Source organism: Hydrogenophaga pseudoflava NBRC 102511 (assembly GCF_001592285.1).
GTDB classification, from domain to species: Bacteria; Pseudomonadota; Gammaproteobacteria; order Burkholderiales; family Burkholderiaceae_C; genus Hydrogenophaga; species Hydrogenophaga pseudoflava.
In genome coordinates, this window is record NZ_BCWQ01000007.1 from 1 (window position 1) to 222004 (window position 222004).

The 222004-nt window shown below is 68.6% G+C and carries 214 protein-coding genes and 1 riboswitch (1 of these 215 cut by a window edge); of the genes, 90 read left to right on the plus strand and 124 right to left on the minus strand.

All coding sequences use genetic code 11. The features are described 5' to 3' along the window. Positions 1-182 precede the first annotated feature (182 nt). The 13 genes from queC to flgB form a co-directional block, all read right to left on the minus strand. Positions 183-926 carry a 7-cyano-7-deazaguanine synthase QueC gene (gene queC / locus HPS01S_RS09865; RefSeq protein WP_066154770.1) on the minus strand — a complete coding sequence of 248 codons (744 nt, stop codon included), beginning with the start codon at positions 924-926 and terminating at the stop codon, positions 183-185. Between the two features lie 24 nt (positions 927-950). Further along, the gene (locus tag HPS01S_RS09870; protein WP_084397237.1) at positions 951-2207 is read right to left on the minus strand and encodes an HDOD domain-containing protein; all 1257 of its coding nucleotides are present in this window, start codon (positions 2205-2207) and stop codon (positions 951-953) included. Positions 2208-2226: 19 nt separating this feature from the next. Further along, positions 2227-3447, minus strand: a complete 1221-nt coding sequence (flgL, locus tag HPS01S_RS09875) for a flagellar hook-associated protein FlgL (protein ID WP_066154774.1) — start codon at positions 3445-3447, stop codon at positions 2227-2229. 17 nt (positions 3448-3464) lie between these two features. Further along, positions 3465-5375 (minus strand): flagellar hook-associated protein FlgK, encoded by a 1911-nt coding sequence (flgK, locus tag HPS01S_RS09880; protein WP_066154778.1) that lies wholly within the window; start codon positions 5373-5375, stop codon positions 3465-3467. A 16-nt stretch (positions 5376-5391) separates the two neighbouring features. Then, positions 5392-6423 carry a flagellar assembly peptidoglycan hydrolase FlgJ gene (gene flgJ / locus HPS01S_RS09885; RefSeq protein WP_066154781.1) on the minus strand — a complete coding sequence of 344 codons (1032 nt, stop codon included), beginning with the start codon at positions 6421-6423 and terminating at the stop codon, positions 5392-5394. A 4-nt stretch (positions 6424-6427) separates the two neighbouring features. After that, the gene (locus tag HPS01S_RS09890; protein WP_066154783.1) at positions 6428-7582 is read right to left on the minus strand and encodes a flagellar basal body P-ring protein FlgI; all 1155 of its coding nucleotides are present in this window, start codon (positions 7580-7582) and stop codon (positions 6428-6430) included. Between the two features lie 20 nt (positions 7583-7602). Then, positions 7603-8220 carry a flagellar basal body L-ring protein FlgH gene (locus HPS01S_RS09895; RefSeq protein ID WP_255284196.1) on the minus strand — a complete coding sequence of 206 codons (618 nt, stop codon included), beginning with the start codon at positions 8218-8220 and terminating at the stop codon, positions 7603-7605. Positions 8221-8354: 134 nt separating this feature from the next. Next, the gene (gene flgG, locus HPS01S_RS09900; protein WP_066154791.1) at positions 8355-9137 is read right to left on the minus strand and encodes a flagellar basal-body rod protein FlgG; all 783 of its coding nucleotides are present in this window, start codon (positions 9135-9137) and stop codon (positions 8355-8357) included. A gap of 12 nt (positions 9138-9149) precedes the next feature. After that, the gene (gene flgF, locus HPS01S_RS09905; protein ID WP_066154794.1) at positions 9150-9890 is read right to left on the minus strand and encodes a flagellar basal-body rod protein FlgF; all 741 of its coding nucleotides are present in this window, start codon (positions 9888-9890) and stop codon (positions 9150-9152) included. A gap of 28 nt (positions 9891-9918) precedes the next feature. Then, positions 9919-11133: a flagellar hook protein FlgE gene (gene flgE, locus HPS01S_RS09910; protein ID WP_066154796.1), complete on the minus strand. Its 1215-nt coding sequence runs from the start codon at positions 11131-11133 to the stop codon at positions 9919-9921. A 42-nt stretch (positions 11134-11175) separates the two neighbouring features. Beyond that, a complete protein-coding gene (locus tag HPS01S_RS09915) occupies positions 11176-11832 on the minus strand; it encodes a flagellar hook assembly protein FlgD (protein WP_157576218.1) in 657 nt (218 codons plus the stop codon). A 25-nt stretch (positions 11833-11857) separates the two neighbouring features. Next, positions 11858-12262 carry a flagellar basal body rod protein FlgC gene (flgC, locus tag HPS01S_RS09920; RefSeq protein WP_066154802.1) on the minus strand — a complete coding sequence of 135 codons (405 nt, stop codon included), beginning with the start codon at positions 12260-12262 and terminating at the stop codon, positions 11858-11860. A 10-nt stretch (positions 12263-12272) separates the two neighbouring features. After that, a complete protein-coding gene (gene flgB / locus HPS01S_RS09925; protein ID WP_066154805.1) occupies positions 12273-12674 on the minus strand; it encodes a flagellar basal body rod protein FlgB in 402 nt (133 codons plus the stop codon). Between the two features lie 162 nt (positions 12675-12836). On the opposite strand from flgB, the gene flgA reads away from it, so the two are divergent. The 3 genes from flgA to HPS01S_RS09940 all read left to right on the plus strand — a co-directional run bounded on the left by flgA (position 12837) and on the right by HPS01S_RS09940 (position 14441). Continuing rightward, positions 12837-13580: a flagellar basal body P-ring formation chaperone FlgA gene (gene flgA, locus HPS01S_RS09930; protein WP_066154809.1), complete on the plus strand. Its 744-nt coding sequence runs from the start codon at positions 12837-12839 to the stop codon at positions 13578-13580. Between the two features lie 124 nt (positions 13581-13704). Next, positions 13705-14052 carry a flagellar biosynthesis anti-sigma factor FlgM gene (gene flgM / locus HPS01S_RS09935; RefSeq protein ID WP_066154812.1) on the plus strand — a complete coding sequence of 116 codons (348 nt, stop codon included), beginning with the start codon at positions 13705-13707 and terminating at the stop codon, positions 14050-14052. A gap of 23 nt (positions 14053-14075) precedes the next feature. After that, a complete protein-coding gene (locus HPS01S_RS09940) occupies positions 14076-14441 on the plus strand; it encodes a hypothetical protein (RefSeq protein ID WP_066154815.1) in 366 nt (121 codons plus the stop codon). 91 nt (positions 14442-14532) lie between these two features. Here the strand turns inward: HPS01S_RS09940 and HPS01S_RS09945 are convergent, their stop codons facing one another. From HPS01S_RS09945 to flhD, 14 genes are all read right to left on the minus strand, one after another. Next, entirely contained in the window at positions 14533-15315 is a 783-nt protein-coding gene (locus HPS01S_RS09945) for a class I SAM-dependent methyltransferase (RefSeq protein ID WP_066154818.1), read from the minus strand. Between the two features lie 36 nt (positions 15316-15351). After that, entirely contained in the window at positions 15352-16689 is a 1338-nt protein-coding gene (locus HPS01S_RS09950) for a bifunctional cytidylyltransferase/SDR family oxidoreductase (protein WP_066154821.1), read from the minus strand. Beyond that, a complete protein-coding gene (locus HPS01S_RS09955) occupies positions 16689-18302 on the minus strand; it encodes a LicD family protein (protein ID WP_066154824.1) in 1614 nt (537 codons plus the stop codon). Before HPS01S_RS09955 ends, HPS01S_RS09950 begins: the two co-directional genes overlap by 1 nt. A 30-nt stretch (positions 18303-18332) precedes the next feature. Next, positions 18333-19049: an RNA polymerase sigma factor FliA gene (locus HPS01S_RS09960; protein WP_066154827.1), complete on the minus strand. Its 717-nt coding sequence runs from the start codon at positions 19047-19049 to the stop codon at positions 18333-18335. A 5-nt stretch (positions 19050-19054) separates the two neighbouring features. Beyond that, positions 19055-19855, minus strand: a complete 801-nt coding sequence (locus HPS01S_RS09965; protein WP_066154830.1) for a P-loop NTPase family protein — start codon at positions 19853-19855, stop codon at positions 19055-19057. Further along, a complete protein-coding gene (flhF, locus tag HPS01S_RS09970; RefSeq protein WP_066154832.1) occupies positions 19848-21362 on the minus strand; it encodes a flagellar biosynthesis GTPase FlhF in 1515 nt (504 codons plus the stop codon). The genes HPS01S_RS09965 and flhF overlap by 8 nt, the downstream gene beginning before the upstream one ends. Then, on the minus strand, positions 21359-23431 hold the full coding sequence (flhA, locus tag HPS01S_RS09975; RefSeq protein ID WP_371836594.1) for a flagellar biosynthesis protein FlhA: 2073 nt from the start codon (positions 23429-23431) through the stop codon (positions 21359-21361). The genes flhF and flhA overlap by 4 nt, the downstream gene beginning before the upstream one ends. A gap of 8 nt (positions 23432-23439) precedes the next feature. Next, complete coding sequence (locus HPS01S_RS09980; RefSeq protein WP_066154838.1) at positions 23440-24597, minus strand: EscU/YscU/HrcU family type III secretion system export apparatus switch protein; 1158 nt, start codon at positions 24595-24597, stop codon at positions 23440-23442. 110 nt (positions 24598-24707) lie between these two features. After that, a complete protein-coding gene (locus HPS01S_RS09985; protein WP_066154841.1) occupies positions 24708-25322 on the minus strand; it encodes a protein phosphatase CheZ in 615 nt (204 codons plus the stop codon). Positions 25323-25339: 17 nt separating this feature from the next. After that, complete coding sequence (cheY, locus tag HPS01S_RS09990; protein ID WP_066154845.1) at positions 25340-25726, minus strand: chemotaxis response regulator CheY; 387 nt, start codon at positions 25724-25726, stop codon at positions 25340-25342. Positions 25727-25757: 31 nt separating this feature from the next. After that, positions 25758-26840, minus strand: a complete 1083-nt coding sequence (gene motB, locus HPS01S_RS09995; RefSeq protein WP_084397241.1) for a flagellar motor protein MotB — start codon at positions 26838-26840, stop codon at positions 25758-25760. Beyond that, a complete protein-coding gene (motA, locus tag HPS01S_RS10000; protein ID WP_066154848.1) occupies positions 26840-27700 on the minus strand; it encodes a flagellar motor stator protein MotA in 861 nt (286 codons plus the stop codon). The genes motB and motA overlap by 1 nt, the downstream gene beginning before the upstream one ends. Positions 27701-27852: 152 nt before the next feature. Continuing rightward, positions 27853-28392, minus strand: a complete 540-nt coding sequence (gene flhC, locus HPS01S_RS10005) for a flagellar transcriptional regulator FlhC (protein WP_066154851.1) — start codon at positions 28390-28392, stop codon at positions 27853-27855. A 23-nt stretch (positions 28393-28415) separates the two neighbouring features. Next, positions 28416-28757, minus strand: a complete 342-nt coding sequence (flhD, locus tag HPS01S_RS10010) for a flagellar transcriptional regulator FlhD (protein ID WP_066154856.1) — start codon at positions 28755-28757, stop codon at positions 28416-28418. Positions 28758-29249: 492 nt separating this feature from the next. Here flhD and HPS01S_RS10015 point away from each other — a divergent pair, with 492 nt between their 5' ends. From HPS01S_RS10015 to HPS01S_RS10030, 4 genes are all read left to right on the plus strand, one after another. Beyond that, positions 29250-30074 (plus strand): flagellin N-terminal helical domain-containing protein, encoded by an 825-nt coding sequence (locus tag HPS01S_RS10015; RefSeq protein ID WP_066154859.1) that lies wholly within the window; start codon positions 29250-29252, stop codon positions 30072-30074. 151 nt (positions 30075-30225) lie between these two features. Then, positions 30226-31641, plus strand: coding sequence for a flagellar filament capping protein FliD (fliD, locus tag HPS01S_RS10020; RefSeq protein ID WP_066154861.1), 1416 nt, complete (start codon positions 30226-30228; stop codon positions 31639-31641). Between the two features lie 80 nt (positions 31642-31721). After that, positions 31722-32156 carry a flagellar export chaperone FliS gene (gene fliS / locus HPS01S_RS10025; RefSeq protein ID WP_066154864.1) on the plus strand — a complete coding sequence of 145 codons (435 nt, stop codon included), beginning with the start codon at positions 31722-31724 and terminating at the stop codon, positions 32154-32156. A 2-nt stretch (positions 32157-32158) separates the two neighbouring features. Next, entirely contained in the window at positions 32159-32452 is a 294-nt protein-coding gene (locus tag HPS01S_RS10030) for a flagellar protein FliT (protein ID WP_066154869.1), read from the plus strand. 25 nt (positions 32453-32477) lie between these two features. Here HPS01S_RS10030 and fliE read toward each other — a convergent pair whose 3' ends face one another. After that, positions 32478-32801, minus strand: a complete 324-nt coding sequence (gene fliE / locus HPS01S_RS10035; RefSeq protein WP_066154872.1) for a flagellar hook-basal body complex protein FliE — start codon at positions 32799-32801, stop codon at positions 32478-32480. A 183-nt stretch (positions 32802-32984) separates the two neighbouring features. Between fliE and fliF the strand changes: the two genes are divergently transcribed. The 13 genes from fliF (at position 32985) to fliR (ending at position 43979) form a co-directional block, all read left to right on the plus strand. Continuing rightward, positions 32985-34655: a flagellar basal-body MS-ring/collar protein FliF gene (fliF, locus tag HPS01S_RS10040; protein ID WP_066155387.1), complete on the plus strand. Its 1671-nt coding sequence runs from the start codon at positions 32985-32987 to the stop codon at positions 34653-34655. Between the two features lie 21 nt (positions 34656-34676). Further along, a complete protein-coding gene (fliG, locus tag HPS01S_RS10045; RefSeq protein ID WP_066154875.1) occupies positions 34677-35672 on the plus strand; it encodes a flagellar motor switch protein FliG in 996 nt (331 codons plus the stop codon). Continuing rightward, the gene (locus tag HPS01S_RS10050) at positions 35656-36366 is read left to right on the plus strand and encodes a FliH/SctL family protein (protein ID WP_066154878.1); all 711 of its coding nucleotides are present in this window, start codon (positions 35656-35658) and stop codon (positions 36364-36366) included. The genes fliG and HPS01S_RS10050 overlap by 17 nt, the downstream gene beginning before the upstream one ends. Continuing rightward, entirely contained in the window at positions 36359-37828 is a 1470-nt protein-coding gene (fliI, locus tag HPS01S_RS10055) for a flagellar protein export ATPase FliI (protein ID WP_084397243.1), read from the plus strand. Before HPS01S_RS10050 ends, fliI begins: the two co-directional genes overlap by 8 nt. Beyond that, on the plus strand, positions 37825-38295 hold the full coding sequence (fliJ, locus tag HPS01S_RS10060; protein ID WP_066154881.1) for a flagellar export protein FliJ: 471 nt from the start codon (positions 37825-37827) through the stop codon (positions 38293-38295). Before fliI ends, fliJ begins: the two co-directional genes overlap by 4 nt. After that, positions 38292-39593, plus strand: a complete 1302-nt coding sequence (gene fliK, locus HPS01S_RS10065; RefSeq protein ID WP_066154883.1) for a flagellar hook-length control protein FliK — start codon at positions 38292-38294, stop codon at positions 39591-39593. The genes fliJ and fliK overlap by 4 nt, the downstream gene beginning before the upstream one ends. A gap of 157 nt (positions 39594-39750) precedes the next feature. Further along, the gene (locus HPS01S_RS10070; RefSeq protein ID WP_066154886.1) at positions 39751-40338 is read left to right on the plus strand and encodes a flagellar basal body-associated FliL family protein; all 588 of its coding nucleotides are present in this window, start codon (positions 39751-39753) and stop codon (positions 40336-40338) included. A gap of 18 nt (positions 40339-40356) precedes the next feature. Continuing rightward, positions 40357-41364: a flagellar motor switch protein FliM gene (gene fliM / locus HPS01S_RS10075; RefSeq protein ID WP_066154888.1), complete on the plus strand. Its 1008-nt coding sequence runs from the start codon at positions 40357-40359 to the stop codon at positions 41362-41364. After that, a complete protein-coding gene (gene fliN / locus HPS01S_RS10080) occupies positions 41354-41782 on the plus strand; it encodes a flagellar motor switch protein FliN (RefSeq protein ID WP_066154890.1) in 429 nt (142 codons plus the stop codon). The genes fliM and fliN overlap by 11 nt, the downstream gene beginning before the upstream one ends. 9 nt (positions 41783-41791) lie before the next feature. Next, positions 41792-42154 carry a FliO/MopB family protein gene (locus HPS01S_RS10085; protein ID WP_066154892.1) on the plus strand — a complete coding sequence of 121 codons (363 nt, stop codon included), beginning with the start codon at positions 41792-41794 and terminating at the stop codon, positions 42152-42154. Beyond that, positions 42141-42908: a flagellar type III secretion system pore protein FliP gene (fliP, locus tag HPS01S_RS10090; protein WP_066154895.1), complete on the plus strand. Its 768-nt coding sequence runs from the start codon at positions 42141-42143 to the stop codon at positions 42906-42908. The genes HPS01S_RS10085 and fliP overlap by 14 nt, the downstream gene beginning before the upstream one ends. A gap of 13 nt (positions 42909-42921) precedes the next feature. Beyond that, on the plus strand, positions 42922-43191 hold the full coding sequence (gene fliQ / locus HPS01S_RS10095; protein WP_066154898.1) for a flagellar biosynthesis protein FliQ: 270 nt from the start codon (positions 42922-42924) through the stop codon (positions 43189-43191). Positions 43192-43211: 20 nt separating this feature from the next. Further along, on the plus strand, positions 43212-43979 hold the full coding sequence (fliR, locus tag HPS01S_RS10100) for a flagellar biosynthetic protein FliR (protein ID WP_066154901.1): 768 nt from the start codon (positions 43212-43214) through the stop codon (positions 43977-43979). Positions 43980-43988: 9 nt separating this feature from the next. Here fliR and HPS01S_RS10105 read toward each other — a convergent pair whose 3' ends face one another. The 4 genes from HPS01S_RS10105 to HPS01S_RS10120 all read right to left on the minus strand — a co-directional run bounded on the left by HPS01S_RS10105 (position 43989) and on the right by HPS01S_RS10120 (position 46806). Continuing rightward, positions 43989-44423, minus strand: coding sequence for a hypothetical protein (locus tag HPS01S_RS10105; protein WP_066154905.1), 435 nt, complete (start codon positions 44421-44423; stop codon positions 43989-43991). Between the two features lie 153 nt (positions 44424-44576). Further along, complete coding sequence (locus tag HPS01S_RS21790; RefSeq protein WP_157576221.1) at positions 44577-45011, minus strand: hypothetical protein; 435 nt, start codon at positions 45009-45011, stop codon at positions 44577-44579. Between the two features lie 53 nt (positions 45012-45064). Next, positions 45065-45694 carry a response regulator gene (locus HPS01S_RS10115; protein ID WP_066154911.1) on the minus strand — a complete coding sequence of 210 codons (630 nt, stop codon included), beginning with the start codon at positions 45692-45694 and terminating at the stop codon, positions 45065-45067. Then, entirely contained in the window at positions 45691-46806 is a 1116-nt protein-coding gene (locus HPS01S_RS10120) for a hybrid sensor histidine kinase/response regulator (protein ID WP_066154915.1), read from the minus strand. Before HPS01S_RS10120 ends, HPS01S_RS10115 begins: the two co-directional genes overlap by 4 nt. A 143-nt stretch (positions 46807-46949) precedes the next feature. Here HPS01S_RS10120 and HPS01S_RS10125 point away from each other — a divergent pair, with 143 nt between their 5' ends. Genes HPS01S_RS10125 through HPS01S_RS10160 form a run of 8 tightly spaced genes read left to right on the plus strand, consistent with a single transcriptional unit; the run spans position 46950 to position 55471 of the window. Next, the gene (locus HPS01S_RS10125; RefSeq protein WP_066154918.1) at positions 46950-47381 is read left to right on the plus strand and encodes a hypothetical protein; all 432 of its coding nucleotides are present in this window, start codon (positions 46950-46952) and stop codon (positions 47379-47381) included. 48 nt (positions 47382-47429) lie between these two features. Then, complete coding sequence (locus tag HPS01S_RS10130; RefSeq protein WP_066154921.1) at positions 47430-47792, plus strand: response regulator; 363 nt, start codon at positions 47430-47432, stop codon at positions 47790-47792. 10 nt (positions 47793-47802) lie between these two features. Continuing rightward, entirely contained in the window at positions 47803-49872 is a 2070-nt protein-coding gene (locus tag HPS01S_RS10135; protein ID WP_066154923.1) for a chemotaxis protein CheA, read from the plus strand. Then, positions 49872-50804, plus strand: coding sequence for a CheR family methyltransferase (locus HPS01S_RS10140; protein ID WP_084397245.1), 933 nt, complete (start codon positions 49872-49874; stop codon positions 50802-50804). Before HPS01S_RS10135 ends, HPS01S_RS10140 begins: the two co-directional genes overlap by 1 nt. Then, positions 50791-51519, plus strand: a complete 729-nt coding sequence (gene cheD / locus HPS01S_RS10145; RefSeq protein ID WP_084397247.1) for a chemoreceptor glutamine deamidase CheD — start codon at positions 50791-50793, stop codon at positions 51517-51519. The genes HPS01S_RS10140 and cheD overlap by 14 nt, the downstream gene beginning before the upstream one ends. Before the next feature lie 18 nt (positions 51520-51537). Next, positions 51538-52638, plus strand: coding sequence for a protein-glutamate methylesterase/protein-glutamine glutaminase (locus HPS01S_RS10150; RefSeq protein ID WP_066154926.1), 1101 nt, complete (start codon positions 51538-51540; stop codon positions 52636-52638). Between the two features lie 41 nt (positions 52639-52679). After that, complete coding sequence (locus HPS01S_RS22200) at positions 52680-53186, plus strand: putative pterin-binding protein (protein WP_066154932.1); 507 nt, start codon at positions 52680-52682, stop codon at positions 53184-53186. Continuing rightward, positions 53183-55471, plus strand: a complete 2289-nt coding sequence (locus HPS01S_RS10160; RefSeq protein WP_066154934.1) for an ATP-binding protein — start codon at positions 53183-53185, stop codon at positions 55469-55471. Before HPS01S_RS22200 ends, HPS01S_RS10160 begins: the two co-directional genes overlap by 4 nt. A gap of 15 nt (positions 55472-55486) precedes the next feature. On the opposite strand, the gene HPS01S_RS10165 is transcribed toward HPS01S_RS10160, so the two are convergent. From HPS01S_RS10165 to HPS01S_RS10185, 5 genes are all read right to left on the minus strand, one after another. After that, a complete protein-coding gene (locus tag HPS01S_RS10165) occupies positions 55487-56134 on the minus strand; it encodes a hypothetical protein (protein WP_066154939.1) in 648 nt (215 codons plus the stop codon). 103 nt (positions 56135-56237) lie between these two features. Beyond that, positions 56238-56777 (minus strand): VOC family protein, encoded by a 540-nt coding sequence (locus HPS01S_RS10170; protein WP_066154942.1) that lies wholly within the window; start codon positions 56775-56777, stop codon positions 56238-56240. Positions 56778-56815: 38 nt separating this feature from the next. Then, positions 56816-57040, minus strand: a complete 225-nt coding sequence (locus tag HPS01S_RS10175; protein WP_066154945.1) for a DUF2783 domain-containing protein — start codon at positions 57038-57040, stop codon at positions 56816-56818. 16 nt (positions 57041-57056) lie between these two features. After that, complete coding sequence (locus HPS01S_RS10180; protein ID WP_066154948.1) at positions 57057-58769, minus strand: FAD-dependent oxidoreductase; 1713 nt, start codon at positions 58767-58769, stop codon at positions 57057-57059. Positions 58770-59233: 464 nt separating this feature from the next. Next, positions 59234-59689, minus strand: coding sequence for a universal stress protein (locus tag HPS01S_RS10185; RefSeq protein ID WP_066154951.1), 456 nt, complete (start codon positions 59687-59689; stop codon positions 59234-59236). A gap of 244 nt (positions 59690-59933) precedes the next feature. Between HPS01S_RS10185 and HPS01S_RS10190 the strand changes: the two genes are divergently transcribed. The 4 genes from HPS01S_RS10190 (at position 59934) to HPS01S_RS10205 (ending at position 62900) form a co-directional block, all read left to right on the plus strand. After that, a complete protein-coding gene (locus tag HPS01S_RS10190; protein ID WP_066154955.1) occupies positions 59934-60281 on the plus strand; it encodes a hypothetical protein in 348 nt (115 codons plus the stop codon). 63 nt (positions 60282-60344) lie between these two features. Next, a complete protein-coding gene (locus HPS01S_RS10195; protein WP_066154958.1) occupies positions 60345-60806 on the plus strand; it encodes a MarR family winged helix-turn-helix transcriptional regulator in 462 nt (153 codons plus the stop codon). 97 nt (positions 60807-60903) lie between these two features. Beyond that, positions 60904-61938: a Rieske 2Fe-2S domain-containing protein gene (locus tag HPS01S_RS10200; protein ID WP_157576224.1), complete on the plus strand. Its 1035-nt coding sequence runs from the start codon at positions 60904-60906 to the stop codon at positions 61936-61938. Further along, positions 61935-62900 (plus strand): PDR/VanB family oxidoreductase, encoded by a 966-nt coding sequence (locus HPS01S_RS10205; protein WP_066154966.1) that lies wholly within the window; start codon positions 61935-61937, stop codon positions 62898-62900. Before HPS01S_RS10200 ends, HPS01S_RS10205 begins: the two co-directional genes overlap by 4 nt. Here the strand turns inward: HPS01S_RS10205 and HPS01S_RS10210 are convergent, their stop codons facing one another. The 4 genes from HPS01S_RS10210 to glmS form a co-directional block, all read right to left on the minus strand. Further along, entirely contained in the window at positions 62901-63338 is a 438-nt protein-coding gene (locus tag HPS01S_RS10210) for a response regulator (RefSeq protein ID WP_066154968.1), read from the minus strand. Next, positions 63335-67120 (minus strand): PAS domain-containing protein, encoded by a 3786-nt coding sequence (locus tag HPS01S_RS10215; protein WP_066154971.1) that lies wholly within the window; start codon positions 67118-67120, stop codon positions 63335-63337. The genes HPS01S_RS10210 and HPS01S_RS10215 overlap by 4 nt, the downstream gene beginning before the upstream one ends. Then, positions 67120-68148, minus strand: a complete 1029-nt coding sequence (locus HPS01S_RS10220) for an ABC transporter substrate-binding protein (RefSeq protein ID WP_084397251.1) — start codon at positions 68146-68148, stop codon at positions 67120-67122. Before HPS01S_RS10220 ends, HPS01S_RS10215 begins: the two co-directional genes overlap by 1 nt. 101 nt (positions 68149-68249) lie before the next feature. Beyond that, a complete protein-coding gene (gene glmS / locus HPS01S_RS10225) occupies positions 68250-70112 on the minus strand; it encodes a glutamine--fructose-6-phosphate transaminase (isomerizing) (protein WP_066154974.1) in 1863 nt (620 codons plus the stop codon). 138 nt (positions 70113-70250) lie between these two features. Here glmS and HPS01S_RS10230 point away from each other — a divergent pair, with 138 nt between their 5' ends. Beyond that, entirely contained in the window at positions 70251-70760 is a 510-nt protein-coding gene (locus HPS01S_RS10230; RefSeq protein WP_066154977.1) for an Lrp/AsnC family transcriptional regulator, read from the plus strand. Positions 70761-70852: 92 nt separating this feature from the next. Next, entirely contained in the window at positions 70853-71563 is a 711-nt protein-coding gene (locus HPS01S_RS10235) for a DUF2726 domain-containing protein (RefSeq protein ID WP_066154980.1), read from the plus strand. A gap of 19 nt (positions 71564-71582) precedes the next feature. Here the strand turns inward: HPS01S_RS10235 and glmU are convergent, their stop codons facing one another. Next, on the minus strand, positions 71583-72992 hold the full coding sequence (gene glmU / locus HPS01S_RS10240) for a bifunctional UDP-N-acetylglucosamine diphosphorylase/glucosamine-1-phosphate N-acetyltransferase GlmU (RefSeq protein ID WP_066154983.1): 1410 nt from the start codon (positions 72990-72992) through the stop codon (positions 71583-71585). On the opposite strand from glmU, the gene HPS01S_RS10245 reads away from it, so the two are divergent. Then, positions 72991-73899 carry a DUF6279 family lipoprotein gene (locus HPS01S_RS10245; protein WP_066154986.1) on the plus strand — a complete coding sequence of 303 codons (909 nt, stop codon included), beginning with the start codon at positions 72991-72993 and terminating at the stop codon, positions 73897-73899. The genes glmU and HPS01S_RS10245 overlap by 2 nt on opposite strands. 3 nt (positions 73900-73902) lie before the next feature. Here the strand turns inward: HPS01S_RS10245 and HPS01S_RS10250 are convergent, their stop codons facing one another. Next, positions 73903-75165: an SLC13 family permease gene (locus HPS01S_RS10250; RefSeq protein WP_066154989.1), complete on the minus strand. Its 1263-nt coding sequence runs from the start codon at positions 75163-75165 to the stop codon at positions 73903-73905. Positions 75166-75265: 100 nt separating this feature from the next. Between HPS01S_RS10250 and HPS01S_RS10255 the strand changes: the two genes are divergently transcribed. Beyond that, a complete protein-coding gene (locus HPS01S_RS10255) occupies positions 75266-75685 on the plus strand; it encodes a PKD domain-containing protein (protein ID WP_066154992.1) in 420 nt (139 codons plus the stop codon). A 63-nt stretch (positions 75686-75748) separates the two neighbouring features. On the opposite strand, the gene HPS01S_RS10260 is transcribed toward HPS01S_RS10255, so the two are convergent. Both HPS01S_RS10260 and HPS01S_RS10265 read right to left on the minus strand, forming a co-directional pair. Next, a complete protein-coding gene (locus HPS01S_RS10260) occupies positions 75749-76738 on the minus strand; it encodes an MBL fold metallo-hydrolase (protein ID WP_066154996.1) in 990 nt (329 codons plus the stop codon). Positions 76739-76854: 116 nt separating this feature from the next. Next, positions 76855-77454: a TetR/AcrR family transcriptional regulator gene (locus HPS01S_RS10265; protein WP_066154999.1), complete on the minus strand. Its 600-nt coding sequence runs from the start codon at positions 77452-77454 to the stop codon at positions 76855-76857. A 42-nt stretch (positions 77455-77496) separates the two neighbouring features. Between HPS01S_RS10265 and HPS01S_RS10270 the strand changes: the two genes are divergently transcribed. Next, positions 77497-77865, plus strand: coding sequence for a TfoX/Sxy family protein (locus tag HPS01S_RS10270; protein ID WP_066155403.1), 369 nt, complete (start codon positions 77497-77499; stop codon positions 77863-77865). A gap of 21 nt (positions 77866-77886) precedes the next feature. Here the strand turns inward: HPS01S_RS10270 and HPS01S_RS10275 are convergent, their stop codons facing one another. Further along, entirely contained in the window at positions 77887-78360 is a 474-nt protein-coding gene (locus tag HPS01S_RS10275) for a DUF2917 domain-containing protein (protein WP_169803938.1), read from the minus strand. 121 nt (positions 78361-78481) lie between these two features. Between HPS01S_RS10275 and HPS01S_RS10280 the strand changes: the two genes are divergently transcribed. Then, positions 78482-79504: a LysR substrate-binding domain-containing protein gene (locus HPS01S_RS10280; RefSeq protein ID WP_066155008.1), complete on the plus strand. Its 1023-nt coding sequence runs from the start codon at positions 78482-78484 to the stop codon at positions 79502-79504. Positions 79505-79567: 63 nt separating this feature from the next. Then, positions 79568-80485, plus strand: a complete 918-nt coding sequence (locus tag HPS01S_RS10285) for a DMT family transporter (RefSeq protein WP_066155406.1) — start codon at positions 79568-79570, stop codon at positions 80483-80485. Positions 80486-80507: 22 nt separating this feature from the next. Here HPS01S_RS10285 and HPS01S_RS10290 read toward each other — a convergent pair whose 3' ends face one another. Next, positions 80508-81692 carry an alpha/beta hydrolase gene (locus HPS01S_RS10290; RefSeq protein ID WP_218016594.1) on the minus strand — a complete coding sequence of 395 codons (1185 nt, stop codon included), beginning with the start codon at positions 81690-81692 and terminating at the stop codon, positions 80508-80510. Beyond that, positions 81674-82306, minus strand: a complete 633-nt coding sequence (locus HPS01S_RS10295; protein ID WP_066155012.1) for a 5-formyltetrahydrofolate cyclo-ligase — start codon at positions 82304-82306, stop codon at positions 81674-81676. Before HPS01S_RS10295 ends, HPS01S_RS10290 begins: the two co-directional genes overlap by 19 nt. A 9-nt stretch (positions 82307-82315) precedes the next feature. Here HPS01S_RS10295 and HPS01S_RS10300 point away from each other — a divergent pair, with 9 nt between their 5' ends. Further along, positions 82316-84304: a lytic transglycosylase domain-containing protein gene (locus HPS01S_RS10300; protein WP_066155015.1), complete on the plus strand. Its 1989-nt coding sequence runs from the start codon at positions 82316-82318 to the stop codon at positions 84302-84304. Next, complete coding sequence (locus HPS01S_RS10305) at positions 84301-85248, plus strand: complex I NDUFA9 subunit family protein (protein WP_066155018.1); 948 nt, start codon at positions 84301-84303, stop codon at positions 85246-85248. The genes HPS01S_RS10300 and HPS01S_RS10305 overlap by 4 nt, the downstream gene beginning before the upstream one ends. A gap of 13 nt (positions 85249-85261) precedes the next feature. On the opposite strand, the gene HPS01S_RS10310 is transcribed toward HPS01S_RS10305, so the two are convergent. Both HPS01S_RS10310 and HPS01S_RS10315 read right to left on the minus strand, forming a co-directional pair. Continuing rightward, on the minus strand, positions 85262-86491 hold the full coding sequence (locus HPS01S_RS10310) for an OmpP1/FadL family transporter (protein WP_218016595.1): 1230 nt from the start codon (positions 86489-86491) through the stop codon (positions 85262-85264). A 52-nt stretch (positions 86492-86543) separates the two neighbouring features. Further along, a complete protein-coding gene (locus HPS01S_RS10315) occupies positions 86544-87122 on the minus strand; it encodes a DUF302 domain-containing protein (protein ID WP_066155021.1) in 579 nt (192 codons plus the stop codon). 231 nt (positions 87123-87353) lie between these two features. Between HPS01S_RS10315 and HPS01S_RS10320 the strand changes: the two genes are divergently transcribed. The 7 genes from HPS01S_RS10320 (at position 87354) to HPS01S_RS10350 (ending at position 93248) form a co-directional block, all read left to right on the plus strand. Further along, complete coding sequence (locus HPS01S_RS10320; RefSeq protein ID WP_066155024.1) at positions 87354-87677, plus strand: metal-sensitive transcriptional regulator; 324 nt, start codon at positions 87354-87356, stop codon at positions 87675-87677. Positions 87678-87775: 98 nt separating this feature from the next. Then, on the plus strand, positions 87776-88462 hold the full coding sequence (locus HPS01S_RS10325; RefSeq protein ID WP_066155026.1) for a glutathione S-transferase family protein: 687 nt from the start codon (positions 87776-87778) through the stop codon (positions 88460-88462). A 31-nt stretch (positions 88463-88493) separates the two neighbouring features. Further along, positions 88494-89372, plus strand: coding sequence for a PhzF family phenazine biosynthesis protein (locus tag HPS01S_RS10330; protein WP_066155031.1), 879 nt, complete (start codon positions 88494-88496; stop codon positions 89370-89372). Positions 89373-89415: 43 nt separating this feature from the next. Further along, complete coding sequence (locus HPS01S_RS10335; protein WP_066155034.1) at positions 89416-90729, plus strand: multifunctional CCA addition/repair protein; 1314 nt, start codon at positions 89416-89418, stop codon at positions 90727-90729. Between the two features lie 9 nt (positions 90730-90738). Next, positions 90739-91149, plus strand: a complete 411-nt coding sequence (locus tag HPS01S_RS10340; protein ID WP_066155037.1) for a hypothetical protein — start codon at positions 90739-90741, stop codon at positions 91147-91149. 24 nt (positions 91150-91173) lie between these two features. Further along, entirely contained in the window at positions 91174-91881 is a 708-nt protein-coding gene (locus HPS01S_RS10345) for a response regulator transcription factor (protein WP_066155040.1), read from the plus strand. After that, positions 91878-93248, plus strand: a complete 1371-nt coding sequence (locus tag HPS01S_RS10350; protein ID WP_066155044.1) for a sensor histidine kinase — start codon at positions 91878-91880, stop codon at positions 93246-93248. Before HPS01S_RS10345 ends, HPS01S_RS10350 begins: the two co-directional genes overlap by 4 nt. A 4-nt stretch (positions 93249-93252) precedes the next feature. On the opposite strand, the gene HPS01S_RS10355 is transcribed toward HPS01S_RS10350, so the two are convergent. From HPS01S_RS10355 to HPS01S_RS21795, 11 genes are all read right to left on the minus strand, one after another. Beyond that, positions 93253-94353 (minus strand): ABC transporter ATP-binding protein, encoded by a 1101-nt coding sequence (locus HPS01S_RS10355; RefSeq protein WP_066155047.1) that lies wholly within the window; start codon positions 94351-94353, stop codon positions 93253-93255. A gap of 5 nt (positions 94354-94358) precedes the next feature. Then, positions 94359-95219, minus strand: a complete 861-nt coding sequence (locus HPS01S_RS10360) for a carbohydrate ABC transporter permease (RefSeq protein ID WP_066155049.1) — start codon at positions 95217-95219, stop codon at positions 94359-94361. Next, positions 95209-96087, minus strand: coding sequence for a carbohydrate ABC transporter permease (locus HPS01S_RS10365; RefSeq protein ID WP_066155052.1), 879 nt, complete (start codon positions 96085-96087; stop codon positions 95209-95211). The genes HPS01S_RS10360 and HPS01S_RS10365 overlap by 11 nt, the downstream gene beginning before the upstream one ends. After that, positions 96084-97367 (minus strand): ABC transporter substrate-binding protein, encoded by a 1284-nt coding sequence (locus HPS01S_RS10370; protein ID WP_066155056.1) that lies wholly within the window; start codon positions 97365-97367, stop codon positions 96084-96086. The genes HPS01S_RS10365 and HPS01S_RS10370 overlap by 4 nt, the downstream gene beginning before the upstream one ends. Before the next feature lie 102 nt (positions 97368-97469). Continuing rightward, positions 97470-98717 carry an ABC transporter substrate-binding protein gene (locus HPS01S_RS10375; protein WP_066155059.1) on the minus strand — a complete coding sequence of 416 codons (1248 nt, stop codon included), beginning with the start codon at positions 98715-98717 and terminating at the stop codon, positions 97470-97472. A 166-nt stretch (positions 98718-98883) separates the two neighbouring features. Further along, positions 98884-99864, minus strand: coding sequence for a glucokinase (gene glk / locus HPS01S_RS10380; protein ID WP_066155062.1), 981 nt, complete (start codon positions 99862-99864; stop codon positions 98884-98886). Positions 99865-99943: 79 nt separating this feature from the next. After that, on the minus strand, positions 99944-100390 hold the full coding sequence (trxC, locus tag HPS01S_RS10385) for a thioredoxin TrxC (protein WP_066155065.1): 447 nt from the start codon (positions 100388-100390) through the stop codon (positions 99944-99946). A gap of 82 nt (positions 100391-100472) precedes the next feature. Next, entirely contained in the window at positions 100473-100667 is a 195-nt protein-coding gene (locus HPS01S_RS10390; protein ID WP_066155069.1) for a DUF2905 domain-containing protein, read from the minus strand. Positions 100668-100675: 8 nt separating this feature from the next. Beyond that, positions 100676-101827: a class I SAM-dependent methyltransferase gene (locus HPS01S_RS10395; protein ID WP_371836595.1), complete on the minus strand. Its 1152-nt coding sequence runs from the start codon at positions 101825-101827 to the stop codon at positions 100676-100678. A 27-nt stretch (positions 101828-101854) separates the two neighbouring features. Then, a complete protein-coding gene (locus HPS01S_RS10400) occupies positions 101855-105457 on the minus strand; it encodes a TonB-dependent receptor (RefSeq protein WP_066155071.1) in 3603 nt (1200 codons plus the stop codon). Positions 105458-105497: 40 nt separating this feature from the next. Continuing rightward, positions 105498-112265, minus strand: coding sequence for a beta strand repeat-containing protein (locus tag HPS01S_RS21795; RefSeq protein ID WP_066155074.1), 6768 nt, complete (start codon positions 112263-112265; stop codon positions 105498-105500). 373 nt (positions 112266-112638) lie between these two features. Here HPS01S_RS21795 and HPS01S_RS10410 point away from each other — a divergent pair, with 373 nt between their 5' ends. From HPS01S_RS10410 to HPS01S_RS10425, 4 genes are read left to right on the plus strand one after another with little or no spacing between them, the layout of a single operon-like run. Further along, a complete protein-coding gene (locus HPS01S_RS10410) occupies positions 112639-113178 on the plus strand; it encodes a phage tail protein (protein WP_066155076.1) in 540 nt (179 codons plus the stop codon). 46 nt (positions 113179-113224) lie between these two features. After that, positions 113225-113755, plus strand: coding sequence for a phage tail protein (locus HPS01S_RS10415; RefSeq protein ID WP_066155079.1), 531 nt, complete (start codon positions 113225-113227; stop codon positions 113753-113755). A gap of 31 nt (positions 113756-113786) precedes the next feature. Then, positions 113787-114329 (plus strand): phage tail protein, encoded by a 543-nt coding sequence (locus tag HPS01S_RS10420; RefSeq protein WP_066155081.1) that lies wholly within the window; start codon positions 113787-113789, stop codon positions 114327-114329. 1 nt (position 114330) lies between these two features. Continuing rightward, positions 114331-114909 carry a GNAT family N-acetyltransferase gene (locus tag HPS01S_RS10425; protein ID WP_169803939.1) on the plus strand — a complete coding sequence of 193 codons (579 nt, stop codon included), beginning with the start codon at positions 114331-114333 and terminating at the stop codon, positions 114907-114909. On the opposite strand, the gene HPS01S_RS10430 is transcribed toward HPS01S_RS10425, so the two are convergent. After that, a complete protein-coding gene (locus tag HPS01S_RS10430; protein WP_066155084.1) occupies positions 114902-115192 on the minus strand; it encodes a DUF6916 family protein in 291 nt (96 codons plus the stop codon). The two genes, HPS01S_RS10425 and HPS01S_RS10430, sit on opposite strands and share 8 nt — an antisense overlap. Positions 115193-115298: 106 nt before the next feature. On the opposite strand from HPS01S_RS10430, the gene HPS01S_RS10435 reads away from it, so the two are divergent. Together HPS01S_RS10435 and HPS01S_RS10440 are read left to right on the plus strand one after the other, a co-directional pair. Further along, positions 115299-116090, plus strand: a complete 792-nt coding sequence (locus HPS01S_RS10435; protein ID WP_066155086.1) for an SDR family oxidoreductase — start codon at positions 115299-115301, stop codon at positions 116088-116090. Between the two features lie 11 nt (positions 116091-116101). Beyond that, on the plus strand, positions 116102-116479 hold the full coding sequence (locus tag HPS01S_RS10440) for a dihydroneopterin aldolase (protein ID WP_066155421.1): 378 nt from the start codon (positions 116102-116104) through the stop codon (positions 116477-116479). 92 nt (positions 116480-116571) lie between these two features. Here HPS01S_RS10440 and HPS01S_RS10445 read toward each other — a convergent pair whose 3' ends face one another. Beyond that, a complete protein-coding gene (locus HPS01S_RS10445; RefSeq protein ID WP_084397254.1) occupies positions 116572-117627 on the minus strand; it encodes an outer membrane protein in 1056 nt (351 codons plus the stop codon). A gap of 235 nt (positions 117628-117862) precedes the next feature. Between HPS01S_RS10445 and ttcA the strand changes: the two genes are divergently transcribed. Next, positions 117863-118789 carry a tRNA 2-thiocytidine(32) synthetase TtcA gene (ttcA, locus tag HPS01S_RS10450; RefSeq protein WP_066155092.1) on the plus strand — a complete coding sequence of 309 codons (927 nt, stop codon included), beginning with the start codon at positions 117863-117865 and terminating at the stop codon, positions 118787-118789. A gap of 40 nt (positions 118790-118829) precedes the next feature. Then, positions 118830-119465, plus strand: a complete 636-nt coding sequence (locus HPS01S_RS10455) for a DUF4136 domain-containing protein (RefSeq protein ID WP_066155095.1) — start codon at positions 118830-118832, stop codon at positions 119463-119465. Between the two features lie 16 nt (positions 119466-119481). Here the strand turns inward: HPS01S_RS10455 and HPS01S_RS10460 are convergent, their stop codons facing one another. Further along, positions 119482-121449: a hybrid sensor histidine kinase/response regulator gene (locus HPS01S_RS10460; protein ID WP_066155098.1), complete on the minus strand. Its 1968-nt coding sequence runs from the start codon at positions 121447-121449 to the stop codon at positions 119482-119484. Between the two features lie 106 nt (positions 121450-121555). Between HPS01S_RS10460 and HPS01S_RS10465 the strand changes: the two genes are divergently transcribed. Further along, positions 121556-122197, plus strand: coding sequence for a histidine phosphatase family protein (locus tag HPS01S_RS10465; protein WP_066155423.1), 642 nt, complete (start codon positions 121556-121558; stop codon positions 122195-122197). 16 nt (positions 122198-122213) lie between these two features. After that, a complete protein-coding gene (locus HPS01S_RS10470; RefSeq protein ID WP_066155101.1) occupies positions 122214-123941 on the plus strand; it encodes a lysoplasmalogenase family protein in 1728 nt (575 codons plus the stop codon). On the opposite strand, the gene HPS01S_RS10475 is transcribed toward HPS01S_RS10470, so the two are convergent. Then, positions 123929-124897, minus strand: a complete 969-nt coding sequence (locus HPS01S_RS10475; protein WP_066155105.1) for an SPOR domain-containing protein — start codon at positions 124895-124897, stop codon at positions 123929-123931. The two genes, HPS01S_RS10470 and HPS01S_RS10475, sit on opposite strands and share 13 nt — an antisense overlap. A 1-nt stretch (position 124898) precedes the next feature. Next, positions 124899-125957, minus strand: coding sequence for a Holliday junction branch migration DNA helicase RuvB (ruvB, locus tag HPS01S_RS10480; RefSeq protein ID WP_066155112.1), 1059 nt, complete (start codon positions 125955-125957; stop codon positions 124899-124901). A 98-nt stretch (positions 125958-126055) separates the two neighbouring features. Between ruvB and HPS01S_RS10485 the strand changes: the two genes are divergently transcribed. Beyond that, positions 126056-127153, plus strand: coding sequence for a carbonic anhydrase (locus HPS01S_RS10485; RefSeq protein ID WP_066155114.1), 1098 nt, complete (start codon positions 126056-126058; stop codon positions 127151-127153). On the opposite strand, the gene ruvA is transcribed toward HPS01S_RS10485, so the two are convergent. Further along, positions 127154-127732 (minus strand): Holliday junction branch migration protein RuvA, encoded by a 579-nt coding sequence (ruvA, locus tag HPS01S_RS10490; RefSeq protein WP_066155117.1) that lies wholly within the window; start codon positions 127730-127732, stop codon positions 127154-127156. Positions 127733-127769: 37 nt separating this feature from the next. Between ruvA and HPS01S_RS10495 the strand changes: the two genes are divergently transcribed. After that, positions 127770-128744: a PhoH family protein gene (locus HPS01S_RS10495; RefSeq protein WP_066155120.1), complete on the plus strand. Its 975-nt coding sequence runs from the start codon at positions 127770-127772 to the stop codon at positions 128742-128744. A 23-nt stretch (positions 128745-128767) separates the two neighbouring features. After that, the gene (gene ybeY, locus HPS01S_RS10500; RefSeq protein ID WP_066155126.1) at positions 128768-129220 is read left to right on the plus strand and encodes an rRNA maturation RNase YbeY; all 453 of its coding nucleotides are present in this window, start codon (positions 128768-128770) and stop codon (positions 129218-129220) included. Here ybeY and HPS01S_RS10505 read toward each other — a convergent pair whose 3' ends face one another. From HPS01S_RS10505 to HPS01S_RS10515, 3 genes are read right to left on the minus strand one after another with little or no spacing between them, the layout of a single operon-like run. Then, the gene (locus tag HPS01S_RS10505; RefSeq protein WP_066155129.1) at positions 129221-130210 is read right to left on the minus strand and encodes a chorismate transformation FkbO/Hyg5 family protein; all 990 of its coding nucleotides are present in this window, start codon (positions 130208-130210) and stop codon (positions 129221-129223) included. Between the two features lie 34 nt (positions 130211-130244). Beyond that, positions 130245-130685: a D-aminoacyl-tRNA deacylase gene (gene dtd / locus HPS01S_RS10510; RefSeq protein WP_066155132.1), complete on the minus strand. Its 441-nt coding sequence runs from the start codon at positions 130683-130685 to the stop codon at positions 130245-130247. Further along, complete coding sequence (locus tag HPS01S_RS10515; RefSeq protein WP_066155135.1) at positions 130682-131611, minus strand: cation diffusion facilitator family transporter; 930 nt, start codon at positions 131609-131611, stop codon at positions 130682-130684. Before HPS01S_RS10515 ends, dtd begins: the two co-directional genes overlap by 4 nt. Before the next feature lie 109 nt (positions 131612-131720). Between HPS01S_RS10515 and glgB the strand changes: the two genes are divergently transcribed. The 10 genes from glgB to HPS01S_RS10565 all read left to right on the plus strand — a co-directional run bounded on the left by glgB (position 131721) and on the right by HPS01S_RS10565 (position 146108). Further along, positions 131721-133616 (plus strand): 1,4-alpha-glucan branching protein GlgB, encoded by a 1896-nt coding sequence (gene glgB / locus HPS01S_RS10520; protein WP_066155138.1) that lies wholly within the window; start codon positions 131721-131723, stop codon positions 133614-133616. Further along, positions 133613-135799: a glycogen debranching protein GlgX gene (gene glgX / locus HPS01S_RS10525; RefSeq protein ID WP_066155142.1), complete on the plus strand. Its 2187-nt coding sequence runs from the start codon at positions 133613-133615 to the stop codon at positions 135797-135799. Before glgB ends, glgX begins: the two co-directional genes overlap by 4 nt. After that, positions 135796-137307 (plus strand): 4-alpha-glucanotransferase, encoded by a 1512-nt coding sequence (gene malQ, locus HPS01S_RS10530; protein WP_066155145.1) that lies wholly within the window; start codon positions 135796-135798, stop codon positions 137305-137307. Before glgX ends, malQ begins: the two co-directional genes overlap by 4 nt. A 37-nt stretch (positions 137308-137344) precedes the next feature. After that, positions 137345-138604, plus strand: a complete 1260-nt coding sequence (glgC, locus tag HPS01S_RS10535) for a glucose-1-phosphate adenylyltransferase (protein ID WP_066155147.1) — start codon at positions 137345-137347, stop codon at positions 138602-138604. Further along, the gene (gene glgA, locus HPS01S_RS10540; RefSeq protein WP_066155149.1) at positions 138601-140130 is read left to right on the plus strand and encodes a glycogen synthase GlgA; all 1530 of its coding nucleotides are present in this window, start codon (positions 138601-138603) and stop codon (positions 140128-140130) included. Before glgC ends, glgA begins: the two co-directional genes overlap by 4 nt. 33 nt (positions 140131-140163) lie before the next feature. Further along, complete coding sequence (locus HPS01S_RS10545; RefSeq protein WP_066155152.1) at positions 140164-142644, plus strand: glycogen/starch/alpha-glucan phosphorylase; 2481 nt, start codon at positions 140164-140166, stop codon at positions 142642-142644. Positions 142645-142677: 33 nt separating this feature from the next. Next, positions 142678-144174: a sensor histidine kinase gene (locus HPS01S_RS10550; RefSeq protein ID WP_066155156.1), complete on the plus strand. Its 1497-nt coding sequence runs from the start codon at positions 142678-142680 to the stop codon at positions 144172-144174. Then, a complete protein-coding gene (locus tag HPS01S_RS10555) occupies positions 144171-144797 on the plus strand; it encodes a response regulator transcription factor (protein WP_066155160.1) in 627 nt (208 codons plus the stop codon). Before HPS01S_RS10550 ends, HPS01S_RS10555 begins: the two co-directional genes overlap by 4 nt. A 133-nt stretch (positions 144798-144930) precedes the next feature. Beyond that, positions 144931-145422 (plus strand): GlcG/HbpS family heme-binding protein, encoded by a 492-nt coding sequence (locus HPS01S_RS10560; RefSeq protein ID WP_157576233.1) that lies wholly within the window; start codon positions 144931-144933, stop codon positions 145420-145422. Further along, positions 145419-146108 carry an ankyrin repeat domain-containing protein gene (locus tag HPS01S_RS10565; protein WP_066155168.1) on the plus strand — a complete coding sequence of 230 codons (690 nt, stop codon included), beginning with the start codon at positions 145419-145421 and terminating at the stop codon, positions 146106-146108. Before HPS01S_RS10560 ends, HPS01S_RS10565 begins: the two co-directional genes overlap by 4 nt. 295 nt (positions 146109-146403) lie before the next feature. Here the strand turns inward: HPS01S_RS10565 and tyrS are convergent, their stop codons facing one another. Continuing rightward, positions 146404-147666: a tyrosine--tRNA ligase gene (tyrS, locus tag HPS01S_RS10570; protein WP_079366629.1), complete on the minus strand. Its 1263-nt coding sequence runs from the start codon at positions 147664-147666 to the stop codon at positions 146404-146406. Positions 147667-147833: 167 nt separating this feature from the next. Between tyrS and HPS01S_RS10575 the strand changes: the two genes are divergently transcribed. Next, positions 147834-149198, plus strand: coding sequence for a M23 family metallopeptidase (locus HPS01S_RS10575; RefSeq protein ID WP_371836596.1), 1365 nt, complete (start codon positions 147834-147836; stop codon positions 149196-149198). Between the two features lie 75 nt (positions 149199-149273). Here the strand turns inward: HPS01S_RS10575 and erpA are convergent, their stop codons facing one another. From erpA to rplM, 5 genes are all read right to left on the minus strand, one after another. Next, entirely contained in the window at positions 149274-149639 is a 366-nt protein-coding gene (gene erpA, locus HPS01S_RS10580) for an iron-sulfur cluster insertion protein ErpA (protein ID WP_066155176.1), read from the minus strand. An 89-nt stretch (positions 149640-149728) separates the two neighbouring features. Further along, on the minus strand, positions 149729-150127 hold the full coding sequence (locus HPS01S_RS10585; RefSeq protein WP_066155179.1) for a bactofilin family protein: 399 nt from the start codon (positions 150125-150127) through the stop codon (positions 149729-149731). Positions 150128-150149: 22 nt separating this feature from the next. Then, positions 150150-150809: a DUF6776 family protein gene (locus tag HPS01S_RS10590; RefSeq protein WP_307173696.1), complete on the minus strand. Its 660-nt coding sequence runs from the start codon at positions 150807-150809 to the stop codon at positions 150150-150152. Between the two features lie 141 nt (positions 150810-150950). Then, positions 150951-151343, minus strand: a complete 393-nt coding sequence (gene rpsI / locus HPS01S_RS10595) for a 30S ribosomal protein S9 (RefSeq protein ID WP_066155186.1) — start codon at positions 151341-151343, stop codon at positions 150951-150953. A 10-nt stretch (positions 151344-151353) separates the two neighbouring features. Further along, positions 151354-151785: a 50S ribosomal protein L13 gene (rplM, locus tag HPS01S_RS10600; RefSeq protein ID WP_066155189.1), complete on the minus strand. Its 432-nt coding sequence runs from the start codon at positions 151783-151785 to the stop codon at positions 151354-151356. A 193-nt stretch (positions 151786-151978) separates the two neighbouring features. Between rplM and HPS01S_RS10605 the strand changes: the two genes are divergently transcribed. From HPS01S_RS10605 to HPS01S_RS10630, 6 genes are all read left to right on the plus strand, one after another. Beyond that, on the plus strand, positions 151979-152893 hold the full coding sequence (locus HPS01S_RS10605; protein WP_066155192.1) for a 23S rRNA (adenine(2030)-N(6))-methyltransferase RlmJ: 915 nt from the start codon (positions 151979-151981) through the stop codon (positions 152891-152893). 118 nt (positions 152894-153011) lie between these two features. Then, positions 153012-154034 carry a 1,2-phenylacetyl-CoA epoxidase subunit PaaA gene (gene paaA, locus HPS01S_RS10610; RefSeq protein WP_066155195.1) on the plus strand — a complete coding sequence of 341 codons (1023 nt, stop codon included), beginning with the start codon at positions 153012-153014 and terminating at the stop codon, positions 154032-154034. Continuing rightward, positions 154031-154333, plus strand: coding sequence for a 1,2-phenylacetyl-CoA epoxidase subunit PaaB (gene paaB / locus HPS01S_RS10615; protein ID WP_066155201.1), 303 nt, complete (start codon positions 154031-154033; stop codon positions 154331-154333). The genes paaA and paaB overlap by 4 nt, the downstream gene beginning before the upstream one ends. Further along, entirely contained in the window at positions 154333-155175 is an 843-nt protein-coding gene (gene paaC / locus HPS01S_RS10620) for a 1,2-phenylacetyl-CoA epoxidase subunit PaaC (protein WP_066155204.1), read from the plus strand. Before paaB ends, paaC begins: the two co-directional genes overlap by 1 nt. Positions 155176-155180: 5 nt before the next feature. Then, entirely contained in the window at positions 155181-155705 is a 525-nt protein-coding gene (gene paaD, locus HPS01S_RS10625) for a 1,2-phenylacetyl-CoA epoxidase subunit PaaD (RefSeq protein WP_066155430.1), read from the plus strand. A gap of 3 nt (positions 155706-155708) precedes the next feature. Beyond that, positions 155709-156818, plus strand: a complete 1110-nt coding sequence (locus tag HPS01S_RS10630) for a 2Fe-2S iron-sulfur cluster-binding protein (protein WP_066155207.1) — start codon at positions 155709-155711, stop codon at positions 156816-156818. A 45-nt stretch (positions 156819-156863) separates the two neighbouring features. Here the strand turns inward: HPS01S_RS10630 and HPS01S_RS10635 are convergent, their stop codons facing one another. From HPS01S_RS10635 to ahcY, 7 genes are all read right to left on the minus strand, one after another. Further along, entirely contained in the window at positions 156864-158564 is a 1701-nt protein-coding gene (locus HPS01S_RS10635; RefSeq protein WP_066155210.1) for an AMP-binding protein, read from the minus strand. Between the two features lie 162 nt (positions 158565-158726). Next, positions 158727-160004, minus strand: a complete 1278-nt coding sequence (locus tag HPS01S_RS10640; RefSeq protein ID WP_066155212.1) for an O-acetylhomoserine aminocarboxypropyltransferase/cysteine synthase family protein — start codon at positions 160002-160004, stop codon at positions 158727-158729. A 34-nt stretch (positions 160005-160038) separates the two neighbouring features. After that, complete coding sequence (locus HPS01S_RS22365; RefSeq protein WP_303741006.1) at positions 160039-160584, minus strand: septal ring lytic transglycosylase RlpA family protein; 546 nt, start codon at positions 160582-160584, stop codon at positions 160039-160041. Then, the gene (locus tag HPS01S_RS10650) at positions 160581-162950 is read right to left on the minus strand and encodes an autotransporter outer membrane beta-barrel domain-containing protein (protein WP_157576236.1); all 2370 of its coding nucleotides are present in this window, start codon (positions 162948-162950) and stop codon (positions 160581-160583) included. Before HPS01S_RS10650 ends, HPS01S_RS22365 begins: the two co-directional genes overlap by 4 nt. Positions 162951-163082: 132 nt before the next feature. Next, positions 163083-163925, minus strand: a complete 843-nt coding sequence (metF, locus tag HPS01S_RS10655; protein ID WP_066155219.1) for a methylenetetrahydrofolate reductase [NAD(P)H] — start codon at positions 163923-163925, stop codon at positions 163083-163085. Next, positions 163910-164671 (minus strand): TlyA family RNA methyltransferase, encoded by a 762-nt coding sequence (locus HPS01S_RS10660; RefSeq protein WP_066155221.1) that lies wholly within the window; start codon positions 164669-164671, stop codon positions 163910-163912. The genes metF and HPS01S_RS10660 overlap by 16 nt, the downstream gene beginning before the upstream one ends. 6 nt (positions 164672-164677) lie before the next feature. Continuing rightward, the gene (gene ahcY, locus HPS01S_RS10665) at positions 164678-166111 is read right to left on the minus strand and encodes an adenosylhomocysteinase (RefSeq protein ID WP_066155223.1); all 1434 of its coding nucleotides are present in this window, start codon (positions 166109-166111) and stop codon (positions 164678-164680) included. Between the two features lie 74 nt (positions 166112-166185). Next, positions 166186-166274, minus strand: a riboswitch (S-adenosyl-L-homocysteine riboswitch). A gap of 55 nt (positions 166275-166329) precedes the next feature. Between ahcY and HPS01S_RS10670 the strand changes: the two genes are divergently transcribed. Continuing rightward, entirely contained in the window at positions 166330-167142 is an 813-nt protein-coding gene (locus tag HPS01S_RS10670; RefSeq protein WP_066155225.1) for an HAD-IIB family hydrolase, read from the plus strand. A 61-nt stretch (positions 167143-167203) separates the two neighbouring features. Further along, positions 167204-168457 carry an MFS transporter gene (locus HPS01S_RS10675; RefSeq protein ID WP_066155228.1) on the plus strand — a complete coding sequence of 418 codons (1254 nt, stop codon included), beginning with the start codon at positions 167204-167206 and terminating at the stop codon, positions 168455-168457. On the opposite strand, the gene HPS01S_RS10680 is transcribed toward HPS01S_RS10675, so the two are convergent. Then, complete coding sequence (locus tag HPS01S_RS10680) at positions 168434-169528, minus strand: YeeE/YedE family protein (RefSeq protein ID WP_066155233.1); 1095 nt, start codon at positions 169526-169528, stop codon at positions 168434-168436. The two genes, HPS01S_RS10675 and HPS01S_RS10680, sit on opposite strands and share 24 nt — an antisense overlap. Positions 169529-169662: 134 nt before the next feature. Here HPS01S_RS10680 and HPS01S_RS10685 point away from each other — a divergent pair, with 134 nt between their 5' ends. Then, entirely contained in the window at positions 169663-170070 is a 408-nt protein-coding gene (locus HPS01S_RS10685; RefSeq protein WP_066155236.1) for a hypothetical protein, read from the plus strand. Here HPS01S_RS10685 and HPS01S_RS10690 read toward each other — a convergent pair. Then, positions 170057-170788, minus strand: coding sequence for a class I SAM-dependent methyltransferase (locus HPS01S_RS10690; RefSeq protein WP_066155239.1), 732 nt, complete (start codon positions 170786-170788; stop codon positions 170057-170059). The genes HPS01S_RS10685 and HPS01S_RS10690 overlap by 14 nt on opposite strands. 133 nt (positions 170789-170921) lie before the next feature. Here HPS01S_RS10690 and HPS01S_RS10695 point away from each other — a divergent pair, with 133 nt between their 5' ends. Then, a complete protein-coding gene (locus HPS01S_RS10695) occupies positions 170922-171824 on the plus strand; it encodes an SMP-30/gluconolactonase/LRE family protein (protein WP_066155242.1) in 903 nt (300 codons plus the stop codon). Between the two features lie 30 nt (positions 171825-171854). Here the strand turns inward: HPS01S_RS10695 and uvrA are convergent, their stop codons facing one another. After that, positions 171855-177770, minus strand: a complete 5916-nt coding sequence (uvrA, locus tag HPS01S_RS10700; RefSeq protein ID WP_084397262.1) for an excinuclease ABC subunit UvrA — start codon at positions 177768-177770, stop codon at positions 171855-171857. Positions 177771-177899: 129 nt separating this feature from the next. Here uvrA and HPS01S_RS10705 point away from each other — a divergent pair, with 129 nt between their 5' ends. Continuing rightward, positions 177900-179030, plus strand: coding sequence for an ABC transporter substrate-binding protein (locus HPS01S_RS10705; RefSeq protein ID WP_066155245.1), 1131 nt, complete (start codon positions 177900-177902; stop codon positions 179028-179030). Positions 179031-179035: 5 nt separating this feature from the next. On the opposite strand, the gene HPS01S_RS10710 is transcribed toward HPS01S_RS10705, so the two are convergent. The 15 genes from HPS01S_RS10710 to HPS01S_RS10780 all read right to left on the minus strand — a co-directional run bounded on the left by HPS01S_RS10710 (position 179036) and on the right by HPS01S_RS10780 (position 194713). Continuing rightward, a complete protein-coding gene (locus HPS01S_RS10710) occupies positions 179036-180487 on the minus strand; it encodes a DUF1501 domain-containing protein (RefSeq protein ID WP_066155248.1) in 1452 nt (483 codons plus the stop codon). Between the two features lie 15 nt (positions 180488-180502). Then, a complete protein-coding gene (locus HPS01S_RS10715; RefSeq protein ID WP_066155251.1) occupies positions 180503-182401 on the minus strand; it encodes a DUF1800 domain-containing protein in 1899 nt (632 codons plus the stop codon). Positions 182402-182552: 151 nt separating this feature from the next. Continuing rightward, positions 182553-182990, minus strand: coding sequence for a universal stress protein (locus tag HPS01S_RS10720; protein ID WP_066155259.1), 438 nt, complete (start codon positions 182988-182990; stop codon positions 182553-182555). A gap of 122 nt (positions 182991-183112) precedes the next feature. Beyond that, the gene (locus HPS01S_RS10725; RefSeq protein ID WP_066155261.1) at positions 183113-183799 is read right to left on the minus strand and encodes a 2-hydroxychromene-2-carboxylate isomerase; all 687 of its coding nucleotides are present in this window, start codon (positions 183797-183799) and stop codon (positions 183113-183115) included. Between the two features lie 14 nt (positions 183800-183813). Continuing rightward, the gene (locus tag HPS01S_RS22415; RefSeq protein ID WP_084397264.1) at positions 183814-184086 is read right to left on the minus strand and encodes a DUF1289 domain-containing protein; all 273 of its coding nucleotides are present in this window, start codon (positions 184084-184086) and stop codon (positions 183814-183816) included. A gap of 10 nt (positions 184087-184096) precedes the next feature. Then, positions 184097-184612, minus strand: coding sequence for a YbaK/EbsC family protein (locus HPS01S_RS10735; RefSeq protein WP_066155270.1), 516 nt, complete (start codon positions 184610-184612; stop codon positions 184097-184099). Between the two features lie 20 nt (positions 184613-184632). Then, a complete protein-coding gene (locus HPS01S_RS10740; RefSeq protein ID WP_066155438.1) occupies positions 184633-185277 on the minus strand; it encodes a LysE family transporter in 645 nt (214 codons plus the stop codon). 5 nt (positions 185278-185282) lie between these two features. Continuing rightward, positions 185283-186191 (minus strand): hydroxymethylglutaryl-CoA lyase, encoded by a 909-nt coding sequence (locus HPS01S_RS10745; protein WP_066155274.1) that lies wholly within the window; start codon positions 186189-186191, stop codon positions 185283-185285. 14 nt (positions 186192-186205) lie between these two features. Further along, on the minus strand, positions 186206-187126 hold the full coding sequence (locus HPS01S_RS10750; RefSeq protein WP_066155277.1) for a 2-hydroxyacid dehydrogenase: 921 nt from the start codon (positions 187124-187126) through the stop codon (positions 186206-186208). 118 nt (positions 187127-187244) lie between these two features. After that, complete coding sequence (locus HPS01S_RS10755; protein WP_066155282.1) at positions 187245-189269, minus strand: acetyl/propionyl/methylcrotonyl-CoA carboxylase subunit alpha; 2025 nt, start codon at positions 189267-189269, stop codon at positions 187245-187247. A 10-nt stretch (positions 189270-189279) separates the two neighbouring features. Next, the gene (locus HPS01S_RS10760; protein WP_066155285.1) at positions 189280-190020 is read right to left on the minus strand and encodes a DUF4126 domain-containing protein; all 741 of its coding nucleotides are present in this window, start codon (positions 190018-190020) and stop codon (positions 189280-189282) included. A gap of 30 nt (positions 190021-190050) precedes the next feature. Further along, positions 190051-190860, minus strand: coding sequence for an enoyl-CoA hydratase/isomerase family protein (locus HPS01S_RS10765; protein WP_255284197.1), 810 nt, complete (start codon positions 190858-190860; stop codon positions 190051-190053). Beyond that, positions 190857-191366: a DinB family protein gene (locus tag HPS01S_RS10770; protein WP_066155288.1), complete on the minus strand. Its 510-nt coding sequence runs from the start codon at positions 191364-191366 to the stop codon at positions 190857-190859. The genes HPS01S_RS10765 and HPS01S_RS10770 overlap by 4 nt, the downstream gene beginning before the upstream one ends. A gap of 7 nt (positions 191367-191373) precedes the next feature. Then, a complete protein-coding gene (locus HPS01S_RS10775; RefSeq protein ID WP_066155291.1) occupies positions 191374-192996 on the minus strand; it encodes a carboxyl transferase domain-containing protein in 1623 nt (540 codons plus the stop codon). Between the two features lie 13 nt (positions 192997-193009). Then, positions 193010-194713 carry an AMP-binding protein gene (locus tag HPS01S_RS10780; protein WP_066155294.1) on the minus strand — a complete coding sequence of 568 codons (1704 nt, stop codon included), beginning with the start codon at positions 194711-194713 and terminating at the stop codon, positions 193010-193012. Between the two features lie 116 nt (positions 194714-194829). Between HPS01S_RS10780 and HPS01S_RS10785 the strand changes: the two genes are divergently transcribed. Beyond that, a complete protein-coding gene (locus HPS01S_RS10785; protein WP_066155296.1) occupies positions 194830-195873 on the plus strand; it encodes an AraC family transcriptional regulator in 1044 nt (347 codons plus the stop codon). Positions 195874-195939: 66 nt separating this feature from the next. Here HPS01S_RS10785 and HPS01S_RS10790 read toward each other — a convergent pair whose 3' ends face one another. Then, complete coding sequence (locus HPS01S_RS10790; protein WP_066155443.1) at positions 195940-196851, minus strand: bifunctional GNAT family N-acetyltransferase/nucleoside diphosphate kinase regulator; 912 nt, start codon at positions 196849-196851, stop codon at positions 195940-195942. 715 nt (positions 196852-197566) lie between these two features. On the opposite strand from HPS01S_RS10790, the gene HPS01S_RS10795 reads away from it, so the two are divergent. Both HPS01S_RS10795 and HPS01S_RS10800 read left to right on the plus strand, forming a co-directional pair. Next, the gene (locus tag HPS01S_RS10795) at positions 197567-198061 is read left to right on the plus strand and encodes a DUF1499 domain-containing protein (protein WP_066155299.1); all 495 of its coding nucleotides are present in this window, start codon (positions 197567-197569) and stop codon (positions 198059-198061) included. Between the two features lie 192 nt (positions 198062-198253). Beyond that, positions 198254-198718, plus strand: coding sequence for a DUF2846 domain-containing protein (locus tag HPS01S_RS10800; protein ID WP_066155301.1), 465 nt, complete (start codon positions 198254-198256; stop codon positions 198716-198718). 46 nt (positions 198719-198764) lie between these two features. Here HPS01S_RS10800 and HPS01S_RS22010 read toward each other — a convergent pair whose 3' ends face one another. Genes HPS01S_RS22010 through HPS01S_RS10820 form a run of 4 tightly spaced genes read right to left on the minus strand, consistent with a single transcriptional unit; the run spans position 198765 to position 201153 of the window. After that, positions 198765-199655, minus strand: a complete 891-nt coding sequence (locus HPS01S_RS22010) for a hypothetical protein (RefSeq protein WP_066155303.1) — start codon at positions 199653-199655, stop codon at positions 198765-198767. Between the two features lie 9 nt (positions 199656-199664). Next, positions 199665-200327: an HAD family hydrolase gene (locus HPS01S_RS10810; protein ID WP_066155306.1), complete on the minus strand. Its 663-nt coding sequence runs from the start codon at positions 200325-200327 to the stop codon at positions 199665-199667. Next, positions 200327-200725, minus strand: a complete 399-nt coding sequence (locus HPS01S_RS10815; RefSeq protein WP_066155308.1) for a YchJ family protein — start codon at positions 200723-200725, stop codon at positions 200327-200329. The genes HPS01S_RS10810 and HPS01S_RS10815 overlap by 1 nt, the downstream gene beginning before the upstream one ends. After that, positions 200722-201153: a rhodanese-like domain-containing protein gene (locus HPS01S_RS10820; protein WP_066155311.1), complete on the minus strand. Its 432-nt coding sequence runs from the start codon at positions 201151-201153 to the stop codon at positions 200722-200724. Before HPS01S_RS10820 ends, HPS01S_RS10815 begins: the two co-directional genes overlap by 4 nt. Positions 201154-201254: 101 nt before the next feature. Here HPS01S_RS10820 and HPS01S_RS10825 point away from each other — a divergent pair, with 101 nt between their 5' ends. Continuing rightward, a complete protein-coding gene (locus HPS01S_RS10825) occupies positions 201255-201962 on the plus strand; it encodes a glutathione S-transferase N-terminal domain-containing protein (protein WP_066155314.1) in 708 nt (235 codons plus the stop codon). A 30-nt stretch (positions 201963-201992) separates the two neighbouring features. Here the strand turns inward: HPS01S_RS10825 and HPS01S_RS10830 are convergent, their stop codons facing one another. The 10 genes from HPS01S_RS10830 to HPS01S_RS10875 form a co-directional block, all read right to left on the minus strand. Further along, the gene (locus HPS01S_RS10830; protein WP_066155317.1) at positions 201993-203453 is read right to left on the minus strand and encodes a TrkH family potassium uptake protein; all 1461 of its coding nucleotides are present in this window, start codon (positions 203451-203453) and stop codon (positions 201993-201995) included. A 4-nt stretch (positions 203454-203457) separates the two neighbouring features. Further along, positions 203458-204849 carry a Trk system potassium transporter TrkA gene (trkA, locus tag HPS01S_RS10835; protein ID WP_066155320.1) on the minus strand — a complete coding sequence of 464 codons (1392 nt, stop codon included), beginning with the start codon at positions 204847-204849 and terminating at the stop codon, positions 203458-203460. Between the two features lie 39 nt (positions 204850-204888). Next, on the minus strand, positions 204889-206016 hold the full coding sequence (locus tag HPS01S_RS10840) for an acyl-CoA dehydrogenase family protein (RefSeq protein ID WP_066155323.1): 1128 nt from the start codon (positions 206014-206016) through the stop codon (positions 204889-204891). A gap of 25 nt (positions 206017-206041) precedes the next feature. Then, positions 206042-206710, minus strand: coding sequence for an SDR family oxidoreductase (locus HPS01S_RS10845; RefSeq protein ID WP_066155325.1), 669 nt, complete (start codon positions 206708-206710; stop codon positions 206042-206044). Further along, positions 206710-207900 (minus strand): acetyl-CoA C-acyltransferase, encoded by a 1191-nt coding sequence (locus HPS01S_RS10850; protein ID WP_066155328.1) that lies wholly within the window; start codon positions 207898-207900, stop codon positions 206710-206712. Before HPS01S_RS10850 ends, HPS01S_RS10845 begins: the two co-directional genes overlap by 1 nt. Before the next feature lie 19 nt (positions 207901-207919). After that, entirely contained in the window at positions 207920-209755 is a 1836-nt protein-coding gene (aceK, locus tag HPS01S_RS10855; protein WP_066155330.1) for a bifunctional isocitrate dehydrogenase kinase/phosphatase, read from the minus strand. Positions 209756-209769: 14 nt separating this feature from the next. Next, positions 209770-210426: a carbonate dehydratase gene (gene can, locus HPS01S_RS10860; RefSeq protein ID WP_066155334.1), complete on the minus strand. Its 657-nt coding sequence runs from the start codon at positions 210424-210426 to the stop codon at positions 209770-209772. Between the two features lie 51 nt (positions 210427-210477). Beyond that, on the minus strand, positions 210478-211659 hold the full coding sequence (locus HPS01S_RS10865; RefSeq protein ID WP_066155337.1) for an isovaleryl-CoA dehydrogenase: 1182 nt from the start codon (positions 211657-211659) through the stop codon (positions 210478-210480). Positions 211660-211694: 35 nt separating this feature from the next. Next, a complete protein-coding gene (locus HPS01S_RS10870; RefSeq protein ID WP_066155340.1) occupies positions 211695-212141 on the minus strand; it encodes a PaaI family thioesterase in 447 nt (148 codons plus the stop codon). A 106-nt stretch (positions 212142-212247) separates the two neighbouring features. Further along, the gene (locus HPS01S_RS10875) at positions 212248-212844 is read right to left on the minus strand and encodes a TetR/AcrR family transcriptional regulator (RefSeq protein WP_066155343.1); all 597 of its coding nucleotides are present in this window, start codon (positions 212842-212844) and stop codon (positions 212248-212250) included. A 65-nt stretch (positions 212845-212909) separates the two neighbouring features. Here HPS01S_RS10875 and HPS01S_RS10880 point away from each other — a divergent pair, with 65 nt between their 5' ends. Then, the gene (locus tag HPS01S_RS10880; protein ID WP_066155345.1) at positions 212910-213362 is read left to right on the plus strand and encodes a VOC family protein; all 453 of its coding nucleotides are present in this window, start codon (positions 212910-212912) and stop codon (positions 213360-213362) included. Here the strand turns inward: HPS01S_RS10880 and HPS01S_RS10885 are convergent. Both HPS01S_RS10885 and HPS01S_RS10890 read right to left on the minus strand, forming a co-directional pair. Beyond that, complete coding sequence (locus tag HPS01S_RS10885; protein ID WP_066155348.1) at positions 213352-213711, minus strand: DUF1304 domain-containing protein; 360 nt, start codon at positions 213709-213711, stop codon at positions 213352-213354. The two genes, HPS01S_RS10880 and HPS01S_RS10885, sit on opposite strands and share 11 nt — an antisense overlap. Positions 213712-213745: 34 nt before the next feature. After that, complete coding sequence (locus HPS01S_RS10890) at positions 213746-214153, minus strand: MerR family transcriptional regulator (protein WP_066155351.1); 408 nt, start codon at positions 214151-214153, stop codon at positions 213746-213748. Positions 214154-214271: 118 nt separating this feature from the next. Between HPS01S_RS10890 and HPS01S_RS10895 the strand changes: the two genes are divergently transcribed. Both HPS01S_RS10895 and HPS01S_RS10900 read left to right on the plus strand, forming a co-directional pair. Further along, complete coding sequence (locus HPS01S_RS10895; protein WP_066155354.1) at positions 214272-215360, plus strand: MBL fold metallo-hydrolase; 1089 nt, start codon at positions 214272-214274, stop codon at positions 215358-215360. Positions 215361-215426: 66 nt separating this feature from the next. Continuing rightward, positions 215427-216542, plus strand: a complete 1116-nt coding sequence (locus HPS01S_RS10900; RefSeq protein ID WP_307173716.1) for an HPP family protein — start codon at positions 215427-215429, stop codon at positions 216540-216542. 9 nt (positions 216543-216551) lie between these two features. On the opposite strand, the gene HPS01S_RS10905 is transcribed toward HPS01S_RS10900, so the two are convergent. From HPS01S_RS10905 to lnt, 6 genes are all read right to left on the minus strand, one after another. Next, positions 216552-217445: a M48 family metallopeptidase gene (locus HPS01S_RS10905; RefSeq protein WP_066155359.1), complete on the minus strand. Its 894-nt coding sequence runs from the start codon at positions 217443-217445 to the stop codon at positions 216552-216554. Positions 217446-217453: 8 nt separating this feature from the next. Beyond that, positions 217454-218203 carry a lysophospholipid acyltransferase family protein gene (locus HPS01S_RS10910; RefSeq protein WP_084397267.1) on the minus strand — a complete coding sequence of 250 codons (750 nt, stop codon included), beginning with the start codon at positions 218201-218203 and terminating at the stop codon, positions 217454-217456. 13 nt (positions 218204-218216) lie between these two features. Further along, a complete protein-coding gene (gene gmhB, locus HPS01S_RS10915) occupies positions 218217-218795 on the minus strand; it encodes a D-glycero-beta-D-manno-heptose 1,7-bisphosphate 7-phosphatase (RefSeq protein WP_066155362.1) in 579 nt (192 codons plus the stop codon). A 42-nt stretch (positions 218796-218837) separates the two neighbouring features. After that, positions 218838-220958 carry a glycine--tRNA ligase subunit beta gene (gene glyS, locus HPS01S_RS10920; RefSeq protein ID WP_066155365.1) on the minus strand — a complete coding sequence of 707 codons (2121 nt, stop codon included), beginning with the start codon at positions 220956-220958 and terminating at the stop codon, positions 218838-218840. Positions 220959-220973: 15 nt separating this feature from the next. Continuing rightward, positions 220974-221879, minus strand: a complete 906-nt coding sequence (gene glyQ / locus HPS01S_RS10925; protein WP_066155370.1) for a glycine--tRNA ligase subunit alpha — start codon at positions 221877-221879, stop codon at positions 220974-220976. Between the two features lie 91 nt (positions 221880-221970). Beyond that, positions 221971-222004, minus strand: partial view of an apolipoprotein N-acyltransferase gene (gene lnt / locus HPS01S_RS10930; protein ID WP_084397269.1) — the 3' end only. It continues 1805 nt past the right edge of the window; only the last 34 of its 1839 coding nucleotides appear in the window; the start codon falls outside the window, past its right edge; the stop codon is at positions 221971-221973.

Sequence of the window (222004 nt, forward strand, 5' to 3'; positions counted from 1 at the left end):
CCCCCCCCGCGGACGAATCCACCACCCGAGGGATCACCGGGAACGGGTTGTTTCAGGCGCGTAACAGCGTGACATGGCCTTGTGCCGCGACGCCCGCGCATCGGCGGTCAGCACCGTTTGGGTGCCGATACAAACACACACAAAAAAGCCGGCTCGCGGGGCTGCGGCGCCGGCCATGGCCATCACACCGCGCGGTACCCCGCCCATCCCCGCGCCCGCAGCTCGCAGGCCGGGCATTGGCCGCAGCCGTAGCCCCAGTCGTGCCGGTGTTCGCGGTCGCCGAGGTAGCAGGTGTGGGTGTGCTCGACGATCAGGTCGACCAGCGCGTTGCCGCCGTCGGCCACGCCCGAATCTTCGCCAAGATCGTGCGCGAGCTGCCAGGTCTGGGCCTTGTCGATCCACATCAGCGGCGTGTCGATCAGGAAGCGGTGGTCCATGCCCAGGGACAGCGCCACCTGCAGCGCCTTCATGGTGTCGTCGCGGCAGTCGGGGTAGCCGCTGTAGTCGGTCTCGCACACGCCGGTCACGATGACCTGGATGTCGCGCCGGTAAGCCAGCGCCGCGGCCAGGGTGAGGAAGAGCAGGTTGCGGCCGGGCACGAAGGTGTTGGGCAGGCCGCTGGCCCCCATCTTGAAGGCCATGTCGCGGGTGAGCGAGGTCTCGCTGACCTTGCCCAGCACGGCCAGGTCCAGCAGGTGGTCTTCGCCCAGGCGCCCGGCCCAGGCCGGGAACTGTTCACGGATTTTCTGCAGCACCACGGTGCGCGCCTGCAGCTCGACACTGTGGCGCTGACCGTAGTCAAAGCCCAGCGTTTCGACGCGCGGGTAGCGCGCGAGCGCATGGGCCAGGCAGGTGGTGGAGTCCTGTCCGCCGGAGAACAGGACGAGGGCGCTGGTGTGGTGGGCGGTGCGGGTCTGCGCGTTCATCCGCGCATGGTAGCGGTCACGGGTTCAGACGCCCCTCAGGGGTGCCATGGGTTCGGGCGCCAGCCCGTGGTCCCGGCTGGTGGCCAGCATGCGCAGCAGCCCGCGGTTGGCGTGTTCGAGCGAGACCTCGTGGTGCTCGCAGATGCCCGGCAGCCGGTCGATGCGGTCGGCGTCGCCCTGCGCACGCGCGATGTCCAGCAGCGGGTAGTACGGCCCGGTGCGGCTGAGCAGGGCGTCGGACACGCGCGGCGACAGCGGCAGATGCCCGATCAGCTGGGCCAGCGGCTCGCGCAGCAGCCGGTCGAGCTGGCCGAAGATGGCGGTGGTGTAGACCTCGGCGCGCAGCGCCTCGTCGGACCCGGGGTCGAGCAGGTGCTGGGCCAGCCGCGCCTGCATCACGTGGCCGTAGCGCACCGGGTGCAGGGCCATGTCTTCGTCGGCACCGGCCTGCTGCTCGATCAGCCAGCGGTCCAGCGCCGAGAAGCCCAGCATCATGATGGCGTGGCGCAGCGCGCCGATCTCGTGCCGGCCACCGTACAGCGCCGAGTTGACGCGCAGCAGCAGGCGGTAGGCCAGCACCGGGTCCTGGCGGATGTAGCGCTCCACCCGTTCGATGGAGGCGTCCTTTTCGAGCGCCTGGCGGATCAGGGCGATGGCCACCGGGTCGCAGCCGGGGGCGCGGTGGCGGGTGGTGTGCAGCACGTCGTCGTCGGGCCAGCCCAGCACGCCCCAGGCGCCCGCCTCGTCGAGGCAGTGTTCCGCCAGCGCGCGGTTGCAGACGTTGCGGTAGATCTGTCCTGGCCGGATCGGGCTGGGCCGGGGGGGCACGGGCACGGCCTCGGTGGGCCGGCTCTGCAGGGCCTCCAGGGCGTCGGTCGCGTCCAGGTGCAGCAGGCTGCGCACGTCCAGCGGCACACCGTATTCGTGGCGCACCTCGGCGAAGTCCGCGCGCCGGATGAGCTGGTGGCCATGGTGCACGGCCTGCGACAGCAGGGCCAGGCTTTCCGGACGGCCGAACAGCGCCGCCGGCACTTCGAGGCAGGTGTTGGGCACCGGCGCGCAGCGCAGGGCCTGGTGCATCAGCGAGGGCGATTCCAGCGCTAGGATGAGCATGGGCGCTGCCACCGGCCAGTCGTCGCCCAGCACCTGCATCAGATGGGCGGCGTCGACCGAGGCCGGGTCGGTCGGCAGCACCGTCAGGCGCACCGCCGCAAGCAGCCGGTGCCGGTTCCAGACCGGCTGGTAGGCCATCGCGACGCTGTCAAGGACGGTGTGGCTCATGCGGCGGGTCCGGTGTCGGCTACAGGTACTGGAACAGCGAGAGCTTCTGGATCGAGGCGTAGGACTGGAGCGCCGCCTGGGCGCCCACTTCCATGGTCTTGAACTCCGAATAGGCCTTGACCAGGTCGATGTCGACCAGCCGGGAGTTCTCGATGGTGTGGTCGGCCTCCCGGTCACCCAGCAGGTTGTCCATCGATTCGGCGCGGTTGAGCCACTCGCCGGCCTGCGCGCGGGCCATCAGCATGCGCTCGTGTCCGGCGTCGAGTTCGCCCAGGGCGCGGCCAAGGTTGTGGGTGCGTTGGGCGGCGTCGCCGCTGCTGCCGCTGTCCAGGCGCAGGGTGTCGATGGCGTCCTGCATCACGCGGAACATGTCGGTCGGCGCGTTGGACGGTGTGATGTCCAGCTGGTCGCCGGCCCGCGGCTCGCCGTTGAGCCGGAAGGACATGCCGTCGAATTCGATCTGCGATCCGCTGCTGTAGGGCAGACCGGTCTGGCCGGGCACGGGCGTGCCGGTGGTCACGTCGACCACGCTGTACTGCATGGCGCCGGCGGTGCCGCTGAAATCGATGCGGTAGTCGTGGCCGGTGAGCGCCGAGGGATCGCTCACCTGGCCGGTGTCGGCGCGCAGGCTGCCGGTGTTGCCGGCGGCCAGGTCGATGGAAAAGGTGCCGTTGCCGGCCGGAATGCGCATCCAGATGGCCTCGCCGTCCATGGCGTTGGGCAACTGGTTGTCGCCGGCGGCCTTCTGGCCGCGCTGGCCGTCGAAGCGCACCTCGTTGCTGCCGCTGCCGAACTCCTGCACGAAGGGCGTGGGCGAGCCACCCAGCCCGCCGAAAAGGCTCTGCCCGCTGCTGTTCTGGCGGTTCACCACCGCGAACAGCTGATCGCGCAGTCCCTCGATTTCCTTGGCCAGCGCCTGGCGTTCGGTGGGGCCGTAGCCGGCGTTGCCGCCGGCAATGACCAGCTCGCGCACGCGCTGAACCAGGTCGCCCGCTTCGCCCAGCGCGCTCTCGGCCTGCTGGATGCTGGTGCGCGAGGACTCCAGCGCACGCTGGTCGGTCTGCACGCGCGAGAGCCGGGTCTGCACCGCTTCGGACAGGGCGGCGGCCACCGGGTCGTCGCTGGCGCGCAGGACCTGCTTGCCGCTGGCGATGCGCTCCTGCTGTGCGGCCATCTCCGCCTGGCGCTTGGTGAGCTGGGCGATGGTGGTGTCGTAGGTGTGGGCGGTGGCGACTCTCATGTCGGGGCTCCGGTGGATCAGCGCATGGTCTGCAGCAGCGTGTCGAACGTGCCCTGGGCAATCTGCATGAACTTGGCGGCGGCCTGGTAGGCCTGCTGGTACTGCAGCAGGCGCGCGGCCTCCTCGTCCAGGTTGACGCCCGAGATCGCGGCGCGCGCGGCTTCGTTGCTGGCGGCCACCTGGCCGGAGTAGCTGGCGGCGAACTGCGCACCCTGCACCCGCGTGCCGATGTCGGAGAGCACCGCGCTGTAGCCGTTGGAGAGCGAGACGCCGTCGAAGGTGGCGAGGTCGCGCAGCGCGAGCATGCCGCCGGCGTTGCCGCCGTTCTGCCCGTAGTTGGTGGTGGGCGCGGCGGTGATGGCGAAGCTGTCGCCGGCGGACGGGTTGCCGCGCAGCGTGAGGCTCCAGCCGTTGAACTGCAGCGGCTGCCCGGGCGTGTAGTTGTAGCTCGGCGGCGGGCCCGCGTTGTCCGGCGGCGGGTTGCCCGGGCCCAGGCCGGTGGCGGTGAAGCTGCCGTCGGCCAGGAAGGTCAGGGTCACCGGGTCGGTGAGGTTGGCCGAGGGCTCCACGGGATACAGGCTGACGATGCCCATGCCGCTGGTGTTGCCGCTGCCGGGCGTGACCATCACCGGGCTGGCCGCGGCCAGGCGGTCGGCCGCGCTGACGGCCATCTGCATGTTGCGGGCGACCGCCGCAAACGGCCGCACGAGGAAGCCATCGTCCGTGGCGGCGGCGCCGCTGTCGATCTGGAAGCTCAGGCCGTCGAGCTCGGCGGGCAGGCCGGCGAAGGAACTGATCTGGCCGTCGGAGAGACGCACGATGTCGACGCCGGTGGCCGTGAAGTTGACCTGGTAGTCCGAGGGCTTGAGGGCCGTGGGGTCGCTGACCTCGGCGTGCATCACCGCATTGCCCGTGTTGGTGGGCACGGGCAGGCCGGCCACATCGGCCGGGGGCACGAAGAAGGGCTCACCGGTGCCGCCTTGCAGGTTCACGCCGAGCGCGTGCTGGGTGTTCACCGTCGTGGCCAGCGCCAGCGCCATGCGCCCGATCTGGTTGGTGACGTCCTTCAGGTCTTCGTCGATGAACTGCACGACGCCGCCCAGCTTGCCGCCCAGGGCGCTGCCGTCGAGCTCCATCGTGGAGCTGCCCTGCTGGAACTGGATGCGCTGCTGCGAGCCGTCGGTGCTGTCGGGCACCACGGCCAGGCGGGCGGCGCCGCTGCCCAGCACCAGCGGCTGGCTGCCGGCGACGAACACGTGGACCCGGCCGTCGTCGGCGTTCACCGTGCTCACCTGCACCAGCTTGCTGAGCTCGCCGATGAGCTGGTCGCGCTGGTCCAGCAGGTCGTTGGGTTCGCCGGCGTTGCCCTGGTTCTCCAGGATCTTCTGGTTGATCTTGGCGATGTCCTCGGCCAGCCGGTTGATGTTGTTCACCGTGTCGCCCACCTGCTGGCGTGCGCTGGTGGTGAGGATGTCCAGCTGGCCGGCGGTGTCGCGCAGGCGCGAAGCGATCTCCTCGCCACGCCCGATCACCACCGAGCGCGCGGCCATGTTGGTGGGCGCCGAGGCCACGTCGGACCAGGCGTTGAGCAGGTCGTTCATCGCCGCGCCCAGGCCGCTCTCACCGGTCGGGAAGATGTTTTCCAGCTGCGACAGCCGCGCCATGCGTTCGCTGTCGGCAGAGGCCACCGAGCTGGAGAGCTGGGCCTCGCGCGTGAGGTAGGCGTCGTGCATGCGGGCCACGGTCCCCAGCTCGACCCCTCGGCCGAGGTAGAAGCCGCCCATCGACTGGTAGCCTGCGCTGCGCATCTCCACCGTCTGGCGCGAATAGCCGGCGGTGTTGACGTTGGCGATGTTGTGCCCGATGACCTGCAGGGCCGACAGGTTGGCATTGAGGGCCAGGCTGCCGATGTTGAGTGCGGATGACATGGTGGTGTTCCTGCGCTCAGTTCAGGGCCGAGACCTGCGCGCGTTGCAGGCTGAGCGTCATGTTGATCGCCCGGCTGAGCTTGGCCGCGTATTGCGGATCGGTGGCGTAGCCGGCGCGCTGCAGGCTGCTGGCGAAGCCGTGCACCGAACCGATCTGGTCCATGGCCTTGTCGTAGCGCGGGCTGCGCGTGATCAGGCGTGCGTAGTCGCGGAAGGAGTCGGCGTAGGAGTCGTAGGCGCGGAAGCGCGCGGTGGTCTTGCGCGGCACGCCGTCGACGTATTCGGTGGTCGTCACCTCGGCCACCTTGCCCTTCCACGAGGACGTGGCCTTGATGCCGAACAGGTTGTGGGAAGGTGTGCCGTCGCGCATGCGGATCTCGCTCTTGCCCCAGCCGGTCTCGTGGCCGGCCTGGCCGATCATGTAGCCGGCCGGAATGCCCGATTCGCGCGCCACGGTGGCGGCGGCCTGGTGGTGCTGCTGCACGAAGGCGGCGTGGCGCTGGCTGGGCGAGAGGGCGCGCCGTGCGGCGGCCGAGGTCTGGTCGGTGGCGGCGGCGGCCTGGGCGCCGGTCGCGGGGGCGGCCGGTGCGTACTTGAGCAGGTTGCGCAGGTCCGAGCGATTGAGTGGCTTGAACTCCGGCGCGCTGCCGGCACCGGTCGTGCTGGCCGACGGCGCGCCGGCCGGGGCCTCGCCCGACGCGCCGGTGGTGGCGCCGGCCTTGGCCTGCGCCGCGTTCATCTGGCGGCTGAGCTGGCGCTCGATGGATTCGCTCAGGCCCCCGGGCAGGCCCGAGAGCTGCACCGCCAGTTGCTGGTCGAGCAGGTCGGTGCCCAGGTCGCTGCCCTCGCCTTCGAGCAGGCCGGACTTCTGGGTCGCGTCGCGCATGCTCTTGATGAGCTCGCGCATGAACAGGGACTCGAACTGTTTCGCCGCTTCCTTGAGCGCGCCCTTGCCACCGTCGCCCTCGCGCGCCGCACCATATTTCAGTGCGTTGAGCGCGCCCGGGTCGGCGGCCAGGCCTTGGGTGGTGGGCTGCAGCGAGGCCATGGCGTCAGATCACTTCGAGTTCGGCGTTCATGGCGCCGGCGGCCTTGATCGCCTGCAGGATCGCGAGCAGGTCCTGCGGCGTGGCGCCCAGGCCGTTGAGCATGCGCACCAGGTCGGCCAGCTGCGGCGCGGCGTCCATCTTGATGAGTGCGCCGCTGTCTTGGGTAATGCGGATGTCGGTCTTCTCGGCCACCACGGTCTGTCCCGGCGACAGCGGGTTGGGCTGGCTCACCACCGGCGTCGCGCTGATGCTGACCGAGAGGTTGCCGTGCGCCACCGCAACGGGGCCGAGCGTGACGGCCTGGTTCATGACGATGGAGCCGGTGCGGGTGTTGATGATCACCTTGGCCACCGGCACCGTGGCCTCCAGCGGGATCTCCTCGATCTCGGCCATGAAGCTCACGCGCGCGTCGGGGTTGGCCGGCGCGCGCAGGCGCACCAGGCGGCCGTCCAGCGCGCTGGCCACGCCGGCGCCCATGCGCTCGTTGATCGCCTGCGCCACGCGGCGCGCGGTCTGGAAGTCGGCCGAGTTCAGGCCCAGGTCGATGGTGTCGCCGAAGGCAAACGCCGTGGGCACGGCGCGTTCGACCTGCGCGCCCGAGGGAATGCGACCGGCGCTCAGGTGGTTGATCTGCACCTTGCTGCCGCCGCCCGAGGCGCCGGCGCCGCCCACCAGCAGGTTGCCCTGGGCCAGCGCATAGATCTCGCCGTCCGCGCCCTTGAGCGGCGTGGTGATGAGGGTGCCGCCGCGCAGCGACTTGGCGTTGCCCATGGACGAGACGGTCACGTCGATCATCTGCCCCGGCTGGGCAAACGGCGGCAGCTGCGCGGTCACCATCACCGCCGCCACGTTCTTCATCTGCACCTTGGCGTCGGCCGGCAGGGTCAGGCCCAGCTGCTGCAGGTAGTTGTTCATGCCCTGCGAGGTGTAGGGCATCTGGGTGGTCTGGTCGCCCGTGCCGTCCAGGCCCACCACCAGACCGAAGCCGGTGAGCTGGTTGGTGCGCACGCCCTGCACCGCCGCGATCTCCTTGATGCGCATGGCGTTGGCCGGCAGCGACCAGCCCGTGCCGACCAGCAGGCCGATGGCCAGCGCGGACCAGGCCAGCAGGCGGCGCAGGCCGGCGTCGAGGGAAAGGGTGCGGTGCTGCGGGTTCATGAGGGCAATGCTAGGCAGGCTCAGAACGGGAAAACATTCAAAAAGAACCGTCCCAACCAGCCTATTGAGAGCGCTTCGTCCACGGCGCCTCGTCCTCGCGACTCGATGCGCGCGTTGGCGACCTGGGTCGAGGCGATGGTGTTGCCCGGGCGGATGTGGCGCGGATCGATGGTGCCGGAGAACTTGAGCACGTCGACGTTGCTGTTGATGCCGATCTGCTTCTCGCCGGCCACCAGCAGGTGGCCGTTGGGCAGCACCTCCTGCACGGTGACGGTGATGACGCCCGAGAAGTCGTTCTTGTTGGCGTTGTCGCCCTGGCCGGCGAACTCGTTGCCCGACTCGCCGCCGAGGTTGAAGTTGCGGTCGCGCGTGAGTTCCTTGGCGACGATGCCGGGGATGGCGGAGATCGAGCCCGAGGCGCTGCCGGTGCGGTTGATGTTGGCCGAGGACGACTGGCTGGCGTTGACCTTTTCGGTGATCTGGATGGTCAGCGTGTCGCCGGGCATCCGCGCGCGCGGGTCCTCGAACGCGGGCCGGTAGCGCGCCGCCGAGAACAGGCTGCCGCCGGTCTGAGCCGGCGCAGTGGTCTGCACATAGTTGATGGGCCGCACCGGCACCACGTCGACCGGCTTGGTCATGCAGCCAGACAAGACAGAGGACAACAGGAGTGCCATCCAGCACACACCGTGGAACCGGCTTTGCCGGGCCACTGGTGGGGTCCCCCTGGAGGGGGAAGACGCGAAGCGGCGCAGGGGGGTTTTCATGATCTTGCTCACAGCTGGCCCAGGCGCTGCAGCATCTGGTCCGATGTCTGGATCGCCTTGGAATTCATCTCGTAGGCGCGCTGGGTCTGGATCATGGTCACCAGCTCCTGCACCACGTTGACGTTGGAAGTCTCGACATAGCCCTGCATCAGCGTGCCCATGCCGGCGGTGCCGGGCGCGCCGGTCACCGGGTTGCCCGAGGCCACGGTCTCGGTGTAGAGGTTCTGGCCCCGGGGCTCCAGGCCGGCCGGGTTGATGAAGGTGGCCAGCTCGATGTTGCCCAGCTGCTGGGGCTGGGCGTTGCCCGGCACCTTGGCGGTGACCACGCCGTCGCTGCCGATGGTCACGCTCTGCGCTTCGGCCGGCACCGTGATGTCGCCCGCGATCGCCAGGCCGCTGGAGGTCACCAGCCGGCCCTGCGAATCGACCTGCAGGCTGCCGTCGCGGGTGTAGCCGGTGGTGCCGTCGGGCAGCGCCACCTGCAGGAAGCCCTGGCCGTTGACGGCGACGTCCAGCTGGTTGCCCGACTGCTGCAGGCTGCCCTGGCTGAACTGGCGCGAGGTGGCCACGGTGCGCACGCCCAGGCCGACCTGCAGGCCGGTGGGCAGGTTGTTCTGCTCGGTGTCGGCCGCGCCGACCTGGCGCAGGTTCTGGTACATCAGGTCCTCGAACACGGCGCTGGCGCGCTTGAAGCCGTTCGTGGACACGTTGGCCATGTTGTTCGAGATCACGTCCAGCTGCGTCTGCTGGGCCTGCATGCCGGTCTTGGAAATCCAGAGGGAATTGATCATGGTGTGCTCCTATCAGCCGTTCATGTTGAGCAGCCGCGACGCGGTCTGGTCGTTCTTTTCACCGTTCTGCAGCATGCGCATCTGCGTCTCGAACTGGCGCGAGACCGCGATCATTCCGACCATGGCCTCGATGGGGTTGACGTTGCTGCCTTCCAGCGCCCCACCCTGCACGCGGGCGTTGGCGTCGGCGTCCAGCGCCTCGCCCACCGCGGGGCGGAACAGGCCGTCCTCGCTGCGGCGCAGGCGGTTGTCGTCGTTCGGCGTGACCAGCTTGAGCTTGGCCACGCGCTGCGGCGCCTGGTCGCCGACGCGTGCGGTCAGCGTGCCGTCGGCACCGAAGGTGAGCTGGGCGTTGGCGGGCACGCTGATGGGCGAGCCGCCATCGTCGAGCACGGGCAGGCCGTGGGCATTGACCAGGGCGCCGTCGGCACTGACTTCAAACGCACCACCGCGGGTGTAGGCCTCGGTGCCGTCCAGGCCCTGCACCGTGAACCAGGCGTTGCCGCGCGCGGCCACGTCCAGGCTGCGGCCGGTCGGGTTGATCGGGCCGGACACCTCGGAGTGGCCGGCGCTGGCTTCGAGTGCGAACACCCGCGAGCTGGTGCCGTCGCCGCGCACCGGCACCGCGCGAAAGGTGGCCAGCTCTGCGCGGAAGCCCGGCGTGGACGCATTGGCCAGGTTGTTCGCCAGCAGCTGCTGCCGGTGGGCGGCGGCGTTGGCGCCGGTCATGGCGGTGTAGATCATGCGGTCCATGGCGAGCCTCCTTCTCCGGTGATGTCAATCAACGCATGTTGAGAAGCGTGCTCAGGACCTGGTCCTGCGTCTTGATGGTCTGCGCATTGGCCTGATAGGCGCGCTGCGCGGTCATCATGTTCACCAGCTCGGCCGTGAGGTCGACGTTGGAGTCTTCCACCGCGCCCGAGCGCAGCAGACCCATGTTGCCTTCGCCCGGTGCGCCGCGCACCGGCTCGCCCGAGGCGAAGGTCTGCGTCCAGTTGCCGCCGCCGTTGGGCTGCAGGCCCTGCACATTGCGGAAGTTGACCAGCGCAATCTGGCCGGCCGCCTGCGACTGGCCGTTGGAGTACTTGGCCATGATCACGCCGTCGTCGCTGATGTTCAGGCTGGTGAGTTCACCGGGGCGGTAGCCGTCCTGTGTGAGGTTGTTGACCGCGAAGTCGACACCGAACTGGGTGGTGTCGCCGAAGTCGAGGTCGACCATGAAGGTCTGCGCCGGGTCGTTGGGCGAAGCCAGCTGCAGCTGGGGAATCACCGTGGCCGGGTCCAGGCTGCCGTCGGGCAGGAAGTTCAGCGCAAACGGCACCGAGGCCGCCGGGTCGGCGCCGTTGACGCCGGTGTAGACGTTCCACTGGTTGTTGGCCGTCTTTTCAAACACCAGGCTGACCGGAATCTCCAGGCCCTGCTGGTCGTAGGCAATGATGGAGGTGCCATAGGTGCCGAACGGCGTGGGGGGCACGGCGGCCGCGGCGATGGGCGCGCGCGCATCCAGGTTCACCTCGGCCCCCATCGCCGTGGTCGCTCTCGCCGGGATCGGGCCACCCGTGGGCAGCGTCAGCGGCACCGACTCGAAACCCTGGCGCACGCCGGCGGCATCGGTGGGATAACCCATGAGCTGGCCACCGAGGTTGTTCACGATCTCGCCGTCGCGGTTGAGCTTGAACATGCCGGCGCGCGAGTAGGCCAGCGAGCCGTCGGGCATGGTGAGCTCGAAGAAGCCGTTGCCGTTGATGGCCACGTCCAGGGAGTTGCCGGTGACGGAGATGTTGCCCTGCGTGAACTGCTGCGCCACGGCGGACACCTGCACGCCGATGCCGGCGTTGGTGCTGCCGGCGGCGTTGATGGAGCTGGCATAGATCTCGCCGAATTCGGCGCGGGAGGCCTTCATGCCGACGGTGTTGGCGTTGGCGATGTTGTGGCCGATCACGTCCAGGTTGCGGCTGGCGGAATTCAGGCCGGAGAGTCCTTGCTGGAATGCCATGGTGGTGTCCTTCGGGGGGTGGGAATCGGATGCGGGTGTGGCTTACATGAAGCCGCGCACCTGGTCGTACGCCAGGGTGCGGCCGTTGCTCAGCTGGATGCTCATGGCGCCGTTGGACAGGCCCACGGAGGCGATGCGCACGCGCTGCAGTTCGGTGTCGGTGACGGGGGTGCCGCCGTTGCTGGCGCGCACGGTGAACTTGGCCACCTGGTTCGGGTCGATCGCGCCGGCGGGCCACTCGAAGCCGTGCTGGCCGGCTTCGCGCGCGCCCAGGTCGAGGGTCTGCAGGGTCTCGCCGTTCTTGCCGATGATGTCGACCTTGACGCTGGTGGCGGCGCCGTCGAGCGTGAAGGCACCCTTGCCGGTGCTGCCGTCGAAGGCCAGGGCGTCGCCCTCGACCAGCGCGTCCTTGCCGATCAGCGTGGTGCCCTGCATCGCCTGCGACGAGGCCATCTGGTCGGCCATGCCCTTGAGCGTCTGGTTGAGCTGCTGGATGCCGCTGACCGTGTTGATCTGCGCCATCTGCGTGGTCATCTGGGCGTTGTCCATCGGGTTCAGCGGGTCCTGGTTGTTGATCTGCGCGACCAGCAACTTGAGGAAACGGTCCTGCATGGCCTGCGGATCGTTGGTGGTGTTGCCACCGGCGCCGGTGCTGCTGCCCACGGTGGTGCCGAGGTTGGAGAGGTCCAGGGGGCTCATGAGGCTCATGGTGGGGTTCCCTTTTTCACTGGCCCATCTGCAGCGTCTTGAGCAGCAGCGACTTGGCCGTGTTCATGACCTCGACGTTGTTCTGGTAGGCGCGCGAGGCCGAAATCATGTTGACCATCTCCTCCACCGGGTTGACGTTGGAGTGGGTGACGTAGCCCTCGGCGTCGGCGCTGGGGTGGTGCGGGTTGTGCACGCGGCGGCCCGGGGCCTCGCTCTCGGTGATGTTCTGCACCTTGACGCCGGCGGTGGCCTGGTCGCCCATGGGCACGGTCTGGAACACCACCTGGCGCGCCTTGTAGCTCTGGCCGTCGGGGCCGGCCACGGCGTCGGCGTTGGCCAGGTTGCTGGCCACCACGTTGAGGCGCTGGGCCTGCGAGCTGATCGCACTGCCGGAGACGCCGAAGATCGAGAACATGGACATGAGGCTCTCCTTACTGGCCGGTGATGGCGGACAGCATGGTCTTCACGTTGGAGTTGATGAAGCGCAGCGTCGACTCGTAGCGGATGGTGTTGTCGACGAAGTTGGCGCGCTCGCGGTCGAGGTCGACCGAGTTGCCGTCCTGGCTGGGCTGGGTCTGCACGGCGTAGCCCATCTTGGGGTCGCCCGGCTGCGGACCCGACAGGCGCATGTGGCCGGCCGCGGTCTGGGCCAGGCCCTGGCGGTTCGTGCCCCCGCTGGCGTCCTTGAGCGCGGCGGCGAAATCGAAGTCGCGCGCGACGTAGCCCGGGGTGTCGGCGTTGGCGATGTTGCTGGCGATCACCTGCTGGCGGTGCGAACGCAGCATCAGCGACTGGCCATAGGCGTCGAGCCGGGCGGTCATCTGTTCGAGCATGTCGTTCTCCTGCAGGGTGGACGGAAGGCGGCGCCACGGGAAAAGGCACCGGGTTGCGGACAAGTGTGCGAAAACTTGAGGGGCGGCAGCGCCGAAAGAAAGCGCAGGTTTGACCCGCATTTCGATCCTTTGCGAGCCCTGCCCCCGACCTACAGTGGCCCTATGCGAAATTGCCTTCACTCCCTTTCACGCGCCCTGGGCTGGCTGCTGGCCGGTCTGATGGTCACCGGCCTGGCGCGCGCGCAGGTGGTGGCCTCGCAGAGCGAATTTGCGCAGTTCGAACAGATGGCACGCGACTGGGTGCAGCCCGCGCTGGCCTCGGTCACCGGGCCGGACGGCGGCGGCGCGCTGCGCCCCGAGATCCTGTTCGGCTCGCTGGACTCGCGCCTGAAGCTCACGCCCTGCACCCACATCGAGCCCTACCTGCCGCCCGGCACCCGCCTGTGGGGCCGCAGCCGGATCGGCCTGCGCTGCCTGGACGGCCCGGTGCGCTGGAACGTCTTCTTGCCGGTCACCGTCAAGGCCTGGGGCCCGGGCTGGGTGCTCAAGCGCCCGGTGCCGGCCGGCACGGTGCTGGTTCAGGACGACGCGGAGATGGCCGATATGGACTGGGCGGAGCAGCCCTACGCGGTGCTGGCCAACCCGGAGCGCTGGGTCGGCCAGCAGGCGGCCTACGCGTTGCAGCCTGGCCAGGCCATCCGCCAGAATATGGTGCGGCCGGTGCCCGCCTTCGGGCCGGGCGCCCAGGTGCGGGTCAGCAGCGTCGGCCCCGGCTTCCAGGTCGTCGTCAGTGGCGAGGCCCTGACCGCAGGCATTCCGGGTCAGAGCGTGCGGGTGCGGCTGAACGGTGGCCGCATCGTGACGGGTACCGTGCGCGACGGCCAGACGGTCGACGTGCGTTTGTGAAACCTTTTTTATCCAGATTCGGCGGGACTTTTGTGATGCATTCCACAAAAAAGGGCTCAAGTCCCCCCGCTTTTGAGCCGATAGTCATTCCACAACGCCCCAAATGCGGGGCCTGGAGAGTGAAATGAAAGTCGAATCTTCTGCACCGGACTCCTACATCGGCTCCGTGGCAGGCGGCCCCCAGAAGGCCGCCGAGAAGCCGAACGCAGGCGCCGAAGCCGCTGCGGCCGGCGGCCTGGCAGCCGCGACGGCCCAGCCCCAGGCCGGCGTGACCGTGACCCTGTCGTCGTCCGCCTCGCAGGCCCTGTCCAGCGGCGGTGGCAGCGATGTGTTCAACGCCGAGAAGGTGGAGGCCATGAAACAGGCCATCGCCGACGGCAGCTTCAAAGTCAACGCCGAGGCCATCGCCGACAAGATGTTGTCCAACGCCGCCGAAATGCTCAGCGCCAACACCGGCGCACAGCGCGGCTGATCTTTCTCCCCCAGGAGCAAGCCATGACCCAGCGCACCTCGCCCCACCCCTGGATTGCCGCCCTGCAGGTCGGCCTGGACGGGCTGGAAAAGGCGCTGCTGCAAGGCGATGCCCCGGCCGTCGAACGTGCCAGCCAGCACGTGCAGGATGTGCTGAAAAAGGCCCCGCGCACCGCCGATTTCGGCGTGCCCGGCAGCCGCCTGCGCGACGACATGCAGCAGGCCGCCCACCGCTTCGGTCTGCTGCGCCAGGCCGTGCTGCGCGCCCAGGCCCAGAGCCAGCGCGCGGTGCAGAGCCTGCTGCCCCAGCAGGCCACCGGCACCTACGGCCGCCTCGCCGGCCAGAACCCGTCCACCGGTGGCGCAGGCCACGGCTACCTGTCGGCCTGAGCGCAGACCCCGTTTCCTTTCACGCTCCCCAACAAAAAACCGGCCGAGGCCGGTTTTTTGTTGCGCGCCCCGCGCCGTTGGGCGGCGCGGCTCACGCCTTCTCGGACGGCGCGTGCATGTGGGTGCCGAAGTAGTTGCTCATGCGGAACAGGGTCTCGGTGCGCTTGTAGAAGATGATGTACTTCTTGCGCGGGCCGCCGCGCGTGAGGCCGATTTCGGGGGTGCGGAAATCGACGAAACAGCCGTGGTCGGCCGCCACCTTGATCAGCGACAGCGGCGTCCAGTAGGCCACGTGCCCCGGCACGAAGGGGTACTGGTGCAGGGCGATGTTGCTGCCGTCGTAGATGTTGGAGCTGCAGATCAGGACGCCGTCGTCCTTGAGCAGGCGCAGCAACGACTCGAAGTGCGCCACCGGCTCGGTGAAGTGCTCGATCACCTCGGAGGCGATGACCACGTCCGACGGCGTGGCCTCGGCGATGGTCTCGAAGTTCTCGGCCTCCTGCATGTTCTCCAGGTCGACCAGCTTGGTCTGCACCTCGGGGTAGGCGCGCTTGAGCCAGAGGTGGTCGGTGTTCAGGCCCGAGCCAAAGAAGCTGACGCTGGCGTTGTGCTTGCTCACGATCTCCATGCCCATCTCGGCCATGTAGAACTCGCGGCCCGGGCGCTCGTCGTTGGCGTTGCGCAGTTCGCGCAGCGCGGCCTCGGACGACTGACGGGCAATGATCTTGGCGTAGTTGCCCAGGTTCTCGGGGTAGCGGATCAGGCCGCAGGAGCGGCACTGGTGGCCGCGCATGGTCTTGCCCTGGTACGGCTTGACGCGGCAGGTGTGGGCGACGATGTCTTCTTCACCGCCACAGACGGGGCATTGGCTCATGGGGTTCTCCACGGTACGGAATGAATGGTTGCGGTGTCAGACGCGGGCGATCACGCCCGTGTCGCTGGAACTGAGCAGCTTGGCCGAGGCCAGCGCCACTTCGTAGGGGCTGAGCAGGGTGCGCTGGTCCTCGCCGGCGAAGTTGCTGCGGCGCATGCCGGTGTCGGTGCGGCCGGGCACGATGCAGTTGACGCGGATGCCGTCGTCCTTCCATTCGTCCGACAGCGCCTGCGTCAGGTTGACGATGGCCGCCTTGCAGGCCGAGTAGGCCGAGTAGTCGGCGCGGCCGCGGGTGAACGAGGACGAGGAGAACTGCAGCAGCATGCCCTGCGACTCCTTGAGCGGCGCGTGCGCGCACTGCGCGACGTTGAGCGAGCCGAGCAGGTTCACCGACACCTGCTGGGCCACGTCGGCGGGCGACTGCTGCTCCAGCGGGCTCTTGATCAGCAGGCCCGCGGCGTTGACCACGTGGTCGATGCGGCCCCACTCGTTCATCAGGCGTTCGAAGGTGTCCTCGACCTGGTCGTGGTCGGCGATGTCGCAGCCGGTGCGGCGCGAGACGCTGTGCACCGTGCTGCCGGCTTCTTCGAGGATCTGCACGATGGCCTTGCCGATGCCGGCGCTGCCGCCGAACACCACCGAGTGCTTGCCCTTGAGGTCCAGGCCGTTGAGGTTGGGCGCGAGCTGCTGCTGGCGGATGCGGAACAGCTCGTCGGCCAGCACCAAGTCCACCGAGTCGGTGATCTTGATGTTCTCGGAGCTGCCCTTGACGATGCGCACCTGGCCCATCGGGTGGCAGGCCATGTAGATGCCGCAGTCGTCGGTGAACTCACCCATCTTCTCGGGGCCGATCTCTTCGTAGCTCTTGACCAGGGCGCCGTAGCGGAAGCCCTGCGGCGTCTGGCCGCGGTAGATGTGGTCGCGCCTGGGGATGTTCTGGATGAAGCCGTCGCGCTCGACAATGATGGTGTCGCTGGTCTTGATGGCCACATCCACCGCCTCGTGCGATTCGAGCGCGTCGACCACGTCGTGGATGATCTGGTGGCTCAGGAAGGGCCGCGCCGAGTCGTGCAGGATGACGTTCTTCGGCGGATCGGCGCGCAGGTACTTCAGCGCCGCCCAGGCCGAGGCCTGGCGCGATGAACCACCGACGATGACCTCGGCCCTGGTGCCGCTGAACAGCTTGCGCGCCATCTCCAGCGCGTCGGCCGGCACTGTGATCACGATGCGCGCCTCGGGCGCGTAGCTGTGCAGGGCCTCGAAGCTGTGCTCCACGATGGTCTTGCCGGCCACGCGGATGAACTGCTTGGGAATCGGGGAATCGAGCCGGGTGCCGCTGCCACCGGCGAGCAGGACAAAAGCGAAATCGTTCATCACGCCACCTCTGCAACGGTTCGTTGGTCGTAGGCCGTCTGGAGCAGTTCCAGGGTGTGCGCCGACATGCCGCCGGGGCGGTCCTGGTGCTCGGTCATGATCTGGATCACGCGCGAGAGCTTCTCGAGCTTGCCCTCGTTGATCGCCTCCAGCGCGCGGATGCGGCCGACGATCTGGAACACCTTGCCACCGACATCGACGGTCGAGGGCGACTGCAGGTGCGAGATGTAGTCGGGGTCCGACTGGCGCCAGTTGCCGAAGTTCTCGGCCAGGTTGCGCTCGATGTCGTCGGGCACGTAGAACTCGATGCCCAGGAAGCCGGTCTTGTGCAGACCGAAGGGCGTGAAGGCGAATTTCTGCAGGTAGCCGAAGTCGGACTGGACACCCGTCACCAGCTTCCCGCCCTCCTCGTGGTAGACGAAGATGTCGATGCACACCCCGGTCCCGATGTGGCGCACCGGAATGTGGTAGGTCTTGCGGCCGTGCAGGCGCCTCAGGTCCATGCCGAACTGGCCGCTCTGCAGCAGCGCGTTGACCACCTCGTACTGGTCTTCCCAGCCGATGATGCCGACGTCGATGTCCTTGTCGTGCGCCAGCAGACCGCCTTCGCGGTGAAACCCCAACAGCGTGCCCGACACCAGAAAGGCCTTCTTGCCGACGGGTTCCAGCGCATTCTGCAAGGCCACCAGTGCCCTGGAGGCCTGCTGCGGATCGAAGGTTCGCGACCTTTTGGCCGATGGGGATGCTTTGCCGGTGCGGATCGGATGTTCCGGCTGGGCGGTCTGGGCCGGACCCTGCGGTGCACAGATCAGCTCAACCACCCGGTCCAGCCAGACCAGTGCCTGGTCCAGGTCACCCAGGAAGCAGTGCGAGCGCGAGATGTCGAAGGCGGCGTGGATGCGCTGTTTCTCCGCCGTCACGAGTTGGGCCGCCTCGATGGCAGCGGAGTAGTTGCCCGCCTTGAAGTGGCACTGGCTGACGTACAGCGCCAGACGGCTGCGCACCTTGTCGACCGCGGGCTGGCGAGCGATCAGGTGGTCGCGGATGCAGCTGTAGGCGCGGGCCAGGGCGCCGGTGTCGGCGGTCTGGGGAATGTGGTTGTGCCGTGAGATGAGCACCTGGGTGAAGCGCAGCCAGTCCTGCACGCCGGGCTTGCGGCGCACCAGTTCGCGCACGATCTGCTCCACCAGGTCCAGGCGCAGCTGGTCGATGGCCAGTTCGGCGGCGTGGCACCAGTCGTCCAGGGGCCCGTGGCCTTTTTTCAGCGCGGCGGCATCGATCGCGGTCTTCCGGACCACCACCTCGGTGATCAGGCGCAGCGGATGGCGACCGGGCAGCGTGCCGAGTTCGGCGGTGGGCTCACCCCGCACGATGGACTGGTACACCGCCAGCCAGGCCTGGAAGCGGAAGGGTTTGGGCAGGTTCTCGACCGCCAGCGAGGCCAGGAAGACGACGGTGGCGTTCCGGCGCAGCACGCGGGCGGCGTCCAGCGTCGGCTCGCTCAGCAGGCCCTTGGGCATCTCTTCGATGACCAGGGTCTCCAGGGTGGCGTGGTCGCCGCTCTGGAGCAGCTGCTCGATGCGGTTCAGGCGGGGGAATTCGGCTTCGAACATGGGGGTCCTTGGCGGTGGCGAGCGGTCGGCTCAGTGCTCCCGCAGCTTGGTGCGCAGGCGGGCGATGGACTGGCTGTGCAGCTGGCAGATGCGCGACTCGGTGACCCCCAGCACGGCCGCGATCTCCTTGAGGTTCATGTCGTGCTCGTAGTACATGGACATGATGTGCTGCTCGCGCTCGGGCAGGTTCTTGATCGCCTCCACCAGGGCCATGCGCATGCGCTGGTCCTGCAGCAGGCTCGACGGGTCGGCCTCATCGTCGCCCATGTGGCGGTCCAGGAAGCCTTCGTCGTCGTCGTCGCGGCCGCTGATGTCTTCCAGGTAGACCAGCTGGGTGCCGCGCACCTTGGCCAGCATGTGCTGGTAGTCGGCCAGGCTCATGCCCAGCTCCGCGGCGATCTCGCTCTCCATCGGCGCGCGGTGCAGCTTCTGCTGCAGGCGGTGCACGGCCTGCTCGATGTCCTTCTGGCTCTTGCGCGAGCCGCGGCTCATCCAGTCGCCCTCGCGCAGCTCGTCGAGCATGGCGCCGCGGATGCGCTGGCTGGCAAAGGTCTCGAACTGCACGCCCTGCGAGGGCTCGAAGCGCGCGATGGCTTCGGTCAGACCGATCATGCCGACCTGGATCAGGTCGTCGACCTCCACGCTCGGCGGCAGCTTGGCGATCATGTGATGGGCCAGGCGGCGCACCAGCGGGCTGTACTTGCGCAACTGGTCGTCCCGGTTGAGGGTGCCTTTGGCGGTGTACATGTCGTTCAACTCCAGAGTGAGGGCATCGCGCCCACAGGGGACGGCCCGGTGGCGGCAAACCGGTTGTCGCGCAGACCGTGGAAGGTGTCCAGCCGCTGGGGCCGGGTCAGGGCGTGTTCCTGCGCGCAGGCGGCCCACACGGGCTCGCTCCAGCGCTCCAGGTCCAGGCCGAGGTGCCGGTCCGCGCAGTCGCAGACCGTGGCCAGCACGGTGTCCGGCGCCTGACCGGGGTCGGCGCTGGCCATGGGCGCGAGCACCGGGCGGGCACCGGCCATGTGCAGCAGCTTGACCGCGCCGTAGGCGTCGATGGCCGCCTGGGGGTGGGGCAGCACCGGCACCACCACACGCGCCTGCAGGTCGCTGCACAGCGGCGAGAGCTCGTGGGCGGGGGCGAAGAACAGCAGCAGGGTGCCGCTGGTGAAGGGGGCCAGCAGGCGCGAGAGCGCCACGGTGCCGCCAGCGGTCAGCGCGGTGCGCTGCAGCGCCCGCAGGCCCTGGGCGGCGGGCATCACCAGCCACTCGTGGCCGTCGGCCGGATGGCCCAGCCCGGAGATCGCGGGGTCGTTCAGCGCGTGCAGCAGGCCCGGGTGGCTGCCGTCGCCGCTGCGGCGTTCGGCGGTTTCGGTGGCGGTGCCATCCAGGATCACCGGCAGGCGGCCCTGTGCCCTGAGCTGCGCCGACAGGTGGCACAGCAGTTCGTAGGCGAGGGCGGGCTGGGCCGGGCTGGCCACCGCCAGCAGGGCCGGGCCCTGGCGCAGCGTGTGGGCGCGCAGGCCGGCCGCCTGGTCGAGGCCGGCTTCAAACATGGCCAGCCCCCAGCTGGATGCCGCGCGAGGAGGCCTGAGAGAAGTAGAAGCCCATGTCGGTGGCGACCGGGTCGTAGGCCGATTTGCCCTCGGTGCCCATGGCCACCCGCACCAGGGTGGCGGCGTCGGGGTTCTGCCAGTCCTCGGGCACGCGCTGGCCGTTGGCCACGCCGCGCAGCACCACCTGGTGGCGGACCAGGGCGTCGATGGCCGGGCCGAGCTTGACGGCCTCGTCGACCTTGGAGAGCACCACGCCGTGCAGACCGCTGGACTTGAACGAGGTCAGCACATCGTCCAGCGTGTCACCGTGGGAGCCGGCGTTGAGCACCAGCACCTTCTTGACCGAGGGCATGTCCAGCACGTCCAGCATTTCCTGGATGCGCTGGTCGCGCTGGCCCAGGCCGGCGGTGTCGATGATGACCATGCGCTTGTTCGACAGCAGGTCCAGCAGGTCCTTGAGCGCGGCGCGGTCGTGCGCCAGGTGGGCGACGACGCCGAGCATGCGGCCGTAGGCGCGCAGTTGCTCGTAGCCCGAGACGCGGTAGGTGTCCAGGGTGATCAGGCCGACGCTGGCGGCGCCGTGCTGGCGCACGCACTGGGCGGCGAGCTTGGCGGCGGTGGTGGTCTTGCCGACGCCGGTGGCGCCGATCAGGGCGACCACGCCGCCCTCGTCGCACAGGCCGCTGCCCGGTGTGGCGGTGCGCAGGTTGCGCGTGAGCGTGTCCATCACCCAGCGCACGGCCTGGCTGGCACCGGTGTCGGCCGGCATGCGTTCGAGCACGGCGCGGGCGATCGCGGGCGAGTAGCCGGCGCGGATGAGCTTGAGCATCATCGTGGACTGGATCGGGTTCTGCTTGGACGAACCGAGCCAGGCCAGGGTGTTGAAGCGCTCCTCGATCATGTCCTTGAGCGCCGACAGCTCCACCGCCATGCGGCCTTCGCTGGCCGACGCGGCGCGCTGCTGCAGGTCCTCGCTGTCGGACCAGGCCGGGGCCGGTGCGGCGGGACGGGTGCGGATCGGGGCCGGCTCGGGCGTGGCCATCGGGGCCTGCGGCATGGCCAGGCGGACCGGCGCGGGGCGCTCGGCCGGGGCCTGCACACGGGCGGCGGGGGCGCGGGGCGCGGCGCTCTCGCGGGCGGCCGGTGCGCTGTCCCCGGCACCCTCGCCGTCCATGGCGGCGCGGCGCTTGCGCAGCATGCGCTCGCGCACGTACTCCTGGAACGAGAGCGTGCTCATGGCCATCTGCTCGGTGTCTTCCTGCACCGAGTCGCGGAAGGCGGGCGGATCGGCGCGGCGGGTGCGGATGGCCGGCATGCGCTCCTCGGCGCGGCTGGCCAGCGACCCGGGCTGGGCCACGGGCGCCAGGCTTTCTTCGGCGGCGGCCATCACTTCAAACCCCCCGTCGGTGGCGCGGCTGGAGAGGATGACGGCGCTGTCGCCAAAGGCCTGGCGGGCCTTGGCCATGGCTTCGCGCGAGGTCGGGGCGGTGAATCGCTGGATGTTCATGCTGCAAGCTCCCCAAGAATCGGGCCGATACGGATAAGGTGGGTTTCAGGAATCTCGCTGTGGGCGAGCACCTGCAGGCGCGGCGCGGCGCGGCGCAGCAGGCGGGCCATCGCGGTGCGGATGGCGTCGGGCACCAGCAGGCAGGCGGGCACGCCCCGCTCTTCCTGCCGGTTGGCGATTTCGGCGGCCGACTTGCTCAGCGTCTCGGCCACACCGGGGTCCAGCGCGCCGGCGCCGTTGCCGGTCAGCGCCTGCATCAGCAGGCGCTCCAGGCCGGGTTCGATCGCGATGACCTCAAGTTCCTTGACCGAACCGCCGTAAATCTGCTGGACGATGGCCGGCGACAGCGCGGTGCGCACACGGCGGGCCAGCTCGACGGGGTCGGAGGTGCTGCCGGCGTGTTCGGCCAGGGATTCGATGATGGTGCGGATGTCGCGCACGTGCACCGACTCTTCCAGCAGCAGCTGCAGCACTTTCTGGAAGGTGGCGACGGGGACCATTTTTGGCACGACCTCTTCGATCAGTTTCGGGGCCAGGCGGGTCACGTGTTCGACCAGGTCCTGGGTCTCCGTCCGGCTCAGCAACTTGGCGGCCTGGACTTGCATCAAGTGTGAAAGATGGGTCGCCAGCACGGTCTCGGAATCAACCACCGTAAAACCGGCCATTTGCGCGTTCTCTTTCTGCTTCTCGTCGATCCAGTGCGCGGGCAGGCCAAATGCGGGGTCCTTGGTGGGGGTGCCGATCAGCGGCGTGCCCACGCCGCCCGGGTCGATGGCCAGGAACATGCCGGGGAAGACCTCGCCCTCGCCCACCACCACGCCGCGCAGGGTGATGCGGTAGCCGCTGGGCCGCAGTTCGAGGTTGTCGCGCACGTGCACGGCCGGCGGCAGGAAGCCCACCTCCTGCGCGAACTTCTTGCGCACGCCCTTGATGCGGGTGAGCAGGTCGCCCTGGCGGTTCTTGTCGACCATGGCGATCAGGCGGTAGCCCAGCTCCAGGCCCAGCAGGTCGACCGGCTGCAGGTCGTCCCAGGTGGCTTCGCCGTCGCTCGGCGGGGCGGCCGGCTGCTCGGTGGGCTTGGGCCGGCGCTCTTCCTGCAGCCGCCACCAGGCCAGGCCGCCGATGGCCGCGGCAAAGGCCAGGAACACGAGGTGCGGCATGCCGGGAACGACGCCCAGCAGGAACAGCACGCCCGCGGTGATGCCCAGCACGCGCGAGGACATGAACATCTGCTCGACCATCTGCACGCCCAGGTCCTGTTCCTTGCCCACGCGCGAGACCACCATGGCGGCGGCCACCGAGATCAGCAGGCCGGGGATCTGGGCGACCAGCGCATCGCCGACGGCCAGCAGGATGTAGCTGTCGGCCGCCTCGCCGGCCGACAGGCCGTGCTGGACCATGCCAATGATCAGGCCGCCGATGATGTTGATGAACAGGATCAGGATGCCGGCGATGGCGTCGCCGCGCACGAACTTGGAGGCACCGTCCATGGAACCGAAGAACTCGGCCTCCTCGCCCACCTCGGCGCGGCGGCGCTTGGCCTCCTGCTCGTTGATCAGGCCCGCGCCCAGGTCGGCGTCGATGGCCATCTGCTTGCCGGGCATGGCGTCCAGGGTGAAGCGGGCCGAGACTTCGGCAATGCGCTCCGAGCCCTTGGTGATCACCACGAAGTTGATCACCACCAGGATGGCGAACACGATGAAACCGACCGCGAAGTTGCCGCCGATCAGGAAGTGGCCGAAGGCCTCGATCACCGCGCCGGCGGCGCCGGGGCCGGTGTGGCCCTCCATCAGCACCACGCGGGTGGAGGCGACGTTCAGCGACAGGCGCAGCAGCGTGGTCAGCAGCAGCACGGTGGGGAAGACCGAGAAGTCCAGCGGCGCCCGCATGTAGGCCGCCACCATCATCACCACCAGCGCGATCGCGATGTTCAGCGTGAAGAAGGTGTCCAGCACCCAGGGGGCCAGGGGCAGCACCATCATGGCCAGCACCAGCACCACCAGCATCGGGGCGGCCAGGCCCTGGGCCAGCGCGGCGTGGCGGCCGAACCACTGTTGCAGGAATTTCATTTGGGCGTTCATTCAGCGGCTCCCCGGGTCGGCGGTTGCTTCCAGTGCGGATCGAGTTCGGGCGGCACCTGCGGATCGGGCGCGGCGCCGGGCATGGCGCCACGGCCGGCGAGCGCGGCCTTTAGCTGGTAGACGTAGGCCAGCACCTGGGCCACCGCGGTGTAGAGGGCGGAAGGGATTTCCTGGTCGAGTTCGGCGTGGGCGTAGAGCGCGCGCGCCAGCATGGGCGACTGCAGCACCGGCACCTTGTGGTCCTTGGCCACATCGCGGATGCGCAGGGCCAGCAGGTCGGCGCCCTTGGCGATCACGCGCGGCGCGCTCATGGTGGCGTCGTCGTACTGGATCGCCACCGCGTAGTGGGTCGGATTCATCACCACCAGGTCGGCCTTGGGCACGGCGCCGATGCTCATGCGGTGCGCCAGCTCGCGCTGGCGGCGGCGGCGCTGGCCCTTGACGTGCGGGTCGCCTTCGTTCTGCTTGTGTTCCTGCTTGACCTCTTCGCGCGACATGCGCAGCCGCTGGGCGTGCAGGAACTTCTGCATCGGGAAGTCGATGAGCGCGAACAGCGTCACCACCCCCAGCAGGATGCCCACGCCGGTGCGCATCCACTGCGCCAGCTGGCCCAGGCCGCCCTCCAGCGGCTGCAGCAGCAGGCTGGCGAAGCCGGCGATGTGCGAAGAGAGGAACTTCCAGCCCACAAAGCCGACGATGACGGTCATCACCGCCAGCTTGACGGTCTCGAACAGCTGCTGCTTGGAGAACAGGCGCCCCAGCCCGGCGAGGGGGCTGAGCCGGGTCAGGTCCGGGGCCATGGTGTGGGTGGTCAGCGTCCAGCTGCCCGAGGCGAAGGCGGCGAACACGGCCAGCGCCAGGGTGGCCACGCCCAGCGGCAGGAACACCACCAGGCCCAGGCCCAGGCTGTCGTGCAGGCGCTCGATCAGCAGCTGGGGCTGCAGCAGGGCACCGTGGTCAAAGCGCAGCTGCGAGGCCAGTGCCACCTGCAGACGGGAAAAGCCCATCGGCAGCAGCAGCATCAGCAGCACCGCGCCCCCGCCCAGCACCGCGAGGTTGGACAGCTCCTTCGAACGCGGCAGCTGGCCCTCCTCGCGCGCCTTCTTCAGGCGGTGCGCGGTGGCCGGCAGGTTCTTGTCTTGGGAGGAGGACATCGGTCTGACTCAGGAAAACTTGAGTCAGATTGTGGAAGTCGGCCCCCGAAATGAATGCGTGAAAAGGCGGTGAAGCACCGCCCTATTCCCCCAGCGCGAAAACTGAAAACTCAGAATCCGAGGGAAGCGAGAAGATCGTCGACGTCCTTCTGGTCGGCCACCACGTCGGTGCGGCCTTCGGCGTCGACCACCGGCCCTTCCAGGGCGTTCATGTCGTAGGCCTTGTCCTGGCCCGGGGCGCCGGCGGGCGCCGACTGCAGCAGCAGGGCCAGCAGCTGTTCCTCGATGGTGGCGGCCAGCTGCACCACCCGGTTGATCACCTGACCGGTGAGGTCGTGGAAGTCCTGCGCCATCATGATCTCGGTCAGGCGCGCGTCGCTCTTCTCGCTCAGCTCGACCACGTCCCTGGACCAGCTCAGCAGCTCGGGCATGGCCCTGGCCAGACCCGGCACCCCGGCAATGGTGGAGGTCAGCTGGCGCCCGCGTTCGGCAATGGCCTCCTGCTCGGACTTGGCGCCGTCCACGTGGTTGAGCACCTTCTCGGCCGCCTCGCCGGTGAGGCGGGCGATGTAGGAGAGCCGGCTCTGGGCGTCGGGCAGCTGGTCGACCGTGCCCTTGAGCTTGTCGGCGTACCCCAGTTCCTTCAGGGCGTCGTGCAGCTGGCGCGTGATGGAGCCCAGTTGCTGGAACATTTCCGGATTGCCCGGGCTGTTGCTGGTGGACATGGGAACTCCCGCTGGGCTCAGAGGCCGAGTTTCTTGAAGATGTTGGCGAGCTTGTCTTCCAGCGTGGCCTTGGTGAACGGCTTGACGATGTAGCCCGCCGCGCCGCCCTGTGCGGCCATCACGATGTCTTCCTTGCGCGCCTCGGCCGTCACCATCAGGACCGGCAGGTGCTTGAGCGCCTCGTCCTTCTTGATCTCGGCCAGCAGCTGGAAGCCGTTCATGTTGGGCATGTTGATGTCGCTGACGACAAAGTTGAAGGACCCGTTCCTCAGCTTGTTGAGCGCGATCACCCCGTCTTCCGCCTCGTCGGCGTCGGCGTGACCGATCTCCTTGAGCAGGTTGCGCACGATGCGGCGCATGGTGGAGAAGTCGTCAACGATCAGGAATTTCATCGGGGTGGACATGGTGGGGTCTCCTGTCAGGAAACAGTGGCGGTTAGCGGGGCTTGACTGGCCCAGCCTCTTCCCGGGGTTTCGGCACTTCTGCCAGTTTCTGAAGATCGGGCAGCCCCAGCGGCAGTTGGCGCACCGGCGCGACGAGCGGTTCGGCCTGGGGAACGGCCGTTTCTGCACCGGCCGGTGGCGCCGGCACGGCCCCTGCGGCAGGCCCGGCGGGCGCCTCGGTGGCGGGCGGGCGCAGCGCGGTGCCGTCGCCGATGGGCGCCATGCGCTCCTCGGCCTCGCGGGTCATGACCAGGATGCTGATGCGCCGGTTCATCGGTGCGTCGGGCTGGTTGACGTCCAGCAGCCGGCTGGAGGCCAGGCCCTCGACACGGGCGAGCTTGTTGTCGGGCAGGCCGCCGGCCACCAGCTCGCGGCGCGAGGCGTTGGCGCGGTCGGCCGACAGCTCCCAGTTGCTGTAGCCGCGGTCGCCGCTGCCGTAGGGCGTGGCGTCGGTGTGGCCCGAGAGGGCGAGCCGGTTGTCGATGTCGCCGATGGCCCCGCCGATCTCGCGCAGGATCTGGCGCATATAGGGTTTGACCATGGCACTGCCGACGTCGAACATGGGGCGGTTCTGGTCGTCGACGATCTGGATCTGCAGCCCGTCGGCGGTCTTCTCCATGCGGATCTGCGACTTGAACTCGGACAGCGCCGGGTTGTTCTCGACCAGCTCGTTGAGCTTGGTCTGCAGGGCGTCAAGGCGCAGGGCGTCCCGGCGGGCGAGCTCGGCCCGCGCCATCTGCGCGCCCATGAGCTTGGCCGCGCGTTCGGCGTCGCCGGTGTCGACCTGGCCTTGCCGGCGCGAGAGGTCCTGGCCACCGCCGGGCAGCACGGAGTCGCTGTTGCCGGTGCCGCTGCCGCCCAGCAGCGTGACCTTGACCGGGTTGGAGAAATAGTCGGCGATGCCCTTGAGGTCGCCGGAGGAGGTGGACCCCAGCAGCCACATCAGCAGGAAGAAGGCCATCATGGCTGTCACGAAGTCGGCGTAGGCGATCTTCCACGCACCGCCGTGCGCAGCGTGCGCGCCTTTCTTGACGCGCTTGACGATGATGGGCTGAAGCTTCTTGCCGTCGGCCATCACTTCTTCCCTTTGACGTGGTTCTCGAGCTCAGAGAACGAAGGGCGCACATCGGAGAACAGCACCTTGCGGCCGAACTCGATCGCCGTCGAGGGCGCATAGCCCTGCATCGAGGCCAGCAGCGTGGTCTTGACGCAGGCGAATTCCTTGGAGGCCTCTTCGGTCTTCTGCTCCAGCAGGCCGCCCAGCGGTTCGAACACACCGTAGGCCAGCAGGATGCCCAGGAAGGTGCCGACCAGGGCCGAGCCGATCATGCCGCCCAGCACCGCCGGCGGCTGGCCCACCGAACCCATGGTGTTCACCACACCCAGCACCGCGGCCACGATGCCGAAGGCCGGCAGCGCACCGGCCAGGCGGGCGATGGCCGCCACCGGGGCGTGCGCCTCCTGGTGGTGGGTCTCGATCTCGGCGTCCATCAGCGACTCGATCTCGTGGGCATTGAGGTTGCCCGAGACCATCATGCGCAGGTAGTCGGTGATGAACTCGACCAGGTGGTGGTCGGCCGAGATCACCGGGTACTTCTTGAACAGCGGCGACTGCTCGGGGTTGTCCACGTCCTGCTCGATGGCCATCAGGCCTTCCTTGCGCGCCTTCTGCAGGATGTCGAACTGCAGCGCCAGCAGCTCCATGTAGCGCGCCTTGGTGAAACGGCTGCCCTTGAAGCACTGGCCGAAGCCCTTGAACGTGGCCTTGACCACCTTCATCTGGTTGTTGATGAGGAAGGCGCCGGTGGCGGCGCCGAAGATGGTGATCAGCTCGAACGGCAGCGCCGTGAGCACGACGCCGATGTTGCCCCCGTGCATGATGAACACGCCGAAGATGCAGACCATCGAGATCACGAAGCCGATGATGACGAACATGGACCGAACCCTGAGTTGAAGCGGAACCTGGAGCAGACGGCCCCAACGACTGTCTTTCCTATCGGTCCAACTCTAGGGGCGATTGAGGTCCGCCAGAAACGCAAAAAGGACCCGCAGACGGGTCCTTTTCAGGGTTTGAACGGAGAGCCCGTTCAGTGCAGGCGCAAGCCGCCCGAGGCGCTGCCCTTGCCGGCGCGGGCCGGCGGCTCGCACAGCCCGCAGACAAAGCTCTTGGCGTTCTCGTAGGGCTCGGTCACGAAGTGGCCGCCGCAGCAGGAGCACTTGGTCAGGGTCAGCATGCCGCTGTCGACGAACTTCACCAGACGCCAGGCGCGGGTGACGGACAGCAGGGGCTCGATGGCGCTGGCCTGCATCTGCTCGCTGTAGAGGCGGAAGGCCTTGATCACGGTGTCGATCTCTTCCAGCTCGCTGGTCTTGGAGAGGTACTCGTGGATGTTCAGGAACAGCGAAGCGTGGATGTTGGGCTGCCAGGTCAGGAACCAGTCGGTCGAGAAGGGCAGCTGGCCCTTGGACGGGCTCTTGCCGGCCACTTCCTTGTACAGGCGCAGCAGGCGCTCGTACGACAGGCTGGTTTCGTACTCCAGCACCTGCAGGCGGGCACCGAGCTGGATCAGGGCCACGGCACGGGCGATGTCGCGCGACTCGTTGAGGATGCTTTTTGCGGTGGCCATGGTGCGTGCTCCGTCCGGTGGGATCAGTGGGCCGACGTGGCCATCGACTCGGCGAACTTGCCGGCCATCAGGATCGAGGCGTGCAGCTGGGTCGTGGTGGCGTTGTCGACCTTCTTCACGTTGTGGCTGGTCAGCAGGTTCCACACCAGGTCGTCGTCCACGCGGAAGCGGCACAGCAGCATGTTGGTGGAGGCGATCTTGAGCAGCTGGGCGGTCGAGAGCATGCCCAGCAGGTCGGCGGCCTCTTCGGTCAGACCCAGGCGGAACAGCGCTTCGGCGCGGTCCTTGCGGATCAGGTTCTGGGCCAGCATCAGGTAGGTCAGATTGGCTTCGCGGATTTCGGCCAAGAGTTGTTCGCTGTCCATGTGTTTCTCCTAGAGATCGGTCGGCGGTGCTGGCGGGCTGCTACATCTGCTGACTTGATGTGAGTAATTGTGTCTGCCGGTAAAAAAACTTGAATCAGGAAACGGCTGTTCGCACTGTCGGCGCACACCCGACACCGTGTCGGATTTTTTCCTACAACCCAAGTACTCATTTTGGTGTCGGGCGAGCACCCGCCTGCGCACACCCCTGCGGCCGGGGCAGCGGCACTAAGGCCGGAACAGGGACGTGCATCCCTTGCTTATTTCACCGATCCGGTATAGGGCAGGGCTAAAGAATATGTCAGGGCCACCGAAAAGCATCTCAACGAACTTCTAAAAGGTTCGTCGTCCGGCAAGCAACGCGGCGAGACGGTCAGCGGCCCGAGGGCCAACCGGCTGGCAGCGACGAGCACCGGTCATGGCGGCCCGTCGAAAGGCGGGCGTTGAGATTGGCAGCGATGCCGGATTACCTTAGTCCAACTTTAGGAGTTAACGATGAGCACCATCAACACCAACGTGCAGTCCCTGAACGCACAACGCAACCTGGCCCAGTCCACCGGTTCGCTGTCCACCTCGATGCAGCGCCTGTCTTCCGGCCTGCGTGTGAACACCGCCAAGGACGATGCCGCTGGTCTGGCCATTGCCGAGCGCATGAACGCGCAGGTCAAGGGCATGAACGTGGCGATCCGCAACGCCAACGACGGCATCTCCCTGGCGCAGACCGCTGAAGGCGCGCTGGGCAAGATCGGCGACGCGCTGCAGCGCATGCGCGAACTGGCCGTGCAGTCGGCCAACGGTTCGAACTCCGACGACGACCGCGCCAACCTCGACGAGGAATACCAGGAACTGGCCGCGGAAGTGACCCGAGTGCTCACAGGCACCAAGTTCAACGGCACCAACCTGCTGAACACCTCGGCCTCCCTGACCTTCCAGGTCGGCGCCGACAACGTGACCACCGACCAGATCGACATCGACACGACCGACCTGACCGCCGGTTCGGGCGTGACGGCCGTCGTGGGCGGCGCCATCGCCACCAGCTCCGGCGCGCTGGCCGCCATGGACGACCTGGACAACGCCATCGACGAAATCACGACCGCCCGCGCCACCTTCGGTGCCAAGCAGAACCGCTTCGACTCGGTGATCGCCAGCCTGCAGATCTCGTCCGAGAACCTCGCGGCCTCCCGCGGCCGCATCATGGACGCGAACTTCGCGGTGGAAACCTCGAACCTCTCGCGTGGCCAGATCCTGCAACAGGCCGGCACCGCCATGGTCGCCCAGGCCAACCAGCTGCCCCAGGGCGTGCTGTCCCTGCTGCGCTGATTCACGACACCGTTTCGCCACACCTGCGGGTGTGGCGACCGGCGACGGCGGCACCCCGGTGCCCCCGTCGCGTCGTCTTTCGGGGCATGCACCGATCGCATGCAGACCGCGTGCGATGGGTACATCCCGTCGGGGATGACAAGGAGCGTCCATGGCCACCATCTCGTCACCAGGCATCGGCAGCGGCCTGGACATCCAGAGCATCGTCTCGCAACTCGTCGCCCTGGAGAAGGCGCCCCTGACCCAGCTCAAGACGCAGGCCACGTCCCTGCAGACCAAGCTCTCGACCATGGGCACCATCAAGTCCCAGGTGTCGGCGCTGGGCGATGCCGCGGCCAAGCTGTCCAAGGCCTCGGGCTGGGACCCGGTCAAGGCCACCTCGTCCAACCCGTCGGCCATCGGCGTGACGGTCAAGGCCGGCGCGCCCGCCACCTCGATCACCATGGAGGTGCAGAACCTGGCCAAGGCCCAGTCCACCGCTTCGGCCGCCGTGACCGCGGGCACCGCCATGGGCACCGGCAGCATGACCATCGAACTCGGCCAGTGGAGCGGCAGCAGCTTCACCGCCGGCAGCGGCACACCGGTCACCATCGACATCGACGCCGGCCAGGACTCGCTGTCCAGCATCGCGTCCAAGATCAACGACTCCAACGCCGGCGTGAGCGCCACCGTGCTGCGCGATGCCTCGGGCGAACGCCTGCTGGTGCGCTCCAAGGCCACCGGTGAGGAGAACGCCTTCCGCATCACGGTCGCCGACGACGACGGCGACGACACGGACGCCGCCGGCCTCTCGCGCCTGGCCTTCAGCGTCGGCAATGCCAACGGCATGTCGCGCTCGCAGAACGCCGAGAACGCGCAGGCCACGATCAACGGCGTGCCCGTCACCTCGGCCAGCAACACGCTCAGCGGCACCCTCACCGGGATGACGATCCAGCTCAGCCAGGAGACCACCGCGCCGGTGACCATCGATGTCACCAACGACACCGAGGCCATCCGCAGCAACGTCAAGGCCTTCGTCGATGCGTACAACACGCTCAACTCCACGCTGACCAGCGCCCTGCGCTACGACGAGGCCACCAAGACCGCCGGCCCGCTGCAGGGCGACGCCACCACGGTGGGGCTGCAGAACGCCCTGCGCGGCATGATGCGATCGGTGTCTGCGAGCACGCCCTACAGCCGACTCTCGGACGTCGGCATCGAGCTCAAATCCGGCGGCAAGCTGGAGATCAACGCGACCAAGATGGACGCCGCGCTGGACAACCTGGACGACCTCAAGGCCCTGTTCACGTCCACCAGCAGCGACCCCACGGCGACCGGCTTCGGCTGGAAGATCAAGAACTTCGCAGAGGGCCTGATCGACGCCGACGGCACGGTCTCCAACAAGACCGATGCCCTGAAGGCCTCGATCAAGCGCAACTCGCTGGACCAGGACCGCGTCAACGACAAGGCTGCGCGCACCGAGAAGCGCCTGCTGGCCCAGTACAACGCCATGGACGCCGCCGTGGGCTCGCTCAACGGCCTGAGCGCCTTCGTCAGCCAGCAGATCATTTTGTGGAACAAGAGCTGACGCAAATGAACACTTCCGTGACTACAGTCCCGGTTGCCGATGCCGATAAAAAAAGGCATCAGCAACAAGGAACCGACACCATGTTCACTTCTGCCACCCACCGCGCCGCCTCTGCCTACAAACGCGTTGCCGTCGAAACCAGCGTACAGGGCGCCGACCCCCACACCCTGGTGGGTCTGCTGTTCGACGCGCTGCTGCAGTCGATCGCCGAAGCCCGCGGCGCCATGGTGCGCGGCGACGCCGCCGTCAAGGGGGCCGCGCTCGGCAAGGCGGTGCGCATTCTGGAAGAGGGCCTCAAGGCGGGCCTGAACCTGCGCGAAGGGGGCGAGATCGCCGCCAACCTGCGCGATCTCTACGGCTACAGCACGCTGCGGCTGACCCAGGCCAACCTGCGCAACGACCCCGCGGCGCTGGAAGAAGTGAGCAAGCTCATCGAGCCCGTGGCGCAGTCGTGGAAACTCATCGGGGGCCCCGGCCCCGCCTACCTGCAGCCCGTTGCGGGCCGTGGAGCCTGATCATGGAGCACAGCTTGCTGGACTACTACAAAGCCATCGAATCCGCCAGCCAGCGCATGCTGGAGGCCGCCCGGGTGGAAGACTGGGACCAGATCGTGCATCTGGAGGGCACCTGCGCGGTGCTGATCGCCCAGCTGCGCCACAAGTCGCGCAACCTGCGGCTGGCACCGGACGAGCGCAAGGAAAAGGCCCGGATCATGCAGCGCATCCTGCGCGCCGACGCCGAGATCCGCTGCCTGGCCGAACCCTGGCTGGGCGACCTCGAACAGCTGATGGATGCAAAACAGGTGCACTGAACAAAGCCCGCCACGCGGGCTTTGTTCAAACCGACATATTCATGATGTCGGTGTAGGCCTGGACCATGCGGTTTCTGACGTGCATGGTGGCCTGAAAGCCGATCTGGGCCTTCTGCATCGCGAGCATGGTCTCTTCCAGGCTCACGTTGGGGTTGCCCTTCTGCACTTCGTTCTGCAGCTGGGAGGCCTCGTTCTGGGCCTTGCTCACCGATTGAAGGGCGGTCTTGAAGTTGTCGGCAAAGCCGCTGCCGACACCGCCCACGCCGGCCGGCGCGCCGCCGCGCGCAGCCGCAGGGCGGCCGATGCCGTTGACGGCCTGGCTGTTCAGGGCATTGATTCGCAGGTCCATGGCGGTGTCCTTTCACTCTGACGGGTGCAGGACTGGATGCTAGTGAGCGGGCCCCTTCCGCGCGCCGGGAATAGGGGGTCAAAGGCGGCCTTTTTCATGGCTATGCCGGGGTGAGCGGGACCGGATACTCGGTCGCAACAGGGGAGATTCCCCCATTTGCCGACCCACTTCGAAGCCCCCGCCATGAGCACTGCCGTCGCCGAAATGGACCTTGCGCCAGAGAACCGCAACGCGCTGAGCGCCGGACTCTCACGTCTGGACCGCGCGCAGAAGATCAAGATGGGCCTGGGCGCCTTCGGCCTGCTGGCGATCGCCCTCGCCCTGTTCTTCATGGGCCGCCAGCCCGACTGGAAGGTGCTCTACAACAACCTGGGCGACAAGGACGGCGGAGCCATCATCGCGCAGCTGACGACGATGAACGTGCCCTACAAGTACACCGAGGGTGGCGGCGCCATCATGGTGCCGGCCGACAAGGTGCACGACACCCGCCTGCGCCTGGCCTCGCAGGGCCTGCCCAAGGGCACGGTCAGCGGTTTCGAGCTGATGGAGGCCAACCGCTTCGGCATGACGCAGTTCCAGGAGCGCCTGACCTTCCAGCGCGGTCTGGAAGGTGAACTCACCCGCTCGATCCAGTCGCTTTCCTCGGTGCAGGCCGCGCGCGTGCACCTGGCCCTGCCGAACCAGAACGGCTTTTTCCGCGAGCAGCAGAAGCCCAGCGCCTCGGTGCTGCTGACCCTGCACCCCGGCCGCACCCTGGACAAGGCGCAGATCGCCGGCATCGTGCACCTGGTCGCCTCCAGCGTGCCCGAGATGAACCCCAAGGCCGTCAGCGTCGTGGACGACGCCGGGACCCTGCTCTCGGCCACGCCCGACGGCATGGCCCAGGGCGCCGACACCCAGAAGCTGCAGTACACCCAGCAGGTTGAACAGCTCTACACCCGCCGCATCCTGGACATGATCGAGCCCCTGGTGGGCGCCGGCAACGTCAGGGCCCAGGTCAGCGCCGACATCGACTTCTCGCTGGCCGAGTCCACCTCCGAGCAGCACCGGCCCAACCAGGGCGGCGAGCCCGGCGCGGTGCGCAGCCAGCAGATCGTCGAGGACGGCACCCCCGCCCAGGCCCAGCCCGCGGGCGTGCCCGGCGCCACCACCAACCAGCCGCCGGCCACCGGCACCGCCCCCATCAACGGCGCCGCCGCGCCGCTGGGTGTGGCCAGCAACGCCGACAAGGCCGGCACACAGCGCCGCGAATCGGTCATCAACTACGAGATCGACAAGACCGTGCGCACCGTGCGCGAGGCCAGCGGCACCGTCAAGCGCCTGACCGCCGCCGTGGTGGTGAACCACCGCAGCGTCACCGACAAGACGGGCAAGCTCATCACCACCGCCATCCCGCCCGAGCAGCTGGAGCAGATGACCGCCCTGGTGCGCGAGACCATCGGCTTCAAGCAGGAACGGGGCGACTCGGTCAACGTGGTCAACGCCGTGTTCAACGTTCCCCAGCCGGTCGAGGACGTGGCGGTGGCCTGGTGGAAGCAGCCCGAGAACATGGAACTGGCCCGCAGCCTGGCCTGGCCCGTTGGCGCCCTGGGCGTGGCGCTGCTGATCCTCATGGGCATGGTGCGCCCGGGCATGAAGATGATGCGCGCCCCGGCGGCACCACGCATCGAGGACAAGGCCAAGGCCAAGGCGCCCCAGCTCGACGCGGTGCTCGACGAGACACCCGAGCGCCCGGGCCTGCCCATGCCGGTCGAGAACCAGCGCCTGGTCGACGCGAAGCGGCTGGCGCTGGAGAACCCGATGGCGGTGGCGAACATCGTCAAGAGCTGGGTCAACGGCGAAGCGCCGGCGTAAGCACGGCAAGGAAAGACGAACATGGAAGAACAGGGAATCCAGGACGCCGCGATCTTCCTCATGACACTGGGCGAGGAAGAAGCCGCGGAGGTGTTCAAGCACCTGAGCCCCAAGGAAGTGCAGAAGCTGGGCGAGGCCATCGCCAAGACCCGCGCCGTGTCCCACGAGCGGGTCGACCAGGTGATGCAGAAGTTCACCTCCGTGGCCTCCTCGCAGAGCCTGCTGGTGTCCGACACCGACAACTACGTGCGCGCGGTGCTGCGGCGTGCCCTGGGCGATGACAAGGCCTCGCTGCTGATCGACCGCATCCTGCAGGGCGGCGATGTCTCCGGCATCGAGAGCCTGAAGTGGATGGACCCGCTGTCCATCGCCGAGCTGCTGCGCAACGAGCACCCGCAGATCGTCGCGGCCATCCTGGTGCACCTCGAAGCGGACCAGACCGCCGACGTGCTGAAGAACTTCACCGAGCGCACCCGCAACGAGGTGATGCTGCGCATCGCCACGCTCGAAGGCATCCAGCCCACCGCGCTCAAGGACCTCAACGAGGTGCTCTACAAGGTGCTGGCCGGCGGCGACAAGATCCGCAAGACCTCGATGGGCGGCATCAAGACCGCGGCCGAGATCATCAACATGATGGGCAACCAGATCGAGACCTCGGTCATCGAGGCGATCCGCAACTTCGACGCCGACCTGGCGCAGAAGATCATGGACAAGATGTTCACCTTCGAGGACCTGATCAGGCTCGACGGCAAGTCGATCCAGCTGGTGCTCAAGGAGGTGGCCTCGGAGTCGCTGGTGATCGCGCTCAAGGGCGCGTCCTCGGAACTGCGCGAACTGGTCTTCGCCAACATGTCCTCGCGCGCCGCCGAGGGCCTGCGAGACGACCTCGAATCGCGCGGACCGGTCCGGCTGTCCGAGGTGGAGAACCAGCAGAAAGACATCCTGAAGATAGTCCGGCGCCTGTCCGAAGAGGGCCAGATCGCGATCGGAGGAGGCGACGATGAAGGCTTCGTCTAAGCCCAGCACGCACACCCGCTTCATCCCGCGGGAAGAAATCGACGGCGTGTCGGCCTGGCACTTCTCGTCGATGGACGGCAGCGACACGCTCCCGGTCGCGGCGGCGGTGGAGGCCGAGCCCGAACCCGACAAGGCCCTGGAGGAAGCGCTGCAAGAGGCCCGCCAGCAGGCCTACGCCGACGGCTTCGCCCACGGGCACGACACCGGCAGCAAGGAGGTTCGCGACGCGCTCGAAGCCGCCATGCGCCGCACCATCGAGGAAACCGGGGTGCGCATGGGCCAGATGCTGCACGGCATGGCCGAACAGCTGATCGCGGCCGAGCAGAAGATCGGCCGCCAGATCCTGGACCTGGCCTGCGACATCGCGCGCCAGGTGGTGCGGCAGGAGCTGCAGAGCAACACCGTCCACCTGCGCGCCGTGATCGGCGAGGCGCTGGAGCAGATCGTCGAGGACGGCCTGCCCGCCACCGTGCGCATGCACCCCGACGACCTCGCACTGATGCGCGGTGCGCTGATGGAGACCCTGGGCGAGAACGCCCCCGACTTCGTGGCGGACGTCACCATCACCCCGGGCGGCTGCCTGCTGCAGACCCCGGGCGCCACAGTCGACGCCACCATCGAAAAGCGCTGGACACGGGCCCTGGGCAACCTGGGCATGGACGCACCCTGGAACCCGGAGGCGGGCGATGTCTGAACCCGACGGCCGCTGGGCCCAGTACATGGACGACCTGCGCACCGGCGCCAACGTGCACACGCCGCTGGAGACGCGCGGCACGCTCACCCGCCTGGCCGGCCTGGTGCTCGAAGCCGTGGGCCTGCGCGTGCCGGTCGGTTCGCAGTGCCTGATCGCCAACGGCAAGCGCGAGCCGGTGCTGGCCGAGGTGGTGGGCTTTGCCGGCAACCGCGCCTTCCTGATGCCCGCGGGCGACACCCGCGGCCTGGCCAGCGGCGCCAGCGTGACGCCGCTGGCGCCCTACCGCCCGGTGCCGCGCATGGGCCAGGTCAACAAGCCGCCATCGGCCGGCGACCGCGGTCTGCTGCGCCTGCCGCTGGGCCGGGGTCTGCTGGGCCGCGTGGTCGACTCGCACGGCCACCCCATGGACCACATGGGGCCGATCACCGAAGTCGACATCGAGCCCATGAACCAGGCGCCGCTGAACGCGATGGACCGCGACCCGGTGCGCGAACCGCTGGACACCGGCGTGCGCGCCATCAACGCCCTGCTCACGGTCGGCCGCGGCCAGCGCCTGGGCCTGTTCGCCGGCTCCGGCGTCGGCAAGTCGGTGCTGCTGGGCATGATGGCCCGCTACACCAAGGCCGACGTGATCGTGGTCGGCCTGATCGGCGAACGCGGCCGCGAAGTCAAGGAGTTCATCGAGGACATCCTGGGCGAGGACGGCCGCAAGCGCTCCGTCGTGGTGGCCGCGCCGGCCGACGCGCCGCCGCTGGTGCGCATGCAGGGAGCCGCCTACGCCACCGCCATTGCCGAACGCTTCCGCGACGATGGCCTGCACGTGCTGCTGCTGATGGACTCGCTCACGCGCTACGCCATGGCGCAGCGCGAGATCGCCCTGGCCATCGGCGAGCCGCCGGCCACCAAGGGCTACCCGCCGTCGTGTTTTGCCAAGCTGCCGCAGCTGGTGGAGCGCAGCGGCAACGGCCTCAACGGCCGCGGCTCGATCACCGCCTTCTACACCGTGCTCTCCGAAGGCGACGACCAGCAGGACCCGATCGCCGACGCGGCGCGTGCCATCCTGGACGGTCACATCGTGCTCTCGCGCGCGCTGGCCGAATCGGGCCACTACCCCGCCATCGACGTCGAGGCCTCGGCCTCGCGCGTGATGCACAACGTGGCCACGCCGCAGCACCTGGAGCTGGCGCGCAAGTTCCGCAACTACTACTCGCGCTACATGAAGAGCCGCGACCTGATCCAGCTGGGCGCCTACGCCGCCGGCAGCGACCCGGAGACCGACCGCGCGATCGTGCTCTACCCCGGCCTGCAGCGTTTCCTGATGCAGGACATGCGCGAGGCCGCGACCATGGAACACAGCCTGCAGCAGCTGGCCGTGGCGCTGCAGGAAGACAAGCCCGCACGCGACGGCCGCGGTGCGCGCGGGCACGCCAACCACAACCTGTATGAAGGAACCCACGCATGAGCAACCTGCAGACCCTGCACAAGGTGGTGGACCTGGCCACCCGGCGCCGCGACGACGCGCTCACCGCGCTCGGCCAGGCCCAGCGTGAACTGCAGGCGGCGCAGGCCCAGATGAACCAGCTGCGCAACTACGCCGACGAGGCGCTGCAGCGCTGGGCGCAGCGCAGCACCACGGGCGGCGTGGACGCCAACCTGCTGCACCACCACCGCCTGTTCATGGAGAAGATCACCCACGCCATCGAATTCCAGCAGGCGGTGCAGCGCGGCCGAGAAGAGGTGGTCGAACGCGCCCAGGCCCAGGTCTACGCCGCCGAGCGCGACGTCGCCGGCCTGCGCAAGTACGCCGAGCGCAAGCAGCAGGCGATCGAACACCGCGCCATGCGCCAGGAACAGAAAGCCACCGACGAGATGGCGCTGACCATCCACCTGCGCCAGGCCCTGTCGGCCGCCCACGGAGCCCGTTCATGAGCAGCACCGCCCCCTCTGCCTCGCACCACTCGTCCAACAGCCCGACCCAGGCGGCACAGGCCGCCGGTCGCCACGGCGCCCAGGGCACCCGCAAACCCGGCGGCCAGGAAACCGGCGCCGACCCGTTCGCCAACCTGCTGTTGCTGCTGAGCGCCAGCGACCCGCTGCCCGCAGACGGAGGCGTGGCCGGCGAGCTGGTGCAGGACACGGCCGAGACCCCTGCGGAGGAGTCCGGCGAAGCCCAGCTGGAAGCCATGATGGCCTGGGCCACCCTGCCCTCCGCTGGCGCACCCGCCGCCCCCGGCGCCCGCGGTCTGGCAGGCACCACCCCGGACGCCGGAGCCCCCGCGCAGGCAGCGACAGCCGACGGCGCGCCCGCAGACACGCTGCAGGGCATGCAGGTGCTGGACCAGCCCGAGGCGCTGGACGAACAGACCCAGGCCCAGCTCTCGGCGGCCAACGCCGGCCCACCGGCCGCGGGCAACAGCGCCCCGGCGTCGAACGCCCGGCCCGGCGCCTGGCGCAGCACCGCCCAGATGGCGGGCACCAGCGCGCTCCAGCAGTGGCACCACACCCAGGCCCAGGCGGCCCCCGCCGCCGAGCGCGCCGCGGTGCGGATCGATGTCGGGCCGGCGCTGCCGCTGCACAGCACGGTCGCGCTCGACCAGCGCTTTGCGCAGGCCGTCAGCGATGACGCCTCGCTCGACACCCCGCTGGCGGCCGCAAGCCTGCAGGGCGCGGTGCCCATGGCCGGCGGCGCCGACCACACCGGCCAGCCCGGCACCGGCGGCGAGGCGGGCACCGAGGGCGGCGACCGCTCCGACACCCGCGACGAGCTGCGCAGCGACGCACGCGACGAGACCTACGACGAGGCGCTGGCGCAGGCCGATGCCGAGGCCGAAGAGCGGCTCGACAGCTTCGCCTCGCCGCACCTGCGCCAGGCCAGCCTGCGCATCGGCGAGGACGGCGAGAACGCCATCGACGTGCGGCTCTCGCTCACCGGCCAGGAACTGGATCTGAGCTTCCGCACCGACAGCGCCGAGGCGCGCGCCGAGCTGCGCCAGAGCGCCGAGGGCACGCTGGCCGACCTGCTGCAGCGCGGTGGCATCCAGCTGGGCGACGTGAGCGTCAGCGACCAGCGCGGCCAGCAGGGGCAGGACGGCCCGGCCACGCCGCCCGCCCGCCCAGGCGCGCCTTCGGCCCGTGCCGACACCGCGGCGGCACCGGCCGGCAGCGCCGTGCCGGCCACGCCACGGCCCCGCAGCGACGGCAGCCGCCCGCTCGACCTGTTCGTCTGAGAACGCCAACCGGACCGCGCGGAGCCGGCGAATAGCGGGGTTTTCCGGCGCTATTCAGGGCTACGCCCGGGGGGGGTGGCTCCAATAATTCCTCCACAGCCCGCCGGTCTTTTCGGCGGGCACCGCCCCCCACGGGGCGCTCTTCCGGAGGATGTCCATGTCTGCTGTCGCTGCCGCCGCCCCCGCCAATGGCGAGGCCCCAGCCAAACCCAAGAGCAGGAAGCTGCTGTTCATCATCATCGGCGTGGTGGTGCTGGCGCTGATCGGCGCGGGCACGGCGCTCTTCCTGCTGAAGAAGGCGCAGAGCGAAGACGAGGAAGACGGCACCGAACTCACGGCCGAGGAAGAGCACGCCGCACCGCTGCGCGACCCCAAGACCCCGCCGACCTTCCTGCCGCTGGACAGCATGGTGGTCAACCTGGCCGACCCGGGCGGCAACCGCTTCGCCCAGCTGGGCATCACGCTGCAGCTGGCCGACGCCAAGACCGGCGAGGAGATGAAGACCTACATGCCCAGCATCCGCAACGGCATCCTGATCCTGGTCTCGCAGCGCACCGCCGAACAGATGCTGCGGACCGACGGCAAGCAGGCCCTGATCCAGGACATCATGGCCGAGATCTCCAACGTCATGGGCTACGACTACGAGCGCCCGGGCGCCGAACCCGCCGCCCAGGGCAAGAAGAAGAAAAAGGCCGCTCCCAGCCCGCTTGAGGGCGTGCTTTTCTCCAGTTTCATCGTGCAGTGACCCGGGGGACCTGACGCCATGGCCGATTCGTTTCTTTCCCAGGAAGAAGTCGATGCCCTTCTGGAAGGGGTCACCGGCGAGAGCCAGAAGCTCGAGAAAGAGGACACGCCCACCGATGGTGTCCGCACCTACAACCTCTCCAGCCAGGAGCGCATCGTCCGTGGGCGCATGCCCACGATGGAGATCGTCAACGAACGCTTCTCGCGCAACCTGCGCCTGGGGCTGTTCAACTTCATCCGGCGCAGCCCGGAGATCTCGGTCGGCGGTGTGCAGGTGCAGAAGTACAGCGCCTTCCTGCGCGAGCTGGCGGTGCCCACCAACTTCAACATCATGGCCGTGCGTCCGCTGCGCGGCAACGGCCTGGTGGTGTGCGAACCCAACCTGCTGTTCGGCGTGATCGACAGCCTCTACGGCGGCAATGGCAAGTTCCACACCCGCATCGAGGGGCGCGACTTCTCGCCCACCGAGCAGCGCGTCATCGACCGCCTGGTCGAGGTGGTGGCCGAGGAATACAAGAAGGCCTGGCGCGGTGTGTACCCGATCGAGCTGGCCTACCAGCGCTCGGAGATGCAGCCCCAGTTCGCCACCATCGCCACCCCCAGCGAGATCGTGGTGTCCACCAGCTTCACGCTGGAGATCGGCGACATCACCGGCTCGCTGCACATCTGCATTCCCTACGCCACGCTCGAACCCATCCGCGACGTGCTGTATTCCAGCGTGCAGGGCGACGCCATCGAGGTCGACCGCCGCTGGGTCAAGCTGCTGGGCCAGGAGATCCAGGCCGCCGAGGTCACGATGGTGGCCGAGCTGGCCCAGACCGACGCCACCGTCGAGCAGCTGCTGGCGATGCAGGTCGGTGACTTCATCGAGCTGGACCGCAACCCGGCCATCAAGGCCCACGTCGACGGTGTGCCGCTGTTCGAGTGCCAGTACGGCACGCACAAAGGCAAGTACGCGCTGCGCATCGACCGCAAGCTGAGCAGCAGCACCGACAAGACCTGGCAAGGAGATCCCTATGTCCACTGAGAGCCCCGACACCATGAACGATTCCGTCGCCGACGACTGGGCCCAGGCCCTCGAAGAACAGGCCGTGGCCAGCGCCGGCGGCGGCGCCCACGACGGCGCACCCGCCTTCGACGACCACCCCTCGACGCCTGCCACCAACGCGGGCAACGTCATGCAGGACATCCAGATGGTGCTGGACATCCCGGTGCAGCTGACGGTGGAGCTGGGCCGGGTGAAGGTGCCGATCAAGTACATCCTGCAGCTGGCCCAGGGCTCCATCGTCGAGCTCGACGCGCTGGCCGGCGAGCCCATGGACGTGCTGGTCAACGGCTACCTCATCGCCCAGGGCGAGGTGGTGGTGGTGAACGACAAGTTCGGCATCCGCCTGACCGACATCGTCACGCCGTCCGAGCGCATGCGCCGCCTCTCCAAAGGCTGAAGGGTTCCCATGCTCCAGAACGCCGCCCCGGCCATCGTGCTGCTCATCGTCATGGTGGGCATCGCCTGGCTGCTGCAACGCTACCGCCGCCACCTGCCGGGCGCGGCGCACCGCGCCGGCCCGCACCTGCAGGTGCTCGGCGGCGTCGCGCTCGGCCCGCAGCAGCGCGTGGTCACGCTGCAGGTCGGCCAGGGCGAACAGGCGGTCTGCCTGGTGCTCGGCGTCTCGCCGGGCAACGTCACCGCGCTGCACCAGATGCCGCTGCCGCCCGAGGCCACCGAGGCGCCCGCTGCCCCGGGCCACACCCCCGCCCCCGCCGGCTTCGCCGCGCGGCTGGCCCTGTTCCGCAAGGACGGTGATGCGAACCGCTGAACACCCGCGCCGCGCCCGCCTGCTCGGCCTGGCGCTCCTGCTGCTGGCCGCCGCGCCCGCCTGGGCGCAGCAGACCGGCAACGCATCCCTGCCCATCGTGGTGGGCCAGGGCGCGGGCGGCACCAGCTACTCGGTGCCGATCCAGACCCTGCTGTTCTTCACCGCGCTGAGCTTCCTGCCCGCGGTGCTGCTGCTGATGACGGGCTTCACCCGCATCGTCATCGTGCTCTCGCTGCTGCGCCAGGCCCTGGGCACGCAGTCCGCGCCACCCAACCAGGTGATCATCGGCCTCTCGCTGTTCCTCACCCTGTTCGTCATGGGCCCGACGCTGGACAAGGTCTACAACGAGGCCTATCAGCCCTACACCAGCAACCAGATCCCGTTCGACCAGGCGCTGGACCGCGCGCAGGGCCCGATGCGCGAGTTCATGCTCAAGCAGACCCGCCAGAGCGACTTCGAACTGTTCGCCCGCCTGGCCAAGCTGCCCGAAGACGTGAAGGCCGAAACCGCGCCCTTCCGCGTCATCGTGCCGGCCTTCGTCACCAGCGAACTCAAGACCGCGTTCCAGATCGGCTTCATGATCTTCATCCCCTTCCTGGTGATCGACATGGTGGTCGCCAGCGTGCTGATGTCGCTGGGAATGATGATGCTCTCGCCGGTGCTGGTCGCCCTGCCCTTCAAGTTGATGCTGTTCGTGCTGGCCGACGGCTGGAACCTGCTGCTCGGCTCGCTCGCCGCCTCGTTCGCCACGTAGTCAAGGAAACCCCATGGACCCCCAAGCCGCCCTCACGATGGGCCAGAACGCCCTCTTCATGGTGCTCATGGTGGCCGCGCCCGTGCTGGCCGTGGTGCTGGGCGTGGGCCTGCTGGTCAGCCTGTTCCAGGCCATCACGCAGATCCACGAAGCCACCCTCTCCTTCGTGCCCAAGCTGATCGCCGCCATCGCCGTGTTCGCGATCGCCGGGCCGTGGATGATGACCACCCTGGTCGAGTTCATCCGCAACACCATCCTCGCGATTCCCAACCACGCGATCTGAACGCTCGCGCGGCCGGCGCCATGTTCTCGTTCACTGAAGCCGACATCATGTCGCTGGTGGCGCCGGTGTTCTGGCCCTTCCTGCGCATCCTCGCGGTGTTCTCCAGCGCGCCCATCTTCTCGGCGCGCTCGGTGCCCATGCGCGCCCGCGTCGCGCTGGCCATGCTGGTGGCCATCTGCGCCCAGGCCGCGCTGGCCGACCAGCCCGTGGTCGGCCTGACCGACCCGCAGGCCATGGGCGTGGTGCTGCAGCAGGTGGTGATCGGCCTGGCGATCGGCCTGGCGGTGCGCATCGTGTTCGCCGCGGTGGAGCTGGCGGGCGAAATCATCGGCCTGCAGATGGGCCTGAACTTCGCCGGCTTCTTCGACCCCACCACCAACCAGCAGACCAGCGCCGTCGGCCGCTTCTACGGCAACAGCACCATGCTGCTGTTCGTGGTGCTCAACGGCCACCTCATGGTGCTGCAGGCCGTGGTGGCCAGCTTCGAGACCTTTCCGATCGGCACCGGCGCGTTCGAGGCCATCGAGCGCATGCGCCTGCACGAACTCGGCTCCGTCGTGTTCCGCTACGGCCTGTGGATCGCGCTGCCCATGATCGGCATGCTGCTGTTCGTCAACATCGTGCTGGGCTTCATCTCGCGCGTGGCGCCGCAGATGAACGCTTTCGCCATCGGCTTCCCGCTCACCCTCACCACCGGCCTGCTGGGCATCGCCGTCACCCTGCCCATGCTGGAAGGCCCGGTGGTGGCGCTGATGAAACTCGCCACCGGCATGTTCACCGGCGGCTGAGCCCGCGGCTCACTCCCAGCGCAGGTCGCGCAGCTTCCAGTCCGACCCGTCCAGCGCCCACCGCAACTGCACCGAATAGGGCGAGGCGCGCTCGGGAATCAGGCCCTGCGCACCGGTGAACAGCACCTGCGCCTCGGTGATCCCGATGCTCGAACCCGGCGGGTCGATGCGGCTGCTGCGCGTGACCGCGATCACCTTCACATTGGCATAGCGCAGGAACATCAGCGCCATGGTCTTGCGCGCCCACTCGGCGTCGTACTCGTCCTGCGCGCGAAAGCGCGTGTCCAGCATCGCCAGCACGGCCTTGCTGTCCTTGGCTTCGAGGTGGTCCTGCAGCTGCTGCACCGCGGCTTCCAGCGCGGTCTGGGGGTCGGGTTTGCTGCAGGCGGTGAGCAAGCCGGCGGCGGTGGCGAGCAGGGTGAGGGTGGCGGTGCGGCGGCGCATCACTATCTTCCGCTGAATGCTGGGTCCACGTGCCGCGGGAGCAAGGCAGATGTTGCGGTCATCGCACATCTCACTTCTTCCTCTACTTTCTTCTGGAAATCATCAACCAGTTGCTTCAAGGGCGGCTCATCCAACACATCTGGTTGGATGACATCACGAACCCAACTGTCGTAAAAAAAAAGCGATCTCCAAAGCAAGGTCAAACACTGGCACAGGGCGTTCGAAACGCAACGCCCTGTGGGCGCTGTAGTTGTTTCGAAAATCCACCATCTCTTCCCAATAGGACTTCCACTGCTCCTGAGAGAGGGAGAGAGCCTCGAGTAGGCGTTGCCGAAAGTGCGCTTCGACATTGCCATCCCCCAAGTCGAGCTTTTTCCAGTGTGTTTCGTTCTGACCGTCGGATCCAAAAAGCATGCACCAAGAAATACTTGCCTGAAGCAGATGTGCCGTGGACGTGTCGTTCCAGAATGAAGTGCCTTGGCGTAGATTCACCAAATTCGATCGAATCACTCGGTGGCAGACAAGGTGCTTCGTGAAACTGCCCACCAGCGGGTACTGCTCGACAAATATCTCTTTTTGATAGCGCATCAGCTCCCCCACTTGGTTCAGCCCAATCAGCTAGACGACATCACCAGCCCCCGTCACACCAGACTGTTCCGAATCGCATACACCGTCAGCTCCGCGTTGTTCGACAGGTGCAGCTTTTCCAGCACCCGCGCGCGGTAGACGCTCACGGTCTTGGGGCTGAGCATCAGCTCTTCGGCGATCTCCGAGAGCTTCTTGCCCGAGGCGATCTTCTGCAGGGTCTGCAGCTCGCGCTCGGACAGGCTGGCGTGCAGCTCTTCGGTCTCGGGGGCGTTCAGGTTGTCCACCAGCATCTGCGCCACCTCGGGCGTGACGTACTTGCGGCCCTGGTTCACCGTGCGGATGGCGGCGATCATCTCGGCCGGTTCGCCCGCCTTGTTGAGGTAGCCGCGCGCGCCGGCCCGCAGGCAGCGGATGGCGTACTGGTCTTCCGGGTACATCGAGACCACCAGGGTCTTGACGGGTGAACCTTCCTCGCGCAGCGCAGCCAGCACCTCCAGCCCGCCGCGGCCGGGCATGTTGAGGTCCAGCACCAGCACGTCGCACTCGGTCTTGCGCATCTGCTCGCGCAGCTCGGGGTAGCTGCCGGCTTCGCCGACGACCTGGATGTCGACCGCTTCCGAGATGGTGTCGCGGATGCCGCGCCGGACGACCGCATGGTCGTCGCACAAGATGACCTTGATCATTGTTCTTCGTCCCTGTGGTGGTGGTTCCCGTCATCGTCATCGAGCGGCACCGAGAGGATCACGGAGGTGCCCCGCGATGAGCTGCTGATGTCCAGCCAGCCGCCGACCTTGGCGGCGCGTTCCTTGAGCCCGAGCAGGCCGAAGGACTTGGCCTTGCGCAGCGCCTCGGCGCTCAGGCCCTGCCCGTTGTCGCTGACTTCGAGGGTGAGCACGCCCTCGCGGTCGCTCAGGTCGATGTCCACCGCGCTGGCCCGGGCGTGTTTGGCCACGTTGGTCAGCGCCTCCTGCGCGGTGCGGTAGGCCACGAGCTGCACCGCGTGCGGCACATCGATGTGATCGGACGAACGGCGCACGGTGACACGGGTGCCGTTGCGTTTCTCGAAGCCGGTGGCCATCCACTGCACCGCGGCCACCAGCCCCTGGTCGAGGATGGGCGGGCGCAGGTTCATCATGATGCGCTGGCTGGCGCCCAGGGCGTGCTGCAGCATCTCCAGCGCGGTGTCCATGTGCTGGCGCACCTCGGGGTCGAGCGCCGGGCGGCGGGCGATCCAGGCCAGGTCGAGCTTGACGGCGGCCAGCGAACCGCCGATGTCGTCGTGGATTTCGCGCGCGATGTCGGCGCGCTCCTGCTCGATGCTGGTCTGCAGGTGCTCGGCCAGTTCGGCCAGGCGGCGCTGGGAGTCGGCCAGTTCGGCGTCGGCCCGTGCCTTGGCACGGCGGGTTTCGGACACCTCGATGGCGCGCTGGATGACGTGGGCCACCCGGTTCATGCTGTCCTTGAGCAGGTAGTCGCTCACACCGCGGTGCATGGCCTCGACCGCCGCGGCTTCGCCGATGGCGCCCGAGAGGATGACGAACGGCAGGTCCAGTCCGATCTCCCGCAGCCGGTCCCACGCGTCCAGCCCGGAGAACCCGGGCAGGTGGTAGTCGGCCAGCACGATGTCGTAGCGGTTCTCGCGCAGCTCGCGCTCGAAGTCGTCGAGGGTGTCGACCAGCAGGATGTCGTGGTTCAGCCCGCTTTTCTGCAGCGCGAACTTGACCAAGGCGTGGTCGACGCGGGAATCCTCCAGGTGGAGGATGCGGACCGGACGGGATGCGGTGGTATCGGGCATGCGGCTCGCAGTGGTCGAAATGGCGCTGAATTCGGGCCGTTTTCTGCCGATACAGCCTGTCACAGTTCCCGAAAATTGTACTGCCCCAACTCCCTGGAGCGGCCTCGAGAACAACCCTCAAGCCCGACCACAAGGACCCGCCGATGACGCCCCAGACCTTGCCATCCGTCAATCTGCCAGTGAACCTGGTCGCCGATCTCCAGGACTCCCTGCTCATGGCGATGACCGACCTCAAGCGTCTGGAGGGTCTGCTGGACCACGCCACCGACAACCTGATGGAGCGGTTTTCCACCGCCAACCACGCCCTGGCCCACCTGGACGGCAACGAGAACGACGACCTGCTGAGCATCCGCCGCAGCCTGCACCAGGCCGTGACCGAACTCCAGTTCCACGACATGGCCACGCAGCTGATCGTGCACACCGGCAAGGTGCTGCAGGGCTGCGCCTGGAAGCTGGCCGAGGAGGCCATGGAGCCGGAAGAGGACGAACTGCCGATCTGCGTGGACCCGACCCCCGATCGCCCCAGTCCGGTCACCCAGAACGAGATGGACGCCGGTTCCATCGACCTGTTCTAAAGACACGCACCTGTTTGCCGATATCCGAACGAACCACGGAGAACCCCCATGCAATCCATTCTTGCCGTCGACGACTCGGCCTCCATGCGAAAGATGGTGTCTTTCACCCTCACTGGCGCAGGCTTTCATGTCGTGGAGGCAGTCGATGGACAGGATGCGCTTGAAAAGGCGCAGTCCCACCACATCGATCTGGTGCTGACCGACCAGAACATGCCCCGTCTGGACGGTCTGGGCCTGACCAAGAAGCTGCGCGAGAGCGCCAAGTTCAAGGCCACACCGATCCTGATCCTGACCACCGAGTCCAGCGACCAGATGAAGCAGGCCGGCCGCGCCGCGGGCGCGACGGGCTGGCTGGTCAAACCCTTCGATCCGGGCCGCCTGATCGAGGTCATCCAGAAAGTGATCCGCTGAGGAGCGCCCCATGGCAGAAGCAACCCACGAAAACTCCTCCGCCGGTGGCAACATCGACCTGAGCCAGTTCTATCAGATCTTCTTCGAGGAAGCCGGCGAAAACCTGGACCAGATGGAGCAGATGCTGCTCGCGCTGGACCTGGAACACGCCGACGACGAGGAGCTCAACGCCATCTTCCGCTGCGCGCACTCGATCAAGGGCGGCGCCGCCACCTTCGGTTTTGCCGACGTGGCCGAGCTGACCCACCAGATGGAGTCGCTGCTGGACAAGCTGCGCCGCCACGAGCTGCAGCCCACGCCGCCCATGGTGGACGTGCTGCTGGAATCGTCCGACGCGCTCAAGCTGCTGCTGGCCCGCCACCAGGGCCAGGGCGTGGAGCCGCCGCCCACGGGCGAGCTGGTGGCGCGCATCAGTGCGCTGGCCCATGGCACCGCGGTGGCCGCCCCGGCGCCGGCGCCGGTCGCCGCCGCTGCAGCCCCGGTGCAGGCACCGACCCCTGCGCCCGCCGCGGCACTGGCCGAAGGCGAGCGCAAGCTGACCATCCGCATCGGCCCGCTGGACCAGCTGGCCCAGGCCGACGGCATCGGTGAGCTGTTCCGCGACATCGCCGGTCTGGGACGCATCGAATCGACGCGCGACGACGGCCAGTTCCGTTCGCTCGAGGTGTTCACCCGCTCCAGCGACAGCGACCTGCTGGACCTGTTCACCTTCCACGTGAGCAAGGAGCAGATCCAGATTTCCGAAGCCGGCGCGCCAACGACCGGTGAAGGCAGGGACTTCGGCTTTTTCGACGACGCGCCGGGCACGCCTGCGGCCCCCGCAGCGGTCGCGCCGGCCGTGCCGGTGGCACAAGCCGCTCCGGCGGCCAAGCCTGCGCCGCGCGCCGAGGCCCGTCCGGCCGCCGCCGGTGGTCTGGAGTCGAGCACGCTGCGCGTGTCCGTGAGCAAGGTCGACCAGCTGATCAATCTGGTGGGCGAGCTCGTCATCACCCAGGCCATGCTGGCGCAGAAGAGCCGCGAGCTCGACAGCACCGCCAACCAGCAGTTGCTGGCCGGCCTGGTCGACCTGGACCGCAACACCCGCGACCTGCAGGAAGCGGTGATGTCGATCCGCATGATCCCGATGTCGGTGGTGTTCAACCGCTTCCCGCGCATGCTGCGCGACCTGGCCAGCAAGCTGGGCAAGAAGGTCGAGCTGATCACCCACGGTGAAGCCACCGAGCTGGACAAGGGCCTGATCGAGAAGATCACCGACCCGCTGACCCACCTGATCCGCAACAGCTGCGACCACGGCATCGAGATGCCGGAGGAGCGCCTGGCCCGGGGCAAGCCCGATCACGGCACCATCACGCTCTCGGCCTCGCACCAGGGCGGCAGCATCCTGATCGAGGTGCGCGACGACGGCAAGGGCCTCTCGCGCGAGAAGCTGCTCAGGAAGGCCCGCGAAAAGGGCATGGATGCGCCCGATACGATGACCGACACCGAGGTGTGGAACCTGATCATGGCGCCGGGCTTCTCCACCGCCGAGGTGGTGACCGACGTGTCCGGCCGCGGGGTCGGCATGGACGTGGTCAAGAAGAACATCCTCTCGCTGGGTGGCACGGTGGAGATCGACTCCGCCGAGGGCTACGGCATGAGCGTCAAGGTGCGCCTGCCGCTGACGCTGGCCATCATGGACGGCATGAGCGTGCGTGTCAGCGACGAGGTCTACATCCTGCCGCTGTCCTCGGTGATCGAGTCCTTCCAGATCAACCCCGGCGACATCAACACCGTGGCGCAGGGTGCGCAGCTGGTGAAGGTGCGCGAGGAGTACATGCCGGTGATCGAGCTGGAGAAGATCTTCAGCGTGCCGCGCTTCGAGTTCCACGGCGGCAGCCCGATCATGGTGGTGGTGGAGGCCGAGGGATCGCGCGTGGCCCTGATGGTGGACGAGCTGCTGGGGCAGCAGCAGGTGGTGATCAAGAACCTGGAGTCGAACTACCGCAAGGTTCCCAACGTCTCGGGCGCCACCATCCTGGGCGACGGCAAGGTCGCCCTGATCCTGGACACCTCGGGCCTGGTGCGCCGCTCGAGGCACTGATGAGCACCCCCGCCGCGCTCCGCACGCCCCCCTCCAGGGGGCAGCACCTGCAGCCCGGCAGAGCCGGTTCTGCGGTGCTTCCCGTCACGGCCCCACCCTTTGCACTGGACGAGGACGGTCCGCTGGCCCAGGGGCGCGAGTTCGTCTGGTCCGACGCCGACTTCTCGCGCATCAAGGCGCTGATCTACAAGAAGGCCGGCATCAGCCTGCACGACGGCAAGCACGCGATGGTGTACAGCCGCGTCTCGCGCCGCCTGCGCGAGACCGGCCACACCAGCTTCAAGACCTACCTGGACGCGCTGGAACAGCACGACGGGCCGGAGTGGCAGGAGTTCATCAACGCCCTGACCACCAACCTGACCGCCTTTTTCCGCGAGCAGCACCACTTCGGCGTGCTGCAGGAATTGCTGGCGGCCAATCGCTCGCACAACTGGAAGATCTGGTGCTCGGCCGCGTCGACCGGCGAGGAGCCCTATTCGATCGCAATGACCGCGGCGGATACGCTGGGCGCCTCGGGCAGCTTCCACATCGTCAACAGCGACATCGACACCAAGGTGCTGGCCACCGCGGCGCGCGGCGTCTACAAGGCCGATGGCGTCAAGGGTCTGAGCCCCGAGCGCCTGCAGCGCCACTTCATGCGCGGCAAGGGTGCGAACGCCGGTCTGATGCGCGTCAAGCCCGAACTCCAGAAACACATGGAGTTCATGACCGTCAACCTGATCCACGATCTGCCGTTCCGCGAGCCCTTCGACATCGTGTTCTGCCGCAACGTGATGATCTATTTCGATGCGGCCACCCAGCGCCAGGTGCTCGAACGCATCCACCGGGTGATGAAGCCCGGCGGCATGCTGTTCGTCGGTCACGCCGAAAACTTCAGCGACGCGCGCAGCCTCTTCACGCTGCGGGGAAAGACCGTCTATGAAAGGCTTTGAAAGCCCCACTGCGGCGCTTCGCGCCTTCCCCCTAGGGGGATTTCAGGCCGCAGGCAGCTCGGGCCAGCGGCCAGGCCTTCCGCCAGCCGCCACACCGCCCAGGTCCACACTGGATGCGCTGAAGACCCGGGCGCCCAGGCCGGGCGAGGCCTCCTTCTTCTACCGCGACCACCACTTCAACATCGACACCGTCAAGGTGCTGCCGGGTGAGTACTACGTGACCACCGACGACATGATGGTCATGACGGTTCTGGGCTCGTGCATCGCCGCCTGCATCTGGGACCCCAAGGTCCGCGTGGGGGGCATGAACCACTTCATGCTGCCCGAAGGCGCGGGCGACACCTCGGGCCGCTACGGCTCGTTTGCGATGGAACTGCTGATCAACGAGATGATCAAGCTCGGCGCCCGGCGCGAGAGCATGCAGGCCAAGGTGTTCGGCGGCGGCCAGGTGATGCACAGCTTCACCACCATGAACGTGGGCGAGCGCAACACCGCCTTCGTGCTCGATTACCTGCAGACCGAACGCATCGCCGTGATCTCCAAGGACGTGCTGGACATCCATCCGCGCAAGGTCTGCTACTTCCCGGCGACGGGCAAGGCCATGGTCAAGCGCCTGGCCCACTCGCATCCGGAGACGCTGGAAACGCAGGAACGCAAGGGCAATGCTGCGGTGGTCGCCAAGACCAACGCCGGCGGCTCGGTGGACCTGTTCTGAACCGCAGAAAGAACAGCCATGGCCAAGATCAGAGTGGTGGTGGTCGACGACTCGGCGCTGGTGCGCAGCCTGCTCACCGAAATCATCAACCGGCAGCCCGACATGCAGTGCGTGGGTGCCGCGAGCGACCCGCTGGTGGCGCGCGAGATGATCCGCGAGCTCAACCCGGACGTCATCACGCTGGACGTCGAGATGCCGCGCATGGACGGTTTGGAATTCCTCTCGCGCCTGATGCGGCTGCGTCCGATGCCGGTGGTGATGGTGTCCACGCTGACCGAACAGGGTGCCGACATCACGCTGCGTGCGCTGGAGATGGGCGCGGTCGACTATGTGGCCAAGCCCCGCATCGGCATCACCAGCGGACTCAACGAGCTGGCCGGTGACATCGTCGACAAGATTCGCATCGCCGCGGCCGCGCATGTCCGGCGCCTGGCCCCGGCGCCTTCCGCGACCGGCACCATCACCCAGGCCACCCCTGCCACGGCCGAGGCGCCGCGGGCGCCGCTGCCGCGCCTGTCGACCACCGAAAAGATCATCTGCATCGGCGCCTCCACCGGCGGCACCGAAGCCATCCGCGAGGTGCTGACGCCACTGCCGGCCGACTCGCCCGCGATCGTGATCACCCAGCACATGCCCCCTGGCTTCACCACCAGCTTCGCTGCCCGGCTGGACTCGCTGTGCAAGATCCGTGTCGCCGAAGCCCGCGACGGCCAGCGCATCCTGCCCGGCCACGCCTACATCGCACCCGGCGGGCGTCACCTGCGCATCGACCGCAGCGGCTCGAACTACGTGGCCGTGGTCGAGGACACCGAACCGGTCAACCGCCACCGCCCCTCGGTAGAGGTGCTGTTCAAGTCGGCCGCGCGCGTGCTCGGCCCCAACGCGCTGGGCATCATGCTCACCGGCATGGGGGCCGACGGCGCCCTGGCCATGCGCGAGATGAAGGACGCCGGCAGCTACAACTACGTGCAGGACGAAGCCAGCTGCGTGGTCTTCGGCATGCCCCGCATGGCCATCCAGGCCGGCGCCGCCCACGAGGTCCTGCCCCTCAAGCAGATCGCCCCGGCCCTGCTCAACCGCCTGGCCAGCAACCCCGCCCTGGTGCGGCACCGCATCTGAGCCCCTACCCACACACCCGCGCCGATCCGCGGAGTCCTTCCATGAAAAACCGCCGCCTCTTCACGGTCAGCGCCCTGCTCTGCGCGCTGACCCTCTCCAGCGCCGCCCTGGCACTGGACGCCCCCAAGGAACGCCCCATCCTCGTCATCAGCGGCAAGATCACCACGAAGAACGCCGGCGAGGTGGCGCGCTTCGACATGAAGATGATCGAGGCCCTGCCCCAGCACAGCTTCACCACCAGCACCCCCTGGTTCGACAGGCCGGTGAAGTTCACCGGCCCGCTGCTGGCCGACGTGCTGGCCGCCGTCAAGGCCAGCGGCAGCAACGTGAGCGCGGTGGCCATCAACGACTACAGGATCACCATTCCCGCGGCCGACGCCGCGAAGTTCCAGGTGATCGTCGCCCGCCTGATCGACGACAAGCCGATCCCGGTGCGCGAGAAGGGCCCGCTGTTTGTGGTGTACCCGTTCGACAGCAGCGCCGAGCTGCGCACCTCGACGTACTACGAACGGTCCATCTGGCAACTCAAGGCCCTGGACATCCAATGACACTCGCGCTGCCAAATCTGGCCCGCTGGCAACGTCGGCAGTGGGTCCTGGCCATCTCGCTGCTGCTGGCCATCACCCTGACGCCACTGGGCTGGATCCAGTGGCGCCAGTACCGCATGCTCGACGATGTGTCGACCAACCAGGTCGACTCGATCATGTGGCAGGCCTACCAGCTCGAACGCGAGCTGGGCCGGCTCGAACACTCGATCATGGACGCCCTCCAGGCGCCCGGCACGATCGACGGCAACCAGCTCCTTGAGCGCTACGAGGTCTACCTCAGCCGCATCGACCTGCTGACCAGGATACCGCGCCGCGACCTGCTCGAAGCCTCCTTCGAATACACCGCAACCATGGCCAGGGTCAAGGACTTCAACAAGATCGCCGACCCGCTGTTCGCCGATCCGCAGGCGCTGGCGGCCAGCCCCAGGAAGCTGGCCCTGCTGGACCGCGCCATCGAGGACCTCAAGCCGCTGATGGGCGAACTCACGCGCGAGGCCAACCGCGCCGTGGCCCGTTTCGTCGACGAACGCAACGCCCAGCTGCGCCACCAGGGCCTGCTGGTGATCGGCCTGGCGGCGGCGCAGATCGCGGTGATGCTGATCTTCGTCGGCCTGCTGGTGCAGCACATCCGCAAGCAACAGCGCCAGTACGCCAGGCTGCAGAAGCTCAGTGACGAACTGGCCGAGGCCCGCGACCAGGCCGAGGCCGCCAACCACGGCAAGAGCATCTTCCTGGCCAACATGAGCCACGAGATCCGCACCCCGTTCCAGGGCCTGCTGGGCATGCTCAACCTGCTGGACGACGCCTCGCTGACCAACCAGCAGCGCGACTACCTGGGCACCGCGCGCGATTCCGCGATGCACCTGCTGGGCGTGCTCAACGACATCCTGGACGTCTCGACCATGGAGTCGGGCACGCTCAAGCTCTCGGTGGTGCCGATCCACCTGCCCAGCGTGGTGCACGAGGTCGACGGCCTGATGCAGGTGGCCGCCCGCGACAAGGGGCTGGAGCTGAACATCTACGCTGCGGCCGACCTGCCCGGCTGGGTGGAGGCCGACGCCACGCGCCTGCGCCAGATCATGTTCAACCTGATCAACAACGCCATCAAGTTCACCAGCGAAGGCAGCGTGATCGCCGAGCTGACCCGTGCGCCCGCGGGCAAGACCGGTGTGGTGTTCACCGTGCGCGACACTGGCATGGGCATGGACGAGGAAACGGTCTCCCGGCTGTTCACCCGGTTCTACCAGGCCGACAACTCGCTGCGCCGCCGCATCGGCGGCACCGGGCTGGGACTGGAGATCTCGCGCAACCTGGCCCGCATGATGGGCGGTGACATCGAGGTCAGCAGCCAGCTGGGTGTGGGCTCGGTGTTCACCGTCCACCTGGACCTGCCCGAGACCAAGGCCCCGGTCGAGGAAGAGCCGATCTCGGTGATCGGTAGCATCCAGCGCAAGCTCAGGGTGCTGGTGGCCGAGGACCACCCGATCAACCTCAAGTACATGAGCATCCTGCTGGAGAAGATGGGCCACGAGGCCACCTTCTGCGAGAACGGGCAGGAGGCGCTGCAGCTGCTGGCGCACGACCTCTTCGACGTGGTGCTGCTGGACTACCACATGCCGGTGCTGGACGGCCTGGCCACCACCGAGGCGATCCGCCGGCTCGACGGCCCGGTGTCGGAGATCAAGGTGATCCTGGTGACCGCCGATGTCGTCAACGACACGCGCAAACGGGCGCTGGAAGTCGGCGTGAACGAATTCACCAGCAAGCCGCTGCAGGCCGAAGACCTCAAGCGGGCGCTGCGCCGCTGCGGCCTGCTGGACGACCCCGGCATGACGGTGGAAGAACTGGGCCCGACCGAGCTGCGAGCCTCCAGCCCCTTCCCGCTGTCGTCCTACGAAATGCCTGTGCGCCTGCCCGACCGGAGCCACGCAGCGGTGCGTCTGGTCGACACCGACTCCTACCGGGAGATCCAGGACATGATGCCGCAGGAGTCGCTGGAGGAACTGCTCAAGACCCTGTTCGAATCACCCGAGGGCACGGTGCATGTGCTGGGGCAGGCCCTGCGCGCCGGCGACCGCCAGGCCATCGGCTACAACGCCCACAAGCTCAAAGGCTCGGCCATGCTGATGGGCTTCCGCGCCCTGGTGAGGACATCGGCCCAGATCGAGCACATCACCACCCAGACCGACGACCCGGTACCGGCCGAACTGGGTCGGCAGCTGTTGCGCGAAGCCAACCTCACCCGTCAGGCCCTGCGCGACTTCGAGCCGGTGCAGGCGGCCTGAGCCCTGTTGCCGGGCTCAGACCCGGCGGCTGAGCAGGCTGCCGGTTTCCAGGGACTGCCAGGTGCTGGCACCCTGCTCGGTGTAGGCCACCGGCGCCTGTTCCCGGCGCAGCGCGGCAGGAACGGCATCGCTGCCCGGCAGATCCACCTGGGCATCGTTGGCGACGGGTCGCTGGTTCGCGGCCCCGCTGTCCCGCGCCCCGCTGGCTGCGGCGGCATCGACCGCGTCCGCCGCCTGCTCTCGGCCCAGCACCACCTCGACCACGGCGGCGCTGGCCTTCCACACGGAGGCCAGCACCTCTTGCAACTGGGGCTTCTGCTCCGCCTGCTCACGGGCCTTTTGTTCTTCTTCCTGGCGCTGCTCGGCACGCAGCCTGGCATCGGCCAGGTTGTCGGCGGGCGAGGTTCGTTCGCTGCCCTTGGGACCGTTGGGCAGGATGGGCGCCGGCTGGGCCGTGGACACACCAGCACCCGGCTCCTGGTCGCCGCGGACCGGTGACGGAACACCGCTGCGCGCACCCTGGCCACCGCGGCCCGAATCGGCCTGCGGATCGCGGGCGGACGGCTGCGCAGCCCCGACCGAGGCCACGGCAGGCACCGGCGCCACGGTCACGGGCGCCGCGGTCGGCCAGCTCACGGGCTGGCTGGTACTGATGTTCAACATGGAAAACCCCCTTTTCAACGGGTCAGCGGCCATGACAATTCCGCTGGTCTTCCGGGTTTTCGACCACCTAAACCGGAACTTGAGGGGTTTTCACCCCCCAATTTCAGCTGGCGGCCAGTTCTTTTTCGTGCATCCAGGCGGCGTGCTTGGGCGCGCGCTTGGTCTGGGACCATTCATTGAGCATGTCCCACTTCACGTCGTCGAGCTTCTTCATCATCTCGGGCGTGGCGGTGTTGGCCGCCAGTTCCAGGCGGTGACCGTTGGGGTCGAAGAAGTAGATCGACTTGAAGATGGTGTGGTCGGTCAGACCCACCACCGGGATGCCGGCCGCCTCCAGGCGCGCCTTGGTGGCTTCCAGCTCGGCGACGGTGTCGACCTCCAGCGCGATGTGCTGCACCCAGTCGGGGGTGTTGGGGTCCTTGCCCATCTCGGGCGAGTTGGGAAGCTCGAAGAAGGCCAGGATGTTGCCGCCACCCGCGTCCATGAACAGGTGCATGTAGGGATCGGGCGCGTGGGTGGAAGGCACCTGGTCCTCGGCGATGGCCAGCACGAAGTTCATGCCCAGGTGCTTCTGGTACCACTCGACGGTTTCCTTGGCGTCCTTGCAGCGGTAGGCGACGTGGTGGATCTTGCGGATGTTCATGGGGTTCTCCTGTGGGTGTTCCGTTGTCGGGTGCGGGTTCAGACGCCTTCACGGGCGATGGCCAGGGCTTGTTTCAGGGCCGAGATGTCGCCGACCTGGTTCGCCAGCAACAGGATCAGCTTGGCATTCAACATCTGGCTCTGTTCGTCGCTGAGGTCTCGGTGGGTCTCGATCAGGGCTTCGTAGAAATCGTCGCCGGGCGTGAAGTCGCGGAAGTAGCGCTGGCCGGGTTCGGCGAGGTTGGGTTGCAGTTGCAGGCTCATGAATGTCTCCTCGGGTTCAGGCGGCGACGGCTTCGGGCTGGGCGGCCGCGGCGGTCAGGCCCTGTCCGGTGGCGCGGGCCAGGGCGGCGCGCACGGCGGCCAGGTCGGAGCGGCGCCAGCGGGCGGTCACGTGCTGGTCGGGGCGGACCAGGTAGGTCGTGCCCGGGCGGGCGTCGTAGCGCTGGGCGAACAGGCCGTCGCGGTCCTGCAGCACGGTGAAACCGACGGCGTTACCGCCATGCGGCGTCACCAGCACCGTCTCCACCGGCACCGGGCCGGCGGCCAGCGCCGTGGCCTGGGCGCGCAGCGACGGCTCCAGCTGGCCCGGGTCGTCCACGAAGGCCAGCAGCACGAAGCGGTTGCCCAGCTGGTCGAGCAGCCAGGCGTCGTAGCCGGCCACGCGCACCGGCGCGTCGTCCATCGGCGCGCCAGGGACCATGTTGCCCTCGAAGGTGTCGGCGTCGGGCGTGTTCAGCGCCGACTGCACCAGGAAGGCAGGCACCGACAGGCGGCCCGAATTGACCAGCTTGCGGGCGAAGGGCTGCGTGCGCGCCAGTTCCAGTGCGGCGTTGCGGAACAGCTTGCTGACCGCGCTCTTGGGCGTGATGAAGTCGGTGGAGCGGGTGGAGTTGCGGATGTTCTCGTCGGCCGCGTAGGTGCGGTCGGCGTCGTAGCTGTCCAGCAGTGCCTCGGGCGCCTGCCCCTTCATCACCAGCGCCAGCTTCCACAACAGGTCGTCGGTGTCCTGGAAACCGGAGTTGGCGCCGCGCGCCCCGAAGGGCGAGACCTGGTGCGCCGCGTCGCCCACAAACAGCAGGCGGCCGTGGCGGAAGTTCTTCATGCGCCGGCACTGGAAGGTGTAGATGCTGGCCCACTCCAGTTCGAACTCGCGGTCGTCGCCCAGCATGGCCTTGACGCGCGGGATGATCTTCTCGGGCTTCTTCTCTTCCTCGGGGTCGGCGTCCCAGCCGAGCTGGAAGTCGATGCGCCAGACGTTGTCGCTCTGCTTGTGCAGCAGCACGCTCTGGTTGGGATGGAAGGGCGGGTCGAACCAGAACCAGCGCTCGGCCGGGAAGTCGGCCTTCATCACCACGTCGGCGATCAGGAAGCGGTCCTTGAAGACATGGCCCTCGATGTCCAGGCCCAGCTGGCGCCGCACGTTGGAGCGCGCGCCGTCGGCCACGATCAGCCAGTCGGTGTCGATCTCGAAGGCGCCGTCGGGCGTCTCGACGCTGACGCGGGCGCCCTCGCTTCCGTTGTCACCCAGCGGCTGCACGCCCACCACCTTGTATTTCCAGCGCAGGTCGGCGCCCAGTTCGGTGGCGCGGTGCACCAGCGCTTCTTCGAGGTGGTACTGCTGCAGGTTGATCATGCCGGGGCGCTTGTGGCCGGCGTCGGGCACGAGGTTGAAGCGGTAGACCTCTTCCTCGCGCAGGAAGGTGCGACCGACGTTCCAGCTCACGCCCTTGTCGACGATGGCGTCACCCACGCCCAGGCGGTCGAGGATTTCGAGCGCGCGCTTGGCGTAGCAGACGGCGCGCGAGCCGAAGGAGACGCTGTCTTCTTCGTCGAACAGCAGCACGTCCAGGCCGTGCAGCCGGGCGTCGATGGCGGCGGCGAGGCCGACCGGGCCGGCGCCGATGACGATCAGGGGTTTGCGCTGCGGCGCGCCGGCCATGAGGTCGGCGGGGGCGCGGTACGGAAAGGTGGGGTAGGTGTAGGTGCCCATCGAGGTCGGTCTCCTGCTGGGGGTGCACCGGCTTCAGGGTCGGCCGGCCGGGATTTGGTCCGGGGCGTACTGTAGCTCAGAATTTCGTATTGGTAAATACGTTTCTCTAAACGTAATTCGCAAAACCTCCCAAGAGGTTCTCGGACCTACCTCGCAGGCACGGCGGCACATGGCGCACTGCGCCGCTCATGTCCCCCGACGGCCTGCGGCCCTCTCCTCCTTTACTTCGCTCTGCAGAACGCCATGCACCGCCATGCATACACGTGCAGGCTCGCCAACGGTGGTTCGTCCACAGTCGTGCGGGCGCCAACGGCGCCGGGTGATCACGCAGCGAAGTAAAGGAGGAGGACCGGCGCAGCCGGTCCGGGGGACATGAGCGGAGTGGTCACCCGGCGCCGTTGGCGCAAAGAGGGGGAGTCCTCAACAACGCAACGTACGAAGGCAGGCCGCCGGAGAACAACAGCTCACTCGTCTTCTTCGGAAGGCGCGACCGGCTCCCGCACCACCGTCACCGGCACCGGCGAGTGGTCCACCAGGTGCTGCGTCACCGAACCCAGCAGGGCTGCCCGCAAGCCCCCGCCGGTGCCAGCGGTCATGATCACCGCCTGACAGCCATACCGCTCGATGATGTCGATCAAGGTGTTCGCCGGATCGCCCGTGGCCACTTCCTTCTCGACCTTCTGCCCCGCCGCCTCCAGCAGCGCCACCGCCGGCCGCATCAGGTCCAGCCCCGCGCCCTCGCTCACCTTTTCCAGCACCTCGGGATCGTGCGCCACCACCATCTCGTACAGCGTCGCGCTCTCCTGCACGTTCGCCACCACGAAGCGCGCCCGCAGCCCCGAATGCACCAGCCGCACCGCGTGGTGCACCGCCAGCAGCGCGTGGGAGGAACCGTCGACCGGGATCAGGATGTTCAGCATGGCGCTCGCCTCCAGCGAATGGCCCCGCCCCTTGCAGGACCTCCGGACCATGATGCCACGCGCGTGACGCGATGACCATGCCGAGTCCCGTGGCAGCCACAGGGTTGCACCGTGTGCGGAAAGTCTCGCGCTTCCGCCGGCATCCGCAACAACCTGTCAGTGCTGACAGTGATTCATGCTGGCACACCGGGCAAGATGGCGACAGCAACCGCTCCCGAACCGTCAGACCACCGTCCACCACGCCATGCGCCCCCAGACCCGAGAGCTGTTCACCGAGTCCGCCTACGGCGCCCTGCCCCAGCCGGACCCGAGGCTGGCCGCCGCACAGGCCGCCCAGCCCACCGTCGAACCGCCGACCTTCGTCGAAACCCTGGGCTTTCCCAAGGGCACGCCAGCGCTGCCCCTGGCCCTGGTGCTCGAAGACATCCGCGCCACCGCCCCCGGCACCCGCGTCAACCGCCTGCTGGCGCCCGGCACCCTCAGCCGCCTGTTCAGCCAGGAGGCCGCCGCGGCCTCCTACGCGCTCGCCATCCTGTCCATTGTCGAATCTCCCGACTTCGAGTCGATCCTGGCGCGCCTGCGCGCGTGCTGAGTTTCTGCACCTTGCCGCAGGTGCGGCTTAAGATCCCGGCATCCAACAGCCGCCGAGCCTCACGTGAACACGGACCCGCCGACCAACCTGACGCTGCAGGCCGAACCCGGCCACCTGATCCGCCGCGCGCACCAGCTCGCGGTGTCGACCTTTCACGAAACCCACGGCCGGCAGGTCACGCCGGTGCAGTACGCCGTGCTGCGCGCGCTCAAGGCCGAGCCCGGCATCGACCAGGTGACGCTGGCCGACCGGGTGGCACTGGACACCTCGACCACCGCCGACATCGCCACCCGGCTCGATGCCAAGGGCTGGATCGTGCGCGAACTGCTGCCAAGGCGCCAGCGCGCCCTGCGCCTGACCGCCGACGGCGAGTCGGTGCTGGCCGACATGCTGCCGCGCGTGCACCCGATGTACTCGCGCCTGCTGGAGCCGCTGGAGCCCCACGAACGGGACGAGTTCCTGCGCCTGCTGCGCAAGTTCGTGCACCTCAACGAACAGTCTGCCGCCCCTTCCGATCAGGGTTAACCCGGACTTGCGGGGTCTTTTTTTCCTCGCGCCCTGTTCGTACAATGCACTTCATTCAGCATACTGAATGAAGAAACCACCCACGAAGGAGACCTGCATGTTCCCCGTCAACACCTGGTACGTGGCCTGCTCGGCCGACGAGATCGACGAAAAGCCCCTGGGCCGCACCATCTGCAACCAGGCCATCGTGTTCTACCGGGCCCACGAGGGCAAGGTGGCGGCGGTGGAGGACTTCTGCCCGCACCGCGGCGCACCGCTGTCGCTGGGTTACGTGTGCGAAGGAAAACTGGTCTGCGGCTACCACGGGCTGGAGATGGGCTGCGACGGCAAGACCATCGCCATGCCGGGCCAGCGCGTGGGCGGCTTTCCGGCCATCCGCAGCTTCCCGGTGGAAGAGCGCTACGGCTTCGTCTGGGTCTGGCCGGGCGAGAAGGACAAGGCCGACCCGGCGCTGATCCCGCACATGGAATGGCACGACAACCCCGAGTGGGCCTACGGCGGCGGGCTCTACCACGTCAAGGCCGACTACCGGCTGATGATCGACAACCTGATGGACCTGACGCACGAGACCTACGTGCACGCCACCAGCATCGGCCAGCCGGAGATCGACGAGACGCCCTGCAAGACCACGGTCAATGGCGACGAGGTGGTGACCAGCCGCTTCATGAGCGACATCCCTGCGCCGCCGTTCTGGAAGGCCGCACTGCGCGCCAAGGGCCTGGCCGACGACGTGCCGGTGGACCGCTGGCAGATCTGCCGCTTCACGCCGCCCAGCCACGTGATCATCGAGGTGGGTGTGGCCCACGCCGGCCACGGCGGCTACGACGCGCCGGCCGAACACAAGGTCTACAGCCAGGTGATCGACTTCATCACGCCCGAGACCAACACCTCGATGCACTACTTCTGGGGCATGGCGCGCAAGTTCAACCCGGGCGACAAGGCGCTGACCGCGCAGATCCGCGAGGGCCAGGGCAAGATCTTCTCGGAGGACCTGGAGATGCTGGAGCGCCAGCAGAAGAACCTCAGCGCCTTCCCGGACCGCGCCCTGCTCAAGCTCAACATCGACACCGGCGGCGTGCAGTCGCGCAAGGTGATCGAGCGCGTGATCGCCGCAGAACGGGGTGCTTCATGACCGCCGCCCTGATCCGTGTGCGCGTGGCGGCCCGCCAGGACGAGGCGCTGGACATCTGCAGCCTCGACCTGGTGCCGGTGGACGGCAGCGCCCTGCCCGCCTTCAGCGCCGGGGCCCACATCGATGTGCACCTGCCCGGCGGCCTGGTGCGCCAGTACTCGCTGTGCAACACGCCCGGCGAAACCCACCGCTACCGCATCGCCGTGCTGCGCGACGCCGGCTCGCGCGGCGGCTCGGCCACGGTGCACGACCAGCTGCAGGTGGGCACGGTGCTGGACATCGGCACGCCGCGCAACCTGTTCGAACTTGCCCCTTCGGCGCCGCACCACCTGCTGCTGGCCGGCGGCATCGGCATCACGCCGCTGCTGGCCATGGCCGAGCAGCTGGCAGCACAAGGCGGCGGCTTCACGCTGCACCACGCCACGCGCTCGCGCGAGCGCACACCCTTCGTGGCGCAGCTGGCGAGCGCCCCCTACGCGGACCGAGTGCACCACCACTTCGACGACGGTCCGGCGATGCAGAAGCTGGACCTCGCCGCCACGCTGCGCAGCGCGCCGGCCGGCAGCCATCTCTACGTCTGCGGCCCCACCGGCTTCATGGAGGCGGTGCTGGCCGAAGGCCGCGCCCAGGGCTGGGACGAGGCCCGCCTGCACCGCGAGTACTTCGCGGCCGCGCCCACCGGCACGGCGGGCGACGGCGGCTTCGAGCTGGAGCTGGCGAGCAGCGGCCGCGTGATCCCGGTGGCGGCCGACCAGACCGCGCTGGCCGCGCTGCTGGCGGCCGGTCTGGACATTCCGATGTCCTGCGAGCAGGGCGTCTGCGGCACCTGCCTGACGGGGGTGAAAAGCGGCGTGCCGGACCACCGCGACCAGTACCTCACGCCCGAGGAGCGCGCGGCGAACAACCAGTTCCTGCCGTGCTGCTCGCGCGCCAGCAGCGCGCGTCTGGTGCTGGACCTCTGATCAGGCCCGGCCGGGCCGCTCGTTGAGCACGCACCAGTAGAGTTCGATCTGCTCGGCCACTTCCATGAACTTGCTGAAGCTCACCGGCTTCTCGATGTAGGAGTTCACGCCCAGGTCGTAGGCGGCGGTGAGGTCGCGGTCTTCGCGCGAGGAGGTGAGGATCACCACCGGGATGCGTCGGAAGCGCTCGTGCGCCTTGAGCTGGCGCAGCACCTCCAGCCCGTTGATCTTGGGCAGGTTGATGTCCAGCAGGATCACCGCCGGCAGCTGTTCTCCCGCGTCCCAGCGCGCCATGAAAGCCAGCGCCTCCTCGCCGTCGCGCGCCACCTGCACATGGTTGGTGAGCCGCTTCTTCGTGAATGCCCGGAGCGTCAGGTCCAGGTCCATCGGGTTGTCCTCGACCAGCAGGATCGGGGGCGGCTGCAGGGCAGTGTTCATAGCGGGAACTCCAGATAGAAGGTGGCGCCGGCGCCCGGGGCACTCTCGGCCCACACACGTCCGCCCATGCGCTGCACAGCCTTGGCCACCAGCGCCAGACCGACGCCGGTGCCCGGAAACTCTTCCGCCCGGTGCAGGCGCTGGAAGATGCCGAACATGCGATCGTGGTATTTCATGTCAAAACCCACCCCGTTGTCACGCACCCAGAGGACACGGCACCCGTTTTTCAGGCAGCTGCCGATCTCGACCACGGGCGGGCTGCTGTCCCGGCTGAACTTCAGCGCGTTGCCGATCAGGTTGCGCAGCACCACCGAAATGCCCTCGCGGTCCAGTGCCAGCGTGAAGTCCTCCAGCCCGGTCCACACCTGTGCGCCCTGGCGCTCGATGTCGGCGTGGAAACTCTCCAGGATCGATTCGACCAGCGGCCGGATCGCCACCGGCCCGGCGGCCATGTCGCGCCGTTCCATGCGCGAGTACTCCAGCAGGTCAGAAATCAATGCGCCCATCTGCTGCACCCCGTGGCGGATGCGGCGCACGAAGTGCCGGCCCTCTTCGTCGAGCTTGTCCCCGTACTCTTCCACCAGCAGCTGGCTGTAGCCGTCGATGCCGCGCAGCGGCGCCTTGAGGTCGTGCGACACGGTGTAGGAAAACGCCTCCAGCTCCTGGTTCGCCTGGCTCAGCTGCGCGGTGCGTTCGGCCACCCGCTGCTCCAGCGCCTGGTTGATGTGCCGCAGCTGCTCCTCGGCATGCACCGACTCGGTGATGTCCAGCAAGGTGCCGATGTACCGCGGCTGCAGCTTCTCGGCGCTCCGGTCGATGCGGCGCGCGGTCCGGCGCATCCAGCGCACAGGGCCGTGGGCGGGGTTGGTGCGGAACACAAAGTCCTTGGGCGGGCCACCGGCGCGGATGGTCCGCATGTCGTCCATCACCATGGGACGGTCGTCGGGGTGGATGCGGTCCAGGTACTGCGCATCCGTCGGCGGCCGGGCCGCCGGCTCCAGCCCCAGGTTGCGGAACAGCTGGGCCGAGACATTGAGCCGCTGCGTTTCCGCATCGCCGGCCCAGCTGCCCAGCAGCGACACCGTTTCGGCCTGCTCCAGCATGTCCTTGAGGTCGGTCACCACTTGCGAAGCCAGCACCCGCTCGGTGACGTCCATCGTGGTGCCGAACAGGCGCATCGGCTTCCCCTGACCGTCGCAGGACAGGCGCGCCCGTGTCTCCAGGTACCGGACCCCTGCCGGCGTCACCACGCGGTGGTCGACCACACGGGTGTCGCCGTCCTTGCCAGCGAGGTGCTCCCGCATGGTCTGCTGCATTCGCGGACGGTCGTCCGGGTGCATGCTGGCCATGAAGTTCTCCATCGAGGCCTGGTCGGCGTCCGGGTCAAAGCCCAGCAGCGGAAACAGGCCTCTCGACCAGGACACCTGACGCGACGGCAGGTCGATGCGCCAGTTGCCCATGCGCGAGAGTTCCTGCGCCTCGGCCAGCACCCGGCCCTGCTCGCGCAGCGCGGCCTCGGCCACCTTGCGCTCGGAGATGTCGCGCAGGATGGTCGACAGGTACATCAGCTGCCCGTCGGCTCCGTGGTGCGAGAGAATCATCTGCGACATCGGGATCTCGCGGCCATCCGCGCCGTACACCGCCGTCTCTCCCAGCCAGCGGCCCTGTGCGATCGCCACCGGTATGCCCTGCTCCTTCACGATCCGCACCGCCCATTCGGGGTGCACGCGACCGATCGCGTCTGCCAGCGGTGCGTCCTCAGGCAACCCGAGCACCTCGTAACCGGCGCGGTTGTAATAGAACACCTCCCCCCGAGGATTGGCCATGCTCACGATGTCCGGGGTCGCCTCCAGCACCGAGACCAGGCGGTCCCGGTCACGCTGCGCCTCGACCAGGTCGGTCTCGTCGACCACCATGCCGACGCAGCGCACGAACTGCCCGTCCTCGGGTTCGAACTCGGCCCGCACATGCAGGTGGCGCACACCGCGCACCGGGTTCAGGACGCGGCAGCGCAGGTCGCTGGGCTCACCGGTGCTGGCACCGCGCCGGACGGCCTCCCGCACCAGCGCCCGGTCTTCCGGCACCACCAGGGCATCGGCTTCCTCCAGCGTCATTTCCGGATGTGCCGGATCGGTGCCATAGATCACCAGCGCCTGCGGCGACGCCACGAAGGTGCGCCTGCGCAGGTCCATGGTCCAGCTTCCCATGTTGCCGATGCGCTGTGCCTTGAGCATCTGGTCCTGCATCTGCTGCAGCGTCTGCTCGTACCGATGGCGTTCGGTGACGTCCTGGATGGTGGCGAACAGCTGCCGGACCTGTCCGCGCTCGTCACGGACCGCGCGCACGTCAATTTCGGCGTGCACCATGCGCCCGTCCTTGCGCACGAAGCGCTTGGACATGCGGTAGCCGCTGCGCTGCCCGGCGATCAGCTCGTCGAACAGCGCCACGTTGCGCTCCAGGTCGCCCGGCGGCGTCATCTCGGCCCAGTTCTTGCGCAGGAGCTCCTCGCGCGGGTAGCCGAGGATCTCGCACAGCTGGTCGTTGACCTGCAGCCAGCGCTTGTCGGTCGGCGACGAGATCGCCATGCCCAGGAAAGGCAGCTCGTAGAACATGCGCAGCAACTCGGCCTGCTCCCGCTGGGCCTGCTGGGCCTCCTTCTGTGCGCTGATGTCCAGCAGGATGCCGCTGATCCGCACCACCTGGCCGAGTTCGTTGCGCTCGTGGCGGGTGTGGTCGTGCACCCAGGCGGTGGCACCGTCGGCCCGGAGGATCCGGTATTCCTGGTGGTACTCGTCCGGCCCGTGCTCCAGGAAGCGGTCCACCTCGGCCCCGACCCACCCGGCGTCGTCCGGGTGCAGCAGCGAGACAAACGGCACGCCCCCCGCCACCAGCGCGTGCGGGTCGTAGCCCCACTGGCGGATGTTGTCGTTGACATAGTGCACGGGCCAGCCAGGCGCCAGACGCCACTCGATCACCACCAGCGGCGAACGGTTGACCAGCTCGCTCAGGTGCAAGGCCACGGCCCGGTCGGTCTCCAGCTGGCCGGCCATGTGGTCGGTGGCGCGTCCGATCAGCGCAAGTTCATCCTCCCCGGTCAGCCCCGCGCGCGCCGAGAGGTCGCCTGCGCCCATGTGTTCCAGGGCCGTGACCAGCTTCTGGGCCCGCCGGAACCAGATCAGGTGCAGCAGCAGCGCCAGCAGGGTCGCCACACCCAGCGCGGCCAACGCCTCGACGGCCAGTTCCCGCTGCGCCTGCTGCCGGCGCTGCGCCAGAGGGACGGAGATGTCCACGAGCACTCCCAGACGGTGTCCGTCCAGCAAAGTCACCCAGCCGGTCAGCAACGAGGCCTCCCGAACCACCGAGATGTCGATCCCGGTGCGCACCGGCCCGTTGAAAAGCGCCCGCAGGCGCTCGCGCTCGTCGACCTGCGCGAGCGCCTCGTCCAGCGTCCGCCCGATGTCGGCCCGCGACAGCGAGGCCAGCACCACGTTCTGGGGACTGACGAGATAGGCGTGGTCCATGCCATCGTGCAGGCCCAGTGCGCCCACGATCCGGCGCAGCATCAGCGGGTCGGACATGCCCATGCGCACGTCGAGACGGTTCTGGTCAATGCCCAGGCGGTCCCGCAGCCGCTGGGCTTCGATCGCTTCCACTTCGGCCGTCATGCGCCCCATCTGGTGCTGGTACCGGATGCCGATCGCCAGCAGGGCCACCAGAAAGATCAGCAGGGGCACCAGCCGGCGGCCGGACATGCCCAGCAGACCATGGCGCAGCGCCGGCATCACGGCTGTGCACTTTCCAGGGCCTGCAGGCGGTCGGCCCAGCCCTCGTCCAGCAGCCGCGCCCAGTCTGGCGGTGTCCTGATCAGGCCCATCAGGCCCAGGGTGATGGCCAGACTTTCCGACTGCCGCCCCAGTGCGCGCGGCCGGCCCGACATGAGCGCCTGGCCCTCCTGATCGGTATAGAACTTCAGCCCCTTCAGCGTGGTGAGGTAGTCGGCGGGCGTGAGGTCGACACCCACCGCCAGCAGCTCGGCACTCGCCTGCGGATCGCTCTCCAGGGCACTGAGCCCGCGGCGCCAGCCGAGCACGGCCGCCTCGACCTGCGGCTGGCGCCGCGACAGCGTCTCTGCCCGGACCACCAGCACGTCCACGATGTCGCCCGGCATCTGGCGGCTGTCGAACACCGGCCGCAGTCCTTCGGCCTGCAAGGTCCCGGCCAGGGGCTCGTACGTCACCGCCGCATCGACCAGCCCGTTGCGCAGCGCGGCCAGGTGCTGCGAGGCCTCCAGGTTGCGAACCTGCACCTCGTGCGGCTGCAGGCCACCGACCTGCAGCAGGCGCTGCAGCATCAGGGCGCCCACCGTGGTCCGCTCGACGGCAATCGAGCGGCCACGCAGCCCGGCCGGGCTGCGGATGTCCGGACGCGCCATCACCACATCGGCACCGGCCGAGGTCGACAGCAGGAGCACGATGCGCAGGTCGACGCCCTCGTCGGCCAGACGCAGGGTCTCGTCCAGGGTCAGTGCGGCGCCGTCGAGCAAGCCGTTGCGCAGATGGCGCTGGGTCTCCGAGCTGGAGGCCAGTTCCACCACCTTGACCTGCGTCGCGTCCATCAGGCCCCTGTCGCGCGCCAGCACCATCGGGTCGTAGCCGACCCAGGGGTTCAAGCCCAGTTTCAGTGGCGCCTGGGGCGGCGGCTGGCAGGCGGTCAGCGCCGCCGCACCCAAAGCCAGACAGGTCAGCAGGGCCCTGCGGCTCAGGGTCCTCCCGGTTTCGCTGTCTGCGCCTGTCTGTGGTTCCTGTGGCATGCAATGGGCCGCTGGCTTCTGGTGTGGAACATTCTGTCACCGAAGCTGACAGGCCGGAACCAAGCGTGGTCAACGAAACCCGCCGGTTCCCCAAGAAAGCCTCACTCCACCGTCACGCTCTTGGCGAGGTTGCGTGGCTTGTCGACGTCGGTGCCCCGGGCCAGCGCCGTGTGGTAGGCCAGCAGTTGCAGCGGCACCACATGCAGGATGGGTGAGAGCGCGCCGTAGTGTTCGGGCATGCGGATGACGTGGATGCCTTCCCCGCTGCCGATGCGGGTGTCGGCATCGGCCAGCACGTAGAGCACGCCGCCGCGGGCCCGCACCTCCTGCATGTTGCTCTTGAGTTTCTCCAGCAGCGCGTCGTTCGGCGCCACGGTGACCACCGGCATGGCGCTGGTCACCAGGGCCAGCGGGCCGTGCTTGAGCTCGCCGGCCGGGTAGGCCTCGGCGTGGATGTAGCTGATTTCCTTGAGCTTGAGCGCGCCTTCGAGCGCGATCGGGTAGTGCAGGCCCCGGCCCAGGAACAGCGCGTTGTCCATGCGCGCGAAGTCCTCGGCCCAGCTGATGACCTGGGGCTCGAGCGCCAGCACCGCCTGCAGGGCCACCGGCAGGTGGCGCATGGCCTTGAGGTGCGCCGCCTCCTGCTCGTCCGACAGGCGCCCGCGCACCTGGGCCAGCGCCAGCGTCAGCAGGAACAGGCCGGCCAGCTGGGTGGTGAAGGCTTTGGTCGAGGCCACGCCGATCTCCACCCCGGCGCGGGTGATGTAGGCCAGGCGGCACTCGCGCACCATGGCGCTGGTGGCGACGTTGCAGATGGTCAGCGTGTGCGCCATGCCCAGGCCCTGCGCATGGCGCAGCGCGGCCAGGGTGTCGGCGGTCTCGCCGCTCTGGCTGATGGTGACCACCAGCGTCTTCGGGTCGGGCACGCTGGTGCGGTAGCGGTACTCGCTGGCCACCTCCACCTGGGTGGGGATCTGCGCGATCTCCTCCAGCCAGTACTTGGCCGCGCAGCCGCTGTAGTAGCTGGTGCCGCAGGCCAGGATCAGCACGCGGTCGATCTGCTTGAAGATGCTGTAGGCGCCGTCGCCGAACAGCTCGGGGGTGACACCGTTCACGCCTTCGAGCGTGTCGCCAATCGCACGCGGCTGCTCGAAGATCTCCTTCTGCATGTAGTGCCGATAGGGGCCGAGCTCGGCGGCTCCGCTGTGTGCCTGCACCGTCTTCACCGGGCGCTGCGCGGCGTCGAAGCTGCGCCCCTGGCCGTCGGTCACCCAGTAGCGGCCCAGCTGCAGGTCCACCAGGTCGCCCTCTTCCAGGTAGACGATCTGGTCGGTCACGCCGGCCAGGGCCATGGCGTCGCTGGCCAGGAAATGCTCCCTGCCGCCCTCGCCCACACCCAGGATCAGGGGGGAGCCGGCGCGCGCGCCCACCACGCGGTGCGGCTCGTCCTTGTGGAACACCGCCAGCGCGTAGGCGCCGTGCAGTTGCGCCACCGCCGCCTGCAGCGCCGCGAACACGTCGCCTTCGTAGAGCGAATCGATCAGGTGCGCGATGACCTCGGTGTCGGTCTGGCTCTCGAACACATAGCCCTTGGCCTGCAGGGCGGCACGCAACTCGTCGTGGTTTTCGATGATGCCGTTGTGCACCAGGGCGACGCGGCCGGCCGCACCGCTGGCACTGGTGTGCGCCGGGCCGTGACTGAAATGGGGGTGGGCGTTGTGCACCGCCGGCGCGCCGTGCGTGGCCCAGCGCGTGTGCGCAATGCCGGTGCCGCTGGCGATGTGCTCGGCCTTCACCTGCTCGACCAGTTCGGCCACCCGGGCCGTGCTGCGCGCCCGGCGCAGCCCCTCGCTGTGCACCGCCACGCCACAGGAGTCGTAGCCGCGGTACTCCAGCCGCTGCAAGCCCTGGACCAGAACGGGCACCACATCACGCCCCGAAACCCCTGCCACGATGCCGCACATATTGGTTCACTCCATTGGTTGGTATGGGGGCATGGTAGGCACGGCAAAAAGAAATAGGCATTCACATATATGCCATCCAGCGTTTGATAATTTCTTTATTTGCTGTGCTTTTGTTTTTATTTCACATACTACACATTTATGGAATCTGAATTCCTTGATGCCACCGATCTGAGGCTGCTGGAGCTGCTGCAGACCGACGCCAGCCGACACAACCAGGCCCTGGCCGCCCTGGCCCACGTGTCTCCGCCCACCAGCCTGCGGCGCATCAAGCGCCTGCGGGAAACCGGCGTGATCGAACGCGAGGTGGCGCTGCTGCACCCCGACCGCCTGGCCCCGCTGATCGGCCATGGACTGACCACGCTGGTGGAGGTGACACTGGAACGCCAGGGCGCCGAACACCTGGACGCCTTCGAGGCCCATGTGCTGCCCGACCCCGCCGTGCAACAGTGCTACCGGGTCAGCCCGGGCCCCGATTTCATGCTGGTGGTGCACACCCGTGACATGCCCGCCTACCTCGCGCTGGCACAGCGGCTGTTCACCTCCAGCGCCAACGTGCGCAACGTCAAGGCCTTTTTCAGTGTGAAGCGCGCCAAGTTCGATCCCAGGATCCCGCTGTCCGGCGGCCTCCAGCCCAGTCCGGCCGATTAGTAACAAGGGGTTATTTGCGCCCAGACCACGTAACACCCCACCTAGAATCCCTGCACCAAAAAGTTGCCATTTGCCAACAGTCAGGAGGTTGCATGTTTCCGTTGTGGACCGCGTTCTTGGTCGCCATCGCCCTGGTGGCGGGGGGTGTCTGGGTCTATCGCCGCTACTTCCGCAAGGTCTCCGGGCGCGAGGACCGCTACACCCCCGAGCGCATCCTGACGCCCGAACAGGTGGCCATGCTGGACTACCTGCGCGACACCTTCCCCGACCAGGTGGTGCTGCCCAATGTCCCGCTCCAGAACATGCTGTCGGTGCGGCGCTCGGCCGACATTCAGCGCGCCAAGGAACGGCTGAAGACCCAGAAGGTCGACTTTGTGGTCTGCGACGCCGACGGGCGCGCGGTGTTCGCGTTCGATGTCGAGCAATACCACCTCAGCGACGCCAAGGCCAAGGCCCACCAGGTCAAGATCAAGAACCGCATCCTCAAGACCGCCGGCGTGCGCTTCCTGTTCCTCAAGAACAGCATCCACCGCATGCCCACGCCCAACGACTTCCGCCGCCAGCTCGATCTGGCCGCCCTGCCCCGGCCCAAGGCCCAGGACGGCGAAAGCAACAACGGCGAAAGCGTCCGCCAGCAATTGGAGTCGAAATTCTCGGAGTTCGACACCCTGGTCTATCCCAGCACCGGCTTCAAGGAGTCCGAGGTGATGGGCCTGAGCGGCCTGATGGAGCTCGGGGAGGCCCGGACAGACCGCAAGTCTCAGCACGAGCGGCAGATCGAAGCGGTGCGCCGCCGCGCCTGATCCGGGCCGCCCGACCCGATCAACCCTTTTTCTTCGCGGGCCGCTGCCAGTTCGGAATCACCGCCTGGCGCCCGCGCGCCACGCTCAGCGCGCCCGGCGGCGTGTCGCGGGTGATGGTCGAGCCGCCCCCCACCGTCCCTCCAGCGCCGATCGTGACCGGTGCCACCAGCACGCAGTTGCTGCCCACATGCACGTCGGCTTCGATCACCGTGCGGTGCTTGTTGGCGCCGTCGTAGTTGGCAGTGATGCTGCCGGCGCCGTAGTTCACCCGTTCGCCCACGCTCGCATCGCCCAGGTAGGCCAGGTGGTTGGCCTTGGCGCCGTCGGCCAGCGTGGAGTTCTTGACCTCGACAAAGTTGCCGATGTGCACCTCGCGCCCCAGCCGGGCGCCCGGCCGCAGGCGGGCAAACGGGCCGATCAGTGCGCCTTCGCCGACCGACACGCCGGCTTTCTCGCCTTCAATGTGGGTGAACGGGTGGATCACCGCACCGGCACCGATCACCGCGTTGGCGATCACGCAATTCGCACCGATGCGCACCCCGGCGCCCAGTTCCACGCGGCCTTCAAACACGCAGTTGACGTCGATTTCCACGTCCTGTCCGCAGAGCAGTGCGCCGCGCACGTCCAGCCGCGCCGGATCGGCCAGTCGCACGCCCTGCTCCATCAGCGCCTCGGCCACGCGCCGCTGGTGCGCGCGCTCCAGCTCGGCCAGTTGCGCCGGGCTGTTGACGCCCGCCACCTGCAGCGCATCCGAGATGCGGTGCGCCTGCACGGCCACACCGTCGGCCACCGCGAACTTCACCACGTCGGTCAGGTAGTACTCGCCCTGGGCGTTCCGGTTGTCCAGGCGCGCCAGCCAGCCGCGCAGCAGCTGCGTGGGCACGGCCATGATGCCGCTGTAGATCTCGGTGATCGCGCGCTGCGCCTCGCTGGCGTCCTTGTGCTCGACGATCGCGGTCACCGAACCGTCGGCTGCGCGCACGATGCGTCCGTAACCCGTGGGGTCGGGCATGTCGAGCGTCAGCAGCGCCAGCCGCTGCCCGCCGCTGAGGTTCAGCAGCGCCTGCAGGGTTTCGGGCCGGGTCAGCGGCACGTCGCCCGAGAGCACCAGGGTCACACCGTCGTCGGGCAGCACCGGCACCGCCTGCTGCACCGCATGACCGGTGCCCAGCTGCGGCTCCTGCCGCACAAACTGCAACTTCAGCGCTTCACCCGACTCCAATGCCGGAGCGACCAGGCCGACTTCCACCTGTGCGGCGCCGTGACCGGTGATCACCACCACCGAACGCGCCGATACCCGGGCGGCCGTGTCGATCACATGCTGGGCCAGTGCACGACCGCCCAGACGATGCAACACTTTGGGCCTGCTGCTCTTCATGCGCGTGCCTTTGCCGGCCGCCATCACCACCACATCCACAGGGAACGACATGAACACCTTTCCTGAGGCCGACAAGGGCACCTCTTCGATGGCGCGGATTATCGCGCGCGCCCTGGTACTGGGCCTGCTCTCGCTCGTGCTCGTGGGCTGCAGCGCGCTGCGCCTGGCCTACAACCAGGCGCCCAGCCTGGGCTACTGGTGGATCGACGGCTATGCCGACCTGAACGAGGCGCAGACAGGCCAGCTGCGGCGCGACATCGATGCCTTCTTCGCCTGGCACCGCACAGCGGAACTGCCCGGCTACATCCAGCGCCTGCAACAGTGGCAGCAGATGGCCCAGACCGACAGCAGCGCCGACCTCGCCTGCACCCAGTTCGATGCCCTGCGCGGCGCCTACCTGCGCATGGTCGACCGCAGCCTGGAGCCGATGGCGCGGCTGGCCCTGACCCTGACACCGGCCCAACTGCAGCATCTGCAGAAGAAATACGACAAGAACAACCGGGAGTTCGAGGAAAAGTACATCCGCGTCAGCAGCGAGGAGCGGATCGACAACCTGATGGACCGCGCCCTGGACCGCTACGAACCCCTGTACGGCGACCTGAGCAATGCCCAGCTGGCCCTGCTGCGCGAGCGCATCCGCAGTTCGCCGTTCGACGCCCAGCGGGTGAACACCGAGCGCCTGCGCCGCCAGACCGATCTGATCCGCACCCTGCGCGAACTGCAGACCGAGCGCGGCGCCACCGTGGCCACCGCCACCACCGCGCTGCGCCGCTGGCACGACCGCGTGATGCAGTCGCCCCTGCCCGGCTTCGCCGCCTACAGCGACAGCCTGGTGCGCAATGCCTGCGAGCAGTTCGCCGCCCTGCACAACACCACCACGGCGGAACAGCGGCAGCACGCCGTGCGCGTGCTCAAGGACTACGAGCTCGACCTGCGTTCGCTCACCGCGCAGCACTGAAACTCAGGCCAGCAGCCAGACCACCGCCAGCGACATCAGGGTCACGGGCAGGCCGGTGACCACGTGCCGCTTCCAGTCCAGCACGATGCCCTCCCGGGCCGCAAGGTCGGCCACGATCAGATTGGCGATCGAACCCACCAGCAGCAGGTTGCCCGCAAAGGTGCTCACCAGCGCCAGCTGGGCGCCGGCCTGCTGAGGGTCGGCCCCCAGGTGCGGCAGCAGCAGCATCACCGCCGGCACGTTGGACACCAGGTTGGACAGCACCGTGCCCAGCACCAGCAGGGTGCCCGGGTCGGTCAGGTGCACACCCTGGGTGGCCAGCCAGGCGACCGCCTCGGCCGCCAGTCCGGTCTGCTCGAACGCGTGGTTGACGATGAACAGTCCGATGAAGAGCAGCAGCAGCTGCCAGTCGACCGAGCCCATCACATCCGCGGAATGGAAACGGCGGCTGAGCAGCAGCACGGCCGCCCCCACCAGCGCGGCCACGTCGCGGTGCCAGCCGGTGGCCAGGAACACCACCATCAGCACCAGCGCCACGGTCAGCCCCTTGGCCGTCTGCCAGCGGTCGAACGGCGGTTCGTCTTCGGCCCGCCCCGTGCCGCTGGCCGGCCGAACCGCCGCAGCAGCCCCCACACGCGCCCCGGGACCGTAGGCCAGCCAGAGCCAGAGCAGCGCCAGGCTGATGCCCACGGGCAGCAGGGCCTGCCGCATGTAGCCGTCGAACGGCAGGCGCAGCACGGAACCGATCAGCATGTTCTGCGGGTTGCCGATCAGCGTGGCGGCCGACCCGATGTTGGCGGCGCAGGCCAGGCCGATCAGGAACGGCAGCGGGTTGAGGCCGCGCTGCAGGCACAGGCGCGCGACCACCGGCGTCATGGCCAGGCAGACGATGTCGTTGGAAAACACCGCCGACAGCCCGCCAGCGACCACGATCAGCGCGGCCAGCAGGCCGGCCCGCGACAGCGGCAGCGCCCCCACCCGACGCGTGACCTCGGTGTAGAAGCCGCCCAGCCGCATCTGGGCCGACACCACCATGAAGGCGAACAGCAGCACGATGGTCGGCAGGTCCACCGACCGGGCCGCGTCCTCCACCGCCATGCCGGAAATCGCGATCACGGCGATGGCGCCCAGCAGCGCCACGCCGGACCGGTCCAGTTTCAGGCGCGGCAGACCGCCGAGAAACATGCCCAGATAGACGGTGGCGAAGACCAGAACCACCCCCCATTCCGAGGGCGACGAGACAAAGGAAGACAGCGCAGGCGACATGAGGAGGCTACAGATCGATACACGATTGTCGGCCCTTGTGCGGTAGCTCCCGGACCCCGAATGGGATTACCATCGTTGGCCACCGATCCGGGAGCCACACATGACAACGTTCAGAAACCTGACCTTCTCGAAATTCCTGCTGGCGAGCTTCACGGCGCTGGCGCTCACCGGCTGTCTGCCGGTGCCGATTTACGACGTCACCCCCAGCACCGCGCGGGCCGGTACCGAGCTGACCTTCGACGCGTCCGGATCGGTGGTGTCCAACATGCCCGAGGGCAATGTGGCCGTGGGCTGGTCGTGGAGCTTTGGCGACGGCAGCACCGCCAAGGGCGAAACCGTGACCCACACCTACGACAAGGCCGGCATCTACACCATCAAGCTCACCGTGACCGACAGCGCGGGCCGCGAGGCCTCCGTCGAGGACCAGCTGGAGGTAAAGGAGGCGCTGGTGATCGTGGACACGACCAGCGACACCGAGGACACCACCTCCACCTCCACCACGACCACGACGACGCAGTAGCCCTCTCACACGCAACAAAAAAGCCGCTGTGTTCACAGCGGCTTTTTTTTCGTCGGTGCGACCTCAGGCCTGCAGCGACTTCCACATCTCCATGTCGCGCTCGGCCGTCCAGATGCGCGGGTTCTTGATGCCGCTGGCCTCGTCGTAGGCGCGGCTGACGTCGAACGGCAGGCAGTGCTCGTAGATGAACACGTGGCCGAACACCGGGTCCATGCTCTGGCGGGTGTGGGCCATGGCGGCCTTGAGGTCCATCCTGGCGGCCACGGCTTCCTTGCCGGCCTGGAATAGGGTCGTGACCCAGCGCTTGGTGTAGTCCAGCGCCTTGTTCACGTTGGCGTTGCCCTTCATGGCCTCGCCGCGGCCGGGCACGATGAACTCGGCGTTCAACGCGCGCAGCGCTTCGAGCGTGGCAGGCCACTCTTCCAGCTGGGCGTCGCCGGTGTAGACGCCGGCTTCGTACTCGACCAGGTCGCCGCTGAACAGCACCTTCTCGTCTTCCACCCAGGCGATGGTGTCGCCGCGCGTGTGGCCGTGGCCCGGACTCCAGATCTGCACCACCACGCCACCCAGGTTGATCGACAGCTTGCCAGGCTTTTCGCCCTGGGTCGGGTCGCCGCCGCCGATCACCATGGTCGGCCAGGTCAGGCCCGGCACCGAGTCGGCACCGCGGAACAGGCGCGGGAAGCGCTCCATCTCGCTCTTCATGTCCTGTTCGCCACGCTCCTGGATCAGCTCCAGCGTGCCCTGACTGGCGATGATCTCGGTCGCACCTTCGGCGAAGTAGGCGCTGGCACCCAGCACGCGCACCGCGTGGTAGTGGGTCAGCAGCACGTACTTGATCGGCTTGTCGGAGACGGTGCGGATCTGCCGGATCAGGTCCTTGGCCATGGCCGGGGTGGCGGTGGCGTCGCTGACCATGATGAATTCGTCGCCAATGATGACGCCCGAGTTCGGATCGCCCTCGGCGGTGTAGGCCCAGCAGTGCGGGCTCAGCTGTTCGAACGTGGTCTTCTTGTCCTGCAGATCGGCCTGGGAGGCGAAGGCTTTGCTCATGGGGAGGTCTCCTGTGGGAATGGTCGACATCGGGCGCCGGAGCGCGAACCGAAGAATTTTACCTAATCGAAATTAATTACGGATGGGTAAATCACTAACCCCATGCATCCACAGGGTCAGCCACCCAGGCCCTGCTCCAGCACCGCCACCACCTCGTCGGCAAAGGCGGCGTAGCTCATGGGCCCGCCGGGACGCAGCCAGGTGAAGGTCCAGTTGATCATGCCGAACAGCATCATGGTCAGCGCGGTCTGGTTGGCCGGCGTCACACGACCGGGGTAGGCGCGCTTGATGAAGCGGGTGAAGGCCGCCACCACGTCGCGCTGGCGGTTGAGGATCAGCTCGCGCTGGGTGTCGCCCAGGAACTTGGTGTCGGACACCAGGGCCACATGGCGCGTGGCCGAGCTTTCGTATTCCGCCAGGAAGGACCGCACCAGCGCGTGCAGGGCCTCGCGCTCGCTGAGGTTCTGGCGCTGGGCATGGGCCTCGGCCTCGCCGATCAGCGCCAGCAGGCGCTGGGTGTAGCGGTCCAGCAGGTCGAACAGGATCGCTTCCTTGCTCTCGTAGTAGTGGTAGAGCCGCGCCTTGCTGGTGCCGCAGGCGGTGGCGATGTCGTTCATGCTCGCGGCCGGGAAGCTCTGGCGCGCGAAACACTGGGCGGCGACATCGAGGATTTCCTCGCGTTTGAGATCGTGGGTAGCGGACTTGGGGCGGGCCATATGGAGATTGTCCACCCCCGCGGGCTTGTCTACGATGCGCCCATGGCGACGAAACCCATCACCGACCCGTTTGTCCTCCACGCCTGCGAGATGCTGTCGTGCCTGGGCCCGGTCCAGGCGACGCGCATGTTCGGGGGCTACGGCCTGGCGGTGGACGGCATGAACGTGGCGATCATTGCCTGGGACACGCTGTTCCTCAAGACCAACGCCGAGACCGCGCCGCGTTTCCTGGCCGAGGGCGCCCGGGCATTCGAGTACGAGGCCCGGGGCAAGACCATGAGCCTGCACTACCACACGCCGCCCGAGGAAGCCCTCGAATCGCCGGCGCTGATGGCGCCCTGGGCGCGGCTGGCGCTGCAGGCGGCGGTGGCGGCGCGCCAGCCAGCGCCCCGCCGGGCGAAGCGCTCCTGAGCGCTTCCCGAACGGGGTCTGTCAGCGCATGCACTCCAGCGGCGACAGCACGCGACCGCGGCCGGCCACCAGGAACTCGCTGTAGCCCAGCAGGCCGCGCACCACCCGGACGAGGGCCCAGGCCGCCTGGCCGAAGGCCGTGGCCGCCTCGTGCAGCGGCGCCCGAACCTCGCGGCCGAAGCGGCTGTCCTGCGCCTGCGCGGCGCCCGACCAGTCGAAGCAGACCGGCCCGTCCGACTCGCGCCGCGACAGCGGCTCCATCACCAGCCGGGCGCCGGCGGGCACCACCATCGACTCGCCGGCCATCAGGAAGCGGTCGCCCGAGTCCTGCGGCGACGGGGCGCCCGGCTCGCCCAGGGTCACCCACACCGGGCCGCGGTGGATGCGCAGCACCGAGGTTTCCTGCGGGCGCAGGCTCATGGCGTGGCCGGGGTGCAGGCGCCAGCCGCCGGCCGGACGGAACGAGGACACAGTGGAAGCAGCAGATGAGGACATGACGGACTCCAGTGACGACAGCATGGGCGTCATCTTCTGTGCTGCAGCGCCGCACGTCCAATGAAATGGGGCTAAGCTATTGATTCCCTCATCGCATCAATCCAGTCCACCCTGTCCGCCCATGTCTCAGGCCCTCACACCCAGCCATCCGCGCACCCGGCCGATCTCGGCCGGCCACCTGCGCGCCTTTGAGGCGGTGGCCCGCCACCTCAACTTCCGCGCCGCGGCCGAGGAGCTTTCCCTCACGCAGAGCGCGGTCAGCCGGCAGATCCAGTCGCTGGAGGACGAGGTCGGCTCGGCCCTGTTCCTGCGCCACACACGCTCGGTCGAACTCACCGGCGCCGGCACCATCCTGCTGCGCGCGGCGGGTTCGGCGCTGGAGCGGATTGATGCGGCGGTGAGGCAGATCCGGCAGAGCGCCGGGCGCCGCAGCGTGGCCATCACCACCTGGGCCTCGTTCGCCTCGATGTGGCTGATTCCGCGCCTGGAGGCCTTCCAGCGCGAGCACCCGGACATCGACATCCGCATCGACGCCACCGACGCCGCGGTCGACCTGGCCACCGCCGACGTCGACATGGCGCTGCGCTACGCCGTGCCCGAAACCATCCCTGCTGGCGCGATCCGGCTGTTCGGCGAACAGCTCACGCCCGTCGCCAGCCCCTGGCTGCTGCGCGAGCACCGCATCGCCACGCTGGACGACCTGGCCAAGGTCACGCTGATCGAGGCCGGCGACGCGCACCGCACGCGCCACCTCGAATACCTGACCTGGCAGCGCTGGCTGGACCACTACGCGCCGACGCCCACCGGCAACGCGCGGGCGCGCAGCAAGGCGCGCCTGAGCCCACAGCGCTGGCTGTACTTCAACTACGCCAGCCAGATCGTGCAGGCCGCCCTCACCGGCCAGGGCGTGGCCCTGGCGCGCATGCCCCTGGTGGCCGAGAGCCTGGCCAGCGGCGACCTGGTCGAGCCGCTGCCCAGCATGCGGCTGGACTCGCCCCTGGTGTATTGGCTGGTGCTGGCGCCGCGCAGCAAGACGCGCCCCGAGGTCAAGGCCTTCTGCGACTGGCTGCTGCGCGAGGCCGAGCGAACGCGCCAGGCGATTGGCGACCTGCCCGACCCCGACACGGTGGACCATATCGACTGACCCCCAGTGGCGCCCGCCGCAGCCCGCGGCTGGTGCACACTGCGCCGCTTTGCCTCTTCGCCCATGACCTCCGCCGCCCAGCACGCCCAAGGCAATCTCCGCAGCATCGTCAACATGATGCTGGCGGTGATGTTCTTCTCGCTCATGGACGCGGTGCTCAAGACCCTCTCGGCGCACTACCCGCCGCTGCAGATGGCCTGTCTGCGCGGGCTGACCGCGCTGCCGCTGGTGCTGGCATGGATCCAGTGGCGCCGCGGCTGGGGCCGGCTGCGCAAGCTGCGCTGGTCGCTGCACATCCTGCGCGGCTGCCTGGGCATCACCATGCTCGCGCTGTTCACGCGCGGCGTGAGCGAACTGCCGCTGTCGGCCACCTACACCATCTTCTTCATCGCGCCGCTGCTGATCACCGCGCTGTCGGTGCCGGTGCTCAAGGAGCGTGTGCCCAAAGCGCACTGGTGGGCCATCGGCGTCGGCTTCATCGGCGTGCTGCTGGCGATCCGGCCCAGCGGCGGCGACCTGCAGGCCGGCTTTGCCACGCCCGGCGGTCTGGCCGTGATGACGGCGGCCCTGTGCTACGCCGTGGCCGCTGTCGCGGGTCGTCTGCTCAGCCGCACCGACAGCACCGAGTCGCTGATCCTGACCATGATGATCTTCATGAGCGTCGGCGGCGGCCTGCTGGCCTGGTCCCAGTGGAAGCCGGTGCAGATGGACCACGCCGCGCTGCTGCTGGCGCTGGCGGTCACTGGCTTTCTGGGCCAGCTCACCATCAACGAGGCCTTCCGCAGCGGGCAGGCCAGCGCCGTGGCGCCGTTCGAATACACCGCCCTGGCCTGGGGCGTGGCGCTGGACTGGCTGATCTGGCAGACCCTGCCCGAGGCCCACACCTGGTTCGGCGCCGCCATCATCATCGGCAGCGGGCTCTACCTCGTGCGGCGCGAGAAGCGCATCAGCGAGGTGCACGCCAACGCAGAACACCCCTGAGCCGGGAGCCTGGCGCGGGGCCTCAGCCGAAACGTTCGCGGGTCCAGCCGCTGACCAGCGCCACGCCCTGCTGCAGCTGCTCCGGCTGGCCCTGGAAGTAGTGGTTGGCGCCTGCGATCACCCGCATCTGCTTGTCGGCGCTGCCGGCGGCCGCGAACATGATCCCGATGTCGGGCTGCGGCACGGCGTCGTCGGCGCCGTGTTCGATGGCCAGCAAGGGCACCGTGACCCGCCGCGCACAGGCCTCGCCATCGGCGCGCGAGTCGTCGATGGACCACTGCGACAGCCAGGCGCGCAGCGTCGAGAAACGCGCCATGCCCACCGGCCCGGTGTTCACCGTCTCGGGCACCCCGAGGTAACAACGCCCCACCGGGCGCCCGTTGGGGTCGATGGCCCCGTCAAGAAAGCGCGGATCGGCCAGCGTGCGGTGGGTGACGAAGCCACGCTCCAGTTCGGCGCCGCCGCGGCGCTTCAATTCCGCCAGCGTCTCTTTCACGCGCTGGGTGATGCGCCTCATGCGCGCCAGCTGCGCCGCGCGGTACGCCGCCAGCCAGTCGGCCGGGTACGGCGGCTTCACCGGCAGGTCGGGCGAATAGAGGTCCAGCGCCGGATCGCGCCGGTCCGGGTCGGCCTCATCCAACACGGACGGGTCGATCCAGTCGCGCAGGCACTGGGCGCGCGAGCGGTGAGCCGCCTCCAGCACCACCGCGTCGGCCGGGATCAGCCCGGCGCCCACCAGGTCGACCGGGTCGCCCGCGGGCGTGTGCGTGATCGTCGGCTGCTCGGCCTGCGACTGGTAGAACAGCGCCAGAGAGCCGCCGCCCGACCAGCCCATCAGCACCACGCGACGGAAGCCCAGCACCTCTTTCGCATGGCGCACGCAGGCGCCCATGTCCAGCAGCACCTTCTCCATGATCAGCGCGGTGTCGTTCTTCGCGTAGCGGCTGCCCATGCACAGCACCGGGTGGCCGGCCGCGGCCAGCGCGGGCGGCAGCGGCAGCAGCTGCAGCGTCGAGCTGGGGTGCATCATCAGGAACACCACCTCGCGCGAAGCGCCAGGCGCGCTGATCAGCAGCCCTTCAAGGTTGACCGCCCCCTGGCTGCCCGAAAAGCCGTAGGTTTCGGTGAAGGCGCTGGTTTCGCGGTAGGCGATGTGCACCCACTGGTGCTGCAGGCCGCTCACGGCCGTCAGCCCTTGAGCGGCCACATCACGCCAGTGTCCGCCAGGATCGCGTCCAGCGGCACGTCGTGGGTCTCGGGCTCCAGGTCCGGCAGGTAGGCGAAGTCGTAGCCCAGGCCGACGGTGAAGGGCTTGGGCCGCAGCGAGGCCAGGGTGCGGTCGTAGAAACCGCCGCCGTAGCCCAGCCGGTAGCCGCCCGGCCCGAACCCCACGCAGGGCACGAAAATCAGCGTCGGTTCGATGATCTCGGTGTCCTTGGGCTTGGGAATGCCGAAGGCGTCTTCCTCCATCGGGCAGCCGGGGTACCAGCTGTAGAAGGTGAGCGTCTTGTCGACCTTGTTGACCACCGGCAGTCCGATGCGGCGGTGCCGCGCCGCGCTCTGCGCGTCTTCCTCCAGGCCGGCCTCCTGCCAGCGGAACAGCGCCGGCAGCGGGTCGAACTCACCCTTGATCGGCCAGTAGGCGCCGATCACGGTGTCGGGGCGGTGGATCAGCCAGACCCGCATCACGCGCTGCAGCAGATCGTTGCGCCAGGCGCGATCCGCGAGATTCTGCCGCTTGTCGATCAGCTGCTTGCGCCAGGCGGTTTTGGGGCCTTGCGAGGCCGGGTCTTTCGCGGAGCTGGAGGGCTTGTTGTCCATAATCGACGCATGAGATTGATGCGCGTGAAACAGGGGCTGTTGCCCATTATGGCCGCGCTGCTGATGCAGGGACCGGTCCTGGCCCAGACCAGCGCGGACGCTGCCCTGCTGGAGATGCGCGACGCCTTCCGGCGCAATGCCACCCCCACCCTGACCGCCCTGCTGTGGCGGGTGCAAGGCCACGTGCTCGAACCGGTGGCGGTGTATTGGGAGGCCAGGGCCCGCCTGGAATCGGCACCGGCCGCGGAGATCCGCGCCGCCATGGACCGCATGGCCGGCAGCTACTGGGAAGACCGGCTGCGCAACGACTGGCTGCTGCAGCTGGGCAAGCAGCGCGACTGGGCCACCTTCGAGGCCGAGCTGCCGCGTTACCGCATGAACGACGACCGCCAGGTGCAGTGCTACGCGCTGATGCTGGACGCCGCGGCCCGCCGCAAGCCGTCGGAAGAGGCCGCGCAGGAGGTGGCCCGCCTCTGGCATGCGCAGCGCGAGGCCGACGACGCCTGCGCCACCGCGGCCAAGGCCTTCCTGGACAGCGGCCACCTGCGGCCCGAGGCCGCCTGGCAGCGGGCACGCCTGGCCATGGAAGCCGGCCGCACGGCGGCCGCGGTGCAGGCGGTGAACCTGCTCAACCCCGACTGGGTGCCGATGGTGCATGCCATCGCCAACGACCCCGCGCGTTACCTCGACGAAAAGTTCACCGCCATCCGGCCGCGCACCAAGGAACTGGTGACGCTGGCCCTCATCCGGCTGGCCAGCCAGGACGTGGCTGCCGCCGCGCGCGAGATGGACCTCACCCGCTGGAAGGCGCAGCTCACCACCGAGGAGCGCAGCTGGGTCTGGGGCGTGATCGGCAAGCGCATGGCCCAGTCGCTGCAGGGCGATGCGCTGGCGGCGTTTGCCAACGGGAACGACCGCCATATGGCGCCCGACCACCTGGCCTGGAAAGCCCGCGCCGGGCTGCGCGCGGGCACCTGGGGCCATGTGCGGGACGCCATCGCCGCCATGGACGAGGCGCAGCGCCAGGAGCCGGTCTGGGTCTACTGGCGCGCCCGCGCGATGCAGGCCCTGCGCGAGCCCGATGCGCTGACGGCCCAGATCGTCGCCAGCGGCCTCTACCGCTCGATCGCCTCGCACCAGGGCTTCTACGAGCTGCTCGCACTGGAAGAACTGGGCCTCAGCGTGACCACGCCGCCACCGCCTGCACCGCCCACCCCGCAGGAGATGGCGTCCATCCAGACCCACCCGGGGCTGCAGCGTGCGCTGGCCGCCATCCGGCTGGGCCTGCGCAGCGAAGGCGTGCGCGAGTGGAACTACACCACCAACCTGCACACGCGCGGCGGCATGGGCGACCGCGAGCTGCTGGCCGCCGCCGCACTGGCCTGCCAGCACGAGCTCTGGGACCGCTGCATCAACACCAGCGAGCGCACCCGCAGCCTGCAGGACCAGGCCCAGCGCTTCCCGATGCCGTTCCGCACGCAGGTGCTGCGGCGCACGGCCGAGATCGGGCTGGACCCGGCCTATGTCTACGGCCTGATCCGCCAGGAGAGCCGCTTCGTCACGGACGCACGCTCGGGCGTGGGCGCCTCGGGCCTGATGCAGGTGATGCCGGCCACGGCCCGCTGGACCGCCCGCAAGATCGGCCTGACCGACTTCCAGTCGCACCAGATCACCGACCGCGACACCAACATCCTGATCGGCACCGCCTACCTCAAGCTGGCGCTGGACGACCTGGACGGCTCGATGCCGCTGGCCGCAGCCGCCTACAACGCAGGGCCGGCCCGCGCCCGCGCCTGGCGCCAGGGTCCGGTGCTGGCCGGAGAGGTCTGGGCCGAGAACATCCCGTTTGAAGAAACCCGCGACTACGTGAAGAAGGTGCTGGCCAACACCACGCACTACGCGAGCCTGATCACCGGGCAGCCGCAGTCGCTGCGCGCCCGGCTCGGGGTCGTCGGCCCCCCCGCCCGCCCGGACGGCTACAACCGGGAGCTGCCATGAAGCGGGTGCTGGTTCTGGGCGGCACCGGGTTCGTCGGGCGCCACCTGTGCGAGAAGCTGCAGCGCGCGGGCTGGCAGACCACCGTGCCGACCCGCCGCGCGGCCAACGCATCGGCCGTGCAGCACCTGCCGCGGCTGACGGTGGTCGAGGCGTCGGTGCACGACGAGGCCACGCTGACCCGGCTGCTGGCGGGCCACGATGCGGTGGTCAACCTCGTGGCCATCCTGCACGGCAACGAGGCCGCCTTCGAGCGGGCACATGTGCAGCTGCCCGCCACCCTGGCCCGCGCCTGCGAGGCCAGCGGTGTGCGCCGGCTGGTGCATGTGAGCGCGCTGGGAGCCCAGCTGGACGGGCCCTCGATGTACCAGCGCAGCAAGGCCCGCGGCGAAGAGTTGCTGCGGTCCGCCGGACTGGCGCTGAGCATCCTGCGGCCCAGCGTGATCTTTGGTGATGGCGACCGTTTTCTGAACCTGTTCGCGCGGCTGCAGTCGGTGTTCCCGGTGATGCCGCTGGCCGGCGCCGGCACGCGCTTCCAGCCGGTCTGGGTGGAGGACGTGGCCGACGCGGTGCTCGCCTGCCTGCGCGACACCGGCCTGCCCCGCAGCAGCATAGGCCAGACCTTCGAATGCGCCGGACCCGAGGTGCTCACGCTCGGCGAACTGGTCCGGCTGGCGGGACGGCTGGGCAGCCGCGAGCGCCCGGTGCTGCCGCTGCCCACCGCCATCGGGCGCCTGCAGGCCCTGGCGATGGAGTGTCTGCCGGGCGAGCCGCTGATGAGCCGCGACAACCTTGATGCGATGGCGGTCGACAACGTCGCCACCAGCCAGTGGCCCGGCCTGTCCTCGCTGGGCATCGTGCCGCAGTCGGTGCACACGGTGGCGCCGCTGTACCTCGGCCCGCAGGCTGGTCGCGGCCACCTGACCAGCTACCGGAAGCCCCGGTAGCCGTCGCGGCGCCTCAGTACCGTCGGCTGTACTGCAGGCCGAAGCCGTTCTGGCTCATGCCGATGGAGGTCGGGGCCGGCGCTGAACCGCTCACGGTGTTCTTGCGGCCGTGCCAGGCGGCGAAGGTCAGCTCGTCCTTGTCCGACAGGCTGTAGGTCGCCCCCAGAGTGATGTGCGACTTGATGACGCCCGGCGCCAGCGTGTTGAGGAACACATCGGGCGAAGTCACGGGGTTGGTGCCCTGGTTGTAGCCGGCGCGCAGCGTCCACTGCGGGTTCAGCTGCCACTGCACACCCAGCTTCACCACCTCCACATCCCTCCAGCCGAAGCCCGGGCCATTGCTGGCGCCGAAGCCGTTGCCGAAGTTCGCCAGACTGGCGTTGCCGATGGCCTTCACGCCGCTGTAGTTGATGCGCGAGTAGTCCAGCGCCACCTGCACCGCGGGACTGACCTGGAACGCCACACCCAGCGCGTAGTTCTCGGGAATGTCGAAGTCGCCGCGCTCGGCGAACAGGCGCTCGTACTTCTTGAACCGGCCCATGGCGATCTTGGGTGAGTAGGACGCGCCGATGGTGACCGCGTCGCCGAGTTTGCCCATGTAGCCCAGGCGCAGGCCGACGCCGGTGCTGTCGTCGGTGCCGGGGTTGTTGATGCCGAAGGCCTGCAGGCCCTGGGCCTTGAAGCGCTGGTACACCAGCAGCGGCGACACACCCAGTGCGTGACCGGGGGCCACTTCGTACGACACCGTGGGCGCCACGATCAGCTGCATCAGGTCCACGCCCAGCTTGCCGGTGCCGCAGCTGGTCGGGCTGCTGCACATGAAGTTGCTGTTGCCCGGGAACACCGCCGGGTATTCGGTGTTCATGCCGCCGTTGCCATAGACCGTCAGACCCGCCGACAACTTGCCCGAGAGCCGGGTGGTGAACCCCAGTTCCGGGATCAGGAAGCTGTCCTTGCCACTCTTGACCTCCATCGCCCCCATCGGGGTGCTCACGGTGGCGCTGCGCCTGGGCATGAACACCTCGGCCCCGAGGTCCCAGCGGTTGCCCGCATAGGACACCGAGGCCGGGTTGTTCACGCCGCCGAAGGCGTCGTGCGACTGGGCCACGGCGGTGCCGCCCATGCCCTTGGCCTTGAGGCCGAAACCATGGGGGAAGTAGCCGTTGGTGGCCTGGGCGGGTGGCAGGGCGGTGCCCAGCGCGAGCAGGGTGGCGCCTCGCAAGACGTGCATGCGAACGTTCATGGGTTGTCTCCGTTGTGGTCGTGGGGGGATGGGAACGCGGCGGGGCAGGCGCTCAGAACTCGCCCTTGGAGGCGCGTTCCATCATCTGCCAGATGGTCTCGCGCACCGCCCAGGCTTCTTCCTTGAGCGGCGAGGGCAGCTTGCGGCCCATCTTGACCATCATGTCCATGTTGAGCGTGTACAGCCACAGGCTGCCGTCGTCGTGCTCCACCACGCTGATGCGGCAGGGCAGGTAGGCCGCCATGTGCGGGCTGAAGTCCACCATCTTGCGGGCGGTGGCCGGGCTGCAGTAGGAGTACACGGTCAGCAGCTTCTCTTTCTTGCCCGAGCGGGCTTCGAGTTCCTTGGACAGCGGCAGCACGCCGACGTCGCGCATGTTGCGCTCCACCGCCACCAGCTTGAGGATTTCTTCGACGTCCTTGGCCGTCACCCCCGGTTTGACCTTGCGCTCCCAGGTGGTGGCGACGGCGATGTCCCCGTTGCCCTCGACCCAGCGGTCCCACATGCGGGAGGCCTCGCCACCGGCGCCGTCCTCGAGCTTGCCGATGGTCGAGACCGTGCCGCAGCCGGTGGTCAGAAGCGCGGTGGCCAGCAAGGCCGATGCAACAGAGATTCGTGTCCAGATGCGCATGGAAATGTCCTCGAAGGGCGAATGGATGAGAGGTGTGGACGGGGCGCCGACCTGACATTTGTCAAAGCCACCGACGAACCACACCGTATCCGTGCATTCGAATATCGCCATCGGCGATTACCCTAGGGGGTAGGGTAATCATGACGCCCTCCTCATGGCATCGCGCCGGTCAGCACCCGTGCCCGGGGTTTTTTGGCACACTCCCCCGGTCCCATCCAACAGAGACACACCATGGCCAGCACCCCCGTCAAAACCAAGCCGATGCCTTCCACCGACGCCGCAGCCGCCGCCTTCCGTTCGGAACACCAGCGCGACGTGGTCAACCGTCTCAAGCGCATTGAAGGCCAGGTGCGCGGGCTGATCGACATGGTCGAAAGCGGCCGCTCCTGCGAAGACGTGGCCCAGCAGATGTCGGCCGCACGCAAGGCCATGGACAAGGCCTTCTACCGCATGATGGCCTGCTCGGTGATGGAGGCCGTCGCGGTGTCGGACTCGGAAGAGCAGACGATCCGCGAGGTCGAGCGCTCAACCCGCATCCTCGAAAAATACGCCTGAACCGCACACCGGCAGGCGGCGAATCAATCGGCCGCCTCTTTGTCATCAATGGCCCGCGGCCAGAGCCCTACCATGCGGGCTCTCAACCGGAGGAACCCATGGCATTGCAGCTCTACATCGGCAACAAGAACTACTCGTCCTGGTCCATGCGCCCCTGGGTGCTGCTGACCGGAGCCGGCATTCCCTTTGAGGAAAAGATGGTGCGCTTCGACTCGTTCGATGCGCAATCGGCGTTCAAGTCGGTGGTCGCGGCCATCAACCCGGTGGGCAAGGTGCCGGTGCTGGTGGACGATGGCTTCGCGGTCTGGGACACGCTGGCCATCGCCGAGTACCTGGCCGAGCGTTTCCCCGACAAGCAGCTCTGGCCAGCCGACGCCAGGGCGCGCGCCCGGGCCCGCAGCGTCTGCGCCGAGATGCACAGCGGCTTCACCGCCCTGCGCAGCCACTGCTCGATGAACATCGAGGCCTCGCTGCCCGAGGTGGGGCGCATCCTCTGGCGCGACCAGGCCGGCGTGCGCGCCGACATGGCGCGGCTCGAAGCCATGTGGACCGGCCTGCTGGCCGAACACGGCGGGCCCATGCTGTTCGGCGACTTCGGCATCGCCGACGCCTACTTCGCCCCGGTGTGCTCGCGCATTCGCACCTACGCCCTGCCCGTCAGCCCGACGGTGGCGGCGTATGTGGACCGCGTGCACCAGCTGTCGGCGGTGCAGGCCTGGGTCCAGCAGGCCCTGGCCGAACACGACTTCATCGACTTCGACGAGCCCTACCGCAGCCGGCCCTGATGCCGGCCGCCGCGACCACAGGACGGACCCCATGCAGGTCGCCGTTCACATCGTCAACGCCTTCCCCGACGCCCCCGGCGGCGGCAACCCCGCCGGCGTGGTGCTGGATGCCGACGCGCTGACCCCGGCCCAGAAGCTGTCGATTGCCCGGCAGGTGGGCCTGTCCGAGACCGCGTTCGTCTCGGCGTCGCAGAAGGCCACCCTCCGGCTGGAGTTCTTCACGCCGGCGCGCCAGATCGCCCACTGCGGGCACGCGACCATCGCCACCTTCTCCCTCCTGAGGCAACAGGGTGTGCTCGGGAACGGCCGCTTCTCGAAGGAGACGGTGGACGGCCCCCGCGACATCCTGCTGGACGGCGACATGGCCTTCATGGAGCAGACCGCACCAGCCTACAGACGCATCGACCCCGCGTCGGACCTGGGCGCCCGGATTGCGTCGTCCATTGGCCTTCCGCCAGGACGTCTGGCAGCCGAGGTGGACCCGCATGTGGTCAGCACAGGCAACGCCTTTCTGCTGATCGCCCTGCCGGACGCGCAGGCCCTGGCCGAGCTCCGCCCCCGACAGGACCTGGTGCACGCGATCAGCGAGGAGCTGGACGTGATCGGGGTCTACGCGTTCACCACGAAGACGCAGCGCCCCGGCCGCCATGCCGGCGCCCGCATGTTTGCGCCCCGGTTCGGCATTCCCGAGGAGTCGGGCACGGGCATGGCGGCGGGTCCGCTGGCCTGCCTGCTGCACGACGTGCTGGGCGTGCAGGACCGGGAGCTGCTCATTGAGCAGGGCTGGCTGATGCAGGCCCCGTCGCCAAGCCTGATCCGGGTGGTCCTGGAACTGGAAGACGGGCGCATCACCCGCCTGATGGCCGGTGGCACCGGCCACATCAGCCGGTCGATGGTGCTGGAGGCCTGACCGCACACGTGGCAGGGTGCAGGCCCCGGCCTACACTCGCCGGATGGACATCTACCTGGTGGGCGGCGCGGTGCGCGACGCCCTGCTCGCCCGTGACACCACCGCCGCCGCCCACGTGGACCGCGACTGGGTGGTCGTCGGGGCCACACCCGAGGCCATGGCCGACAGCGGCTTCCTGCCGGTGGGCAAGGACTTCCCGGTCTTCCTGCACCCGCAGACGCGCGAGGAGTACGCGCTGGCCCGCACCGAGCGCAAGACTGCGCCGGGCTACCACGGCTTCGCCTTCCACACCGACCCCGGCGTGACGCTGGAAGAGGACCTGGCGCGGCGCGACCTGACGATCAACGCCATGGCGGTGGCCCAGGCCGAGGCCGACGACCCGGCCCGCGCCGCGCTGATCGACCCCTACGGCGGCCGGAGCGACCTGGAGAACCGGGTGCTGAGGCATGTCACCGGCGCCTTCGCCGAAGACCCGGTGCGCATCCTGCGGCTGGCGCGTTTCGCCGCCCGCTTCCCCGACTTCACTGTCGCGCCCGACACCCAGGCGCTGATGGCGCACATGGTCGGGCACGGCGAGGTCGACCACCTGGTGCCCGAGCGCGTCTGGCAGGAGCTCTCGCGCGGCCTGATGGAGCAGCGGCCCAGCCGCATGTTCGAGGTGCTGCGCAGCTGCGGTGCGCTGGCCCGGCTGCTGCCCGAGGTGGACCGGCTCTGGGGCGTGCCGCAGCGCGCGGAATACCACCCCGAGGTGGACACGGGTGTGCACCTGATGATGGTGCTGGACATGAGCGCGCGCCTGGGCGCCAGCCTGCCGGTGCGCTTCGCCTGCCTGTGCCACGACCTGGGCAAGGGCACCACGCCGGCCGATGTGCTGCCGCGGCACATCGGCCATGAAGAGCGCAGCGCACGCCTGCTCAAGGGGGTGTGCGAGCGCTGGCGCGTACCGCGCGAATGCCGCGAGCTGGCCGACGTGGTGGCCCGGGAGCACGGCAACATCCACCGCAGCGAGGGCCTGGGCGCGGCGGCGCTGCTGCGGCTGCTGGAGCGCTGCGACGCGATCCGCCGCCCGGAGCGCTTCGACGAGGTGCTGCTGGCCTGCGAGTGCGACGCCCGGGGGCGCCTGGGCTTCGGGGAACAGGCCTATCCCCAGCGCGAACGGCTGCTCGGCGCGCTGCGCGCGGCGCAGACAGTCGACAGCGGGGTCATTGCGCGCCAGGTGATGCAGCAGCTCGGGCGATCGCGCGAGAATGCCTCCGAACCGCCCGCGGCCGATGCCGGCCCGCGCATCGCCCAGGCCCTGCATGCCGCCCGCGCGGCCGCCGTGGCCCTGACGCTGAAAGCGGAGAGCCCGACCTAGGAGACGGCCATGGCCCAGCACAACCCGTTCAACCCCACCCTGGCCGACGGCATCCGCCGCCACGGGTTCCGCAAGTGGTATGAACGGGAGCTGCTCTCCAGCCACGCCCACATGGCGCTGGCGCTGCTGGCCTCGGTGGCCCTGATCGCCAGTTTCGAGGCCTTCCAGGGCGGCAGCTGGAACGAGAAGCTGCTCAACACGGGCTTCGTGCTGGCCTGTGCGGTGATCGCGCTGTGGGCGCTGCGCCGCTACCTCTACCTGCTGATGCACGCCGAAGAAATGGCCAACCAGGCCAACTGCGGTCAGTGCAAGGCCTACGGCCTGCTGCTGGTGCCCGACGACGCCCGCAACGATGCGCGGCGGCTGGTGCCGGTGTGCTGCAAACGCTGCGGCTTCCGCTGGGACATGCAGGACGGCTGAGCCGCTCGCCGGATAATCGGATGCATGGCCCATTTGCTGATTGTTGAAGACGACGAACTGCTGCGCGACGGCCTGAGCGCCCAGCTCATGCAGGCCGGCCACCGCATCGACACCGCGGTCGATGGCGAGCAGGCGCTCAGCCGCCTGGACACCGAGGCCTACGAAGGCGTGGTGCTCGACCTGGGCCTGCCCAGGGTCGACGGCCTGACCGTGCTGCGCCGCCTGCGCCAGCGCCTGCCCGCGCTGCCGGTGCTGATCCTGACGGCGCGCGACGGCATCGAGGACCGGGTCGAGGGCCTGAACGCCGGCGCCGACGACTACCTCACCAAGCCCTTCAACCGCGACGAGCTGCTGGCGCGCCTGCAGTCCATGCTGCGCCGCGCCAGCCTGCCGGCCTTCGGCCCCAGCCCGCAGGTGCCGGCCCCGCCGCCCGCGCCGGGCACACTGCGGCTGGACCCCGTGCTGCCGCGCGCCTGGCTGGGCAACGAGGTGATCGACCTGACCCAGCGCGAGTGGTCGCTGCTGGACCTGCTGGTGCGCCACAGTGGCCAGGTGGTGAGCCGCGAGGACGTGCTGGCCGCCTGGCAGTCCGACCCGGGCGAAGGCGGCGTCGCCTCCAACGCGCTGGAGGTCTACGTGCACCGCCTGCGCCGCAAGCTCGCCGGCTCGACGCTGAACATCCGCAACATCCGCGGCCTCGGGTACCTGCTGGAAAACACCGGCGCGCCATGACGGGCGCGACCACCACCCGGCTCTCGCTGCGGCGCCAGCTGCTGCTGTGGCTGCTGTTGCCGCAGCTGGTGCTCTGGGCCGGCGGTGGTCTGCTGGCCTACCGCATCGCACTGTCCTACGCCGAAAAGGCCATCGACCAGTCGCTGACCCAGTCGGTGCGGGCACTGGCGCGCCAGGTCAAGCCCATCGGCTCGGGCCTGCTGATCGACTTTCCGCGCGCGGCGCAGGACGTGCTGGAACAGGACCCCAAGGACCGCATCAGCTACATGGTGTCCTCGCCACCGGGCCAGTTCCTGCTGGGCAACCAGACCCTGCCGCAGCCGGAAGAGGGCATGGTGGGCACCGAAGGTCCCCTGCTCTACGCCGCCGAAATCGACGGCAAGCCGCTGCGCATCGTGGCGCTGGACGTGAACTACGGCGAGGTCAATGCGCCGCAGACCCTGCGCGTGCAGGTGGGCAAAAGCCTGGCGGTGCAGCAGCGCATCGCGCGCGAGCTGATCGCCGACATGCTGGCGCCCCTGCTGGCGGCTGGCGTGCTGCTGAGCCTGGCGGTGTACGGCGGCATCCAGCGCGGCCTGGCGCCGCTGACGCGGCTGACGGCCCAGCTGGAGAACCGCTCGGTCAACGCGCTCTCGCCCATCGGCATGACGCAGGCGCCCAACGAGGTGCATGCGCTGGTGCAAGCCATCAACGGCCTGCTGGACGAGGTGGCGCGCAACGTGAACCAGGAGAAGCGCTTCATCAACGACGCCGCGCACCAGCTGCGCACACCGCTGGCCGGGCTGATCAGCCAGGTTGAGCTGGCGCAGCGCGAGAACAGCGACCCGGTGCTGGGCGCGCGCCTGACCAAGGTGCGCACCGGCGCCGAGCGCAGTGCCCACCTGGTGCACCAGCTGCTGACCCTGGCGCGCACCGAGACCACCGCGCGGCGCGAGCCGCTGGACCTGGCGGCCCTGGCGCGCGACGTGGCGCGCGAATGGACGCCGCGCGCGGTGGCCGCCGGCGTCGACCTGGGCTTCGAAGGCGAGGAGCACCGCATGGTGCAGGGCGACGCGCTGCAACTGCGCGAGGCCATGGCCAACCTGATCGACAACGCCCTGCGTTACACGCCGCGCGGCAGCGCGGTGACGCTCAAGGTCGAGGCCGACGGCGAGCGCACGCGGCTGCTGGTGGAGGACAACGGCCCCGGCCTGTCCGAGGCCGACATGGCCCATGTGTTCCAGCGCTTCTGGCGCGCCAGCGAGCTGCCGGGCGGCTGCGGCCTGGGCCTGGCCATCGTGCAGGAGATCGCCCGCCGCCACGGCGGCGAGGCGACGGCTGAAAACATGCAGCCCCATGGGCTGCGGGTGGTTCTGCGACTGACCTGATCCGTCAGCCGACGAACAGCGAGGTCGAGTCCATCGCCGTGATGCGCGCGCCGCTGGCCTTGTCGAACCAGTTGTTGTGGCGCCCGCTCACCGTCATGCCCACGTTGTCGCCCACCGCCACCTTGGTGTTGGCCGCCTCGCGCACGGTGATCAGCCCCACGGCCGTCTTCACCACGATGTAGGTGTCGGCACCGGTCGGCTCCACCAGCACCACCTCGCCGCGCCAGCCGGCGTCGGCATTCAGGTGGATGTGCTCGGGCCGCTGGCCCAGCGTCGCCTCCGGGCCGTCCGGGCAGGGAAGATCCAGCGCGCCGCCTTCGAACACGAAGCGACCGCCCTCACCGGCGCGTTCGACGCGGCCGTTGATGAAGTTCATGGTCGGCGAGCCGATGAAGCCGCCCACATAGGTGTTGGCCGGGCGGCGGTAGATCTCGTCGGGCGTGCCGATCTGCTGCAGGATGCCGTCCTTCATCACCGCGATGCGGCTGCCCAGGGTCATGGCCTCGATCTGGTCGTGCGTCACGTAGACCGTGGTGATGCCGCTGTGCTGGTGCAGGCGCTTGATCTCGGCGCGCATTTCCACGCGCAGCTTGGCGTCCAGGTTGGACAGCGGCTCGTCGAACAGGAACAGCTGCGGGTCGCGCGCCAGGGCGCGGCCCATGGCCACGCGCTGGCGCTGGCCACCCGAGAGCTGGGCCGGCCGGCGGTCCAGCAGGTGCTGGATCTGCAGGATGGCCGCCACTTCCTGGATGCGCTTCTCGCGCTCGGCCTTGGGCACCTTGCGCATTTCCAGCGCGAAGCCGATGTTGTCGGCCACGCTCATGGTCGGGTAGAGCGCATAGCTCTGGAACACCATGGCGATGTCGCGCTGCGCCGGCGGCATGCCGATCACGTTCTTGCCGCCGATGTGCAGCTCGCCTTCGGTGGGCTCTTCGAGGCCGGCAATGATGTTGAGCAGCGTGGACTTGCCGCAGCCCGAGGGGCCGACCAGGATGAGGAACTCGCCCGGTGCGACGTCGATGTCGATGCGCTTGAGCACCTCGACCGCCTTGTCGCCCTTGCCGAAAGCCTTGCGGATGCCCTTGATGTGGAGTGGAGAAGCCATGTGTTTCAACCTTTGACGGCGCCGGCCGTCAGACCCTTTACGAAGTACTGGCCCGCGAGGACGTAGACCAGCATGGTGGGCAGGCCGGCGATGATCGCCGCGGCCATGTCCACGTTGTAGTTCTTGACGCTGCTGGTGGTGTTGGCCATGTTGTTCAGGCCCACGGTCACCGGCTTGCTGTCGGCGCCGCTGAAGGCCACGCCGAACAGGAAGTCGTTCCAGATGTTGGTGAACTGCCAGATCAGCGTCACCATCATGATGGGCGTGGACATCGGCAGCACGATGCGCCAGAAGATGCGCCAGAAGCCCGCGCCGTCGATGCGCGCGGCGTTCACCAGTTCGCGCGGCACCGCCGTGTAGTAGTTGCGGAAGAACAGCGTGGTGCCGGCCATGCCGGCCAGGCAGTGCACCAGCACCAGCCCGCCGATCGAGCTGGACAGGCCCAGCCAGCCCAGCACCTGGCTCATGGGCAGCAGCACCACCTGGAAGGGCATGAACACGCCGAACAGCAGGAAGCCGAACAGCACTTCCGAGCCGCGGAACTTCCACATGGAGAGCACGTAGCCGTTGAGTGCGCCCCAGGCGGTGGAGATCAGCACCGCGGGCACCGCCATGAACACCGAGTTCATGAAATAGGGCTTGAGACCACGGCAGTCGACACCCGTGCAGGCGGTGTTCCAGGCCAGGTGCCAGGCGTCCAGGTTGAGCGAGGTCGGCAGGCTCAGCAGGTTGCCGGCGCGCAGCTGGTCGGCGTCCTTGAACGAGGTGACGATCATCACGTACAGCGGCGCCAGGAAGAACAGCGCCGCCACCAGCAGCAGGCCGTAGGTGAACACCCGGCCGAAGGTCAGGGATTTAGCGGTCATGGGGCTTGCTCCGCAGTTCGCTGTAGAGGTAGGGCACCACGATGGCCGCCACAGTGGCCAGCATCATGGTGGCGCTGGCCGCGCCCAGGCCGATCTGGCCGCGCGTGAAGCTCATGGTGTACATGAAGGTGGCGGGCACGTCGGTCGCGTAACCGGGGCCGCCGGCCGTCAGGGCCATCACCAGGTCGAAGCTCTTGATCGACAGGTGCGAGAGCACCAGGATGGTGGAGAACACCACCGGGCGCAGGATGGGCAGGATGATGCGCCAGTAGATCAGCGGCAGCGAGGCGCCGTCGATCTGCGCGGCCTTGATGATGCTGTCGTCAATGCCGCGCAGGCCCGCCAGGAACAGCGCCATGGCAAAGCCGGCCGACTGCCAGATGCCCGCGATCACCACGCAGTAGATGGCGTAGTCGGACTGCACCAGCCAGTCGAAGTTGAACGAGGTCCAGCCCAGGTCGTGCATGAGTTTCTGCAGGCCATCGCTGGGGTTGAGGATCCACTTCCAGGCCGTGCCAGTCACGATGAACGACAGCGCCATGGGGTAGAGGTAGATGGTGCGCAGCCAGCCTTCGGCGCGGATCTTCTGGTCCAGGAAGATCGCCAGGATCATGCCGACCAGCATCGAGCCGCCGACGTATAGCACGCTGAAGATGCCCAGGTTCTTGAGCGCGACGTACCAGCGGTCCATGGTCCACAGCTGCGCGTACTGCTCCAGGCCCACGAAGTTCTCGTAGTTGGGCAGCATGCGCGAGCCGGTCATGGACAGCACGCCGTTCCAGATCATCAGCCCGTAGATGAAGGCAAAGCCGAGCACGAAGCCCGGTGCGATCACCAGCTTGGGCAGCAGGTTTTCAAATGATTTCATGGGAGGGGCTTCTGAGGGCCGGCCGCCAGGGCCAGCAGTTGTTTCTGTGCGTCATTCACCGACATCTGCGGGTTGTTCCAGAAATCCGAGACCAGCTTGCGCATCAGCGCCTGTTGTCCCGGGGCGAGTGCCATGCCGTGGGCCACAGAGGGCACCAGGGTGCCGGCCTTGGCGGTCTTGCCAAAGTCCTGGGCAGAGACTTTGGCGCATTCGTCGAATTTGTCCATGGCCACGTTCTGCCGCACCGGGATCGAGCCCTTGCGCAGGTTGAAGCGTTCCTGGAAGTCCTTGCCCATCAGCAGATAGGCCAGGTAACCCTGCGCCTTCTGCGCCTCCCAGGCCTTGAGCTGGAACATGGCGAAGGAATCGACGTTGTAGGTGAAGGCCTCGGCCGTGCCCGGCGCGGGGAAGCAGCGGAAGTCCTTGCCCGGCTGCTGGCCTGCGGCGAGGAACTCGCCCTTGGCCCAGTCGCCCATGAACTGGAAGCCGGCCCTGCCCTTGATGACCAGGTCGGTGGTGGCGTTCCAGTCGCGCCCTGGCGAGGCGGCATCGACATAGCCGCGCAGGCGCCGGAAGGTCTCCAGCGAGCGGCGCAGGGTGTCGCTGCCCAGGGCTTGCGCATCCAGCTTCACCAGGGCCGCGTCGTAGAACTTCGCACCGCCCACGCCCAGCACCACCGACTCGAAGGTGGTGAAGTCCTGCCAGTCCTGGCCACCGTGGGCCAGGGCGATCAGGCCGGCCGCGCGCACCTTGTCGGCGGCCTTGAAGAATTCGTCGAAATTGCGCGGCGCCTCGTTCACGCCCGCCTGGCGCAGCACCTCGGCGTTGGCCCAGAGCCAGTTCACCCGGTGCACATTGACCGGCACGGCCACGTAGCGGCCCTTGTGCTTCATCTGGTCGGCCACCACCTTCGGCAGCGCCTCGTCCCAGCGGTCGAAGGAGGCCATGGCGTCGAGGTTGGTCAGCGCGCCCAGCGCCGCCCATTCCTGGATCGCCGGCCCCTTGATGTTGGCCGCGGCCGGCGGGTTGCCCGCCAGCACACGCGCCTTGAGCACGTCCATCGCGTTCTGCCCGCCGCCGCCCACCACCGCGAAGTCTTTCCAGCTGTGGCCGCGCTGGGCCATCAGGCCCTTGAGCTCGGCGAGCGATTTGGCCTCGCCACCCGAGGTCCAGTAGTGCAGCACCTCGACCTCACCCGCCCGGACACCGGCGCCGGCGGCCAGCAGCAGCGATGCCAGCAGCGATGCACACGCGCGACGAAAGCCTGTGTAGTGACGCATGGTGAAGCTGAAAAAGGGGTGGCGGGCGCCCGGCGGGCAGCACCCGTCCCACCCACCCCGATGGCGGGGCGGGTGAAGGCCGGGCGTGGCTCCGGACGGGGCTTACTTGGTGGTCGCGGCCTTGGCGATGTTCTTCACACCGTCGGCGACCGAGATCTTGTCGTCGTTCCAGAACTGGCTGACGGCGTCCTTGATGGCGCCTTCGGCAGCCGGGCTGACCGCCATGCCGTGGGCGATCGAGGGCACCAGGCCACCGCTCTTGGCGGTGTCGACGAAGTCCTTGCTGGAGAGCTTGGCGCAGTCGTCGAACTTGTCCATCTTCATGCCCAGGCGGACCGGGATGGAGCCCTTGTTCAGGTTGAAGACTTCCTGGAACTCGGGGCCCATGATGGCAGCGGCCAGGTCGCCCTGGGCCTTCTGGGCCGCGGCGTCCTTGAGCTTGAACATCGCGAACGAGTCCACGTTGAAGGTGTAGGCGTTGCCCGTGCCCGGGGCGGCGGCGCAGATGTAGTCCTTGCCCGGCACCTTGCCGGCGGCGGTGAACTCGCCCTTGGCCCAGTCACCCATGAACTGGAAGGCGGCCTTCTCCTGGATCACCATGGCGGTGGCCAGGTTCCAGTCGCGGCCCGGGGCGGCGGGGTCGGTGTAGGACTTGATCTTGCGGAAGGTTTCCAGCGACTTGGTCATGGTCGGGCTGGTCAGGGCCTTCTGGTCCAGCTTGACCAGGGCGTCCTGGTAGAACTTGGCGCCACCGACGCCCAGCACCACCGATTCGAAGGTGGTGAAGTCCTGCCAGTTCTGGCCACCGTGGGCCACGGCGATCAGACCGGCCTTCTTGACCTTGTCGGCAGCGGCAAAGAACTCGTCCCAGGTCTTGGGCGCGCTGGCCACACCGGCCTTCTTCAGCACATTGGCGTTGGCCCACATCCAGTTGACGCGGTGCACGTTCACCGGCGCGGCAACGTAGTTGCCCTTGTACTTCATGACGTCGGCGACCACGCCGGGCAGCAGGCTGTCCCACTTCTCGGCCTTGGCGACTGCGTCCAGGTTGGCCAGCACGCCTTCGTTCGCCCATTCCTGGATGCCCGGGCCCTTGATCTGGGCGGCGGCGGGCGGGTTGCCGGCCACGACGCGGCTCTTCAGGACGGTCATGGCGGCATCGCCACCGCCGCCGGCCACGGCGAAGTCCTTCCAGGTGTGGCCCTTGCCCTGCATGATCTTCTTGAGTTCGCCGACCGACTTGGCCTCGCCGCCCGAGGTCCACCAGTGCAGGACTTCCACCTCGCCGGCAATGGCGGCGGAGCCGGCCATCACGAAGGCGGCGGCGGCGAGTTTCGACAGTTTCATCATCATGTCTCCAGTAAAGAAGGGACGCCGCACTCGAGGGCGTGCACGGCGCGGAACCATCCAGAGCGGCACCATGCCGCCGGATGTCTGTAATTTATCTTTAATTAAAGAATTATTACATCCGCAGAAACCCGAAGTCCCTGCCCTCCCTTGCGCTGGTGACTAAGTTTCAGCGGTGGCGGTCCAGCGCGCGGGCGGCACCCAGCAGCGCGGGCGACTGGGCCGAGGTGATGACCCAGACCGGCATGCCTTGCAGCAGGCGGGTGAAGCGGCCCTTGTTGTCGAAGCGCTCGCGGAACGGCGATGTATCGAACCAGGCGCCCAGGCGAGGCACGATGCCGCCGCCCACGTACACGCCGCCGCGCGCGCCCAGCGTCAGCGCCAGGTTGCCGGCCACCGAGCCGAGCATGGCGCAGAAGATGTTCAGAGTCTCCAGCGCCTGCGGGTGGCCGGCCTTGAGCGCGGCCTCGCTGACCGCGCTGGCGGAATCGAGCCCCTGCACCGTCACGCCGTCGGCCTCGCAGAGGATGGCGCAGGTGTCGACCAGCCCCTGGCCGCAGCACACGCGCTCGGCCGAGGCGTGGCCGTAGCGGCGGATCAGGCCGTCCATGGCGGTGCGCTCGCGCGCGGTGGTCGCCGGCAGCGTGACGTGGCCGCCCTCGCCTTCGAGGGGCACCCAGCCGCCGTGGCCGTCGGGCAGCAGGCCGGAGACGCCCAGCCCGGTGCCGGCGCCGACCAGGCCCATGGCCACGCCGGGCACCGCTTCGCCGCCACCGACCTGGCGCAGCTCGGCCGCCGGCAGGTCCGGCAGGGCCAGGGCCAGGGCGGTGAAGTCGTTGAGCATGCGCAGCGTGCGCAGGCCGAACTCGGCCTTGACGGCGGACTGGGAGAAAGCCCAGTCGTGGTTGGTCATGCGGACCATGTCGCCGGTGATCGGGTTGGCGATCGCGATGGCCACCGCCGCGGGTGCGCCGCGGCCCAGCCCGTCGAGGTAGGCGTGCATGGCGGCCTGCAGCGTGGGGTATTGCGCGCCGGGCAACACCTGCACGTCGGTGACGGGCGCGCCGGGCGCGGCCTGCCAGGCGAAACGGGCGTTGGTGCCGCCGATGTCGGCCAGCAGCCGGGCGGTGTCGGATGGGGTTTGGGGCATGGCGTCGGTTCCGGAAAAGGTCCCGGAATTATGCCGGAGCTGTAACCAAATTACAGCCGCCCTGCCCCCTGCGGGGGCTTCAGCCCAGGTGCGAGCGGGTCCAGCGCACGATGTCGGCGGCGCCCATGGCGCCCGGCTGGCGCGCCACCTCGCGGCCGTTCACGTACAGCGCCAGCGTCGGAATGCTGCGGATGTTGAGCCGCGCGCCCAGCGCCTGCGCCTCTTCGGTGTTGACCTTGGCCAGGCGCACATGGGGCTCCAGCTGCTTCGCCGCGGCCTCGAACTGCGGCGCCATCATGCGGCAGGGGCCGCACCAGGGCGCCCAGAAATCCACCAGCACCGGCAGTTGCGAGCGCGCGATGTGCTTCTCGAACGCCGCCTCGTCCAGCGCGACCGGGTGACCATCGAACAGTGGGCGGTGGCACTTGCCGCAATCGGGCGTGGCCGACAGATCGGCCGGCGCCACGCGGTTGGTGGTGTGGCAGTGCGGGCAGACGACGTGCAGGGATTCGGTGGCAACGGTCATGGGCGGGCTCCAAGGGTTTCGGGGCAGATGGGGACCGCCGGCACCACTTCAAGAGACACCCCACCGGGTATGCAACGGGCGCTCAGATCAGCTGGCCGATCAGGCTGGCGACGAAGCTCAGCAGGATGGTGGTGGTCAGCGGGATGAACCACTCGCGGCCGAAGGCCTTGAAGCGCAGGTCGCCCGGCAGCTTGCCGAAGCCCAGCTTGTGCAGCAGCGGCGTGAACCAGCTGATCAGCAGCAGGGCCAGGAAGATCACGATCATCCAGCGGATCACGGCGGCTCCTACAGACGGTGGGTGCGGTCGCCGGTGGCAAAGCCCATCGGGTCCCAGCCTTCCGCGCTGGGCAACGGCGCCAGACCGATCACCTTGAACAGCTCACCCATCTCGTGCTCGTTGACCAGCTTGGAGAGCATGGCGTTCTCGCGCGAGCCGGCGTCCTTCGCCACTTCCAGCAGGCCGCAGTTGATCAGGAAGCGCCCCTGCGAGGTGTAGCCCAGCACCGCCATGCCGGCGTCCTGCGCGGCCAGCGCGATGCCGGTGAAGTTCACGTGCGCGGTGATGTCCTTGAGGCCGAGGTCGGTCAGCGGGTCGTCGTCGCTGCGGTGGGCGCGGTGGCAGATCAGCGTGCCCATGTGGCGCTGCGGGTGGTAGTACTCGGCCTCGGGGAAGCCGTAGTCAATGAAGAAGGCCGCGCCGCGCACCAGGCGCTCGGCCAGCGTGCGGACGAAGGCCTCGCCCTGCGGGTGGATCTCGGTCAGGTAGTCGTGCGGGCCTTCGATGTCCAGCGGCGGCCGCAGCGCCGTCGGCCGGTCGGCCCAGGCCAGGCGGCCATCATGGGCCAGCGCCACACCGCGCTCGTGCCAGGTGCCCTCATCCTGCCCGCCCACGCGGCGCAGCAGCTGCACCGGCATCGCGTCCAGCACCTCGTTGCCGATCACCACGCCGTCGAACACCTCGGGCAGGCGGTCGGCCCAGACCACGCGGTCCGCATGCCGCGCCAGCGTGGCCTGCTGGCGCTCGCGCAGGCTGCCCGAGAGGTCGACGATGGTGTAGCGCCGCGGCGCCTGGCCCAGCGCCGTGAGCGCGTCCAGCACCTGCAGCGCGAGCGCGCCGGTGCCGGCGCCGAACTCCCAGACTTCGTCGGTGTGCGTGGCGGCGAGCGCCTGCGCCACCTGGCGCGCCAGGGTGTGGCCGAACAGCGGCGAGAGCTCGGGCGCGGTCACGAAGTCGCTGCCCTGGCCGGCCACGCCCTCGGGCATCTGGCCGAACTTCGGCGTGGCGTTGGCGTAGTAGCCCAGCCCCGGCTCGTACAGGGCGATGGCCATGAAGCGGTCGAAGGGCAGCCAGCCACCGGCCTCGCGGATGGCCTCGGCCACGGTGGCGTTCAGCTCGTTGCGGGCACCGGATGGCGAAGGAACGGACGGGGTGATCACCCGCCCATTATCCGGGACGGCCTGCCCTCAGTAGACGCCCACGGCGTTGAGGTACCAGCCCTTGAAGCGGTAATCGGAGTGGCGCAGGTCGTCGCTGAAGCGGGTGAAGTTGTAGCCCACCCCAAGACGGAAATATGGCGTGATCTGCTTGTCCAGCCCCACCAGCCAGCCGGCCTGCTTGTTCTTGTCCTGCACCGTCTGCAGCCAACGGTGTTCGACCAGCGCCTCCCAGTCCTGCGCCATGTGCAGGCGGACCTGGGCGGCCACGAAGTGCCGGGTGTTCTTGTACCAGGCACCGGTGTTGCGGCCTTCACGCAGCTCGCCGCTGCGGTAGGCGTATTTGCCGCCCACTTCCCACAGCGGGTTGATGCGGTACAGCAGCTCGCTGGCGAGGATGTGCGCGCGCTGGTCGACCTCGTTGCTGGCCACGCCCGAGGTAGGCGAGACCTGGGTCAGCGCCCTCAGGTCGTACAGGTAGGTGTACTTGCCCAGCCAGGCCCAACGGCCATGGCCTGCGGGGCGGTAGGACAGGCCCAGGTTGGCCTCGGTGAAGCGGGCCTCGTCCTCGCTGGACAGCCGGTCTTCGGTCACGGCGGTTCTGAGCCGGGCGGCGGCGCGCCAGTCTTCGCTGAACTTGTGCCGCAGACCGACGCTGAGCAGGGTCTGGTCGCGCGACTGCGCGCCCCGGTCGCGGCGGAGCTCCAGGCGCGGCGTGAAGCTGGTGCGGTGGTCGTTGTAGCTGGCCAGCACGGTGCTGGAGCGGCGCGTGGTGCTGCCGCCTTCGGCGTGGTCGATGCGGCTGAGCGCATGCCGGAAGCCCAGTTGCCAGTGGCGGGCGATGTTGTAGTCCAGCCCCAGGTTCTGGCCTTGCCCGTCCTCGTCGGGCCGGCGGCTCAGCTGCGCCTCCTGGAACAGGCTCAGGCCGCCACCGGCGTTCCAGCGCTGGCCCACCGAGAACGTGCGGCCCGCCCCGTCTTCGAGAAACTCGCTGCCGAAGAGGTCGCCCGGCTGGTGGGCGTAGGTGTAGCGCGAGTAGAGGTTGTAGTCGGGCGTGAGGTAGTGGTTGCCTTCGAGCTTGCCGGCCACACCCAGCGTGCCGGTAGAGACCTCGCCGGTGACGGACGAACGCTCGCCAAAGCGCCGCGTGGCCCCCAGGCCGTAGCGGTCGTTCTTCAGGCCCTCGTCGCTCTGCAGCGTGCTCTGCACGAAGCCATAGGCCTCGGTGCGGCCGCTGAGCCGGCGCTTGTAGCGCAGACCCGCATAGGTCGCGGTGCCCGCATCGGCCCCGCCGGCCACCGCCTCGGGGTCGGCGAACCCGTCGTCGGGTTCGGAACTGCGCACCCGGCGCAACTCCAGCCCCACGCTCTGCTGGTCGTCGAGGTGCCAGTTGCTCACCAGCTGTGCCTGGTCGATGCGGTTCTGCCCTTCCACTTCGCGTCGGCTCAGGCGCGCCCCCACGTCCAGCCCGGTGCCCACCTCGGTCAGCGCCTCGACGCCGGACTCGCGGCTGCGCAGCCCGCCGGTTTCGGCGCGCGCGGTGGAGTAGCCGGCCTCGCGGTCCTTGTACCAGGCGCCTGCGCTCACGTTCTGCTCGGTCCACCCCAGCTCGTTGAGGTTGACGCGGGCCTCGACCCCCAGGGCCTCGCCGGAGCGGGGACCAGCTTCCACGCCGGCGGTGCGGTCGGTGTAGGTCAGCCCGCCGTTGTCGGAGTAGTTCACGCTGGCCTGGGTCGATTCGCTCTGCGCCACCTCGGCCTTGAGGTAAGTGCCGCGCCCGGCGCGCAGGGTGAGGTCCAGGCCGCGCAGCTGGTAGTCGTCTCCGGCGCGCTCCTCGGTCACGTAGGTGCCGCCCACCGCCACATGGTCATTGGCCCAGACCTGCCCGCGCCCGCCGGCCACCAGGTTCTCGATGCCCTGGGGCACGTACTCGTAGTCCACCAGCAGGTGGTTTTCGTAGTCGCCGTCGGCGCTCAGGCGCACGATGCCAAAGCCGCTGTCCAGCTCGCTGCGGCCCAGCGGGCGGCTGAGGATGATGCGGCCCTGGATGTAGTCGATTTCGTAGTCGGTGCCGTAGGCCAGGCGCCCACGCTGCACGACCTGACCGGTGACCCGGTCGCGCACCTCGATGCTCAGCTGTTCCGTTCCGCGCAGGAGGTCGGTGTGCTTGAGGTAGTACAGGCTCCCGCCGGTTCCCAGCAAGTCGCTGTAGCCCTTGGCGGACTGCGCCTCGGAGGCGAACACGCTCACCTGCGACCGGGGATCGTCGTAGGGCGTGGTTTCGCTGCTGCGCCAGCGGAACGCGCCGCCATAGAGGGTGCGGTTGTACTGGTTGAACTCGCCGCCGCTGATGCCGGTGTTGAAGCTGCCCCACACCGCCTGGTTCTTGTCCCAGTCCAGGCGCAGGTAGAGCTTGCCGGCGGTGTCGGCGTCGCGGTAGCTGGTGGAATCGTCGCCGTACACCGCGTAGTACTGGTCCGGGTCGAGGCGACGGAACACGTCCTGCGGCGTGGCCTTGAAGAAGTGGTGGAACAGGTTGTTGAGTTCCTGGTCCTCGGTGTCGGCCTGCGCGGTGAACAGGTATTTGCCTTTGACCTTGCCCTTGAGGTAGAAGGCCAGGCGCCCCTCCTTGAGCAGTTCCTGCTCGAAGCCGTCGGCCGCCGCCGCAGGCTCGATGTTGCCCGTGACCTGTGACTTGGAGAGGTAAAAGTCGGCCATGCCGACCATGAAAAAGTACTCGCCGCTGATGTTCACGTCGAGCTGGCGCGTGAACACCGGCTGGCCGGGCAGGCCGTTGACCTCGATGGTGAGCGCGTGCGAACCGACGGGCAGCAGCACCTCGGAGACGAAGCGCTGGTTGACGTCGATGGACGCGCTCTTGTCGTTGATCTTGATGCTGGCCTGGTCGGGGATGTCCTGGCCGAAGATGCGCACGATGGAGCCCGACACCGGGATGTTCTGCCGGACCAGCCCGTTGACCAGCTGCGCCTCGCGCGCCAGCCGCTGGTCCAGCGTGAAGCCATCGGCCAGTTCGTTGCTCTGGCTGATCAGCTGCTCGCGGGCGATGCGCCATTCCTCTTCGGTGTACAGGCGCACCGTGCGCGCCTGGGTCTCGTCGGCCTGCCCGCCCCTGCCATAGGCGCGCACCAGGTAGACCAGGGTGTCGCCCGGCCGCAGCCGGTGACCCGCGGGCAAGCGGCCGTCCCACTGCACCACGCCTTCTCCGCTCACCGGCACCGGCAGCCGCACCAGCGGCCTGACCATATCGGTGTCGCGCCCGGCGTAGATGAGCAGCTCCATGCGCTCGATGAAGTGCGCGTAGTTGTTGCTGACGTTGAAGCTCAGCCCCTCGACCACCTGATCGTCGCGCAGGCCTGCAATGCCCGAGGCCGAAACATTCATCTGCGGGCTGAGGTTGGCCGGGTCTTCGGTGGCCCAGACCCGGCCTCCGCCGGGCAGGGACAGCACATGCCCGGTTCCGACAGCGGACCGGGCCGCCGTCGGGGTCGCTGCGGTGCCGGCAGCCTCCTGGGCCACGGGCGCAGGGGCCGCCATCTGGGCCACTGCGGCCAGCGGCGTCAGTACGAACAGGGCGCAGAGCAGGCGTTCGATGCGATGGGTGGGGGTGTTCATCATGCGGTCATCCGTAGGGTGTCTTCGGGCATCTGCGCCATCACCGGGTTGCAGGGGCCGTGGCCGGTGCCGGAGCGCCGAAGCCCACGCCAAAGTCGAAGCGCACCGCCAGCCCGCCCGTCAGGCGACGCACCAGGGGGTTGGCCGAGGTCACCCGCGCGCCCTGCGGCAAGCTGACCGGGTCCACCTTGAGCACGAAGTTGCGTCCATGGGCGCGTGCCGCTGCATCGATGCCGACCAGATGGAAGCGCCCGTAGCTGTCGGTCTGCACGACCAGTCCTTCGGGGCTGGCCAGGCGCACGCCCGGAATGCCCACTTCCGAGACGCCGTGGTTGGTGACGATGTAGTCCACCCGGTAGCGACCCTCCTGCGGCGTCACCGTGCGCTGCACGCGCAGGTCCTGGTTGTTCAGACCCGCGGCGACGTCGCCTGCGTGCTCGTAGCGGACATCGCCGCCGGGCGCCACGACCAGCCGCGCCCCGTCCTCACTGGTCACCACGGTGTCGCTGGTGAACACAGGTGCTGTCACCCACTGGCTGATCACCACGCTGTGTGATGGCACCGCGGCGTCGCCACTTTCGCGCCCCCGCAGCGTGCCGAGGCGGATGCCGTGCAGCAGCGGAGCGCTGGCGTCGGGCTCGGGCTGGGCGCCCTGCCCGCGGTCCACCGTGGTGGAGCCGGCCACATAGACGGCGGGGTCGATGCCGCCCTGGATGCGCACGCCCTGCGCGTCGGCACTGTCCTGCCAGCCGTCACCGTCCTGGTCGATGAACACCTTGCCGATGATGGAGGTTTCGTCGGTGTCCGGGTCGGCGCTCACCACCACCACGGCCTTGGCCGTGCTGCCGACCTTGGCACCTTCGTGGAAGGGTTCGGCGGTGTTGGTGGCCTCGCCCCGGCGCGCGTTGGCACCCACGCGCACCACGTAGCTGATGTGCGCCCGGCCGTTGCCCGCCAGGTCGATCTGGCCCAGGGTGATCGGGCCGGTCCCGCTGGCCGTGCCGCGCGCGTCCACGTCCTGGAAGCGCACGCTGCCCGGCACCAGGCTGAAGCCCGGCGGCGGCGTGTCCACGATCTGCAGGCCGTCGACCTCACCGTCGTTTTCGGTGAGGTTGTCAATCTGCAGGGTGTAGGACACAAAGTCGCCCACGCGGGCCTGCCGGGTCTGTGCGGTCTTGATGACCCGCACCAGCACCTGGCACTGCTTGACCTTCACCACGATCCGCGCGCTGTCGCAGTTGTTCGACACGCTGCGCTGGCAGATCCGGTAGCCGATGACGTAGGTGCCGCCCGGCGTGCCGGCCGGCACCTTCACTTCGCCCGTGGCCGTGTTGAGCTCGGGCACGGGTTTGCCTGGCTTGGCGGGTTTGGCCGGGGAGGTCACGGTGCCCAGGATGTCGGCCGCACGGACGGGCCGGCCGTCCAGGGTGTCGTTCTTATAGGCGTTGCCCACCACCACGTCCGATTTGGGGCACATGACTTCGCCGAACTCATCGTCCTTCGCCCGGATCACGGCGTTCACCACCTGCGTCGTCAACGTCACGCGGCACTGCGCGTCCTGGCTGCCCGCGGCGCACACATTGCTGGTGGCGGTGGCCACGTTCACCACCCGTCGGGCACGGGCATCGGCCGCTGTGACCCGGTAGGTGCCCTGCAGCACGCAGGTCTGGCCCGGCAGCACGCTGGCACAGACGGCATTGCCGGGGTTGATCTGGGCATCGCTGATCACCACGTCGGTGAGCGGCACGAAGCCGGAGTTGGTCACCGTGACGCGGTAGGTCAGGGTGTCGTTGAGCGAGACTTGGCCGTTGCCGTCTTCGTCGGCGTTGCTCAGCACCTGCTTGTCCAGGGTCTGGCGCGGTGTCGAGGTCACGGCCATCGCGAAGCTGCGGGTCGAGATCTGTCCGTTGGCGTCGGTGGCGGTGATTGTGAAGCTGAAGGCCCCCACCTGCGTGGTCGTGCCCGACAGCAGGCCGGTGGTGCTCAGGGTCAGGCCCGAGGGCAGCGCCCCGCTGGTAACCGCGAAGCTGTAAGGCGCCACACCACCCGAGGCGGTGATGGCCTGGCTGTAGGCCTCACCGGCGACCGGTTCGGGCAGGGTGGCAGGCGCCATCACGATGGTGGGCGTGGCCACCTCGATGCTGTAGTTCTGGGCCACCGAGAACGGCGCGCCGGCTCCGGTCAGCACGCTGTCGGTCGCCGTGATGGTGACGGGATAGTTGCCAGGCGCGGTCGGCGTGCCGGACAGCGTGCCGCCGGCAAAGCTCAGACCCGCCGGCAGTGCGCCGGTCAGCGCATAGGTGTGCGGACCTGGGCTGCCGCTGGTGCTGAAGGTCTGTGTGTAGGCGCTGCCGTACGGCGCTGTCAGCGTGCCGGCGGCCGGTGTCATCAACAGCGTCGGCGCGCCGATGACCATGGTGTAGGCCCGGCTGCCGACCTGGCTGAAGTTGTCGGTCGTGGCGACCGTGAAGTTGAAGCTGCCCACCTCGGTCGGCGTGCCGGTGAGCGCGCCGCCGCTGCCCAGGGTAAGGCCGGTCGGGAGGCTGCCAGCGGTCAGGGCGAAGCTGTAAGGCGCGATGCCCCCGCTGGCCGTGAGCGTCTGGCTGTAGGCCACACCGATGGCGGGGTTCGGCAGGGTGGCCGGACTGACCACGACCGTCGGCGCGGCCACCTCGATGGTGTAGTTCTGCGTGATCGAGAACGGCGCGCCGGTCCCGGTCAGGCCGGAATCCACCATCATGATGCTGATGTTGAAACTGCCCAGTTGCGTCGGGGTGCCCGATATCGTGTAACCGCTGATCGTCAGGCCGGTCGGCAAGGAGCCGATCATCACCCGGTTGTACGGGCCCGGGCTGCCGCTGACAGCGAAGGTCTGGCTGAAGGGCACGCCGTAGGGCGCACTGAGCGTGCCCGGGGCCGGCGTCATGGTCAGCGTGGGCGCGCCCACCACCAGGGTGTAGGCGCGGCTGCCGGTCTGGCCGTTGGCGTCCGTCGCGGTCACGGTGATCGGGAAGCTGCCAGCCTCGGTCGGCGTGCCGCTCAGCGCGCCCCCCGTGCTCAGGGTCAGCCCGGCGGGCAGACTGCCGGCGCTCAGGGCAAAGCTGTAGGCGGCCACGCCGCCGCTGGCGGTGAGGGTCTGGCTGTAGGCGGTGCCGGCGGTGGCACCGGGCAGGGTCACCGGGCTCACCACGATGGCCGCTGCGGCGACGGTCAGCGTGTAGTTCTGCGCGATCGAGAACGGCGCGCCGGTGCCGGTGGAGCCGGTGTCGGTGGCGGTGATGGTGAAGCTGGTGCTGCCCGGCACCGTGGGCGTGCCCGAGACCGTGTTGCCCGAGAACGTCACACCCGTCGGCAGGGAGCCCGTCAGCGCGTAGCTGTAGGGACCGGTGCCGCCACTGGCCGTGAAGCTCTGGCTGTAGGCCGCGGCATAGGGGGTGTTGAAGGTGGCGGCGGCCGGGGCCAGCGCCAGACCGGGCGCCGCCACGGTCAGCACATACACCTCGCTCACCGTGTACGGTCCGTTGCCGGTGCTGCTGTCGGTGGCAGAGCCGGTGAGCGAGAAGCTGCCGGCCTGGGTCGGTGTGCCGGACACGGTCACGCTGTTGGCCGTGGTCCCGGTGATCGACAACCCGGCCGGCAGGTTGGTGACCTGGTAAGCGCCCCAGGGCTGCGCGCCCCCGAACAAGGTGATGGTCTGGGAATACGGCAGGCCGACGGTGGCCGCGAAGCTGCCGCTGGCGGTGGAGGTGATGACCGGGTCATTCACCGTGACGGTGACCGTGGCCGGCGCCGAGGTGCCGCCGCTGTTGGTCGCGGTGTAGGTGAAGCTGTCCGGCCCGCCGTAGCCGGTGGTCGGCTGGTAGGTGATGCTGGTGCCGCTGGCGATGGCCGTGCCGTGGCTTGGCGCGCTGGCGACAGCCACCGAAGTCGCCGCACCACCAGTGATGTTCAGCGTGACCGGCGTGGCCGCCGCGTTGTACGCCACGGTGAGCGACACCGCGTTGGCCACCGGCGGGATGTCGATCACGGTGATCGCATACGCCCGGGTCGCGGTGTACGGGCCAGTGCCCGTGCTGCTGTCGGTCGCGGTGATGCTGAAGTTGAACGTGCCCGGCGCACTGGGGGTGCCGGTGATGGCGCCGCTCGCGGCGTTGAGGGTCAGGCCGCCCGGCAGTGCACCGGCGGTGACCGCGTAGCTGTAGGGCGCCGTGCCGCCCGAGGCCGCCGTGATGCTGTCGGCGTAGGCCGTGCCCACCGTGCCACCGGCCAGGCTGGCCGCCGGCAGGACGATGGTGGGCGCTGTCACGGTGAGCGTGTAGGCCTGGCTGCCGGCGAACGGGCCCGGGAATGGGCTGCTGTCGGTGGCGGTGGCGGTGAAGTTGAAGCTGCCACCCGCCGTCGGCGTGCCGCTGAGCACACCGCCCGCGGACAGGCTCAGGCCCGCGGGCAAAGCGCCGGCCGTCACTGCAAAGCTATAGGGCGCGACACCCCCGCTGGCGCTGAGGGTCTGGCTGTAGGCCGCAGTGACGGCGCCACCGGGCAGCGTGCCCGGGCTCACCGTCACGGGCACATCGTCGTTGGTGATGGTGCCGACGCCCTGGTTGTCGGCGATGGTGGCGTTGGACGCGCCGCTGAGGTTGACGAAGAAGGTTTCGTTGGCCTCGGGCACGGTCTCGCCCACCACCGGCACCGTGATGGTCCGCGTGGTCTGGCCCGGCGTGAAGGTCAGCGTGCCGCTGGTGCTGGTGTAGTCGGCGGGCTGGGTGGCGGTTCCGTCGGCGGTGGTGTAGTTCACGCTCACGGTCTGGCCGCTGGCGGCGCTGAGGGTCACCGTGAACACCGCATTGGTCGTGCCGCTGTTGCCTTCTACCACCGTCACGTCGTCGATCGACAGACTCGGCAGCGGGTCGTCGTTGACCACGGTGCCCACACCCTGCCCGTCCACGACGACCGCATTGACCACGTTGGTGACGTTGACGAAGAAGGTCTCGCTCGCTTCGTTCAGGGCATCCCCGTTGACCAGTACGGTGAAGGTGTAGCTGCTGCTGCCAGCCGGGATGGTCTGGCCGGTCAGGCTGTTGGCGACGTAGTCGACACCGGCTGTGGCGGTGCCGTTGGCGGTGGCGATGTCGAAGGTGACGCCGCCCGGGCCCGCCGGCGCGCCCAGGCTGACCGTGAAGGTGAAGCTGGTGGTGCCTGCATTGCCTTCATTGACGGTGACGTCGTTGATGGTCAGCGTCGGCAGGTCGTCGTTGAGGACCGTGCCGGTGGCGCTGGTCGGCACGCCCACCGTGTAGCCGGAGCCGGCCGCGAGGGTCAGGGTGACAGTCTCGTCGGCCTCGATGGTGGCGTCGGCGGTCGGGTTGACCGTGATCGTGCCCGTGGTGTTGCCAGCGGGAATGACCAATGGCGATGCGATGGTCGCGTAGTCGGTGCCGTTGGCAGCGGTGCCGCCGATCGTGTAGTCGACGCTGATCGGGGAGAACGCTGCCTGGTTCAGGGTGACGGTGTAGACCAGGTTGGGTGCGCCATCTTCGGCCACGCTGGCCGGCGACACCGAGATGGTGGCGGACGGCATATCGTCGTTGAGGATGGTGCCGGTGGCGCTGGCCGGTGCGCCGACCGTGTAGCCGGAACCCGCTGCCACTGTCAGCGTGACCGTCTCATCCGGTTCGACGGTGCCGTCCACCGCGGGGTTGATGGTGATCGTCGCGGTGGTCGCCCCGCTCGGGATCGTCACCGTGGCCACACCACCGGTGTAATCGACGCCCGAGGTCGCAGTGCCGCTGGTGGTGATGTTCACCACGGTCGGCGAGGACAGGTTCAGGCTGCGCGTGACGGTGTAGGTCAGGTTGGTCGCCCCGTCCTCGCTCACGCTGGCTGGCGACACCGTCATGGTGACGCTGGGCGGCGGGCTGACGGTGAGGGTGAAGGTCTCGAGTTCGAAATAGGGCGCGCCACTGGGCGTGCTGGCGTCGGTGACGCGCAGCGTGACCGGGTAGCTGCCGGTGGCGGCAGCGGTGGTGCCGCTGATCACGCCAGCGCTGGAGATGGTGATGCCGGCCGGGAAGCTGCCGGTTTCAAGCTGGTAGGTGTGCGGCGCGACGCCCCCGCTGGCGGTCAGCGTCTGGGAAAACGCCACGCCCTGGATGGCGGTGGCCGAGGTCGGCGAGATGGACAGCGAGGGGTTCTGCACCGTGCCGGTGTAGCCCCGGTCCACGAAGTCGGCGGTGCTGTCGGTCGAACGCACGCTGAAGCTGTAGGCACCGCGCTGGGTCGGCGTGCCGCTGATCACGCCTCCGCTGGTCAGGCTGAGACCGACCGGCAGGGCGCCGGTCTGCAAGGTGTAGGTGTAGGGGCCCACGCCGCCAGACGAGGTGAGGGTCTGCGAAAACGGCGTGCCGGCGGTCATGGTCGGCAACGCGGAGGGCGACACGGTGATCGCGGAGACCGGCGCCGAGATGGTGATGTTCACCCGCACGGTGTCGCCGAAGTCGTCCTCCAGCCAGATCGTGTCGCTGCCCCCGCCCGCGGGCGTGCTGCCGTTGTGTGCGTAGGTGAGCGACTGCGGCCCGCCGGTGCCCGGACCCAGTGTGACCGTGCCATGCTGTGCGAACGGGGCGAAGGGCCCGCTCACGCCGCCGAAACCACTTTGGCAGGCAGTGACATCGACGACCACGGAGCCACCCCAGCTCACCGTCGCAGTCAACGGTGACGGACAGAAGGAGGACGTCTGCGCCGAGGCCAGCGAGGGCCACAGGAGAACAGCGCCGAACAGCAGCACCAGACGCAACAGCCACGCGCTCACGCGGCGCGCGCACGCAGCCGCACCCCCACTCAAAAATCCTGCAGGCATGTCGCCCTCCCTCACGGCCGTTTCGGCTTGCGTCGCTTGAATGAACGGTTCGCTGGAGGCAAACCATTTCGGTCGGGCAGTATAGATACATCTCGCAACAAATGGCGTTGCCGCCAAGCGACAGCGACATCGCCCTCTCTTTCACGGCACTGGTCGCGGGCACCAGATCACCCGGGGGACGACTGTCGCCCCAGACCCGTCGGACAGTGGCGATGTTCCCTGCTAGTGCTGACAGGGGAACGCTCGACCCGGACCGCCCAAGCTGCAAAGAATGCGGCGCGGCGGCGCTGAGCCACCGCCCACCACTAACCCAAAGGGAGCCCACGTGAGCGACTTCTTCATTGGCCAGGTCATGATGACCGGCTTCAACTTCGCGCCGAAGTTCTGGGCGCAATGCAACGGCCAGCTGCTGCCGATCAACCAGAACCAGGCGCTGTTCGCCTTGCTGGGAACACAGTTCGGGGGCAACGGCACCACCAACTTCGCACTGCCCGACCTGCGCGGACGAACACCCCTCGGGTATGCCACCTCAGCGGACCCCAGCTGGCAGCCCCCGCCGGTGCAGATGGGCCAGTCGGACGGCGCCGAGAACGTGACCCTGCTGTCGACCAACCTGCCAGCGCACGTGCACAGCGTGAACGCATCAACCACAGCGGGAGACAACCGCATACCCCGCGACAGGGTGTACGCGACCAACACCACGGCAGACCAGTCGCTCTATGCCGCGTCCAGCGGCCCGCTGGTCCCTCTGAATCAGCAGACAGTCGCCCCCGCTGGCGGCAACCAGCCGCACCCCAACCTCCAGCCCTACACCGCGATCAACTTCTGCATCGCGCTCAGCGGCATCTTCCCTTCACGCGACTAACGGCCCGTACCCAGGCCCCCCGACTGACCATTCGGAGCACCGTCTCATGTCCACACCCTATATCGGCGAAATTCGCATGTTCGGCTTCGGCCGCACCCCCATCGGCTGGCAGGCCTGCGACGGCAGCCTGCTGCCCATCTCCCAATACGATGCGCTGTTCGCGCTCATCGGCACCACCTACGGCGGCGACGGACAGAACACGTTCGCCGTCCCCGACCTGCAGGGCCGGCTCCCCATCCATCAGGGCCAGGGCCAGGGGCTGAGCAACTACGTCATTGGTCAGCGTGCCGGCACCGAAAGCGTGACCGTGCTTCCGACCCAGATGCCGGCGCACTCGCACGTCATGGTGGCCACCACGGGCGCATCCACCGCCATCACGCCCGGCCCGACGTTGTTGCCGGGCACCGTCAGCAGCGACACGTTCTACGTGAACACCATCAACGGCAACAACGCAGCGGCGATGTCGAACCAGATGCTGACGGTGAGCGGCGGTTCGCAGCCGCATGAGAACTGCATGCCGACACTGACCGTGCAGTACTGCATTGCCACCGAAGGCATCTTCCCGCAACCGGCCTGAACGCAGAACAACCCCACAAAGGAACCAGATCATGAGCGAACCCTATGTCGGCGAAATCCAGATGTTCGGCTTCAACTTCAATCCACGCGGCTGGGCGTTCTGCAACGGCGCCACACTGCCGATCCAGCAGAACACGGCGCTGTTCGCCCTGCTGGGCACCACCTACGGTGGCGATGGCAAGACCACATTCCAGCTGCCCAACTTCGCCGGTCGTGCCGGCTGTGAACAGGGCCAGGGACCGGGCCTCACGCCGCGCTCGCTGGGTGAGACCTTCGGCACCGACTCCGTCGCGCTGACCAGCAACCAGATCCCGGCGCACAACCATGGTGTCAACGCGTTCTCGCAGACTGCTTCAGGCAGTGGCTCGAATTCACCGGTCAGCAACGGCGGGCTTTCATTCCTGGCCACGTCCACGGCATCGAAGAACTTCGTCGCCGCGCCCCTCAACACCAGCCTGGCTCCGAACATGGTCCAGCCCAGCCAGGGTGGCGGACTCCCCCACCAGAACCAGCAGCCGTATCTCGGCGTGAACTTCTGCATTGCGCTGCAGGGAGTCTTCCCCGCTTTCCCCTGACGTGGCATCACCTCTCCTGCCAGGCCTGGTGCCATTTCCGCCCGGCCGCGCAGAGCATCCTCCCCGACCCGCACTTTTCACGGAGTGCGGGTTTTTCCTGCGCCCGCTGCGCGATGCCGATCTGCCCTGGCTGTGCGACCTCTATGCCAGCACGCGTGCCGAAGAGATGGCGCTCGTGCCGTGGCCGGAGCTGGTCAAACGCCAGTTCATGGAGCAACAGTTTGCGCTGCAGCACCGGCACTATGTGACCCACTACCCCGAGGCCGACTTCTGGGCCATCGAGCATCGGCACCACGGTGTGTCGGGCAACTGCTATCTGCTGCGCACGCCGCCCGAGCACCTGATCGTCCACATCAGCCTGTTCCCACGCGCACGCAACGGTGGGCTGGGCTCGGCGCTGATCCGGCAGTGCCAGGCCCAGGCGATGGCCCAAGGTTGCGGCGTGCGCCTCCACGTGTTGCAGTCCAACACCGGCGCACGCAGGCTCTATGAACGACTGGGGTTTGTGGCCGGCGGTGACGAGGGGGCCCACCTGTCCATGCGCTGGACACCCCGGCCGGACACAGGCCCGGTCAGTTGAACACCGCCTGGTACAGGAAGCCGGCTTTCTCGTAGGCGATGGGCACCAGGAAAATCCCGACCTCGCCCACCTGCGGGTGGTGCATCGGGTAGGTTTTTTGCGGGAACACCACGGCCGCGGTGTTGCGGAACAGCAGGGAAAACGGCTTGCGCATCGGATGGGGCGCCGCCGCGCCGATGGGCCGCGCCTCGACCAGCACGAACTCCAGGTTCACGTCGTCCAGCCGGGTGGTGAAGGACTGGTTCACACAGCCCGAAAAGTGTTCCAGCGTCAGCAGTTCCATGCGATGAGCCTCCCTCCCCTGTGTCGGGGCAATGGACGATTATCGTCACGGCACGGCACACCCTGTGCTGCTCGCTACACTGCCAGCCTGCCCCTGCACACCCGACATGACCGCCCACACCTCCTCTGACAACAGGCCGTCGCGCACCGCGCTGGTCACCGGTGCCGGCAAGCGCCTGGGCCGAGAGATCGCGCTCACGCTGGCCCGCGCCGGCTGGAACGTCGCGGTGCACTTCCGGCAGTCGGCCGCCGAAGCCGGGCAGACCGCGCGCGACTGCGACGCGCTGACCGGACGCCCGGGCAGCGCCGCCACCTTCGGCGCCGACCTCGCCGACGAGGCCGCGGTGCGCGCCCTGCTGCCGGCCGTGGTGGCGCACTTCGGCGCGGTCGACGCGGTCGTCAACAGCGCCTCGCTGTTCGAACACGACGACGCGACCAGCTTCGGTTTTGCCACCATGGAAACCCACCTGCGCAGCAACACCGGCGCGCCCATCCTGCTGGCCCAGGCGCTGCACGCGCACCTGGCCACGCGCGATGCGGAGGGCGCGGTGGTCAACCTGCTGGACCAGAAGCTCTGGAACCTCAACCCCGACTTCCTGAGCTACACCCTCTCCAAGGCGGCGCTCGAAGCGGCCACCGGCATGCTGGCGCTGGCGCTGGCGCCGCGCGTGCGCGTGGTGGGCGTGGCGCCGGGCCTGACGCTCACCAGCCACCTGCTGAGCGATGAGAAATTCCAGACCCTGCACCGCCAGTCGCCGCTGGGCCGCTCGTCCACCCCGGAGGACGTGGCCGCCACCGTGGCCTTTGCGCTGGGCAACCGCTCGGTCACCGGCACCACGCTGCTGGTCGACGGCGGCCAGCACCTGATGCGCTTCGAGCGCGACTTTTCGATGATGTGAGGCGGATGCCCATGAACTCCACGAACCACGCCGGCACCCAGATCCTCACCCTCACCGGGCTGCGCTTCGACGCCAACCTGGGCATCCTGGAGCACGAGAAGACCAGCCCGCAGCCGATCCAGGTCGATGCCGAGCTCAACCAGGGCACCCAGCCTCTGCTGCCGCACGACGACGACATCAGCCACGTGCTGGACTACCGCAAGGTGCGCCAGATCATCATCGACGAGTGCACCGCCGAACACGTGAACCTGCTGGAGAGCCTGATCGGCAAGCTCACGCGGCGCCTGATGCAGCTGCCTGGCGTGATCGGCGTGCGGGTCAAGATCGCCAAGCTGGAGATCTTCGACGACTGCGAGGTCGCGATCCGCATGGAAAGCGGGCAGTGGTGAGGCGCACGCCGTCCCGGTTCTGAAAAAAGAAAGGGCCCCTCGCGGGGCCCTTTTGATGTACAGGCTGGTGCTTCAGGCCACCAGCGACGGCATCACTTGAAGTTGTACTGGACGCCGACGCCCAGGTACATCAGCTCTTTCCACGAACGCGCTTCGTCCGAGCTCTTCTTCAGGAACACATCGAAGTCGCTGCGCAGGGACAGGTTCTTGGTGAAGGCGTGGGTCAGGCCCAGGCCCAGGGTCGGGCGGGTCTGCGTGCCTTCGACGGCGTCGGTGTGCTTCACACGGGCCACGCCGGCCTTGCCGAACAGGCGGGTGGCTTCACCCAGGTCGGTGCCGACGGTGCCGCGCAGGCCCAGGGCGTTGACCTTGGACTCCAGGCCGTTCTCGAAGTTGTGGCTGCTGCCGAACTGTGCAAAGGCTTCCGCACCCCAGAGCTTGTTGAACTGGTAGCCGGCGCCCAGTTGCAGGGCGGGCTTGGTGTCGTGGTCGTTGTGCTGGGCGATGCCGTCGATCGGGCCGTTGCCGATCAGGTCGCGCTGGGCGCCCAGGGTGCCGAAGACGTACGGGAAGGCCACGACTTCAGCGGCCTTGGGCACCACCGGTGCAGGTGCGGGCACCGGAGCGGGCGCAGGCGCGGCCGCCACCGGGGCGGGCGCGGGGACCACGGCGGGAGCCGGGGCCGGAGCGGCCACCGGGGTCGGGCGCGGCAGCAGGTCGGAGAAGTGGTTGTCGCACTGGCGCATGGTCACGCGCACGATCTTGCCGCTGGCGTCCTTGTACGCGTTGACTTCCATGGTCGGGCTGAACGGGATCCACTTGCCCTGCAGCGCCTTGCTCACGCCGCCGCGGCCGCGGGCCGTGGCCACACCCTTGTCGCAGGCGCCTTTGGCGTATGTGGGGCTCAGGTCCTTGAGCAGCATCGGCGACACCGAGGCCTCACCGGCGCGCAGCTTGGGCTTCTGCTTGGTCTGGGGCTTGTAGAACTTGGCCGTGCCGCCCTGGATGGCGGCGTCGCAGGCCTCGGGCGTGGCGTAGCCGGTGTTGCCGTCGCGGTCGGTGGTCATGCCGGCGGTCTGGGCCATGGCGACGGAGGCGATGGAAACCAGCATGGACGCCAGGGCGACCCGATGAATAGCAAAGGACATAAAGGACTCCAAATAAAATTGATGTTTTTCCCAGGTTGTGCCGCAGCAGGGACACAACAGGATGGCGCGGCGCAACAAGGCCGCTCACACGGGGAGAAAGTGTAGCTTTCGACCTAAATCCGCCTGTAACAAGCCGCAATCTTGCGGGTTTTGACCACCGACTTGTGCATTGCAGCATACCGCAATGCGAACCTGTTGCGTTTGACGCACACCGCCCCGGCCCGAGGCCCGACCGATGACCCCAGAAAAACTCGCCTTCGAAAACAAGAAACTCGAAAAACGCTTGTGCCGCGAGGTCGGCCGCGCCATCGTGGACTACAACATGATCGAGGAAGGCGACCGCGTGATGGTCTGCCTTTCCGGCGGCAAGGACAGCTACGGCCTGCTCGACATCCTGATGAAGCTGCAGAAGCGCGCGCCGGTGAACTTCGAGCTGATCGCGGTCAACCTCGACCAGAAGCAGCCCGGTTTCCCCGACCACATCCTGCCCGAGTACCTGTCCAAGCTGGGCATCCAGTACCACATCGAAACCCAGGACACCTACTCCATCGTCAAGGAAAAGATCGAGCCGGGCAAAACCATGTGCAGCCTGTGCAGCCGGCTGCGCCGCGGCATCCTCTACCGCGTGGCGCGCGAGCTGGGCGCGACCAAGATCGCGCTGGGCCACCACCGCGACGACATGCTGCAGACCCTGTTCCTGAACATGTTCTTCGGCGGCAAGCTCAAGGGCATGCCGGCCAAGCTGGTCAGCGACAACGGCGAGTTCATGGTGATCCGCCCGTTGGCCTACGTGCCCGAGAAGGACCTGATCCGCTGGGCCGAACACCGGCAGTTCCCCATCATCCCCTGCACCCTCTGCGGCAGCCAGGAGAACCTGCAGCGCAAGCAGGTGGGCAACCTGCTGCGCGACTGGGACAAGCAGTTCCCCGGCCGGCTGGAGAACATGCTGCACGCGCTGCAGAACGTGGTGCCCAGCCACCTGATGGACCGCTCGCTCTACCCCTTCCAGACCCTGCAGACCACCGGTGCGCCGGTGGAGGACGGCGACCTGGCCTTCGACGAGGAGCCGCTGGTGGCACCCGCGCCCGCCGCCGACGCGGACGCTGTGGAAGTGAACGTCCGGCCCCGTGCGACGGTCATACCGATTGCCGCCACCACCTGATATGGGTGCTGAGCCAGGCGTCCAACCCGCCGGAGGAACCATGACCCGCCTTGCCCTCGCCCTGCTGACCACCCTCGCCCTGGCCGGCTGCGCCGGCACCTACCGTGTGGACAACGCGGTGCAGAGCTACGCGCACTGGTCGGCCGACATCCCCACCGGCGCCCAGGCCCCGGCCGCCGTGCCCCAGGCGCCGCAGACCTACCGCTTCGAGCGCCTGCCCTCGCAGCGGGAGGGAGGATCCGCCGAAGACCAGAACCGGCTGGAAGCCTGGACCCGGACCGTGCTGGAAACGCACGGCTGGACCGTCGCCGAGGCGCCGGCCAACGCCCCGTGGCGGGTGCAGGTCACGGCCACCACCGTGCGCAACGCCCGCAGCCCCTGGGACGACCCATGGCCCAGCTGGCGCTTCCGGGGGCAGGTCGTGGCCGGCAATGGCTATTTCTACTGGTCGCCGATGTTCGTGATGCCGATGGACATGCCCTGGTACGAACGCAAGGTGGCCGTGGTGATCCGCGACGCGGCGTCTGGCCGCGTGGTCTACGAAACCCAGGCCGGTCACGACGGCCGCTGGAACAGCACCCCGGCGCTGTGGCAGGCCATGCTGCAGGCGGCGCTGAACGGTTTTCCGGTGCCACCGTCCGGCCCCCGGCAGGTCGACATCGACCTGCCGCGCTGAGCCCCGGCCGGCGCCGTCAGCGCCGCGGCGCCTCCATCAACGCGCGCACCGCGTCGGCCAGCGCATCCATGCTGTCCTGCTTGCCCAGCACATCGGACACCCCGGCCGCGGCCGCGGCATCTAGCAGCGCCTCGTTCACATGCCCCGAGACGATGGCGATGCGCAACCCGGGCCGCAGCGCATGCACCGCCTGCGCCAGTTCCACACCGCTCATGCCCGGCATGTTGTGGTCGGTCACGCACAGGTCCACCGGTTCCCGGCTGACGCGGAACCAGGCCAGGGCCTCCTCGCCCGACAGGAAGGTGCTGACCCGGTACCCCTGCTTGCGCAGCAGCCGGCCGGCCAGGAACACCAGCGCTTCGTAATCGTCCACGTAGACGATGTGCCGCCCCGGCGGCGCGGGAACGGCCGGTGGCGGTGCGGCGGGTGCAGGTGCCTCGGCGTCCGCGGCACCCGAGGCCAGCGGCAGGTAGACATCGAACCGGGTGCCTTCGCCCGGCGTGCTGTGCAGCGTGATCGCCCCCTGGTGCGCCTTGACGATGCCGTGCACCACTGACAGCCCCAGACCGGTGCCACTGCCCGGCGCCTTGGTGGTGAAGAAAGGCTCGAACACGCGCTGCTGCGTCGCCTCGTCCATGCCCGGGCCGTTGTCGGCCACGCTCAGCAAGGCATAGGCGCCGGGCGGCAGATGGCCCAGCCGCAGGGCCTGCGCCGCGTCCAGTTCCACCTCGTCCAGACTCACGGTGATGTCGCCAGATCGCTGATCCAGCGCCTGCCAGGCGTTGGTGCACAGGTTCATCAGCACCTGCTGCACCTGCGTCGCGTCGGCCAGCACCGGCAGCGGCGACGAGGCCAGGCGGGTGCTCAGCCGCACGCCCGCGGGCAGCAGCGAGCGCATCAGCCGCAGCGCCTCGTCCACCAGCGGCTTCAGTGGCTGGCGCTGCAGCTCCTGCGTCTGGCGCCGGCTGAAGGCCAGGATCTGCTGCACCAGCTGGCGCGCGCGGATCGCCGCGCGGTGGATCTCGGCCAGGCTCTCCTGGGCGGCGTGGTCCGGCCCCACGTCTTCGCGCGCCAGGGCCAGGTTGCCCAGGATGGCGGCCAGCAGGTTGTTGAAGTCGTGCGCCACGCCGCCGGCCAGGGTGCCGATGGCCTCCATCTTTTGCGACTCGCGCAGCTGCGTCTCCAGCGCCCGCTGCTGCGCCTCGGCCTGCTTGAGTTCGGTGATGTCCGTGTGCGTGCCCACCATGCGCAGCGGCTGGCCGTCGGCGTCGCGTGCGATCACCATGCCGCGCGACAGCACCCACTTCCACGACCCGTCCTTGCAGCGGATGCGGTGTTCGTTGCGGTAGAGGGCGGTGCGGCCGTCGAAGTGCGCCTGGCGGTCGGCCTGCATCTGGTCCACATCGTCCGGGTGGGTCCGCCCGTCCAGCTCCTGCGCGCGCGGCATCAGTTCCTCGTCGGTGTAGCCGTACATGGCCTTGATGCGCGGCGACACGTATTCGTCGCCGGTCACGAGGTTCCAGTCCCACACGCCGTCCCCGGCGCTGTCCAGCGCCAGCTTCCAGAGCGCCTCACTGTCACGCAGCGCCAGCTCGACCTGCATGCGCTCGCTGATGTCCTCGACCGTGCCTTCGTAGTAGAGCAGCCGCCCCTGCGGGTCGTACACCCCGTGGGCGTTCTCGTTCACCCAGCGGCGTTGCCGGTCGCGGTGGCGCACCACCTCGGAGACGAAGCCGCGCACGAAGCCGTCGCGCACCAGCTGCGCCTGGAACTCGGCCCGGCGGCCGGGCTGCACATACCAGTCGCTGCTGGCCCGGTTCACGTCGTCCAGCATGGCCTGCTCGTCGCTGTAGCCGTTGAGCTGCACCAGCGCCGGGTTGGCGCGCAGCATCACACCGTCCCTGGAACTCCGGTAGGCACCGATCGGCAGGAACTGGAACAGCGACGAGAAGTCCGCCACGCGGGCGTCGTGGTGTTCGGGCATCGCCGTATTGTGTCGCGTCGTCCTCCGGACCGGCCCATCGACCATCCGGTGGTCAGACCGTCCGTCCGGCGCTACAGTGACCGTTTTCTCACCCCGGGGCTTCTTCTTGCACGTCACCCGCATCATCGCCGTGCGCCACGGCGAAACCGCCTGGAACCGCGACACCCGCATCCAGGGCCACACCGACATCGCCCTGTCCGACAAGGGCCGCTGGCAGGCCGAGCGCCTCGCCCTGGCCCTGCGCGACGAACCCATCGCCGCGTTCTACGCCAGCGACCTCTCGCGCGCCTTCGACACCGCCAGCACCACGGCCCGTGCCCACGGCAAACCGGTGCAGACCCACAAGGGCCTGCGCGAGCGCGCCTTCGGCCGATTCGAGGGCCTGACCTGGGCCGAGATCGAGGCCCACCACCCGGAGGACGCACTGGCCTGGCGCAAGCGCGTGCCCGACTTCGCGCCACCGGGCGGCGAGTCGCTGCTGCAGCTGCGCGAACGCGTGGTCGCCGCCGTCGACGAGATCGCCGCGCGCCACCCCGGCGAACAACTGATGCTGGTGGCCCACGGCGGCGTGCTGGACATCCTCTACCGTGCGGCCACACGGCTGGAGCTGCAGGCGCCGCGCAGCTGGGACCTGAGCAACACCGCGGTCAACCGCCTGCTCTGGACACCCGAGGGCCTGGGCCTGGTGGGCTGGGCCGACACCGGACACCTGCAGGACGACGGGGCGCTGGACGAGAGCACCGCCTGAGCCACCGACGCCTGCCATGACACCGAACCAAGTCATCGTACTCGCCACGCCGGTGTTCCTGCTGCTCATCGCCATCGAGTTCTGGGTCGGGCGACGGCGCAGGCGCAACACCTACGCGCTGGCCGACACATTCAGCAGCATCGGCCTGGGCATGCTCAGCCGCATCGCCGACGTGTTCACGTTCGCGCTGCGCCTGGGCATCTACGTCTGGGTGCAGGACCACGCGGCCCTGTGGCGCAACGACGGTTTCTGGACCTCGTCCGCCGGCTGGCTGCTGGCACTGGTGTTCTACGACTTCCTCTACTACTGGAACCACCGCCTGGGCCACGAGGTGGGCCTGCTCTGGGCCGCGCACGTGGTGCACCACCAGAGCCAGCACTACAACCTCTCCACCGCGCTGCGCCAGCCCGCCAGCTACGCGCTGCTGGGCTGGGTGTTCTACCTGCCGATGGCGCTGGCCGGCGTGCCGCCGCTGGTGTTCGCGGTGGTCGGTCTGGTGGACCTGCTCTACCAGTTCTGGATCCACACCGAGCAGGTCGGCTCGCTCGGCCGCTTCGACCGCTGGTTCGCCTCGCCCTCGAACCACCGCGTGCACCACGCCGTGAACGACCGCTACCTGGACAAGAACTACGGCGGCATCCTGATGCTGTGGGACCACCTGTTCGGCAGCTTCGAACCCGAGGACCCGGAAGAACCCTGCGTCTACGGCACGCGCAAGCCGCTGCAGAGCTGGGACCCGGTCTGGGCCAACGCCGAGGTCTACGCGGGGCTGGCCCGCGACAGCGCGCGCACCGGCCGCTGGGGCGACCGGCTGCGCACCTGGATCAAGCCCCCCGGCTGGCGCGCGCCCGATGTGGCGGCGCGCTGGCCGACCCCGGCCTTCGACCTCGGCGCCGTGCAGCGCTTCGACCCGCCCGCCTCGCGCGGCGCGCAGGCGCTGGCGGCACTGGTGTTCGTGCTGCTGCTCGGCGGCGTCGCCTTCTTCCTCTGGACCGCCGACGCGCGCGCCCTGCCGGGCAACCTGGCCTGGACCGCCGCCCTGCTGGCCGGGCTCTGGGCGCAGGGCGCGCTGCTGCAGGGCCGCATAGGCCCGGGAATGGTGCTGATGGTGCTCAGCGCCGCGTTGGCCACACTCGCCGCCGCGGAAGGCTGGACCGAACTGCACCGGGTGTTCAAGCCGCTGACCATGCTGGTCGTCATCGGTCTGGTGCTGCGCGCGGACGTCCGCCACAAGGGCTGGCTGCTGGCCGCGCTCGCAGGCTCGCTGGCCGGCGACGCCTTCCTGATGTTCGAGGGCTTCTTCATCGCCGGCCTGGCGTCGTTCCTGCTCGCGCACCTGGCCTACATCGCCCGCCTGCGGTCCGACGCGCCCTGGTTCGCTGACCGGCGGGCGCTGGGAGCGGTGGGCGCTGTGGGTCTGGTGATGTACGCGCTGCTCTGGAGCGGAGGGCCGTGGAGCGGCGGTCTGCCGCCGGGCCTGCGGGCGCCAGTGGCGGCCTATGTGCTGGTCATCGCACTGATGGTGTCGCAGGCGCTGGGGCGGGCCCGCGTGCACGCCGATCCGGCGGCCTGGCGCGTGGCCGCGGGCGCCCTGTGCTTCATGCTCAGCGACACCCTGCTGGCGACCGACCGCTTCCTTGTGCCGCTGCCGGCGCGCGACCTGCTGGTGCTCTCGACCTACTACGCGGCGCAGGGCCTGATGGTGGCCGGCCTGCTGCCAGCGGCGCCGCGTCAGGGCGCGTAGACCCGGGCTTCGAGCCCCAGGGCCCGCACCTTCGCCGCGGCCTGCTCGGCCTCTTCGCGCCGCTCGAAGGGCCCCACCCGCACGCGGGTGAGCGGCCCCCGCGCCGACTCGATCGGGTCGTCCAGCACCGGCAGGCCGGCTTCGACCAGCCGCGCCTTGGCGCGCTCGGCGTTGGCCTCTCTGGCGAACATCCCCACGTTGACGCCGAAACCGCGCGGCCGGGGCCGAAGCACCGGCTCGGGCGCCGCCGGGGTGGGTGCAGCCGCCACGGGTTCGACAGGGGCTTGAACCGGCAGCACGGCGGGCGTTGCCGGCGGTGCCTCGGTGGGCGATGCCACGGGGGGCGACGGCAGGAGCCGTGGCGCTCGCTGCGGCGGTGCGGGCGACTGAACCTGCGCCGCACCCACAGCCGCCGGGCGCCACTGCTGCCCGACCACCCCGGCCAGCAAGGCCACCACCACCAGGACCGCAGCCGCGGCCACCAGACCCGCCACGCGCCAGCCGTACTCGGAACGCTCCAGCCGCTCCACCGCCTCCTGGAAACTGTCGGCCTGCTCGACAGCGGCGGCCACGCGCTCGCGCAGGCCCCGGTGCAGCCAGGCCATGCCCCAGAGCCCGGGCAGCGCGCACCACAACACCAGGGCCGACGCCGTCAGCCCGATCCGGATGCCCGTGGGCACGCCCTCGGCACGCATCCACAGCCAGCCCAGGGCCGCGGCGGCGGCGAGCGCCAGCCCGGCCTGCGCGAGCGCGGCGCCCCACAGCCGCCAGTACACCAGCCAGGCCAGCTGGCCCAGCGCCGCGCGCGTGTTCCACACCATGGCCGAGCGCCCACGCTCCTCGAAGCGCGCGATGACCGGGAGATAGGCGCTGGCGCCGGCCGGACCCAGCGCCGCGCGGTACAGCGTCGCCGCGCTGGCGGGCAGCCCGGTCGGGTCGTCCTGCGCCGTGTCCACGTCAGCCGGCGTCCTGGAACAGCTGATCGCCCGACTGCGGCGGCGCCACGCCCAGGTGGCGGTAGGCCGCCAGCGTGGCGGTGCGCCCGCGCGGCGTGCGCTGCAGATAGCCCTGCTGGATCAGGTAAGGCTCGATCACGTCCTCGATGGTGTCGCGCTCCTCGCCGATGGACGCCGCGATGTTGTCCAGCCCGACCGGGCCTCCGTCGAAGCGGTGGATCACGGCTTCGAGCAGCTTGCGGTCCATCAGGTCGAAGCCCTGCGGGTCGACATCCAGCATGGTCAGCGCGCGTCCGGCGATGTCGGCCGTGATGCGGCCGTCGCCCTTGACGTCCGCGAAGTCGCGCACGCGGCGCAGCAGGCGGTTGGCGATGCGGGGCGTGCCGCGCGAACGGCGCGCGATCTCGAACGAGCCGGCGGCGTCGATGGGCGCGTTCAGCAGGCCGGCGCTGCGCGTGACGATGCGCGAGAGCTCCTCGGCGGTGTAGAACTCCAGCCGCGCCACGATGCCGAAGCGGTCGCGCAGCGGGTTGGTCAGCATGCCGGCGCGGGTGGTGGCGCCGACCAGGGTGAAGGGCTGCAGGTCCAGCTTGATGCTGCGCGCCGCCGGCCCCTCGCCGATCATGATGTCGATCTGGTAGTCCTCCAGCGCCGGGTAGAGGATTTCCTCGACGACGGGCGAGAGCCGGTGGATCTCGTCGATGAACAGCACGTCGTTCGGTTCGAGGTTGGTCAGCAGCGCCGCCAGGTCCTTGGGCTTTTCCAGCACCGGTCCGCTGGTCTGGCGCAGGTTCACCCCGAGCTCCTGCGCAATGATGTGGCTCAGCGTGGTCTTGCCCAGCCCCGGCGGGCCGAACAGCAGCACGTGGTCCAGCGCCTCGGCGCGCTTCTTGGCCGCGCCGATGAAGATCTCCAGCTGCTCGCGCACCTTCTGCTGGCCCACGTATTCGTCCAGCAGCTTGGGGCGCAGGGCGCGCTCGATCGCTTCTTCCTTGGGCGAAAAAGTGGTGGCGGAAACGACCCGCGGTGCGGGGGCGAAATCGTCGGTCTGGATGCTCACGGAGCCGACTATACAGGCCCGTTTCCGGGGCGTTGCTCAAGTCGGGAGCGCCGCCTGCCGATACCCGAAAGACCCCCGTTTTTCGCCGCCACCCGACCATGAACCGCACCGCCGCCCACCGCCCAGCGACCCCGACGCTGATCCGGACCGCCCTCGCTTCGGCACTGGTCATGGCAGCGGCCTGGTGCCTGACGGCACCGGGCACGGCCCGGGCCTCCGATGCTCCCAGCCACTCCGCGCCGCCGCCGGCTCCCATCGCGATGCCGGTGGGCACGGCCAAACCCGGCGCCCAGCCCCGGAACGCCGCGGCGACCCCGGCCGGCGCAACGGCCGCCGAGTCCCGCTCCGACCCGCAGGCGGTCGCCGCCAAGATCAAGGCGGTGCTGGACAAGCACCGCGGCACCGAGGTCGCACCGCCCGCCAACCACCAGACCGCCGACCGGGTGGCCAAGGCCATCCGCAACGGCCACGCCGCGCCCGAGGCCCACGGCAGCCCCGCGTCCAAGGGGCACGACCCGCACTGGTCCTACGAGGGCGCCTACGGCCCCGAGCACTGGGCCCGCGTGAAACCCGAGTTCAACGTCTGCGCCATCGGCAAGCGACAGTCGCCCGTGCATATCCAGGAGACCACGACGCTGCAGGGCCCGGCCGAGCCGCTGCAGTTCGACTACCGACCCACTGGCGGCAGCGTGGTGAACAACGGCCACACCATCCAGGTCGACCTGGAGCCGGGCAACACCCTGAGCGTGCGCGGCGCCACCTACGAGCTGCTGCAGTTCCACTTCCACCACCCGTCGGAAGAGCGGGTCAACCACCGCAGCTTCGCCATGGTCGCGCACCTGGTGCACAAGAACCACGAAGGCCAGCTGGCGGTGGTGGCGGTGCTGATCGACCCGGGCGCGGCCAACGGGCTGATCAACAAGGTGTGGACCCACATGCCGCTGGACAGCGGCGACCGGGTGCGCCTGCCCGCCGGGCTGATCGACCTGCGCGAACTGCTGCCCGCCGACCAGCGCTACTACCAGTTCATGGGCTCGCTCACCACGCCGCCCTGCACCGAGGGCGTGCTGTGGAATGTGCTCAAGACCCCGGTGACCGTGAGCCGGGAACAGCTCAAGCTGTTTTCACAGATTTTCCCGAACAACGCCCGCCCGGTACAGGCGCTCAACGGGCGGATCGTGCGCGAGGCGCAGTGATCACTTCGCCAGCGACTTCAGCGCCAGCTTGATGCCCTCGCTCACGCCTACGCCGGCCGGCAGCGCCTTGAGCGCCGCTGCGGCGTCCTTCTCGTTGTAGCCCAGGGCCATCAGCGCCTGCTGGATGTCGCTGGCCGCGTCGCCCACGGCGGCGGCTGCGCCCGGCAGCGGCAGGTCGGCGCCCAGCTTGCCCTTGAGTTCGAGCAGCAGGCGCTCAGCGGTCTTCTTGCCGATGCCCGGCACCTTGACGATGCGACCTGCCTCCTGCGCCGTCACCGCCTGTGCCAGCTCGGCGACGGACAGGCCCGAGAGCACCGAGAGTGCGGTGCGCGGACCGATGCCGCTGATCTTGATGAGCTGGCGGAAGGCCTCGCGCTCGGCCGCGCTGCCGAAGCCGTAGAGGATCTGCGCGTCCTCGCGCACCACGAAGTGCGTCAGCAGCGACACCTTCTCGCCCGCCGCCGGCAGGTTGTAGAAGGTGCTCATGGGCACGTCGACCTCGTAACCGACCCCGTGGCAGTCGATCAGGATCTGGGGCGGATTCTTTTCCAGCAACGTGCCGGTCAGCTTGCCTATCATTGAGGGCCTTTCACCAATCAGCCCGGGATTATCTGTTTTGATCCTCCGCCACACCTTCTCGCCGCCCGACAACACCCGCATGGCCCACCTGTGCGGCCCGATGGACAGCCACATCCGCAGCATCGAGGCGGCGCTGCAGGTCAAGGTCGCGCACCGCTTCGAACAGTTCCGGATCGAAGGCCCCAAGGCCAAGGCCAACCAGGCGCTGGAGGTGCTGCAGGCGCTGTACGAGATGGCGAAAAAGCCCATCCCCGAAGAGAAGGTGCAACTCATGCTGGCCGGCGACACCGCGCTGCCGCCCGGCGGCGACGAGGCCACCGCAATGCAGACGCGCCGCGGCGAGGTGCGCGGGCGCACGCCCAACCAGGCGCGCTACCTGGACAACATGGCCACGCACGACATCACCTTCGGCATCGGCCCGGCCGGCACCGGCAAGACCTACCTGGCGGTGGCCTGCGCGGTGGACGCGCTGGAGCGCAGCGCGGTGCAGAAGATCGTGCTGACGCGCCCGGCCGTCGAGGCCGGCGAGAAGCTGGGCTTCCTGCCCGGCGACCTGGGCCAGAAGGTCGACCCCTACCTGCGCCCGCTGTACGACGCGCTGTACGACCTGATGGGCTTCGACAAGGTGCAGAAGGCCTTCGAGCGCCAGCAGATCGAGATCGCGCCGCTGGCCTTCATGCGCGGGCGCACGCTCAACCACGCGTTCGTGATCCTTGACGAAGCGCAGAACACGACCGTGGAACAGATGAAGATGTTCCTCACCCGCATCGGCTTCGGCAGCAAGGCCGTGGTCACCGGCGACGTGAGCCAGATCGACCTGCCGGTGACCCAGCTCTCGGGCCTGATCGACGCCGAGCGCGTGCTCAAGCGCGTGACCGGCATCGCCTTCAACCGCCTGACCAGCGCCGACGTGGTGCGCCACCCGCTGGTCGCCCGCATCGTCGACGCCTACGAGGCGCGCAGCCCCGGCGTGGCCGAGGCCCCGCGCGGCGGCCGCCGCAAATCCGCCTGACCCACCCGCCCGACGCCCCGACCATGGCCCTGCCTTCGCTTTCGCTTTCCCTGCAGTTCGGTGACCTGAAAGACGCCGCCCGCCACCGCGCCGCGCTGCCGCGCCACACCGTGATCCGCTGCATCCGCCACGCGCTGGAGGTCGACGCCGAGATCACCGTGCGCATCGTCGACGCCGACGAGGGCCAGGCGCTCAACCGCGAATACCGCGGCAAGGACTACGCCACCAACGTGCTGACCTTCGACTACGCCACCGAGCCGGTGGTGATGGCCGACCTGGTGCTGTGCGCGCCGGTGGTGGCGCGCGAGGCGAAGGAACAGAAGAAGACCCTGGCCGCGCACTACGCGCACCTGCTGGTGCACGGCACCCTGCACGCGCAGGGCTGGGACCACGAGACCGGCGAGGAAGACGCCGAGGCGATGGAAGCGCGCGAGATTCAGATCCTCGCCGGGCTGGGCATCAAGAACCCGTACTGATCAGCGGACACACTGCCCCTCGATCTCCACCAGCAGATCGGCGCGGCACACATCGGCCAGCACATAGGTCACCGGCGCGGCGCCCAGGCGCTGCGCGACCACCTCGCGCACGGTGGCCAGGTCGGCCGGGTGGCGCACATAGGCCCGGTAGCCCAGGTCGCCCAGCGCGAACGCGCCGCTGCGGGACTTCAATGACGCCTCGGCCAGCACCGCCGCGATGTTGTCCAGGCTCTCGGCCGTCTGCGCCCGCACGTCGCCCCGGTGCACGGTCTCGTGCCCGACGATGCTGGCGGTGCCCGAGACGAACAGGATTTCCTGCCCCGGCGGGTGCACCAGCGCGGCGCGCGAGAAGGTCGGGCTGCGCGGACCGTAGCGGTCCGGATAGAGGAAGGCGCTGACCTGGCGCGGGTTTTCGACCGGCACGATGGGCGTCGGCCCGGCCAGGAAGGCCACCGTCAGCGGACCGGACGCCACGCCCAGCGCGCAGGCCGCCGGCACCCGCCCCACCACGCTGCGCGCCCCGGCTTCGAAGGCATCGCCGCGGCCGATGTTGAACTGGCGGTAGCGCTCCAGCCCGTCGGCTTCGCCGTTGATGTCGGCCATGTAGTTCCACAGCCGCCACAGGTGGGGCAGGCCCTGGGCATCGAGCAGCTGGAAGATGCGTGCGTAGATGTCGAAGGCCGCCTGCTGCAGGGCGCTGCGGCCGGCCTCGGGGACCACGCCAGCCTCCTGCACATCAATCACCCCGAACAGCAGGTCGCCGCCGCGGCGCCACGCCACCCCCTCATGCCCGCCGGTCAACACCGGCGCACCGTCCGGCAGCAGCCAGCACTCCCGCAGCGCCTCGCCACCGTCCAGCACCAGGGTCGGCAGGTGCTGCAGCGGCCAGGCCACCGCGGGCGGCGACGCGGCGCCGACGTGAAAGCCACCCAGCACCTGCCCGGTCGGCAACGAAGAAAAGGAACGGAGGCTCAGGAGCGACAGGCTCATGCGGTCAACAGCGAAAGAAACAGGAAGAACGCGCTCAGTGCATGCGCATCGGGATGGTGACCGGGCCGTCGTTGACCAGGTGCACCTGCATGTCGGCGCCGAAGCGCCCGGTGGCGACCAGCGGGTGCTGCGCCCGCGCCAGCCCGACGAAACGGTCGTACAGCGCCTCGCCCAGGGCCGGTGGCGCTGCGCCGGTGAAGCCCGGCCGGTTGCCGCCGCTGGTGTCGGCCGCCAGGGTGAACTGGCTGACGATCAGCAGGCCGCCGCCCTCGTCCTGCACGCTGCGGTTCATCTTGCCGGCCTCGTCGGCAAAGATGCGCAGCTTCAGGATCTTGGCCAGCAGTTTCTGCGCCACGGCCTCGGTGTCGTCGGGTTCGGCACAGACCAGCACCAGCAGGCCGGCGCCGATCTGCCCGACCGTCTCGCCAGCGATGTCGACGCGGGCCTGGCTCACCCGTTGCAGCAGCGCGATCATTTCAGGTCCGCCTCATCGTAGAAATGCGCCTCCACGTCCGAGGGCAGCAGCTGGATGCTGGCGCGCAGCCCCGGCACCGCGCTCATCAGCGCCTGTTCCACGCTGGTGCGCACCGCAGCCGCACGGCCCAGGGTCCAGGCCGCGGGCATGTGCATGTGCAGGTCCACGAAGCGCCGCTGGCCCGCCTTGCGGGTGCTGACGTGGTCGAAGCGGATGATCTGCGTGTCGCCGCGCGTGTGGGCAAAGCCGGCCAGGGTCTGTTCGATGGTGGCCAGCACCTCGGGCTCGACCGCCTCGTCCATCAGGCCCTGGGTCGAGCGCCAGATCAGGTGGAAGCCCTCCTTGAGGATGTTCAGCGCCACGCCGATGGCCACCACCGGGTCCAGCCACATCCAGCCCGTGAGCTGCACCAGCGCGATGCCCGCCACCACGCCGGCCGAGGTCCAGACGTCGGTCACCAGGTGTTTGCCGTCGGCCTCCAGCGCAATCGAGCGGTGCTCCTTCGCCGCGCGGAACATCACCCAGGCCAGCAGGCCGTTGAGCGCCGAACTGGCCACCGACAGCGCCAGCCCCCAGCCCACCTGCTCCAGCGGCTGCGGGTCGAGCAGGCGCTGACCGGCGGTCCAGACAATGCCCAGCGCCGCGACGATGATCAGGATGCCCTCGAAGCCCGAGGAGAAGTACTCGGCCTTGTGGTGGCCGTACGGGTGGTCGTCGTCGGCCGGACGCGCGGCGATGGTGACCATGACCAGGCCGAACACCGCGCTGGCCAGGTTCACCAGCGACTCCATGGCGTCCGACAGCAGGCCGACCGAGTCGGTGACCCACCAGGCCAGGGTTTTGAGGGTGATGGTGATGACGGCCACCACCACCGACGCCATGAGCAGGCGGCGGGGTGTGAGCCAGGATGAAACAGAAGGACTCATGGTCCGATTGTCGCCCGGCGATCTGGTGAAACTTTGGCGCCTGAAGCGTGTAATTTTGTAACCACCCGGTATCCATTCGGTGCCAGAATGACCCGGGAGCGAGACAAGCATGAACCACCCCACCCCCGCTGACGACACGTTCTGGATCGGTCCCACCGACGCCTGGCTGCTGGCCGAGGGCAGGCACCTGCGGCCCTGGCAGAAGCTGGGCGCCCACCCCACCACACTGGGGGGCCAGAGCGGTGTGGCTTTCGCGGTGTGGGCACCGGCCGCGCGCTGGGTCGGGCTCAGCGGCGACTTCAACGGCTGGCAGCCGCAAGGCATGCGCCACCGGCCCGAGTGCGGTGTGTGGGAGCTGTTCGTGCCCGGCGCGGGCGTGGGGGCCTGGTACAAGTTCCAGGTCGAGGGGGCCGACGGCCGCACCGTGATGAAGACCGACCCCTACGCGCGCGAGACCGAGCTGCCGCCCGGCAACGCGGCCCGGGTCTGCGAGCCGCTGCGCAGCGCCCCCGCCCCGTCCGGCCCGCACCAGAGGCCGCCCGTGCCGATGGCGATCTACGAGGTGCACGCCGGCTCCTGGAAGCGCCCCGGCGGCCGGGACGTGATGCCCACCTGGGACGACCTGGCGCAGCACCTCGTGCCCTACGCCACCAGCCTGGGCTTCACCCACCTGGAGCTGCTGCCGGTCAGCGAACACCCCTTCTACGCCTCCTGGGGCTACCAGCCCACCGGCCTGTACGCACCCACCGCGCGCTATGGCCGGCCCGACGGCTTCCGGCGCTTCGTCGACGCGGCCCACGCCGCCGGCCTGAAGATCATCCTGGACTGGGTGCCGGCGCACTTCCCGGCCGACGAACACGCGCTGGCCCGCTTCGACGGCACGGCACTCTACGAACACGCCGACCCGCGCGAGGGCTTCCACCGCGACTGGAACACCCTGATCTACAACTTCGGCCGCCACGAGGTGAAGAACTTCCTGGTCGGCAATGCGCTGTACTGGATCGAGCAGTACGGCATCGACGGGCTGCGCGTGGACGCGGTCGCCTCCATGCTCTACCGCGACTACAGCCGTCCTGCGGGCGAGTGGGTACCCAACAAGGACGGCGGGCGCGAGAACTACGAGGCCATCGCCTTCCTGCGCGAGGTGCACGAGGTGCTGCAGCGCGAGGCGCCGCAGGCCATGACCGTCGCCGAGGAGTCGACCGCGTTCCCGCAGGTCACCGGCGCGGTGCAGCAAGGCGGCCTGGGCTTCGACCACAAGTGGAACATGGGCTGGATGCACGACACCCTGGCCTACATGTCGCAGGACCCGGTGCACCGGCGCTGGCACCACCACAAGATGAGCTTCGCGATGATGTACGCCTACAGCGAAGACTACGTGCTGCCGCTCTCGCACGACGAGGTGGTGCATGGCAAAGGCTCGCTGCTGGGCAAGATGAGCGGCGACCCCTGGCAGAAGCTGGCCAACCTGCGCGCGCTCTACGCCTGGATGTACGCGCACCCGGGCAAGAAGCTGCTGTTCATGGGCGCCGAGCTGGCCCAGCCCACCGAGTGGAACCACGACGCCGAGCTGCCCTGGCACCTGCTGGAGCAGCCGGCCCACGCCGGCGTGCAGAACCTGGTGCACGACCTCAACATGCTCTACCGCCAGCAGCCGGCGCTGCACGCGCGCGACACCGACCCCGACAGCTTCCGCTGGCTGGTGGTGGACGACGCCGACCAGTCGGTGCTGGCCTTCGTGCGCTTCGGGCGCGCGCTGGAGGACACCCTGGTCGCGGTGGCCAACTTCACACCCGTGGTGCGCCACGACTACCGCGTCGGCCTGCCGCACGACGGCGCCTGGACCGAGCGCCTGAACACCGATTCGAGCCACTACGGTGGCAGCAACGTGGGCAACCACGGGCGCGTGCAGGCGCAGCACCAGCCGCTGCACGGCCAGGGCTGGTCGGCGCCGCTGACCCTGCCGCCGCTGGGCGTCCTCTGGCTGCAACCCGAGAAGACATGACACACACGGCCGCACCGGCGCTCGGCGCACACCTGGTCTGCGAACACGGCCAGGACGGTGTGCGTTTTGACGTCTGGGCGCCCGAGGCCACGGCGGTGGAGGTGCAGCTGTTCGGACCGGACCGCACGCCCACCGGCGTGCTGCCGCTGGACGCGGTGGGCGATGGCCTCTGGTCGCGCTTCGTGCCCGGCCTCGGCGCCGGCCAGGCCTACGGCCTGCGCGCCCACGGCCCCTGGAACCCCGAGGCCGGGCAGCGCTTCAACCCGGCCCGACTGCTGATGGACCCCTGGGCGTCCGGCTTCGTGGGCGACACCGCCCGGCTGGCGCTGCAGACCGGCCACGCGGTGGCCAACCCGCTGCAGCCGGTGGAGTCCTGGGCGCAGCACCGGCCCGAACCCGCGGACAACGCTTCGTCCATGCCCCGCTGCCTGGTGGTCGACACCACGGCCGAGCTGGCGGCGGGCGCCGCGATCGCCCCCGGCCCTGGCACCGCGCCCGACCGCGTCGTGCTCTACGAAGCTCACGTCAAAGCCCTGACACGCTTGCACCCGGAGGTTCCGCCCGCGCAGCGCGGCACCTACGCCGGTCTCGCCCACCCGGCGATGCGGGACCACCTGCGCCGCCTGGGTGTGACCACGGTCTGCCTGCTGCCGGTGCACGCCTTCATCAGCGAGCGCCACCTGCTGGCGCGCGGCCTCACCAACCACTGGGGCTACAACACACTCAACGCCTTCGCGCCGCACGCCGGCTACGCCGCCTGCACCGCCGGGCGCGACCCCGTGGACGCCGACGAGGCGCAGGCGGTGCGCGACGAGTTCCGCGCCATGGTGGATGCGCTGCACCGCGCCGGCATCGAGGTGGTGCTGGACGTGGTGTTCAACCACACGGCCGAAAGCGATCTCGACGGCCCCACGCTCTCGTGGCGCGGCCTGGGCCAGAACCACTGGTACGCCATGGGCCCGCTCGGTGTGCCGCACAACTTCAGCGGCACCGGCAACAGCCTGAACGTGAGCGAGCCGCGCGTGCTGCAGTGGGTGATGGACAGCCTGCGCTGGTGGGTCGCGGCCTACGGCGTCGACGGCTTCCGCTTCGACCTCGCGGTCTCGCTCGGCCGCGACGCCTCGCAGGGCCACCGCTTCCAGCGCCACCACGCGCTGCTGGCCGCCATGCGGCAGGACCCGCTGCTGCGCGGCGTGCGCCTGATCGCCGAACCCTGGGACATCGGCCCCGACGGCCACCACACCGGCGGTTTCGCGCCCGGCTGGCTGGAATGGAACGACGCCTTCCGCGACGGCGTGCGCGCCTTCTGGCTCGGCCACCCGGCCTCGCGCGGCGAGCTCGCCACCCGCGTCTGCGGCAGCAGCGACAAGTTCCGCCACAGCGCCCGCACACTGCTGGCCAGCGTGAACCTGCTGACCGCCCACGACGGTTTCAACCTGGCCGACCTCACCGCCTATGCGCGCAAGCACAACCGGGCCAACGGCGAAGACAACCGCGACGGCCATGGCCACAACCTCTCGGCCAACGGCGGCACCGAAGGCCCCACCGACCAGCCGGCCGTGCTGCGGCGGCGCGGTCGCTGGCGCCGCGCGCTGCTGGCCACGCTGTTCTGCGCCCAGGGCACGCCGCAGCTGCTGGCCGGCGACGAGATCGGCCACAGCCAGCGCGGCAACAACAACGCCTACTGCCAGGACAACGCCCTGACCTGGCTGGACTGGCCGCACGCCGACCCGGCGCTCGCGGGCTTCGTGGCCGGCCTCACCGCCCTGCGCCGCGCCCACCCCGGCCTGCGGCAGGCGCGCTGGTTCGACGGCCGGCCGCCCGGGGATGGTGCCGCGCCCGACATCGCCTGGTTCGACACCGACGGCGCGCCGCTGAGCGCCGCCGCCTGGCGCAGCCAGGAGCACCGCACGCTGGCCGCCATCATCACGGTCGGCGAGGGCGGCCAACCCGCGCAGGAATCCCTGCTGGTGGTCTGGCACGCGGGCGAAGCCGCCGAGTTGCAGTTGCCACCAGGGCTCTGGGCGCTGCGGCTGGACAGCGCCCGGGCGCTGGTGGTCGCGGGTCCCGACGCCCCAGATGGCCCCAGTGTCGAAGGCCGGCTGCTGCTGAGCGAGCCGACGGTGTGCGTGCTGGTCCGGGCCTTGCATGGCCCGCCTGTCCCTTCCGCCCCCGACTCATGAACACCAGCGTCCACCCCCTGCTCGCGCGCCGCTCCAGCGGTGTGCTGCTGCACATCACCAGCCTGCCCGGCCCCCACGGCTGCGGCGACCTCGGCCCCGCTGCGCGACACTTCGTCGACTGGCTGTCCGCGGCCGGCCAGTCGCTCTGGCAGGTGCTGCCGCTTTCCCCCGCCGGTCCGGGCAACTCGCCCTACCAGAGCGTCTCGGCCTTCGCCGGCAACCCGCTGATGGTCGACCTCGACGACCTGGTGCGCCAGGGCTGGCTGCCCTGGACACCGCGCCAGGGCTTCGACCACCACCGCTGCGACTTCGAACGCGTCGCCCCCTGGCGCATGGCCTGCCTGCGCAAGGCCTGGAACGGTTTTTCCGAGCGCGCCAGCGACGAGTGCCGCGCCGCCCTGGCCGACTTCTGCGCCGAACACGCGCACTGGCTGGACGACTACGCACTGTTCATGGTGCTGGACGAGCGCTACGGCGGCCCCTGGTCGCGCTGGCCCGCGCCGCTGGCCCGGCGTGAGGCCGCCGCGCTGGACGAGGTGCGCGCGCAATCGGCCCACGCCCTGGGCTTCTGGCGCTTCGTGCAGTGGCGCTTCTGGGTCCAGTGGCAGGGCCTGCGCGACTATGCGCGCTCGCAAGGTGTGCACATGGTCGGCGACGCCCCGATCTTCGTCGCCCACCACAGCGCCGACGTCTGGGGCCACGCCGAGCAGTTCCTGCTGGACGAGCGGCTGGAGCCGCACGTGGTGGCCGGCGTGCCGCCCGACTACTTCAGCCCCACCGGCCAGCGCTGGGGCAACCCGCTCTACAACTGGGACACCATGGCGCACCACGGCTACCGGTGGTGGAAGGACCGGCTGGCGCACCAGTTCCGGCAGGTCGACATCGTGCGGCTGGACCATTTCCGCGGCTTCGAGTCGCACTGGGAAATTCCCGCCAGCGAACCGACCGCGGTGGCCGGCCAGTGGCAGCCGGGGCCGGGCCTGCGCTTCTTCGACGCCATCACCGACGAGCTCGGTCCGCTGCCCATCATCGCGGAGGACCTGGGCCTGATCACCCCCGAGGTCACTGCGCTGCGCGAGGCCTGCGGCTTCCCGGGCATGCGCATCCTGCAGTTCGCCTTCGGCAGCGGGCCGAAGAACCCCTACCTGCCGCACAACCTGGAACGCCACGCCGTGGCCTACACCGGCACCCACGACAACGAGACCACGGTGGGCTGGTGGAACAGTGCACCCGCGGGTGAGCGCCACGCGGCGCTGGACTACCTGGGCCCCTGCATCGCCACCGAGCCGCACTGGACCCTGGTGCGCGCGGCCTCGCAGTCGGTGGTCAACACCGTGGTGGTGCCGTTCCAGGACGTGCTCGGCCTGGACACCCGCCACCGCATGAACACCCCCGGCATGGCCACCGGCTGCTGGGAGTGGCGCTTCGAATGGAATCAGGTCAACCACGAGCCGGCCGAACGCCTGGCCGCGATGACCCGTGCCCATGGGCGATGGCAAGCACCCTGAACACCCCCTTCACCACAACAACCACCGGAGACAACCCATGGACAAAACCTCTCCTCAGCAACTGGCCCGGCGCACCATCGGCCTGGTGCTTGCCGGAGGCCGCGGTTCGCGGCTGAAGGCGCTCACCGACCGGCGCACCAAGCCGGCGGTGTACTTCGGTGGCAAGTTCCGCATCATCGATTTCGCGCTGTCCAACTGCCTGAACTCCGGCGTGCGCCGCATCGGCGTGCTCACCCAGTACAAGTCGCACTCGCTGCTGCGCCACCTGCAGCGCGGCTGGAGCTTCCTGCGCAACGAGTTCAACGAGTTCATCGACCTGCTGCCCGCCCAGCAGCGCATCGACGAGGACAGCTGGTACCTGGGCACGGCCGACGCGGTCTACCAGAACCTGGACATCCTGCGTGCCCACAACCCCGAGTACATCCTGATCCTGGCCGGCGACCACATCTACAAGATGGACTACGCCGAGCTGATCGCCGACCACGTGGCGCAGGGGAAGAAGTGCACCGTGGCCTGCATCGAGGTGCCGATCGCCGAGGCCAGCGCCTTCGGCGTGATGGCCATCGACGACCAGCGCCGCATCGTCGAGTTCGTCGAGAAGCCGGCGAACCCGCCCGCCATGCCCGGCAAGCCGGAGGTGTCGCTGGCCAGCATGGGCATCTACGTGTTCGACGCCCCGGCGCTGTTCGCCGCGCTGGAGCAGGACGCGGCCACCCCCGGCTCCAGCCGCGACTTCGGCAAGGACGTGATCCCGGCCATGGTGGCCGAGGGCCAGGCCGTGGCGCACCCCTTCGGCATGTCTTGCGTCAAGAGCTCGCCCGAGGCGCCCGCCTACTGGCGCGACGTCGGAACCGTGGAGGCCTACTGGGCCGCCAACCTGGACCTGACCAACACCATTCCCGAGCTGGACATGTACGACCGCGACTGGCCGATCTGGACCTACCAGGAGCAGCTGCCGCCGGCCAAGTTCGTGTTCAACGACGACGGCCGCCGCGGCATGGCGGTGGACTCGCTGGTCTCGGGGGGTTGCATCATCTCGGGCGGCTCGGTGAACCGCTCGGTGCTGTTCTCCAAGGTCCACATCCACTCCTACGCCGAGGTCGACGAGGCGGTGCTGCTGCCCGAGGTCGACGTCGGCCGCGGCTGCAAGCTGCGCAAGGTGGTGATCGACAACGGCTGCGTGATCCCGCCGGGTATGCAGATCGGCTACGACGCCGCCGAGGACGCGAAACGCTTCTACCGCTCGGAAGGCGGCGTGGTGCTGGTGACGCGCGCGATGCTTGAGGCCCTGAAGTGAGCCTGCGCGTCCTCTACGCCTGCTCCGAGGTCTTTCCGCTGCTCAAGACCGGCGGTCTGGCCGACGTGAGCGCGGGCCTGCCGCCAGCCCTGGCAGCGCAGGGCGCCGACGTGCGCCTGCTGCTGCCGGCCTTTCCGTCCATCGTGGCGGGTGTCGTGCCCGAGGGGCCGAGCCTGCTGGTGCCTGGCGGCGACACCGTGGGTCTGCCGCATGGCCTCGGCCCGCGGCCCGGCACCGTGAACGGCCCCACGCCCTGGCTGCGGCGCGGGCACATCGAGGCGTCGGGCCTGCCGGTGTGGCTGCTGCACGCGCCCGGCCTGTACGACCGGCCCGGCAACCCCTACCAGGACGCCAGTGGCAAGCCCTGGCCCGACGCGGCCGAACAGTTCGCCTGGCTGGGCTGGGCCGCCGCTCTGCTGGGCACCGGTCTGGACAGCGGCTGGGTGCCCGACGTGGTGCACGGCCACGACTGGCACACCGGCCTGGCCTTCGCCTACCTCCACCGGCTGGTGGCGGCTGGCCACCGCCGCCCGGCCGGCGTGTTCACCGTGCACAACCTGGCCTACCAGGGCGTGTTCGGCCCGCAGGTGCGCGAGCGCCTCGGCCTGCCCGACGAGCTGTTCCACCTGCACGGCCTGGAATTCCACGGCCAGGTCTCGTTCATGAAAGCCGGCCTGCAGTTCGCCGACGCCATCACCACCGTCAGCCCGACCTACGCGCGCGAGATCACCGGCGCCGAACAGGGCTGTGGCCTGGACGGCGTGCTGCGCGAGCGGCGCGACCGCCTGCACGGCATCCTCAACGGCGTCGACGATGCGGTCTGGGACCCGGCCAACGACGCCCTCGTGCAACCCGGCTTCAGCGCCGACGACCTGCGTGGCAAGGCGGCCGCCAAGGCGCGGCTGCAGCAGCGCCTTGGCCTGCAGGTCCTGCCCGACGCGCTGCTGTTCTGCGTCGTCAGCCGCCTAACCGAGCAGAAGGGCCTGCACCTGCTGCCCGGCGTGGTCGACGAGCTGGTGCGCCGCGGCGGCCAGCTGGCCGTGCTCGGAGCAGGCGACCCGCTGATCGAGCAGGCGCTGCAGCATGCGGCGCAGCGCCACCCGGGTGCGGTGGGTCTGCACATCGGCTACGACGAAGCGCTCGCCCACACCGTCATCGCCGGCAGCGACGTGATCCTCGTGCCCTCGCGCTTCGAACCCTGCGGCCTGACCCAGCTCTACGGCCTGCGCTACGGCACGCTGCCCCTGGTGCGCGCCGTCGGCGGCCTGGTCGACACCGTCACCGACAGCAGCCTGGAAAACATCGATGACGGCCGCGCCAGCGGCTTCGTGTTCCACGAGTTGACTGAAGACGACCTGCTCGCGGCACTGCGCCGCGCCTTCGCCCTGCGGCGCCGCGAGGCCGACTGGCGCGCGGTCCAGCGCCACGCCATGTCGCTGCGCTTCGACTGGGCGCGCGCCGCCACCGACACCCTCAAGGTCTACGCACTGGCCCGTGCCGACGCCACTGGCACGGCATCTGCTTGATCCGACCACCCTCTGCCTTTGGACTGCACCGACATGCCCAACACCCTCCCGACGACCGCCACCGGCACCGCCACCGCCCCGTTCGAGTACGAACAGCTGGAGAACAGCGTCGCGGCATTGCGCGTGTCCATCGCCAACCGGCTGGTCTATGCCGTCGGCAAGGACCTGCGATCGGCCACCCGCCGCGACTGGCTGTTCGCCCTGTTCCATGCGGTGCGCGACCGCATGATGCACAAGTGGCGCGAGACGCTGGCGGTCTCGCAGGACAGCGACGCCAAACGCGTCTATTACCTGTCGATGGAGTTCCTGACCGGCCGCGCGCTCACCAACGCCCTGCTCTCGGTCGGCATTTACGACGACGCCAGGGAAGCCTGCACCCAGCTGGGCGCCGACTTCGACGCCCTGATCGACCTGGAGACCGATGCTGGCCTGGGCAACGGCGGCCTGGGTCGTCTGGCCGCCTGTTTCCTCGACTCCATGGCCACGGTCGGACTGCCCGGCATGGGCTACGGCATCCGCTACGACTTCGGCATGTTCGCGCAGAAGATCGTCGACGGCCGCCAGGTCGAGGAGCCGGACTACTGGATGGTCAACGGCAACCCCTGGGAATTCATGCGCCCCGAGTTCAGCTACGAGGTGCAGTTCGGCGGCCGGCTGGTGCAGGAGGGCGACCACGTGCGCTGGGTCGACACCGACGACGTGATCGCCACCGCCTACGACACCGGCGTGCCCGGCCACGAACTCACCAGCGTGTCCACGCTGCGCCTGTGGACCGCGCGCGCCACCAGCGGCATCAACCTCGACGCCTTCAACAAGGGCGACTACATGCGCGCGGTGGAGGCCAAGAACCAGTCGGAGAACGTCTCGCGCGTGCTCTACCCCGACGACTCCACCGAGCACGGCAAGGAACTGCGCCTGCGCCAGGAGTATTTCTTCGTCAGCGCCTCGCTGCAGGACATCCTGCGCCGCTACCTCAAGAGCCACGGCAGCTTCGAGCAACTGGCCGACAAGGTCGCGATCCACCTGAACGACACCCACCCCGCGCTGGCCGTGCCCGAGCTGATGCGCCTGCTGGTGGACGAGTACCAGGTGGAATGGGACGCCGCCTGGGCCCTGTGCCAGCGCATCTTCAGCTACACCAACCACACGCTGATGAGCGAGGCGCTGGAGACCTGGCCGGTGGACCTGATGGGCCGGCTGCTGCCGCGCCACCTGCGCATCATCTACGACCTCAACGCCCGCTTCCTGGCCGAGGTGCATGACCGCTTTCCCAACGAGAACGACCTGCTGCGCCGCGTCTCCCTGATCGACGAACACGGCCAGCGCCGCGTGCGCATGGCCTACCTCTCGGTGCTGGCCAGCCACAAGATCAACGGCGTCTCGGCCCTGCACAGCGACCTGATGGTCAAGACCATCTTCGCCGACTTCGCGCGCCTGTGGCCCGATCGTTTCAACAACAAGACCAACGGCATCACACCGCGGCGCTGGCTCTCGCAGGCCAACCGCCCGCTGTCGGCGCTGATCGACGCTCGCATCGGCACCACCTGGCGCCGCAACCTCGACGAGCTGAAGCAGCTGCGGCCGCTGGCCGACGATGTGGAGTTCCAGAGCGCCTTCCGCCTGGCCAAGACCCAGAACAAGAAGCGGCTGGCCGAGCGCATCGCGCAGGAGACTGGCATCGTCGTCAGCACCGACAGCCTGTTCGACGTGCAGATCAAGCGCATGCACGAGTACAAGCGCCAGCTGCTCAACCTGCTGCACGTGGTCACGCGCTACCAGCAGATCCTGGCCCACCCCAACCACAACTGGGTGCCGCGCACGGTGATCTTCGGTGGCAAGGCGGCCTCGGCCTACTACATGGCCAAGCTGGTGATCAAGCTGATCAACGACGTGGCGCGCGTGGTCAACCACGACAAGCGCGTGGGCGACAAGCTCAAGGTGGTGTTCATGCCGAACTACCGCGTCTCGCTGGCCGAGGTGATCATCCCCGCCGCCGACCTGTCGGAGCAGATCTCCACCGCCGGCACCGAGGCCTCGGGCACCGGCAACATGAAGTTCGCGCTCAACGGCGCACTGACCATCGGCACCTGGGACGGTGCCAACATCGAGATCGCCGAGAACGTGGGGCTGGAGAACATCTTCATCTTCGGCCACCGCACCGAGCAGGTCGCGGCCCTGCGCGCCAGCGGCTACAACCCGCGCCGCTACTACGACCACAACTACGACCTCAAGACCACCATCGACCGCATCGCCGAAGGCGCCTTCAGCCCGGAAGAGCCCAACCGCTTCCACGACATCACGCGCACCCTGCTGGAGTCGGACTACTACCTGCTGCTGGCCGACTACGCCGACTACATCGCGACCCAGCAGAAGGTCGACGAGCTCTACCGCCGCCCGAACGAATGGGCGCGGCAGGCGATCCTCAACGTCGCCGGCATGGGCATGTTCTCGTCCGACCGCACGATCCGCGAGTACGCCGACGACATCTGGAAGGTCAAGCCCCTCTTCCAGTGACGCGGGCGCAGCCCGCATGACAGAATCCGCCGCATGCGGAACAGCGGCGGATCGTTGCGGTGGTGGTGGCTCGGCGGCGCGGTGCTTTCCGCTGCAGGCTCGGTCATGATCGCCCGCCAGTCCATCGACGAACAGCGCGCGCTGTTCGAGACCGACGCCCGCATCGTGCACCGCCTGCTGAGCCAGCAGGTGGTGCAGCACGATGCCATTCTCGACACCCTGGCCCTGCTGCAACCCGCGCCCGGCGCGCCCGTCAGCGCCGCGCCCGAACAGCGGCTGCCGTCCCTCTATCCCCACATCCTGTCGGTGCAGCGGCGCGAGCACGGCGCGGCCTGGGCCGACCCCGATCTGGCCTCGGCGGAGCAGCGCTCGGCGCAGGACCGCCGGCCGGCCCTCGTCCGCCCGGACCTGGCCTCGGGCCGCTACCGCCTGGTGCTCGCCGCCCTGCCCACCGCCTACGCGCTGACCATCGACCTGCGCGGCATGGTGCCCTGGTCCGAATGGCCGATGAAGCCCGAAGCCAGCCCGGTGCGCGTGGTGCTGGAGCACGAAGGCCAGCGCGTGGAACTGCAGTCCGGCGATGCGGCGGCTCTGGCCCGCTCGGGCGGCTGGCGCTTCGAATTCCACAAGCACCTGGCCGCTGTCAGCCAGCCCTTCGGCGTGGTGGCCGAACAGCGGCTGGGCTGGTCACAACTGCCCTGGGGCCTGATGCTGGCGTGGACCACCCTCGTCGCGACGGCGCTGACGCTGGGCGCGCAGTGGCAGCGCCAGCGCACCGCGCGCCGGCGCGCCGAGGAACTGCTGCGCCTGGGCCAGGTGGCACGCCTGAACACCCTGGGCGAACTGGCGGCCGGCATGGCGCACGAGCTCAACCAGCCGCTGACCGCGGTGCTGGCCAACACCCAGGCCGCGCAGCGCCTGCTGGCCGAGGACCCGCCCGAGCTGGACACCGCGCGCCAGGCCATGGCGCAGGCGGTGGACCAGTCGCGTCGCGCGGCCGAGGTGGTGGGCCGCCTGCGGCGCACGGTGGAACGGCCCGGCACGCCAGACGGTGCGACGACCGCCGCCGTGCTGTCGCTGGATCTGGCCGAGGCGGCGCGGCGGGCGGTGCACCTGCTCGAACCCGAGTGCCTGCGGCGCAGCGTCGCGCCGCAGGTGCAGGCCGACGCCGCGGTGATGGTCGACGCAGACCCGGTGGCGGTCGACCAGATCATGCACAACCTGCTGATGAACGCCCTGCAGGCGATGGACGCCGTGCCCGTGGCGCAGCGCGCGCTGCAGCTGACCTTGCGCCGCGACGGGGACGCGGGCGAGCTCGCCGTGGCCGACCGCGGCCCGGGCATCGCCCCCGAGGCCTTGCCGCACCTGTTCGAGCCGTTTTTCTCCACCCGCGACGGTGGTCTGGGTCTCGGCCTGTCGCTGTGCGAGACGCTGGCCCAGGGCATGGGCGGCTCGCTGGCCGCCGCCAATCAGCCCGGCGGCGGCGCGGTGTTCACGCTGCGCCTGCCGCTGTCCAGGGGCATCGCATGACCAGCCTCTCGCCCACCATCCACCTGATCGACGACGACGCCGCGGTGCGCGAAAGCCTGGCGCTGCTGATCGGCACCGTGGGCCTGCGCGTGACGACCTGGGCCGACCCGCAGGCCTTCCTGGACGGTTTCGACCGCGAGGCGATCGGCGCCATCGTGCTGGACGTGCGCATGCCCGGTATCAGCGGCCTGACCGTGCTCGACACCCTGGTCGCGCAGGGCGTGGACCAACCGGTGATCATGCTCACCGGCCACGGCACGGTGGAGATGTGCCGCCGCGCGTTCAAGGCCGGCGCAGCCGAGTTCCTGGAGAAGCCGGTCAACGACGAGCTGCTGATCGAGGCGCTGCAGGCCGCCGTGCGCCAGCACGTGCGCACCCGCGAACGCCACCAGGCCGACCGTGCGGCGCGCGAGCGCTACGCGCAGCTGTCCGAGCGGGAGCGCGAGGTGCTGGGCCTGATCGTCGCCGGCCTGACCAACAAAGAAATCGGCCGTGCGCTCGACCTGTCGCCGCGCACCGTCGAGACGCACCGTGCCAACCTGTTCGCCAAGCTGCAGGCCGAGTCGCTGGCGCAGCTGATCCGGCACTACGCAGCGCTGGTGGACGAGGCGTCTGCCGGCTGACGACCCGGCCGTGGGCGCCGCTCCGTAGTTCTACGGAGCCCGGCGCGTAGCCGTCCGAATGTTGCGAACGGGCGCGGATTTCTACAGTTCTTCCACGGTTGATCGAACCGCATTCACCCCCCAGGAGAACCCCATGAAAGCCATCGTTTCTGCCTCTGCCTTCGCCCTGTCCCTGATCGCTTCCGCCGCCAGCGCCCAGGCCGTGCGCACCGAGAAGAACATGTCGCTCGAACTCGCCAACCAGATCGCCGCCGCCACCGTGGCCGCGTGTGCGGCGAACAACTACAACGTCACCGCCGCCGTGGTCGACCGCGCCGGCGTGCTGCGCGCGCTGCAGCGCGCCGACAACGCCGGCCCGCACACGGTGGGTGCCGCGCAGGGCAAGGCCTACACCTCGGCTTCCGCCCGCAACACCACGGCCGCGATGCTGGAGAACGTGCAGAAGAACCCGGGCGCGCAGACGTTGGTGGACATCCCCGGTTTCCTGGTGCTCGGCGGCGGCGTGCCGGTCAAGGTCGGCAACGAGGTGATCGGCGCGGTGGGCGTGGGCGGTGCGCCTGGTGGCCATCTCGACGAACAGTGCGCGAACGCCGGCATCGCCAAAGTGGCCGAGTTGCTGAAATGAAGACGCTGCGGGTCTTGTCGCTGAGCCTGTCGCTGGCCTTCGGCTGCGTCGGCGCGATGGCCCAGGTCGCGCCCAGCGTGGCCGAGGCCGCCGCCTACACGGGTCTGCACGCGGCGGCGCACAAGGGCGACGTGGCCAAGGTCCAGCGCCTGGTCGCCTCGGGCGCGGCGCTGAACGCGACGGATGCCTACGGTCGCTCACCGCTGCACGTGGCCGCGTTCGCCCGGCAGCGGGAGGTGATCCGCGCGCTGGCCAAGGCCGGCGCCGACCTCAACAAGCTGGAAAACGATCGCTACGACGCCGTCACCATCGCCTCGGTGGCGGACGACGAGGCGACGCTGAAGGTGCTGCTGGAGCTGGGCGCGAGCGCGAAGCATGTGACCAGCCGCTACGACGGCACGGCGCTGATCGCTGCGGCGCACCTGGGGCACGACGGTGTGGTGCGGCAGCTGATCGCGGCCGGCGCACCGCTGGACCATGTGAACAACCTGCACTGGACGGCGGTGATCGAGTCCATCGTGCTGGGCGACGGCGGGGCGCGGCACCAGGCGACGCTGAAGGCGCTGATCGACGCGGGGGCCAACCTGCAACTGGCGGACCGCAGTGGTCAGACGCCACTGGTGCTGGCGAAGGCCCGTGGGTACTCAACCATGGTTTCTATGCTCGAGAAGGCTGGGGCGCGTTGAGCCCCTGGCTCTCCCGTATCGCTTCATGGGACGAGCGCCAGCGGTGGCCGGCTCCGCTCATGTCCCCCGGCTTGGGCTGCGCCCAAGCCTCCTCCTTTACTTCGCTGCGCCGGTCACCGCTGTCACTCGTTCCGCAAACGCGCGGGCGTACCCACGGCTGCACACCCACATCACCTCGGATCGGGGCGACAGTGCGTTCTGTGCAGTGAGGTAAAGGAGGAGGACCGGCGCAGCCGGTCCGGGGGACACGAACGGAATAGAGCGCGCTGGCGCCCCGATCCCGCGAGGTACTGGTTTACGTCAGCGTGACGCGAGCGAACTTCCGCTTGCCCACCTGCACCACGTACACACCTGCGCCCAGCTTCAGCCCCTTGTCGCTGACCACCGACGAGTCGATGCGCACACCGCCGCCGTCTATCAACCGGTTGCCTTCGCCATTCGACGCCACCAGACCAGCGGCATTCAGCAACGCCGCCACGCCCATCGGCGCGCCCGACAAAGTCACTTCAGGAATCTGATCCGGCACCCCGCCCTTGCTGCGATTGATGAAATCCTGCTCGGCCGCCTCGGCCGCCGCCGCGCTGTGGAATCGCGCCGTGATCTCCTTGGCCAGCATCACCTTCGCGTCCTTGGGGTTGCGGCCGCCCTCGACTTCCTTCTTCAGCGCCTCGATTTCGGCCATCGACTTGAACGACAGCAGCGTGTACCAGCGCCACATCAGCGTGTCCGAAATCGACAGCACCTTGGCGAACATGGTGTTGGGCTCTTCGGTGATGCCGATGTAGTTGTTCTTGGACTTGGACATCTTCTCGACGCCGTCCAGGCCTTCGAGCAGCGGCATCGTCAGGATGCACTGCGGCTCCTGGCCGTACTCCTGCTGCAGGTGGCGGCCCATCAGCAGGTTGAACTTCTGGTCCGTGCCGCCCAGCTCCAAGTCGGCCTTGAGCGCCACCGAGTCATAGCCCTGCATCAGCGGGTACAGGAACTCGTGCACGCTGATCGGCGTGCCGGCGGTGAAGCGCTGGTGGAAGTCGTTGCGCTCCATCATGCGCGCCACCGTGTACTTGGCGGCCAGCTGGATCATGCCCATCGAACCCAACGGTAGCGACCACTCACTGTTGTAACGGATCTCGGTTTTTGCGGGGTCCAGTACCAGGCTGGCCTGCTTGTAATAGGTTTCGGCGTTGGCCTTGATCTGCTCGGGCGTGAGCGGCGGGCGGGTGCTGTTGCGGCCGGAAGGGTCGCCGATCAGGCTGGTGAAGTCGCCAATCAGGAAGATGACCTGGTGACCCAGGTCCTGCAGCTGGCGCATCTTGTTGAGCACCACCGTGTGACCGATGTGGATGTCCGGTGCCGTCGGGTCCAGTCCCAGCTTGATGCGCAGCGGCACGCCGGTCTGCTCCGACTTCGCCAGCTTTTTCACCCAGTCGTCCTGGGGAATCAGTTCGTCGCATCCCCTCAACGTCACCGCCAGCGCCTCGCGGACACCGTCCGTCGGCTGGAGGCCTCCGCCGACCGGCAAAGACACGCCTGAAACATCGGTATCGCTGTGATTCATAAGGGTTTTTTCAGATGCAGACACCCCTCTCGGGGCTACAATTGTAGGTTTGGCGAGCCCGGATTTTAGTGGGCCCGCGCCCTGGGTCTGCTCCATGGCAACCGAACAAGGGCAGGTTCTTCTGACGCCAGGCGGCTTCGTTCGCCGCTTTTTGCCGGACACCGATTTTGAAGCTCACGCACCACAACAACAGACTGCCCACCCTGGCGCGATCCACCAGCAATTCCTTGCTGTCCAGCCTTACAAGTCATCCCCGCCGCGTGATGGCGGGCATCGGTGTGCTGCTGCTGGGCACCGGCGTCACGGCGTTCGGCATTGCCCCGCTGGCTCCGGACGCGTCCCTTCTGCCCGTGCAGCAGGTGGTCGAAGAAATCCAGTCCCAACCGTTCGCCCCCCTCGAAGGCGCCTCGCTTGATGCTTGGTCGCTCTTTCGCAGCGACACCCTTCGGCGCGACGACACCCCTCAGAGCCTGCTGCAACGCCTCGGCGTGAGCGATGCTGCGGCGGCCGCCATGTTGCGCAGCGACAGCAACGCGCACCAACTGTTCGCTGGCCGGGCAGGCAAACTGGTCACGGTGGAAGCCAACAGCCGGCAGGAACTGATCCGTCTGACCGCGCGCTGGCTGCCGGACGACGGTCGCGTTTTCCAGCGCCTGGTAATCGAACGCCAGGGCGGCAGCTTCAGCTCCCGCGTTGAGAGTGGTGAGCTGAACGTCCAGTCGCGGCTGGCCAGCGGCGTGATCCGCAGCTCTCTCTTTGCAGCCACCGACGAGGCCGGTCTGCCGGACAGCGTGGCGGTGCAACTGGCGGAAATGTTCTCCGGCGACATCGACTTCCGCCGCGACCTGCGCGAGGGAGACCGCTTCTCCGTGGTGTACGAGAGCCTGGAAGCCGACGGTGAAGCGCTTCGGGCCGGCCGCGTGCTGAGCGCCGAGTTCATCAACAACGGCCGCGAACACGAGGCCGTCTGGTTTGAAGAACCCGGACTCCAGGGCGCCTATTACGGCTTTGACGGGCAAAGCTCGCGCAAGTCCTACCTGGCCTCGCCGCTGGAGTTCTCCCGCGTGAGCAGCGGCTACGGCATGCGCTTCCACCCGATCTCCGGCAAGCAGAAGGCCCACCTCGGCGTGGACTATGCGGCGCCCACGGGCACGCCTGTCCGCACCATCGCCGACGGCGTGGTGACCTTTGCCGGCTGGCAGCGTGGGTATGGCAACACCATCGAGGTGCGGCACCGCGACAACCAGACCACACTGTTTGGCCACCTCAGCCGCATCGACGTCCGGGCGGGCCAGAAAGTCGCGCAGGGCGAGTTCATCGGTGCCGTCGGCTCCACCGGGCTTTCCACGGGCCCGCACCTGCATTTCGAGTTCCGTGACAACGGCGTTCACCAAGATCCGCTGGCCATCGCCCGCCGTAGCGAGAACATCCCCGTGAGTCCGGCGGCCCGCGCCCGTTTCGACGCCGTGGCCCAGTCGATGCGCATGCAGCTTGATGCCGCGGCCACCGTTCAACAGGCCAGCGCCGAGTAAGTGTCGCGTCCGCCAACCAACAAAAAAGGGAGCCATTGGCTCCCTTTTTTGTTGTGCCGATCCTGACAGCAGGTATCAGGCGCTGAAACTGGACCCGCAGCCGCAGGTGGTGGTGGCATTCGGGTTGCGGATCACGAACTGGGCGCCTTCGAGATCTTCCTTGTAGTCGATCTCGGCACCCACCAGGTATTGATAGCTCATCGCGTCGATCAGCAGGGACACGCCGTTCTTGGTCATCTGCGTGTCATCTTCGTTGACCACTTCGTCGAAGGTGAACCCGTACTGGAAGCCTGAGCAGCCACCGCCCTGCACGAACACGCGCAGCTTGAGGTCCGGATTGCCCTCTTCAGCCACCAGATCGGCCACTTTGGCGGCGGCACTGTCGGTGAAGATCAGCGGGGCGGGCATTTCGGTCTGGGTGGTTTCGGCGACGGCGCTCATGGTGTTCCTCGGTACGGTGGGGCGATGGCGTGCAAGCCGGGCTCACACGTTCAAGCTCGAATGGTAGGGCAAATCACTCGGAATTGTGCTCAGGCGTTGTTTGCCGCCAGTTTCAGTGTGGGTTTGTCCTCGAGGTCGCCGGTCATGGGCTTGAGCTGGCCCGCAATGGTGGCGCCCTGGTGCATCTCCAGCGACTTGTAGGACACATCGCCCTCGATGCGGGCCTTGGGTTGCAGCTCCAGCAGTTCCAGTGCGAACACCGGTCCTTTGACCGTGCCGTTGATGATCACGTGATCGGCGTGGATCTGGCCCGTCACGCTGGCCAACTCGCTGATCACCAGGATGCTGGGCTGCTCGTCGCTGGCACGGATGTCGCCCACGACATCACCATCCACGCGAAGGCCATCGTGAAACAGCACGTTGCCCTCGATCCGGGTGCCCTGCGCGATCAGGCTTTTGATGGGAGGCTGTTTCTTCTTGTTGAACATGTCGTGCTCCGGTGTGGCGGAATCAGAGTTTGATGGTGTGAAGGGCCTTGACGGCTCCACCCTGGAGGATTCTGGCGGTCACGGTTTTTACCACGGCCCGCGAAGGAACGTCCACGAGCCCTTCCTGCCGCAGATAGCCCTTGATCAGGACCGCCTGCGGCGTCGCTGCATGCTGCGCCGACCACGGGTTGCCATCCAGCGTGCCAGCGAAACTGATCTCCATCTGCCCTTTGAAGTCAGGGGCATTCTTTTCGGCCTGGATCATCAGGACCTGCCACTTGAGCTGGGTTTCTGCGACCCGTTCGATCTGGAGGCCCCGGATGCTCGGCGCACCCGACCCGGTGCCTGGGATCAGGCGCTCGAAAAAGCCCAGATCGCTGCGCAACGCCAGGTTGTCGGCCTGCAACTGCCGGATCTGCAGCAGCAGTTGCTCTTGCGCAGTCTTCTCGGTGGTCAGCAAGCTCTCAGAGGTGTTGGCCACCGATTGCGCCTTGCCCAGCGCCTCCCGCAGTTGGCTCACTTCCGTGCGCAACTGCTCCAGCTCCTGTTTGGCGTTGCGGTCCAGCCCCGCAATTTCCTTGCCGAACTCGAAAGCCCAGAGCGCCAGCGCCCCGGAGAACCCCAGCACGACCGCGGCCAGCAACCAACGCAGCGGCCAGGGCATGGTGCTGCGGATGGCCATGCGCGGTGCACTGACCGTCAACCGTCTGCGCAGAAGGCGCAACCTCATCGGACAGGTCCTTTCAGGAAACGGATGGTCACAAAAAACAAAAACCGCCCCAAGACGAGCTTGAAGGCGGTTGTTGCGGCAGTGAGCGGCGTGTTAACGCTTGCTGAACTGCTTGGCGCGGCGTGCAGAACGCAGACCGACCTTCTTGCGCTCGACCTCACGGGCATCGCGGGTCACGAAGCCGGCGTTGGACAGCTCGGACTTCAGTGCGGTGTCGTAGTCGATCAGGGCGCGGGTGATGCCATGGCGGACCGCGCCGGCCTGGCCGGATTCGCCACCACCGTGCACGTTCACCTGGATGTCGAACGTCTCGGCGTTGTTTGTCAGCAGCAGAGGCTGCTTGGCAATCATGATCGAGGTCTGGCGGCCGAAGTACTGTTCGATGTCCTTGCCGTTGACCGTGATCTTGCCGGTGCCTTTTTTCAGAAACACACGGGCGACGCTGGATTTGCGACGGCCGGTGCCATTGTTCCATTCACCAATCATCGTCGGCTCCTCAGATGTCCAGCACTTGCGGCTGTTGGGCGGTGTGCGGGTGCTCGGCGCCGCCGTACACCTTGAGCTTCTTGATCATGGCGTAGCCCAGAGGACCCTTGGGCAGCATGCCCTTGACGGCCTTCTCGAGCGCGCGGCCGGGGTGCTTGGCCTGCATGTCGCGGAAGCTGGTGGCGTAGATACCGCCCGGGAAGCCCGAGTGACGGTAGTACATCTTGTCGGTGTTCTTGGTACCGGTCACACGCAGCTTGGCTGCGTTGATGATGACGATGAAGTCACCGGTGTCGACGTGAGGCGTGTAGATGGCCTTGTGCTTGCCGCGCAGACGGAGGGCCACTTCACTGGCGACCCGTCCGAGAACCTTGTCGGTTGCGTCAATCACAAACCACTCGTGCTTCACGTCAGCGGGCTTGGCGCTGAACGTTTTGGTCATGAGTTTTCTCTTGCGAGTTGGTTTGGCGGACCCTTTTCCACGGTCGGTCGTTCTCTGACGGAACGCTCTTAGGTGGTGTTGGTGGCTTCGTCGCGGGGCCACGAAATCGCTGCGAAGCCGAGCATTGTACGATTTTTCACCACCGGCTGGCAAATAGGGCCCGTAACAGGCCGGCCGGCGCTACCATCGCCCGATGTTCAGTTACCGCCACGCCTTCCACGCCGGCAACCATGCCGACGTGCTCAAACACATCACCCTGATGGCCACCCTGCGCCATCTGATGAAGAAGGAGGCGGGCATCACCCTGGTCGACACCCACGCCGGCGCCGGCTTGTACCGGCTGGACGGCGACTACGCCGAAAAAGGCGGGGAAGCCGCAGACGGTATCGTGAAGCTGATGGCGGCGATGCGGCCAGCCACCGGCACGCCGCCCGCGTCCACCGCGGCGCTTGATGACTACCTCGACCTGATCGCAGGCTTCAACCCGGACGGCCAGTTGCGCGTCTACCCGGGCTCGCCATTCGTGATGCAGGCTCTGATGCGCACCGAGGCACGCGACCGCCTCAAGCTGTTCGAACTGCACCCGACCGACAGCCGCACGCTGAACGCCAACATCGCCCAGCTCGAAGCCGGGCGCCAGATCGCGGTCGCGATGCAAGACGGATTCGAGGGCCTCAAACCCCTGCTGCCCCCGCCGCCATCGGTGTCGGGCTCCAAACGCGCGCTGGTGCTGATCGATCCGAGCTACGAGATCAAGAGCGACTACGCCAAAGTGAGTGCCTGCATACAGGAATGCCTCAAGCGCTTTCCAACCGGCACCTACCTGGTGTGGTACCCGATCATTCCCCGGGCCGAGGCGCACGACCTGCCGCGCAAGCTCAAGACCCTGTGCAACCACGCCAAACGCCCCTGGTTACATGCCACGCTGAACATCAGCCACGGCCCGCTGGCCCTCGGCGAGCGGCCGGGACTGACCGCCAGCGGCATGTTCGTGATCAACCCGCCGCACACACTGAAGGCCGAACTGCAGGCCACGCTGCCGCTGCTGGTGACGCTGCTGGGACGTGGCCGCGGCCAGGCGCAGTCCGTGGAAGCGGGCGGCGCCTGAAGCCGGGAAACGGGCCACGGGTAATTCCCGATCCGCGCCCTGCGAATTAACCAACCGATCGGTCGGCTAATTCCCTATACTGCGCATCCACCCCGCTTGGCGGGTGCAGGAGACGCGCATGTACACCCAATCATTTTCCGTCGCTGATGGCGAAGCCAAGGGCGCGCCCAAGGCCGGCGCGACGCCCATCCGCGCCGAGGACGCCGCGCTGCAGGCGCATTTCGACACCGTGATCGACGCCGACGGCAAGATCGAGCCGCGCGACTGGATGCCCGAGGCCTATCGCAAGACCCTGGTGCGCCAGATCAGCCAGCACGCGCACAGCGAGATCGTCGGCATGCTGCCCGAAGGCAACTGGATCAGCCGCGCGCCCAGCCTCAAGCGCAAGGCCATCCTGATCGCCAAGGTGCAGGACGAAGGCGGCCACGGTCTCTATCTGTATTCGGCGGCAGAGACCCTGGGCACCAGCCGCGACCAGATGCTGGACGCGCTGCACAGTGGCAAAGCCAAGTACAGCTCCATCTTCAACTACCCGACGCTCAACTGGGCGGATGTGGGTGTGATCGGCTGGCTGGTGGACGGCGCGGCGATCATGAACCAGATTCCGCTGTGCCGCTGCAGCTACGGCCCTTATGCCCGCGCCATGATCCGCGTCTGCAAGGAAGAGAGCTTCCACCAGCGCCAGGGCTACGAGGCCCTGCTGGTGATGATGCAGGGCACGGCCGAGCAGAAGGCCATGGTGCAGGACGCTGTCAACCGCTACTGGTGGAAGTGCCTGGCCATGTTTGGCCCGCCGGACGACAACAGCCCCAACAGCGTGCAAGGCATGCGCTGGGGCATCAAGCGCATCAGCAACGACGACCTGCGCCAGAAGTTCGTGGACGCCACCGTGCCGCAGGCCGAGGTGCTGGGCGTGACCCTGCCCGACCCCGACCTGAAATGGAACGAGGCGCGCGGCCACTGGGACTACGGCCAGATCGACTGGGACGAGTTCTGGGCCACCGTCAATGGCCACGGCCCAATGAACAAGGAGCGCCTGGCCACCCGCGTGAAGGCGCACGAGCAAGGCGCCTGGGTGCGCGAGGCCGCGCTGGCCCATGCCCGCAAGCAGCAGCAACGTCAGCAGAAGGAGGCCGCATGAACAACGCAACACCGGCATTGAAGGAATGGCCCCTCTGGGAGGTCTTCGTCCGCAGCAAGCAGGGCCTGGAACACAAGCACTGCGGCAGCCTGCACGCCAGCGATGCGCGCCACGCGCTGCAGATGGCGCGCGACGTCTACACCCGCCGCCAGGAAGGCGTGAGCATCTGGGTCGTGCCGTCCACCGCCATCACGGCCAGCGAGCCTGACAGCAAGGACAGCTTCTTCGACCCGGCGGCCGACAAGGTCTACCGCCACCCGACCTTCTACGAGATCCCGGACCAAGTGGGGCACATGTGATGAAGGCGCCGGTCGACTACATCCTCCATCTGGCCGACAGCGCCCTGGTGCTGGGCCAGCGCAACGCCGAGTGGTGCGGTCACGGCCCCATCCTCGAAGAGGACCTGGCCCTGGCCAACAACAGCCTGGACCTGATCGGGCAGGCGCGACTGCTTTACCAGCACGCGGCCGACCTGATCAACGGCGACGGCGCACTGGCGCAGCGATTCGCCCACCTGCAGGGCGCGCGGCAGGACGGCCGTGTGACCGAGGACACCCTGGCCTACTTCCGCGACACCGCCGAGTTCCGCAACCACACGATCATGGAACTGCCGCACCACGGCCCGCTGGTCGGCTACGCCGTGGCTGAGCGCGACTACGCGACCACCATCGCGCGCAACTTCCTGGTCAGCGCGCTGATGGTGCTGGTGTGGGACCGCTTGCAGTCGTCGAAGGATGCGCAACTGGCCGGCATTGCCGCCAAGTCGCTCAAGGAGGTGCGCTACCACCTGCAGCACGCCAGCGACTGGCTGGTGCGCTTCGGCGACGGCACCGACGAATCGCACCGCCGCGCGCAGGACGCCATCGACCACCTGCTGCCTTTCTGCGAAGCCTTCTGGCAACCCGGCCCGACCGAGCAGGCAGCGGCGCAGGACGGCACGGGTGTGGACATCAACACCCTGCGCGAGCCCTGGAATCTGCTGGTCAACGAGACGCTGAGCGAGGCCACGCTGACCCGCCACGACCAGCCCCACCAAGGCTATGTGGCGCAGGGCCACGTGGGTGTGCATTCGGAGCACCTGGGCTTTCTCCTGGCCGAGATGCAAAGCCTGGCCCGCGCCCACCCGACCGCGGTCTGGTGAACACCATGGGCGCAACCACCGAGTCGTCGCTGCAGGCCCTCGAGCGGGCGCTGGCGCACCTGGCCGACCCCGAGATCCCGGTGGTCAGCCTGAGCGAGCTGGGCATCCTGCGTGAGGTGCGCGAGGGCAGCGACGGTGTGCCTGAGGTGGTCATCACCCCCACCTACAGCGGCTGCCCGGCCATGGGCCAGATCGAGGACGATATCGTCACCGTGCTGCGCGAGGCCGGCTTGCCCGGCCGCGTGGTGACCCAGCTCTCGCCGGCTTGGACCACCGACTGGATGAGCGATGCCGCCAAAGAGAAGCTGCGTGCCTACGGCATCACGCCGCCGCAATGCGGCAGCAGCCGAGCAGCGCCATCGGGCGTGCTCCAGTTCAGCCGCCATGCAGCGCGACCCGTGGACGTGCCCTGCCCTCAATGCGGATCGCACAACACGACGCAGACCGCCCCCTTTGGCTCCACGGCCTGCAAGGCGCTGTACCGCTGCCTGGACTGCCGGGAACCCTTCGACTACTTCAAGCCGTACTGAACCATGAGCACCGCCGCCGCCCGCTTCCACGACCTCACCGTCTCGCGCATCGACCCCGAGGCCGCCGGCGCCGTCGCCGTCTCGCTGGCCATCCCCGAAGCCTTGCGCGACACCTTTGCCTTCGAGCCCGGCCAGTTCCTCACCCTGCGCGCAAACATCGGAGGCCAGGACGTGCGGCGCAGCTACTCGATCAGCAGCCCGCGCAGCCGGCTGGCGACACACGGCGAAGTGACGCTGGGCATCCGGCCGGTGGAAGGCGGCGTGTTCTCCAACTGGGCGGCCACACAGCTGCGGTCAGGGGATACGCTGCGCGTGATGCCCCCCGACGGCCGCTTCACCATCCACAAGCCGCGCGCGATCCACCGCGTGGGCTTTGCGGCGGGCTCGGGCATCACGCCCATCCTGTCTATCATGGCCAGCACGCTGGAGGAGTCGCCCGACGCCAAGTTCACCCTGGTCTACGGCAACCGCCGCATGGCCAGCGTGATGTTCAACGAGGCGCTGCAGGACCTCAAGGACCGCCACCCTGACCGCCTGACTCTGATCCACGTGCTCTCGCGCCAGGCGCAGGAAGTGCCCCTGCTCGAAGGCCGCATCGACGGTGACAAGGTGCGCGAGATCATCGGCGCACTGCTGCCGGTCGGCAGCATGGACGAGGTGTTTGTGTGTGGCCCCGAGGCCATGATCGAAGCCACCGAGAAAGCGCTGCTGGACGCTGGCGTGCGACCCGACCGCATACACACCGAACGCTTCACGTCACCGACGCTGGAGGCGCTCCCGGCTGCGCAACGCCAGGCCGCCGTGCTCGGTCATCCGGCCGTGCGCACCGACGGCGAGGTGGCGCTGACCGTGGTGCTCGACGGCAAGCCGCACCAACTGCGCATGGGCAAGGACGAGCACGTGTTGGACGTGGCGCTGAACGCCGGGCTGGACCTGCCCTGGTCGTGCCGGGGCGGTGTGTGCTGCACATGCCGCGCCAAGGTGATGGAGGGGGCGGTGACCATGGACAAAAACTTCACGCTCGAACCCTGGGAGACGGAAAAAGGCTTCGTGCTCAGCTGCCAGGCCCGGCCGACCACCGACACGTTGGTGGTGAGCTACGACGAGCGCTGAGCGCGGCGCCTGGCGCAAGGCCCGGCCACCCGACGCCAGCGGGTGTCAAGCGTTTGCGGGCGGTTCCGACGGGACCGTTGCAGCCCCGACGTCGCGCAGTTCGCGGCGCAGGATCTTGCCGATGTTGGTCTTGGGCAGCGGCTCGCTTCGAAACGCCACCACGCGCGGCATCTTGTAGCCGGTCAGGTGCTGCTTGCAGTGCGCGAGCACATCGGCTTCGGTCAGGTCCGGGTCGCTGCGCACGACCACCACCTTGACCGCTTCGCCCGAACGCTCGTCGCGCACGCCGACCGCCGCGGCCTCCTGCACACCGGGGTGCAGGGTCAGCACGTCCTCGATCTCGTTGGGGAACACCTTGAACCCCGAGACCACGATCATGTCTTTCTTGCGGTCGGTGATGCGGATGCTGCCGCGCTCGTCCATCACCCCCATGTCGCCGGTGCGCAGCCAGCCATCGGCGATGAACGCCTTGGCCGTCTCTTCGGGGTGGTTCCAGTAGCCCTGCATCACCTGCGGGCCGCGCAGGCAGATTTCACCGACCTCGCCCATGCCCAGATGCGCGCCATCGTCGTCGAGGATGGCCGCCTCCGTGCTCGGCAGTGGGACGCCGATCTGCCCGCTCCACTCCGGGATGGTGACCGGGTTGGCGATCGCCACCGGCGCGCTTTCGGTGAGGCCGTAGCCTTCCACCAGCGGCACGCCGGCCCGCGCTTTCCAGCGATGGGCCACCACCTGCTGCACCGCCATGCCGCCAGCCACCGCCAGCTTCAGCGGGCGCAGGTCCACCCGGGCAAAACCGGGTGCATCGAGCAGGGCACGAAAGAGGGTGTTGACACCGATGATCGCGGTGAAGCGGGTCTCCCGCAGCACCTGCAGAAAGGCCGGCAGATCGCGCGGATTGGGAATCAGCACCGCCTGCGCACCCTTGCTGAAAAAGGACAGCGCACCGGTCAGCGCGAACACGTGGTACAGCGGCAGCGGCAGGATCAGCGTCTCCTCGCCATCGTTCAGGTTGGGCGACATCCAGGCACCCACCTGGAGCACGTTGGCCACCATGTTGCCGTGGCTGAGCATGGCCCCTTTGGCCACGCCGGTGGTGCCACCGGTGTACTGCAGGAAGGCGAGATCACCGTGCTGGAGCGGCACATCGTCCAGCGTCTGTGCACGACCGGCGGCCAGTGCCCGTCGAAAGTCCACCGCACCCTTCAGCCGCCAGGGCGGCACCAGCTTCTTCACATGCTTGACCACGGCGTTCGTCAGCAGCCGCTTCACCACAGGCAGCAAGTCCCCCACCTGCGTCGTCACCACCGTGCGCACAGGGGTCGATGCGATCACCTGTTCCAGCGTGTGCGCAAAGTTCTCCAGCACCACGATGGCCCGGACATCTGCGTCTTTCAACTGGTGTTCCAGCTCGCGCGGCGTGTAGAGCGGGTTGACGTTCACCACCACCATGCCCGCGCGCAACACACCGAACAGCACCACCGGGTACTGCAGCAGGTTGGGCATCATGAGGGCGACGCGGTCGCCACGCTGCAGACCCGCCACCTTCTGCAGCCAGGCCGCGAACGCGCGGCTGGCGTCGTCGAGCTGGCGAAAACTGATCGTCGCGCCCATTGAGCGGTAAGCCGGCCGGTCGGCAAAGCGCTCGCAACTCGATGCCAGCATGTCCTTGAGCGACGCAAACCGGTGAACGTCGATCTCTGCCGGTACCCCGGCCGGGTATTGACTGAGCCAGGGTCTGTCCATGTGTCCACCTCGTTCTTGCGACAAGCCGCCGCGCCACCGCGACCAGCAAGGGCCAATATGCCACGCGCACGCCGCTGGCGGCCGCGCGAGATCAAGGCCGGTGCAGCCCGGAGACAGAAAAAAACCCGCCGAAGCGGGTTTCACGGGCACGCGGGCGGTGGCTCACACCTTCGCCAGCGCCTGCTCCAGATCGGCCATCAGGTCGTCGATGTGCTCGATGCCGATGGACAGGCGAACCATGTCTGCGCTCACGCCGGCCTTCTTCATTTCGTCCGGGTTGAGCTGGCGGTGCGTGGTCGAGGCCGGGTGGCAGGCCAGCGACTTGGCGTCGCCGATGTTGACCAGACGAGTGAAGAGTTGCAGCGCGTCCTGGAAACGCGTGCCGGCAGCGATGGCGTCATCAGATTTCAGGCCGAAGCTGATGATGCCGGAGGCTCGGCCGCCCATGTACTGCTGCACCAGCGCGTGGTCTTTGTGGCCGGGCAGGCCGGCGTAGTTGACCCAGGCCACCTTGGGGTGGTCCTGCAGGTGGTTGGCGATCCTGACGGCGTTGTCGCAGATGCGGTCCATGCGCAGCGCCAGGGTCTCGATGCCCTGCAGGATCTGGAACGCGTTCATCGGCGAGAGCGCCGCGCCCATGTTGCGCAGTGGCACCACGCGGGCGCGGGCGATGTAGGCGGCCGGGCCCAGGGCCTCGGTGTAGACCACGCCGTGGTAGCTCACGTCGGGTTCGTTCAGTCGCTTGAAGCGCGCCTTGTGCTCGGCCCAGGGGAACTTGCCGCTGTCGACGATCGCACCACCGATGCTGGTGCCGTGGCCGCCCAGGTACTTGGTCAGCGAGTGCACCACGATGTCGGCGCCGTGCTCGAACGGACGGCACAGGTAGGGGCTGGTCACGGTGTTGTCCACGATCAGCGGCACGCCGGCCGCGTGCGCCACCTTCGCAAGCGCGCCAATGTCGGTCACGTTGCCCAGCGGGTTGCCCACCGATTCGCAGTAGATGGCCTTGGTGCGCTCGTCGATCAGCGCGGCGAACGCGGCCGGATCACGCGGGTCGGCGAAACGCACCGTGATGCCCTGCTGCGGGAAGGTGTGCGCGAACAGGTTGTAGGTGCCGCCGTAGAGCGTCGAGGCCGAGACGATGTTGTCGCCCGCTTCGGCGATGGTCTGGATGGCGTAGGTGATGGCCGCCATGCCCGAGGCCACGGCCAGCGCACCGATGCCGCCTTCCAGCGCCGCGAGGCGTGCCTCCAGCACCCCGTTGGTGGGATTCATGATGCGGCTGTAGATGTTGCCCGCGACCTTGAGGTCGAACAGGTCGGCACCGTGCTGGGTGTTGTCGAAGGCGTACGCGACGGTCTGGTAGATCGGCACGGCGACGGCCTTGGTGGTGGGATCGGGCGTGTAGCCGCCGTGCACGGCGATGGTTTCGATTTTCATGCGGGTCTCCTTGGGGCGCTGGATGAACAACCGGTCATTCTGGCAGCAACTCGACCTGGGTCACGCCTCGGCCCTGCAGCCCCAGCGCGTTGAACGCGGCCTGGCTCAGGTCGATGACGCGCGAGCGCTTGAAGGGGCCGCGGTCGTTGATGCGGACCACCACCTCCTTGCCCGTGACCACGCTGCGCACGCGCACGCGGGTGCCGAAGGGCAGCGTCCTGTGTGCGGCGGTGAAGGCGTGGCGGTCGTAGCGTTCGCCGCTGGCGGTGCGGCGGCCGTGGAACTTGCTGCCATACCAGGACGCCAGCCCCTTGTCGAGAACGCCTGCGGAGTCGCGGGACTCGTCCGGGCTGCGCGCCCCGTCAACGGACTGTTCGGTGGCTGCGGACCCGGCGGGATCTGACAGGGTGTCGCCGTTGCGGGTCGGGGGAATGGCGGCGCCGTGGGGCACCACCGGCGCGACCGCCGGCAGCGGGTCTGTGGCGGCCCCGGCTGGAACCGGGCCGGCGAGCGGCGTGGCACAGCCCGCCAGCACCGCCATCAGCAAAGACGGCGCGAAGAACCGCGCGCAGCGCTTCAAAAGCGCCAGTCCAGACGCAGGCTGACGCTCTGATCGGTCATTTTCCCGCGCAGGCTCAAGTCGTAGTGCACGCGCATTTCCAGGGCATCGCCGACCTTGTGGGCCACACCCAGCCCCAGCTCGGCCAGGGTGCGCCGCTGCTCCGATCCGGGGGTTGAAAACACCGGACCACCCCCGACGAACTGGGCCGAGGTGCTGTCGCGACCGCCGGACAGGTCGTACCCGACGGCGGCCTGCGCCAGCAGATGGCTCTGCCCGCCCAGCGGATGGCGTGCCTCCACGCCCAGCTTGGCGACCAGTTCCTCGGCCTTCTGGGCGGCGACCCGCAGATCCAGCGCCCCGGCACCTGTTTCGGTGTACGCGTTGTTGCGCGCACGGCGCCAGTCGAGACCCACCGAGGGCGTGACCGAGGTGGTGGCCAGGGTCATGGGGCGCCCCATGCTCAGCCCCAGATGCGAGGCGTGACCGCGGTAGCTGGCCTTTGCCAAGCGTCCGATGAAACCCAGGCTGCGCTCGGACTTGACCGAGCTGCGCGTGGCGTCGGCCTGCCATTGCAGGCGCCATGCCGAGAGATCGTAGGAACCGTAGCCCAGCACCTGGACACTTTCCAGATCGCTGCGGTGCCCCAGCGCGAAGTCACGACCGTCCACACGGCCATCCAGGTAAGCCAGTCCGAAGCCCAGGGTGCTGCCGGACACCATGGACGCCTGGTAACCACCCGCCAGACCTTGTGTGCGCACCCGGTAACCGCTGGCTTGGCGGTAGCGGTCCTGATCCACCCGGTGGTTCAGCGGCTGGACCCAGAGTCCCGTGCCGGGCTTCGCGTCGGCGCCGTCCGGACCACCCACGGCCTGCTGCCCGACCACGGCCGAACCGGTGCTCGAGACATGTGCCAGCAGGGCCTGGGCCGCGTTGCCATGCATCGAGGGCATGGCCTGCCCGACGGCCCGCGCCACCGACGCGTCGTCGGGCAGACGCCCCAGGGCCGTCACCACGACATCCCAGTCCGTGCCTGTGCGCCCGCCGCGGATGTAGCCATCCAGCACCTGGGCGGTCGGTACACCGTTGATCAGACCCGCCCGGATGGTCGCCGGCACGATGCCTTGCCCAGGGGGGGGCGCGGGCGCAGGCTGGGGTGCGGCACCACCGCCCCGGCCGCCGCCACCCGGAGAAGGCGTGGGGGCTGGAGCCGGGGGAGGCGCGGGGGGCGGCTCCGGGTCTGTGCCCGCAGCCTCGACCAGCAGGTCCACCTGGCTGCCATTGGTCTGCGACTGGAAGTTGAACAAGGCGCTGTTGTCGGACACATTCGTGGCCGGCGCGGCATTGGTGAGGGCGCCCCCGGCGGTCAGCACACCCGCCAGCGTATCGCCCGCAGCGAGGGTGTTCGTGCCGTTGACGTCCACCACAAACGTGGCGCTCGGCTGCAGATCCACGTCGCCGGACACCGTCAGGCGTCCGAAGCTGGAGGAGCTGCTGGCCCCCAGGCGCAAGGCCCCGGACTGCGTGTAGTTGCCCGTGATCTGGGCGTGGACGCCCTCGGGAACGTGCAGGGTGCCGGCGTTGCGGAAAGCGTCCGGCGTGAGGGAGTAGGCCTCAATGACATGGGAAGAGGACCCCACCACCAGGCGCGCACCCGACTGGATGCGGAACAGGCTGGATCTGAAGGTGCTTTCGGTGGTGAAGACGGCGCCGGAAACAATGTTGACAGAGCCGCTCGAACCCACGATGTTGACCGGCCCCGTGATGCGCGCCGAACCGCCGCTCAGGTTGAGCGCCGTGTTGCTGGCCCGGATCCCGCCCAGGATGCGCCCCGCATTGTTGAGGGTGCCGAGCGTGCCGTAGGACTCAATGGCATTGGTGCTTCCCGAACCCGCCTGGATCTCGGCGCCCGCCTCGTTGTTCAGGATGGTGATCGTGCCAATGTTGTCGTTGTAAACGCCCAAGGCGAATGACCCGGCACCGATGCGCCCGCGGTTCGTAATCTCGGTGATCGTGCCCTGGTTCCAGATCCCATCGGAAGGACTGCCCACGATGTTGCCGTCGTTGGTGATCTGAATGCCGGTCTGCCCAGGCACCACCCGCACCCCCACGTCGGTATCGAACACGTTCCCATCTCCGGTGATGCTTCCGGTACTGGTGACTGAGAGCGCATCACCGGTTTCCAGCTGACATTCATCGAAGCGGGCATCGGTCACCGTGATCGCACCCGACCCGACACACGAGCCGGTGCCGGCCAGCGCGGTCGCAGCGGGCAGCCCCACGGCCAGGACGGAGGCTGTCGCGAGCCCGGTGGCCGCCTGACGCAGATCGCGGCGCCTGGCGCGCGCGTTGCCGGACCGGGGGGAGTGTGCTTGCTTGTTTTTCATGGATGGACCCTGGGTGAAGTCGGCACAGAAGGCGTCGGCATTGCCGGCCCTCAAGCAATGGATATTATCTTCTTACACCTCTGTCCAGCTTTTCCCCTTGCCCAGGGACCACATGAAAGGTCTCGGCGGGCGTCAGTGGTGAGGCAGTTGCCCCGCCAACCGCCGCACGATCTCCAGCGTCGCCACGCTCTGGTTCATGGTGTAGAAGTGCAGCGCGGGCGCACCGGCACTGCGCAGCCGATCACACAGATCGGTCACCACATCCAGCCCGAAAGCCTTGATGGACTCGGTGTCGTCGCCGAAGGCCTGCAGGCGCAGCCGGATCCAGCGCGGGATCTCGGCGCCGCAGGCGTCCGAGAACCGCAGCAGCTGCGAGGAACTGGTGATCGGCATGATCCCGGGCACCACCGGCACATCGGCCCCGTGCCGGCGTGCCTCGTCCACGAAACGGAAGTAGGCGTCGGCGCTGTAGAAATACTGCGTGATGGCCGAGTCGGCACCCGCCTTCACCTTGGTCACATAGGCCTGCAGGTCCGCCTCGGGCGATTTGGCCTGCGGGTGGATCTCCGGGTAGGCGGCCACCTCGATGTGGAAGTCGCGTCCGGTCTCCTCGCGGATGAAGGTCACCAGATCACTCGCATGCTGGAACTCGCCGCCCAGGCCGTAGCCACTGGGCAGGTCGCCGCGCAGCGCCACCAGGCGCCGCACGCCCATTGCCTTGAGCGTGGCCAGCTGCTCGCGCACGCCGGCCCTGGTGGCGCCGATGCACGAGAAGTGCGAGGCCGCGTCCACGCCTTCGGCGAGGATCGCCTGCACGGTGTCGAAGGTGCCCTTCTGGGTGGAGCCACCGGCGCCATAGGTCACCGAGCAGAACTCGGGCTTCAGGGCATACAGCTTCTGGCGCACCACGCGCAGCTTCTCGGCACCCTCGGGCGTCTTGGGCGGAAAGAATTCAAAACTCAGGGGCAGGCCCATACGAAGAACTCCCGGTTGCCATCACCGCCGGTGATGGCGCTTTCAAAATAGTCCCGCAGTCGCAGGCCGTTGTCGTCGCAGGCCTGTGCGATGCGTTGTTGCACGAGCGCGTGGCTCGCGGTGTCTTTCACCAGCCCGCCTTTGCCGATGTGTTCGGGCTGCAGTTCGAACTGCGGCTTGACCAGCATCAGCAAGCTGGCGCCCGGCTTGAGCAGCGGCACGAGGGCCGGCCACACCAGGGTCTGCGAGATGAAGGACAGATCGCCCACCACCAGGTCGAAGGGCGCGGCCGCCGTGTCTCCACCCAGCGCCGCCAGTTGCGCCGCCGTCAGCTCGCGCGCGTTGCACTTCTCGATGCAGACCACGCGCTTGTCGGCGCGCAGCTTCGGATGCAGCTGGCCTTGGCCAACGTCCACGCCCACCACCTGCGCCGCGCCGCGCTGCAGCAGGCAGTCGGTGAAGCCGCCGCTGCTCTGTCCCACGTCGAGGCAGCGCAGGCCGGTCACGTCGATCCCGCAGTGCGCCAGTGCGCCGTCGAGCTTGAGCCCGCCGCGCGAGACGAAGCGCGACTCCGCCGTGTCCAGCAGTTGCAGTTCCGCCGTCTCGCGCAGCTCTTCGCCGTTCTTGGCCACGGCCTTCCAGTCGCCGCCAGGCAGGCGCCAGCGCACGCCCGCGGCGATCAGCCGCTGGGCCTGCGAGCGCGACGCGGCCAGCCCCCGATCAACGAGCAACTGGTCAGCGCGCATCGGTGATCAATACCGGTACGTATCGGGCTTGTACGGACCCTGCTTGGGCACGCCGATGTAGGCCGCCTGCTCGTCGCTCAGCTCGGTCAGCATGGCGCCGACCTTCTTCAGGTGCAGGCGGGCGACCTTCTCGTCCAGGTGCTTGGGCAGCACGTAGACCTTGCCCACGTCGTAGCCTTCGGGGTGCGTGAACAGCTCGATCTGGGCGATGGTCTGGTTCGCGAAGGAGTTGGACATCACGAAGCTGGGGTGGCCGGTGCCGCAACCCAGGTTCACCAGGCGTCCCTTGGCCAGCAGGATGATGCGCTTGCCGTCCGGGAAGATCACGTGATCGACCTGGGGCTTGATCTCTTCCCACTGGCATTTCTCTTCCAGCTTGGCGACCTGGATCTCGTTGTCGAAGTGACCGATGTTGCAGACGATGGACTGGTCCTTCATCGCGGCCATGTGCTCGTAGGTGATCACGTCGCGGTTGCCGGTGGTGGTCACGAAGATGTCGGCCTTGTCGGCCGCCCATTCCATGGTCACGACCTTGAAGCCTTCCATCGCGGCCTGCAGGGCGTTGATGGGGTCGATCTCGGTCACCCACACCTGGGCGCTCAGGGCGCGCAGGGCCTGGGCCGAGCCCTTGCCCACGTCGCCATAGCCAGCGACCACAGCCACCTTGCCAGCGATCATGACGTCGGTGGCGCGCTTGATGCCGTCCACCAGCGATTCGCGGCAGCCGTAGAGGTTGTCGAACTTGCTCTTGGTCACCGAGTCGTTGACGTTGATGGCGCGGAACATCAGCGTGCCCTTGGCCGACATTTCCTTGAGGCGGTGCACGCCGGTGGTGGTCTCTTCGGTCACACCGATGATCTGGGCGCTCTTGCGGCTGTACCAGGTGCTGTCTTCGGCCAGCTTGGCCTTGATGGCGGCGAACAGGATGCGCTCTTCCTCGCTGCCGGGGTTGGCCAGCACGGAAGCGTCCTTTTCAGCACGCTTGCCCAGGTGCATCAGCAGCGTGGCGTCGCCACCGTCGTCCAGGATCATGTTCGGGCCCTCGCCTTCGCTGCCCTTGGGGCCGAAATCGAAGATGCGGTGGGTGTAGTCCCAGTAGTCCACCAGGGTCTCGCCCTTGACGGCGAAAACCGGCGTGCCGGCGGCGGCAATCGCGGCGGCGGCGTGGTCCTGGGTGGAGAAGATGTTGCACGAGGCCCAGCGCACGTCGGCGCCCAGGGCCTTGAGGGTCTCGATCAGCACCGCCGTCTGGATGGTCATGTGCAGCGAGCCGGTGATGCGCGCGCCCTTCAGGGGCTGCTTGGCCGCGAATTCCTCGCGGATGGCCATCAGGCCGGGCATCTCGGTCTCGGCGATCTTGATTTCTTTGCGGCCCCAGTCGGCCAGGCCGATGTCGGCGATGACGCAGTCGGTGGCGACGGCGGGAATGCGTGCGTTCATGGTTCGCTCCATTGAAGGTTGATGAACCACTTCACGGGCGAGAGGGGGACAAAAAAAAGCCCATCGCACAGAGAAGTGGATGAGCGTCGTTGCATGGATGTCCGAGCCTCACGAACCGCGCCGACCGGGGGGTCGGGGGTGCGCTGCAACGCTCCTCGGATGGCCGCGATTCTACCGCAGGCGCCGATTCTGGGCATCTGCGAAACTGGCGGGCCTTTATGACCCATTCCCTGCTTTCCGACTGGCCGCTGGCCGAGCGCGCGCGCATCCACGGCGTGCTCACCGACATCGACGACACCCTGACCACCGACGGCGCCATCACGCCCGACGCGCTGGCGGCGCTGCACGCCTTGCGCGCCGCGGGCCTGCCGGTGTTCGCCATCACCGGCCGACCCGCGGGCTGGAGCGAGCCGTTTGCGCTGGCCTGGCCGGTGGACGCCATCGTGGCGGAGAACGGCGCGGTGGCGCTCTGGCGCGGCGCCGACGGTTCGCTGCAGAAGGACTGGCTGCAGGACGAGGCCACCCGCAACGCCAACTTCGCCCGCCTGCAGGCGGTGGCGCAGCGGGTGCTGGCCGAGCTGCCGCACGCCCGCCTGTCGCAGGACAGCCCCGGGCGCGAGACCGACATCGCCATCGACCACAGCGAGTTCGCCCACCTGCACGAGGCCGACATCCAGCGCGTGGTGGCGCTGATGCGCGAAGGCGGGCTCAACGCCACTGTCAGTTCCATCCACATCAACGGCTGGATCGGCGAGCACCACAAGCTCGAAGGCGCTCGCTGGATCGTGCGCCAGCGGCTTGGCCGCACCCTCGACTCGGAGCTCGACCGCTGGGTCTATGTCGGCGACTCGACCAACGACGCGCTCATGTTCGGCCACTTCCCGCACAGCGTGGGCGTGGCCAACGTCGCGCGCTTCTGGGACCAGCTGGCGCAGCGTCCACGCTATGTGACCTCGGGAGAACGCGGCGCCGGTTTTGCCGAGGTGGCGCAGGCCGTGCTGGCCGCACGCCCGGCCGGAGCCCGCGCATGAGCGCCGCCGGGCCGTTCCCAAGACGCTCAGCCCCGCAGTGCGCAGCACAGAGGGTGGTCCAGTGAGCGGCCCGCTCCTGCCCCCGCCGTCCACCCCCGCCCCGGCTGCGCCACCCGCGCTGGCCCGCCGGGGCCTGTGGGCCATCTTCGTCGCCACCTTCTGCGAGCTGGTCGGCTACTTCATGCTCATGCCCTGGCTGCTGCTGCAGCTCAAGGACGGTGGCGAGTCCACCGCGCTGGCGGGGCTGTTCGCGGCCAGCGGCTGGGTCGGCGTGTTCTTCATGACACCCTTCGCCTCGGCCATCACCCAGCGCCTGGGCCGGCGGCCCACGCTGTGGCTGTCGGCGCTCATCCCCGTGGTCTCCACCACCGGCTTCCTGCTCACCGACGCCCTGCCCGTCTGGTTCGCCTTCGAGTTCATTGCCGGCGCAGCCTCCGGTCTGCGCTGGGTGCTGGCCGAGGCGGTGGTGGCCGAGTTCGCGCCGCCCCACCAGCGCGGGCGCATGGTGGGCCTGTTCGAAACCATGGTCGGCACCACCTTCGTGATCGGCCCGGCCCTGCTGGCGCTGGTGGGCCCCACCAGCCCGGTGGCGCTGTGGATCGTGCTGGGCTTTCTGGTGCTGGGCCTGCTGGGCAGCCTGTGGATTCCGCGCCTGCCGGCCGCCGCCGACGCGCACGAGGCGCGCGTGGGCCTGCACGGCGTCTGGCACGCGCTGCGCGCGCACCCGCTGATCATGACGGTCGGCTTCGTCGGCGGCTTCTTTGAAAGCGGCCTGACCTCCATCCTGCCGCTCTACGGTCTGGCGCTGGGCATGGGGGCAGCGGCCGCGGCGCTGCTGGTGTCGGCCAGCGGCCTGGGCAGCGCGCTGATGATGCTGCCCGCCGGCATGGCGGCGGACCGGCCCTCGCTGCAGCAGCGCCACGGCGGCGAACACGGCGCCCGGGTGCTGATCCTGCACGCCTGCGCCCTGATCACCCTGCTGGCGACGGTGCTGATTCCCTTCGTGGCCGGCGCCCCCTGGCTGGCGGCGGCGGTGGCCTTCGTCTGGGGCGGCGCGGGCGGCAGCCTGTACACGCTGGCCATGATCGACATCGGCTCGCGCGAAGAAGGCATCACCCTGGTCAACAGCACGGCGGTGCTGGTGCTCTCGTACACGCTGGGCGGCGTGCTGGCGCCGGCGCTGGGCGCCGCCATGCTGGACTGGGCGCCGGTGATCGGCTTTCCGGCGCTGCTGCTGGCCGTGGCCGGGCCGGGCTGGTGGCTGCTGCGGCGCGAGCACCGCCGCCTGCGTTCAGGGCGCCGCGGCCGCGCCTGATGCCGCACCGGCCGGCTCGGCCGGCCGGGGACGGTCCAGCACCCGGTCGGCCAGGCCGCCGCCGACCCACATGCCCGCCAGCGTGAGCCAGGCGGTGACGGCGAAGATGGCGCCGCCGGTCATGCCGGCACCCACCGCGCAGCCGCCGGCCAGCATGGAGCCGAAGCCCATGAGGATGGCGCCGATGATGTAGCGCGGCATGGTGTAGCCGCCGCCGAAACCTTCGAGCTTCCAGTCGCCGCCCACCAGCGCGCCGATGAGCGAACCCAGGAACACGCCCGGCATCAGGCCGAGGTCGAAGTTCCAGGGCTCATCGGGGTTGCTCAGCACGCGCATCAGCCACTCGGCCGAGGGTCCGCTGAAGGTCATGCCCTGCACCTGGACCGGCTCGAAGGAGTGCGCCAGCACCTGGTAGGTGAACAGCCAGGCCAGGGCCACCGCCAGGCCGGTGCCGATGCCGCCCAGCCATTTCCAGACGCCCCAGCCGCTGTAGTAGGCGAAGAAGCCCGCGGTCACCATCCACACCGCGCCGAAGGCCAGACCGTCGTTCGGACCCACGCCGACCAGGGCCAGCAGGCTGCGCGCCGGTCCGCCGTCCACCACCCACAGCCCGGCGATGGCCTCGCGCCAGGGTGCCAGCACGCCGGCCAGCGAGGCCTGCGCCGTGACCGCGAAGATCAGCCCCGAGAGCAGCGCGCGCAGGTTGCCGTTGGCCGAGAGCACCAGCAGGCGGCTGGCACAGCCGCGCGTCATGACCATGCCGACGCCGAAGATCAGACCACCGATCAGCGCGCCCGACAGACTGCCTTTGGAAGCGAGCTGCCGCGCCGTGCTGACGTCCAGCAGCCCGGACACCACGAACAGCTGCACCGCCACCACCGCGGTGGAGAACGCCAGCAGCCACACCGCGAGCTTCTCGCCGAACCGGCCGTGCCAGAACTCGATGACCGCCGCCCGCAGGCAGAACTTCGAGCGCTGGGCGAAGAAGCCGAACAGCAGCCCGCTGAGCAGGCCGCCCACCAGCAGCACCCGGGGCTCTCCGTAGTGTTCGATCCAGGCGGTCCAGTCCATGCGATCCTCGTTTATCAAAACATGCGAATTTACGGATGTTATGCCTGTTATCGCCCATTTTTCTTGATGCGGCGCAACATGTGACGGGGCGCTAAGCTCCCTGGCGGGCAGTGCCCCCACATGAAAGGACTCCCATGCCCATCCCCTGGCTGACCGCACTGAAGGTGATTCCCTGGGGCGACGTGATCGAACACGCGCCCAAGGTGCTCAAGGGCGCGCGCGACCTGCTGAACCAGCAGCGCCAGCGGCGCCGCGAGGCCGCCGAGCCCGCCCCCGCCCCGGACGCCGCCGTCATCGAGGCGCCCAGCCCCACGCCGCCCGAGCTGCGCGAACTCCAGCAACAGCTGGCCACGGCGCGCGAGGACCTCACCCGGCTGCAGCAGACGCAGGACCAGATCACCCAGACCGTGGCCGAACTGGCCGAACAGAACACCCGGCTGGTGGCCGCGGTGGAGCTGCTGCGCACGCGCACGCGGCTGCTGATGGGGGCGGTGGTGGTGCTGGCGGTGGTGCTGGCCGCCTGGTATTTCAGCGCCGCTTGAAGGGCACCTGGTAGAGCCAGACCGGCTTGCCCTGGACGGTTTCGAGCCGGGCTTTCGGTGTGAAACCGGCGGCCTCGAACTCCAGGCTGGCCAGCCAGGCGCCCGGTGCCAGCTCGGCGGCGGCCTTCTCCATCGCGCGCGGCATGCTCTCGGGCCGCTGGAACAGATAGACCATGTGGTAGCCCGACCAGTCTTCGGCCCATATGTCGGCGCGGCGCACCGTTGCGAAGCGGCAGCGCAGCCGGCACAGCAGGGCCAGCGGCCAGCTCCACTCCAGGCCGTGGACCTGCGCCCGCGGGTACTGGCGGTGCAACGCGATCAGGCCGGCGCCGAGCCCGCAGCCGGCATCCACCACCGCCGCGCCATCGGGCAGCGGCGCCTTCTGCGCCAGCCCGTCCAGTGCGTTCCCCGGCGTGGGGAACAGCGGCGCGTCACCCCAGCTGCCCAGCGGGTACAGGGCCAGCAGCAGTGCCAGCGGCAGCAGCCAGACCCAGCCCGGCACGGCAGCGGCCGCGCCGCTGGCCAGCAGCGAAAGCGGAAAACCGGCGAGCATGAACAGGCGCCGCCAGGGTGTGCGGCCGGTCCAGGCGGCCAGGCCGGCGGCCAGCAGAGCGGGCACAAAGGCCGCCACCGGCCCCAGACCCACCGCCTGAAGGCCCATGAACAAGCCCCAGGCCAGTGCCCAGGTCAGCAGCGCGGGAAGCGGCCAGATCAGCATGCGGGCATTGTCATCGTTCGCGGCGCGGCCACAGCGCAGTCACCGGCGTCGCCAAGGCGATGGTGGCGGCTTGCCTCGGCGGCACGGCGTGTCTATGGTGCGTCTTCCACCACAACATTCAGGAGACACCCCAATGGCCCTCGCCCCCCGCTTTTCCGTGCTCGTCTCAGGCTACACCTTCTTCGAAAGCCCGCGCTGGCGCGACGACCACCTGTGGCTGTCGGACTTCTACACCCACCAGATCATCCGCGTCGACCGGCAGGGCCGGGTGGAAAAAATCGCCGACGTGCCGCAACAGCCCTCGGGCATGGGCTGGCTGCCCGACGGCCGCCTGCTGGTGGTCTCGATGCGCGACCGCAAGGTGTTGCGCCGCGAGGCCGACGGCCGCCTCGTCACGCACGCCGATCTGTCGTCCGTCGCGAACGGTCATGTCAACGACATGGTGGTGGACGCGCAAGGCCGTGCCTACGTGGGCAACTTCGGTTTCGACCTGATGGGCGGCGGCGCGCCACACACCGCCACGCTGGCGCGCGTCGACCCCGACGGCTCGGTGCACGCGGCGGCCGAAGGCCTGTACTTCCCCAACGGCAGCATGATCACGCCCGACGGCCAGACCCTGATCGTCGCGGAAACCATGGGCAACCGCATCTCGGCCTTCGACATCCAGCCCGACGGCCAGCTGGGGCCGCGCCGCGACTGGGCCGCCTGGGGTCCGTTGCCGGCCATGACCGACGTGCCGAGCGTGCTGGGCGCGCTCAAGGCTGCACCCGACGGCGCCACGCTGGACGCCGAGGGCGCGGTGTGGTTCGCCGACGCCGTGGGCCACCGCGTGGTGCGCATGGCCCCGGGCGGCGAGATCCTGGAGAGCATTTCCACCGGGGACCAGGGCGCCTTCGCCTGCACACTCGGCGGCCCCGATGGCCGCACCCTGTTCATCTGCGTGGCGCCGGACTTCCTGGAGCACGCGCGCCAAGCCGCGCGCGAGGCGGCCATCTGGACCACCACCGTGAACGTGCCAGGCGCCGGACGGCCCTGAACCCCGCCGCCCGCCCGACGGGCGGGCCGTTCAGCGCGCCAGCACCGGCGCCAGCACCTTGCCCGTGTGGGTGCCGAGCACCACCACCTCCTCCGGCGCCGCCGCCGCCACGATGCGGCCGCCGCCCGAGCCGCCTTCGGGGCCCAGGTCGATGATCCAGTCGGCCTCGGCCATCACGTCCAGGTCGTGCTCGATCACGACCACGCTGTGGCCGCCGTCCACCAGGCGGTGCAGCACGCGGATCAGTTTTTCCACGTCGGCCATGTGCAGGCCCACCGTGGGTTCGTCGAGCACGTACAAGGTGTGCGGCGCCTTCTGGCCGCGGCGGCCGATGTCGTCGCGCACCTTGCTGAGCTCGGTCACCAGCTTGATGCGCTGCGCCTCGCCGCCCGACAACGTAGGTGAGGGCTGGCCCAGCGTGAGGTAACCCAGGCCCACGTCCTTGAGCAGCTGCAGCGGGTGGCTGATGGCGGGCATGCTGGCGAAGAACTCCACCGCCTCGTCCACCGCCATCTGCAGCACGTCGCCGATGTTCTTGCCCTTCCAGGTGACGGCCAGGGTCTCGGGGTTGAAGCGTGCGCCGTGACAGACCTCGCAGGGCACCTTCACATCGGGCAGGAAGCTCATCTCGATGGTGCGCAGGCCCTGCCCTTCGCAGGCGGGGCAGCGGCCTTCGCCGGTGTTGAAGCTGAAGCGGCCCGGGCCGTAGCCGCGCGCCTTCGCTTCCAGCGTGTCGGCGAACAGCTTGCGCACCGTGTCCCAGAAGCCGATGTAGGTGGCCGGGCAGGAGCGCGGCGTCTTGCCGATCGGCGTCTGGTCGACCTCGAGCACGCGGTCCACGGTCTCGCTGCCCAGCAGCTTGCTGCAGCCGGTCCAGGCGGGGCGCACACCCTCGTTGTCCCAGGCCTGGCGGCCGGCGAAGGTGCTGCGCATCGACACCGCCTCGGCCACATTGGTGAGCAGCACGTCGCGCGCCAGCGTGGACTTGCCGGAACCGCTGACGCCGGTGACCACCACCAGGCGCTTGAGCGGCACGGCCACGTCCACCTGCTGCAGGTTGTGCATGGTGGCGCCGCGCAGTTCGAGCTGCTCACCGTCGGCGGTGACGGCGCGCCGCGGCTGCAGCGGGTGCTTCATGGCATGCAACAGGTAACGCCCGGTCAGCGAGTCTTCGCTGGCCGACAGGTCGGCCACCGTGCCTTGCGCCACCACGCGGCCGCCGCGTTTGCCGGCGCTGGGTCCGATGTCGATGATGTGGTCGGCGCGGCGGATGGTGTCTTCGTCGTGCTCCACCACCACCAGGGTGTTGCCCATGTCGCCCAGCTTGTGCAGAGCGTCCAGCAGGATCTGGTTGTCGCGCGGGTGCAGGCCGATGGTGGGCTCGTCCAGCACGTAGCACACGCCCTGCAGGTTGGAACCCAGTTGTGCCGCCAGGCGGATGCGCTGCGCCTCGCCACCGCTGAGCGTGGGGGCGCCGCGGTCCAGCGTCAGATAGGACAGCCCCACTTCTTCGAGGAAGGCCAGGCGGCTTTCGATTTCGGGCAGCAGGTCACGAGCAATGTCGGCTTCCCGACTGCTCAAGCCTCCGTCGGCCATGAGCGCACGGACCTTCTGCCGCACCTCGCTCACCGACAGGCGCGCGATGTCGGTGATGCCCACGCCGCCGAACTTCACCGCCCGCGCCTGCGCATTCAGCCGCGTGCCTTCGCACGTCGGACAGGCCTCGTCGGTCAGGTCTTCCACCTCGGGCTCGGCGAAGCTCTGCTCGCGGCCCTTCTGGTCGTCGTCGCGCACCGAATCGTCCAGCGCCTTGCGCTGCTCACGCGAGAGCTTGACGCCCGTGCCCACACAGTCGGGGCACCAGCCGTGCTTGCTGTTGTACGAGAACAGGCGCGGGTCCAGTTCGGGGTAACTGGTGCCGCAGGTCGGGCAGGCGCGCGTGGTGGAGAACACCTCCAGTTTGCCCAAGCCGGCGGTGGAACGCCCCTCGGCCAGCGCGGGCGCGAGGCCGTCAAGATCGGTCAGCAAGTGCAGCGTGCCCTTGCCGATTTCGAGCGCCTTGGTCAGCTGGGTGCGCAGCCAGGCTTCGTTCGCCGGGTCCACCACGCCGTCGGCCACCGGCAGTTCGATGGTGTGTTCCTTGAAACGGTCGATGCGCGGGAAACCGGTGGTGGGCAGGAACTCGCCGTCCACTCGCAGGTGCGTGTAGCCGCGCGGACGCGCCCAGTCGGCCAGCTCGGTGTAGACGCCCTTGCGGTTGACCACCAGCGGCGCCAGCAGGCCAATGTGGCGGCCGCGGTAGCGGGTGAGGATGGCGGCGGCGATGCTCTCGGGGCTTTGCGGCATCACGGCCGCGCCGTCGTGCACGCAGTGCTGCGTGCCCAGCTTCACGTACAGCAGGCGAAGGAAGTGCCAGACCTCGGTGGTGGTGCCCACCGTGGACTTGCGACCGCCGCGCGAGAGCCGCTGCTCGATCGCCACCGTGGGCGGGATGCCGTAGACCGCGTCCACCTCGGGCCGGCCCGCGGGCTGCACGATGCTGCGCGCGTAGGCGTTGAGCGATTCGAGGTAGCGCCGCTGGCCCTCGTTGAACAGGATGTCAAACGCCAGCGTGGACTTGCCCGAACCGCTGACGCCGGAGATGACGTTGAACTTGCCGCGCGGAATGTCGACGCTCAGGTTCTTGAGGTTGTGCTCCTTGGCGTTGACGATGCGCACCGCGTCGCCGCCGACCTGCGCGCGCCGCTTCTTCACCGCGTACGGCGCCACCCGGTCGCTGACCGTGTGCACCTTGTCCATGGACAGGGCGTAGTCGCGCAGGGCCTTGGCGGTGTGGCTGGTGCGGTGTTCACGCACCTCCTCGGGCGGGCCTTCGGCCACCACCAGGCCACCGCCCGAACCGCCTTCGGGGCCGAGGTCGATCAGCCAGTCGGCGCTGCGGATCACGTCCAGGTTGTGTTCGATCACGATCAGCGAATGCCCGGCTTCGAGCAGCTTGCGCAGCGAGCGCATGAGCTTGGCGATGTCGTCGAAGTGCAGGCCGGTGGTCGGCTCGTCGAACAGGAACAGCGTGCCCTTGCGGGCCAGCGCCTGGCGGCTGGCCGCGCTGTTCTTCGCGGCCTCGGCCAGGAAGCCCGCGAGCTTGAGGCGCTGCGCCTCACCGCCCGACAGCGTGGGCACGGGCTGGCCCAGCTTCACGTACTCCAGCCCCACGTCCACGATGGGCTGCAGCACGCGGATGACCTCGCGGTCGGCCTTGAACAGGTCGGCGGCTTCGCTGACGGTGAGTTCGAGCACATCGGCCACGTTGATGAGGCGCCCGCCGCGTTCGATGCGCACCTCCAGCACCTCGGGCCGGTAGCGTTTTCCGTCGCAGTCGGGGCAGCGCAGGTAAACATCGGAGAGGAACTGCATCTCCACGTGCTCGAAGCCCGAGCCGCCGCAGGTCGGGCAGCGCCCGTCACCGCTGTTGAAGCTGAACTTGGCCGCGGTGTAGCTGCGCTGGCGCGCAAGCGGCGCGTCGGCGAACAGCGAGCGGATGGCGTCCCAGGCGCCGACGTAGCTGACCGGGTTGGAGCGCGCGGTCTTGCCGATGGGCGACTGGTCCACATAGACCACCTCGCTCAGGAAGTCGGCACCCAGCAGGCGGTCGTGCGCGCCCGGCGTTTCGGTGGCCTTGCCGAAATGTCGCAGCAGCGCGGGCGCGAGCACGTCCTGGATCAGCGTGGACTTGCCCGAGCCCGAGACGCCGGTGACCACGGTCAGGCGCTGCAGCGGGAACTCGACGTAGAGGTTCTGCAGGTTGTGCTCGCGCGCGCCTTCGAGGATCAGGCGCGGCGTGCTGTCGGTGACCATGCGCTTGAAGCCCATGCCCACGGTCTTGCGCGCGCCGAGGTAGGCGCCCGTGAGCGTGTCGGCGCTGCGGATCGCCTCGGGCGTGCCGTCGAACACGATCTGCCCACCGCGCTCGCCGGGGCCGGGGCCCATGTCGATCAGGCGGTCGGCGGCCAGCATCACGGCCGGGTCGTGCTCGACCACCACCAGGGTGTTGCCAGCGTCGCGCAGGCGCAGCATGGCGTCGTTGATACGCGCCATGTCGCGCGGGTGCAGGCCGATGCTGGGCTCGTCCAACACGAACAGCGTATTGACCAGCGAGGTGCCGAGCGCGGTGGTGAGGTTGATGCGCTGGACTTCGCCGCCGCTCAAGGTGCGGCTCTGGCGGTCCAGCGTGAGGTAGCCGATGCCGACCTCGCAGAGGTAGCGCAGCCGGGTGTTGATCTCTTCGAACAGCAGCTTGAGGGCCTGCTGTTCACCCGAGGCTTTGGGTGCGCCCGGGTCCGGCGATGCGGGTGGGTGGGTGGAGTGCCCGGGGAAGGAATCGGAGCCTGCGACTGACGCCCCCGGGCGCTCCGCCCGCGCGCCCGCGTCGCCAGCGAGAGAAACCGACAGATCGGAGAAGAAGCGCCGCAGATCGGTCAGCGGCATCAGCATCAGGTCGTGCAGGCACAGGCCGGGCAGGGCTTCAAGCTGCGCGCGCGACCACTTCACCCCGGTTGGCAGGTAGCGCCTGCCGGCCGGCAGCACCGCGTCGGCCTGCGCCTTCGTGCCGATGCGCCACAGCAGGCTGTCGGTCTTCAGGCGCGCGCCGCCACAGCTGGGGCATTCGGTGTAGCTGCGGTACTTGGACAGCAGCACCCGGATGTGCATCTTGTAGGCCTTGGTCTCCAGGTACTCGAAGAAGCGCGCCACGCCGTACCACTGCTTGCCCCACTGGCCGTCCTTGTAGCTGGGGGTGCCGCCGATGACCCACTGCTTCTGCTCGGGCGTGAGCTTGTTCCAGGGCGTGTCGCGCGGGATGCCCGACGCTTCGGCGTGGCGCATCAGGTCGTCCTGACATTCCTTCCACGCCGGGGTCTGGAACACCTTGACCGCGCCGTTGCGCAGGGTGAGCTTTTCATCGGGTATGACCAGCCCGTAGTCCACGCCGATGACACGGCCGAAGCCGCGGCAGGCTTCGCAGGCCCCCACGGCGGAGTTGAACGAGAAGGCCGAGGGCGTGGGTTCGGTGTAGCGGATGTCGCTCTCGGGGCAGTGCAGACCGGTGCTGAAGCGCCAGATGTCCGGCTCGCCCTCTTCCTTCAGCACATAGACCATCAGCTTGCCAGCCCCGCGCTTGAGGCCGGCCTCGATGGCTTCCATCACCCGCGCCGGTTCGGCGTTGCCAATGCGGAAGCGGTCGGCCACCACGTCCAGCAGCTTGACGGCCTCGATCACCGGCCTGGCCTTCTTGCCCTTGGCGGGCGCCTCTTCCTTGGCTTCGCGCTGCACGGTGCGCTCGGCCTGCACCCGCGTGTAGCCACTGGCCGAGAGCCACTGCTCGACTTCCTCTGGCGTGGTGGACGCCGGCAGCTCGACCGGGAAGGTCACGACCAGCCGGGGGTCACCTTGCTCGGCGGAACGCCTTTGCAGTTCCGCGTAAATGGACTCCGGCGAATCGTGCCGCACCGGCAGCGCGGTCTCGCGGTCGAACAGGTTCGCCCCGCGCGCGAACAGCAGCTTGAGGTGGTCGTTCAGCTCGGTCATGGTGCCGACCGTGGAGCGCGACGAGCGCACCGGGTTGGTCTGGTCGATGGCGATGGCCGGGGGCACGCCCTCGACCTTGTCCACCGCCGGCTTGTCCATGCGGTCCAGGAACTGGCGCGCGTAGGCGCTGAAGGTCTCGACGTAGCGCCGCTGGCCTTCGGCGAACAGGGTGTCGAACACCAGGCTGGACTTGCCCGACCCGCTGGGGCCGGTGACCACCGTCAGCTCGCCGGTGCGGATGTCCAGATCGAGGTTCTTGAGGTTGTGCTGGCGGGCACCGCGGATGCGGATCGTGCCGCCGCCGTCTGCGGGCGCCTCGGCGGGGGACAGGGGTTCGTCGGCGGGGCGGAGATCGTCGGACATGCAGGCCTTCCTGAGAGGGAGCCGAACATTCTAGGAGCCGCACGTCGGGCTGTCCGGGGGCTACGTCATTCCCCCAATGCCGCGGTCCCCTCCGCTGCCTAGACTGGCGCTCCCAAAGGAGACAGACGAATGACAAACACAACAAGCGTGCGCCGGACCCTCGGCGCCATGGGGCTGGCCGCTGCGCTGGCCTGGCCCGCAGCCGCCTGGTCGCAGATCCGCATCGGCCAGACCGCCGGCTTCAGCGGCCCCGTGGCCGCCGGGGTGAAAGAAACCACCGACGGCGCCAGGCTGTACTTCGACGCCATCAACGCCAAAGGCGGGGTGAACGGAGAGAAGATCGACCTGGTGTCGCTGGACGACAAGTTCGACCCCAAGCTGGCGGCCGAAAACGCCCGGAAGCTGGCCGACGACAAGGAGGTGGTCAGCCTGTTCCTGAACCGCGGCACCCCGCACACGCAGGCCATCCTGCCGGTGCTGGCGGACGCCAAGCTGCCCCTGGTGGGCCCGTCCACCGGCGCCATGGTGCTGCACCGACCCGTCAACCCGTGGGTGTTCAACGTGCGCGCCACCTACCAGCGCGAGGCCGAGCGCGCGGTGCAGCACCTGAGCCTGATCGGCATGGACCGCATCGGCGTGCTGCACGTGGAGGACAGCTTCGGCGCCGACCTGCTCGAAGGCGCCCAGAAGGGCTTTTCGTCGGTGGGCAAGAGCCCGCTGTTCATCGAGAAGTTCGACCGCGCCCAATGGGACTTCAGCGCGATCGCCCCCCGCATCGCCAGCTCGGGCGCGCAGGCGGTGCTGTTCATCGGCTCGGGCGTGGCGGTGGCCGATGGCGTGGCCGCGATCCGCAAGGCCGGCTCGCGCGCCCAGATCATCACCAACTCCAACAACGCCTCCGGCGGCTTCGTGAAGTCCCTGGGCACCCACGCCTCGGGCACCATCGTCACCCAGGTCTTCCCGTACGAGCGCTCGCTCTCGGTGGCCATGGTGAAGGAGGCGATGGACCTGGCCAAGGCCAAAGGACTGGAGGGCGTGAGCCCGGCGATGCTGGAAGGCTTCGCGGCGGCCAAGGTGCTGGTGGCGGGCCTGCAGCGCGCCGGCGCCAACCCGACACGGGCCAAGCTGCGCGACGCGCTGGAAGGGCTGTCCAAACTGGACATCGGCGGCCTTGAGGTGGGCTTCGGGCCGAACGACCACACCGGCCTGGAGTTTGTCGACCTGTCCATCATCGACAGCGGCGGCAAGTTCCGCCGCTGACCCCCTCAGCCCAGGAACCCGAGATTCCTGGTGCTGAAATTGGTGAGGTTCGGCAGGATGGTGTTGAGCTGGGGGTCCGAGGCACCGAACCAGCGCAGCAGGGTCGCGGCGTACTGGTCGACCGAGGTGGTGGGAATCCACCGCCCGTGCAGCTCCCAGGAGGAGACGCCGACGTCGTTGGGGCCACCGGCCACCAGCTCGGGATAGCTGCCATAAACCGCCCCACCCTGCACCGCACCGCCCATCACCAGATGGTGGTTGCCCCAGGCGTGGTCGGTGCCGGAGCTGCTGTTGGGCACGAAGGTGCGGCCGAAGTCACTCTGGGTGAACAGGGTCACGTTGTTGCCCATACCGATGGCCGCCATCGCGTTGTAGAAGCAGGCCATCGCGTCGGCCAGGCCCTGCAGCAGGCGGGCGTGCACGCCGCTCAGGCTGTCCGCTGCGATCTGCTCGTTGTGCGTGTCGTAGCCGCCCTGCTGGGCAAAGAAGATCTGGCGGTCGCCCTGCACGGTGGCACGCCCGGCCACCAGCTTGGCAATCTGGTAGAGCTGGCGGCCGAGGTCGGTGCCGATCGCCCCCTGTGCATTGGTCAGCGGCGCGAAGGCCGTGTCGATCAGGGTCGGCGCCGCCGGGTTGGGCTCCACCCCGACGATGGCGCCCAGCCGGGACGACACCTCGAACGCCGTGCGCTGCTGCTGCGCGTAGGCGTCCAGCAGCACATTGGAACTGCCCAGGTTGCCCGGCTGGTACAGCGCCTCCAGCGCGGTCTTGCGCGCGACCGTAGGTGCCCATGGGCCCTCCAGGCCTTCCACCCCGAAGGTGTCGCCCGGCCCCGGCAGCACCAGGGGCGTGCCGAGCGCGGACAGCCCGAAGTGGCCGTTGCCGCCCACGGAGATCACGGGATTGGTGGTGCCCAGGGTGTCGGTGGCGCGACCGCCCCAGCCGGTGCGTTCGAGTGAACGGGCGCTGGACGCCTCCCACTCGATCTGCTGGTCCGAGTGCGAGAACAGGTTGTCCGGAATCAGCGGCGAGGTGCCCGGCAGGCTGCGGAACTCGGTCTTGGTCAGCGGCCCGAAGAGCGGACCGACGTTGGCCACGGCGGCGATCTTGCGCGCGCTGCACACCGGCGCCAGCGCGGCCATGGACGGGTGCAGGCCCACGTCTGTGCCCGCCATCGGCACCAGGCTGTTGCGCGGCAGGGCGAGGGCGCCGCGCACCGTGGCGTACTGGTTGTAGCGCGTGGTGTCGGTCGGCACCACCGTGTTCTGCCCGTCGTTGCCGCCGTACAGGAAGACGCACACCAGGGCCTTGTAGCCGTCGGCCTGGGCCTTCACCGGGTTCTGCAGCAGGGCCGACAGGCTGCCCACCCCGAGTGCGCCCGCCAGGGACGCGCCGCCCCAGCGAAGCCACTGCCGCCGGTCCATCGGCGCCCACTGCGATGCATGTTGTCGGTTCATGTCGGTCACATCCCTTCAGCGGACCAGGTGGTACTGGGGCGAGGCGAACACCAGGAAGGCCGCCTGGCGCACCCGGTTGGTCCGCTCGCTGGCGGTTCCGGCCCCGAACTGGTTGACCGCAGAAATCACCGCCGTGCGCGACGTGGCGGGCAGCAGCTCACCCAGCGCCAGCAAGGAGATGCGGTCCACCAGCCGACCGGCATCGGTCGCATCCGCCGCGAACCCGCTGAGATCGACCCGGGTGCCCACCGCTCCGGGCACAGTCGAGCTGGCACCGGAGCCGTTCCAGAAAATCAGGTAGTTGAGGTAGTTGATGCGGTTGAGCGCGGTGTTGGCGTTGTGGATGCCGAAGGCCGGCCCCACCAGCGCGGTGCCGGCCACCGGGTAGTCGGGCGAATAGAAGTTGAACACCGACGGCGGACGGAAGACGTGCTGGCGCATCTCTTCGCCCCACCACCAGCCCAGCGCCTCGCCATCGGTCCGGCCGTTGAGGGCGCGCAGCACGCCGGTGAACAGCTGAATGGGCTCGCGCAGCCGACCGGCCGAGCTGGCCACCGTCGTGCTGCGGGCCTCGGCATCCAGCAGCACCGCGGCCACGGTGGCGGCGAGATCGCCTTTGCGGCCGGAGCCCAACCTGCCGTACCGGCCGGTGTTGAATGCGCCCGCCACGCGCTGCACGTACGCAGGGCTCGGGTTGCTCGTCACCAGCTGCTGGATCAGGTGCCGGCTCACGAACGGCGCCACGTTCTGGTGGGCCATGATGCTGTCGAGCACCGCCTCCAGCGCCGCCGGCGCAGTGTTGCCCGAAGGCAGGCTCACCCCGGACAGCAGCGAGCGCGCCGCGGTGTTGTGGAACGACGCCACCGACACCATGTCCCCGTCGTAGAACTGGCAGTTGGCGCCCCGGGGCCAGCAGCCCCACGGCGTGGCGCCCCCGGGGGGGTAGGTCCAGCCGGTGAGCGCATGGGCGTAGGCGCGCACACGCTCGTTGTCGTAGGTGGGCGTGCAGCTGCCGCCCTGCAGCGAGCCGTCCGGGTTGAGCAGGCAGGTGCCCAGCGAGAACAGCTGCAGCAGCTCGCGGGCGAAATTCTCGTTGGGCGCGTCCTTGTCGTTGTTGACATGGTCGAGGTAGTCGCCCATGACCGGCGACAGGATGACCTTGCGCAGCAGGTCGCGGTAGTTGCCGAATGCGTGGTCCAGCAGCATGTTGTGGTAGTTGCGCAGACCATAGGTGCCGCTGACCTCGTAGTTGGACACCACCAGCATCTGCTGCAACGCCAGCCCGACGCGCTGGCGCAACTGGTCCTGACCGGTCACCGCATTGCGGTAGAAGTCCCAGACCAGGGGTGTGGACGAATACCAGTCGCGCCAGCACTGGTCGCCCCGGTTGTCGCAGAAGTCGGCGCCCTGGCTGGTGTGCTTGTGCACGGCGTTGGTGCCGCCGCTGGTGTAGCGGGACCGGGGCAATGGCACGATGACGGGTACGCGCGGCCCATTGGGACTGGGCTTGAAGGCCTGGCGCTGCAGGCTCATCTGGTCGGCGACCCAGCGCGAGGCCCCCCACTCGCGGATCTGCGTCACCAGCGACTCGGTGGGCCCGAAGGTCGCCTGGTTGGCCAGCCGCACCGCATCGGCCTGTGTCATCACAAGGGCCTTGGGCGCTCCGCCCTCGCCGGCCTCCGGCACAGGTTCATCGTCGAAGACCGAACTCAGGCTGGGCCAGCTGGTCCCTGTGGAACCCCCAGACTCCGACGCCGCCGTCTTCCGGGCCGAGGCCTGATCGGTACCGCCTGCAGTTTCACCGCCGCCGCAGGCCGCGAGCGCCGCCACCACAACCACCAGCGGCAGCCGAAGCCAGAGGAGGCGCCGGCGCGAGGGGCCGGGCAGTGCGATAGGGGGCGCTGTGGCGTTCATGGGCCGCCAATGTAGGCGGCCGAACCCGGACCGCGAAGGACCGGATTCGGCCGCTGTTACATGCCACAAACAACTTACAGAACGTGACAACCCCGTCGGGTGCACGCACACCAGGCCCGCCGCCTGGTTGAGAAAGGTGCCCGCCGGGCGCTCAGTCCTTGACGATCAGCACTGGCAGGCGGGTGTGCGTGAGCACCTTCTGCGCCACGCTGCCCAGCACCAGCGCCTTGACGCCCTGGCGGCCGTGCGAGGCCATCACGATCAGGTCGCAGCCTTCGGCCTGCGCCGTTTCGATCACCCCTTCGTAGACCACGTTGCGCTCGATGGTGTCGCCGGCAAACGGCACGCCTTCGGCCGCGAAGACCTTGCCCAGCTCATCCAGCGCCTGCCCGGCCACGCTGCGCGATTCGGCCAGGTAGGCCTGCAGGCCGGCGGCCGACGCGTCCCCGATGCCGATGTAGGGGAACGGGTCGATGACGTAGACGCCGATCACCTGGGCGCCGTGCGCCTTGGCCAGCTGCACCGCGGTGGAGGCCGCACGCAGGGCCAGCGCGGAACCGTCGGTGGGGACGAGGATTTTCTTGAACATGTCGTATCTCCTTGTGGGTGAGCGCATTTCTCAGAGCGCCCGGGCGCCGGGACAGGCCCAGGACACAGTCATATTAGTGGCATCCTGAGCCAGCGGCTCTGCGCGAGATCAATGAGGCCGCTTCAGGCCTTGCGCTGCACGCCCACGGGCAGACGGTGCGCCGCCTCCCAGTCGCCGCACTGGAACCACGCCGCGCCGTCCAGGCTTTCGCGCAGCATCGGCAGCGCGTCCAGCCCCCAGAACACCCGCCCACCCGCGACCATGGACGGCACACCGAACAGGCCCAGCGCCAGCGCCTGCCCGGTGTTGTCGCGCAGCCGCTGCTTCACCACCTCGCTGTCGGGTTCGTTCCAGGGTTTGTCGCGCTGCCGCATGTGGTCCTGCAGCTGCGATTGCAGGGCCTGCAGACGCACGGGGTCGAGCGGGTCTGCGCCGCCGTGCCAGACGTGGTGGAACAACTGCTCGGTCACATACCGGTTGGTCTGGCCGGGCGCGTCGTCGGTGGAGGCGCACAGCCCCAGACGCAGCAGCGGCAGCGGGTTGAAGGGGTGCATCGCCGGCAGGTCCAGGCGCACGCCGTGCTGCTGCGCCAGCCAGAGCACCTGGCGGTAGGTCCAGTCGCGCTTGGCCGGGATCTCGGCCGGGCCGAGCTGCCCATGCGCCTTGAGCAGCGCCGCGAACAGCACCGGCCGGTAGTGCACCAGCACGCTCAGGCCTTCGAGGGCCAGGGGCAACCGTTCGAAGGCCAGGTGGGCGTAAGGCGAGATCGGGTCGTAGAAAAAGTCGATCTCGTGCAGGGTGGCGGACATGGCGGCAGATGCCTTCAGGTGATGGTGCGCGGCACCTGGCGCGCTTCGATGCGCTCCCAGATCGCCAGCCGCTGGGCCTCGCCGGCCTGGCCCCAGCCGGCGATTTCGTCCACCGTGCGGTAGCAGCCGCTGCACAGACCGGTGGTCGGGTTCATCTGGCAGACCGAGATGCAGGGCGAGGGCACCTCGGGGTCGAGGTGGCGCGCACGCGCGTCTTCCAGGTTGATCAGGGGTTTGGGGCGCGGCGGCGGTGATGCCTCGCGGCGGCCGAAGAGTGTCTTGAACATCTTGAAAGGTTCAGGAGGAAGGGGGCGCGGTCACGTCGTGCACCGGCGCGCCGGTCAACCGTGTCAGGTCGTCGGGGGTCAGGCGGAACACGCCGTGCGGGTGGCCGGCCGCGGCCCAGATCACGTCGAAGCGGAACAGCTGTCTGTCGATCAGCGTGACCGGCGGCTCGGCGTGCGCCAGCGGCGAGACACCGCCGATGGAAAAACCGGTCTTGGCCTTGACGAAATCGGCATCGGCACGGCCGAGCTTGCCGCCCTCGGCGCAGACGATGGCCTGGACCTTCTTTTCGTCGACGCGCAGGTCGCCCGAGGTGATGACCAGCACGGCCGCGTCGTCGGACTTGCGGCGGAAGATGATGCTCTTGGCGATCTGGCCCAGGGCCACTCCCAGCACATCGGCGGCCTGCTGCGCGGTGCGCGCCGCGTCGTCGAGCATCACCGGCGCGTGCGGATGGCCCAGTGCGGCCAGCACCTCGGTCACGCGCAGCACGCCGGGTGGAAGGGGTACGGAAGCAGAGAGGTTCATGGCCCGCGATGGTAGCGGGCTCAGCCGCCCTTGCGCACCAGCAGCAGGCTCGCCCCCATGGCCATCAGCACGCCGCCGAACACGCGGTTCTGCGCGCGCCGCGCCTTCGCCGTGGCCAGCCAGCGCTGCGCGCGCGAGGCCAGGAAAGCGTAGCCGTGCATCACGATCAGGTCCACACCCACCGAGGTGGCCAGCAGGATCAGCAGCTGCAGCCACAGCGGCCGCTGCGGGTCGATGAACTGCGGCAGCACCGCCACCATGAACACGATGCCCTTGGGGTTGGTCACATTGGTCATGAAGCCGGTCAGCACCCGCTCGCGCACCGACGGCAGGCCGGCGTGCTTCACCAGCGCCTCGCCGGCGGCGGGGGCCTGCTGCGCGACCGGCGCGCGCCACTGCTTCACGCCTAGGTAGATCAGGTAGGCCGCGCCCACCAACTTGACCACGGTGAACGCGGCCGCCGAGGCCAGCAGCAGCGCGCCCACTCCCACCCCGGCGATCAGCAGGATCACCGCCAGTCCCAGCTGCAGGCCGGCGATCGTCGCGCTGGTCTGGCGCACGCCATAGGCCAGGCCATGGCTCATCGACAGCACCGCGCCGGAACCCGGCGAAATGGCGATCACCCAGGACGCCGCGAAGAACGCCAGCCAGACGCTGAACTCCATGGCGATCACCCTGCCCTCTTGGCCAGCAGCGCCCGCGCCACGCGCGAGCCGCTCGGGCGGCCCAGGTGATCGCTGATGAACTGGCCGGCGTCGACCAGCGCGTCGATGTCGATGCCCGTCTCGATGCCCATGCCGTGCAGCAGGTAGACCACGTCTTCGGTGGCCACGTTGCCGGTGGCGCCCTTGGCGTAGGGGCAGCCGCCCAGCCCCGCCACGGACGACTGGAAGTTCCAGACGCCCAGTTCCAGCGCGGCCAGCGTGTTGGACAGCGCCTGGCCATAGGTGTCGTGGAAATGGCCGCTGATGTGGTCGATGCCGAAGTGCTGCAGCGTCGCCCCGATGGCGGCCTGCACCTTGCGCGGCGTGCCCACGCCGATGGTGTCCGCCACGTCCACACGCTCGACGCCGATGCCCTTCATCAGCCCGGCTAGGTAGGCCACGCGCTCGGGCGCGATGTCGCCCTCGTAGGGGCACCCCACGGTGCAGCTCATCGCACCGCGCACCGCGATGCCGGCCGCCTTGGCCGCCGCGACCACGGGCGCAAAGCGTTCGATGCTCTCGGCGATGGAGCAGTTGATGTTCTTCTGGCTGAAGGCCTCGCTGGCGGCGCCGAAGACGACGATCTCGTCGGGCTTGTCGAGCACCGCTGCCTCGTAGCCCTTGAGGTTGGGCGTGAGCACCGAGTAGCGCACGCCGCCCTGGCGCGTCATGCCCGCCATGACCTCGTGGTTGTCGGCCATCTGCGGCACCCACTTCGGACTGACGTAACTGGTGACCTCGATCTCCTTCAGGCCCGCAGCCTGCAGGCGGTGCACGAGCTCGATCTTGACCGCCGCCGGCACCGGCTGCTTCTCGTTCTGCAGGCCGTCGCGCGGGCCGACGTCGATGAGGCGGACTTTCGATGAGATGTTCATGGTGTGTCTCTTCTTCAATAGCCGCGGACCGGGTCCACGACACCGGCCACCGGCTGGCCGGCTTCGAGCGCGCGGATCTTGCCGGCGATCTGGGCAATGCTCTCGTCGCGCAGCGTGCGCGCCGACGTGTGGGGTGTGACGGTGATTTTCGGGTGCTGCCAGAAGGGGTGGCCGGCGGGCAGCGGCTCGGTGCGGAACACGTCCAGCGTGGCGCCGGCCATGTGGCCGCTGTCCAGCAGGGCCAGCAGGTCGTCTTCCACCAGGTGGGCGCCGCGCGCCACGTTGATCAGGTAGCCGCCCGGCTTGAGCCGGCCCAGCGACTTGCGGTTGAGGATGTCGCGTGTGTCCGGCGTGAGCGGCAGCAGGTTCACCAGCACCCGGCTGTTGCCGAGGAAGGTGTCCAAGCCGACCTCGCCGCTGTGGGTCACCACACCCTCGATGGCCTTGGGGCTGCGGCTCCAGCCGAAGACCGGAAACTCGAACACCCGCAGCGCCTTCGCCACGCGCTCACCGAGCACGCCCAGCCCCATCACGCCGACCGGGAAGTCCTTGCGCTCGCGCGGTTTGCGGTACGACCACTGACCGGCCTTCACGTCGGCCTCGTAGCCGTCGAACTCGCGGAAGTGGCGGATCACGGCGTGGCACACGTACTCGGCCATCTGCACCGACATGCCCGCATCATCCAGACGCACGACCTTCACACCTGGCGGCAGACGCAGCTTCAGCAGCGCATCGACGCCGGCACCGATGTTGAACAGGCCCTTGAGCGCGGGCTGTTCGTCCAGAAACTGTTGGGGCGGCGCCCAGACCACGGCGTGGTCGGCCTGGGGCGCGCCGGCTTGCCAGACGGTGACGGTGGCGCCGGGCAGCGCCGCGCGCAGGCCCTCCAGCCAGGGCTCGGCCTTGGTGTCGGTGCAGCAGAAGGTGATGTTCATGCGCCGAGCTTAGCGGGCCCGGAGCCGCCGGGCCGCCCCAAGGCGACGAGCGCCCCCTTGAGGGGCAGCGTCGGACACGCAGTGCCGAGCGTGGGGGCACCCATTCTTACCCTTGGGTTCACGCGGTGGCGACCGCCAGCTTCAACAGTTCCGCGCCCTCGGCCACCTGGTCACCGGGTGCGAACAGCAGCTCGGCCACCGTGCCGTCGGCCGGCGCGGCGATGGTGTGCTCCATCTTCATGGCTTCCATCACCGCCAGGGGCTGGCCCTTGCGGACGGTGTCGCCGGCCTTGACGGCAAAGCTCACCACCTTGCCCGGCATGGGCGCGGTCAGGCGCCCGCCTTCGGCCGCCGTCTCTCCCGCATGCGCCAGCGCGTCCAGCTCGGTGATGACGGTGGCGCCGCGGTCGCAGAACAGGTGCACGCTCTCGCCAAGCTGCCAGCACTGCACCGTCTGGCGCTGGCCGTTGTACTGCAGATCCACCACGGTGCCGCTGTCGGCCGGCTGGGCCTGGAAGTTGAGCACGGCGTCGGCATCGCCCACCGCCAGCTGCAGCGCACCACCGTGCCCGTAGGTCAGCTGCGCCGTCAGCGCGTCGCCCTGGTATTCGAAGTCGAAGCGGCGCTGGGTCAGGCCGAAGGGGCGCCAGCCATCGGTGCGCGAGAACGGGTCGGCGCCCTCGCCGGCCTTCTCGTGCACCAGGGTCTGGGCCACGGCCGCGGCCACGGCCAGCGTGCGGCCCACCGGGTCCTGGTTGAACAGCGCCTCGGCTTCGCGCGGGATCAGGGCCGTATCGAGCCTGGCGGACGAGAAGGCGCCGCTGCGCACCACGTGGCGCAGGAACTGCACATTGGTCGCCAGGCCCACGATGCGGGTCTGCGCCAGCGCCGCGTCCAGCCTGGCCAGCGCCTCGGCGCGCGTGGCGCCATGCACGATCAGCTTGGCGACCATGGAGTCGTAGAACGGGCTGATCACATCGCCCTCGCGCACGCCATCGTCGAAACGGATGGCGCCGCGCTCAAACGCCACGTGCGCCGGCTTGCGGTACACGTCCAGGCGGCCGGTGGCGGGCAGGAAGTTGTTGTCCGGGTTCTCGGCGCAGATGCGCGCCTCGATGGCGTGACCCTGGATCCTGAGCTGTTCCTGCTGCAGCGGCAGCTTCTCGCCAGCCGCGACGCGCAGCTGCCACTCGACCAGATCGAGGCCGGTGATGGCTTCGGTCACCGGGTGCTCCACCTGCAGGCGCGTGTTCATCTCCATGAAATAGAAGCGCATCTGCTCGGGGTGCTCGTAACCGCCGGGCTGCTCGACGATGAACTCCACCGTACCGGCGCCCACGTAGTTCACCGCCTTGGCCGCTGCCACCGCGGCCTCGCCCATCTGCTGGCGCAGCGCGGGCGTCATGCCCGGCGCGGGCGCCTCTTCCAGCACCTTCTGGTGGCGCCGCTGCACCGAGCAGTCGCGCTCGAACAGGTAGACGCAGTCGCCGTGCGTGTCGCCGAAGACCTGGATCTCGATGTGGCGCGGGCGCTGCACGTATTTCTCGACCAGCACCGCGTCGCTGCCGAAGCTGTTGATGGCCTCGCGCTTGCAGGAGGCCAGCGCCGCCGCAAAGTCCTCGGCCTTCTCGACCGCGCGCATGCCCTTGCCGCCGCCGCCCGCGCTGGCCTTGATCAGCACCGGGTAGCCGATGCGGTCGGCCTCGCGCTGCAGCAGCGCCGGGTCCTGGTCTTCGCCGTGGTAGCCCGGCACCAGCGGCACGCCGGCCTGCTCCATCAGGCGCTTGGACTCGGCCTTCAGGCCCATGGCCTGGATCGCCGACGAGGGCGGGCCGATGAAGACCAGACCCGCTTTCGCGCAGGCGTCGGCAAAGGCCTCGTTCTCGCTCAGGAAGCCGTAGCCGGGGTGGATGGCCTGCGCGCCCGTGGCCCGGGCGGCGTCGATGATGCGTTCCCACTGCAGGTAGCTCTGCTTGGGCGCGCTGCCGCCGATGTGCACCGACTCGTCGCAGGCGGCCACGTGCTTGGCGTTCGCATCGGCGTCGGAGTACACGGCCACGGTGCGCACGCCCAGGCGGCGGGCGGTGGCGGCGACACGGCAGGCGATTTCGCCGCGGTTGGCGATCAGGATCTTGGAGAACATGCGGCTTTTCCTATGCGGGAGCGGAGTCGGGGGAGAACAGGTTGCGCAGACGGCGGAACGCCGCACGCAGGAACTTGAACAGCATCCAGGTGACGATCCACATCAGCACCAGCGCGATCAGCAGCAGGATGCCGAAGACCACCGGGTGGCTGGTCGCGAGCCAGACGGCACCGATCACCAGGCCGTCCTCGACTAGGCTCATGGCGACGTTGGAGAAGGGCTCGGGCGAGGTGTTGATGGCCGCGCGCGTGCTGGTCTTGGCCGCCTGGCTGCTGGCGGCCAACGTGCCGCCCAGCAGCGCGGCCACCACGGCCATGGTGGCGTTGTCGGCGCCGAACACGCCGGCGGCCAGCGCGGCGCCGGCCGGCACACGGACCACGCTGTTGACGATGTCCCAGAGCGAGTCCAGGCCCGGGATCTTGTCGGCAAAAAACTCGACGAACAGCAGCGCGCCGCTGGCCGCGAGCACCGCCGGGTGCTGCAGCACCTGCAGACCCTCGGGCAGCGGCAGCCAGCCCACCAGCCCCATGGAACCGACGAGGAAGACCACCGCGTAGAGGCGGAAACCGCTGGCCCAGCCCAGTGCGGCAGCGAGCGCGAGCAGGCTGGTCATGTCCAGCTGGCTGGCGGCCGCGCCCACACCCTCGGCGACCTGGCCGCCGATCTGCGCGCCGGCCTCGGCCGCCTGCTGTCCGGCCTGGGCGCCGAAGCCCCTGAGCCATTCCACGAAGCTGTTCCAGATCGCGTCCATGCCGTGTCCTCCTGAAGGGAAAGGACCAGATTACCCCGCCAGCCAGGCGGGTTTGCGCTTCTGCAGAAAAGACGCCACACCTTCGCGGCCTTCGTCACTCGCGCGGATGTCGGCGATGCCTTCCACCGTCGCGGCGATCAGCGCGCCGTCGATGCTTCGTTCGGCCACGTCTTGCACCAGCCGCTTGCAGGCGCGCACGGCGGCCGGGCTGGCGCCCACCAGCGCCGCGCTCAGCTCGGCCACCTTGGTGGCGAGCGCATCGCCACCTTCGTCGGCGTCCACGAGTTCGTGCACGAAGCCGATGCGGTGCGCCTCCTCGGCGGAGAAACGCTCGGCGGTGAGGAAGTAGCGGTGCGCGGCGCGCGCGCCCATGGCTCGGATCACATAGGGGCTGATGGTGGCCGGGATCAGGCCCAGCTTCACCTCGGACAGGCAGTAGGTCGCGGTGCGCACGCTGACCGCCATGTCGCAGGCCGCGACCAGGCCCATGCCACCGGCGAACACGTCGCCCTGCACGGCGGCGATGGTCGGCTTGGGGCACTCGTAGATGGCCTTGAGCATGGCGGCGAGCTGGCCGGCGTCGGCGATGTTCTCGTCGCGCGTGTAGTCGGCCATGCGGCGCATCCAGTTCAGGTCGGCGCCGGCGCAGAAGGCCGGGCCCTCGGCCGCCAGCACCACGGCGCGCACGTCGTCGCGCGCACCCACGCTTTCAAACGCGGCCTTGAGCTGCTGGATCACTTCGTCGTTGAAGGCATTGCGCACTTCGGGGCGGGTGAGCGTGATGCGGGCGGTGCGGTCCTGCACCTTGACGGTCAGGGCCATGGTCGTGGGGGTCGTCATTTCGAGGCTTCCTCTTGCAGCAGGTACACCAGGTCCAGCTCCGGGCTGGCGTGACCCAGCGCGGTCAGCGCCGCTGTGATCTGGCCGCGGTGGTGCGTGCCGTGGTTGAACACGTGGGCCAGCGTAGGCGCAAAGGGCAGGCTCATCACCTGGCCGCGCATGTTGGTGTAGTTCAGGGCCCCGTCGAAGCGCTCGGCGGGCCAGTCCTCGATCAGAGGCAGCCAGTTGGCCGCGCCGCCCTTGAGCGCCTGGCCCAGCCGGTCGCGGTCGGGCTCGACCTCGGCGTTCAGCTCCACCTTGGGCGAGACGCCCCGGGCAAAACGCGGATACCACAGCATGTGCTCGCCCACCAGCAGGTGGTTCAGCGTGCCGTGGATGCTCTTGAAGAACAGGCCCACGTCCTTGCGGTAGTCGGCGTCGGACACATTCGCCACCGCGTCGAGCAGGCGGCGTGTGGCCCACACGTTGTAGCGGGCGAGCTGCAGGAAGTGGGCGCAGGCGTCCATGCCGGCCTCACATGCGGAACAGGCCGAACTTGGTGTCCGGAATCGGCGCGTTCAGCGAGGCGGAGAGGCCCAGCGCCAGCACGCGGCGCGTGTCGGCCGGGTCGATCACGCCGTCGTCCCACAGGCGCGCGGTGGCGTAGTAGGGGTGGCCCTGCACCTCGTACTGTTCCTTGATGGGGGCCTTGAACGCGGCCTCTTCCTCGGCGCTCCAGCTGCCGCCCTTGCCTTCGATGCCATCGCGCTTGACGGTGGCCAGCACGCTCGCGGCCTGCTCGCCGCCCATGACCGAGATGCGCGCGTTCGGCCACATCCACAGGAAGCGCGGGCTGTAGGCGCGGCCGCACATGCCGTAGTTGCCGGCACCGAAGCTGCCGCCGATGATGACGGTGAACTTGGGCACCGCAGCGGTGGCCACGGCCGTCACCATCTTGGCGCCGTTGCGGGCGATGCCTTCGTTCTCGTACTTGCGGCCGACCATGAAGCCGGTGATGTTCTGCAGGAAGACCAGCGGGGTCTTGCGCTGGCAGCACAGCTCGATGAAGTGCGCGCCCTTGAGCGCCGACTCGGAAAACAGGATGCCGTTGTTGGCGATGATGCCGACCGGCATGCCTTCGATGCGCGCAAACCCGCAGACCAGCGTGGTGCCGAAGCGCGCCTTGAATTCGTCGAACTCGGAACCGTCGACGATGCGGGCGATGATCTCGCGCACATCGAACGGTTTGCGGGTGTCGGTCGGGATCACGCCGTACAGCTCCTCTGCCGGGTACAGCGGTGCGACCGGGTCGATGGTGGTGATGGGCGGGACCTTGCGGGCGTTGAGGTTCTTCACCGCCTGGCGCGCCAGCGCGATGGCGTGCAGGTCGTTCTGCGCCAGGTGGTCGGCCACGCCCGAGAGGCGCGTGTGCACGTCACCACCGCCCAGGTCTTCGGCGCTCACCACCTCGCCGGTGGCGGCCTTCACCAGCGGCGGGCCGCCCAGGAAGATGGTGCCCTGGTTCTTGACGATGATGGTCTCGTCGCTCATGGCCGGCACATAGGCGCCGCCCGCCGTGCACGAGCCCATGACCACCGCGATCTGCGCGATGCCCTGCGCGCTCATGTTGGCCTGGTTGAAGAAGATGCGGCCGAAGTGGTCGCGGTCGGGGAAGACCTCGTCCTGGTTCGGCAGGTTGGCGCCGCCCGAGTCCACCAGGTAGATGCAGGGCAGGCGGTTCTGCTGCGCCACCTCTTGCGCCCGCAGGTGCTTCTTGACGGTCAGCGGGTAGTAGGTGCCGCCCTTCACCGTCGCGTCGTTGCAGACGATCATGCAGTCCACGCCACTCACGCGGCCGATACCGGCGATGACACCCGCGCAGGGCGCGCTGTCGCTGCCGTCGCGGTCCGGGTACATGCCCATCGCGGCCAGCGGGCTGAGCTCCAGAAACGGCGTGCCCGGGTCCAGCAGCATCTGCACCCGGTCGCGTGGCAGCAGCTTGCCGCGTGCGGTGTGTTTGGCGCGGGCGGCCTCGCCACCGCCGAGCGTGGCCTTCTGGATCTGCGCCTTCAGGTCGTCGACCACCGCGCGCATGGCGGCGGCGTTGGCCTGGAAGTCGGCGGAGCGGGCGTTGAGTTTGGTGTCGAGTGCGGGCATGGTGTGCTCTGGTTCAGGCGGTCTTGGCTTCGGCCAGCCCCAGCTGGTCCTTCATGGCGTCGCGGATCTTGAACTTCTGGATCTTGCCGGTCACCGTCATCGGGAAGGCGTCAACGAAGCGGATGTAGCGGGGCACCTTGTAGTGCGCGATCTGGCCCTTGCAGAAGGCGCGCACGGCGTCCTCGTCCAGGCTCTGGCCGGGCTTGACGATGACCCAGGCGCACAACTCTTCGCCGTACTTCTGGTCGGGCACGCCGACCACCTGCACGTCCTGCACCTGCGGCATGCGGTAGAGGAATTCTTCGATCTCGCGCGGGTAGATGTTTTCGCCAACGCGGATCACCATGTCCTTGATGCGACCGACGATGTTGACGTAGCCCTCGCTGTCCATGGTGGCGAGGTCGCCGGTGTGCATCCAGCCGTCGGCGTCGATGGCTTCCTGCGTCTTGGCCGGGTCGCCCCAGTAGCCGTGCATCACCGAATAGCCCTTGGTGCAGAACTCGCCGCGCTCGCCGCGTGGCACGGTAGCACCGGTTTCGGGGTTGACGATCTTCACTTCCAGGTGCGGCTGCACCAGGCCCACGGTGGACACACGCTTGTCCAGCGGGGTGTCGGTGCTGCTCTGGCAGCTCACCGGGCTGGTCTCGGTCATGCCGTAGGCAATCGTCACCTCGCCCATGTGCATGTCGGCCTGCACCCGCTTCATCACTTCCACCGGGCAGGGCGAGCCGGCCATGATGCCGGTGCGCAGGGTGTGCAGGTCGAACTCCTTGAAGCGCGGGTGGTCCAGCTCGGCGATGAACATGGTGGGCACGCCGTGCAGGCCGGTGCACTTTTCGGCCTGCACCGTCTGCAGCACGGCCAGCGGGTCGAAGGCGTCGCTAGGGTAGACGATGGTGCTGCCGTGCGTGAAGCAGGCCAGGTTGCCCAGCACCATGCCGAAGCAGTGGTACAGCGGCACGGGGATGCACAGGCGGTCGTCCGGCGTGAGCTTCATGCACTCGCCGATGAAGAAACCGTTGTTCAGGATGTTGCGGTGGGTCAGCGTGGCGCCCTTGGGAAAGCCCGTGGTGCCGCTGGTGAACTGGATGTTGATCGGGTCGTTCGCTGTCAGGCCCGCGGCGGCCTGCGCCACGCGCGGGTCGCCCACCTGGCCGCTGGCCAGCAGCGCGGAGAAGCGTTGCATACCCGGCTGCTCGGTGCCCTCGCCCGCCACGTCGATCCAGGCCACCGTGCGCAGCGCCGGCAGGCGCGCCGATTGCAGCGCGCCGGGCGCGCAGGTGGCCACTTCGGGCGCCAGCTCGCGCAGCATGCCCAGGTAGTCGCTGGTCTTGAACGTCGCCATCGACACCAGCGCCTTGCAGCCCACCTTGTTGAGCGCGTATTCCAGCTCGGCCGTGCGGTAGGCGGGGTTGATGTTCACCAGCACCAGGCCGACCTTGGCGGTCGCCAGCTGCATCAGCACCCATTCGACGTTGTTGTGCGACCAGATGCCGATGCGGTCACCCGGCTCCAGTCCCAGCCCCAGCAGCGCACTGGCCAGCCGGTCCACCTCGGCCGCCAGCGCGGCGTAGGTGTAGCGCCGGCCCTGGTGCACGCTCACCAGCGCCTCGCGCTGCGGGTGGCGCGCGGCCATGGCGTCGAAGAAGGCGCCGATGGTCTGTTCGATCAGGGGCACATCGGTGCGGCCCGCGGCGTGGCTCAGCGTCAGGTCCATGGGGTTTGTCTCCTCTGGCGTACAGGCGAAATCCGGTCACCAGCATAGCGGCCTGCCCCGGTTTCGGGGCGGGCAAACAGGTTACAAATCGCGCCATACGTGGCAGACTCCCGGCAATGCCCGTCCCGCGCCCGAACGCCCACGCCCGTAACACTGTCGTCGCGGCCACCCCGATGGCCTTTGTGCAGGCGATTGCACGCGCCTATGCGCTGCGGCAGCTGGCACCCGACGCCGCGCTCGCCGCCGCACAAATCGCGCCAGCCGATCTGGACCGGCCCGGCGCCCGCATCACCGCCCTGCAGATGGAGTGGCTCTCGGCCGCCGCCATGCAGGAGCTCGACGACGAAGGTCTGGGCTGGTTCGCGCGCCCCCTGCCCTGGGGCAGCTACGGCATGCTCGCCCGCGCCTCGCTGTCGGCCCCAACGCTGGGCGTGGCGCTCAAGCGCTGGTGCCGCCACCACGGCCTGCTCACGCGCGACATCACGCTCGCCGTCCAGACCGAGGGCGACGAGGCCCGCATCGTGCTCGGCGAACACCGCCCGCCCGGCGGCGACGGTTCGCTGCGCGAGTTCTGCTTCGTCTCGGTGCTGCGCAACATCCACGGCCTGGCCTGCTGGTTCGTGGACTCGCGCATCCCGCTGCTGGGCGCCTGCTTCCCCTTCGCCGCACCGCCACACGCCCAGGCCTACCGCGTGTTGTTCGACGGCCCCACGCGCTTCGACGCGGAAGACACGGCGATCCGCTTCGATGCCCGCTACCTGGCCCTGCCCATCAAGCGCGACGAGGCCGCGATGAACCAGATGCTGCAGCGCGCGCTGCCGATCCAGGTGCGCCCCTACCGGCGCGACCGCCTGCTGGTGCAGCGCGTGCGGCAGGTGCTGCTGAACCAGCCCCAGGACGCCCACAACGCCGACGACCTGGCCGCCCTGCTCCACACCTCGGCGCGCACCCTGCACCGGCAACTGAAGGAAGAAGGCGCCACGCTGCAGGCCCTGAAAGACGAGGTGCGGCGCGAGCGCGCGATGGCGCTGCTGCAGCGCACGAATCGCCCCATCAAGCAGATTGCCGCGGCGACCGGCTTCCTGAACGAAAAGAGCTTCATCCGCGCGTTCAAAACCTGGACCGGGATGGCACCGGGCGAGTGGAGGGCCATGCGGTGAAGCACGACCGTGGCAGGCGCCACAGCGGCTCAGACGCGATCCGCAGCGAATGCACTCCGTGCCGACCTACAGGTGGTAGTGGCCCGCAGCCTCCGGCTGATACAGCACCTTGCCAATGCGGATGTGGCAAGTCCGGTTCGGCATCCGCCAATTGAAGGCATCGCCTTCCTTGTAGCCCAGGATCGCGGTGCCGATACCGGAGAACACCGACAGCTTCCCTGCGTGATCGTCTGCATCTTCCGGGTATACCAGCACAACCTCCCGCTCTTCGTCATCCACCTTCAGCAAGGCCCTTGAGTTCATCGTGACAACGTCCTCCGCCACCTCCCTGGGATCGACGACGACGGCGCGCTCGATTTCGTGCTCCAGCTCGAAAATCTCCGACCCTGGCTCGAGGTCGACCAAGCTCCTGAGACGGGCCTTGTCGACCTCGGTGATGTGAATGTCGGCGACATGAACCGCAGGACTTTCCCGCAACAGCCTGAGATAGCGCGCCGATTCCATGACCAGCGACTTGATCGTTGGCGTTTCGCTGTGCAGCACGAAGCCACTTCGCAGGAAAGCGTTCAATGATCTGACGTTGTCCGGGTGGATATTGGCGATGAGCCTCTCGGCCCGCATCTCGAAGAAGGCGAGCTTCATGCCTTCTCGGATCGCGCTCGCGCCAAGCTTGCGCCCCCAGTTGTCGCGGTTCCCAATGACCAGGACCATCTCGCAGTTCGACCCCGTCTTGACCAGACGCACAAAGCCCACCGGCACGTCGTGCTGGTCGCAGGCCATGAAGAACCGCCCGCCCTGGTTGAACAAATGGGTCAGGATGGGCAACTGAACCCGACCGAGAACCTGCTCGATCATTCGGGAGACGTTGCGCGAATCGCTCAAGTAGCGAGTGACCGCCTCATCCTCCAGCCAGTCCGTCAGCGTCAGCGCGTTGGAGCGCGTGATCTCGGGGCAAAGGGCAATGAAAGGTGTGTTCATCTCGACAGCGCCTGCGAGCACCCTGCTGTGGCAGTTGGCGTTGTCGGGCGGCGGCCAAAGACTGTGGTGGTGAACATTCATAAAACTCCTATTTGACAAAGATGGTTCAGCACCGAACGTCAAGGAACGGGCATCAAGGAACCACGGAGGGGCGAGCAAGCGTCGTCACGTGCAAGAACACAACGTGCTGAGAAAGCACGTCTACGACGCGAAGAGGGAAAGCGCGAGATCTGGATGTGCCGGACCGCATGCGGTCGACCACTGTCTCGCTTCAGATGAGCCCGGCGATAGGGATGATGCGCTGCGAGTAACGCGTATCGCCGGGCTTAGGAGTCTGCGGCCGTCAAGCAGACTCTGGGCCGTTCCGGGTGGAACAGCGCTGCACCACCCCGCTTCGACGCCACACAGGGTGCGAATGTCATTGGAATGGAGTGCGACAACAACGCCATGGCTCGACTATAGGGCGATGCCAGGAAGCCTGTCAAACCCGGCCCGCCCCCGCTGCCGCCGAATGGGTTCAGCTGAGGGCTCCCGTTCAGATCATCAGCCGACGAGGTTGACACCCCGGGGCTACGCACACCCCCCGGCGCGGGGGATCCTGCGCAACACCGTGGATCGGTCACCGCTTTGGCCACCGAAAGGCGAGCCTGTGCGCTCTGACATCACGTCCAATAGCCACGCGCCACAATAGGCGACGCCTCACCCGGAGACCCTGATGGCACTGCTCAAATGGACCTTGTGCGCCTTGCTGGTAGCGGCCACCACTCTTGTGCTGGCCGGGCAGCTCGGGCTGCTCGGCGGTCGCATGCCTGACGACCTCGGTGTGAAAGACGGCCGGCTCAAACCACCCTCTGCCACTGAAAACAGCGTCAGCAGCCAGGCCGGCCTCTACCCCGACCACCCCATGCGCGCCTACGCCGAGATTGCGCCGCTGCCGCTCCAAGGCGACGGCCCCGCCACCCTCGCCCGCCTCCGGCAGCTGCTGCAGGACATGCCGGGCGTGACGATCGTTGAGGACGGAGGCGACGGCTACCTCTACGCCCAGTGCACCACGCGCTGGATGAAATTCGTCGACGACCTCGAACTCTGGGTCGACCCGGTCCAGCAGGTGGTGCAGGTGCGCTCGGCCTCGCGCGTGGGGCGCAAGGACTTCGGGGTGAACCGGGAGCGGGTGGAGACGTTGCGGGCGGGGTTGGCCGCATTGAACTGAGAGCCCCGGCACCACCGGCTGCCGACCTTCAGAGTCTTTTCAAAGCGAATCGCAATTCAGCGCGGTCGACTTTCCCTCCCCCTCGATCGGAAGCAACCGATTCCAGTTTTTTGACCGAATACACTGCACGCGCGCAACCAATCGAATGGGCGTGCACCTTCCCTATTCACAAGCCATCGCAACAAAAATTCAATGAAGATTACATCTATCGCTGTCATCGCCGCCGCCCTGCTCATGTCCGGATGCGCATCCGTGAACATGGCATCCAAGGAACAATCGGCGAAGGCCAAGGAGTTCAATCCGCCCAGCCCTGGGAATGCTGGCCTCTACATCTACAGAAACAGCTACATGGGCCGGGCACTCAAAAAAGACATCTGGGTGGACGACAAATGCATCGGAGAAAGCGCGCCAGACGTTTTCTTCTACACCGAGGTTGAGGGCGGTAAAACCCACCGAATCGACACGGAATCCGAGTTTTCTCCAAACAGCCTGGAACTCCTTTTTGAGTCAGGCAAGAACTACTTCATCAAGCAGTTCATCAAGATGGGCGCATTTGTTGGCGGAGCGGGGCTTGTGCAGGTTCAGGAAAGGCAAGGCATGACCGATGTGGTGGAACTGGACATGGCTCTTCCCGGAAACTGCAGCTCAACCAAATAGGTTGATCACCCACATCTGAACTCTAGGACATGGATTCCGCGCAGCGTCAGCGTCCCGCTGGCGCCCCATCCGCCGACGGCCCTGGAATCCCCCGCCCCTCCACCGTCGTCGGCGCCACCGGATGGGCGCTTGCCGACGGCCTGGCGGGCTGTACCGTCGGCGCCGCCGGAGCCGGAGCGGGTGGTGCGAGCGGCGAAGCCGTTGGCGCCGCAGCGGGTGCCGGCGCAGGCACCACCGCCTTGCCCAGCCCCAGCTGGCTCACCAGGCTCTGCAGCGCCGCGTCCACCTGCACTTTCAGCGATTCGCGCGCCGCAGCCGCCACGTCTTCATTGAGCCGCGGGCCGGTCAGCAGGGCCGGTGCGGGCACTCGCTGGGCGGTGTTCACCGTGGCCTCACCGAGCACCGCGCCGAAGGTGCTGGGCACCAGCAGGTCGGCGCGCAACGAGACGTGCGCGGCGGATTCGGTGTTCACCCGCACAATGCTGCGCTGGGCAATGCCCAGACCGTTGAACCCCTCCCGGGTGCCCCAGAGGCTGTCGCCCGAGGGTGCGGCCGAGAGCAGCAGCACGTGGTCGGTGGGGGTCTTGAGTTCCTTCAGCTCCTTGAGCGCTTCTTCGCGGCGGGTCGAGGTGATGGTGACGCGCTGCACGCTGGAGAAGCGCCCCGAGGCCTTGAGCAGTTCCACCGTGCTGTTCTCCAGCTGTTCCTTGAGGCCCCAGCCGGGCACGAAGGCCTCGCCGAATTCGTTGTTGAACGGCGTGGTGCCGCGCCAGGACAAGCGCAGCGTGGTGCCCACGGTGCTGATGACGGTGATGGAACGGCCCTGCAGCCGCGCCTGCACGCTGGGTTTGTCGACGGTGGCGCAACCCGCCAAGCCCAGGCTGGCCAGCGGCAGAGCGGAAGAACGGAGCAGGAGTTGTCGGCGGGTGATGGGCATGGCCTGTTTTTACCGCAGCGGGGCGAGGTGCTGCACCAGTTCGCCCATGTGCTGCATCACCCGAGCCACCGGCAGGCCGCCGAAGGCGCGGCCGTCGCCGTGCGGGCAGTAGCCCCAGACGGTGGCGCCCGCGGCGAGGCCCGCCTGCGCGCCGGTGGCGGTGTCTTCGATCACCAGGCAGCGCGCGGGGTCCACGCCCAGGTGCGCGGCCGCGGCGAGGTAGACGTCGGGGTGCGGCTTGGAGCGCGGCAGGTCGTGGCCGCTGAAGATGCGCTCCCCGAAGTACGGCGCCATGCCGGCCATGCCGATCTGCATCACCACCTTGGGCCGGTCGGCACCCGAAGCGCAGGCGATGCGGCCCGCCGTGTGGCCGTGCGCGGCGATGACCGCGTCCAGCGCGCCGGCGACGGCCTGCAACTCGGCCACCAGGCGCTCATTGCGGCGCGCGTAGAAGGCGCGCATCCACTCTTCGGTGAGCGGCTTTCCAGTCTCGGCTTCGATGAGCGCGCGCTGGTCGCGCACCGCGCGGCCGATGAAATGGTGTTCGCACTCGGCGGGTGTGAGCGCCCAGCCCGCCTCGTTGAGCATCTGGCGCAGCACGCCGTTGGTGATGGGCTCGCTGTCCACCAGCACGCCATCGCAGTCGAACAGGACCGCGTCAAACCGTTCCATCAATGCATGTCTCCGTCAACGTAGTACCAGCGCCCGCCCTCGCGCACGAAGCGGCTGGTTTCGTGCAGGCGCACGCCGCGCCCGCCCAGGCGCGAACGGGCGACGAACTCGACCTCGGCGTGCTCGGCATCGATCACGCGGTGCCGCTTCACCTCCAGCCCCAGCCATTTCTGCCCCGGCTCCAGCGTGAGCCCGGCGGGCCGGGTGCTGGCGTGCCAGCTGGCTTCCAGATAGCCCACCCGGCCGAGCACGAAGGCGCTGTAGCGCGAGCGCATCAGGCACTCGGCGTCGGGCGCAGGGGTGTCGTGGTCGAGGTAGCGGCCGCAGCATGCTTCGTAGGCCGTCGCGCGGCCGCGCGCATCGGTGCGGCCACAGGGGCATGCGGTGCCAACGCTCATCCGCGCGCCGCCTTGCTGGCCGCCTTGTGCGCTTCCAGTGTTTCCGTGGGCGCGCCCGCCTTCACCCAGGCGGTGAAGCCGCCGTCGATGTGCGCCACGTTGGTCATGCCCATGTCCTTGAGCGCCTTGGTGGCCAGCGCGCTGCGCCAGCCGGCGCCGCAGAACAGCACGAACTCCTTGCCCTCGTCGCCGAACACCGGCTTGAAATAGGGCGAGTCGGGGTCGACCCAGAACTCCAGCATGCCGCGCGGCGCGTGCACGCAGCCGGGCACCGTGCCTTCGCGCTCCAGCTCGCGCGGGTCGCGGATGTCGACGATCTGCAGCGTCGGGTCGCTGCCCATGCGGGCGCGCACCTGTTCGACGCTGTAGGTGGTGATCTGCGCGTTGGCTTCGTCGACGAGGGCGCGGAACCCTTTGGTGATCGGCATGGTGGTGTCTCCTGTCCGGTGGGTGGGCGAAAAGGCCATCGTAGCGCGCCCTGCAGGGCCGGCGCCAAGCTGCTAGGGTACGGGCCGCAAAGGAGATTGACATGACCGACCTGTCCGCTTTTCCCGTCACCCGCAAGTGGCCCGCAGAGCACCCCGACCGCCTGCAGCTCTACAGCCTGCCCACGCCCAACGGCGTGAAGGTCTCGATCATGCTGGAGGAATGTGGCCTGCCCTACGAGGTGCACCGCGTGAGCTTCGACACCAACGACCAGTTCACACCCGAGTTCCTGTCGCTCAACCCGAACAACAAGATCCCGGCGATCCTGGACCCGAACGGCCCCGGTGGCCAGCCGCTGGCGCTGTGGGAGTCGGGCGCGATCCTGGTCTACCTGGCCGAGAAGACAGGCAAGTTCCTGCCCGCCGACCCGGCGCGCCGCTACGAGACGCTGCAGTGGCTGATGTTCCAGATGGGCGGCGTCGGCCCGATGTTCGGCCAGGTGGGCTTCTTCACCGTCTTCGGTGGCAAGGACTACGAAGACAAGCGCCCGCGCGACCGCTACACCGGCGAATCGAAGCGCCTGCTGGGCGTGCTGAACCAGCGCCTGAAGGGCCGCAGCTGGATCATGGGCGACGAGTACACGGTTGCCGACATCGCCATCCTGCCCTGGGTGCGCAACCTGGTCGAGCGCTACAAGGCGGGCGACCTGGTGGGCTATGGCGAATTCACCGAGGTGCAGCGCGTGCTGGCTGCCTTCGTGGCCCGTCCCGCGGTGGAAAAAGGCCTGGCCATCCCCGCCGCACCGAACTGAGCGCCCGCGTTGAGGCCGGCGGCGCCGGTTTCAACGCCTCCAGAACGCGCCGGTGAAGAGCACGAGGAACGACAGCAGCTCCAGCCGCCCGAGCACCATCGCAAAGCTCAGCATGTTCAGCTGCAGGTCGCCCAGCACGCCGAAGTTGCTGGCCGGGCCGACCTGGCCCAGCCCCGGACCGATGTTGTTGACCGTGGCCACCACCGCGCTGAACGCGGTGACGATGTCCAGCCCGGTGAACAGCATCAGGAAAGTCAGACCCATGGTGGCGGCACCGTAGATCAGCATGTAGCCCAGCACGGACGTCATCACCGGCAGAGGCACCACCTGCCCGCCCAGCGTGACCGGGTTGACCACCCGCGGGTGGATGATGCGCACCAGCTCGCGCCGCGCCTGCTTGATCAGCAGGATCATGCGGACCATCTTGATGCCGCCGCCGGTGGAGCCGGCGCACGAGACGAAGGTGCCCAGGAAGATCAGCAGCACCGGCGCGAACACCGGCCACTGGGAAAAGTCGGTGGTGGCGTAGCCGGTGGTGGTGGCCATCGACACCACGTGGAAGGCGCTGTCGCGCAGCGCGTCCTCGAAACGGGTGTGCACGCCGTGCACCATCAGCAGCAGCGCCACCAGCAGGATGGCCACCAGCAGCACCGCCACGTAGGTGCGGATCTCGCGGTCGTGCGTCAGCGGGGTCAGCCTGCGGGTGCGCAGCACCACGAAGTAGCGCACGAAGCTGATGCCCGAGATGACCATGAAGAAGGTCGCCACCAGCTCCACCCGCAGCGAGTCGAAGTGGCCCAGGCTCGCGTCGTAAGACGAAAACCCGCCCAGACCCATGGTGGTGCACATGTGCATGAAGGCGTCGGCCCAGCCCATGCCGGCCCAGCGGTAGGCCAGCAGGCATGCGCCCGAGAACAGGAAGTACACGCCCCAGAGGCCGCGCGCCGTTTCGGCGATGCGCGGGGTGAATTTGGTGTCCTTCATCGGACCGGGCGTCTCGGCCTTGTAGAGCTGCATGCCGCCCAGGCCCAGCATGGGCAGCACCGCCACCACCAGCAGCATGATGCCCAGGCCGCCGATGAGCTGCAGGAAGCAGCGCCAGACATTGACCGACACCGGCAGCGCGTCCAGCCCCGACAGCGCGGTGGCACCGGTGGCGGTCAGTGCGCTCATGGCTTCGAAGTAGGCCTTGCTCCAGCTGATGTCGGGCACGGTGAACATCAGCGGCACCGCCGAGAAAGCGGGCAGCAGCAGCCAGACCATGTTGACGAGCAGAAAACCGTCGCGCGCCTGCAGTTCGCGCCGGTGGCTGCGCGTCAGGACCCAGAGCAGCCAGCCGCTGGCGGCGGCCAGCGCGAACGAACCCTCCCAGACGTAGCGGTACTGCTCGTGGTCCTCGCTCCAGGCCCAGGCCAGCGGCACCAGGAAGGCGAAGGCGAACGCCACCAGCACGCGCGAGAACACGTTGAGCGCGGGAAACAGCATGCGCATGGAATCAGCCGAAGAAGGTGGCGCCGACCTGGAACAGCTTCTCCACCTCGCGCACCAGGCGCTTGTGGGGAATGAAGATGATCACGTGGTCGCCGTCCTCGATGACGGTGTCGTGGTGCGGCATCAGCACCTCGGAGTCGCGGCCATCGCCGCGCACGATGGCGCCGAAGCGGGCGCCCTGCGGCAACCGGATTTCGTCGATCCGGCGGCCCACCAGCTTCGAGGTCTTGATGTCGCCGCGCGCCACGCCTTCGAGCGCCTCGGCCGCACCGCGGCGCAGGCTGTGCACCGCCGCCACGTCGCCACGCCGCAGGTGCGCCAGCAGCTCGCCGATCACCGTCTGCGAGGGCGAGATCGCGATGTCGATGGTGCTGCCCTGCATCATGTCGGCGTAGGCACGGCGGTTGATCAGCGACAGCACGCGGTTGGCGCCCAGCCGCTTGGCCAGCATGGCCGACATGATGTTGTCCTCGTCGTCGCTGGTCAGGGCCAGGAACATGTCCATGTCGCCGACGTTTTCTTCCTCCAGCAGGTCCTCGTCGGCCGCATCCCCGTTGAGGACCAGCATGTTCGAAGGCAACTGGCTGGCCAGGTACTCGCAGCGCTTGCGGTCGCTCTCGATGAGCTTGACCTCGCACTGTCCGACCAGGCTGCGCGCCAGCCGCAGCCCCACCTTGCCGCCGCCGGCGATCATCACGCGCTGAACCGGCTTGTCGATGTTGTGGATGGCGGCGAGCACCTGCCGGATCTTGCGCACGTCGGCCAGCACGAAGACCTCGTCGCCCGGCAGGATGCGGGTCGAGGGCGTGGCCTCCATCTCGGTGTCCAGGCGGTAGAGCGCGACGATGCGCATCTCCACATGAGGAATGCGATTGCGCATCTCGGCGATGGTGTGGCCCACCACCGCGCCACCGGCCGCCGCGCGCACCACCACCAGGGCCGCGCGGTTCTGCGAGAACTTGACCACCTGCAGCGCCTCGGGGTAACTGATGAGCAGGTGGATGTAGCGCATGACCGATTCTTCGGGGCAGATCACGTTGTCCACCGCGAAACCGCCCTTGCCCAGCAGCTCGTCGCCCTCGATGAATTCGGGCGAACGCAGGCGGGCGATGGTGGTGGGCACGTTGAACACGTCGTGCGCCACCTTGCAGACCACGAGGTTGGACTCGTCGGCCGCGGCGCAGGCGATCACCATGTCGGCATCGCGCGCGCCGGCCTCGGCCAGCACCGAAGGCTGGATGCCGTTGCCCACCACGCCGCGCAGGTCCAGCTTCTCTTCCAGCAGCCGCAACCGGGCGGGGTCCTGGTCGATGACGGTGATGTCGTTCTGTTCGGACACCAGGCTCTCGGCCACGCTCTCGCCAACCCGGCCGGCGCCCAAAATGATGATCTTCATAGGGCTGGATCGTACCCCCGGGCCGGGGGTAGCCAGCGCTTACAGCGCTCGCTGAATGATGATCTTCTGCACGTCGCTTGTGCCTTCGTAGATCTGGCAGACGCGCACGTCGCGCCAGATGCGCTCGACCGGAAAGTCGTTCACGTAGCCGTAGCCGCCCAGGGTCTGGATCGCCGCGGAACACACCTGTTCGGCGGTCTCGCTGGCGAACAGCTTGGCCATGGCGGCTTCCTTCAGGCAGGGCCGGCCGGCGTCGCGCAGGGCGGCGGCGTGCCAGATCAGCTGGCGCGCGGCTTCGAGCTTCGTGGCGCACTCGGCGAGCCGGAAACCCACAGCCTGGTGGTTGAAGATGGCCGTGCCGAAGCTCTGGCGCTCCTTGGCGTAGGCGATGGCCACGTCCAATGCGCTGCGCGCCATGCCCACGCTCTGTGCCGCGATGCCGATGCGCCCGCCTTCCAGGGCCGACAGGGCGATCTTGTAGCCCTCGCCTTCCTGGCCGATCAGGTTCTGTGCTGGGATGCGGCAGTTGTCGAAGTTGATCTGCGCGGTGTCGCTGCTGTGCTGGCCGACCTTGTCTTCCAGCCGCGCCACCACGTAGCCCGGGTTGTCGGTCGGCACCATGAAGGCGCTCATGCCCTTCTTGCCCGCGCCCTTGTCGGTCACGGCGATGACCACCGCCGCCTGCCCGTTCTTGCCCGAGGTGATGAACTGCTTGACGCCGTTGATCACGTACTCGTCGCCCTCGCGCACCGCCGTGGTCCGCAGGCCGGAGGCGTCCGACCCCACGTGAGGCTCGGTCAGGCAGAAGGCGCCGAGGATGTCGCCGCGCGCCGCGGGCACCAGCCACTGCTGCTGCTGCGCGGGCGTGCCGTACTTCATCAGGATGGCGTTGTAGGGGCAGTTGGTCACGCTGATGGCGGTGCTGGTGCCGCCGTCGCCGGCCGCGATCTCTTCCAGCACCAGCGCGAGTGTCAGGTAGTCCAGCCCCGCGCCGCCCAGTTCCTCGGGCACACAGATGCCGTAGGCGCCGAGTTCGGCCAGGCCCTGGTGCACGTCTTTCGGGAAGTGGTGTTCCTTGTCCCACCGCGCGGCGTTGGGCCACAGCTCTTCCTGCGCAAAGCTGCGCACGGCGTCGCGGATCATTTCCTGGTCTTGGGTCAGCAGCATGTCTTGTCTCTTTGTGTGTGTCGGTTCACCACGAGCTGGCGCGGCGGCCGTCGTGATGGATGAGTTGTCCGTTGTCGTCCGGCGTCAGGCTGGCCAGCACGGTGCGCAGGCCGCGCACGCTGGCCTCGGCGCTCAGCGGCGCCGCACCGCCGCCCATGTCGGTCTGCACCCAGCCCGGGTCCAGTGCCACCAGGGTCGCCTTGGGGTAGTCGAAGCGCGCGCTGCTCACCGCCATGTTCAGCGCCGCCTTGCTCACGCGGTAGAGCCAGGCGCCGCTGCCGCTCACCGGACCGATCTGCGCCATGCGGCTGGACAGCGCGCCGAACACGCCGCCCGCCGCCTCCACCATGGGCATGACCTGCGGCAGCACCTGCATCAGGCCCAGCACATTGGTGTGCATGAGGTGGTCGAAGGCCTGCTGCGTGGGCGGCGAAGTGGCGTTGCCGCGGTCGATGACGCCGGCCACGTACAGCGCCACGTCGATCTCCTCGCCATCGAGCTGCCACGACAGGCCGCTCACGCTGGTGGGGTCGGCCACGTCCACACGCAGCGGCTCGGCGCCCAGACCGCGCAGGCGCGCCAGGCCCTCATCGTCGCGCGCCGTGGCGATCACGCGGTCACCGGCCGCGCGGTACTGGCGCACGAATTCGAGGCCGATGCCTCGCGAGGCGCCGACGACGAGGATGGTGGCCATCAGATCAGTTCAACGGCCATGGCGGTGGCTTCACCGCCGCCGATGCACAGCGTGGCGACGCCCTTCTTGCCGCCACGCGCCTGCAAGGCGTGCAGCAGCGTGACGAGAATGCGCGCGCCGGAAGCGCCGATGGGGTGACCCAGTGCGCAGGCGCCGCCGTTGACGTTCACCTTCTCGTGCGGGATCGCCAGTTCGGTCATCAGCGCCATCGGCACGACGGCGAAGGCTTCGTTGATTTCCCACAGGTCCACGTCGCCCACGCTCCAGCCGGTCTTGGCCAGCAGCTTCTGCGTCGCGCCCACGGGTGCGGTGGCGAACCAGTTGGGTTCCTGTGCGTGGGTGGCGTGCGCCACGATGCGCGCCAGCGGCTTCAGCCCCTGGGCCTGGGCGGTGGACTGACGCATCAGCACCAGGGCCGCGGCGCCGTCGTTGATGGACGACGACGAGGCGGCGGTGATGGTGCCGTCCTTCTTGAACGCGGGCTTGAGCGAAGGAATCTTGTCGAGCTTGACCTTGCCCGGGCCTTCGTCGACCGACACCATCCGCTCGCCGCTGCGGTCCTTGACCGTCACGGGGGCGATTTCCTTGGCGAAAGCGCTGCTCTCGGTGGCGGCCTTGGCGCGCGTCACCGAGGCGATGGCGAAGGCGTCCTGCTGCTCGCGCGTGAAGCTGTACTTGGCGGCACAGTCTTCGCCGAAGGTGCCCATGCTGCGACCGGGTTCGTAGGCGTCTTCCAGACCGTCGAGCATCATGTGGTCGTAGATCTTGTCGTGGCCCATGCGGTAGCCGCCGCGGCCCTTGAGCATCAGGTAGGGCGCGTTGGTCATGCTTTCCATGCCGCCCGCGACCATCACGGTGGCGCTGCCGGCCAGCAGCATGTCGTGCGCCAGCATGGTCGCCTTCATGCCCGAGCCGCACATCTTGGACAGCGTGACGGCGCCGGCCGACAGAGGCAGGCCGCCCTTGAGCGCGGCCTGCCGCGCGGGCGCCTGGCCCTGGCCGGCCATCAGGCAGTTGCCGAACAGCACCTCGTCGACCAGCTCGGCCTTCACACCGCTGCGTTCGACGGCGGCCTTGATGGCGACGCCGCCCAGGTCGTGGGCGGAGAGGCTGGCGAAGTCGCTCTGGAACGAGCCCATGGGGGTGCGGGCGGCGCCGACGATGACAACGGGATCGGTGGTGTGGCTCATGGGAATCTCCTTTGAAAAGTCAGTCTAGAAGTTCTTTGTGCGCCTGCGCGCGAAAGCGCCGGGCACGTTCGTAGGGAAACACGTCGTACACATGTCCGGCGGCGATGCGTTCCTTGTGCGCCTGCCAGAAGGCGGCGTCCAGCAGGTCGGCGTGGTGCTTCATGAAGTCTTCGCGCACCATCGGGTTGCCCAGCAGGAACGGTGCGAAGGTCTCGGGGAACACGTCGTGCGGTCCGACCGAATACCAGACCTCGCCGGACATCTCGTCCTCTTCGTTGCGCGGTGGCGGCACGCGGCGGAAATTGCAGTCGGTGATGTATTCGATCTCGTCGTAGTCGTAGAACACCACCTTGCCGTGGCGCGTGATGCCAAAGTTCTTCCACAGCATGTCGCCCGGGAAGATGTTGGCCGCCACCAAATCCTTGATGGCGTTGCCGTACTCGACCACGGCTTTGGTGATCTGTCCGCGCGCGCGCCGCAGCGATGTGTCGTCCACATCGGGCGTCTGCAGGGTGTCGAAGGCTTCCTGCAAATAGATGTTCAGCGGGATCATGCGCCGCTCGATGTAGCAGTGCTTGAGGATGACCTCGGTGGTGCCGTCGCCGTCGCGGTCGCTGATCTCCAGCTGGCTGGGCGCGAATTTCTGGATCTCGGCGATCAGCTCGTCGGTGAAGCGGGCACGCGGAAACCCCACCTCGGAGAACTCCAGCGTGTCGGCCATGCGGCCCACGCGGTCGTGCTGTTTCACCAGCAGGTACTTGCCGCGGATCTGTTCGCGCGTGGTGTCCTTGGGCGCGGGGTAGAAGTCCTTGATGAGCTTGAACACGAAGGGGAAGCTCGGCAGGTCGAACACCAGCATGACCATGCCCTTGATGCCGGGCGCGATGCGGAACTTGTCGGTGCTGTGGCGCATGTGCGCCAGGAAGTCGCGGTAGAACAGGGTCTTGCCCTGCTTGGCCAGGCCGAGTGCGTTGTAGAACTCGGCGCGCGGCTTGCGTGGCATCAGGCTGCGCAGGAACTGCACGTAGGCGCTGGGCACCTCCATGTCGACCATGAAGTAGGCCCGCGCGAAGCTGAACAGCATCAGCAGGTCGTCCTCGCCGAACAGCGCGGCGTCGATCACCAGGCGGCCGTTCTCGTTGTGCAGGATGGGCAGTGCGAACGGCACTTCCTGGAAGCCGTTGATGATCTTGCCGACCACGTAGGCGCCCTTGTTCCGGTAGAACAGCCCGGACAGCGCCTGGATCTGGAAGTTGGCGCGCAGCTTGTGGTGATCGAAGCGCTGGCGCATGGCTTCGAGCACCAGTCCGGCGTCGCGCCCCAGGTCGTCAAAGGGCACGCGCAGGTCGAAGTCCTCGACCATGCGGCGCACCTCGGCGCGCATGGTCTCGTGCGTCGGGTAGTAGCTGCGGTAGGTCGGCAGCGCCCTGGGTTCGTCGTTCTCGATGTACTCGGTGGACACCGCCGGCCGCACGAAGATGAAGTCGTTCTGGAAGTAGGCCCGCTTGAGGATCTTGGTGGTGACCGAGTTGAAGAAGGTCTCTGCCAGCTCGGGCTGGTGGTGGTTCACCAGCAGCCCGATGTAATGCAGCTTGACCTGCTCCCACACCGCCATGGGCTGCTGGTCGGCCTTGAACTCCTTGACCAGGCGCTGCAGACACTCGCGCACGCGCAGGTCGTAGAACTCGATGCGCTCGCGCTGGGCGCGTTGCTGGGCTGGCCAGTCGCGCGACTCGAAGCGGTGCTTGGCGCGGGCGGATTCGGCGCGGAACAGGCGGTAGTGGCGGTTGAACCCGTCCATCATCGCTTTCGCGATGTCATAGGCCACGGTCGAATCCAGCCGCTGGGGGAACATGGCCTGCGGGTGCCTCAGGTCTCGGCGCGCGGGTATCGCTTGAGCGCCGAGCGGAAGATGGGCATGACCTCGTCGCGGTGGCTCATGCTCACGCCCAGGTCCTTGACCAGCCCGTCCTTGAGGCCATAGCACCAGCCGTGCACCGACACGTTCTGGCCGCGCGCCCAGGCGTCCTGCAGCACGTTGGTCAGCGCCACGTTGCCGACCTGCTCGATCACGTTCATCTCGCACAGCACGTCTTCCTGCACCGCCATGGGCAGATGGTCCAGGCGCTTGCGGTGGCGCATCTTCACGTCGTGCACATGGCGCAGCCAGTTGTCGGCCAGGCCCACGCGTGCACCCTTGAGCGTGGCCAGCACGCCGCCGCAGCCGTAGTGGCCCACGACCAGGATGTGCTCGACCTTCAGGAACTCGACCGCGAACTGGATCACCGACAGCGCGTTCAGGTCCGAATGCACCACCACGTTGGCCACGTTGCGGTGCACGAAGACCTCGCCCGGCTCCAGACCCGTGATCTGGTTGGCCGGCACGCGGCTGTCGGAACAACCGATCCACAGGTACTTGGGGTTTTGCTGCTGCGCCAGCTTCTGGAAATAGCCGGGGCGCTCCAGTTCGGTCTGGGCAGCCCAGCGGCGGTTGTTCTCGATGAGGGTCTGGATGGATGTGCTCATGCGGCGATGTTACCTAGGCGACACGCGCAGCGGCAAAGCGTGGGGCCACATTCACATGGTCTCGGCGAACAGCTCACGCCCGATCAGCATGCGGCGGATCTCCGACGTGCCGGCGCCGATCTCGTACAGCTTGGCGTCGCGCCACAGGCGACCCAGCGGGTACTCGTTGATGTAGCCGTTGCCGCCGTAGATCTGCACGCCCTCGCCGGCCATCCAGGTCGCCTTCTCGGCGGTCCAGAGGATGACCGAGGCGCAGTCCTTGCGCACCTGGCGCACGTGCTCGGTGCCCAGCAGGTCGAGGTTCTTGGCGACCGTGTAGGCGAAGCTGCGCGCAGCCTGCAGCACGGTGTACATGTCGGCCACCTTGCCCTGGATCAGCTGGAACTCGCCGATGCTCTGGCCAAACTGCTTGCGGTCGTGGATGTAGGGGATCACGTTGTCCATGACCGCCTGCATGATGCCCAGCGGCCCGCCGGTCAGCACGGCGCGCTCGTAGTCCAGGCCGCTCATCAGCACCTTGGCGCCCATGTTCAGGCCACCCAGGATGTTCTCGGCTGGCACCTCGACGTCCTGGAACACCAGCTCGCCGGTGTGGCTGCCGCGCATGCCCAGCTTGTCGAGCTTCTGCGCGATGGAAAAGCCCTTCATGCCCTTCTCGATCAGGAAGGCGGTCACACCGCGCGCGCCCATCTCGGGCTCGGTCTTGGCGTAGACCACCAGCGTGTCGGCGTCGGGGCCGTTGGTGATCCACATCTTGCTGCCGTTGAGCAGGTAGTAGCCGCCCTTGTCCTCGGCCTTGAGCTTCATGCTGATCACGTCCGAGCCGGCGCCCGGCTCGCTCATGGCCAGCGCACCCACGTGTTCGCCGCTGATCAGCTTGGGCAGGTACTTGGCCTTCTGCGCGTCGCTGCCGTTGCGGTTGATCTGGTTCACGCACAGGTTGCTGTGCGCGCCGTAGGACAGGCCCACCGAGGCGCTGGCGCGGCTGATTTCTTCCATGGCCACCATGTGGGCCAGGTAGCCCATGTTGGCGCCACCGTACTGCTCGGGCACGGTGATGCCCAGCACGCCCAGCTCGCCCATCTTGCGCCAGCAGTCCATGGGGAACTGGTCGCTGCGGTCGATCTCGGCGGCACGCGGGGCAATCTCGGCCTGCGCGAAGTCGCGCACCGCGTCGCGCAGGGCGTCGATGTCTTCACCGAGCTGGAAGTTGAGGCCGGGCAGGTTGGTCATGGGGGTCTCCGTGGGGCGTTGAATGCGTTGAGGGGTCAGTAGGTCTTGGGCACCGGCACCAGGGTCTGCTGCATCACGGCACAGTCGGTCCGCTGACCGTCGGGGGCCACGTGCACCACCTCGGCGGTGGTGACGATGATGCGTTTGCCGCCGCGCACGACGCGGCCGGTGGCCTGCAGCTCGCCGCCCTGGAAGGCCGCGAGGAAGTTGATCTTGTATTCAACGGTGGTGACTTCCATGCCCTCGGGCGCCACGGTCAGCGCGGCATAGCCACCGGCGATGTCGGCCAGCGCGCCCATGGCGCCGCCGTGGAAACCGCCCTGCTGCTGCGTCACGCGGTCGGAGTACGGCAGGGCCAGCGTCACCATGCCCGGCGCCACGGCCAGCAGCCGGACGCCCAGCTGCCGCATCATGCCCTGGCGGTCCAGACTGGTCTGCACGCGCTGGCGCAGGGCTTCGTGGTCGGGTGTTGTCTCGCTCATGGTTTTGATTTACGTTTACGTAAACGTCAATTATGACCGACACCACCGGAAGGCGGCAAGCCCGCAGGGACCCGTGTGGGCGGGACAACCGTTTTTGGACCGTCGATCAGCCCCGGGCCAGGCCGGTGAAGAGCCGCCGGAATGCCTCGCGGTACGGGCCGGGGGCCTCACCCTGAGCCATGGCCAACGCCGCGCGGTCGAAGGCGGCGGAGAGCAGCACGGTCAGCTCGTGCAGCGGCACCGGTTCACGGGCCGGGCCGAGCAGTTGGGCCAGGCCCTCCTTCAGTGCCTGCGAGCCGGCCCGCTCGCTCAGCGCCATCAGCTGCGCAGGCGACAGCACGGAGGGCGCTTCCAGTAAGAGCAGCCGGGCGCGGCCCGGTTGACCCATCGAGGAGAAGTAGGCCTCCGCCCCCGCCAGCAGCGCGTCGACAGGGCGGTCGTGGTGGGCCGAACCTCGGGCCACATCGTCGGCGACCTCCTGCGCCAGGCGCTCGGCGACCGCGAGGAACAGCGCCGTCTTGTCGGCAAAGTGGTGGTACAGCGCCCCCCGGGTGAGTCCGGCGGCGGCCACGATCTCCGGCGTGCCCGTGGCGGCGTAGCCGCGGCCCAGGAACAGTTCGCGCGCCGCCGCCATCAGGGCCGCACGGGTGGCATCGGTGCGCTCGACCTGCGAGCGACGAACGGCAACGGCAGTTCTTTGCATACATGCAGCCTGTATGTTAAATTGAAGATACATGCAGATTGTATGTATTCAACCGGAGCACCGCCATGAAGATCACCCAGTACTACCCCGTCCTCATGACCGATCGCGTCGAACCGACGGCGCAGTTCTATGAACGGCATTTCCGTTTTGCGCGCCAGTTCAGCAGCGACTGGTACGTGCACCTGCAGTCGACCGACGACCCCGCAGTCAATCTCGCCATCCTCGACGGCGACCACGGCAGCATCCCGGCGGGCGCGCGGGGCGGCCGGGCCGGCGGGCTGCTGCTGAACTTCGAGGTGGCCGATGTCGATGCCGAGTACGCCCGCGTGCAGTCCGAGGGCCTTGATGTGCAACTGAGCTTGCGGGACGAGGCCTTCGGGCAGCGCCACTTCATCGTGCGCGACCCCAACGGGGTGTTGATCGACGTGATCCAGCCCATACCGCCGAGCGCCGAGTTCCTGGCGCAGTACGCCGACGGCGCTGCGGCAGCCCCGCAGGTGTCCGCCCTCAGCGGCTGAACCAGAGCGCCAGCAGGCCCAGCGCCGCCGGCACGGCCTGGACGAACAGGATCTTGCGGCTGGAGGTGGCGGCGCCGTACAGGCCGGCCACCAGGATGCAGGCGAGGAAGAAGACCTTCACGCCGAAACCCTCGTCGCCCAGCCACAGCCCCCAGAACAGGCCGGCGGCCAGAAAGCCGTTGTACAGGCCCTGGTTGGCCGCCAGCACCTTGCTCGCGGCCGAGAACTCCGGCGTCAGACCAAAGGCCTTGCGGCCCTTGGGCGTGTCCCAGAGGAACATCTCCAGCACCAGGATGTAGACATGGATCAGCGCCAGCAGGGCGATGATGATCGTGGCGACAAGGCTCATGGAGCGACTCCGGCAGCAGAAGAAGCCGCCGAGTCTAGGCCTTGTCGGCCTTCTCCACCTTGGCCAGCAGCGCGCGGGCTTCCTTCTCGTGCACCTTGACCTCGTCGAGGTTGGCCATCAGGTCGGCCAGTTGCTCTTCGAGCTGGCGCTTGTGGTCGGCCAGCACGGTGAGGAATTTGCGCAGCTGCGGCCCGGTGTCGCGCGGGCTGTCGTACATGTCGATGATGTCCTTGGCCTCGGTGAGCGAGAGCCCCAGGCGCTTGGCGCGCAGCGTGAGCTTCAGCCGCGTGCGGTCGCGCGAGCTGTACACGCGGTTGCGCCCACCCGGCCCTTCGCGCTGCGGCTGGATCAACCCCATGTCCTCGTAAAAGCGGATGGCGCGCGTGGTCAGATCGAACTCGCGCGCGAGGTCGCTGATGGAATAGGTCGGGTTGGTCGCCATGGTGCTCACAGGGGGTGTCGGCTTTCGGACAGCGGCGACGGGGATCGCTCCCTAGAATGCGTCGCATCTTGACGTTTACGTCAACGTCAGTTTAACGGAAGCTTTTCAGGAAACACCCGTGACCCCACCCTCCAGGGACGCGCTCGAAGCCCGTCTGCACTACCCGCTGGGCGATGCCCTGCCCCCGTCCGGCGGCGCCATCGGCGTGGCGCCCGGCGTGAAGTGGGTCCGCATGACCCTGCCCTTTGCGCTGGACCACATCAACCTCTGGCTGCTGCGCGACCGGCTGGACGGCCGCGAGGGCTGGACGGTGGTGGACACCTGCATCGCACGCGACGAGGCGAAGGCGCAGTGGGAGCAGATCTTCGAGCACGAGCTCGACGGCCTGCCGGTGCTGCGCGTGATCGTCACCCACATGCACCCGGACCACATCGGGCTGGCGCAGTGGCTGTGCGAGCGCTGGAGCACCGCCGAGCACGACTGCCGTTTGTGGATCAGCGGCATGGACTACCACATGGCCCGCATCGGCTCGCGCAGCACCACCGGCTTCGGCGGCGACGGCGCCGCCGCCTTCTTTCGCGCCAACGGCCTGCTCGACGCCGACGCCCTGGAGAAGATCCGCGCCCGCGCCGGCTACTACCCCGGCCTGGTGCCCGGCGTGCCCGCGCAGTTCCGGCGCCTGATGGACGGGCAGGTGGTGGACATCGGCGGTCACGGCTGGCGCTGCATCGCCGGCTACGGCCACGCGCCCGAACACATGGCGCTGCATTGCGAGGCGCTCGGCGTGCTGATCAGCGGCGACATGGTGCTGCCGCGCATCAGCACCAACGTGAGCGTCTACGACGTCGAACCCGAGAGCGACCCGCTGGCGCTGTTCCTCGACTCGCTGCAGCGCTACCTGCCCCTGCCCCACGACACGCTGGTGCTGCCCTCGCACGGCAAACCCTTCACCGGTCTGCACGAGCGCATCCGGCAGCTGCAGGAGCACCACGACGAGCGGCTGGCCGAGGTGATGGCCGCCTGCACCGAACGCCCGCACAGCGCCTGGGAGATGATCCCGGTGCTGTTCCCCCGGCCGCTGGACCTGCACCAGAGCACCTTTGCGCTGGGCGAATCGGTGGCCCACCTGCACCGGCTCTGGTTCCAGGGAGGGCTGCAACGCCGCACCGGCGACGATGGCGTACACCGCTTCCAGCCAAGGGATTGAACGGGGCATGCCCGCTGCGCCGGGCCCGGTTCCTACAATGACGCCCCCAGTCAAGAGAACCGTCCCGTGCACCCCATCCTGTCCCGGCTCCGATCCCTTGTCCCTGCTCCGCTGACTGTTGGCCGACGCGAGATGCTGCTGGGCTGCCTGGGGGCTGGCCTGGGCCTGTGCGTCACCGAATGGCTCAGCCTGCACACCCTGGGCACCACCGATCCCTGGTTTCTCGCCCCCATGGGGGCCTCGGCCGTGCTGCTGTTCGCGGTGCCCGCCAGCCCGCTGGCACAGCCCTGGTCCATCCTCGGCGGCAACACCGTCTCCGCTCTGGTGGGCGTGAGCTGCGCCCTGCTGCTCGGTCACACGGGGCTGGCCGCCAGCGCGGCGGGGGCGCTGGCCATCGCGGCCATGTTCGCGCTGCGCTGCCTGCACCCGCCGGGCGGCGCGGTGGCAGTGACGGCCGTGCTGGGCGGGCAGGCGGTGACGCACCTGGGCTACCAGTTCGCGCTTTCGCCGGTGGCACTCAACTCGGGCCTGCTGATGCTGGCGGCCCTGCTGTTCAACCACTTCACGCACCGGCGCCATCCTCACCCAGCCCCGGGCCCCTCCCACCACACCCGCGACCCGCTGCCCAGCCGCCGGCTGGGCTTCACCCACGACGACCTGACCCGCGCGCTGGCCAGCCAGGGCGAGCTGCTGGACATCCGGCCGGAGGACCTGGAAGACATCCTGGTGCAGGCCCAGCTGCTCGCAAGCCAGCGCCAGTGGGGCGAGGTGCGGTGCCGCGACATCATGTCCCGCGACGTGGTGCACATCGGCCCGCGCGACTCGGTGGACGAGGCCTGGGCCCGGCTGGCGTACCACAAGATCAAGGCACTGCCGGTGGTCGAGGCGGACGGCACGCTGTGCGGCATCGTCTCGCTGCACGACTTCTTCATCGGCCACAGCGCGCCCGACCCGCGCCGCCAGCCGGTCATGAGCACCGCCCGCTATGTCGAGGAGATCATGACCCGCGAGGTGCGATCGGCGCGGCCGGAACAGCCCATCGGCGACCTGGCCGGCCTGTTCTCCGACGGCGGCCTGCACCACATGCCGGTGGTCGATGGCGCACAGCGGGTGGTCGGCATGATCACGCAGTCCGACGTGGTGGCCGCGCTGTTCCGCAGCCGCCCGGGCGCTGACGCCTGAGCCGGGCGCTCAGTCGCCCAGCGGCACCGCCACGCGCCTGAGCGCCTGGCGACGGTCCAGGTGGTCGGGCATCACGCTGGCCACCACGTCCCAGAACTGGGGGCTGTGGTCCATGTGGCGCAGGTGGCTCAGCTCGTGCACCACCACGTAGTCGATCATCTCGGGCTTGAGGTGGATCAGCCGCCAGTTCAGGCGGATGGTGCCGTCGGCGCTGGCGCTGCCCCAGCGGGTGCCGGCGCTGGACAGCCGCAGCTTGCTGTACGACACACCCAGCTGCGGCGCAAAACGCTGCAGGCTTTCGCTGAACACCTGCTGCGCCTGCCGCATCAGCCAGGCCTGTGCGGCGTCCCGGATCTGGACTTCGGTCGCGGTGCGGGCCAGCCCCAGGCGCAGCACCGGCAGGGCGTCCCCGTCGCCCGGCTCCAGCGCCGCACCGGCGGAAGCGAACACATGGGCCGAGTCCAGCACCAGGCGCACGCGCTGCCCCAGGAAGTCGAACTCCGCGCCGTCGGACCAGACCGTCCTCGCGCGCTCCAGCGCCCCGGCGCGCTCGCGCGAGGCGCGCAGCTTGTCGAGCACCCAGCCCGATTTTTCCTGGATGAAGGCCTCGACCTCACCGACCGTGGTCCAGCGCGGCGCCCGCACGCTCAGCCCCTCCGGCCCGACCGACAGGCCGATGGTGCGGCGCTTGCCGCGCTTGAATTCGTAGCCCACCTCGCAACCGGCGAGCCGCACGCGGCGGTTGGCGCGCGGGTGCTGCCAGGTCCCGGGCTGGAACACCGACGACATGGGCTCGGCCGGCGACGCGTCGTCGCGCGGCGACGGTGCCATCGTTTGCGGCGGCGGGACCACCGGATCGGGTCCGGTCAGGAAATCAAGCGCCAGCTGGACGAAGCGCTGCATGTCCCGTATCAGCCCTTGGCGTAGGCTTCAGGGTCGAGACGGTGCATCTCCGCCTCGATCCAGTTTTCCACTTCCAGCATCAGCTCGTCGGCCTCGCGGCCCTGGCTGGGGATCGGCTTGCCGATCGAGAACTCCACGGTGCCCGGCTTCTTGATGAAGGCCTTGCGCGGCCAGCACTTGGCCGAGGTCACGGCGATCGGGATCACCGGCGCACCGGTGCGGATCGCCAGCCGCGTGCCACCGGTCTTGTAGACCCCTTTTTCGCCACGGGCGATGCGGGTGCCCTCGGGGAACATGATCACCCAGGTGCCCTGGTCCAGCAGGCGCTGGCCTTGCTGCACCACCTTGACAAAGGCGCGTGCGCCGTCGGCGCGGTCGATGTGGATCATGTCCATGCGCGCCATGGCCCAGCCGAAGAAGGGCACCTTCAGCAGCTCCTTCTTGAACACGAAGGCCAGCGGGTGCGGCATCAGGGCCGCCATGCTGAAGGTCTCCCACAGCGACTGGTGCTTGACCAGCAGCACCGCCGGCGCCGTCGTGCCCACGGGCAGGTTTTCGTAGCCGATGACCTTGTTGCGGATGCCCAGGATCACCGTGCCCCCATCGACCGCCAGCTTGAGCCAGCGCGCGCACATCCAGTAGATCTGCGTGCTGTTGAGAAACGGGGCCGCGATGACCACCGCCAGCGCCCACGGCACCACGGTCACCACCATGAACAGCATGTGCAGCACCGAGCGCAGAAAATTGATCAGGATCATGTAGCAACCAAAGTCATGAAGTGGCCACCGGCTGCGCCAGCAGCCAGTCGGCAAAGGCACCCAGGTCGTCGTGCAGCAGGGTGCCGGAGGGCAGCCCCGGCACCAGCGCCGAGTCGGGCACACCGGCTTCCCGGCGCAGATGCCCCGACTGGCCGGTCATCAGCAAGTGGGTCGGACAGCCCGCCGCTGCCCCGGCTTGCACGTGGCGCAGCGCGTTGCCCGCCACCGGCACCTCGGCGGGTGGGATGCCGAAGCGCTCCGCCACCTGCTCGAACAGGCCGGGCTCGGGCTTGCGGCAGTGGCAGGCGTCTTCGGGCGCGTGGGGGCAGAAGAAGATCGCCTCGACCCGCGCCCCCACCGCGGCCAGCGCGCGGTGCATCTTGGCGTGGATGGCGTTGAGCGAAGCCATGTCGAACAGGCCGCGACCAATGCCCGACTGGTTGGTCGCCAGCACGACGCGCCAGCCCCCCTGGTTCAGCCGCGCCACGGCTTCAAGCGCGCCAGGCAGCGCCTCCCACTCGTCGGGCGAGGCCACGTGGTCGTCGCGGCTGCGGTTGAGCGTGCCGTCGCGGTCGAGGATCAGCAGTTTCATGCGAGCTTCCTTCGGTGTTCCGGGACGGCCAGATCGTACGGGTTACGCGGCAAGTCGGGACAGATCGGCGACGCGGTTCATGGCCTCGTGCAGCGACTTCAGCAGCCCCAGGCGGTTGGCCTTGAGCGCCGCATCGTCGGCATTGACCATCACACCGTCGAAGAAGGCGTCCACCGGCGTGCGCAGTGCGGCCAGCGCCTGCAGACTGGCGGTGTGGTCGCCCGCGTCGAACTTGGCGTTGGCGGCGGGCACGGTGGCCTGCATGGCGGCGTAAAGGTCTTTTTCAGCGGGCTCCACGAACAGCGCCGGGTTGACCGCAGCGCCCTCGCCTTCGGACTTCTTGAGGATGTTGCCGATGCGCTTGTTGGCCGCGGCCAGCGCAGGTGCCTCGGGCAGCGCGGCGAAGGCGCGCACCGCCTGCAGGCGCTGAGCCACGTCGGCCAGGCGCTGCGGGCGCAAGGCCAGCACGGCGTCGACTTCCTGGGCGCTGGCGCCCTGCTCACGCAGGCCACCGGCGAGTCGGTCGTAGATGAAGTCGGCCAGGGCTGGGGTGGCGTCGCCGATCTTGTCGCCGAAGGCCGGCACCGCCGCCGACAGCAGCGCGGTCAGCTCCAGCGGCAGGTCCTTCTCGACCAGCATGCGGATCACACCCAGCGCATGGCGGCGCAGCGCGAACGGGTCCTTGTCGCCGGTCGGCAGGTTGCCGATGCCGAACATGCCGACCAGGGTTTCCAGCTTGTCGGCCAGCGCCACCACCACGCCGGTCTGGTTGCGCGGCAGCTCGTCACCGGCGAAGCGCGGGCGGTAGTGGTCTTCGATGGCAAAGGCAATGTCGTCGCTCAGGCCATCGTGGCGCGCGTAGTAGCCACCCATGATGCCCTGCAGCTCGGGGAACTCGCCCACCATGTCGGTCACGAGGTCGGTCTTGGCCAGGCGCGCGGCCAGCAGCGAGCGCGCCGCCAGTTCGGGGCCACCCAGCTTCAGGCCGATGGTTTCGGCGATGGCACAGACACGCTCCATGCGCTCGCCCTGCGTGCCCAGCTTGTTGTGGTAGACCACCTTGGCCAGGGCCGGCACGCGGCTCTCCAGTGTCTTCTTGCGGTCCTGGTCGAAGAAGAACTTGGCGTCGGCCAGGCGCGGGCGCACCACGCGCTCGTTGCCGCCGATCACCGCGCTGGCGTCGTCGGGGCGGATGTTGCTGACCACCAGGAACTGGTTGGTCAGCTTGCCCTGCGCGTCCAGCAGCGGGAAGTACTTCTGGTTGGCCTTCATCGTGAGGATCAGGCACTCCTGTGGCACGTCGAGGAACTCCTTCTCGAACGAGCAGGTCAGCACGTTCGGGCGCTCGACCAGCGCCGTCACTTCGTCCAGCAGCGCGTCGTCGTCGATCGGCTGGCATCCGCCGCCGACCTTGGCGGCCGCAGCGGCCAGCTGTTTCTTGATTTCGGCCTTGCGCTCGGCGAACGAGGCGATCACCGCGCCGTCCCTGGCCAACGTCGCGGCGTAGGCGTCGGCATCGGCCAGCGGCACCGGATCGATGGCTGCTTCAAAGCGGTGGCCGTGCGTGCTGTTGCCCGCCGTCAGGCCCAGGGCCTTGACCGGCACCACGTCGGCGCCGTGCAGCGCCACCAGACCGTGCGCCGGGCGCACGAAGTTCACGCTGGACCAGCCGGGCAGTTCGCAATCCGTTTCGAGCTGGTAGCTCATGACCTTGGGAATCGGCAGCTTGGCGATGGCCTCGTGGAGCGCCTTCTGCAGGCCCTCGGCGAGCTCGACGCCGGGCTGCACGCTGTCGAAGAACAGGGCTTCGGCCTTGCCATCGGGTGCGCGCTTGAGGCCGGCCACGGCGGAGGCATCAGCCCCCAGACCAGCCAGCCGCTTGAGCAGGGCGGGCGTGGGCGCACCGCTGGCGTCCAGGCCGACGCTGACCGGCATCAGCTTCTGCGACACGGCCTTGTCGGCCGCTTTGGCGGCGACGCCGGTCACGTGCGCGGCCAGTCGGCGCGGCGAGGCGAACGGCGTGACCACCGCGTCGGCGGCGGTCAGGCCCTGGGCCTTGAGTTGGTCGGCCAGCACGCCGGCGAAAGCATCACCCAGCTTCTTGAGCGCCTTGGGCGGCAGCTCTTCCACAAACAGTTCGACGAGGAGGTTCTTCGTTGTCATTCTTGTTGCTCCGGCTCAGGCGGCTTTCTTTTCGATCTGCGCCACCCACTCGCGCGGTGCCATGGGGAAGCCCAGGCGCTCGCGGCTCTCGTAGTAGCTCTGCGCCACGCTGCGCGCGAGGTTGCGGATGCGGCCGATGTAGGCGGCGCGCTCGGTCACGCTGATGGCGCCGCGCGCGTCCAGCAGGTTGAAGCTGTGCGCGCACTTGAGCACCTGTTCGTAGGCGGGCAGCGCCAGTTGCTGCTCCATCAGGTGCCTGGCCTGCTTCTCGTGCGCGTTGAAGGCGGTGAACAGGAAGTCGGCGTCGCTGTGCTCGAAGTTGTAGGCCGACTGCTCTTTCTCGTTCTGCAGGTAGACGTCGCCATAGCTCATGGTCTCGGTCCACTTCAGGTTGTAGACGTTGTCCACACCCTGCAGGTACATGGCCAGGCGCTCCAGGCCGTAGGTGATTTCGCCGGTGGCGGGCTTGCAGTCGATGCCGCCGACCTGCTGGAAGTAGGTGAACTGCGTGACCTCCATGCCGTTGAGCCACACCTCCCAGCCCAGGCCCCAGGCGCCGAGCGTCGGGTTCTCCCAGTCGTCCTCGACAAAGCGGATGTCGTTCTTCTTCAGGTCGAAACCCAGGGCTTCGAGCGAGCCCAGGTAGAGCTCCAGGATGTTGGCCGGCGCGGGCTTGAGCACCACCTGGTACTGGTAGTAGTGCTGCAGGCGGTTGGGGTTCTCGCCATAGCGGCCGTCCTTGGGGCGGCGGCTGGGCTGCACGTAGGCGGCCTTCCAGGGCTCGGGGCCGATGGCGCGCAGGAAGGTGGCGGTGTGGCTGGTGCCGGCGCCGACCTCCATGTCGTAGGGCTGGAGCAGGGCGCAGCCTTGCTTGTCCCAGTAGGACTGCAGGGTCAGGATGATTTGCTGGAAGGTCAACATGGTCGGGTGCCGACGACGGGCCGGTCGGCAAGGTGATGCGGTGTGTGGCGCGGCGGCCGCCCCAACGGCGGGCCGCGCAAAACCCTGGATTTTACGGGCCGGCCTGCGCGTCGCCGCCGCCCGCG

Bases quoted from the DNA above. Each gene is read 5' to 3' on its own strand.
- HPS01S_RS09945 (WP_066154818.1), bottom strand. From the start codon at position 15,315: ATGAGCCAATGCCCCGTCTGTGGCGGTGAAGAAGACATCGTCGCCCAC.
- HPS01S_RS10880 (WP_066155345.1), top strand. From the start codon at position 212,910: ATGAAGATCACCCAGTACTACCCCGTCCTCATGACCGATCGCGTCGAA.
- HPS01S_RS10260 (WP_066154996.1), bottom strand. From the start codon at position 76,738: ATGAGCAAAGCCTTCGCCTCCCAGGCCGATCTGCAGGACAAGAAGACC.
- HPS01S_RS10170 (WP_066154942.1), bottom strand. From the start codon at position 56,777: ATGAACATCCGCAAGATCCACCACGTCGCCTACCGCTGCAAGGACGCC.
- HPS01S_RS09940 (WP_066154815.1), top strand. From the start codon at position 14,076: ATGACCCAGCGCACCTCGCCCCACCCCTGGATTGCCGCCCTGCAGGTC.
- ruvA (WP_066155117.1), bottom strand. From the start codon at position 127,732: ATGATAGGCAAGCTGACCGGCACGTTGCTGGAAAAGAATCCGCCCCAG.
- HPS01S_RS22415 (WP_084397264.1), bottom strand. From the start codon at position 184,086: ATGTTCAAGACACTCTTCGGCCGCCGCGAGGCATCACCGCCGCCGCGC.
- HPS01S_RS10760 (WP_066155285.1), bottom strand. From the start codon at position 190,020: ATGGACGCGATCTGGAACAGCTTCGTGGAATGGCTCAGGGGCTTCGGC.
- HPS01S_RS10085 (WP_066154892.1), top strand. From the start codon at position 41,792: ATGCTCCAGAACGCCGCCCCGGCCATCGTGCTGCTCATCGTCATGGTG.
- can (WP_066155334.1), bottom strand. From the start codon at position 210,426: ATGAGCACATCCATCCAGACCCTCATCGAGAACAACCGCCGCTGGGCT.
- HPS01S_RS10670 (WP_066155225.1), top strand. From the start codon at position 166,330: ATGACCCATTCCCTGCTTTCCGACTGGCCGCTGGCCGAGCGCGCGCGC.
- HPS01S_RS10230 (WP_066154977.1), top strand. From the start codon at position 70,251: ATGGAATCTGAATTCCTTGATGCCACCGATCTGAGGCTGCTGGAGCTG.
- HPS01S_RS10030 (WP_066154869.1), top strand. From the start codon at position 32,159: ATGGAGCACAGCTTGCTGGACTACTACAAAGCCATCGAATCCGCCAGC.
- HPS01S_RS10280 (WP_066155008.1), top strand. From the start codon at position 78,482: ATGTCTCAGGCCCTCACACCCAGCCATCCGCGCACCCGGCCGATCTCG.
- HPS01S_RS09870 (WP_084397237.1), bottom strand. From the start codon at position 2,207: ATGAGCCACACCGTCCTTGACAGCGTCGCGATGGCCTACCAGCCGGTC.
- HPS01S_RS10770 (WP_066155288.1), bottom strand. From the start codon at position 191,366: ATGGACGCCTGCGCCCACTTCCTGCAGCTCGCCCGCTACAACGTGTGG.
- ahcY (WP_066155223.1), bottom strand. From the start codon at position 166,111: ATGAACGCACGCATTCCCGCCGTCGCCACCGACTGCGTCATCGCCGAC.
- flhC (WP_066154851.1), bottom strand. From the start codon at position 28,392: ATGGCCACCGCAAAAAGCATCCTCAACGAGTCGCGCGACATCGCCCGT.
- HPS01S_RS10765 (WP_255284197.1), bottom strand. From the start codon at position 190,860: ATGACGACCCCCACGACCATGGCCCTGACCGTCAAGGTGCAGGACCGC.
- dtd (WP_066155132.1), bottom strand. From the start codon at position 130,685: ATGATCGCGCTGCTGCAACGGGTGAGCCAGGCCCGCGTCGACATCGCT.
- HPS01S_RS10430 (WP_066155084.1), bottom strand. From the start codon at position 115,192: ATGGAACTGCTGACGCTGGAACACTTTTCGGGCTGTGTGAACCAGTCC.
- HPS01S_RS10785 (WP_066155296.1), top strand. From the start codon at position 194,830: ATGCCCGTCCCGCGCCCGAACGCCCACGCCCGTAACACTGTCGTCGCG.
- trkA (WP_066155320.1), bottom strand. From the start codon at position 204,849: ATGAAGATCATCATTTTGGGCGCCGGCCGGGTTGGCGAGAGCGTGGCC.
- HPS01S_RS10335 (WP_066155034.1), top strand. From the start codon at position 89,416: ATGGACATCTACCTGGTGGGCGGCGCGGTGCGCGACGCCCTGCTCGCC.
- HPS01S_RS10680 (WP_066155233.1), bottom strand. From the start codon at position 169,528: ATGGACTGGACCGCCTGGATCGAACACTACGGAGAGCCCCGGGTGCTG.
- glgC (WP_066155147.1), top strand. From the start codon at position 137,345: ATGGACAAAACCTCTCCTCAGCAACTGGCCCGGCGCACCATCGGCCTG.
- HPS01S_RS10105 (WP_066154905.1), bottom strand. From the start codon at position 44,423: ATGCGCCGCCGCACCGCCACCCTCACCCTGCTCGCCACCGCCGCCGGC.
- HPS01S_RS10305 (WP_066155018.1), top strand. From the start codon at position 84,301: ATGAAGCGGGTGCTGGTTCTGGGCGGCACCGGGTTCGTCGGGCGCCAC.
- HPS01S_RS10470 (WP_066155101.1), top strand. From the start codon at position 122,214: ATGACACCGAACCAAGTCATCGTACTCGCCACGCCGGTGTTCCTGCTG.
- rplM (WP_066155189.1), bottom strand. From the start codon at position 151,785: ATGACCAAAACGTTCAGCGCCAAGCCCGCTGACGTGAAGCACGAGTGG.
- HPS01S_RS10440 (WP_066155421.1), top strand. From the start codon at position 116,102: ATGAACTCCACGAACCACGCCGGCACCCAGATCCTCACCCTCACCGGG.
- HPS01S_RS10685 (WP_066155236.1), top strand. From the start codon at position 169,663: ATGCCCATCCCCTGGCTGACCGCACTGAAGGTGATTCCCTGGGGCGAC.
- HPS01S_RS10320 (WP_066155024.1), top strand. From the start codon at position 87,354: ATGGCCAGCACCCCCGTCAAAACCAAGCCGATGCCTTCCACCGACGCC.
- fliR (WP_066154901.1), top strand. From the start codon at position 43,212: ATGTTCTCGTTCACTGAAGCCGACATCATGTCGCTGGTGGCGCCGGTG.
- HPS01S_RS10180 (WP_066154948.1), bottom strand. From the start codon at position 58,769: ATGGGCACCTACACCTACCCCACCTTTCCGTACCGCGCCCCCGCCGAC.
- glyQ (WP_066155370.1), bottom strand. From the start codon at position 221,879: ATGTTGACCTTCCAGCAAATCATCCTGACCCTGCAGTCCTACTGGGAC.
- HPS01S_RS10695 (WP_066155242.1), top strand. From the start codon at position 170,922: ATGGCCCTCGCCCCCCGCTTTTCCGTGCTCGTCTCAGGCTACACCTTC.
- HPS01S_RS09980 (WP_066154838.1), bottom strand. From the start codon at position 24,597: ATGTCCTCCTCCCAAGACAAGAACCTGCCGGCCACCGCGCACCGCCTG.
- HPS01S_RS10815 (WP_066155308.1), bottom strand. From the start codon at position 200,725: ATGAGCGTTGGCACCGCATGCCCCTGTGGCCGCACCGATGCGCGCGGC.
- flhF (WP_066154832.1), bottom strand. From the start codon at position 21,362: ATGAACATCCAGCGATTCACCGCCCCGACCTCGCGCGAAGCCATGGCC.
- HPS01S_RS10485 (WP_066155114.1), top strand. From the start codon at position 126,056: ATGAACCGCACCGCCGCCCACCGCCCAGCGACCCCGACGCTGATCCGG.
- HPS01S_RS10910 (WP_084397267.1), bottom strand. From the start codon at position 218,203: ATGATCCTGATCAATTTTCTGCGCTCGGTGCTGCACATGCTGTTCATG.
- fliI (WP_084397243.1), top strand. From the start codon at position 36,359: ATGTCTGAACCCGACGGCCGCTGGGCCCAGTACATGGACGACCTGCGC.
- HPS01S_RS10690 (WP_066155239.1), bottom strand. From the start codon at position 170,788: ATGCTGATCTGGCCGCTTCCCGCGCTGCTGACCTGGGCACTGGCCTGG.
- HPS01S_RS10715 (WP_066155251.1), bottom strand. From the start codon at position 182,401: ATGAACGCCACAGCGCCCCCTATCGCACTGCCCGGCCCCTCGCGCCGG.
- HPS01S_RS21790 (WP_157576221.1), bottom strand. From the start codon at position 45,011: ATGCGCTATCAAAAAGAGATATTTGTCGAGCAGTACCCGCTGGTGGGC.
- HPS01S_RS10460 (WP_066155098.1), bottom strand. From the start codon at position 121,449: ATGCCCGAACACCACGACGCCCGCGTGGCGGACTTCTCGTCGCTGTTC.
- HPS01S_RS09955 (WP_066154824.1), bottom strand. From the start codon at position 18,302: ATGTTCGAAGCCGAATTCCCCCGCCTGAACCGCATCGAGCAGCTGCTC.
- paaB (WP_066155201.1), top strand. From the start codon at position 154,031: ATGAACAACGCAACACCGGCATTGAAGGAATGGCCCCTCTGGGAGGTC.
- HPS01S_RS10585 (WP_066155179.1), bottom strand. From the start codon at position 150,127: ATGTTCAACAAGAAGAAACAGCCTCCCATCAAAAGCCTGATCGCGCAG.
- flgK (WP_066154778.1), bottom strand. From the start codon at position 5,375: ATGTCATCCGCACTCAACATCGGCAGCCTGGCCCTCAATGCCAACCTG.
- HPS01S_RS10130 (WP_066154921.1), top strand. From the start codon at position 47,430: ATGCAATCCATTCTTGCCGTCGACGACTCGGCCTCCATGCGAAAGATG.
- HPS01S_RS10345 (WP_066155040.1), top strand. From the start codon at position 91,174: ATGGCCCATTTGCTGATTGTTGAAGACGACGAACTGCTGCGCGACGGC.
- HPS01S_RS10640 (WP_066155212.1), bottom strand. From the start codon at position 160,004: ATGAAAATCGAAACCATCGCCGTGCACGGCGGCTACACGCCCGATCCC.
- aceK (WP_066155330.1), bottom strand. From the start codon at position 209,755: ATGTTCCCCCAGCGGCTGGATTCGACCGTGGCCTATGACATCGCGAAA.
- HPS01S_RS10350 (WP_066155044.1), top strand. From the start codon at position 91,878: ATGACGGGCGCGACCACCACCCGGCTCTCGCTGCGGCGCCAGCTGCTG.
- HPS01S_RS10365 (WP_066155052.1), bottom strand. From the start codon at position 96,087: ATGAAATCATTTGAAAACCTGCTGCCCAAGCTGGTGATCGCACCGGGC.
- HPS01S_RS10205 (WP_066154966.1), top strand. From the start codon at position 61,935: ATGACCGCCGCCCTGATCCGTGTGCGCGTGGCGGCCCGCCAGGACGAG.
- HPS01S_RS10300 (WP_066155015.1), top strand. From the start codon at position 82,316: ATGAGATTGATGCGCGTGAAACAGGGGCTGTTGCCCATTATGGCCGCG.
- HPS01S_RS10590 (WP_307173696.1), bottom strand. From the start codon at position 150,809: ATGGCCATCCGCAGCACCATGCCCTGGCCGCTGCGTTGGTTGCTGGCC.
- HPS01S_RS10295 (WP_066155012.1), bottom strand. From the start codon at position 82,306: ATGGACAACAAGCCCTCCAGCTCCGCGAAAGACCCGGCCTCGCAAGGC.
- HPS01S_RS10720 (WP_066155259.1), bottom strand. From the start codon at position 182,990: ATGTTCAAGAAAATCCTCGTCCCCACCGACGGTTCCGCGCTGGCCCTG.
- HPS01S_RS10750 (WP_066155277.1), bottom strand. From the start codon at position 187,126: ATGAACATCACCTTCTGCTGCACCGACACCAAGGCCGAGCCCTGGCTG.
- flgM (WP_066154812.1), top strand. From the start codon at position 13,705: ATGAAAGTCGAATCTTCTGCACCGGACTCCTACATCGGCTCCGTGGCA.
- HPS01S_RS10340 (WP_066155037.1), top strand. From the start codon at position 90,739: ATGGCCCAGCACAACCCGTTCAACCCCACCCTGGCCGACGGCATCCGC.
- paaD (WP_066155430.1), top strand. From the start codon at position 155,181: ATGGGCGCAACCACCGAGTCGTCGCTGCAGGCCCTCGAGCGGGCGCTG.
- fliN (WP_066154890.1), top strand. From the start codon at position 41,354: ATGTCCACTGAGAGCCCCGACACCATGAACGATTCCGTCGCCGACGAC.
- ttcA (WP_066155092.1), top strand. From the start codon at position 117,863: ATGACCCCAGAAAAACTCGCCTTCGAAAACAAGAAACTCGAAAAACGC.
- HPS01S_RS10360 (WP_066155049.1), bottom strand. From the start codon at position 95,219: ATGACCGCTAAATCCCTGACCTTCGGCCGGGTGTTCACCTACGGCCTG.
- HPS01S_RS10830 (WP_066155317.1), bottom strand. From the start codon at position 203,453: ATGCGCATGCTGTTTCCCGCGCTCAACGTGTTCTCGCGCGTGCTGGTG.
- HPS01S_RS10905 (WP_066155359.1), bottom strand. From the start codon at position 217,445: ATGCAGCGCTTCGTCCAGCTGGCGCTTGATTTCCTGACCGGACCCGAT.
- queC (WP_066154770.1), bottom strand. From the start codon at position 926: ATGAACGCGCAGACCCGCACCGCCCACCACACCAGCGCCCTCGTCCTG.
- HPS01S_RS10875 (WP_066155343.1), bottom strand. From the start codon at position 212,844: ATGCAAAGAACTGCCGTTGCCGTTCGTCGCTCGCAGGTCGAGCGCACC.
- cheY (WP_066154845.1), bottom strand. From the start codon at position 25,726: ATGTCCACCCCGATGAAATTCCTGATCGTTGACGACTTCTCCACCATG.
- HPS01S_RS10445 (WP_084397254.1), bottom strand. From the start codon at position 117,627: ATGTCCTTTGCTATTCATCGGGTCGCCCTGGCGTCCATGCTGGTTTCC.
- motB (WP_084397241.1), bottom strand. From the start codon at position 26,840: ATGGCCGACGGCAAGAAGCTTCAGCCCATCATCGTCAAGCGCGTCAAG.
- HPS01S_RS10355 (WP_066155047.1), bottom strand. From the start codon at position 94,353: ATGGCTTCTCCACTCCACATCAAGGGCATCCGCAAGGCTTTCGGCAAG.
- HPS01S_RS10050 (WP_066154878.1), top strand. From the start codon at position 35,656: ATGAAGGCTTCGTCTAAGCCCAGCACGCACACCCGCTTCATCCCGCGG.
- HPS01S_RS10840 (WP_066155323.1), bottom strand. From the start codon at position 206,016: ATGCTGCTGACCCAAGACCAGGAAATGATCCGCGACGCCGTGCGCAGC.
- HPS01S_RS10565 (WP_066155168.1), top strand. From the start codon at position 145,419: ATGAAGACGCTGCGGGTCTTGTCGCTGAGCCTGTCGCTGGCCTTCGGC.
- HPS01S_RS10800 (WP_066155301.1), top strand. From the start codon at position 198,254: ATGAAGATTACATCTATCGCTGTCATCGCCGCCGCCCTGCTCATGTCC.
- tyrS (WP_079366629.1), bottom strand. From the start codon at position 147,666: ATGAATCACAGCGATACCGATGTTTCAGGCGTGTCTTTGCCGGTCGGC.
- HPS01S_RS10630 (WP_066155207.1), top strand. From the start codon at position 155,709: ATGAGCACCGCCGCCGCCCGCTTCCACGACCTCACCGTCTCGCGCATC.
- HPS01S_RS09965 (WP_066154830.1), bottom strand. From the start codon at position 19,855: ATGTTTGAAGCCGGCCTCGACCAGGCGGCCGGCCTGCGCGCCCACACG.
- flgF (WP_066154794.1), bottom strand. From the start codon at position 9,890: ATGGACCGCATGATCTACACCGCCATGACCGGCGCCAACGCCGCCGCC.
- HPS01S_RS10705 (WP_066155245.1), top strand. From the start codon at position 177,900: ATGACAAACACAACAAGCGTGCGCCGGACCCTCGGCGCCATGGGGCTG.
- glmU (WP_066154983.1), bottom strand. From the start codon at position 72,992: ATGTCGTTCCCTGTGGATGTGGTGGTGATGGCGGCCGGCAAAGGCACG.
- glgB (WP_066155138.1), top strand. From the start codon at position 131,721: ATGAACCACCCCACCCCCGCTGACGACACGTTCTGGATCGGTCCCACC.
- HPS01S_RS10175 (WP_066154945.1), bottom strand. From the start codon at position 57,040: ATGAGCCTGCAACTGCAACCCAACCTCGCCGAACCCGGCCAGCGCTAC.
- flgL (WP_066154774.1), bottom strand. From the start codon at position 3,447: ATGAGAGTCGCCACCGCCCACACCTACGACACCACCATCGCCCAGCTC.
- HPS01S_RS10775 (WP_066155291.1), bottom strand. From the start codon at position 192,996: ATGCCCGCACTCGACACCAAACTCAACGCCCGCTCCGCCGACTTCCAG.
- HPS01S_RS22010 (WP_066155303.1), bottom strand. From the start codon at position 199,655: ATGCCCATCACCCGCCGACAACTCCTGCTCCGTTCTTCCGCTCTGCCG.
- HPS01S_RS10250 (WP_066154989.1), bottom strand. From the start codon at position 75,165: ATGTCGCCTGCGCTGTCTTCCTTTGTCTCGTCGCCCTCGGAATGGGGG.
- uvrA (WP_084397262.1), bottom strand. From the start codon at position 177,770: ATGTCCGACGATCTCCGCCCCGCCGACGAACCCCTGTCCCCCGCCGAG.
- fliM (WP_066154888.1), top strand. From the start codon at position 40,357: ATGGCCGATTCGTTTCTTTCCCAGGAAGAAGTCGATGCCCTTCTGGAA.
- flhA (WP_371836594.1), bottom strand. From the start codon at position 23,431: ATGAAATTCCTGCAACAGTGGTTCGGCCGCCACGCCGCGCTGGCCCAG.
- cheD (WP_084397247.1), top strand. From the start codon at position 50,791: ATGAAAGGCTTTGAAAGCCCCACTGCGGCGCTTCGCGCCTTCCCCCTA.
- erpA (WP_066155176.1), bottom strand. From the start codon at position 149,639: ATGAGCGCCGTCGCCGAAACCACCCAGACCGAAATGCCCGCCCCGCTG.
- HPS01S_RS10220 (WP_084397251.1), bottom strand. From the start codon at position 68,148: ATGCCACAGGAACCACAGACAGGCGCAGACAGCGAAACCGGGAGGACC.
- HPS01S_RS10215 (WP_066154971.1), bottom strand. From the start codon at position 67,120: ATGCCGGCGCTGCGCCATGGTCTGCTGGGCATGTCCGGCCGCCGGCTG.
- HPS01S_RS10210 (WP_066154968.1), bottom strand. From the start codon at position 63,338: ATGAACACTGCCCTGCAGCCGCCCCCGATCCTGCTGGTCGAGGACAAC.
- HPS01S_RS09985 (WP_066154841.1), bottom strand. From the start codon at position 25,322: ATGTCCACCAGCAACAGCCCGGGCAATCCGGAAATGTTCCAGCAACTG.
- flhD (WP_066154856.1), bottom strand. From the start codon at position 28,757: ATGGACAGCGAACAACTCTTGGCCGAAATCCGCGAAGCCAATCTGACC.
- flgE (WP_066154796.1), bottom strand. From the start codon at position 11,133: ATGGCATTCCAGCAAGGACTCTCCGGCCTGAATTCCGCCAGCCGCAAC.
- fliQ (WP_066154898.1), top strand. From the start codon at position 42,922: ATGGACCCCCAAGCCGCCCTCACGATGGGCCAGAACGCCCTCTTCATG.
- HPS01S_RS10265 (WP_066154999.1), bottom strand. From the start codon at position 77,454: ATGGCCCGCCCCAAGTCCGCTACCCACGATCTCAAACGCGAGGAAATC.
- HPS01S_RS10200 (WP_157576224.1), top strand. From the start codon at position 60,904: ATGTTCCCCGTCAACACCTGGTACGTGGCCTGCTCGGCCGACGAGATC.
- rpsI (WP_066155186.1), bottom strand. From the start codon at position 151,343: ATGATTGGTGAATGGAACAATGGCACCGGCCGTCGCAAATCCAGCGTC.
- HPS01S_RS10400 (WP_066155071.1), bottom strand. From the start codon at position 105,457: ATGAACACCCCCACCCATCGCATCGAACGCCTGCTCTGCGCCCTGTTC.
- HPS01S_RS10120 (WP_066154915.1), bottom strand. From the start codon at position 46,806: ATGCCCGATACCACCGCATCCCGTCCGGTCCGCATCCTCCACCTGGAG.
- HPS01S_RS22200 (WP_066154932.1), top strand. From the start codon at position 52,680: ATGAAAAACCGCCGCCTCTTCACGGTCAGCGCCCTGCTCTGCGCGCTG.
- HPS01S_RS10330 (WP_066155031.1), top strand. From the start codon at position 88,494: ATGCAGGTCGCCGTTCACATCGTCAACGCCTTCCCCGACGCCCCCGGC.
- glgX (WP_066155142.1), top strand. From the start codon at position 133,613: ATGACACACACGGCCGCACCGGCGCTCGGCGCACACCTGGTCTGCGAA.
- HPS01S_RS10070 (WP_066154886.1), top strand. From the start codon at position 39,751: ATGTCTGCTGTCGCTGCCGCCGCCCCCGCCAATGGCGAGGCCCCAGCC.
- HPS01S_RS10725 (WP_066155261.1), bottom strand. From the start codon at position 183,799: ATGTCCGCCACCCTGCACGAGATCGACTTTTTCTACGACCCGATCTCG.
- HPS01S_RS10850 (WP_066155328.1), bottom strand. From the start codon at position 207,900: ATGAGCCACACCACCGATCCCGTTGTCATCGTCGGCGCCGCCCGCACC.
- motA (WP_066154848.1), bottom strand. From the start codon at position 27,700: ATGTTCGTCATCATCGGCTTCGTGATCTCGATGGTCTGCATCTTCGGC.
- glk (WP_066155062.1), bottom strand. From the start codon at position 99,864: ATGCCCCAAACCCCATCCGACACCGCCCGGCTGCTGGCCGACATCGGC.
- HPS01S_RS10270 (WP_066155403.1), top strand. From the start codon at position 77,497: ATGGCGACGAAACCCATCACCGACCCGTTTGTCCTCCACGCCTGCGAG.
- fliK (WP_066154883.1), top strand. From the start codon at position 38,292: ATGAGCAGCACCGCCCCCTCTGCCTCGCACCACTCGTCCAACAGCCCG.
- HPS01S_RS10370 (WP_066155056.1), bottom strand. From the start codon at position 97,367: ATGCGTCACTACACAGGCTTTCGTCGCGCGTGTGCATCGCTGCTGGCA.
- HPS01S_RS10140 (WP_084397245.1), top strand. From the start codon at position 49,872: ATGAGCACCCCCGCCGCGCTCCGCACGCCCCCCTCCAGGGGGCAGCAC.
- paaC (WP_066155204.1), top strand. From the start codon at position 154,333: ATGAAGGCGCCGGTCGACTACATCCTCCATCTGGCCGACAGCGCCCTG.
- metF (WP_066155219.1), bottom strand. From the start codon at position 163,925: ATGGGCCTGCCCCTGAGTTTTGAATTCTTTCCGCCCAAGACGCCCGAG.
- HPS01S_RS09960 (WP_066154827.1), bottom strand. From the start codon at position 19,049: ATGTACACCGCCAAAGGCACCCTCAACCGGGACGACCAGTTGCGCAAG.
- HPS01S_RS09950 (WP_066154821.1), bottom strand. From the start codon at position 16,689: ATGAACGATTTCGCTTTTGTCCTGCTCGCCGGTGGCAGCGGCACCCGG.
- HPS01S_RS10285 (WP_066155406.1), top strand. From the start codon at position 79,568: ATGACCTCCGCCGCCCAGCACGCCCAAGGCAATCTCCGCAGCATCGTC.
- fliJ (WP_066154881.1), top strand. From the start codon at position 37,825: ATGAGCAACCTGCAGACCCTGCACAAGGTGGTGGACCTGGCCACCCGG.
- HPS01S_RS10745 (WP_066155274.1), bottom strand. From the start codon at position 186,191: ATGAACATCTCATCGAAAGTCCGCCTCATCGACGTCGGCCCGCGCGAC.
- HPS01S_RS10790 (WP_066155443.1), bottom strand. From the start codon at position 196,851: ATGAACACACCTTTCATTGCCCTTTGCCCCGAGATCACGCGCTCCAAC.
- trxC (WP_066155065.1), bottom strand. From the start codon at position 100,390: ATGACCGTTGCCACCGAATCCCTGCACGTCGTCTGCCCGCACTGCCAC.
- fliP (WP_066154895.1), top strand. From the start codon at position 42,141: ATGCGAACCGCTGAACACCCGCGCCGCGCCCGCCTGCTCGGCCTGGCG.
- HPS01S_RS10150 (WP_066154926.1), top strand. From the start codon at position 51,538: ATGGCCAAGATCAGAGTGGTGGTGGTCGACGACTCGGCGCTGGTGCGC.
- HPS01S_RS09915 (WP_157576218.1), bottom strand. From the start codon at position 11,832: ATGAGCCCCCTGGACCTCTCCAACCTCGGCACCACCGTGGGCAGCAGC.
- gmhB (WP_066155362.1), bottom strand. From the start codon at position 218,795: ATGAAACTGCTGATCCTCGACCGCGACGGCACGCTCAACCGCAGCCGC.
- HPS01S_RS10115 (WP_066154911.1), bottom strand. From the start codon at position 45,694: ATGATCAAGGTCATCTTGTGCGACGACCATGCGGTCGTCCGGCGCGGC.
- HPS01S_RS10635 (WP_066155210.1), bottom strand. From the start codon at position 158,564: ATGGACAGACCCTGGCTCAGTCAATACCCGGCCGGGGTACCGGCAGAG.
- HPS01S_RS10870 (WP_066155340.1), bottom strand. From the start codon at position 212,141: ATGAGCGAGACAACACCCGACCACGAAGCCCTGCGCCAGCGCGTGCAG.
- HPS01S_RS10190 (WP_066154955.1), top strand. From the start codon at position 59,934: ATGCGCCCCCAGACCCGAGAGCTGTTCACCGAGTCCGCCTACGGCGCC.
- HPS01S_RS10125 (WP_066154918.1), top strand. From the start codon at position 46,950: ATGACGCCCCAGACCTTGCCATCCGTCAATCTGCCAGTGAACCTGGTC.
- HPS01S_RS10780 (WP_066155294.1), bottom strand. From the start codon at position 194,713: ATGGACCTGACGCTGAGCCACGCCGCGGGCCGCACCGATGTGCCCCTG.
- HPS01S_RS10845 (WP_066155325.1), bottom strand. From the start codon at position 206,710: ATGGCCACCATCCTCGTCGTCGGCGCCTCGCGAGGCATCGGCCTCGAA.
- HPS01S_RS10735 (WP_066155270.1), bottom strand. From the start codon at position 184,612: ATGAACCTCTCTGCTTCCGTACCCCTTCCACCCGGCGTGCTGCGCGTG.
- fliS (WP_066154864.1), top strand. From the start codon at position 31,722: ATGTTCACTTCTGCCACCCACCGCGCCGCCTCTGCCTACAAACGCGTT.
- HPS01S_RS10650 (WP_157576236.1), bottom strand. From the start codon at position 162,950: ATGAAAAACAAGCAAGCACACTCCCCCCGGTCCGGCAACGCGCGCGCC.
- HPS01S_RS10325 (WP_066155026.1), top strand. From the start codon at position 87,776: ATGGCATTGCAGCTCTACATCGGCAACAAGAACTACTCGTCCTGGTCC.
- HPS01S_RS10160 (WP_066154934.1), top strand. From the start codon at position 53,183: ATGACACTCGCGCTGCCAAATCTGGCCCGCTGGCAACGTCGGCAGTGG.
- HPS01S_RS10820 (WP_066155311.1), bottom strand. From the start codon at position 201,153: ATGCCGATCACCAAAGGGTTCCGCGCCCTCGTCGACGAAGCCAACGCG.
- HPS01S_RS10185 (WP_066154951.1), bottom strand. From the start codon at position 59,689: ATGCTGAACATCCTGATCCCGGTCGACGGTTCCTCCCACGCGCTGCTG.
- flgG (WP_066154791.1), bottom strand. From the start codon at position 9,137: ATGATCAATTCCCTCTGGATTTCCAAGACCGGCATGCAGGCCCAGCAG.
- HPS01S_RS10435 (WP_066155086.1), top strand. From the start codon at position 115,299: ATGACCGCCCACACCTCCTCTGACAACAGGCCGTCGCGCACCGCGCTG.
- HPS01S_RS10455 (WP_066155095.1), top strand. From the start codon at position 118,830: ATGACCCGCCTTGCCCTCGCCCTGCTGACCACCCTCGCCCTGGCCGGC.
- glyS (WP_066155365.1), bottom strand. From the start codon at position 220,958: ATGACAACGAAGAACCTCCTCGTCGAACTGTTTGTGGAAGAGCTGCCG.
- fliD (WP_066154861.1), top strand. From the start codon at position 30,226: ATGGCCACCATCTCGTCACCAGGCATCGGCAGCGGCCTGGACATCCAG.
- HPS01S_RS10605 (WP_066155192.1), top strand. From the start codon at position 151,979: ATGTTCAGTTACCGCCACGCCTTCCACGCCGGCAACCATGCCGACGTG.
- HPS01S_RS10550 (WP_066155156.1), top strand. From the start codon at position 142,678: ATGCGGAACAGCGGCGGATCGTTGCGGTGGTGGTGGCTCGGCGGCGCG.
- HPS01S_RS10135 (WP_066154923.1), top strand. From the start codon at position 47,803: ATGGCAGAAGCAACCCACGAAAACTCCTCCGCCGGTGGCAACATCGAC.
- HPS01S_RS10740 (WP_066155438.1), bottom strand. From the start codon at position 185,277: ATGGAGTTCAGCGTCTGGCTGGCGTTCTTCGCGGCGTCCTGGGTGATC.
- paaA (WP_066155195.1), top strand. From the start codon at position 153,012: ATGTACACCCAATCATTTTCCGTCGCTGATGGCGAAGCCAAGGGCGCG.
- HPS01S_RS10165 (WP_066154939.1), bottom strand. From the start codon at position 56,134: ATGTTGAACATCAGTACCAGCCAGCCCGTGAGCTGGCCGACCGCGGCG.
- flgJ (WP_066154781.1), bottom strand. From the start codon at position 6,423: ATGGCCTCGCTGCAGCCCACCACCCAAGGCCTGGCCGCCGACCCGGGC.
- ybeY (WP_066155126.1), top strand. From the start codon at position 128,768: ATGGCCCTGCCTTCGCTTTCGCTTTCCCTGCAGTTCGGTGACCTGAAA.
- HPS01S_RS10560 (WP_157576233.1), top strand. From the start codon at position 144,931: ATGAAAGCCATCGTTTCTGCCTCTGCCTTCGCCCTGTCCCTGATCGCT.
- HPS01S_RS10515 (WP_066155135.1), bottom strand. From the start codon at position 131,611: ATGAGTCCTTCTGTTTCATCCTGGCTCACACCCCGCCGCCTGCTCATG.
- HPS01S_RS10315 (WP_066155021.1), bottom strand. From the start codon at position 87,122: ATGCGCATCTGGACACGAATCTCTGTTGCATCGGCCTTGCTGGCCACC.
- HPS01S_RS10310 (WP_218016595.1), bottom strand. From the start codon at position 86,491: ATGAACGTTCGCATGCACGTCTTGCGAGGCGCCACCCTGCTCGCGCTG.
- HPS01S_RS09890 (WP_066154783.1), bottom strand. From the start codon at position 7,582: ATGAACCCGCAGCACCGCACCCTTTCCCTCGACGCCGGCCTGCGCCGC.
- HPS01S_RS10235 (WP_066154980.1), top strand. From the start codon at position 70,853: ATGTTTCCGTTGTGGACCGCGTTCTTGGTCGCCATCGCCCTGGTGGCG.
- HPS01S_RS09895 (WP_255284196.1), bottom strand. From the start codon at position 8,220: ATGACCAAGCCGGTCGACGTGGTGCCGGTGCGGCCCATCAACTATGTG.
- HPS01S_RS10545 (WP_066155152.1), top strand. From the start codon at position 140,164: ATGCCCAACACCCTCCCGACGACCGCCACCGGCACCGCCACCGCCCCG.
- HPS01S_RS10710 (WP_066155248.1), bottom strand. From the start codon at position 180,487: ATGAACCGACAACATGCATCGCAGTGGGCGCCGATGGACCGGCGGCAG.
- fliG (WP_066154875.1), top strand. From the start codon at position 34,677: ATGGAAGAACAGGGAATCCAGGACGCCGCGATCTTCCTCATGACACTG.
- HPS01S_RS10255 (WP_066154992.1), top strand. From the start codon at position 75,266: ATGACAACGTTCAGAAACCTGACCTTCTCGAAATTCCTGCTGGCGAGC.
- flgA (WP_066154809.1), top strand. From the start codon at position 12,837: ATGCGAAATTGCCTTCACTCCCTTTCACGCGCCCTGGGCTGGCTGCTG.
- HPS01S_RS10660 (WP_066155221.1), bottom strand. From the start codon at position 164,671: ATGCGCGCTGACCAGTTGCTCGTTGATCGGGGGCTGGCCGCGTCGCGC.
- HPS01S_RS10375 (WP_066155059.1), bottom strand. From the start codon at position 98,717: ATGATGAAACTGTCGAAACTCGCCGCCGCCGCCTTCGTGATGGCCGGC.
- fliF (WP_066155387.1), top strand. From the start codon at position 32,985: ATGAGCACTGCCGTCGCCGAAATGGACCTTGCGCCAGAGAACCGCAAC.
- HPS01S_RS10865 (WP_066155337.1), bottom strand. From the start codon at position 211,659: ATGACCAACCTGCCCGGCCTCAACTTCCAGCTCGGTGAAGACATCGAC.
- HPS01S_RS10885 (WP_066155348.1), bottom strand. From the start codon at position 213,711: ATGAGCCTTGTCGCCACGATCATCATCGCCCTGCTGGCGCTGATCCAT.
- flgC (WP_066154802.1), bottom strand. From the start codon at position 12,262: ATGTCCATGTTCTCGATCTTCGGCGTCTCCGGCAGTGCGATCAGCTCG.
- HPS01S_RS10245 (WP_066154986.1), top strand. From the start codon at position 72,991: ATGAACACCTTTCCTGAGGCCGACAAGGGCACCTCTTCGATGGCGCGG.
- HPS01S_RS10825 (WP_066155314.1), top strand. From the start codon at position 201,255: ATGACCGACCTGTCCGCTTTTCCCGTCACCCGCAAGTGGCCCGCAGAG.
- HPS01S_RS10415 (WP_066155079.1), top strand. From the start codon at position 113,225: ATGTCCACACCCTATATCGGCGAAATTCGCATGTTCGGCTTCGGCCGC.
- HPS01S_RS10420 (WP_066155081.1), top strand. From the start codon at position 113,787: ATGAGCGAACCCTATGTCGGCGAAATCCAGATGTTCGGCTTCAACTTC.
- HPS01S_RS10810 (WP_066155306.1), bottom strand. From the start codon at position 200,327: ATGGAACGGTTTGACGCGGTCCTGTTCGACTGCGATGGCGTGCTGGTG.
- glmS (WP_066154974.1), bottom strand. From the start codon at position 70,112: ATGTGCGGCATCGTGGCAGGGGTTTCGGGGCGTGATGTGGTGCCCGTT.
- flgB (WP_066154805.1), bottom strand. From the start codon at position 12,674: ATGCTCGAACAGATGACCGCCCGGCTCGACGCCTATGGCCAGTCGCTG.
- fliE (WP_066154872.1), bottom strand. From the start codon at position 32,801: ATGGACCTGCGAATCAATGCCCTGAACAGCCAGGCCGTCAACGGCATC.
- HPS01S_RS10755 (WP_066155282.1), bottom strand. From the start codon at position 189,269: ATGTTCTCCAAGATCCTGATCGCCAACCGCGGCGAAATCGCCTGCCGT.
- HPS01S_RS10795 (WP_066155299.1), top strand. From the start codon at position 197,567: ATGGCACTGCTCAAATGGACCTTGTGCGCCTTGCTGGTAGCGGCCACC.
- malQ (WP_066155145.1), top strand. From the start codon at position 135,796: ATGAACACCAGCGTCCACCCCCTGCTCGCGCGCCGCTCCAGCGGTGTG.
- HPS01S_RS10015 (WP_066154859.1), top strand. From the start codon at position 29,250: ATGAGCACCATCAACACCAACGTGCAGTCCCTGAACGCACAACGCAAC.
- HPS01S_RS10555 (WP_066155160.1), top strand. From the start codon at position 144,171: ATGACCAGCCTCTCGCCCACCATCCACCTGATCGACGACGACGCCGCG.
- HPS01S_RS10505 (WP_066155129.1), bottom strand. From the start codon at position 130,210: ATGAGCCTGTCGCTCCTGAGCCTCCGTTCCTTTTCTTCGTTGCCGACC.
- HPS01S_RS10275 (WP_169803938.1), bottom strand. From the start codon at position 78,360: ATGTCCTCATCTGCTGCTTCCACTGTGTCCTCGTTCCGTCCGGCCGGC.
- HPS01S_RS10890 (WP_066155351.1), bottom strand. From the start codon at position 214,153: ATGGCGACCAACCCGACCTATTCCATCAGCGACCTCGCGCGCGAGTTC.